This window comes from Roseomonas aeriglobus, assembly GCA_016937575.1.
GTDB classification, from domain to species: Bacteria; Pseudomonadota; Alphaproteobacteria; order Sphingomonadales; family Sphingomonadaceae; genus Sphingomonas; species Sphingomonas aerigloba.
In genome coordinates, this window is record JAFHKN010000002.1 from 3,263,943 (window position 1) to 3,488,105 (window position 224,163).

The 224,163-nt window shown below is 65.9% G+C and carries 225 protein-coding genes and 2 tRNA genes (2 of these 227 running past the window's edge); 99 read left to right on the forward strand and 128 right to left on the reverse strand.

Annotated features, from left to right (window positions below; translation table 11 throughout):
• Nucleotides 1–542 carry the beginning of a MobA/MobL family protein gene (locus tag JW805_15950; GenBank protein MBN2973499.1) on the reverse strand. The gene continues 2,920 nt to the left of window position 1, outside the view, so the window shows 542 of its 3,462 coding nt (coding positions 1–542); its start codon is at nt 540–542; its stop codon lies beyond the left edge, outside the window.
• Between the two features lie 444 nt (nt 543–986).
• Between JW805_15950 and JW805_15955 the strand changes: the two genes are divergently transcribed.
• Nucleotides 987–1,907 (forward strand): hypothetical protein, encoded by a 921-nt coding sequence (locus tag JW805_15955; protein MBN2973500.1) that lies wholly within the window; start codon nt 987–989, stop codon nt 1,905–1,907.
• 82 nt (nt 1,908–1,989) lie between these two features.
• Here the strand turns inward: JW805_15955 and JW805_15960 are convergent, their stop codons facing one another.
• From JW805_15960 to JW805_15975, 4 genes are all read right to left on the reverse strand, one after another.
• A complete protein-coding gene (locus JW805_15960; protein ID MBN2973501.1) occupies nt 1,990–2,997 on the reverse strand; it encodes a hypothetical protein in 1,008 nt (335 codons plus the stop codon).
• Between the two features lie 297 nt (nt 2,998–3,294).
• Nucleotides 3,295–3,825 carry a hypothetical protein gene (locus JW805_15965; protein MBN2973502.1) on the reverse strand — a complete coding sequence of 177 codons (531 nt, stop codon included), beginning with the start codon at nt 3,823–3,825 and terminating at the stop codon, nt 3,295–3,297.
• Nucleotides 3,822–4,259, reverse strand: a complete 438-nt coding sequence (locus tag JW805_15970) for a hypothetical protein (GenBank protein MBN2973503.1) — start codon at nt 4,257–4,259, stop codon at nt 3,822–3,824. Before JW805_15970 ends, JW805_15965 begins: the two co-directional genes overlap by 4 nt.
• An 18-nt stretch (nt 4,260–4,277) precedes the next feature.
• Nucleotides 4,278–4,940 (reverse strand): hypothetical protein, encoded by a 663-nt coding sequence (locus tag JW805_15975; GenBank protein ID MBN2973504.1) that lies wholly within the window; start codon nt 4,938–4,940, stop codon nt 4,278–4,280.
• Between the two features lie 727 nt (nt 4,941–5,667).
• Between JW805_15975 and JW805_15980 the strand changes: the two genes are divergently transcribed.
• The 3 genes from JW805_15980 (at nt 5,668) to JW805_15990 (ending at nt 10,657) form a co-directional block, all read left to right on the forward strand.
• Nucleotides 5,668–7,686 carry a S8 family serine peptidase gene (locus JW805_15980; protein MBN2973505.1) on the forward strand — a complete coding sequence of 673 codons (2,019 nt, stop codon included), beginning with the start codon at nt 5,668–5,670 and terminating at the stop codon, nt 7,684–7,686.
• 399 nt (nt 7,687–8,085) lie between these two features.
• Nucleotides 8,086–8,643 carry a hypothetical protein gene (locus JW805_15985; GenBank protein MBN2973506.1) on the forward strand — a complete coding sequence of 186 codons (558 nt, stop codon included), beginning with the start codon at nt 8,086–8,088 and terminating at the stop codon, nt 8,641–8,643.
• Between the two features lie 193 nt (nt 8,644–8,836).
• On the forward strand, nt 8,837–10,657 hold the full coding sequence (locus JW805_15990; GenBank protein MBN2973507.1) for a diguanylate cyclase: 1,821 nt from the start codon (nt 8,837–8,839) through the stop codon (nt 10,655–10,657).
• A gap of 382 nt (nt 10,658–11,039) precedes the next feature.
• Here the strand turns inward: JW805_15990 and JW805_15995 are convergent, their stop codons facing one another.
• From JW805_15995 to JW805_16005, 3 genes are all read right to left on the reverse strand, one after another.
• Entirely contained in the window at nt 11,040–11,942 is a 903-nt protein-coding gene (locus JW805_15995) for a shikimate dehydrogenase (GenBank protein MBN2973508.1), read from the reverse strand.
• Nucleotides 11,929–14,859 (reverse strand): TonB-dependent receptor, encoded by a 2,931-nt coding sequence (locus JW805_16000; GenBank protein ID MBN2973509.1) that lies wholly within the window; start codon nt 14,857–14,859, stop codon nt 11,929–11,931. Before JW805_16000 ends, JW805_15995 begins: the two co-directional genes overlap by 14 nt.
• A gap of 104 nt (nt 14,860–14,963) precedes the next feature.
• Nucleotides 14,964–15,632, reverse strand: coding sequence for a TetR family transcriptional regulator (locus JW805_16005; protein ID MBN2973510.1), 669 nt, complete (start codon nt 15,630–15,632; stop codon nt 14,964–14,966).
• Nucleotides 15,633–15,801: 169 nt separating this feature from the next.
• On the opposite strand from JW805_16005, the gene JW805_16010 reads away from it, so the two are divergent.
• From JW805_16010 to JW805_16025, 4 genes are read left to right on the forward strand one after another with little or no spacing between them, the layout of a single operon-like run.
• Complete coding sequence (locus JW805_16010) at nt 15,802–16,767, forward strand: alpha/beta hydrolase (protein MBN2973511.1); 966 nt, start codon at nt 15,802–15,804, stop codon at nt 16,765–16,767.
• Nucleotides 16,764–18,341: a carboxylesterase family protein gene (locus JW805_16015; GenBank protein ID MBN2973512.1), complete on the forward strand. Its 1,578-nt coding sequence runs from the start codon at nt 16,764–16,766 to the stop codon at nt 18,339–18,341. The genes JW805_16010 and JW805_16015 overlap by 4 nt, the downstream gene beginning before the upstream one ends.
• A gap of 3 nt (nt 18,342–18,344) precedes the next feature.
• Nucleotides 18,345–19,406, forward strand: coding sequence for a hypothetical protein (locus JW805_16020; GenBank protein MBN2973513.1), 1,062 nt, complete (start codon nt 18,345–18,347; stop codon nt 19,404–19,406).
• The gene (locus JW805_16025; protein MBN2973514.1) at nt 19,403–21,265 is read left to right on the forward strand and encodes a sugar phosphate isomerase/epimerase and 4-hydroxyphenylpyruvate domain-containing protein; all 1,863 of its coding nucleotides are present in this window, start codon (nt 19,403–19,405) and stop codon (nt 21,263–21,265) included. Before JW805_16020 ends, JW805_16025 begins: the two co-directional genes overlap by 4 nt.
• A gap of 4 nt (nt 21,266–21,269) precedes the next feature.
• Here JW805_16025 and JW805_16030 read toward each other — a convergent pair whose 3' ends face one another.
• Complete coding sequence (locus JW805_16030) at nt 21,270–22,568, reverse strand: MFS transporter (GenBank protein MBN2973515.1); 1,299 nt, start codon at nt 22,566–22,568, stop codon at nt 21,270–21,272.
• Between the two features lie 575 nt (nt 22,569–23,143).
• Nucleotides 23,144–23,881: a ribonuclease H-like domain-containing protein gene (locus JW805_16035; GenBank protein ID MBN2973516.1), complete on the reverse strand. Its 738-nt coding sequence runs from the start codon at nt 23,879–23,881 to the stop codon at nt 23,144–23,146.
• A 364-nt stretch (nt 23,882–24,245) separates the two neighbouring features.
• On the opposite strand from JW805_16035, the gene JW805_16040 reads away from it, so the two are divergent.
• The gene (locus JW805_16040) at nt 24,246–25,538 is read left to right on the forward strand and encodes a hypothetical protein (protein ID MBN2973517.1); all 1,293 of its coding nucleotides are present in this window, start codon (nt 24,246–24,248) and stop codon (nt 25,536–25,538) included.
• Nucleotides 25,539–25,737: 199 nt separating this feature from the next.
• A complete protein-coding gene (locus tag JW805_16045) occupies nt 25,738–28,371 on the forward strand; it encodes a recombinase family protein (GenBank protein MBN2973518.1) in 2,634 nt (877 codons plus the stop codon).
• Nucleotides 28,372–28,417: 46 nt separating this feature from the next.
• Here the strand turns inward: JW805_16045 and JW805_16050 are convergent, their stop codons facing one another.
• The 3 genes from JW805_16050 to JW805_16060 are packed head-to-tail and all read right to left on the reverse strand — an operon-like array spanning nt 28,418 to nt 29,447.
• Nucleotides 28,418–28,993: a Fic family protein gene (locus tag JW805_16050; GenBank protein MBN2973519.1), complete on the reverse strand. Its 576-nt coding sequence runs from the start codon at nt 28,991–28,993 to the stop codon at nt 28,418–28,420.
• Entirely contained in the window at nt 28,993–29,202 is a 210-nt protein-coding gene (locus JW805_16055) for a hypothetical protein (protein MBN2973520.1), read from the reverse strand. The genes JW805_16050 and JW805_16055 overlap by 1 nt, the downstream gene beginning before the upstream one ends.
• Nucleotides 29,203–29,240: 38 nt before the next feature.
• Entirely contained in the window at nt 29,241–29,447 is a 207-nt protein-coding gene (locus JW805_16060; GenBank protein ID MBN2973521.1) for a hypothetical protein, read from the reverse strand.
• A 21-nt stretch (nt 29,448–29,468) separates the two neighbouring features.
• Between JW805_16060 and JW805_16065 the strand changes: the two genes are divergently transcribed.
• The 4 genes from JW805_16065 to JW805_16080 all read left to right on the forward strand — a co-directional run bounded on the left by JW805_16065 (nt 29,469) and on the right by JW805_16080 (nt 32,815).
• Complete coding sequence (locus JW805_16065; protein ID MBN2973522.1) at nt 29,469–29,807, forward strand: multiubiquitin domain-containing protein; 339 nt, start codon at nt 29,469–29,471, stop codon at nt 29,805–29,807.
• Between the two features lie 11 nt (nt 29,808–29,818).
• Entirely contained in the window at nt 29,819–30,208 is a 390-nt protein-coding gene (locus tag JW805_16070; GenBank protein MBN2973523.1) for a hypothetical protein, read from the forward strand.
• A gap of 182 nt (nt 30,209–30,390) precedes the next feature.
• A complete protein-coding gene (locus JW805_16075; protein MBN2973524.1) occupies nt 30,391–31,590 on the forward strand; it encodes a ThiF family adenylyltransferase in 1,200 nt (399 codons plus the stop codon).
• 328 nt (nt 31,591–31,918) lie between these two features.
• Nucleotides 31,919–32,815, forward strand: a complete 897-nt coding sequence (locus JW805_16080) for a hypothetical protein (GenBank protein MBN2973525.1) — start codon at nt 31,919–31,921, stop codon at nt 32,813–32,815.
• A 134-nt stretch (nt 32,816–32,949) separates the two neighbouring features.
• Here JW805_16080 and JW805_16085 read toward each other — a convergent pair whose 3' ends face one another.
• The 13 genes from JW805_16085 to JW805_16145 form a co-directional block, all read right to left on the reverse strand.
• Entirely contained in the window at nt 32,950–33,183 is a 234-nt protein-coding gene (locus tag JW805_16085) for a helix-turn-helix domain-containing protein (protein MBN2973526.1), read from the reverse strand.
• The gene (locus JW805_16090) at nt 33,180–33,395 is read right to left on the reverse strand and encodes a DUF2274 domain-containing protein (protein ID MBN2973527.1); all 216 of its coding nucleotides are present in this window, start codon (nt 33,393–33,395) and stop codon (nt 33,180–33,182) included. The genes JW805_16085 and JW805_16090 overlap by 4 nt, the downstream gene beginning before the upstream one ends.
• Nucleotide 33,396: 1 nt before the next feature.
• Nucleotides 33,397–34,593: a TrbI/VirB10 family protein gene (locus JW805_16095; protein MBN2973528.1), complete on the reverse strand. Its 1,197-nt coding sequence runs from the start codon at nt 34,591–34,593 to the stop codon at nt 33,397–33,399.
• Nucleotides 34,590–35,534: a P-type conjugative transfer protein TrbG gene (gene trbG, locus JW805_16100; GenBank protein ID MBN2973529.1), complete on the reverse strand. Its 945-nt coding sequence runs from the start codon at nt 35,532–35,534 to the stop codon at nt 34,590–34,592. The genes JW805_16095 and trbG overlap by 4 nt, the downstream gene beginning before the upstream one ends.
• The gene (locus JW805_16105) at nt 35,531–36,349 is read right to left on the reverse strand and encodes a conjugal transfer protein TrbF (protein MBN2973530.1); all 819 of its coding nucleotides are present in this window, start codon (nt 36,347–36,349) and stop codon (nt 35,531–35,533) included. Before JW805_16105 ends, trbG begins: the two co-directional genes overlap by 4 nt.
• Nucleotides 36,349–37,653: a P-type conjugative transfer protein TrbL gene (trbL, locus tag JW805_16110; GenBank protein MBN2973531.1), complete on the reverse strand. Its 1,305-nt coding sequence runs from the start codon at nt 37,651–37,653 to the stop codon at nt 36,349–36,351. Before trbL ends, JW805_16105 begins: the two co-directional genes overlap by 1 nt.
• 120 nt (nt 37,654–37,773) lie before the next feature.
• Nucleotides 37,774–38,526, reverse strand: a complete 753-nt coding sequence (gene trbJ, locus JW805_16115) for a P-type conjugative transfer protein TrbJ (protein ID MBN2973532.1) — start codon at nt 38,524–38,526, stop codon at nt 37,774–37,776.
• Nucleotides 38,527–38,551: 25 nt separating this feature from the next.
• Nucleotides 38,552–40,972 (reverse strand): conjugal transfer protein TrbE, encoded by a 2,421-nt coding sequence (locus JW805_16120; protein MBN2973533.1) that lies wholly within the window; start codon nt 40,970–40,972, stop codon nt 38,552–38,554.
• Nucleotides 40,966–41,229, reverse strand: coding sequence for a VirB3 family type IV secretion system protein (locus JW805_16125; protein MBN2973534.1), 264 nt, complete (start codon nt 41,227–41,229; stop codon nt 40,966–40,968). The genes JW805_16120 and JW805_16125 overlap by 7 nt, the downstream gene beginning before the upstream one ends.
• Nucleotides 41,226–41,561 (reverse strand): TrbC/VirB2 family protein, encoded by a 336-nt coding sequence (locus JW805_16130; protein ID MBN2973535.1) that lies wholly within the window; start codon nt 41,559–41,561, stop codon nt 41,226–41,228. Before JW805_16130 ends, JW805_16125 begins: the two co-directional genes overlap by 4 nt.
• Complete coding sequence (gene trbB / locus JW805_16135) at nt 41,558–42,550, reverse strand: P-type conjugative transfer ATPase TrbB (GenBank protein MBN2973536.1); 993 nt, start codon at nt 42,548–42,550, stop codon at nt 41,558–41,560. The genes JW805_16130 and trbB overlap by 4 nt, the downstream gene beginning before the upstream one ends.
• Entirely contained in the window at nt 42,547–42,945 is a 399-nt protein-coding gene (locus JW805_16140; GenBank protein MBN2973537.1) for a CopG family transcriptional regulator, read from the reverse strand. Before JW805_16140 ends, trbB begins: the two co-directional genes overlap by 4 nt.
• 2 nt (nt 42,946–42,947) lie before the next feature.
• A complete protein-coding gene (locus JW805_16145) occupies nt 42,948–44,975 on the reverse strand; it encodes a conjugal transfer protein TraG (protein MBN2973538.1) in 2,028 nt (675 codons plus the stop codon).
• Between the two features lie 213 nt (nt 44,976–45,188).
• Here JW805_16145 and JW805_16150 point away from each other — a divergent pair, with 213 nt between their 5' ends.
• Nucleotides 45,189–46,772: a hypothetical protein gene (locus JW805_16150; GenBank protein MBN2973539.1), complete on the forward strand. Its 1,584-nt coding sequence runs from the start codon at nt 45,189–45,191 to the stop codon at nt 46,770–46,772.
• Between the two features lie 102 nt (nt 46,773–46,874).
• Here JW805_16150 and JW805_16155 read toward each other — a convergent pair whose 3' ends face one another.
• The 14 genes from JW805_16155 to JW805_16220 all read right to left on the reverse strand — a co-directional run bounded on the left by JW805_16155 (nt 46,875) and on the right by JW805_16220 (nt 60,448).
• On the reverse strand, nt 46,875–47,774 hold the full coding sequence (locus JW805_16155; GenBank protein ID MBN2973540.1) for a putative phage abortive infection protein: 900 nt from the start codon (nt 47,772–47,774) through the stop codon (nt 46,875–46,877).
• Nucleotides 47,771–48,640, reverse strand: a complete 870-nt coding sequence (locus JW805_16160; GenBank protein ID MBN2973541.1) for an HNH endonuclease — start codon at nt 48,638–48,640, stop codon at nt 47,771–47,773. Before JW805_16160 ends, JW805_16155 begins: the two co-directional genes overlap by 4 nt.
• Nucleotides 48,630–50,243 (reverse strand): ATP-binding protein, encoded by a 1,614-nt coding sequence (locus JW805_16165; protein MBN2973542.1) that lies wholly within the window; start codon nt 50,241–50,243, stop codon nt 48,630–48,632. The genes JW805_16160 and JW805_16165 overlap by 11 nt, the downstream gene beginning before the upstream one ends.
• 23 nt (nt 50,244–50,266) lie before the next feature.
• Nucleotides 50,267–50,686 carry a hypothetical protein gene (locus tag JW805_16170; protein ID MBN2973543.1) on the reverse strand — a complete coding sequence of 140 codons (420 nt, stop codon included), beginning with the start codon at nt 50,684–50,686 and terminating at the stop codon, nt 50,267–50,269.
• A 1-nt stretch (nt 50,687) separates the two neighbouring features.
• Complete coding sequence (locus tag JW805_16175; GenBank protein ID MBN2973544.1) at nt 50,688–52,571, reverse strand: DEAD/DEAH box helicase; 1,884 nt, start codon at nt 52,569–52,571, stop codon at nt 50,688–50,690.
• Entirely contained in the window at nt 52,568–53,230 is a 663-nt protein-coding gene (locus JW805_16180) for a hypothetical protein (protein ID MBN2973545.1), read from the reverse strand. The genes JW805_16175 and JW805_16180 overlap by 4 nt, the downstream gene beginning before the upstream one ends.
• A 618-nt stretch (nt 53,231–53,848) precedes the next feature.
• Nucleotides 53,849–54,313: a DNA mismatch endonuclease Vsr gene (vsr, locus tag JW805_16185; GenBank protein ID MBN2973546.1), complete on the reverse strand. Its 465-nt coding sequence runs from the start codon at nt 54,311–54,313 to the stop codon at nt 53,849–53,851.
• The gene (gene dcm, locus JW805_16190) at nt 54,306–55,541 is read right to left on the reverse strand and encodes a DNA (cytosine-5-)-methyltransferase (GenBank protein ID MBN2973547.1); all 1,236 of its coding nucleotides are present in this window, start codon (nt 55,539–55,541) and stop codon (nt 54,306–54,308) included. Before dcm ends, vsr begins: the two co-directional genes overlap by 8 nt.
• 128 nt (nt 55,542–55,669) lie before the next feature.
• Nucleotides 55,670–57,634, reverse strand: a complete 1,965-nt coding sequence (locus JW805_16195; GenBank protein MBN2973548.1) for a relaxase/mobilization nuclease and DUF3363 domain-containing protein — start codon at nt 57,632–57,634, stop codon at nt 55,670–55,672.
• 242 nt (nt 57,635–57,876) lie between these two features.
• Nucleotides 57,877–58,236, reverse strand: coding sequence for a hypothetical protein (locus tag JW805_16200; GenBank protein ID MBN2973549.1), 360 nt, complete (start codon nt 58,234–58,236; stop codon nt 57,877–57,879).
• A 232-nt stretch (nt 58,237–58,468) separates the two neighbouring features.
• Nucleotides 58,469–59,077 (reverse strand): lytic transglycosylase domain-containing protein, encoded by a 609-nt coding sequence (locus tag JW805_16205; GenBank protein ID MBN2973550.1) that lies wholly within the window; start codon nt 59,075–59,077, stop codon nt 58,469–58,471.
• On the reverse strand, nt 59,065–59,574 hold the full coding sequence (locus JW805_16210; GenBank protein ID MBN2973551.1) for a S26 family signal peptidase: 510 nt from the start codon (nt 59,572–59,574) through the stop codon (nt 59,065–59,067). The genes JW805_16205 and JW805_16210 overlap by 13 nt, the downstream gene beginning before the upstream one ends.
• A gap of 68 nt (nt 59,575–59,642) precedes the next feature.
• Complete coding sequence (locus JW805_16215) at nt 59,643–59,873, reverse strand: helix-turn-helix domain-containing protein (GenBank protein MBN2973552.1); 231 nt, start codon at nt 59,871–59,873, stop codon at nt 59,643–59,645.
• 275 nt (nt 59,874–60,148) lie between these two features.
• On the reverse strand, nt 60,149–60,448 hold the full coding sequence (locus tag JW805_16220; GenBank protein MBN2973553.1) for a DUF736 domain-containing protein: 300 nt from the start codon (nt 60,446–60,448) through the stop codon (nt 60,149–60,151).
• Between the two features lie 381 nt (nt 60,449–60,829).
• Between JW805_16220 and JW805_16225 the strand changes: the two genes are divergently transcribed.
• The gene (locus tag JW805_16225; GenBank protein MBN2973554.1) at nt 60,830–61,045 is read left to right on the forward strand and encodes a hypothetical protein; all 216 of its coding nucleotides are present in this window, start codon (nt 60,830–60,832) and stop codon (nt 61,043–61,045) included.
• A gap of 48 nt (nt 61,046–61,093) precedes the next feature.
• On the opposite strand, the gene JW805_16230 is transcribed toward JW805_16225, so the two are convergent.
• From JW805_16230 to JW805_16250, 5 genes are all read right to left on the reverse strand, one after another.
• Nucleotides 61,094–61,984, reverse strand: coding sequence for a hypothetical protein (locus JW805_16230; GenBank protein MBN2973555.1), 891 nt, complete (start codon nt 61,982–61,984; stop codon nt 61,094–61,096).
• Nucleotides 61,985–62,151: 167 nt separating this feature from the next.
• Nucleotides 62,152–63,924 carry a ParB N-terminal domain-containing protein gene (locus JW805_16235; protein ID MBN2973556.1) on the reverse strand — a complete coding sequence of 591 codons (1,773 nt, stop codon included), beginning with the start codon at nt 63,922–63,924 and terminating at the stop codon, nt 62,152–62,154.
• A gap of 122 nt (nt 63,925–64,046) precedes the next feature.
• Nucleotides 64,047–64,457: a DUF2958 domain-containing protein gene (locus JW805_16240; protein MBN2973557.1), complete on the reverse strand. Its 411-nt coding sequence runs from the start codon at nt 64,455–64,457 to the stop codon at nt 64,047–64,049.
• Complete coding sequence (locus tag JW805_16245) at nt 64,454–65,425, reverse strand: DUF1738 domain-containing protein (GenBank protein ID MBN2973558.1); 972 nt, start codon at nt 65,423–65,425, stop codon at nt 64,454–64,456. The genes JW805_16240 and JW805_16245 overlap by 4 nt, the downstream gene beginning before the upstream one ends.
• A 369-nt stretch (nt 65,426–65,794) precedes the next feature.
• Nucleotides 65,795–66,058, reverse strand: coding sequence for a DUF2285 domain-containing protein (locus JW805_16250; GenBank protein MBN2973559.1), 264 nt, complete (start codon nt 66,056–66,058; stop codon nt 65,795–65,797).
• Between the two features lie 86 nt (nt 66,059–66,144).
• Here JW805_16250 and JW805_16255 point away from each other — a divergent pair, with 86 nt between their 5' ends.
• The gene (locus JW805_16255; GenBank protein MBN2973560.1) at nt 66,145–66,351 is read left to right on the forward strand and encodes a helix-turn-helix transcriptional regulator; all 207 of its coding nucleotides are present in this window, start codon (nt 66,145–66,147) and stop codon (nt 66,349–66,351) included.
• Nucleotides 66,352–66,610: 259 nt separating this feature from the next.
• Entirely contained in the window at nt 66,611–66,853 is a 243-nt protein-coding gene (locus tag JW805_16260; protein ID MBN2973561.1) for a hypothetical protein, read from the forward strand.
• Nucleotides 66,854–67,122: 269 nt separating this feature from the next.
• Here JW805_16260 and JW805_16265 read toward each other — a convergent pair whose 3' ends face one another.
• The 5 genes from JW805_16265 to JW805_16285 form a co-directional block, all read right to left on the reverse strand.
• A complete protein-coding gene (locus tag JW805_16265) occupies nt 67,123–67,986 on the reverse strand; it encodes a phytanoyl-CoA dioxygenase family protein (GenBank protein MBN2973562.1) in 864 nt (287 codons plus the stop codon).
• The gene (locus tag JW805_16270; protein MBN2973563.1) at nt 67,983–68,588 is read right to left on the reverse strand and encodes a hypothetical protein; all 606 of its coding nucleotides are present in this window, start codon (nt 68,586–68,588) and stop codon (nt 67,983–67,985) included. The genes JW805_16265 and JW805_16270 overlap by 4 nt, the downstream gene beginning before the upstream one ends.
• Before the next feature lie 68 nt (nt 68,589–68,656).
• Nucleotides 68,657–69,412 (reverse strand): LuxR family transcriptional regulator, encoded by a 756-nt coding sequence (locus JW805_16275; protein MBN2973564.1) that lies wholly within the window; start codon nt 69,410–69,412, stop codon nt 68,657–68,659.
• A 95-nt stretch (nt 69,413–69,507) separates the two neighbouring features.
• On the reverse strand, nt 69,508–70,347 hold the full coding sequence (locus tag JW805_16280) for an enoyl-ACP reductase (GenBank protein MBN2973565.1): 840 nt from the start codon (nt 70,345–70,347) through the stop codon (nt 69,508–69,510).
• A 333-nt stretch (nt 70,348–70,680) separates the two neighbouring features.
• Nucleotides 70,681–71,451: a catechol 1,2-dioxygenase gene (locus tag JW805_16285; GenBank protein ID MBN2973566.1), complete on the reverse strand. Its 771-nt coding sequence runs from the start codon at nt 71,449–71,451 to the stop codon at nt 70,681–70,683.
• A gap of 261 nt (nt 71,452–71,712) precedes the next feature.
• On the opposite strand from JW805_16285, the gene JW805_16290 reads away from it, so the two are divergent.
• Both JW805_16290 and JW805_16295 read left to right on the forward strand, forming a co-directional pair.
• Nucleotides 71,713–73,089, forward strand: coding sequence for a Rieske 2Fe-2S domain-containing protein (locus JW805_16290; protein ID MBN2973567.1), 1,377 nt, complete (start codon nt 71,713–71,715; stop codon nt 73,087–73,089).
• A 14-nt stretch (nt 73,090–73,103) separates the two neighbouring features.
• A complete protein-coding gene (locus JW805_16295) occupies nt 73,104–74,066 on the forward strand; it encodes an oxidoreductase (GenBank protein MBN2973568.1) in 963 nt (320 codons plus the stop codon).
• A 6-nt stretch (nt 74,067–74,072) separates the two neighbouring features.
• Here JW805_16295 and JW805_16300 read toward each other — a convergent pair whose 3' ends face one another.
• From JW805_16300 to JW805_16330, 7 genes are all read right to left on the reverse strand, one after another.
• On the reverse strand, nt 74,073–74,909 hold the full coding sequence (locus JW805_16300) for a helix-turn-helix transcriptional regulator (GenBank protein MBN2973569.1): 837 nt from the start codon (nt 74,907–74,909) through the stop codon (nt 74,073–74,075).
• Between the two features lie 49 nt (nt 74,910–74,958).
• Nucleotides 74,959–75,624 (reverse strand): glutathione S-transferase N-terminal domain-containing protein, encoded by a 666-nt coding sequence (locus JW805_16305; protein ID MBN2973570.1) that lies wholly within the window; start codon nt 75,622–75,624, stop codon nt 74,959–74,961.
• Between the two features lie 9 nt (nt 75,625–75,633).
• Entirely contained in the window at nt 75,634–76,326 is a 693-nt protein-coding gene (locus tag JW805_16310) for a dienelactone hydrolase family protein (protein ID MBN2973571.1), read from the reverse strand.
• Between the two features lie 26 nt (nt 76,327–76,352).
• Nucleotides 76,353–76,697: a YciI family protein gene (locus JW805_16315; GenBank protein MBN2973572.1), complete on the reverse strand. Its 345-nt coding sequence runs from the start codon at nt 76,695–76,697 to the stop codon at nt 76,353–76,355.
• Nucleotides 76,698–76,715: 18 nt separating this feature from the next.
• Nucleotides 76,716–77,900: a hypothetical protein gene (locus JW805_16320; GenBank protein MBN2973573.1), complete on the reverse strand. Its 1,185-nt coding sequence runs from the start codon at nt 77,898–77,900 to the stop codon at nt 76,716–76,718.
• A gap of 29 nt (nt 77,901–77,929) precedes the next feature.
• Nucleotides 77,930–78,727 (reverse strand): MBL fold metallo-hydrolase, encoded by a 798-nt coding sequence (locus JW805_16325; GenBank protein ID MBN2973574.1) that lies wholly within the window; start codon nt 78,725–78,727, stop codon nt 77,930–77,932.
• Between the two features lie 234 nt (nt 78,728–78,961).
• Entirely contained in the window at nt 78,962–81,223 is a 2,262-nt protein-coding gene (locus JW805_16330) for a TonB-dependent receptor (GenBank protein ID MBN2973575.1), read from the reverse strand.
• A gap of 149 nt (nt 81,224–81,372) precedes the next feature.
• Here JW805_16330 and JW805_16335 point away from each other — a divergent pair, with 149 nt between their 5' ends.
• From JW805_16335 to JW805_16365, 7 genes are all read left to right on the forward strand, one after another.
• A complete protein-coding gene (locus JW805_16335; GenBank protein MBN2973576.1) occupies nt 81,373–82,281 on the forward strand; it encodes a LysR family transcriptional regulator in 909 nt (302 codons plus the stop codon).
• 146 nt (nt 82,282–82,427) lie between these two features.
• Nucleotides 82,428–83,249, forward strand: a complete 822-nt coding sequence (locus tag JW805_16340) for a CoA transferase subunit A (protein ID MBN2973577.1) — start codon at nt 82,428–82,430, stop codon at nt 83,247–83,249.
• The gene (locus JW805_16345) at nt 83,246–84,025 is read left to right on the forward strand and encodes a CoA-transferase subunit beta (GenBank protein ID MBN2973578.1); all 780 of its coding nucleotides are present in this window, start codon (nt 83,246–83,248) and stop codon (nt 84,023–84,025) included. Before JW805_16340 ends, JW805_16345 begins: the two co-directional genes overlap by 4 nt.
• Nucleotides 84,025–85,098, forward strand: a complete 1,074-nt coding sequence (locus tag JW805_16350; GenBank protein ID MBN2973579.1) for a maleylacetate reductase — start codon at nt 84,025–84,027, stop codon at nt 85,096–85,098. Before JW805_16345 ends, JW805_16350 begins: the two co-directional genes overlap by 1 nt.
• Nucleotides 85,099–85,102: 4 nt before the next feature.
• Complete coding sequence (pcaF, locus tag JW805_16355; GenBank protein ID MBN2973580.1) at nt 85,103–86,305, forward strand: 3-oxoadipyl-CoA thiolase; 1,203 nt, start codon at nt 85,103–85,105, stop codon at nt 86,303–86,305.
• 28 nt (nt 86,306–86,333) lie between these two features.
• The gene (locus JW805_16360; protein MBN2973581.1) at nt 86,334–86,774 is read left to right on the forward strand and encodes an HPP family protein; all 441 of its coding nucleotides are present in this window, start codon (nt 86,334–86,336) and stop codon (nt 86,772–86,774) included.
• Between the two features lie 216 nt (nt 86,775–86,990).
• Nucleotides 86,991–88,178, forward strand: a complete 1,188-nt coding sequence (locus JW805_16365; protein MBN2973582.1) for a hypothetical protein — start codon at nt 86,991–86,993, stop codon at nt 88,176–88,178.
• An 18-nt stretch (nt 88,179–88,196) separates the two neighbouring features.
• Here JW805_16365 and JW805_16370 read toward each other — a convergent pair whose 3' ends face one another.
• A complete protein-coding gene (locus tag JW805_16370) occupies nt 88,197–89,435 on the reverse strand; it encodes a tyrosine-type recombinase/integrase (protein ID MBN2973583.1) in 1,239 nt (412 codons plus the stop codon).
• A 166-nt stretch (nt 89,436–89,601) separates the two neighbouring features.
• Nucleotides 89,602–89,688: transfer RNA gene (locus tag JW805_16375), tRNA-Leu, on the reverse strand.
• 112 nt (nt 89,689–89,800) lie between these two features.
• Between JW805_16375 and JW805_16380 the strand changes: the two genes are divergently transcribed.
• From JW805_16380 to JW805_16420, 9 genes are all read left to right on the forward strand, one after another.
• Nucleotides 89,801–90,769, forward strand: a complete 969-nt coding sequence (locus tag JW805_16380) for a complex I NDUFA9 subunit family protein (protein MBN2973584.1) — start codon at nt 89,801–89,803, stop codon at nt 90,767–90,769.
• Between the two features lie 4 nt (nt 90,770–90,773).
• Entirely contained in the window at nt 90,774–91,571 is a 798-nt protein-coding gene (locus JW805_16385) for an undecaprenyl-diphosphate phosphatase (protein ID MBN2973585.1), read from the forward strand.
• 157 nt (nt 91,572–91,728) lie between these two features.
• Nucleotides 91,729–93,186 (forward strand): NAD(P)-dependent oxidoreductase, encoded by a 1,458-nt coding sequence (locus tag JW805_16390; protein ID MBN2973586.1) that lies wholly within the window; start codon nt 91,729–91,731, stop codon nt 93,184–93,186.
• Nucleotides 93,183–93,827 carry a DUF2059 domain-containing protein gene (locus JW805_16395; protein MBN2973587.1) on the forward strand — a complete coding sequence of 215 codons (645 nt, stop codon included), beginning with the start codon at nt 93,183–93,185 and terminating at the stop codon, nt 93,825–93,827. Before JW805_16390 ends, JW805_16395 begins: the two co-directional genes overlap by 4 nt.
• Nucleotides 93,827–98,347 (forward strand): glutamate synthase large subunit, encoded by a 4,521-nt coding sequence (gltB, locus tag JW805_16400; GenBank protein ID MBN2973588.1) that lies wholly within the window; start codon nt 93,827–93,829, stop codon nt 98,345–98,347. Before JW805_16395 ends, gltB begins: the two co-directional genes overlap by 1 nt.
• 244 nt (nt 98,348–98,591) lie before the next feature.
• A complete protein-coding gene (locus JW805_16405) occupies nt 98,592–99,044 on the forward strand; it encodes a hypothetical protein (protein MBN2973589.1) in 453 nt (150 codons plus the stop codon).
• A gap of 46 nt (nt 99,045–99,090) precedes the next feature.
• A complete protein-coding gene (locus JW805_16410) occupies nt 99,091–99,765 on the forward strand; it encodes a glutathione S-transferase family protein (protein ID MBN2973590.1) in 675 nt (224 codons plus the stop codon).
• Nucleotides 99,766–100,122: a hypothetical protein gene (locus JW805_16415; GenBank protein MBN2973591.1), complete on the forward strand. Its 357-nt coding sequence runs from the start codon at nt 99,766–99,768 to the stop codon at nt 100,120–100,122.
• A 15-nt stretch (nt 100,123–100,137) separates the two neighbouring features.
• Nucleotides 100,138–100,752 carry a YbhB/YbcL family Raf kinase inhibitor-like protein gene (locus JW805_16420; protein ID MBN2973592.1) on the forward strand — a complete coding sequence of 205 codons (615 nt, stop codon included), beginning with the start codon at nt 100,138–100,140 and terminating at the stop codon, nt 100,750–100,752.
• A 7-nt stretch (nt 100,753–100,759) separates the two neighbouring features.
• On the opposite strand, the gene JW805_16425 is transcribed toward JW805_16420, so the two are convergent.
• From JW805_16425 to JW805_16460, 8 genes are all read right to left on the reverse strand, one after another.
• The gene (locus JW805_16425) at nt 100,760–101,509 is read right to left on the reverse strand and encodes a FliA/WhiG family RNA polymerase sigma factor (protein MBN2973593.1); all 750 of its coding nucleotides are present in this window, start codon (nt 101,507–101,509) and stop codon (nt 100,760–100,762) included.
• A complete protein-coding gene (flhA, locus tag JW805_16430; protein MBN2973594.1) occupies nt 101,506–103,620 on the reverse strand; it encodes a flagellar biosynthesis protein FlhA in 2,115 nt (704 codons plus the stop codon). Before flhA ends, JW805_16425 begins: the two co-directional genes overlap by 4 nt.
• Nucleotides 103,620–104,501 carry a hypothetical protein gene (locus JW805_16435; protein ID MBN2973595.1) on the reverse strand — a complete coding sequence of 294 codons (882 nt, stop codon included), beginning with the start codon at nt 104,499–104,501 and terminating at the stop codon, nt 103,620–103,622. The genes flhA and JW805_16435 overlap by 1 nt, the downstream gene beginning before the upstream one ends.
• A 102-nt stretch (nt 104,502–104,603) precedes the next feature.
• Complete coding sequence (locus JW805_16440; GenBank protein ID MBN2973596.1) at nt 104,604–104,918, reverse strand: hypothetical protein; 315 nt, start codon at nt 104,916–104,918, stop codon at nt 104,604–104,606.
• Nucleotides 104,905–105,204 carry a flagellar biosynthesis anti-sigma factor FlgM gene (gene flgM, locus JW805_16445; GenBank protein MBN2973597.1) on the reverse strand — a complete coding sequence of 100 codons (300 nt, stop codon included), beginning with the start codon at nt 105,202–105,204 and terminating at the stop codon, nt 104,905–104,907. The genes JW805_16440 and flgM overlap by 14 nt, the downstream gene beginning before the upstream one ends.
• 112 nt (nt 105,205–105,316) lie before the next feature.
• Nucleotides 105,317–105,856, reverse strand: coding sequence for a hypothetical protein (locus tag JW805_16450; protein ID MBN2973598.1), 540 nt, complete (start codon nt 105,854–105,856; stop codon nt 105,317–105,319).
• On the reverse strand, nt 105,853–106,350 hold the full coding sequence (locus tag JW805_16455) for a hypothetical protein (GenBank protein ID MBN2973599.1): 498 nt from the start codon (nt 106,348–106,350) through the stop codon (nt 105,853–105,855). The genes JW805_16450 and JW805_16455 overlap by 4 nt, the downstream gene beginning before the upstream one ends.
• Nucleotides 106,347–107,006 carry a MotA/TolQ/ExbB proton channel family protein gene (locus tag JW805_16460; GenBank protein MBN2973600.1) on the reverse strand — a complete coding sequence of 220 codons (660 nt, stop codon included), beginning with the start codon at nt 107,004–107,006 and terminating at the stop codon, nt 106,347–106,349. Before JW805_16460 ends, JW805_16455 begins: the two co-directional genes overlap by 4 nt.
• A 331-nt stretch (nt 107,007–107,337) precedes the next feature.
• Here JW805_16460 and flgB point away from each other — a divergent pair, with 331 nt between their 5' ends.
• The 13 genes from flgB to JW805_16525 all read left to right on the forward strand — a co-directional run bounded on the left by flgB (nt 107,338) and on the right by JW805_16525 (nt 118,179).
• Nucleotides 107,338–107,685, forward strand: a complete 348-nt coding sequence (gene flgB, locus JW805_16465; protein MBN2973601.1) for a flagellar basal body rod protein FlgB — start codon at nt 107,338–107,340, stop codon at nt 107,683–107,685.
• 3 nt (nt 107,686–107,688) lie between these two features.
• On the forward strand, nt 107,689–108,099 hold the full coding sequence (gene flgC / locus JW805_16470) for a flagellar basal body rod protein FlgC (GenBank protein MBN2973602.1): 411 nt from the start codon (nt 107,689–107,691) through the stop codon (nt 108,097–108,099).
• Between the two features lie 3 nt (nt 108,100–108,102).
• Entirely contained in the window at nt 108,103–108,807 is a 705-nt protein-coding gene (locus JW805_16475) for a hypothetical protein (GenBank protein MBN2973603.1), read from the forward strand.
• Between the two features lie 59 nt (nt 108,808–108,866).
• Nucleotides 108,867–110,201 carry a flagellar hook protein FlgE gene (locus JW805_16480; protein MBN2973604.1) on the forward strand — a complete coding sequence of 445 codons (1,335 nt, stop codon included), beginning with the start codon at nt 108,867–108,869 and terminating at the stop codon, nt 110,199–110,201.
• Between the two features lie 29 nt (nt 110,202–110,230).
• On the forward strand, nt 110,231–110,980 hold the full coding sequence (gene flgF / locus JW805_16485) for a flagellar basal-body rod protein FlgF (GenBank protein ID MBN2973605.1): 750 nt from the start codon (nt 110,231–110,233) through the stop codon (nt 110,978–110,980).
• A gap of 31 nt (nt 110,981–111,011) precedes the next feature.
• Nucleotides 111,012–111,800: a flagellar basal-body rod protein FlgG gene (gene flgG, locus JW805_16490; protein ID MBN2973606.1), complete on the forward strand. Its 789-nt coding sequence runs from the start codon at nt 111,012–111,014 to the stop codon at nt 111,798–111,800.
• A 15-nt stretch (nt 111,801–111,815) separates the two neighbouring features.
• Nucleotides 111,816–112,493, forward strand: a complete 678-nt coding sequence (locus JW805_16495) for a flagellar basal body L-ring protein FlgH (GenBank protein ID MBN2973607.1) — start codon at nt 111,816–111,818, stop codon at nt 112,491–112,493.
• A 2-nt stretch (nt 112,494–112,495) separates the two neighbouring features.
• Nucleotides 112,496–113,599 (forward strand): flagellar basal body P-ring protein FlgI, encoded by a 1,104-nt coding sequence (locus JW805_16500; GenBank protein MBN2973608.1) that lies wholly within the window; start codon nt 112,496–112,498, stop codon nt 113,597–113,599.
• A complete protein-coding gene (locus JW805_16505) occupies nt 113,596–113,955 on the forward strand; it encodes a rod-binding protein (GenBank protein ID MBN2973609.1) in 360 nt (119 codons plus the stop codon). Before JW805_16500 ends, JW805_16505 begins: the two co-directional genes overlap by 4 nt.
• The gene (gene flgK / locus JW805_16510) at nt 113,952–115,310 is read left to right on the forward strand and encodes a flagellar hook-associated protein FlgK (GenBank protein MBN2973610.1); all 1,359 of its coding nucleotides are present in this window, start codon (nt 113,952–113,954) and stop codon (nt 115,308–115,310) included. The genes JW805_16505 and flgK overlap by 4 nt, the downstream gene beginning before the upstream one ends.
• An 11-nt stretch (nt 115,311–115,321) precedes the next feature.
• Nucleotides 115,322–116,242 carry a flagellar hook-associated protein FlgL gene (gene flgL / locus JW805_16515; protein MBN2973611.1) on the forward strand — a complete coding sequence of 307 codons (921 nt, stop codon included), beginning with the start codon at nt 115,322–115,324 and terminating at the stop codon, nt 116,240–116,242.
• Nucleotides 116,243–116,400: 158 nt separating this feature from the next.
• On the forward strand, nt 116,401–117,264 hold the full coding sequence (gene motA, locus JW805_16520) for a flagellar motor stator protein MotA (protein ID MBN2973612.1): 864 nt from the start codon (nt 116,401–116,403) through the stop codon (nt 117,262–117,264).
• A gap of 3 nt (nt 117,265–117,267) precedes the next feature.
• Nucleotides 117,268–118,179, forward strand: a complete 912-nt coding sequence (locus JW805_16525) for an OmpA family protein (GenBank protein ID MBN2973613.1) — start codon at nt 117,268–117,270, stop codon at nt 118,177–118,179.
• A 3-nt stretch (nt 118,180–118,182) separates the two neighbouring features.
• On the opposite strand, the gene JW805_16530 is transcribed toward JW805_16525, so the two are convergent.
• The gene (locus tag JW805_16530; GenBank protein MBN2973614.1) at nt 118,183–118,560 is read right to left on the reverse strand and encodes a PaaI family thioesterase; all 378 of its coding nucleotides are present in this window, start codon (nt 118,558–118,560) and stop codon (nt 118,183–118,185) included.
• Complete coding sequence (locus JW805_16535) at nt 118,557–119,003, reverse strand: PaaI family thioesterase (protein ID MBN2973615.1); 447 nt, start codon at nt 119,001–119,003, stop codon at nt 118,557–118,559. Before JW805_16535 ends, JW805_16530 begins: the two co-directional genes overlap by 4 nt.
• 62 nt (nt 119,004–119,065) lie before the next feature.
• Here JW805_16535 and JW805_16540 point away from each other — a divergent pair, with 62 nt between their 5' ends.
• Entirely contained in the window at nt 119,066–119,854 is a 789-nt protein-coding gene (locus JW805_16540) for a crotonase/enoyl-CoA hydratase family protein (protein ID MBN2973616.1), read from the forward strand.
• Between the two features lie 143 nt (nt 119,855–119,997).
• Here the strand turns inward: JW805_16540 and JW805_16545 are convergent, their stop codons facing one another.
• Complete coding sequence (locus JW805_16545) at nt 119,998–120,288, reverse strand: 4a-hydroxytetrahydrobiopterin dehydratase (protein MBN2973617.1); 291 nt, start codon at nt 120,286–120,288, stop codon at nt 119,998–120,000.
• Between the two features lie 31 nt (nt 120,289–120,319).
• On the opposite strand from JW805_16545, the gene JW805_16550 reads away from it, so the two are divergent.
• From JW805_16550 to JW805_16560, 3 genes are read left to right on the forward strand one after another with little or no spacing between them, the layout of a single operon-like run.
• Nucleotides 120,320–120,736 carry a metallopeptidase family protein gene (locus JW805_16550; protein MBN2973618.1) on the forward strand — a complete coding sequence of 139 codons (417 nt, stop codon included), beginning with the start codon at nt 120,320–120,322 and terminating at the stop codon, nt 120,734–120,736.
• Nucleotides 120,733–121,299, forward strand: a complete 567-nt coding sequence (gene ccmA / locus JW805_16555; protein MBN2973619.1) for a heme ABC exporter ATP-binding protein CcmA — start codon at nt 120,733–120,735, stop codon at nt 121,297–121,299. The genes JW805_16550 and ccmA overlap by 4 nt, the downstream gene beginning before the upstream one ends.
• Nucleotides 121,296–121,940, forward strand: coding sequence for a heme exporter protein CcmB (locus JW805_16560; protein MBN2973620.1), 645 nt, complete (start codon nt 121,296–121,298; stop codon nt 121,938–121,940). Before ccmA ends, JW805_16560 begins: the two co-directional genes overlap by 4 nt.
• 125 nt (nt 121,941–122,065) lie before the next feature.
• Here the strand turns inward: JW805_16560 and JW805_16565 are convergent, their stop codons facing one another.
• Entirely contained in the window at nt 122,066–123,181 is a 1,116-nt protein-coding gene (locus JW805_16565) for a DUF3667 domain-containing protein (protein ID MBN2973621.1), read from the reverse strand.
• A 49-nt stretch (nt 123,182–123,230) separates the two neighbouring features.
• Here JW805_16565 and JW805_16570 point away from each other — a divergent pair, with 49 nt between their 5' ends.
• The 12 genes from JW805_16570 (at nt 123,231) to JW805_16625 (ending at nt 131,619) form a co-directional block, all read left to right on the forward strand.
• Entirely contained in the window at nt 123,231–124,478 is a 1,248-nt protein-coding gene (locus tag JW805_16570) for a glutamate-5-semialdehyde dehydrogenase (protein MBN2973622.1), read from the forward strand.
• Nucleotides 124,479–124,531: 53 nt separating this feature from the next.
• Nucleotides 124,532–125,575: an aldo/keto reductase gene (locus tag JW805_16575; protein ID MBN2973623.1), complete on the forward strand. Its 1,044-nt coding sequence runs from the start codon at nt 124,532–124,534 to the stop codon at nt 125,573–125,575.
• A 32-nt stretch (nt 125,576–125,607) separates the two neighbouring features.
• Nucleotides 125,608–125,859, forward strand: coding sequence for a hypothetical protein (locus JW805_16580; GenBank protein ID MBN2973624.1), 252 nt, complete (start codon nt 125,608–125,610; stop codon nt 125,857–125,859).
• A gap of 1 nt (nt 125,860) precedes the next feature.
• Nucleotides 125,861–126,145, forward strand: coding sequence for a type II toxin-antitoxin system RelE/ParE family toxin (locus JW805_16585; GenBank protein MBN2973625.1), 285 nt, complete (start codon nt 125,861–125,863; stop codon nt 126,143–126,145).
• Complete coding sequence (locus JW805_16590; protein MBN2973626.1) at nt 126,127–126,750, forward strand: nicotinate-nucleotide adenylyltransferase; 624 nt, start codon at nt 126,127–126,129, stop codon at nt 126,748–126,750. Before JW805_16585 ends, JW805_16590 begins: the two co-directional genes overlap by 19 nt.
• Entirely contained in the window at nt 126,747–127,172 is a 426-nt protein-coding gene (gene rsfS / locus JW805_16595; protein ID MBN2973627.1) for a ribosome silencing factor, read from the forward strand. Before JW805_16590 ends, rsfS begins: the two co-directional genes overlap by 4 nt.
• Before the next feature lie 16 nt (nt 127,173–127,188).
• A complete protein-coding gene (locus tag JW805_16600) occupies nt 127,189–127,608 on the forward strand; it encodes a 23S rRNA (pseudouridine(1915)-N(3))-methyltransferase RlmH (GenBank protein MBN2973628.1) in 420 nt (139 codons plus the stop codon).
• Nucleotides 127,598–128,713: a peptidoglycan DD-metalloendopeptidase family protein gene (locus JW805_16605; protein MBN2973629.1), complete on the forward strand. Its 1,116-nt coding sequence runs from the start codon at nt 127,598–127,600 to the stop codon at nt 128,711–128,713. Before JW805_16600 ends, JW805_16605 begins: the two co-directional genes overlap by 11 nt.
• A gap of 91 nt (nt 128,714–128,804) precedes the next feature.
• A complete protein-coding gene (locus JW805_16610; protein ID MBN2973630.1) occupies nt 128,805–130,148 on the forward strand; it encodes a S41 family peptidase in 1,344 nt (447 codons plus the stop codon).
• A gap of 43 nt (nt 130,149–130,191) precedes the next feature.
• The gene (locus JW805_16615) at nt 130,192–130,671 is read left to right on the forward strand and encodes a disulfide bond formation protein B (GenBank protein ID MBN2973631.1); all 480 of its coding nucleotides are present in this window, start codon (nt 130,192–130,194) and stop codon (nt 130,669–130,671) included.
• On the forward strand, nt 130,668–131,204 hold the full coding sequence (locus JW805_16620) for a demethoxyubiquinone hydroxylase family protein (protein ID MBN2973632.1): 537 nt from the start codon (nt 130,668–130,670) through the stop codon (nt 131,202–131,204). The genes JW805_16615 and JW805_16620 overlap by 4 nt, the downstream gene beginning before the upstream one ends.
• A gap of 13 nt (nt 131,205–131,217) precedes the next feature.
• The gene (locus JW805_16625) at nt 131,218–131,619 is read left to right on the forward strand and encodes a hypothetical protein (protein ID MBN2973633.1); all 402 of its coding nucleotides are present in this window, start codon (nt 131,218–131,220) and stop codon (nt 131,617–131,619) included.
• Nucleotides 131,620–131,656: 37 nt separating this feature from the next.
• On the opposite strand, the gene JW805_16630 is transcribed toward JW805_16625, so the two are convergent.
• The 7 genes from JW805_16630 to JW805_16660 all read right to left on the reverse strand — a co-directional run bounded on the left by JW805_16630 (nt 131,657) and on the right by JW805_16660 (nt 139,319).
• Nucleotides 131,657–132,946, reverse strand: coding sequence for a dicarboxylate/amino acid:cation symporter (locus tag JW805_16630; GenBank protein ID MBN2973634.1), 1,290 nt, complete (start codon nt 132,944–132,946; stop codon nt 131,657–131,659).
• 31 nt (nt 132,947–132,977) lie between these two features.
• Complete coding sequence (locus JW805_16635) at nt 132,978–133,385, reverse strand: DUF3035 domain-containing protein (protein MBN2973635.1); 408 nt, start codon at nt 133,383–133,385, stop codon at nt 132,978–132,980.
• Nucleotides 133,386–133,387: 2 nt separating this feature from the next.
• Nucleotides 133,388–133,891: a signal peptidase II gene (gene lspA / locus JW805_16640; GenBank protein ID MBN2973636.1), complete on the reverse strand. Its 504-nt coding sequence runs from the start codon at nt 133,889–133,891 to the stop codon at nt 133,388–133,390.
• A 12-nt stretch (nt 133,892–133,903) separates the two neighbouring features.
• Nucleotides 133,904–136,756, reverse strand: coding sequence for an isoleucine--tRNA ligase (locus JW805_16645; protein MBN2973637.1), 2,853 nt, complete (start codon nt 136,754–136,756; stop codon nt 133,904–133,906).
• Nucleotides 136,757–136,918: 162 nt separating this feature from the next.
• Entirely contained in the window at nt 136,919–137,842 is a 924-nt protein-coding gene (locus JW805_16650) for a bifunctional riboflavin kinase/FAD synthetase (GenBank protein ID MBN2973638.1), read from the reverse strand.
• Between the two features lie 50 nt (nt 137,843–137,892).
• Nucleotides 137,893–139,026, reverse strand: coding sequence for a hypothetical protein (locus tag JW805_16655; GenBank protein MBN2973639.1), 1,134 nt, complete (start codon nt 139,024–139,026; stop codon nt 137,893–137,895).
• The gene (locus tag JW805_16660) at nt 139,023–139,319 is read right to left on the reverse strand and encodes a PadR family transcriptional regulator (protein MBN2973640.1); all 297 of its coding nucleotides are present in this window, start codon (nt 139,317–139,319) and stop codon (nt 139,023–139,025) included. The genes JW805_16655 and JW805_16660 overlap by 4 nt, the downstream gene beginning before the upstream one ends.
• 191 nt (nt 139,320–139,510) lie before the next feature.
• On the opposite strand from JW805_16660, the gene nadB reads away from it, so the two are divergent.
• Nucleotides 139,511–141,100, forward strand: a complete 1,590-nt coding sequence (nadB, locus tag JW805_16665; protein MBN2973641.1) for an L-aspartate oxidase — start codon at nt 139,511–139,513, stop codon at nt 141,098–141,100.
• A gap of 118 nt (nt 141,101–141,218) precedes the next feature.
• The gene (locus tag JW805_16670) at nt 141,219–142,346 is read left to right on the forward strand and encodes a serine hydrolase (protein ID MBN2973642.1); all 1,128 of its coding nucleotides are present in this window, start codon (nt 141,219–141,221) and stop codon (nt 142,344–142,346) included.
• A 34-nt stretch (nt 142,347–142,380) separates the two neighbouring features.
• On the opposite strand, the gene JW805_16675 is transcribed toward JW805_16670, so the two are convergent.
• The 3 genes from JW805_16675 to JW805_16685 all read right to left on the reverse strand — a co-directional run bounded on the left by JW805_16675 (nt 142,381) and on the right by JW805_16685 (nt 146,413).
• The gene (locus JW805_16675) at nt 142,381–142,932 is read right to left on the reverse strand and encodes a fasciclin domain-containing protein (protein ID MBN2973643.1); all 552 of its coding nucleotides are present in this window, start codon (nt 142,930–142,932) and stop codon (nt 142,381–142,383) included.
• 57 nt (nt 142,933–142,989) lie between these two features.
• Nucleotides 142,990–144,081, reverse strand: a complete 1,092-nt coding sequence (locus JW805_16680) for a hypothetical protein (protein ID MBN2973644.1) — start codon at nt 144,079–144,081, stop codon at nt 142,990–142,992.
• Between the two features lie 67 nt (nt 144,082–144,148).
• Nucleotides 144,149–146,413 (reverse strand): NADP-dependent malic enzyme, encoded by a 2,265-nt coding sequence (locus JW805_16685; GenBank protein ID MBN2973645.1) that lies wholly within the window; start codon nt 146,411–146,413, stop codon nt 144,149–144,151.
• Nucleotides 146,414–146,582: 169 nt separating this feature from the next.
• Between JW805_16685 and JW805_16690 the strand changes: the two genes are divergently transcribed.
• The 5 genes from JW805_16690 (at nt 146,583) to JW805_16710 (ending at nt 151,185) form a co-directional block, all read left to right on the forward strand.
• The gene (locus JW805_16690) at nt 146,583–146,843 is read left to right on the forward strand and encodes a hypothetical protein (GenBank protein ID MBN2973646.1); all 261 of its coding nucleotides are present in this window, start codon (nt 146,583–146,585) and stop codon (nt 146,841–146,843) included.
• A 49-nt stretch (nt 146,844–146,892) separates the two neighbouring features.
• Nucleotides 146,893–147,105 (forward strand): type II toxin-antitoxin system RelE/ParE family toxin, encoded by a 213-nt coding sequence (locus JW805_16695; GenBank protein MBN2973647.1) that lies wholly within the window; start codon nt 146,893–146,895, stop codon nt 147,103–147,105.
• A 6-nt stretch (nt 147,106–147,111) separates the two neighbouring features.
• Nucleotides 147,112–149,700 carry a DNA mismatch repair protein MutS gene (gene mutS, locus JW805_16700; protein MBN2973648.1) on the forward strand — a complete coding sequence of 863 codons (2,589 nt, stop codon included), beginning with the start codon at nt 147,112–147,114 and terminating at the stop codon, nt 149,698–149,700.
• Nucleotides 149,697–150,167 (forward strand): dihydrofolate reductase, encoded by a 471-nt coding sequence (locus tag JW805_16705; protein ID MBN2973649.1) that lies wholly within the window; start codon nt 149,697–149,699, stop codon nt 150,165–150,167. The genes mutS and JW805_16705 overlap by 4 nt, the downstream gene beginning before the upstream one ends.
• Before the next feature lie 118 nt (nt 150,168–150,285).
• A complete protein-coding gene (locus JW805_16710) occupies nt 150,286–151,185 on the forward strand; it encodes a hypothetical protein (GenBank protein ID MBN2973650.1) in 900 nt (299 codons plus the stop codon).
• 281 nt (nt 151,186–151,466) lie between these two features.
• Here JW805_16710 and JW805_16715 read toward each other — a convergent pair whose 3' ends face one another.
• A complete protein-coding gene (locus JW805_16715) occupies nt 151,467–152,402 on the reverse strand; it encodes an ABC transporter ATP-binding protein (protein MBN2973651.1) in 936 nt (311 codons plus the stop codon).
• A gap of 66 nt (nt 152,403–152,468) precedes the next feature.
• Here JW805_16715 and JW805_16720 point away from each other — a divergent pair, with 66 nt between their 5' ends.
• Genes JW805_16720 through tldD form a run of 3 tightly spaced genes read left to right on the forward strand, consistent with a single transcriptional unit; the run spans nt 152,469 to nt 154,769 of the window.
• Nucleotides 152,469–152,699, forward strand: coding sequence for a zinc-finger domain-containing protein (locus tag JW805_16720; GenBank protein ID MBN2973652.1), 231 nt, complete (start codon nt 152,469–152,471; stop codon nt 152,697–152,699).
• 18 nt (nt 152,700–152,717) lie between these two features.
• Nucleotides 152,718–153,314 (forward strand): SOS response-associated peptidase, encoded by a 597-nt coding sequence (locus JW805_16725; protein ID MBN2973653.1) that lies wholly within the window; start codon nt 152,718–152,720, stop codon nt 153,312–153,314.
• Between the two features lie 30 nt (nt 153,315–153,344).
• Nucleotides 153,345–154,769 (forward strand): metalloprotease TldD, encoded by a 1,425-nt coding sequence (tldD, locus tag JW805_16730; GenBank protein ID MBN2973654.1) that lies wholly within the window; start codon nt 153,345–153,347, stop codon nt 154,767–154,769.
• Nucleotides 154,770–154,775: 6 nt separating this feature from the next.
• On the opposite strand, the gene JW805_16735 is transcribed toward tldD, so the two are convergent.
• Together JW805_16735 and JW805_16740 are read right to left on the reverse strand one after the other, a co-directional pair.
• The gene (locus JW805_16735) at nt 154,776–155,066 is read right to left on the reverse strand and encodes a CcdB family protein (GenBank protein MBN2973655.1); all 291 of its coding nucleotides are present in this window, start codon (nt 155,064–155,066) and stop codon (nt 154,776–154,778) included.
• Complete coding sequence (locus JW805_16740; GenBank protein MBN2973656.1) at nt 155,066–155,311, reverse strand: type II toxin-antitoxin system CcdA family antitoxin; 246 nt, start codon at nt 155,309–155,311, stop codon at nt 155,066–155,068. The genes JW805_16735 and JW805_16740 overlap by 1 nt, the downstream gene beginning before the upstream one ends.
• Before the next feature lie 34 nt (nt 155,312–155,345).
• Here JW805_16740 and JW805_16745 point away from each other — a divergent pair, with 34 nt between their 5' ends.
• From JW805_16745 to JW805_16760, 4 genes are all read left to right on the forward strand, one after another.
• Nucleotides 155,346–155,903, forward strand: coding sequence for a pyridoxamine 5'-phosphate oxidase family protein (locus JW805_16745; protein ID MBN2973657.1), 558 nt, complete (start codon nt 155,346–155,348; stop codon nt 155,901–155,903).
• Nucleotides 155,903–156,103, forward strand: coding sequence for a DUF2007 domain-containing protein (locus JW805_16750; protein ID MBN2973658.1), 201 nt, complete (start codon nt 155,903–155,905; stop codon nt 156,101–156,103). Before JW805_16745 ends, JW805_16750 begins: the two co-directional genes overlap by 1 nt.
• Nucleotides 156,104–156,248: 145 nt before the next feature.
• Nucleotides 156,249–156,587 (forward strand): P-II family nitrogen regulator, encoded by a 339-nt coding sequence (locus tag JW805_16755; GenBank protein ID MBN2973659.1) that lies wholly within the window; start codon nt 156,249–156,251, stop codon nt 156,585–156,587.
• Nucleotides 156,588–156,598: 11 nt separating this feature from the next.
• Nucleotides 156,599–157,930: an ammonium transporter gene (locus JW805_16760; GenBank protein MBN2973660.1), complete on the forward strand. Its 1,332-nt coding sequence runs from the start codon at nt 156,599–156,601 to the stop codon at nt 157,928–157,930.
• 218 nt (nt 157,931–158,148) lie between these two features.
• On the opposite strand, the gene JW805_16765 is transcribed toward JW805_16760, so the two are convergent.
• The 8 genes from JW805_16765 to JW805_16800 form a co-directional block, all read right to left on the reverse strand.
• Nucleotides 158,149–159,792: a GMC family oxidoreductase N-terminal domain-containing protein gene (locus JW805_16765; protein ID MBN2973661.1), complete on the reverse strand. Its 1,644-nt coding sequence runs from the start codon at nt 159,790–159,792 to the stop codon at nt 158,149–158,151.
• Between the two features lie 63 nt (nt 159,793–159,855).
• Nucleotides 159,856–161,190, reverse strand: a complete 1,335-nt coding sequence (locus tag JW805_16770; GenBank protein ID MBN2973662.1) for a sorbosone dehydrogenase family protein — start codon at nt 161,188–161,190, stop codon at nt 159,856–159,858.
• Nucleotides 161,191–161,705: 515 nt separating this feature from the next.
• Nucleotides 161,706–163,904: a catalase/peroxidase HPI gene (katG, locus tag JW805_16775; GenBank protein MBN2973663.1), complete on the reverse strand. Its 2,199-nt coding sequence runs from the start codon at nt 163,902–163,904 to the stop codon at nt 161,706–161,708.
• Between the two features lie 345 nt (nt 163,905–164,249).
• Nucleotides 164,250–165,161, reverse strand: a complete 912-nt coding sequence (locus JW805_16780; GenBank protein ID MBN2973664.1) for an HlyC/CorC family transporter — start codon at nt 165,159–165,161, stop codon at nt 164,250–164,252.
• A gap of 10 nt (nt 165,162–165,171) precedes the next feature.
• A complete protein-coding gene (ybeY, locus tag JW805_16785) occupies nt 165,172–165,684 on the reverse strand; it encodes an rRNA maturation RNase YbeY (protein MBN2973665.1) in 513 nt (170 codons plus the stop codon).
• Complete coding sequence (locus JW805_16790; GenBank protein ID MBN2973666.1) at nt 165,681–166,076, reverse strand: type II toxin-antitoxin system VapC family toxin; 396 nt, start codon at nt 166,074–166,076, stop codon at nt 165,681–165,683. The genes ybeY and JW805_16790 overlap by 4 nt, the downstream gene beginning before the upstream one ends.
• A complete protein-coding gene (locus JW805_16795) occupies nt 166,073–166,348 on the reverse strand; it encodes a type II toxin-antitoxin system VapB family antitoxin (GenBank protein ID MBN2973667.1) in 276 nt (91 codons plus the stop codon). The genes JW805_16790 and JW805_16795 overlap by 4 nt, the downstream gene beginning before the upstream one ends.
• Nucleotides 166,349–166,396: 48 nt before the next feature.
• Entirely contained in the window at nt 166,397–167,398 is a 1,002-nt protein-coding gene (locus tag JW805_16800) for a PhoH family protein (protein ID MBN2973668.1), read from the reverse strand.
• A gap of 173 nt (nt 167,399–167,571) precedes the next feature.
• On the opposite strand from JW805_16800, the gene JW805_16805 reads away from it, so the two are divergent.
• Nucleotides 167,572–168,006 carry a pyridoxamine 5'-phosphate oxidase family protein gene (locus JW805_16805; GenBank protein ID MBN2973669.1) on the forward strand — a complete coding sequence of 145 codons (435 nt, stop codon included), beginning with the start codon at nt 167,572–167,574 and terminating at the stop codon, nt 168,004–168,006.
• On the opposite strand, the gene JW805_16810 is transcribed toward JW805_16805, so the two are convergent.
• The 8 genes from JW805_16810 to JW805_16845 all read right to left on the reverse strand — a co-directional run bounded on the left by JW805_16810 (nt 167,993) and on the right by JW805_16845 (nt 174,285).
• Nucleotides 167,993–168,898 carry a DMT family transporter gene (locus tag JW805_16810; protein MBN2973670.1) on the reverse strand — a complete coding sequence of 302 codons (906 nt, stop codon included), beginning with the start codon at nt 168,896–168,898 and terminating at the stop codon, nt 167,993–167,995. The genes JW805_16805 and JW805_16810 overlap by 14 nt on opposite strands.
• A 10-nt stretch (nt 168,899–168,908) precedes the next feature.
• On the reverse strand, nt 168,909–170,210 hold the full coding sequence (gene miaB / locus JW805_16815) for a tRNA (N6-isopentenyl adenosine(37)-C2)-methylthiotransferase MiaB (protein MBN2973671.1): 1,302 nt from the start codon (nt 170,208–170,210) through the stop codon (nt 168,909–168,911).
• 274 nt (nt 170,211–170,484) lie between these two features.
• Entirely contained in the window at nt 170,485–171,240 is a 756-nt protein-coding gene (locus JW805_16820; protein MBN2973672.1) for a 1-acyl-sn-glycerol-3-phosphate acyltransferase, read from the reverse strand.
• Between the two features lie 135 nt (nt 171,241–171,375).
• Nucleotides 171,376–171,798: a transcriptional repressor gene (locus JW805_16825; GenBank protein ID MBN2973673.1), complete on the reverse strand. Its 423-nt coding sequence runs from the start codon at nt 171,796–171,798 to the stop codon at nt 171,376–171,378.
• Between the two features lie 71 nt (nt 171,799–171,869).
• Entirely contained in the window at nt 171,870–172,349 is a 480-nt protein-coding gene (locus JW805_16830; GenBank protein ID MBN2973674.1) for a GNAT family N-acetyltransferase, read from the reverse strand.
• Entirely contained in the window at nt 172,346–172,981 is a 636-nt protein-coding gene (gene tsaB, locus JW805_16835) for a tRNA (adenosine(37)-N6)-threonylcarbamoyltransferase complex dimerization subunit type 1 TsaB (GenBank protein MBN2973675.1), read from the reverse strand. The genes JW805_16830 and tsaB overlap by 4 nt, the downstream gene beginning before the upstream one ends.
• 4 nt (nt 172,982–172,985) lie before the next feature.
• Nucleotides 172,986–173,579, reverse strand: coding sequence for a malonic semialdehyde reductase (locus JW805_16840; GenBank protein ID MBN2973676.1), 594 nt, complete (start codon nt 173,577–173,579; stop codon nt 172,986–172,988).
• Between the two features lie 130 nt (nt 173,580–173,709).
• A complete protein-coding gene (locus JW805_16845; protein ID MBN2973677.1) occupies nt 173,710–174,285 on the reverse strand; it encodes a NifU family protein in 576 nt (191 codons plus the stop codon).
• A 115-nt stretch (nt 174,286–174,400) separates the two neighbouring features.
• On the opposite strand from JW805_16845, the gene JW805_16850 reads away from it, so the two are divergent.
• Complete coding sequence (locus JW805_16850) at nt 174,401–177,298, forward strand: insulinase family protein (GenBank protein ID MBN2973678.1); 2,898 nt, start codon at nt 174,401–174,403, stop codon at nt 177,296–177,298.
• A 130-nt stretch (nt 177,299–177,428) separates the two neighbouring features.
• Here the strand turns inward: JW805_16850 and JW805_16855 are convergent, their stop codons facing one another.
• The 7 genes from JW805_16855 to JW805_16885 form a co-directional block, all read right to left on the reverse strand.
• Entirely contained in the window at nt 177,429–178,094 is a 666-nt protein-coding gene (locus JW805_16855) for a DedA family protein (protein ID MBN2973679.1), read from the reverse strand.
• Nucleotides 178,095–178,275: 181 nt separating this feature from the next.
• Nucleotides 178,276–180,798 carry a DNA ligase D gene (ligD, locus tag JW805_16860; protein MBN2973680.1) on the reverse strand — a complete coding sequence of 841 codons (2,523 nt, stop codon included), beginning with the start codon at nt 180,796–180,798 and terminating at the stop codon, nt 178,276–178,278.
• A 1-nt stretch (nt 180,799) separates the two neighbouring features.
• Nucleotides 180,800–181,693, reverse strand: a complete 894-nt coding sequence (locus JW805_16865) for a Ku protein (GenBank protein ID MBN2973681.1) — start codon at nt 181,691–181,693, stop codon at nt 180,800–180,802.
• An 89-nt stretch (nt 181,694–181,782) separates the two neighbouring features.
• Nucleotides 181,783–182,883 (reverse strand): ATP phosphoribosyltransferase regulatory subunit, encoded by a 1,101-nt coding sequence (locus JW805_16870; GenBank protein ID MBN2973682.1) that lies wholly within the window; start codon nt 182,881–182,883, stop codon nt 181,783–181,785.
• Nucleotides 182,883–183,269, reverse strand: a complete 387-nt coding sequence (locus tag JW805_16875; protein MBN2973683.1) for an endonuclease domain-containing protein — start codon at nt 183,267–183,269, stop codon at nt 182,883–182,885. Before JW805_16875 ends, JW805_16870 begins: the two co-directional genes overlap by 1 nt.
• Nucleotides 183,270–183,320: 51 nt before the next feature.
• The gene (locus tag JW805_16880) at nt 183,321–184,898 is read right to left on the reverse strand and encodes a phosphoglycerate dehydrogenase (protein MBN2973684.1); all 1,578 of its coding nucleotides are present in this window, start codon (nt 184,896–184,898) and stop codon (nt 183,321–183,323) included.
• Nucleotides 184,899–185,024: 126 nt separating this feature from the next.
• Nucleotides 185,025–186,155, reverse strand: a complete 1,131-nt coding sequence (locus tag JW805_16885; GenBank protein ID MBN2973685.1) for a phosphoserine transaminase — start codon at nt 186,153–186,155, stop codon at nt 185,025–185,027.
• A 175-nt stretch (nt 186,156–186,330) separates the two neighbouring features.
• Between JW805_16885 and JW805_16890 the strand changes: the two genes are divergently transcribed.
• Nucleotides 186,331–186,984 (forward strand): extensin family protein, encoded by a 654-nt coding sequence (locus JW805_16890; GenBank protein MBN2973686.1) that lies wholly within the window; start codon nt 186,331–186,333, stop codon nt 186,982–186,984.
• Nucleotides 186,985–187,009: 25 nt separating this feature from the next.
• Complete coding sequence (locus JW805_16895; protein ID MBN2973687.1) at nt 187,010–187,885, forward strand: LOG family protein; 876 nt, start codon at nt 187,010–187,012, stop codon at nt 187,883–187,885.
• Between the two features lie 263 nt (nt 187,886–188,148).
• Here JW805_16895 and JW805_16900 read toward each other — a convergent pair whose 3' ends face one another.
• The gene (locus JW805_16900; protein MBN2973688.1) at nt 188,149–188,538 is read right to left on the reverse strand and encodes a BLUF domain-containing protein; all 390 of its coding nucleotides are present in this window, start codon (nt 188,536–188,538) and stop codon (nt 188,149–188,151) included.
• Nucleotides 188,539–188,740: 202 nt separating this feature from the next.
• Nucleotides 188,741–189,433 carry a cytochrome c family protein gene (locus JW805_16905; protein MBN2973689.1) on the reverse strand — a complete coding sequence of 231 codons (693 nt, stop codon included), beginning with the start codon at nt 189,431–189,433 and terminating at the stop codon, nt 188,741–188,743.
• Nucleotides 189,434–189,566: 133 nt separating this feature from the next.
• On the opposite strand from JW805_16905, the gene JW805_16910 reads away from it, so the two are divergent.
• Nucleotides 189,567–190,415, forward strand: coding sequence for a prephenate dehydratase (locus JW805_16910; protein ID MBN2973690.1), 849 nt, complete (start codon nt 189,567–189,569; stop codon nt 190,413–190,415).
• A 53-nt stretch (nt 190,416–190,468) separates the two neighbouring features.
• On the opposite strand, the gene nudC is transcribed toward JW805_16910, so the two are convergent.
• Genes nudC through JW805_16925 form a run of 3 tightly spaced genes read right to left on the reverse strand, consistent with a single transcriptional unit; the run spans nt 190,469 to nt 193,718 of the window.
• Nucleotides 190,469–191,335 carry an NAD(+) diphosphatase gene (nudC, locus tag JW805_16915; protein MBN2973691.1) on the reverse strand — a complete coding sequence of 289 codons (867 nt, stop codon included), beginning with the start codon at nt 191,333–191,335 and terminating at the stop codon, nt 190,469–190,471.
• Nucleotides 191,332–192,660: a beta-lactamase family protein gene (locus tag JW805_16920; GenBank protein MBN2973692.1), complete on the reverse strand. Its 1,329-nt coding sequence runs from the start codon at nt 192,658–192,660 to the stop codon at nt 191,332–191,334. Before JW805_16920 ends, nudC begins: the two co-directional genes overlap by 4 nt.
• Nucleotides 192,660–193,718 (reverse strand): A/G-specific adenine glycosylase, encoded by a 1,059-nt coding sequence (locus tag JW805_16925; GenBank protein MBN2973693.1) that lies wholly within the window; start codon nt 193,716–193,718, stop codon nt 192,660–192,662. Before JW805_16925 ends, JW805_16920 begins: the two co-directional genes overlap by 1 nt.
• On the opposite strand from JW805_16925, the gene JW805_16930 reads away from it, so the two are divergent.
• From JW805_16930 to smc, 4 genes are all read left to right on the forward strand, one after another.
• Complete coding sequence (locus JW805_16930; protein MBN2973694.1) at nt 193,717–194,247, forward strand: DUF721 domain-containing protein; 531 nt, start codon at nt 193,717–193,719, stop codon at nt 194,245–194,247. The genes JW805_16925 and JW805_16930 overlap by 2 nt on opposite strands.
• Nucleotides 194,247–194,918, forward strand: a complete 672-nt coding sequence (locus tag JW805_16935) for a thioredoxin domain-containing protein (GenBank protein MBN2973695.1) — start codon at nt 194,247–194,249, stop codon at nt 194,916–194,918. The genes JW805_16930 and JW805_16935 overlap by 1 nt, the downstream gene beginning before the upstream one ends.
• A gap of 28 nt (nt 194,919–194,946) precedes the next feature.
• On the forward strand, nt 194,947–195,693 hold the full coding sequence (locus JW805_16940) for a thioredoxin domain-containing protein (GenBank protein MBN2973696.1): 747 nt from the start codon (nt 194,947–194,949) through the stop codon (nt 195,691–195,693).
• A gap of 122 nt (nt 195,694–195,815) precedes the next feature.
• Nucleotides 195,816–199,238 (forward strand): chromosome segregation protein SMC, encoded by a 3,423-nt coding sequence (gene smc, locus JW805_16945; GenBank protein MBN2973697.1) that lies wholly within the window; start codon nt 195,816–195,818, stop codon nt 199,236–199,238.
• A 126-nt stretch (nt 199,239–199,364) separates the two neighbouring features.
• On the opposite strand, the gene ribA is transcribed toward smc, so the two are convergent.
• From ribA to JW805_16965, 4 genes are all read right to left on the reverse strand, one after another.
• Nucleotides 199,365–200,480: a GTP cyclohydrolase II gene (gene ribA / locus JW805_16950; protein MBN2973698.1), complete on the reverse strand. Its 1,116-nt coding sequence runs from the start codon at nt 200,478–200,480 to the stop codon at nt 199,365–199,367.
• Nucleotides 200,411–201,199: an exodeoxyribonuclease III gene (locus tag JW805_16955; GenBank protein ID MBN2973699.1), complete on the reverse strand. Its 789-nt coding sequence runs from the start codon at nt 201,197–201,199 to the stop codon at nt 200,411–200,413. The genes ribA and JW805_16955 overlap by 70 nt, the downstream gene beginning before the upstream one ends.
• Before the next feature lie 342 nt (nt 201,200–201,541).
• The gene (locus tag JW805_16960) at nt 201,542–202,153 is read right to left on the reverse strand and encodes an outer membrane lipoprotein carrier protein LolA (protein ID MBN2973700.1); all 612 of its coding nucleotides are present in this window, start codon (nt 202,151–202,153) and stop codon (nt 201,542–201,544) included.
• Between the two features lie 121 nt (nt 202,154–202,274).
• Nucleotides 202,275–204,614 carry a DNA translocase FtsK 4TM domain-containing protein gene (locus tag JW805_16965; GenBank protein MBN2973701.1) on the reverse strand — a complete coding sequence of 780 codons (2,340 nt, stop codon included), beginning with the start codon at nt 204,612–204,614 and terminating at the stop codon, nt 202,275–202,277.
• Nucleotides 204,615–204,721: 107 nt separating this feature from the next.
• On the opposite strand from JW805_16965, the gene JW805_16970 reads away from it, so the two are divergent.
• From JW805_16970 to JW805_16980, 3 genes are read left to right on the forward strand one after another with little or no spacing between them, the layout of a single operon-like run.
• Nucleotides 204,722–205,300 (forward strand): hypothetical protein, encoded by a 579-nt coding sequence (locus tag JW805_16970; GenBank protein ID MBN2973702.1) that lies wholly within the window; start codon nt 204,722–204,724, stop codon nt 205,298–205,300.
• Nucleotides 205,301–205,310: 10 nt separating this feature from the next.
• Nucleotides 205,311–206,528, forward strand: a complete 1,218-nt coding sequence (locus tag JW805_16975) for a UbiH/UbiF/VisC/COQ6 family ubiquinone biosynthesis hydroxylase (GenBank protein ID MBN2973703.1) — start codon at nt 205,311–205,313, stop codon at nt 206,526–206,528.
• Between the two features lie 37 nt (nt 206,529–206,565).
• The gene (locus tag JW805_16980) at nt 206,566–206,712 is read left to right on the forward strand and encodes a hypothetical protein (protein MBN2973704.1); all 147 of its coding nucleotides are present in this window, start codon (nt 206,566–206,568) and stop codon (nt 206,710–206,712) included.
• A gap of 40 nt (nt 206,713–206,752) precedes the next feature.
• Here JW805_16980 and JW805_16985 read toward each other — a convergent pair whose 3' ends face one another.
• On the reverse strand, nt 206,753–207,385 hold the full coding sequence (locus JW805_16985) for an LON peptidase substrate-binding domain-containing protein (GenBank protein MBN2973705.1): 633 nt from the start codon (nt 207,383–207,385) through the stop codon (nt 206,753–206,755).
• Complete coding sequence (locus JW805_16990) at nt 207,382–208,293, reverse strand: tetratricopeptide repeat protein (GenBank protein ID MBN2973706.1); 912 nt, start codon at nt 208,291–208,293, stop codon at nt 207,382–207,384. The genes JW805_16985 and JW805_16990 overlap by 4 nt, the downstream gene beginning before the upstream one ends.
• Nucleotides 208,294–208,439: 146 nt before the next feature.
• Here JW805_16990 and JW805_16995 point away from each other — a divergent pair.
• Both JW805_16995 and JW805_17000 read left to right on the forward strand, forming a co-directional pair.
• Nucleotides 208,440–208,514, forward strand: a tRNA-Gly gene (locus JW805_16995).
• A gap of 150 nt (nt 208,515–208,664) precedes the next feature.
• Nucleotides 208,665–209,465, forward strand: a complete 801-nt coding sequence (locus tag JW805_17000) for a DUF72 domain-containing protein (protein ID MBN2973707.1) — start codon at nt 208,665–208,667, stop codon at nt 209,463–209,465.
• On the opposite strand, the gene JW805_17005 is transcribed toward JW805_17000, so the two are convergent.
• Complete coding sequence (locus JW805_17005) at nt 209,454–210,131, reverse strand: HAD family phosphatase (GenBank protein MBN2973708.1); 678 nt, start codon at nt 210,129–210,131, stop codon at nt 209,454–209,456. The two genes, JW805_17000 and JW805_17005, sit on opposite strands and share 12 nt — an antisense overlap.
• Nucleotides 210,128–210,796: a YggS family pyridoxal phosphate-dependent enzyme gene (locus JW805_17010; GenBank protein MBN2973709.1), complete on the reverse strand. Its 669-nt coding sequence runs from the start codon at nt 210,794–210,796 to the stop codon at nt 210,128–210,130. Before JW805_17010 ends, JW805_17005 begins: the two co-directional genes overlap by 4 nt.
• A gap of 22 nt (nt 210,797–210,818) precedes the next feature.
• Between JW805_17010 and JW805_17015 the strand changes: the two genes are divergently transcribed.
• Nucleotides 210,819–211,409 (forward strand): thiamine phosphate synthase, encoded by a 591-nt coding sequence (locus JW805_17015; GenBank protein MBN2973710.1) that lies wholly within the window; start codon nt 210,819–210,821, stop codon nt 211,407–211,409.
• A 292-nt stretch (nt 211,410–211,701) separates the two neighbouring features.
• Here the strand turns inward: JW805_17015 and JW805_17020 are convergent, their stop codons facing one another.
• On the reverse strand, nt 211,702–212,418 hold the full coding sequence (locus tag JW805_17020) for a hypothetical protein (protein MBN2973711.1): 717 nt from the start codon (nt 212,416–212,418) through the stop codon (nt 211,702–211,704).
• 181 nt (nt 212,419–212,599) lie between these two features.
• Between JW805_17020 and JW805_17025 the strand changes: the two genes are divergently transcribed.
• The 4 genes from JW805_17025 to JW805_17040 all read left to right on the forward strand — a co-directional run bounded on the left by JW805_17025 (nt 212,600) and on the right by JW805_17040 (nt 217,058).
• Nucleotides 212,600–213,031, forward strand: a complete 432-nt coding sequence (locus JW805_17025) for a DUF3576 domain-containing protein (protein ID MBN2973712.1) — start codon at nt 212,600–212,602, stop codon at nt 213,029–213,031.
• Between the two features lie 24 nt (nt 213,032–213,055).
• Nucleotides 213,056–215,545, forward strand: a complete 2,490-nt coding sequence (locus tag JW805_17030; GenBank protein MBN2973713.1) for a leucine--tRNA ligase — start codon at nt 213,056–213,058, stop codon at nt 215,543–215,545.
• Complete coding sequence (locus JW805_17035; GenBank protein ID MBN2973714.1) at nt 215,542–216,036, forward strand: hypothetical protein; 495 nt, start codon at nt 215,542–215,544, stop codon at nt 216,034–216,036. Before JW805_17030 ends, JW805_17035 begins: the two co-directional genes overlap by 4 nt.
• 68 nt (nt 216,037–216,104) lie before the next feature.
• Nucleotides 216,105–217,058 carry a hypothetical protein gene (locus JW805_17040; protein ID MBN2973715.1) on the forward strand — a complete coding sequence of 318 codons (954 nt, stop codon included), beginning with the start codon at nt 216,105–216,107 and terminating at the stop codon, nt 217,056–217,058.
• Between the two features lie 13 nt (nt 217,059–217,071).
• Here JW805_17040 and JW805_17045 read toward each other — a convergent pair whose 3' ends face one another.
• The 6 genes from JW805_17045 to JW805_17070 are packed head-to-tail and all read right to left on the reverse strand — an operon-like array spanning nt 217,072 to nt 222,801.
• Complete coding sequence (locus tag JW805_17045; GenBank protein MBN2973716.1) at nt 217,072–217,983, reverse strand: ParB/RepB/Spo0J family partition protein; 912 nt, start codon at nt 217,981–217,983, stop codon at nt 217,072–217,074.
• Nucleotides 217,980–218,762, reverse strand: coding sequence for a ParA family protein (locus JW805_17050; protein MBN2973717.1), 783 nt, complete (start codon nt 218,760–218,762; stop codon nt 217,980–217,982). The genes JW805_17045 and JW805_17050 overlap by 4 nt, the downstream gene beginning before the upstream one ends.
• Nucleotides 218,759–219,376 carry a 16S rRNA (guanine(527)-N(7))-methyltransferase RsmG gene (gene rsmG, locus JW805_17055; protein ID MBN2973718.1) on the reverse strand — a complete coding sequence of 206 codons (618 nt, stop codon included), beginning with the start codon at nt 219,374–219,376 and terminating at the stop codon, nt 218,759–218,761. The genes JW805_17050 and rsmG overlap by 4 nt, the downstream gene beginning before the upstream one ends.
• On the reverse strand, nt 219,373–221,214 hold the full coding sequence (mnmG, locus tag JW805_17060) for a tRNA uridine-5-carboxymethylaminomethyl(34) synthesis enzyme MnmG (GenBank protein ID MBN2973719.1): 1,842 nt from the start codon (nt 221,212–221,214) through the stop codon (nt 219,373–219,375). Before mnmG ends, rsmG begins: the two co-directional genes overlap by 4 nt.
• A gap of 58 nt (nt 221,215–221,272) precedes the next feature.
• A complete protein-coding gene (mnmE, locus tag JW805_17065) occupies nt 221,273–222,571 on the reverse strand; it encodes a tRNA uridine-5-carboxymethylaminomethyl(34) synthesis GTPase MnmE (protein ID MBN2973720.1) in 1,299 nt (432 codons plus the stop codon).
• Complete coding sequence (locus tag JW805_17070) at nt 222,568–222,801, reverse strand: hypothetical protein (GenBank protein MBN2973721.1); 234 nt, start codon at nt 222,799–222,801, stop codon at nt 222,568–222,570. The genes mnmE and JW805_17070 overlap by 4 nt, the downstream gene beginning before the upstream one ends.
• A gap of 93 nt (nt 222,802–222,894) precedes the next feature.
• On the opposite strand from JW805_17070, the gene JW805_17075 reads away from it, so the two are divergent.
• Entirely contained in the window at nt 222,895–223,590 is a 696-nt protein-coding gene (locus tag JW805_17075; GenBank protein ID MBN2973722.1) for a dienelactone hydrolase family protein, read from the forward strand.
• Nucleotides 223,591–223,650: 60 nt separating this feature from the next.
• Here JW805_17075 and JW805_17080 read toward each other — a convergent pair whose 3' ends face one another.
• A protein-coding gene (locus tag JW805_17080) for a TerC family protein (GenBank protein MBN2973723.1) crosses the window boundary here: on the reverse strand, nt 223,651–224,163 show its 3' portion. The gene runs 135 nt beyond the window's last position; the window shows 513 of its 648 coding nt (coding positions 136–648); its start codon lies beyond the right edge, outside the window — the gene reads right to left on this strand; it ends in the stop codon at nt 223,651–223,653.

Genomic DNA, 224,163 nt, shown 5'->3' on the forward strand with positions numbered 1-224,163 from the left:
TCGGTCAGGCGGATCAGCTCCGACAGGTCGCCGCATGCCGGTCGGATCTTCAAGACTGGCGGCGATGGTGTCGAGGCGGCGGCACTCACCGCCGTCCAGAACCGCTCGCGCTCCGCCGCACCGCGCGAGATGTTGCTGACCACGAAGGCTGTTCGCGACTTACCTTCTACACCCTCGTCTCTATCGACGACGTAACGTTCGTTGACCGTCGCCCGGTCCTGTTCCGCTGTGATGTAACGCTCGAACGCCAGGGCACCATTCGGTGCCTTCCTGCCCGCCGGCCTGACGTTGCTCACGGAAGATAGCGAGAAGTGAAAGCTCGTCGCACCGGCCGTTGTCATCGGTCGCCAGCGTGGCGGCGCCGGAAAACTCAGGTCGATATTCCGGCGTGACAATCCCCCGCCCTGGCGATGCCGTTCCAGTCCCTTCTCAGCCTTGACCCGCCGCCCGGGCTTCGCTCCGCCGAGCTCCTCCAGCGCCTGCCGCGAGATCATCGCGCGGACGGCGGCACTGGCACGGAACAGGCGATCGGACAGGTTCACGGTGGCTCTCGAAGCTCAGGTCATGGCAATAGGATGACTCCGACACGCCGCGGCGGCCAGCCCACCTCAGAAATAAACCTTCTCGCCTTCCGGAGCGACAGCGGCGGACCCACGCGATGCCTGCCGGACCGCGGCCTCAACGACCGGCCGTTTTTCGGGGGATCGTTCGCCCACTGGGCCTGAGCAACATCCTGCTCCCCCCATCCATCGGTAGTCGTCGACGACTACCTTATTGCGCAAATACCTACCCCTTTCCTCCCTCACTCGCATGCGGGCGGCGCATGCGCGCGTACGTGGCACGCACGTGTGTATGCGCCACGCGCGCTTCCCGCGCGCATCGCGCGCGTTCCATATTCTGCAGGTCGGGTTACCCGGAAGCCCTTGCAAATCACAGGCAAAGCGGTCGGGCTTGGCACTCCGCCAAGTGAAGTTCGGAGGTTGGAGATGGACGGACTGAACACCAGCAAAGTGTCCGCCGAGGTAGCAAATGCCCTCAGCAGGTTGATGGCGGAACTCATCCTGACCGCGAAGGAAAATCCGCTCGCGATCGAGCGTATCGCCAAACTTGCGGATGCTCCCGCGCGCGACACTCGGTTGCTGTGCGGGATGCTTGAAATCCTGCCTGACGAGATCGACGCAGGGCAGTGGTTGGACTGGATTGAAGGTGGCGCGGCACCCGTCGCCGGTAAGCCCATGGTTGACCCGTCGCGCGGTCAGAAGAAGTCGGCCCGGGGGGCATGGCAGTCCGCCGTTCGACTGCGTGCCACCGCGGCACAGGACGTCGCGACCGCGCGCGAAAACCTCGCTATCGCCGAGGCGAGGCACGCGCTTTGCGAGCAGGCCGTGAAGGAAGCCGACGCTCATTTGCGAGCGGCGGTCTGTTACCGGCTTCTGATTGATGAGAGCAGGATCATGGCCGGCATGTTTGCCATGGGGCCGGCGTTCACGCTGCTGCGCGCGATCAGTGCGTATCAGCGGCGTGATCCGGTGTTCGAGGCGACGCTCGACGAGCACGGTCGCGCGTGGATCGAGGAGCAAATTGCCAAGCGCGAGGACACCGCGCGGACGATCATGGAACAGCTCGATTTCTTCGCCGGCGACGTGAAGGTTGAGATGAAGCTGCACCGGGCGATCCAGAAGGTCCTGGCGGAGGCGTATGCCGACGTCGAGGCCGAACGGGCCGAGGCGAGGGCGGTAGGCAAGCCGCTGAGCCCGCTTGGAAAGCGAACGTTCCGTAATCACGAACAGCGTCGCACCAGCGTACGCCGCACAGGTTTGCGAAACGACTATTCAGCCGTGCTCGGTGGCTTCCGAACCGGAGCGTCGAGTGAATCAAACGATGAGCCGTCCGACACTGACGAATGATCAAAATGAGCGGCTCAATGAAATAAGCCCGAGCATCCTGGAAGGGCGCTCGGGCTCCACGTGTTAAGATGTGACGCGTCCGTCAGGCAGCCTGCAATTCTGCCTCTCGTACGAAGCGTCGGGATACCTTCAATTTGAAGTCGGTATAGCCTTCACGCCGCGACCTTCCTGACGTGATCGCTGCACCGCCAACGACTGTGTCATCGCCCAGAAGCTGATGCGCCGGGTTGCCGACGACGCGCGCCAGAGCTTCGGCATTCAACGCTCTGTCGATACGCAGTTCGGAGCCGTGAATCAGTCCTGTCGGCGCGGTCTTACCAAGCCGAGCCGACAGAAAAATCCGCCCCTCCCACAGCACAACCGATACGGTGTTGCGGTCTCCCGGCAGGTCCTCGCTGATCAGATCGAGTTGCCGCCAACCGGTTCGCAATTGCGCGATGACTTGGCTGCAATCTCGGCCATGCGCGGCAATCGCCGCATCGGCAAGCGCATCGATCTCGAGCACGGCATGGTTGGCGTCGAGGCGCGCCTTCATACGGCGGCGGCGCCGCTGCGACCGAGCCATCATGGCAATGTCTCCGGCGAACGCACGCGGAGTCGTGCCGCCGATGACCATCGTCTCGTTTTGGAGCATCGGATTCAGCGTCTCGATCGCGGCATCGAATTGTACGCGACGCCAATTGAACGCCGCCCAGAACGGTAGCGGCTCCATCGCGAAGCTGATCAGTCGCATGCCCGCCTTGGCACGTTCGATCGAGCTTTCGACGCGGTTGCGAATGCGCGAAAGATGGTCGGCAAAGCGATCTCGCTGCGTCCTCATTTCAGCGATGCGGCTGCGCAGCGCGTCGACAATAAATGCGTCGTTTTGGCCTCTGCTGGATCCTTCATCGACCAGCAGGATCAAATCGACGCCATCAATCGCGAAGCTGACACGCACGCCGTCGTTGTCAACGCCGAGAATGTCTGCCGAAGCCGGCGTCACGGTAGCGACAGCGTCAGTCTCGGTGGCAATACGTGATGCAATTTCTCGCACCCGGCTCGTCAGACCCGTAGGCTCTTGGACATCATGTTCTGAGGTGTCGATGGTCACTATATCGATCCTTAAATTTCGTTCGAACGACATCGTTCGCTCACATAATCCTGATCAAACCTTGCCTAAATCTTAGGCCCGGACAGGACCGGGCTAAGCTGCCACAATGGGATCAAATACATCGGGCCGCATTGCGCTTCCGTCAGCGGAGTCGTTAGTCGGTTGACGACCCAGCTTTACCCGCGCCAGCGAAGTTCTAGACGGCAAGAGACAGCAAGAGTTTTGGTCGTTTTGGCAACGACGCCGATGCAGCTGTCTTTATGGTCACGATCGCGTCAAAATCGGTGACGAGAAGTATCAGTTCAACTCGACTACGGCCGCTTCGCAACTGAGCGTCACGCGATCAGTCTCGACCATCGGATCAGACAGCCGTGCGCTGGCCCATGCCCGCAATACGCTTCGCGCTCTCGCAGTAGTTGCCCGCGTCACGAACACGAAAGCGCTGGGCCGCTCGTCGCACGGCGGCACGCCAGCGCCGCGGTTGCGGCAGCGGAAGCCGATCATACCAGCACCGACGATGCGCCCATCGCGTGTCTGGACCACAGCAGCCTTGTCCTCGCAGTTATGCGGGCGACAGGTCGCGACGAAGTGGTCGCCACCGGGCAATCTCCGCTTATCCTCAATACCCCCGCTGATGCCCAGCGCGAACTGCCTCGCCAGCGTGTCGTCGAAGTAGATCGGCTGGCGGCGCTCGCCGAAGAAAGCCCGGATGGACTGTTTGGACGGCGGACGAGTCGACATAATTGTAGTACGGGCCATCGGCGGCGTGGTTGCCAACATGCCGCCTGCACAGCACGCGAACAAAACCTTGCGCCCGACCTTCATCATGAAGCCTCCATCGCGGCGTTTCGGGCGTCCCGCTCAATCCACCACCCCAGCGCGAAGCTGGTCGCCATCGCAGCGATGAGCAACGCCAACATTCGTTCATCCTGCGCCAGCGGCGACAGCGCGAACCCCGCCTCGAACAGCTTGAAGACCAGTCGCCCGGCGCACACGATCGCAACGATCCGGCTCCAGGCGAAGATGCCATCGAGCAGGGTCAATTTTATCCGGGACGCGGTCGGGCGGACGAGCGCCCAGACGAGCACGACGACCGGGACTGCAACCGTGGCAATTGTCCCCGCCGACTGGGATATGTTCGCGTCCGCCAGACGGCCGGCGATCAGTGGGATGGCGATCCAGATGGCCATGACAATCACCAATCGGGAAAGCATCACCCTGCCCGCAGCGTTGCCGATGAAATAGCCCGTCAACAGCGACATCGTGCCGGTCTCCGCCGATCAGAAAGCCGAGCGTCGGGCGGGTGGCATCTTCGCATCGACAGCCACCTTGACCGCCTGTCGCCGCTGTCGATCGGTGCCTTCACCGTATCGCAACCAGAGCGACTGCGTCGGAAAGGACACGGACAGGTTCGGCAACGATGGGGACGACATTATCGAGCAGTCGGCATCGCCGGCGGTACACCATCTCGGCTCATAGCCGCCCGGCTGAAGCGTGGCCTTGCCGTATCGCGCGGCGACCTGGGCGCGAAACGCTTCGCTCGGCTGACGATCCTGCGGCACACTAAGATAGACGACCGCTGCCAGCGAACCCGCCGGCCATTGCGCGAAGTCTATCGTCAGATACTCGCGGCCGGGGCCATGAGCCACAATCTTCGACACACCCCGGGACTTGCCTCGCAGGAGCCCGACGCCCTTCAGGCGGACGTTGACCTCTGATGCCACCTCCTGCTCGAAATCCTGTGTCTCGTCGGCGCGTTCGACCACATACCCAGCACGAGCCAATGCCGACCGCGCCTCTGCAGCGGACATACCCAACTTCACCCCGGCGACGTCCATCGTCGCTGGGCCCGTCCGTGGCAGATCTGGTCGCTCCATCGCGGCCGACGCCTGCACCGGACTTGTCGCCGCCGCGGTCAGCGCCATCAAAACGTGCATCACCATCGGATCCTGCCCCCTCTCGCGGGCGCCGCACCGGCGGCGTCGCCATCGTGATCGAGGCGACGCCGGCCCTGGTGGAACCGGGTGTTCGAAACCCGCAGCGCAGGCGCGGACGCCTTTGGGCCGGGTGGCCTTGGACATACGCGTCCGCCACCCGGTCGCCAGAGAGCAACCGGCCGGTCTTTCGACCGGGAATTCGCTGCGAGGTTTCGACGCCTCGGCCCGCCTGAATGGCGGGCGGCTGCACGGTAGAACTCGTGCCGAAAGATGCCAAGAAGTATTCCAGCGACACCTGCGGCCGGGGGGAAGCCAAAGTTTTAACCTCCGGCGGATAGGGTCAGCGGCGCACATCTGCCGATGGGCCGGGGCGTCGAAACCCTGCAGTCGAAGCGAAGCGCGGCTCAGTCGCGTGTCGTAATGCGTGCGGAGCGTCGCGCTCCACGCACGCGCTCGTCTGCGGTCCGTCGACAAGGGTTCGACCCACCCCGAAACGGGAAGGGGCACGAGCATGACGAAGACTATCATCACGCTGAGGACGACCACCGCTTTCCTTGGGGCCACCATGCTTGCCGCGTGCGGTGGCGGTGGCGGCGTCGCGTCGAACGGTTCGACGGCTCCCCCGGTTGCAGCGCCCGCCCCCACTCCGAGTCCCTCTCCCGCACCGGCCCCGGTACCATCGACCGGCTACACGCCGACCGCCGAGTACCTGTCGTCGAAGCCGCTCGTCGGTATGAAGGCGCAAACGGCCTACGGTAAAGGGCTGACCGGCAAGGGCGTAACCATCGCCGTGATCGACAGCGGCATCGATCTGCCCAACCCCGAATTCGCGGGCCGCATCTCTGCCGACAGCAAGTCGTTCGACGCTACCTATGCCCGCTGTGGCACGTGTGCGCCCGAGACGATCTCCTTCGGGCTGCAGGACGTCCAGGGCCATGGCACGGGAACGGCATCGGTGGCCGCGGCCGCCGCAAACAGCTCCGGTATTCAGGGCGTCGCGCCAGGCGCGACCATCCTCGCGCTCAAGGTCGCGGCTCCGAACCTCGACGCGGTCACAGCGACATCGACACTCACCGAGGGCGGTTTGAACGGGAGCGCCATCCCAGCCGCCCTGAACCATGCGGTCGACAAGGGGGCGTTCGTCATCACCATGTCGATCAACGGCAGCTTCGCCCCCGGAGCGGCAACTGAAGCTCGCGCCGCGATGGATCGCGTACGCTCCAGCAACATGCTGGTCATCGAGTCCGTCCGCAACTTCGCGGGCGACAGCCATAGAAGCCAGATCAGCGAGAGCCTCGTCGGCACGGACCTCGCCAACAAGGACTGGTTTCTCTTCGGCATCCGCGTCAATTCAAGCTTTCAGGCGCATCCCGACAACGGCAGCCCCGGCGCTCTCGCAGACCGCACCCTCGCCGTCGTCGCGGACGGCATCGAGGTGACCAGGATTGGCGGCGGTACAGAATTAGTGACCGGCAACAGCCTCGCCGCGCCGGCCATCGCGGGCGCCGCCGCAATCCTGAAGGAATACTGGCCGCAGCTGGGCGGCAAGGAAATCAGCCGCATCCTGCTCGATACCGCCAAGGATCTGGGTGCCCCCGGCGTGGATCAGATATACGGCGTCGGCCTGCTCGATCTGGAAAACGCCCTGAAGCCGAAGACCGCCTTGGTCCCAGATGCCACGTATGCCGCCGCCTCGACCGCTGCCCGCTCCCTGGTGTTCTCCGGTGCTTTCGGGTCGAGCGATGGCGCGGCCCGCTGGGCCGGGTTCGCGGGGCAGACCGTGGCGATCGACCAGTACGGACGCGACTTTGCCGTCGATATCGGCGCCGCGGGCCATGCTACTCCGGCACAATCCTTCTCGCTCTACGGCACATTGGCCGCTCCAACACCGGCATGGACGCCCATCCCGCTCAATCAAGCGGGCGCAATGAACTGGACCAATCGCAACGTCGGTCCACACGCCGCGACCGTTACCGGGCCGCGAGCTTTCGGCTTCAGGGCATCGGAGCATGTGGTCGTCAGCGGTCAGGTCGGCGGCGCCATTGAGACGAGCGGATTGGTTTCGGGATCGCTGCTGCGACCGCTCGGCATCGCTACGTACGGATCGACCTTTACGGTCCAATCAAGTCGTTGGACGCTGGCTACCTCCCACGCAACACAACAACGCCGCGGTGCAAGTTCTCGTACACAACGCACGGTGCTCACGACTCCCATCGGCGTGGCGCTGGGCGTCACGACCACCCGCGAGATCGGGTCGGCGCTTGGGCTGACCGGACTAGGTGACTACGCTATCCGTGGAGCGGACAGCACTTTCGCGTCGGTGGGCTGGAACGGCAAGCTCGCCGGGTTCCGGCTAACTGCAGAAGCGATTGCCGGGCGCACGATCGTGGACGCCCGCATTGCTCGGCTCTCATTCGAGCCGATCATTTCCACCGGCTTCCGGTTTCAAGCCGATCACCGGCTGCTGGGTGGATTTACCTCGTTAGGCCTCACGGCGCCTTTGCGTGTCGATCGTGCTCCCGTGTCATTCGCCGCCCCAAGTGGCTTCGACCTGTCGGCACGCGCAATCACCGACGTCATTCGCCGGTTCGACCTCGCCCCGAACGCGCGCGAGCTCGACCTGGAGTTGGGCTGGACCAAGGTCATGCACCAAACACGGGTAGCGGTAGGCGCTGCCTACGGCGCGAACGCCGGCAACCAGCGTGGAGCTACAAACGCGGCGGCGTGGATGCGGCTATCCACCGCATTCTAATGCTTCTGCATATCAGCCGTGGCTTCAACGGCCTTCCGCCTTAGCATTGAGGAACGCATTTTCTTCTGCAACAAGGGTATCGATCACGTCAAAGCGACGAGCAACTATTCAGCCGTGCACATCGACCTTCGCTACGCGAAGGTCGACAGTATCTTTCGTCCTCGGCTTAGACGTTGAAGATGCGCCGGCGCTGGCGGAGCGTACCGACGTCTGAGCAGACTCAGTTTCGGACTCTCGCGTTCCCTTCCAGCGCCGCTAACTTCAGACGCTCGTTAATTCGAGATCTGATTGCCTGTTGTAATTGAGATCGCAGCCGCGCGCTTCTGCACGCACGCCAGCCAACGGCTCCAAAACGATAACTAAGTTTAGCTTATTATACGCGGAACAAAGGAGATCGGGATGTATGGCGAACCAGACTTCGCAACGCCGTTGCAGCAAATTGTCTTCTGGCGAGGCGCCTTTATCCACTACTATACAATTGTCGAACATGTGACCGATGATCTTCTGCTACGAGCCTTGGTAAGCGATCATTATGCTGGGTTTGCCAAGGTGCCCGGCGGCTGGCCGAATCGGCTGGCACTACTTGGAAAGCTATTCGATGCCCCCGGAGTGCTGCAGAGGTTCGCTCCGCCGTGGCGCAAGGCATTGGTGGCGCTGACAATCGAGCAAAAGACGAGACACCTATTGGCGCACGGGATGCTCGCCAGCGAATTGAGCGAAGATGAACAGCTGACCCTTACTTTTACCGCATACAACTTTTCGAAGCGTTGGCGGGAAGTATTCACCACGACCGTCGAGAAGTTGCGCCACCTCGTCACGACCTTCGGCGAAGCAGCGGAGGCATATAACGCCTTGATAGCCGGGATCGCGCAGTCCGCTGGACTGGAACCCTTCCCGGTCGGACCATCGCAACCGTATGAGGGCTCGCCCGAGCTTTTTGAACTTGTCGAGCGATGATGCGATCGTTTCCTTCAGAGGGCGCCGTTACGGTTGCGAAAGACCCACTTCCAGCCACTCAGCTTCAACGAGGGACCGCCCACGATCCGACGTTGGTTCATTAAATCCACGCGTTCCGACTGGCGCTTTCTGCCGAACGTAATGCGGGTACGCGATAACGGACCGCTAAGTATCAATGATTACTAACGGCGTCATGTTCGCTTCGTTGACATCCCGTGTGGCTGGCCTGGGCCTGACCGTCGTCCTCGCCGTAGCGGCCCTCGCGGGACTGCTTGTCGACGCTTCCCGGCAAACACGCGAGAGCTTCGCCTGGGTTGAGCATTCGGCTGCCGTGATCAGAACCACGGAGGAGGCGGTCGGAGACCTGCGCGACGCCGAGTCCGGGCAGCGTGGATTCGTGCTGACGCACAATCCAGCCTTCGCATCATCGTTCACGCAGGCCACCGGCAGCGCCGCTCAAAACATCCAGCGAGTTGTCCAGATGACGAGCGACAATCCCGTTCAGAACGCCCGCTCTCGTGAAATTGCAGGTCTGATGGCGCAGCGCACCGCCGTCCTACGCCAGCCGCTCGAGCTTGGTCGTCGCGGCGACTTCACCGGCGCGCTTGACGTCATCTCGAGCGGCCGGGGCCGAGAGTTGATGGATCAGATTGTGGTCCGCGCACGCGCTTTTTTGGATCAGGAGCGTGTCTTGCAGGCCGGCAGGCAAGATGCCGCGGAGCGCCGCTTGACGATCGGCAAATGGTCCGCCGTCATCGGAGCGTCTGTCGTCGCACTCATCGTGCTTGGCGGCTTTACCCTCATCATTCGCGCTATTCGCAAGCCGCTTGCTACCATGTTGAACGCTATGACGGAATTGGGCGACGGCGAGCACGTGCAGATCGACATCGCGATGGGGTCGAGCGAGTTCAGTCGTCTGGCGCGAGGCTATAACATAATGACGGGTCGGCTGGCGGCCGCTGTGGCCGACCAAGCGGGCAGCGAGCAACGGCTCACCGTAGCCAACAAGACGCTTGAGCAGACGGCAGAGACGCTGCGCCAGCGCGGTGATGTCATCGAAGTCCTGGGTGGAATGGCGCACCGTATGCAGGCGGCGCGTACCGATGAGGAATTGGCGCAGATCATTCGCGTCTTCGTTCCCCGCGTCCTCCCGGGTGTGGCCGGTGCGCTGTACGCACACAACAATTCGCGCAATCTCCTCATCCCGGTCGCAGATTGGGCAGGCTTCGTGGCCGAGCCGGACGGCTTTGCGCCGAACCAATGCTGGGCGTTGCGTCGCGGACAGGCGCACTGGGTCACCGCGCCGGGTGACGACATCGTGTGCGGACATGTCGGGCACGAGGAGGCGTATCACTGCGAACCGCTGCTCGCCGGCGGCGAAGTCATCGGCGTGCTCCACCTGTGCGGCCAGGTCGGCGCGGAGAGCCGCTTCCGGCTGACCGTGCTCGCCGAGAACATCGCATCGGCACTCGTCAATCACCGTCTGCAGCGCAGCCTGCGCGAGCAGACGATCCGCGACCCGCTTACCGGCCTCTTCAATCGCCGCTATATGGAAGAGACGATGACGTTGGAGATCGCGCGGGCGTCGCGGTCCGGAGCGCCGCTGAGCGTGGTGATGTGCGACGTCGACCACTTCAAGCGCTTCAACGACGATCACGGCCACGAGGCAGGTGATGTGGTGCTGCAGGCGGTGGCGGCCGAGATGAAGAACCGCTTCCGTGACGGCGATGTCGTATGCCGTTTCGGAGGCGAAGAGTTCACCGTCATCGCGCCCGGGACGTCGGCAGAGGCGCTGAAGGCTCGGGTAGAAGCCGTGCGCCACGCGATCACAGAGCTCAACATCCACCAGAACGGCCGTACCCTCGGCGCAACAAGCATGTCGTTCGGCATCGCGACGTGGAACGACACGATGGCAAAGGATGGCTCGTCACTTATCCAGGCGGCCGATGCCGCGCTTTATAAGTCCAAGCGCGAGGGTCGCAATCGAACGAACATCTTCTGGTTAGCCGCGTAAACGGCAGCATCGACCCGATTGCGGTCTTTCGGGGCGTCACTTCGGCTCACCAGCTTCGGCCGTTCATCCAGGTCGGAGAGACGGCCCGATCTTGGCGGATAGTGCGAAGGAGAACGGAAGCTGATGAAACCTCACCGTTGATCCATGTCCGAAAGTGCCTCGACCAATGCGATTTGCGTGAGCTCAGACTGATGGCCGATGATTTCGAAGCGAAGTATCTCGTATCGACGACACAATGCTAGCGCGCGAACCCTCCGTAGTCGGCCCAAACCCTACGCCAGGAGACGACGGCTAGTCGAATATCGCTGCCGTCACCACTCAGCATCTTCACCCTGATCTCCGCTGCGGACGCCCCGCGTCGATGATCTGCCCGACGGGCTTCTCAAGCCTTCTCGTCGAAGCTCTCGGCCATGCGCGCGACGTTCGCGGTACGACCGGTAATGATCTCGAACGCCGCAGCGGCTTGGCGCACGACCATCCCGCTGCCGTCGAGCGTCGCGCACCCCAGGCTGCGGGCGGTGCGGAGCAGCTCGGTTTCCTGTGGGAAGTAGACGATGTCGGCGACCCAGTGGCGCGGTTGCAGGTGCTGCGTGGAGATCGGCATGCCCGGCTTCGACATCATGCCGACCGGAGAGGCGTTTACGATCCCGTCGATCGCGACCGTATCATGGTCGCCGGGTGTACGCACGACGACATCCGCGGCGAAACGCTGCCGAAGCGTGGCGGCGAGCGCGCGCGCCCGTTCGGCATCCACGTCGCACAGCTCGAGCCGGCCGACACCCGCCGCCAGCAGCGCGGTCGCCACGGCCGCCCCTGCGCCGCCCGCGCCCAGTTGCAGCACCAGGTTCAGCGTCGCGTCCGGAAGGCCCGCGCGCAGGCTGTCTCCGAAACCGATCATGTCGGTGTTATGCCCGGTCAGGTGTCCGTCGTGGATCGCGATCGTATTGACCGCGCCGACCGCCTGCGCGCTGTCGGCCAGCGCATCCAGGTGCGGGATCACGGCCTGTTTGAAGGGGTAGGTTACGTTTGCGCCGGCGTAGCCTTCGTCGCGCAGCCGCGCGAGCAGGTCCGGCAGCACCGCGTCGTCCCAACCGCGGTCGTCGAAGTCGAAGAGCGTATAGCTGAGGTCGAACCCCTGAGCCCGCGCCTCCTGCTCGTGCAGCCAGGGCGACCGCGATGCCAGGATCGCGCGACCGATGAGACCGGATTTGGTCATCTTGTCCCCCGCCTGTTCGGCGCGGCGGCGGGAGATTGCCGCCGCGCCGATCTCGTCAGAAGCTGACACGCACGCCGGCGTAGAAGGAGCGTCCGATGGCGTCATACAGCGCGACGTCGGTGCCGTTCTGCGAGCTGGCGACATAGGGCAGCTGCTTGTCGAACAGGTTGTTCACGCCTAAGCGCAGTTCGAAGCCCTGCGCCGCCTTGACCGTCGTGAACATATCCCACAGCGCGTAGGCAGGTACGCCGACCTGTGCCGTCGCCGGCGTCAGCACCGCGCTCACGTCGCGCAGCGGTCCCTGATAGCGCCAGCGAAGGCCAAGGCTGCCGCCATCGCCGCGATAGCCGAACGAGGTCAGCGCCTTCCACTTCGGCGTCGCGCGCGGCGGAACGCTGGTCGGCAGGGCGCCACCGTTGCTCACGCCCGTATAGTCGAGGAACGGCGAGCCCGGCAGCAGCTGGACTTCGTACTTGCGTGTCCAATCGACGCCGGCGTTGACGAACACGCTGCTCGTCGCGCCCAGGAACGGGGTCGGGACGCTCCAATTCGCCTGGAATTCGACGCCCTCGGTGCGCAGGCCGCCGATGTTCAGATACGGGGTGTTGACGGTCGTGATCTGTCCGGTCGCATCGCGCTGGATCGCGGTGCAATAGGAATTGCTGGCGCTGTAGCTGGGGTTGGTCCCGTCCAGATTGAAGCATTTCGACAGCACGGTCAGGCCCGGCACGGTCGAGATGACGTTCTTCACCTTGATGTTATAGTAATCGACCGACAGCGTCAGATCGCTGAAGATGCCGCGCCCCGGCACGTCGAACACGAAGCCGACGTTGTAGGTGTCGGCCTTTTCCGGCGTCAGGCCGAGGTTGCCGGCGATCGTCTGACCGGTGGCGGTGGTCGGGAAGGTGTAGGAGCTGACCGCGGCGGCCGGCACGCCCTGCGCAACGCACAGCGCCGCGACCTGTGCACCATTGGCACCTGTACGGGCGCCCGAGCGGACGTCGCACGGATCGCCGAGCGACGCGGGCGGCGTACCGATGACCAGCTGGGTGCCGGAAGCAGGCGTGAAGAGCTCGCCGATATTGGGCGCGCGGACGGCGCGCTGATAGCTGCCGCGGATCAGCAGCGGCTTGAACGGCCGCCAGCGCGCATCCGCCTCGTAGCTGGTGACCGATCCCGTCACCGAGTAATCGGACACACGCACGGCGGCGCCGACGCCCAGTTCCTCAAAGAACGGACGGTTCGACAGCAGCGGCACGTCGACCTGTGCGGCGATTTCCTTCACGCTAATGGTGCCGGCCGCCGGGGCCGAGGCGATGATCGATTCCAGATTCTGCGCGCGCAGGTCGCTGTCGGGCACATAATCGTAGGTGTTGCGGCGATAGGTACCGACGACCGCGATCTGCGCGGGGCCGGCGCCCAGGTCGAACAGCCGCCCGTTGAGCTGCGCCTGGACCTGTGTCTGGGTCAGGTCTTCCTGCGAGAAGGCGGTCTTCGTGATATAGTCGCGGCAGGCGGCCGACAGCGACCGGGCGTTGGCGTCGCCGAAGATGTTGAACCCGCCGGCGCAGAGCGACGCACCGCCGTCGGCGGCGTTCAGCAGCGTCTGAACCCGGCTCTTCACCACCGCATTGCCGATCGCGAGCTGGTGCGCGGACTTGTCCCACGACGCGAACATGTCGAACGTCCAGCCCGGCGCGATGTCGCCGCGCAGGCCGGCCAGATACTGCTGGATCGTGTACTGTTCGCGGAAGCTCTTGTACGGCACGCCGACATACCGGCCGTTCCAGGTGAACGACGCATTGGGGTTGGGGCGCGACGCCAGGATGGTGCGCAACGCTGCCGGGATGAAGGGATTGGTCACCGGCACCGTCGTCAGCGCGCCGAACTGCGTCAGGCTGCCACCGCTTTCGGTGTTGACCGCCAGATCGACGTACATGAACTGGCCATAGGCGGTCAGGCCCGGCGTCAGCTGATAGTCGCCCTTCAGGAACGCGGTCTTGCGGTCGAGGGCATTGGCGAACTGGATCTGCTGACCGACCGGCATGCGGACGTTGTTCGCGACGATCAGATACCCCTGGCTGTCGCGTGCGCCCTTGTAGTTGATCGCCCCGGTCTGGGTGAACAGCGTGCCGTCGTTGTTGAAGCCGAGGTTGAGCAGCGGATTGATCGTCGTCGTGTTGCCATAGGTCGCAAACACGCCGTTCACCGCCGCGCTGGTCGGCGCGTTGGTGGCGCTGGGAACGAAGGTGCCCGACCCGATGAAGGACGACGGCGTCTTGTCGTTGAAGAAGGCGCGGGTCGATCCGTTGACCGGATCGGCCTTGGCATAGCTGAACGCCGCGACGACGTTGCCGCGGTCGTCGGCGAAGGAACTGCCGAAGGCGAGCGAGCCGTTGAAGCGGTAGGCGTCGCCGCGTTCCGAAATGCCGTTCTGCAGATCGACGCGGAAGCCGTCCAGCTTACGGACCGTCTTGAAGTTGACGACGCCCGAAATCGCGTCCGAACCATAGACCGCCGATGCGCCGCCGGTGATGACGTCGACCCCGCCGATGATCGCATCGGGAATGATGTTGATGTCGACGTTGCCGTTGATGTCCGACACCGGCAGGCGGCGGCCGTCGAGCAGCACGAGGTTGCGGTTCGAGCCCAGGCCATGAAGGTTGACGGTCGATCGGCCACCGGTGCCCTGCCCGCCGGTGTTGCCGTTGCCCGATGTGGTGAAGCTGGGGATCTGGTTCAGCGCATCGACCACGTTGACCGCACCGGTTTCGCGGATCGACGCGTCGCTGACCGACACGATCGGGCTGGCGGAGCTATCGTTCGCGCGACGGATCAGCGTGCCGGTGACGATGACCTCGGCAGCGGTGGCGTCCTCTTCCGCCGCGGCCGTGGTCGATGTCTGCGCGGCAGCGGATGCGGCGAAGGTCGCAGCCAAGGTCAGAACGGATGTGGTGAACGCAAAGCGGAACGACGCCTGTCGCATATGATCCTCCCCGTTGCCGTCGAGTATCCCGACGGTCAGTGCTGGATCATTAGTGTTACGAACTGGTTCCTGTCAACGGCATCGCCAATCGATACGGCGCTTCGCTACTTCCCCACCCAGGCCAGCAGGATGTCGCCCACCTGCGTCGCCCGTTTGCCGATCGCCGCGTCGCTGGTCATGTCGACCCCGAAATTATGCGCGAAGGTGAACTGGTTGGAGACGTTGTAGAAAGCGAGCGCCGTCATGTTCATGTGCAGGTCGATGGGATCGATGCCGGAGCGGAACGTGCCTTCCGCAACGCCGCGATCCAGGATGCGGCCCAGCAGATCGATGACCCGCCGGTTGTTGGTCGGCAGACCGTCGATCTGGCGGAGATGCTCGGCCCGGTAGATGTTCTCGTTCATCACGAGTCGCACCAGTTCGGGATGCTGCGAGTGATAGCGGACGTCGTGTTCGATCAGTCGGCGCAACGCGTCCACCGCGGTGCCGCTGTCGATGTCCACCTCCGCCTCGCTCGACCGCACGCGGCGATAGGCGCGTTCCAGCACGGCGCGGTACAATTCGTCCTTGCCGCCGAAGTAATAATAGATTTTCCGCTTGGTCGCCTTGCCGGCGATCTCGTCGATGCGGGCGCCGGCCAGCCCCTTCTCGACGAATTCCTCGGTCGCGACGTCGAGGATCGCATCGATCGCCGCCTCGCGGGCCTCCGCTCGCGTGCGGCGGGTCTTTGCGGGCGATGAGTCGGTGTCGGCAGGATTGGGATCGTCTGACATAGTCGCGGTCTAACCCGCACACGCGGGCGCGCAACGGCGTTTTCCAAATCCACCGATGTTTGTGTTACGAACCAGTTCCTCTTTTTGCTTTGCCGTTCAGGATCAGGTTGATAGGATGATGAAAAGCGCCGGTCGAAGCAGGCTGGCAGTGTATGTGGGAGGATCGTCGATGAAACGCACTCTATGCGCCCTGATGCTCGTGAGCGCCGCTGCCGCGGGCCATGCCCAGGACCGTCAGTTTCCGACCGCCGCCGCCCCGGTCACCGAGGACAAGTTGCCCGTTGTGCCCGTATCCTTCCCCGGCGGCGTGAAGGCGTACCGCGACGTCACCTACCAGACGATCCCCGGTTATCGGCCGCAGATCGTCGACATCTACGTGCCCGCATCGAAAGGGCCGCACCCGCTGATCCTGTACATCCATGGCGGCGGATGGATCGGCGGGCACACGCGGCATTCGGGCGCGCTCGCCGATTTTCCCAAGGTCCTGGCATCGCTCGCGAGCGAAGGCTTCGCCGTCGCCAGCCTGGAATATCGTCTGTCGGGCGAAGCCCGTTTTCCGGCACAGTTGCAGGATTCGAACGCCGCGCTGCGCTTCCTCCGGAGCAAGGCCGGCGACTATGGCATCGATCCCACCCGAGTCGGCGTGTGGGGTGGGTCGGCCGGCGGTCATCTCGCCGCGCTGACCGCGGTCACGTGCCGCGACACCGCACTGGATCCGGCGGCAGCGGGCGATGGTTGTGTTCAGGCTGCGGTGACCTGGTACGGCGTCTACGACTTCCGCGGCATGACAGCGACGCCCGACGGGAATGCCGCGGGCGGCAAGCTGCTCGGCTGCGACGCGACGTGTCCGGCCGACAAGATCGCCGCGGTGAGCCCGGTCACGTACATAAATGCGAAAGACCCGCCGTTCCTGCTGATCCACGGCGAAGAGGACAAGGTGGTGCCGGTCGCCCAGTCGCGGCTGGGCGAAGCGGCGCTGCGCAAGGCCGGGGTGAAAGTCGAATCGATCTACATCCCCGCCGTCGATCACAGTTTCATTGGCAAGACGCCGCAGGACACCCGGGCCGCGACGCTGAAGGCGACCAACGCGACCTTCGACTTCTTCCACAAAACGCTGGGCGTGCCGCGCCGGTGACGGGGCGTACACCGTTTGCGGTCATCGCACTGGCGACGCTGACCGCGCAGAGCCAGCCCGTCGCGCCGGTCCGCACGACGGATGCCGGACGGGTGGAGGGCATCGCACTGCCCTCGGGCGTCGATGCTTTCCTGGGTGTCCCGTTTGCGGCGCCACCGGTGCGCGACCTGCGCTGGAAGCCGCCCCAACCGCGCCGGCCCTGGTCGGGCATCTATCATGCAGACCGCTTCGCGCCCGAATGCCTGCAACCCTTACGCAGTTCGCGGCAGAACCATTATTTCGGCGAGGAAGCGACCAGCGAAGACTGTCTGTATCTGAACGTCTGGGCGCCACGCGCGGCGAAGAAGGCGCCGGTGGTCGTGTGGATCTACGGCGGCGGCTTCACCATCGGGTCGGCCAGCATGGCGAACTACGCGGGCGAGCCGCTGGCGCGATCCGGCGTCGTCCGGGTCAACCTGGCCTACCGCGTCGGCGCTCTCGGCTTCCTCGCGCATCCCGCGCTCAGCCGCGAGCAGCAGGGCCGGTCAGGCAACTACGGTCTGATGGACCAGATCGCGGGCCTCGACTGGGTCCGTCGCAACATCGCGCGCTTCGGTGGCGATCCTGAGAATGTGACGATCGTCGGCCAGTCGGCCGGATCGATGTCGGTGGCGCTCCTCCAAAGCAGCCCGGCCGCGCGCGGGTTGTTCCGCCGGGCAGTTGGTATGAGCGGCAGCCCGTTCGGCGGCATGCTGGGTCCGGCCACGCTGGCGACCGGCGAGAGGCAGGGGTCGGAGCTGGCGACGGCGCTGGGCGCGACCACACTGGATGCCCTGCGCGCGGTGCCGGGCGACCGGATCGTCGCCGCGCAGGGCGCCCGCGTGTCGATCGTGCAGGACGGGCATGTGGTGACCGGCCCTGCCGAGGCGGTCTTTGCGGGACGGCGCCAGAACGACGTGCCTGTACTGATCGGCTACACCCGCGACGAGAGCTTTCGCCCCTTCGACCGCATTGTCGATCGCTCCGGGCTGACCGCCGCGGTGCGCGAACGCTATGGTGCGCGGGCCGACGCTATCTTGAAGAGCTACGACACCGGCGATGCCAGCCGCGATGCCGCCGACATTGCGCGAGATGCGTCGGTTGGCGTTCAGATGGCGGCCTGGGCGAGCCATCAGCAGCGCTACGGCACGGCGCCTGCCTATGCCTATCTGTTCACGCGTCGCCAGCCCTATGCCCCCGGCATCACCTTCAGCGACCATGATCCGGCGACGGCCGGCGCCTATCACACCGGCGACGTGCCCTATTGGCTGCGCACCCGCGATTCACTCAACCTGTTTCGCCGTACGCGGGACTGGGAACCGGGCGACGTGAGCCTTGAACGCGAGATGTCGGACGCGCTGCTGTCGTTCGCCCGCACGGGCGTACCGACCAGCCCGACCATCGGCCGCTGGCCGGCGTTCGACCCGACCAATCCGCGCCTCGTCCGATTGGCGCCGCGCAGCGAGACTGTCGCCTGGCCGCACTACCGCGACATCGCGCTGTTCGACGGGGCCGCGGTGCCGCCGCGACCGGCAGGCGCGCGTCCGCGCGACTGAGGGATGCTGGCGCTCGCCCTCGCCGCGGCGCTGGCCGTGCCGCCGGCATGCGTCGCCGACGACGGCCTCGCCTATGTCTGCGGGACGGAAAAGCCGGAAGACGTCGTGGCGCTCCCCGACACGCGCTGGCTGATCGCCAGCGGCTTCGCATCCGGCGCGGGGCTGAAGCTGGTGGATACGACCGCCCGCCATGCGACGCGTTGGTACGCGGGCGGTGCCGTGCAGCACCGGCCCGATCCGCGCTGGATGCGCACCTGTCCCGGTGCTCTCGACCCTGCGCTGTTCAACGCCCGCGGATTGTCGCTCCGCGCGACCGGACCCGGCAGCTGGCGGTTGCTGGTCGTCAATCACGGCGGTCGCGAATCGATCGAGATGTTCGACATCGCCGCAATCGGCGACGCCGCGCCGACCCTGACCTGGCGGGGCTGCGTCACAATGCCGGCAGGCCAGGTCGCGAACAGCGTCGCAAGCTTTGCCGACGGGACGATCCTGGTCACCGTTCTGACGCGGCCGGGCACGACGATCGGCGACTTCATGCTCGGTCGGCCGACCGGCGCGGTGTGGCGGCTTTCGCCCGGCGCTGACCGGTTCGAAGAGCTACCGGGCACCGAACTGCCCGGAAACAACGGGATCGAAACCGATCCGGACGAGCGCCATTTCTATGTCGTCGCCTTCGGCTGGCACGCGGTCGTGATGTACGATCGTCGCGACACCCGTCGGCCGGTCGACCGGATCGTTGCGCCCGACTTCATGCCGGACAATATCCGCTGGTCGGGCGGGCGGCTGCTTGTGGCGGGCATGCGGCTCGACGAGCCCGCATGCGGCGGACTGCGCGCGGTCGTCGATGGCGTTGCAGACCCGATGCTGTGCCATCGCGGCTGGGTGGTCGGCGCCGTCGATCGCACGGCACGTCGGATCGCGACCGTGGCCTATGGGGGCCCGCAGGCGCACTTCAACGGCCTGTCTGCCGCGGCGATCATTGGCGATCGGCTGTGGCTCGGATCCTTCCAGTCCGATCGGATCGCCTACACCTCCCTGCCGAAACCCGAGAGTGCCACGCCATGACCAGCCTCAACGCCATCGCGACCGTGTCGATCAGCGGGACGCTGGAGGACAAGCTGCGCGCCGCCGCCGCGGCCGGGTTCCGTGCGGTCGAGATATTCGACACCGACTTCGTCGCATCCGCCCTGACCGCCGAGCAAGTCCGCGCGCTGCTGGACAGCCTGGGCCTCGCGTGCGTGCTCTACCAGCCGCTGCGCGACGTCGAGGGGATGCCCGAGCCGCACCGGACCCGCGCGCTAGCCCGGGCGCGCCAGAAGTTCGAAGTCATGCGGACGCTCGGCTGCGACCGGCTGTTGCTGTGTTCGAACACCTCACCGCTCGCGTCCGGCGACCGCGACACGATCGTTGCCGATCTGCGCGCGGTGGGCGACATTGCCGCGGAATATGGCGTCACCGTCGGCTATGAAGCGCTCGCCTGGGGCCGCCACGTCGCCGATCACCGCGACGTCTGGGACATCGTCCAGGCGGTCGACCATCCGAACATCGGCATCCTGCTCGACAGCTTCCATTCGCTTGCGCGGCGAATTCCGATCGAATCCATCCGCGCGATCGATCCAGCGAAGCTCGTCTTCATCCAGCTAGCCGACGCGCCACTGCTCGACATGGACTATCTTTACTGGAGCCGCCATTTCCGCAGCCTGCCCGCGCAAGGGGGGTTCGACCTGACCGCCTATGTCGCCGAGATTCTTAGGATCGGCTATGACGGGCCGCTGAGCCTGGAGATCTTCAACGACCGCTTCCGCGGCAGTTCGGCCGAGATGATCGCGCGCGATGGCCTCCGCTCGCTCGATGCGCTGCGCGATGCGGCGGCGCGGAAGCTGGGGCGTGAGACGACAATGCCCGCCCGCGCCAAGATCGACCGCGTCGAGTTCGTCGAATTTGCAGTCGCCGAGAAGGATGCCAATGAGCTTGCCGCGATGCTGCACAGTGCCGGCTTCGACCGGGTCGGGCATCACCGCAGCAAGAGGGTCGATCTGTGGCGCGCGGGCAACGTCAACTTCGTCCTGAATTACGAGGACGATGGCTTCGCCGCCAGCTATCGCACCGTTCACGGCACCGCGATCTGCGCGATCGGGCTGGTCGTTGCCGATGGTCCGGCGGCTGTCGCGCGCGCGCGGGCGCTTGGCGTGCCAGAACATCCCAGCGATCTGCCAGCGATGCCCGCGCTGCGCGGCGTCGCGGGCAGTCTGGTCTATGTCCTCGACATCGAAGCGGCGCGGACGATCTGGGACGACGAATTCGTGATCGACGCCGCGCCTGACGGGCCGCGCGTGGATGTCCTGGCGATCGACCACCTCGCGGCGACCGTCCACCATGACGAATTCCTGTCGTGGCAACTCTACTGGCGCGCGCTGTTCGACGTTCAGGTACAGACACCGCAGGACGTGATCGATCCCAACGGCCTGGTCCAGAGCCAGGCGATCCAGAACCGCGAGGGGAGTTTCCGCATCACGCTGAACAGCACGGACGCCCCCGGCGCGCTGTCGGCGCGGTTCCTGACGCAATCCTTCGGCGCGGGGTTCCAGCACATCGCCCTGCGCGTCTCGGACGTCGCCGGAACCGCGGCGGCGCTGGCGGCACGCGGGCTCGAACGCCTGCCGATCCCGGCGAATTACCATGACGACGTGGCGGCGAAATTCGGCCTGTCCGACGACGAGACTGCGGTGCTACGGCAGTATGGTATCCTGATCGACGAAGAAGCCCCCGGCCGCCGCTATCACCAGCTGTACAGCCGGGCGTTTGCGCGGACGTTCTTCTTCGAATTCGTCGATCGCGCCGATTACGATGGCTATGGTGCGCCCAATGCGCCGATCCGGCTGACGGCGCAGAACCGCTTTCGCCCTGCGCCGCCGCTCGATTGACCGGTCAGTCGAGTACGATCCGCTTCACGTCGCCCAGCACGACGATATATGCCAGCGCGCCCAGCAGAGCGACGACGCCGATGAAGGCGAGCGCATAGAAGAAGCTGCCCGTCGCCGCGACGATCCCGCCCACGACCAGCGGCGTGACGATGCCGGCCAGGTTCGCCGCCAGGTTGAAGATGCCACCGGTAACACCCAGCATCCCTTCGGGCGCGATATCCGAAATCAATGTCCAGCCGAGCGCGGCCATGCCCTGCGCGAAGAAGGCGAGGCTCAGGATCGCGATGACCGCGGCGTTGCTCTCCACGAAGTTCGCAGCGATGATGGTCGATGCAAGCAACAGTCCGAGGATGATCGGCAGCTTGCGCGCGACATTGGGCGACTTGCCCTGCCGCAACATCCGGTCCGACCACCAGCCGCCAAACAGCACGCCGACCGATGCGGCGATGAACGGGGCGATCGCGAAGAAGCCGATCTTCAGCCAGTCCATGTGCCGCTCGGTCGCGAGGTAGGTCGGAAACCAGGTGAGGAAGAAGACGAGCGTCGAATTGCCCGCGAACTGGCCGAGGCAGATGCCCCACATCTGCCGCGTCTTGAGCAGCTTGCCTGCCGCCGACCAGTCGAAGCGCTGCACCGGCGGCTGGTCAAGCAGCGCGCCACCGGCGACGATCTCGTCGAGTTCCGCCTGGTTCGCGCGGCTCTGCCGCGGTTCGCGATAGCCACGCCACCACACGATCGCGAACAGCAGACCGATCACGCCAGCCCCGACGAACAGCGACCGCCAGCCAAACGTGGCAAGTGCCGCGAACAGCAGCGGGCTGAGGAACGCCAGGCCGATATATTCGCCGACCGTGTAGACTCCGGTCGCAAACGCACGTTCGTCGCGAGGAAACCACGTCGCGACGACGCGGCTGTTCGCGGGAAAGCAGGGGCTCTCGGCAACGCCCAGTGCCAACCGCAGCCCGATGAGCGCCCCGACACCGTGGACAAACGCCTGCAGCAGCGTGAAAAACGACCAGAAAGCGACCGACAGGCAATAGGTCAGCCGCGTCCCGAAACGGTCGAGAAACGCGCCACCCGGCACCTGCGAGGCGGCATAGGACCAGCTGAACGCGGAGAAGATCACGCCCATCAGCGCAGCGTTGATCCCCAGCTCCTTGGTCAGCGCCGGTGCTGCCACGCCAAGAATCGTGCGGTCGAGATAATTGATGAGCGTGCCCGTGGCGATCAGCGACAACATGACATAGCGTTGTCGCGTGGGAGCAGGCTCGCCCGCATGCACAACAGTCCCCACCATCGGCATGGCCGCGGCTCCTCTCCCATGATCGTTGTATCAGTTATACGGACCAGTTCGTAACAAAATCAAGGGTGGAAAGTCTGTCGCTTTTCCGATCGCACCAGTTGCGATCTAAGCCTGCAGCTGTTGCATAGTCCCCGCCGCCATTCCTCGGCGCAGGCGAAGTGAAACAAACGCGAGGATCGTCAACGCGATGTTGCCGCCTTCGAAACGGGCGGTTGCGGCCCAGGCTGCTATTTGGTCGGATGATGAGCTGGTGAGCACGACGCTTCGGTCAACACGTTGGCCTAGGCGAAGCTGCATGAGGCCTGTCCGTTCAGCAAGTCGTCGCTCAGCGAGACGTCAATGCTTTAGCTTATCCGACGCCAAGGCTCAATGATGGACGCGACGACCTACGATAAGCGCTATGAAATTTAGTCCCCTCGCCGCTGCGGCCTGAGCGAACGGCGACTTACGACGGTTGACGCCCTAAAGCAGCCGTTCCGGTTTCCACCCATTATTGACGTCCGCGCCGTGTAAGGCGGCTCAAGTTCTGGCGATAAAATCAACACAGATCTCGGCAGACCTATTTTGCGCTTCAACTAAAGATCAATCAGGTAAGCGCCATGTGAGCTTAACGACGCTCCACCACCCGATACGCTCGGCGCCGGAACATAGGGAAGCAAGTGAGAAAGCCTCGGCTGGTTGGTAAAAATCCAGGCCGCCAGCTCGCGCCAGTGTTCGATCCCCGGTTCAGGCGACTGCGTCGATCGCCACATTTTGGCAGCGAGCCAAGTCGACACCACATCGGATTCGCAGTAGCGTTCGATCCGCGCATATTCGCCCTGCGCGGCAAGTGCGGCGACGCTGGTGCCGGCGATATCCAGTTTCGCGGGGATGCCGAAGCCGGCGCATACGTCGGCCAGTCGAGGTCGAACGGCGGCGCCGTTGCAAGTAATCTCGTCCAGAAGATCGTTGTGGAAACCAGCGTTCGATCGATTTCCGGCGCGTAGTAGCATTGGGGTGTGCTCCCCAGTCATGGCGGCGCGAGCGAGAAGTACGGGGATGTCGAATCCTCGCCCGTTGTACGTCAGAAGCGTACGGCATCCTTCAAGGCGACGTTCGACCTCTGCGACGATGGCGCGCTCAGACATCATCGCGCGGGAAAACGTCTCGATCTCAAATCTGTGCCGCTGATCGCGGTTGCGCTCGACGGTCAGCAGCGACACGCATAGCAGCTGATGCAGTGGCCACGCCGGGAACCCGGCGGCGGGGTCAACGCCCGCATTCTTGCATGCGTCCAAGTCTACGACTGTCTCAATATCGAGAACAACATTCATTTCTCATCTCCTGTGTAACGACAGAAGACTTGCTTGAAATCCTTTGACGCGAGCCTCGCTTGCGTTCCGCCAAGGTCGCATCCTATCTGAAGCATGGCGGCGAAGCGAAGGCCGTTGCATCGCCGTAGACTTTCCGCTTTCGCGACGATTTAACGCGTGATATTTGTCGCTGCGTCGATCGCTTTGAAGATGCGGGCCTTCGACAAGGGTCAGGTGGCGTGATCTGGGCGCCACAGGGAGAAGCAGCGGGGCGCGTCAACCCCCAGTCGGTCGTGGCCGCCCCCGAGTGCGGTCCAGCCCCTAGAAAGGGCAAACCCAACCCGATCGCTGCCAGGATGCGGTCCATAGCAAAGGCTATGGTCGTATGCGCTCCAGCCCTGCCCCATCTAATCGTCGATTGCTAACCTACACTCAGGCGGCGAATGCGGTTGCGGAGAATGTGCGTGCTCTCGGCGGCGTCATTCCGGTCGCGACTCTGATTGCCAATAGGATCTGCGACGCCGGATCTGGGCCGCGTCTTCAACCTGCAGAATTTCAGGCAGCGAAACAATACCGCGATGCCACTCTTCGCAACACATTGGCTACTAATACCGGGTTTGTGCCGGAACGTAATTTAAAGGCGATCAAAGATCACTTGTTTGCGATCACATCGCCCGAACGAAAGGAAGCGGTCGAGGAATGGGTGCTTGCTGACTGGATACACAGTCGACTGATTGATCACGCAGAGATGCTATTCAAGCTCAGCTCGACGCATCCCAAGGTCTACGAGGCGGCATTCGGCCCGTCTGTCAATCAGACGATTGAACTCGCCCGGCGCGGTAACGTGAAACATGCGTGGGTGCGCGACCTGTGCATCAATCAGGCTCGGTTCGTCCTGGTCGCTTCCGCTCATTATCGGACCAGGCATGTCCGCCAGATTGCGACCAGCCCGCTCGGCGGGCTCTTCTGCGGTATTGAAGATTGGAAGTCGGCTGGCCACGTTCTGCTGACGACCATTGCTGAGCCGGCGCTGCGCATCCAGCGCATCTATGAATGCGCGCAGACCTTCCTCGGCACCGACAAAGCGGTCCGAAATGTGCTGGCAGAGAAAAAGCTGCTGCTCAACAACGAGGCAGGCGACTTTGTCCACTTGGTCGCACTTGAAGTCCGCGCCATTCTCCAGCGTCGCCAGATCGATCCGGGTAAGGTCGAGGCGTTCCTCGATCAGACTTGGGACCCACTCGTCGAAGCCGGCGCGATCACCCGCAAGACCGTCAGAGACGAGGGCCTGAACAACATCAGCCTGAGCAGTCTGTGGTATGGGCTCGAACCCTCCGAGCTTTCCGCGTACATCGCGATACAGTTACTGAAGGCTCTGAACGCGGTCGATGACTTGGTTGATCGCGCATTGCTCGGGCGAAAAGGTCAGCTCGTCGCTTGGGAGCCGACTAAGGCCGCAGCCACAATAGCGACGACGATCCTGCGTTATGAAAGCAGGCCCGATCGCGAAACCGTCCAGATGGGTAAGAGCAGAAGCGGAGGCGATGGCGGCATCGATGCGGGATTTAACGGCTCGCGCAAACCATTGGCTACGATGCTCGAGAAAATAAGTGATCCCGCCATCGAAAAGGCGGTGTCGGACGTCTTCGGTATAGATCCGACGAGGCTTTTCCTGTGAGGTCGGTTTTACACGTCGGGTTACCGGGGGTGCCTCCGCGAATCGGCTCAAGGCTCGTGGATGAGCACCACGCTGTCTTCACCCCGAGTGATCGATCGGTTGCCGGAAACTCTTCCAATCGATCGTTCAGAATCCGAGTGGCTCCTCTCGCTCCTGAGCGCAGACGAACTCAGCTACATCTTCGACGGGCACGCCGGTCATGTCGAAGACTAAGCGCGTTTCTCCGAGCGTCGCGCATGCGGCCTCCCGCGGCGACCTTCCTGCGGACGAGCTTTACGACCAGTATGACACGTCTGAGGATGTCGTGACGCTTTGTCTCGATATTCTCCGTGAGCATTGCAAGCTGGACGACATGCTGATGGTCGATCCGTGTGCAGGCACCGGTCAATTCTTCAACCGATTTCCCTCCGGCAGCCTGGGCTATGAAATCGACCGTGAGTGCGACGGCGTGATCAAGGCAGACTTCTTCGACGTCACGCTGGAGAGTGATCGCCCGATCGCAGTAGTCGGCAATCCGCCCTATGGCTCTAACGGAAACTTGGCCAAAGACTTCTTCAATCATGCAGCAAAGTGGGCCGACGTGGTCTCGATGATCTTGCCGCGCTCATTCCGGAAGCCTTCGGTTCAAAACAAACTCGACAAAAACTTCCGCCTTCTGAGAGATGTAGATCTACCTCCCAACGCGTTCATATTCCGTGAGGCCCCGTACGACGTTAAGACCGTCTTTCAGATCTGGGTACGCTGCCGCGAACCTCGGGAACTGCACCGCTTGGAGAGAAAGCATCCGGACTTCGAGTTCACGACCGCCGACCGTGCCGACTTCGCTATCCGACGCATTGGCGCACGCGCAGGCGCGATCCACCACGATCCTCTCACTGCAAACCCTGCGTCGCATTACTTCATCGCGGGCGATGTCAAGGCTGCCATGGCGCAGATCAACTTCAAGGCCGTCGCCAGCAATGTGGCAAGCATCCGCAGTTTGTCGCAGGCTGAAATCGTCGTTCTCTACGACGAGTTCCTCCGCCAATCTCCGCCAACTCCGAAAGGGCCGATCATGTCTAAAGCTCGAGTCGAACGCGCGCTCGGCTATGTCCGGGTTTCCACGCAGCGTCAGGCCGACGGTGGTATCAGCCTCGACAACCAGGAACAGCTGTTGGCTGCGCATTACGCTCAGCGCGGCATCGAACTTGTCGACATCTACCGCGATGGTGGTTTCAGCGGCACCACCGAGAACCGGCCCGGCTTTCAGGCGCTGATCGAGCACGCGCTCCGTTCGGGCAGCGGCATCACCGAGATCGGCGTGTACAGCTTCTCCCGCCTGTTTCGCGACCATTATCTGCTCGAACATTACCGCCGCAAGCTCAAGCGCGCCGGTGTGCGCATCGTCGCGATTACCCAGGAAGTCGGCCAGGATGCCGAAGGCGACCTCGTCCGCTCCGTTCTGTCCAACTTCGACGAGTATCAGTCGCGCCAGACCGCCAAGTTTACGCGCGACACGATGAAGCGCAATGCCGAAGCCGGGTTCTGGAACGGAGCGGTTCCGCCGTTCGGCTATGTCGCCGAAGTCGCCGAGATGCGCGGTCCCAAGGCGAAGAAGCGGCTGGCGATCGAACCGTCCGAGGCGCTGCAGGTCCAGCAGATCTACCGCATGAAGCGGATCGGGATCGGCCACGGCCCGATGGGCTACAAGAAGATCGTCTGCCATCTCAACGCCAGCGGCGCGACCCTGCGCGGGCGCAAGTGGCATGTGTCGAACGTTAAGGACATCCTCCAGCGCTCCACCTATCGCGGCAAGCACGTCTATGGGGTCAACGACACCCGGAACGGGATCAAGCGCCCGGAAGAGGAATGGCAGATCATCGACGTGCCCGCCATCATCCCGGAGGACGAATGGCTCGAGGTTCAGGCAGGTATCGCCCGCAACGCTCGGCACATCACGGCGCCGACGTTCGTGACCGGGCCGACGATGCTCGCCGGCATCGCCAAGTGCGGACACCCCGAGTGCGGGCATGCTCTTACGATCGCGACCGGTAAGGGGGGGCGCTATCGCTACTATCGGTGCTCGCGCAATCTGCGCCGCGGCGAGACTGCTTGCCAGGGCACGAGCATCCGTGACGAAAAGCTCGAGACGATCGTTGTCGATGCCTTGGCCGAGCGAGTCCTGCGCCCGGAGAGGCTTCAGCAGCTTCTGGCCAATCTGCTTGACGACAGCTCTGCCGCCATGCGCGAGCGGCAGGCTCACCTCAAGGCACTGCGCACCGAGCGTACCCGCGTCGAGGGTGCGATCCAGAATATGTTCGATTTTATCGAACAAGGGGTCGTGTCGCCCCGCGACGCCGATTTCACCGCGCGCCTTGCCGCGCAGCGCACCCGGCGCGCCGATCTTGAGCAGGAAATCCTGCTGGTCGAACGGCAACTGTCCTCTGCCGACCGACGCGTCACCCCCGAAGCCGTCGCCCGGCTCGGCGACGTCATCCTGACCAAGTTGCGCGATACCGATCCCACCACGCGGCAGGGTTATGCCCGCCGCTTCATCACCAAGGTGGTCGTCGCACCGACGACGATCACCATCACCGGGCCGATCAAGCCGTTGGAAATCGCTGCTGATGGCGGTGCCGACCAACAGGCACCGCTGGTGCCCTCTCTTGATCGGGAGTGGTGCCCAGAAGAGGACTCGAAAAGGGTTCAGGAGCCCCAGAAATCTCCCGTTTTCGAGAACTGGTATAGGCCGATACCTTCACCGATACCCTCGCACTTTTTTGCTGAGAAGGTTCGAGTCCCAAAGGTGCAAATCGCGGACTTCGCGCCGCCGATTCGCAGCGCCATGTTTTGAGCGGTCAGGTTACGCAGTCGGTCTGAAAGGATGATGTCCGACAGGCTCATCGGAGCAAGATTCTGAACTCCGCAACCAGCGGTTCAAGATCGCCATCATAGCTTGCAACCATCGCGGGCAGAAATGTGTCTCGTTTGACGCGCGAGAAATCCAACGGATATTCAGCCCGCTCGCCGAGCATCGCCGCGAATGAGAGCTGGGAGCGCCCATTGCCTTCACGGAACGGATGGATCGCGTTTAGCTCGCCAAGAAACCGCGCCATCTCGGCGACAAAGACCTCTGCATTCGCTGCTGCCATGGCGGACGGAAGCGTGGCGAAAAGCCGCTTCATCTCCCCATCGATATATTCCGGAAAGCAGAAGGGATTACCACCTTTTGCCGTCCGAACGGTGCGGTATTTGCCGGCCCAGCTGTAGACGTCCTGGAATAGATGGTGATGAACCCGACGGTAATGGTTGGGATCATAGCGCCCAAGCGGCAGCGGCTCGCGAGCCCGCAGCGTTGTCATTTCAAGTTCGAACGCCTCGAGTAGTGCCGGATCGCGCAGCCCGAGCTTATTCTTGAGAGTGGGACTGCCCTTGTAAGCGTAAGGGTCGTCGAAGGCGTCGTAGCCGACCGACATCACTTGCGCGTATTGGCGTCCTGGTAGGCTCGTATTACCTCGGAGCGCTGATCGTCTGCGGAGAGCTTACGCTTCTTCAAGTCGGAGAGACGCTTGCGGCTTGCCGCACTCAGTCCGATGCCCTCGACCGCCGTGATCGCGGCGAAGGTTCGCTGGCCAAGCACAACGCCGGAGTCGCTCGCCTTCAATCCCCTGTTGATCTTTTTCATATGTCTCCAACCGTTCCGGATATGCGCCGACCCACGCTCTAGCGGTCGAGCAGTTTACGCGCCTGCGAAATCCGGTCCTTGAGTCCAGCCTGAAAACTCGGATCACGCCGCAAAGTCTCGATGTGCGTCGAGATCGCAGCCCGGATGATGTCGGAGACTGGACGGTTTTCCACGCTCGCAACCGTTTCCAACGCGAGCGCCTGCTCCTCGGAAAGGCGAACCGTCATTGCCTTAGCCTGTTTCATGGCGCTGTTTTGCACCAAAACTTGCCGCTTGTCAATCCTATTGGTGGTGTGGTATCACGGTATCAAATTATGGAGGTGGCAATGAGTCCCGACAACGACGACAAGCAGCATGAACATCCCGGTCGGCCGGAAAAGTTCGAAATCAAGATCGACCGGACGAACTACAAGGTGTCTGAGCCGGTGCTGACCGGCGCGGATTTGCGGCGCTTGCCCGAGCCCGACATCGGTCCAGAGCGCGACCTTTTCGAAGTGGTTCCGGGAGGCTCCGACCTAAAGATCGAAGCCGACACGAAGGTCGAGATGCGCAATGGTCTGCGCTTCTTCACCGCGCCAGCGCAGATCAACCCGGGCGCTCACTGAGGGGGAAGACAATGTTGCCGCCAGACGACCATGACTACTTGCAAGCAAGGGCGCCGAGCCACATGGTGTCGCTCGACGGCGGCATGATCAACGTCGTTATCCCTTCCTTTCCGCTGCCGGCCGGGTTCACACTTGGCGCGTCCGATCTGCTGCTGCGGCTGTCAGCGGGCTATCCGGACGTGCCGCCCGACATGTGGTGGTTCGAGCCCGCAGTCAGGCGCGTAGATGGGCAAACCATCGCGGCGACTGAATCTCAAGAGGCTCATCTCGGTCGCACTTGGCAGCGCTGGTCTCGCCATCTTCAGCCCGGCCAGTGGCGGTCGGGCATCGACTCGATCGAGAGCTATCTTGCGCTGGTGCGCAAGGAACTCGATGCCGCCGCGATGGCGCGTGCTGCATGACTACGACGCTTGTAATCCCTGGCCCTATCGCGGATGAAATCACGGCCGCGACGCACAATCCGCTTGAAAGTGCGGGTGTTCTTCTCGCTCGCCGGGTCGAGACCGGTAAGGATGTCCGTCTCCTGAGCCGGGCGCTGCATTGGGTGCCTTCGTCGGCGTATACGGAGCGGAGCCAATATCACATGCTGATCGGCTCCGAAGGTTATGTCGGAGCGCTTGGAGCAGCCGAAACCGACAGAGCCATTCCTATTTGGTTTCACACCCACCCTGGTGACGGAGCTGTGCCGATCCCGAGCAAATATGACCGGCAGGTCGATCGTGACATTTCCGACCTTTTTCAACTGCGCAGCGGTTCGGCCTTCTACGCGACGCTGATCGCATCGCCGCAGAGCGACGGCTTTATCTTCACCGGCGAGATTACGCCGGAAGGCGGTCAGGCGGTACCGATCGATCGCGTGTGGTCAGTCGGCGAACGCTGGCGGCTTCTACAGAACTTTACCCGCGACACGACGGCGCCCGCCACCATCTTCGACCGGAATGTGCGCGCGTTCGGGCCGGACATCCAGCATGTGCTTGGCGATCTGCGCGTCGCCATAGTCGGCGCCGGCGGCACCGGTTCAGCTGTTGCCGAGCAACTTGTCCGGCTCGGCGTGCGGCACCTCCTGCTAGTCGACAGCGACATTCTCTCCGCGAGCAACGTCACCCGCGTCTTCGGCTCGACACCGCGGGAGGTCGGCCAACCGAAAGTTGACGTGTTGCGGGCGCATCTGATGCGGATTGCTCCCGATCTCATCTGCTCGACAATCCAGGGCATGGTGACGGTGCAATCGGTCGCCCAAGCGTTGCGGTCGTCCGATATCGTCTTCGGATGCACGGACGATAATGCAGGACGATTGGTCTTGTCGCGATTGGCGACATTCCTGCTGACGCCGGTGATCGATGTAGGTGTGCTCCTAAGCAGCGACAGCGCCGGCGTCTTGATTGGCATTGATGGCCGGGTCACGACGCTCACGCCAGGCGCGGCATGTCTCGTCTGCCGCAATCGGGTCGACATGGCACGGGCCGCTGCGGAAATGCGGACGCCGGAGGAGCGGCAGCGGCTGGCCGACGAGGGCTATGCACCGGCGCTCGGCCAGGTAGAGCCTGCGGTCGTGGCGTTCACGACCGCTGTCGCGGCAGCGGCGGTCAATGAACTCCTCGACCGACTGATCGGCTATGGACCTCCGGAGCGCCCGAACGAGACCCTACTCAGGCTCCATGAACGCGAGATCTCGACCAACAGCGCAGCACCACGCCCCCGACATTATTGCGATATGGCGCAGGGCAAATGGGGAGCAGGCGACGAAGAGCCGTTTCTCGGCCAGTTATGGGGTGCGGAATGAAGATATCCTGGTGGCAATGGCTCCCATTCTGGCGTTGGCGTGTAATCGGTGCGACAGAGTCTGCCGATGAAGTTCCTGACCGTCTGCCGCGCAATGCGGTGACGCTTGTTGGTGATGCTGATCGGATAAAATGGATCGTCTTTGATTGTCCGTGCCGCACCGGGCATCGGATCATGCTCAATGCCGACCAAGCGCGGCACCCGAACTGGACGTTGAATCAGCTACCGCGACTAACCATCTCGCCAAGTATCGACTCGCGGGGCACCCAACGTCGATGCCATTACTTCATTCGTAACGGCCGGATTCTCTGGGCCAAGGACAGCGACCGATGAACGACGTTGAAGATGCGGGTGACGACCCGCAACCGATCACGCCGCAGCCGCCGAGGGCGATCGAGAAGACGCCCATGTTCACAGCGATGAATGCGGCACGCTATCAACGCCAAACTCTAATTCGCGACATCGAGGCCGACCAGCCCAAATTGCTCTGCTACGTCGCTGGCAACAAGGCGCCTGTGGACCGTATCGACACGCTGGGTTTCGTCGACATGCTCCACAACATCACACCCGGCGATCCCATCGATCTACTGCTCCACACGCCCGGCGGCGATGTCGATGCCGCCGAAAAGCTCATCACGCTGGTCAGAAGCGCTGCCGGCGAAGACGGGCAGCTGCGGGTGATCGTTCCGGACTATGCCAAGAGCGCGGGCACGCTCATGGCGCTGGGTGCCAACGCCATTGTAATGAGCGACTCCTCCGAGCTCGGACCGATCGATCCACAGGTTTCGTCCAAGGACGGTAATGGTTCCGACATGGTTTATTCCGTCCTGACCTATTTGAAAGCCTATGACGCGGCGCGGCGCGCGCTCGGGGAAGCGCCTGACGACCTTGCCAATCGCATCACCTTCGAGAAGTTTGACCCGACGATCGTGCGGAAGTTCCGGTCGGTCAGCGATCGAGCGCGGTCCTTCGCGGAAAACCTGCTCAAGCGCCGCGGAAAAAATTTCTCGAAGATTGCCAGCGAACTGATGGATATCGATAAATATCAGTCGCACGGCCAGATGATCGGTTGGGAAGCGGCAACCGAAATCGGGCTGACCGTCCAATATATGTCATCGACTGATTATATATGGCGAAAATACTGGGCGCTATACTGTCATTTGCGTCTCGCGATCGAAAGTGAACAGCGGATTTTCGAATCCAATTATGTATCACTTCTGCTATGACAGGCGCCAATCCCAACGCGCCTTCGCCTCAGATGACTGATGTGGCCTTTTAGGCACTTGTGCCCATCGGATTATGCGACTGAAATACGCCAATGGTATATTTTGGCGTGATAATTCGACGATCCGGGCGAAAATCACCCGACTAGTCGTCGCAGACAACGATACGGAATGAACGTCGATCGACCGATCTTGACGGCTTCGATCTCACCAGACTTCATTAGCTCGTAAAGCGTCGTGCGCGGGATACCGGTGAGTTTGACGGCAGCCGAAACGCGGACGCTGATCGGTTCCGTAGGCAGGGTCCGCAATTCCTCCAGAGCGGCTGCCTTTTCGCGATCGCGCTCTTCGGGTGTCTTGCGGCGCGTCATGCTTTGCCTCGGCCGCGAACGAATGCCCGATCACTTTCGAGAAAGGCAGCGAGCATCGCCGGGATCAGTTCGGTCACCGGTTCTTCCCGCCCATAGGCCTGCGCATAGATTGCGGCATATTCCACCAGCGACTGATGAAGGTCAGGCAAGACCGATATGCTGAGCTTTACCGGGTTTCGATCAGGAAGCTGCGGCAGCTTTAATTCCGCCATGTCAGCTCTCCTTTCCTGCGAGCGCCAGCACAAGATCCTTGTGGACGACCAGCCGAACCGGCGCGCCGGGCCTGATCGTGATTGTCGGCTGAATTCCGAGATTGCGCTGGGTGATCTGGTCGCCAGCACGCGCAACATTGTCCTGCGTCGACATCCGTATCGCCTGTACGAGATCGCTCTGCCCGGACAACGCCAGCTCCGAACTCACGCCGAGCAGAGTCGAGAGCGCCACGCCCTTCAGAAGCTGCCAGGTGTGGAAGTCGACCTTGTCGGCGAGGCCGGCATAGCCCGAGGGATCTGTCGCCGGCACGTTGTCGATGCGTAGCGAGCTTCCGTCCGGCATGATGATACGCTGCCAGACAATCAGCGCCCGCTTCTGGCCGAAGGCGACGACGCTGTCATAGGAGCCCACTAGCCGAGCGCCCTGCGGAACGAGCAGCAATCGGCCAGTGGCGCTGTCATAGGTGTTCTCGATCACCTGTGCCGTGACCAGTCCCGGCAGGTCGGACCGCAGGCCCGTGATCAGACTGGCCGAGATCACGCTGCCCGCCGACAGCGTATAGGGCGACGGCAGCGGCGTGAGCGCATGTGGGTTCACGTCGCCTTTCGGATCCAGCGCCACCACGAACGCGGTCTTGCGCCCCTGGGCATTGGGATCGCTTGTCGGGTCGAGTGCAACCTTACCAGGCTCGCTCGCGGGCGTTGCGGCTGGCGCGGCGATGGACGCTTCGCCAGTCGGCTGGGTCTGACGGTTCTGCACCAGCACCCCGGACTCGCGGGCCGCTTTCAGCTCGGCGAGCCGGCGTTCCCGCTCGGCCGCTTCCGCCTGCTGAAACTGCTGGTCATTCGGATTGACCGCCGTCGCAAGCTGCTGCTGCCGTTCGAGGATCGGCTTGCCAAGGTCGCCCGGGAGCGGCGGGCCGAGACGGGGCACGTCGCCGTATGTGGCCGGCGCACCGCTCAAGCCATCGCTCGTCGGCCGCACATTCGGCTGGGAGAGTTCCTGCTGGGCATCCCCGCGTTGGAACAACCGCGGCTTCAATGCCATCCAGGTCACGGCAATGAGGCTGACCGAGCCGATTGCCGCGATCGCGATGATCACGCCGCGCTTGAAGCGGATCGCGCGGGGCGGCCGCGCCCGGATCGCCAGCGTCTCCGGGTCGAGCTTGACGCTCGGCTGCGCAATGGCCTCGGTCACGACGCCCTCCGCCGCGAATTGGTCTCGCCGGAGCGGGTGATCCGCACGACGTCCTGACGCTTCAATCCAAGTCGCAGCTCGGCGGCCTCGAACAGCCGATCGACGACATAATAGCGCCCTTGCACTCGGTAGTTGACCAGCTGCGCGGTCCCCGTGCCATCGACGAGGAAGAGCGGTGGCGCCTCGCCGGTGCCCAGACCGGCCGGGAACTCGATAAAGGTCTGACGACCATCATCGAAGGCGCGGAGTGGCCGCCACACCGGCTGATCGCCGGAGATGACATAGTCGAAATGGAGCTGGTCGACAGACACGCCGGTTGCGACTGGCTGAGCGGCGCGGGTTCGATCCTCCGCCGCCTTCAGCGCGATGAGCTGGTCCTGCGGATAGGTCCATGACAGGGCAACCATCGCCGAGCGTTCGGCGCTCGAAAGCGCCAGATGGTAGGTCCGCCGGTCGGTAGTGATGATTATGTTCGTGGCGAGCCCGGCGGCAAATGGCTTCACCAGGACGTGCGTCCGTTTGCCTTCGCCGCTGCCGCTGGTCGTGTCGCCGATCACCCAACGAACGGTATCGCCGGCGGCGACCGCGCCCAGCGCTTCTCCCGGCTGCAGCGCAATGTCGGTCACTTGCCCGGGTGCCGTGAGAACGCGGAATACCGCGCCATCGCTGAACGGGTAGACCTGGACCGCGTTGACATATCCGGCCGCGACGGGCTCCAGCGTCGCCGCGCGGTTGGCGGCGCGAACGCGCAGTTCCGCCGGCGAAGGTGGCATCCGCCGGTGCGGTTTCGTCCGCGGCCTCGCCGCCGGGATAGGCTGGGCGACGACCGGTGCGGCCACCTCCGTTGAGGACACGGGCGGCTGAGACGGCAGGAGGGGCGCGGTCTGCGCCGCCGCGATGCTGGCGCTGGCGAGCAGGCCGGTGACGACAAGGGCTTTCATTGGCGGGTCTCCGTTTGCGGTTGCTGGGGCTGAGCGAGGTTCGGATCGAGCGGCGATCCGAACGGAAGGTTTGGAGCCGGGGCGATGGCCGGCCGCGCGGAGGGCGATGGCGCTGCGGGCGCCGTCACCCCCGGTTCCAGTTCCCGGCTCCAGTCGACGGCATCGACATAGAGCCCGAGCGGGTTGCGGCGCAGCGCATCGGCGCTCGCCGGAGCCTTGAGGACGACGGTCAGGATACCGGTCCAGTGCGCGGTCCCGGCCTGCGCTCCGCGCTCGTAGCTGGTCTCGATCCATTTCACCTGGAAGGACCGATCGGACGCGCGGACGACGCTCGTGACCTGCACGGAAACGGTTCGCTCGCCGACCCGACCGAACGGATCGGCCGCGCGGGCGTAGTCGCCAAGAAAGACCGCGCCACGCTTTGTGGTGAAGTCGTAGGCTGACAACCAGTCTTGCCGCATCAGCACCGGATCGAGCGAGACCGACCGCACGCTGGTGATGAAGCGACCGAGGAACCAGGCGATCTGCGGATCGGTCGGATGAAAGCCCGCCTCGGCTGCGGCCACGGCGCGGGGCTCGCCCAGCTTGTCGACCTCGACGACGTAGGGCACGACGCGGCTCTGCAGGGATTGCCAGAGCAGCCCACCCGACAGTGCGGTAGTGAGCCCGAGGCATCCGAACGCTATCAGCCGCCAGTTGCGGGCCTGGACGCGCGCGGATCCGATCCGATCGTCCCAGAGTTGCCCGGCGCGCTGGAAGGGCGTCTCGGGAATGGGCGATCGCCCATAGCGTTGCACGGCACGTTTGAAGAGCATCAGTCGTCCCTTTCCTTGATATCGGGGGTGGCGCCGGCGCCGCCCCGGTCGCCTTGGCCAACAGCGTGGATTGCGGCCTGGCGGTGGTATCGGGCCGACGCCTGGTTCTTCATGGCCCGCGCCCAGCCGGGCATGCTCGATACGTCGTCGCCGGCGCTCGCGGCGGCGGGAGTGGTGCTGCCGACCATCGCGTTGAATGCGCCCTGTCGGCCGCTTTCTGCGGCTTCGCCGAGGCCGAGCGCGGCGGACATCCTGGAACGCGCCGCATTCGACGCGGCAGTTGCCATGCCGCGCATTCCAGCACCGACGCTCGACGATCCGCTTGCTTCCTGTCCGAGCTTGTACGCCGTGCCGGCGGCCGACCCCATGCTGGTGCCGGCTCGAACCGCACTGAGACCTGCCGCCGCGAGACCGCGCGCAGCGCCGACGGCGCCGGCGCCGCCCAGGACGATGATGCCGCCGGCACCCAGCGCCGTACCGAAGGCCGAACCGGCACCGAGCTGCGGCGCGCCGGAGACAAGACCCGAGGCAATGCCGGGGCCGAAAATGCCGAGACCGAACAGCGCCAGGCTGGCGAGCACGAGGCTGAGCGCCTGACCGATGTCGGGCTCCTGCCCCTGCAAGGCCGTGGTGAACTGCGAGAAATAGTTGGAGCCGATGCCGACGATGACCGCCAGGACCATGACCTTGATGCCGGAACTCACGACGTGCCCCAGCACGCGCTCGGCGAGGAAGCTTGTCCGATTCCAGAGGGCAAACGGCACGAGGATGAAGCCGGCCAGCGAGCTCAATTTGAACTCGATGATCGTCACGAACATCTGCACTGCAAGGATGAAGAAGGCGAGGATGACGAGCACCCACGCGATGAGCAGGACCATGATGGTCAGGAAATTATCGAAGAAGCTGGTGAAGCCCATCATCTGCGAGGCTTGTTCGAGCAGCGGCCAGGCGGCGGAGAAACCGGTCCCGGCGAGGCGCCCGGGCTTGAGCAGATCGGCCGCGGCCATGCCGCCGCCGCCGGCGGTGAGGCCGGCCTGTGCGAACGAGCGGAAGATGATGTCGGCCAGCGTCGAGAAGCTGTTCAGGATGAACGCGAACGCGCCGATGTACAGGATCTTGCGGATCAATCGGCCGAGGACGTTGTCCTCACCGCCGAGCGCCCAGAACAGGCCCGCCAGTGTGATGTCGAGCGCGATCAGCGTCCGGCTGAGGAAGCTGACGTCGCCGCCCAGCAGACCGAACCCGCTGTCGATATAGGTGATGAAGGCCTGCATGAACTGGTCGATGACGTTGAGGTCGTTCACGGTGGCTGGTGTCCTGACAAGGTGAAGAAGATGCCGCGGGGCGCGCCTGGGGGAGCTTCGACGCGCCCCGCGGCGACATCGGCGGAGGGGCGAGGCCCGCCGATGCCAGACCGGCTCCGCCTATTGGGGGGTGTAGGCGTTGCCGGAGCCGAGGAATTTTTTGGTCGCGCCCTGCGCGTCGGACTGCGCTTGGGTCCGAACGGCACGCTCGATCACATCGGCACGGTATTGGGCCGCCATCAGCGTCTGGAGCTGGAACTGCTGCTTGGCGACGAGGGCGAGCAGCTGGTTCGTGGCCTGCTGCGCCTGAAGCGCACCCTGTGCGCCCTGGCTCCGTTGGACGATGCCGTTCAGCGTCGCAGCGTCGGCGGCGACATTCTCCACCACCTGCGCCTGCACGGTCATGGTGTGCTTGTAGGCATCCATCGACGCATCGAGCCGGGCGCGCGCGTCGACGACGTGCTGGTTGTTGGTGAGCGCCTGGTTGAAGCTCGTCGGGAACATCGACCGGAACTGCTGATCGAGCCCTGCGACGCGGAACTGGATCGCCTGTGCCTGGCCCATCAGCTGGTCGATCTGCTGGATCGTCTGGGTGATCGCCTGAAACTCGGGGAACGTGATCGTCGTCAGGTTTTTGGCCTGGTTGATCAGGCTCTGCGCCTGGTTCTGCAGCATCTGGATCTGGTTGTTGATCTGCTGCAGCGTGCGCGCGGCCGTCAGGATGTTCTGGCTGTAATTGCCCGGGTCGAACACGGTGAGTTGCGCCCGCGCCGGCGTGGTGGTCGTGACCACGCCCATCACGAGCGAGCCAGCGGCACCGACCGCAAGCGCGCTGGCCATCAGGTATTTCTTGAAAGGCAGTTTCGTCGTCATCGTCATTCTCCTCGGGGCTGGAGGGTCAGGGAGCGGGAAAGTCGGCGAGCAGATCGGCGGCCCAGCCGAGGTCGGCGTCGCGCAGGAAGCGGGCGGCGAAACCTTCGGGGTCGTCTTCGGCGAGGATGGTCTCGATCCGGCGCTGGCTGGCCGGATCTGAGGCACCGCAAAGCGCGAGCGCGATCGGCCCGAGCCCCAGCTCGAACAGGCGGTTTCCGCGCGCGGATTGCAGATAATAGTGACGCTTTGGCGTGGCCCGGCTGATAAGCTCGATTTGGCGATCGTTGAGGCCAAAGCGGGCGTAGGCTTCGCGGCTCTGCGGCTCGATCGCACGGTCATTGGGAAGCAGGATGCGCTGCGGGCAGCTTTCGATGACAGCGGGCGCGATGCTGCTGCCTGCCACATCTGCGAGGCTTTGCGTCGCGAACAGCACCGCGACGTTCTTCTTGCGCAGTGTCTTAAGCCACTCCCGGATGCGCGCCGCGAAGAGCGGATGGTCGAGAAAGATCCAGGCTTCGTCGAGGATCAGCAATGTCGGCCGGCCGTCGAAGCGTTCCTCGAGCCGATGGAACAGATAGGTCAGGACCGGCGCGACGACGCTTGACTGGCCGAGCAGCGCCTCGGTCTCGAAGCACTGGACGTCGGCGAAGGCGAGACCGCTTTCGCTTGCATCGAGCAACCGGCCGTGCGGTCCGTCCAGCGTATATGGCTGGATCGCGGTGCGGAGCGCGTTCGACTGGAGCAGCAGCGCCAGTCCGGTCATCGTGCGTTCCTGCGGGGGTGCCGACGCCAGGCTGCCGAGCGCCGACCAGACCGCATCCTTGACCTCGGGAGTGACGGTCACGCGCTCAGCATCGAGGAGCGCCGCGATCCATTCGGCTGCCCAGCTCCGTTCGACGGCATCGTCGATCCGCAGCAACGGCTGGAACGCTAGGGTATCTCCGTCCGAAGCACCGAGCGCGTGGTGCGCGCCCCCCATCGCCAGCACTGCGGCGCGGGCTGAAAGGCCCTTGTCGAAAATGTAGACCTGCGCGTCGGCGTAGCGACGGAACTGCAACGCGATCAGCGCCAGCATGACCGACTTGCCAGCGCCGGTCGGACCGACCAGCATCATGTGACCGACGTCGCCGACATGGGTGGAAAGCCGGAAGGGCGTCGATCCCGCGGTCTGCGCGACCAGCAGCGGCGGCCCTTCGAGATGGGCATTGCCGATTGGCCCTGCCCATACCGAAGACAGCGGCATCAGATGCGCCAGGTTCAGCGTGTGGATGATCGGCTGACGGACATTGGCATAGACATGGCCGGGAAGTGACGAGAGCCAGGCCTCGACGGCGTTGACACCCTCGCGGATCGTCGTGAAGCCGAGGCCGCCGATGATCCGCTCGACCTGCCGGATCTTGGCTTCGACGCCTGCGCGGTCCTCGTCGCTGACGGTGATGGTCGTGGTCAGATAGCCGAAGGCGACATGGTCACCGCCGAGCGCCTGAAGCGCGATGTCAGCGTCTGCCACTTTGTTGTCGGCGTCACTGTCGAGCAGCTGGACCGGCTGGTTGTATAGCACTTCGCGCAGAAGCGCGGTGATCGACTTGCGCTTGTTGAACCACTGGCGGCGGAGCTTGGTCAGGAGCCTGGTCGCATCGGTCTTGTCGAGGGCGATGAAGCGGGTGACCCAGCGATAGGCGAAATCGGCCTCATTGAGTGCGTCGAGAATTCCGGGCCGGCTGACGTTTGGAAAGCCGACGACCGTGAGCGTGCGCAGATGCCGAGACCCAAGCATGGGTTCGAGACCGCCGACCAGCGGTGTGTCGGCGAGCAGTGCATCGAGATACATAGGCGTCTCCGGCACCGCGACCGGATGGTGCCGGCTGGAAACCGCACCATGGAGGTAGGTCAGCGTCTCGGTCGACGAGAGCGCCCGCACCTCGGGCATGAACGCGGCGAACAGGTCGAGCGCGCGATCCGTCTCCGCGATGAAGCTCGCCAGCGCGCCGCGCCAATCGCGCCCCCCGACGGCGTCGGGCCGATCGACGAGGGATCGACCCGCGGCATCGGCGCCGTCGGCAGCGGGCAGCCAGACGAGCGTGAGATGGTAGCGGCTCTCGAAATGGGCACATTCCGCCTCGAAGCGCGCCCGCCGTTCCTCGTCGACGAGCCAGGACGCCGGATCGGGGAAGCTCCCTGCCGGATAGCCGAGCGCCTCGCGGCGCTCGGCATCGAAGAACAGCGCCCACCCTGTGCCGAACCGCTTCAGGACATTGTTCGCTCGCGCGCAGGCCGATACGAGCTCGGCTTCAGTTGCGCTCTCAAGGTCGGGTCCGCGGAACGCGAGCGTCCGCTGGAAGCTGCCGTCCTTGTTGAGGATGACGCCTTTGTCGACCAGAGCCGCCCAGGGCAGATGATCGGCGAGCCGATCGGCGCGCACGCGATATTCACGCAGGCTCAGCATGCGAGATAGCCCTTCTGTCTGAGATGGCGGACGAGGACCGGCACGAACGACGGATCGTGCCGGGTCGCGAAGACGGCGATGCTGTGCCCGACGGCCCAGACGACGATCCCGGCGATCCACTGCTGCAGACCCAGGCCGATCGCTGCGGCCAGCGTCCCGTTGACGATCGCGAGACCGCGGGGGGCACCGCCGAGGAGGATCGGCGCTCCGAGGCTCCCGTGGATGGGAACCTCGAAGCCTTCGATATGCTCGCTCACGCGATCAGCGCTCCGCCGCCGAAGCTGAAGAAGCTGAGGAAGAAGCTTGACGCCGCGAACGCGATCGAGAGGCCGAAGATGATCTGGATCAGCCGTCGGAAGCCGCCGGCGGTCTCGCCGAATGCGAGCGTCAGGCCGGTGACGATGATGATGATCACTGCGACGATCTTGGCGACCGGCCCCTGCACGGAATCGAGCACCTGCTGGAGCGGCTGCTCCCACGGCATGCCGGTGCCTGCGGCGTGCGCCTTGCTGGCGAGCGCCAGCCCGAGGCCGATCACGGCTCCCGCGATAAACGTGGTGCGACGGTCGGGAATCAGACAAGCAGTCATGGTCGTGCTCCTTGGGGCTTGGGGGGTGGAGAGGTGTCGGCGAGCGCGTAGCCGCCTTGCGCGTCGAGGCCGGTCACCCGCGCGATCGTCTCGATCCGACGCGAGGTCCCGCGGCCGGTGATGAAGACGATCATGTCGATGGCCTCGGCGATCAGCTGGCGCGGCACGGTGACCACCGCCTCCTGCACCAGCTGCTCGATGCGGTAGAGCGCGGCGATCGCACTGTTGGCGTGGACGGTGGCGATGCCGCCCGGATGTCCCGTGTTCCAGGCCTTGAGCATGTCGAGCGCTTCAGGGCCGCGGACCTCGCCGACGATGATGCGGTCGGGCCGGAGACGCATGGTCGAGCGAACCAGGTCGGTCATTGTGGTAACACCGGGGCGCGTGCGCAGCGCGACGGTGTCCGGCAGAGGGCACTGCAGTTCGCGGGTATCCTCGATCAGGATGACCCGCGCATCGACCCAGGACATCTCGGCGAGCAGGGCATTGGCCAGAGTGGTCTTGCCCGAACTCGTCCCGCCTGCGACCAGGATGTTGTAGCGCTGGGTGACCGCCGCTCTCAGCGTATCGGCCGCAACCTCCGACATGATCCCGTCGCTTACATAGTCGTCGAGCGTGTGGAGGCGCTCCGCGGGCTTGCGGATCGAGAAGCACGGCCCGGTCGAGACGGGCGGAAGCACGCCTTCGAACCGCTCGCCGGCGCGGCCCTCCAGATGGGGCGGCAGTTCCGCCGAGATGATCGGCCGATCTCCATGGATCTCGGCGCGGGCATGGCTCGCCACGAGGCGGATGATCCGCTCGACCTGATCCGGCTCGATCCTGACGCCCGTGTCGACGCGGCCTTCGCCGAGACGGTCGAGCCGGAGCGCGCCGTCGGGGTTGACCATGATTTCGATGACGTGGGCGTCTGCGAGCGCGAGCGCTATGTCCGGCCCCATAGCGGTGCGCAGCATCGCGCGGCGGCGGTCCCGGGCGAGCGAGCCGTTCATCGGTCCTGCTCCGTCCCGATCGTCCGCCGACCGGCGGCAACCTGCCGGCCGACCTGCGCGACGAATGCCTCGAACCGCTCCCGGCCGACTGCACGGCCGGCCTGATCGCCGTCGGCGAGCGGTGCCTGGATCGACAGCTCGAACCGAATGAACAGAGCCAACGTCTCCAGAATGACATGGCCGTCGCGCTCGATCCGGGAGAGCGCGGTCGACATGCGATCGAGCCGCAGGCCGAACCGGTCATCGAGTTCGGACGAGCCGCGGCGATTGAGCCAAGCCGTCAGGGCGTCGACGAGAATCGCAGACTTCGATGCACCCGGTTTCGCTGCAAGCGCTTCCAGCCTGTCGCTGAGCGGCTTGGGGAGGAACAGCTGATGGCGGACTTTCTCGACCATGGTCAGAAGTCCAGCTGAAGGTCGTCGGGACGCGACGATGCGGAATCGATCGCGTACACGGTGCGCGACGCGGCCAGCGAGCGAGCCTGATCCATTGTCCGCTGGTCGGTCGCGACGTCGCTGTCGTCGTCGCCAAGACCCAGCACGTCGGCCGTTGCCGGTTCGAGCGGCGCCGCCTGCTCGATTTCGTGGGCGGGGTGCCGAACCTGCTCGAGGCCGCCGCCGGTTTCCTCCCCGGTCTCATCCACGATCTCGCCGAGACGGGAGTCGATACCGCGGACATGATCGTGCCAGTCATTCGAGCGCGCCTCCGGAAGATCGGCATAGCGTCCGTTGCCAAGAGTTGGCGAAGGAAGGATGCGGGCCTTGAAGGTGCGATCCTCGTAATAGCGCAGCTTCTTCGCGCGCACGGGCGCGTGGCCAGCAACGAGCACCAGTTCGTCAACCGGCGGCAACTGCATCACCTCGCCGGGCGTCAGCAGCGCGCGAGCGGTCTCCTGCCGGCTGACCATGACATGAGCGAGCCAGGGCGCGAGCCGATGGCCGGCATAGTTGCGCATCGCGCGCTGCTCGGTAGCGGTGCCGAGCGCATCGGAAATACGCTTGGCGGTGCGTTCGTCGTTAGTCGCGAAGGCAACGCGGACGTGGCAGTTGTCGAGAATGGCGTTGTGCTCGCCATAGGCTTTCTCGATCTGATTGAGGCTCTGGGCGATCAGGAAGGCGCGAACCCCGTAGCCGGCGAGAAAGGCCAGGCTCGTCTCGAAGAAGTCGAGACGACCGAGTGCCGGGAACTCGTCGAGCATCATCAGAAGGCGATGACGACCCGGCTTGTTCTCGGCATGGAGATGCTCGGTGAGACGACGTCCGATCTGGTTGAGCACGAGCCGGATCAGCGGCTTGGTGCGGCTGATGTCGGATGGCGGCACGACAAGATAGAGCGAGACCGGGTGGCTGCCTTCGACCAGGTCAGCGATGCGCCAGTCCGATGCGGAGGTGACCGCGGCGACGGTCGGATCCCGGTAAAGCCCGAGGAACGACATTGCCGTGGAGAGGACGCCCGAGCGCTCGTTCTCGCTCTTGTTGAGCAGTTCGCGCGCTGCCGAGGCCACGACCGGATGGACTGCCGGCGCTTCAGCGGTGCCGAGATGATTGGTTGTCATCATGGCGCGCAGCGTCGCGACGAAGGGGCGCTGCGGATCGGAAAGGAAGGTCGCTACGCGAGCAAGCGTCTTGTCGGCATCGGCGTAGAGGATGTGCAGGATCGCGCCGACCAGCAGCGAATGGCTCGTCTTCTCCCAGTGGTTGCGTCGGTCGAGCGCCCCTTCGGGGTCGACGAGGATGTCCGCGATGTTCTGGACGTCGCGCACTTCGTCCGCGCCGCGGCGCACTTCGAGCAGCGGGTTGTACCGCGCGGAACGGACATCGGTCGGGTTGAAGAGCAGGCAGTGCGAGAAACGAGCGCGCCAACCAGCGGTCAGCTGCCAGTTCTCGCCCTTGATATCGTGGATGACGGTCGAGCCCGACCAGCCGAGCAGTGTCGGTACGACGAGGCCGACGCCCTTGCCCGAGCGGGTCGGCGCGAACGCCATGACATGCTCGGGGCCGTCGTGCCGGAGATAGCGCTCGCCTAGCCTGCCGAGAAATATGCCGGCGTCGCTGAAAAGGCCCGCAGCCTTGGTTTCGCGAACGGAAGCCCAATGCGCCGAACCGTATGTGGTGACGTTGCGCCGCTGCCGCGCACGCCAAAGCGAACCTGCCACCGCCGCACCACATCCGATGAAGCCGCTGGCGCCGGCAATCGCGCCCGCTCGGTCGAAGACATGCGGCGCGTAAGCGTCGAAGTGATACCACCAGATGAAGATCGCCCAGGGCCGATAGACGGGAATCCCGTCGATCATTGCCCAGGGCGATCCAAGCTCGGGCTGGTAGGCGAGTGCCGCTGCCGCCCATTGTGTCGCAGACCAGATGCCCGCGAGCACGATCGCGAAGACGACCAAAATCTGGCCAATCAGGAGTTTGGTAGGTGTCATGCGGGCCTCCGCCCGCACGAGATTCAAGCTTGCGAGCTTGGGCTTAAGTCTCTTTGGTTTGGAGGGAAAAAGTCAGAACCCATCTGGTGACATTGCGTACCTTTTCGGGGCCATTCACGCGCAATAGGAATTATTTGCGGGCAAAGGTTCGCGGCATGCGCGCTAGATGAGAGGCCGCAGAACCGAGATTCGCGAGAGATTAAGGACTCAAGGATGGATGAAGTCTCCGGAGTTGCACTCCCCGTAGTCGATCTCTCAGATTTCTGGGACGAGGACGCCGAAGGTGTGCTCCTTGGTGGCGTCGATTCCGTCGTAGTGTATATCCCGCTACCCAGCATCGGCTATTCGAACTCGCACATCGACATCTGCGAGGACTTGATCGAAGCGTCGTGGACGGCGGAGCAGCTGGCCACGGCAGCAGAGGCCGTGGATGTCGAGCATGACTATCCGCCTGGCACGCACAAGGTTCGGCTGAAGCTGACGTTCCGCCGACCTAGCCTCGATTTCCTCCCGAGGTTGCTCGAATGCGCGGTTCTCTTTCGTGATCTCGACGAGAGTGATCCGGAGCAAGAAGCTCATTTTCGCCGCACGCGGGACGCGGTTGTGGGCTATCAGGATCAGCTGGAGGAGCTGGCTCCATTGGCCCCTGACATAGTTGACTGGTATTACGCCAATCTGGTGGGCGGCGCATATGCCCAGATGCGCTACGACGCGCCCGACTATTACAAAGACGAGATCACCAGATTTCCGGAGCGCAGGACCGGGTTCTACAAAAGCGGGTTCAGCCACATGCTCGGGCGGTCGTGCTACGCGTCGCCGGACAGCTGGCTTGTCCCATCCGGTGTTCCACTCGATCGCTTTTTCGCGGCAACCGGGCAGAAATACGAGCCCGAGACATTTCTAAGCGGAGAAGTGCTGCTGGTCGCGGGAAATTCCTATGTGGTTGCAGACGGTCTCGTCGCGTATTTTCCGATGAACCAGTATTTCAAGTCGAGAGTCTGTGCGAGTCTCGTCCGCGAGAAGGAAGAGGACCCTTACGACACGGAGACCTATGATCCCGACAACTTCGACTGGACGGATGCATCATTCACTCACTCACCGTATCTGGAGCATCTCTGGCGCCGGGTTCACGATCAGCACGGGCATCGGCCCGGTGCGAGGGCGGGCATTCTGATCGACTCCTCGGGAACGCTCGTCACCGTATTCGACGGATTGTTCACCCACGTCCTCTACGACACAAAGACGCTGAATATAGTTGCGCTCAAGGAGCTGCACGAGGAGGTTGGGAAGATCGCTGGTCAATTGTCCAGCGCGATCGGACTGCCGGGAACCTCGCGGCTGTATTGGCAGGAACTCACCGATGAGAGTTTCGAGCAGCTGTGCTACGATGTGATCTATGCTCATCCGCGCTTCGACAGCGACACGATTCGCAAACTTGGCAAGTCGCGGTCGCGCGATGGCGGACGGGACATAGAAGCATTCGACCTGCCCGTGCGGTCTGCCGACCGACCGCGGAAATGGATTTTCCAGTGCAAGCTCGTAACGGACGGCTCATCGCTGACCGGACGAAAGCTGGTGGATGTCGGGGACATGCTGGAGCACTATTCTGCCGAAGGGTTCAGCGTGATGACGTCCGCACTCATCGACGCCACACTCTACGACAAGCTTGATGCGGTGTGCGGAAAGCGCGGAGTCGAGCAGCTTCACTTTTCAGCGATGGAGCTGGAGCGTGCCGTTTCCCGGAGCACGGCGATACGGGACCGTTATTTTCCTTCGGATCGTCGTTCCGCCTCCTAGACTTCCTTTGGGCGACGGCAAGGAGGCATGCGGCCCCAATGGCCATCAGTGGCGTCGGATCACCTCCGTGGGAAGGGCGAAGCCTTGTTTCCCGGTGCCGAATCAGGCGTCGGCCACATCTCCAGTCTCGGTCGTCGTCGTAACTTCCAGATCCTCTTCCGCCGGTCTCTCGAAGGCACTCGGGTCAATGAATGAAGCGTGTTCCTTTTCGAGGAGTCGGATCCTTGGAAGGTTGTCGAGCAGCGAGAATTCCTCGACGAGCTCGCGGAATTTCTCTCCCTGCGGTGTCAAGCAGTTGTAGAACAGCAGCAGCAACTCCTGGTCGGACAGCTGCGCGCGGATCAGTCTCAGATAACGGGCGCTACCGACACCGCTCTCCTTTACGAAGCGGATGACGTTGTAGAGATAGCGGAAGTAGTGGCCTAACTCGAGCTGGTGATCGCGCCAGAAGTCGTTGTATGCAGCGACAACCTTTGTCCGGTCCGCGTCACCTCCCGCCCCCGCCCTCGGCGGCTTTTCCTGCTTTTCGCGGTAGAGCTTGGTGAGGCGCGTGTAGAATACCCGGAAGCAGTCCCGCCCGGTCGTGACCATCCCATCCTTGGACTGCAGATCGATCGAGCTGACGATGGTGTTGTGCAGCGTGAGCATCTGGAAAAAAGTGGCCTCGAAGTTCTGTCGTTCAATGGCCTTGTTCTGAAACTCGAGTGCGTCTGCCGACCGTGCAAACTCCTCTCGCGATTCCCGGAGCTCGGTATGCTGGAGAATGATCGTGATCAGCAGCCCCATGAAAGTGAGGAACGTCAGCAACGGATTGAGGACTCCGCCGAAGAAGTCTCCGAACTCCCCTGGCGTCATCCTCATAATCATGACGAAATCGGCGACCAGAACGATCGCCGTCAGGCCAGCGGCGACACGGAACAGCACGTAGAGCGCTTCGCGCGGCTCCTCCCCGTCGATCAGCTTCAGGAACTGTCGATGCAGCGGGCCCTTCGGTTCGTTCATTCCGCTTCTCCGGCTGCAGGCAGGCGGGCCGCCAGCATCGCCGCGATCTCCTCCACCGAAAATGGTGGCTTCCGACGGTGGGCGACCGAGTGGCAGTTGGGACAGAGAGGCACCAGATCGGTCGCGGGATCGATGATGTAGTCGGGACCCAGCTCGGACACCGGAGTGACGTGATGCACCTCGATCAGGCCTGCTGCGTCGAACCCGTAGACCAGTTCCATGTCCAGTCTGCACGCTTTGCAGCAGTATCCGTGGATGGCCAAGGCCGCAGCTCGGTTGCGACGGTCCCGCTCGTAGCGGTTGACCTCGATCCGGATGCGGGCGCCTTCCGGCAGCCCTTCGACATCGGGGAGCGGCGCATCCTCGATCTGTTCCTCGAGTGGCAGCAGTGCCGTTACCGCGGCGGCAACCCGGCCCGTCCAGCCTTGGACGAGGCGCATATCGCCGGCGTCGTCGCCCGCATTGATGGGCAGCATGCCGCGACGCACTGCCAGCTTCACGCTGGTCCACTCGGTCGACCATATGGCATCGTCGGCCGGATCGGCGGGAGCACCGTTGATCTCGAGTTCGACGGCGGCGCCGTCATCGCGGCAGTCGGTCAGCACGGCGCCGAGCAGGGCCCGGCCGATGGTGTCGGCACGGCCCATTTCGGCGATCAGCTCCTGTGCAAAGGCACCGGGGTCGAAGGTGATGTCGAGCCTGCGCCATCCGATCGCCGTGCGGATGATGAATGTCTCCGCGGCAAGATGGCCGGCCGGATGAAGCTCGATCCACGTGCCGCCGTCGTCACGGCCGGCACGGCCCTCGAACGTCAGTCCTGTTTCCCTCGAGACCGCACGGGCGACCGCTTCGGCGTCAGGCGGCATCCTGCTCGAGCTCCGGCTCCGGCAGGCCCTCGACCAGCTTCTCGAGGATGCGCGAAACCTCGTAGCGGAGGTCCTTGAACAGGTCCTGCGTCTTGTCGCCGCGCATGGTCGAGAGCTCGCCGACCGACAGCGCCCAGAGCAGCGAATCCATGCCCTGCATGGTCACGCTGCGGTTGAAGTTTGGGACGTAGACCTTGCGGTAGTAGGGGTGCGACGTGTTCACCAGCACGGCGCGCTTCCGCTCGATGATGGCGGGCTCGTAGAGCAGGCCGTTCGGAATGCTGTCGACCGGCTTGACGAAGACCTCGCCGGGCTTGTCGGCCGAGCGTACCGGAATCTTGAGCTTGAACCGGCCGTGCGCGTTCTCGACCTCCGCCTCGTCGGCGGCCGGATTGGTCACGCTGACCTTGGCGCCGCCGGCGTCGGCCTCATGGTCCTTGATGTTAGCGTTCGACGTGTCGTGCGCGCCCTGTGCTTTCTTCTGGGTTTCGCGGCGCTGGCCTTCGCGATAGCGGCGGTCGGCCTCGCGGCGCGGTGCCGGCAGGAACTGGTCCTGCAGATAGGTGGCGAGCGCCTCGTCGAGTATGATCTGCGACTTCTTGATGTCCAGCTGGAACGCATCGTCCAGGCGGTGGTCGAACGAGAATTCCACGCGCAGAAGCGTGTAGTGGGGTTCCTTCTGGTAGAGGCCCAGCCAGTCCGATTCGTGGATCAGCCGGTTCTCGCGGTAGACGTAGATTCCCTGCCGATCGGAGGACAGTGCCGCTTCTTTCGCCTGCTCGGGAGTCGGAAACTCCTCACGGCGCGGAAGCGTGTAGGCGCGGAGACTGAACGTCGCCTCCTCGCCTTTTTCGTTTTCGGTCGGCACGTCCTCGGTGCCGACGAGCTCCGACAGCCCCAGCACGAACGGATCCCAGGCCCTCAGCACGATGCCGTTGACCGAGATGCCGACGGTCCGCGCCCTCCCGTCCTTGGGATCGAGAAACCGCTGGTACACCATCGACAGATGCTGGCGGAGGCTGGCAACCTTGCGTTCAAGCGCCTTCTGCGCAGGCTTTCCGGCCTTGTTGGCGAAGTCCGGCAGCAGGCGGTCGACCTTGCCCCAGACCACGACAGTGCCGGAATGCTCGGGAGCCACCGAGTCCAGATGCTCCTGCGCCTCCTCGTCGACGTCGCTGCTCAGCAGCAGCGCCCAGCTCTGCTGTTTCGCGACATGATCGAGATCCCATGTCGCCATCAGCGTCGGCGCATCGCCGGAGGGACGCGACACGAGCGTGAGCGCCCGACAGAAAGCTGTCGACGCCGTCTTGAGGCCGAGACCGTATTTGCCGAGGCTCGCCGGGTTGGGGCGCTTCCTTGCGCCATAGCGCATGGCGTTCTTCAGCCCCTCGAGATCCATCCCGTCGCCATCGTCGGCGATCGACAGGCGGATGTTGCCCCGCCAGTCTAGGGCGAGCGTCAGATCGACCTTCGTGGCGTTCGCCGCGATCGAGTTGTCGACGATGTCCGCTATCGCCGTGTCGAATTCGTACCCAGTGTCGCGCAGGCCCTCGATCATCCGTTCCGGATCGGGCGGGCAGTCAAACTGTTCTTCGAGATCCATTCGTCCCCCCAGAGGCAGTGTGGTCAGAGCGGCACGACGCGCCAGCCCGAACCGAGTTTCAGCGCGCCCGTCGCCGAACGCTGCGGCTGGTGCCGGCGCTGGTACGCGACGCTGTAGCGGCCATCCGCGCTGCGGCTGAGCCGGACGTCATCGCCCGGGACCAGTCCCGCCTCCCGGATGTACTTGGTCATCCGCGTGAGTCTGTATTCGTTCCGCGTTCCGCCGAACAGCCTGTTGTTGTAGTAAATGAACGCGAATTCCCAGAAGTGACCGCTCTCGTCGACGAAGTTGAGCAGACAGCGTGGATTCTGTTCGTCCGGGTCGAGGGACGGAAAAAAGGACAGGATTTCGCGGTCCTTCGGCACGAGAATGCCGGCCTGGTGGCCGCCGGTGTCGCCCGTGTCGTTCGCGCTCAGCGTCTTCGAAATGGTGCGTGCGGTCACGTCAGATCTCCAGTCTTGCGATGGGCGACCGGTCAAGCGCCGCCACGACATCGGCATAGTCTTCCTCGGCGCCTTCGACGCCGACGACGGCGGCCTCCTGCAGGCCGCGCTTGCGGGTTAGGCGTTCGTCGACGACTTCTTCGACGGTGTCGGCGACGAACAGCCGGTGAACCGTCACCGGCCGCTCCTGCCCGCGCCGGTACGCGCGCGCCGAGGCCTGGTCCTCGAGCGCCGGATTCCATTCGAGGTTGTAGTGGATGACATGATTGGCGGCAGTGATGTTGAGGCCGGCGCCGCCCGCACGCGGGTTGAGGATGAGCACCGCCGCGCCTTCGATTTCGCTGAACCGGTCGAGCAGCGGCTGGCGCTCAGGGATAGGCAGCCTGCCGTCGATCGCGCCGGTGAACGCGCCATGCCGCCGGCGCACATGGTTCTGGATGATGTCGGACATGCGATTGTAGGAGGTGAAGATGATCGCCTTTTCGCCAAGCGCGAAGATCTCGGCGAGGAGCTCGTCGAGGCGGGCGAACTTCGAGAAGTCCATCGGATCACCGCTGGCGGCACGCTCGAGAAGCATCGGATGCGCGCAGAACTGCCTCAGCAGGGTCAGCGACACCAACGTCGCCGCCTGCCCATATTCGGCAGCGATGCGCAGGCGGATCGCCTCGTAGGCGCGCGCCTCGGCCTCGTCGAGCTCGACGACCTGCGGGATGTCGATCCGGTCGGGGAGGTCCTGCGCGACGTCCGCGACCCGGCGGCGCAGCATGACGGGCGACACGAACGGCTCGAGCGAGGCCGCCCCGTCATGGTCGTCACCGAATTGCCGTTCGAACTCCACGCTCGTCCCGAGATAGCCGGGAATGACGAAGTCCATGATCGACCAGAGGTCCATCAGCCGGTTCTCGACGGGCGTGCCGGTGACGGCAATCCCCGAGCGGCGTCGCAGCCGCTTCACCGACCGCGTGCGGATGGCGTCGGGATTGCGGATGTTCTGCGCCTCGTCGATCACGACCGCCCCCCATTCGATCATCTGCAACAGCGACTGGTCGCGCACGACATTGTCGTAGGAAGTGACCACGACATCCCATTCGGCGAGATCGGCCGGCCGGCCGGTCCGTCGCGGCCCATGATGTTTGAGCACGCGCACCGCGGGCGCGAATTTCCGGAATTCGCGACACCAGTTCTCGAGCAGCGAGCCCGGCGCGACGACAAGCACCTGGCCCAGCGGCTCCGGGCCGGGGTCACTGACTACACTGATGACCTGCAGCGTCTTGCCGAGCCCCATCTCGTCGGCAAGGAAGCCGCCGATACGTTCGCCAAGGAGAAACCCCAGCCAGCGCCATCCATCGGCTTGGTAGGGATAAAGCACCGCGTTGACGCCGCCGGGCGCGCCTCCACGCAAGCCGGCGAGCAGCAGCGGCGGGATGGCGACGCCCGACGTCCGATCCTCGACCGCTCCGTCCCCCGCGGCCGCTTTCTTGAGGTCGAGCAGTTGGCGCGCCGAGTGCAGTGGTCCGATCGAGGTTCCGGCCGCGGAAGCGGCGACCTCGGCCCGCGATACGGGTTCGAGCGGATACCAGACACCATCGATCACGCAGTGGCCGTGGTCGAGGTCGGCGGGCTCGAGGTCGAAGCTCCGGCCGCGGACTTCACCCACGATTCGGGTGGCAGGCGCGCCGTCGACGAGATCGAGGACCAGTCGGACCACGATCGGATAGCGCGACGCCTTTAACGGCGTGGCGTCTCCGGTCATTCCCGGTTCGACATCCGGCCAGACCGGACGGCGCTCGACCAGCGAGCCGTAGGCGGAATCCGGATCGGGAATCTCGTCGATCGTGCCGTCGCCGAGGCCGAGCGTGCGGCCGGACAGGATCCACCGTCTCATGCACGCAGCTCCGGAGACAGCAGCCGCACCTCCGCCAGAAACGCCTCCAGGGTCAGCAGGCTCGATCGTACCGGCTTCGGAAAGCGCTGGTGAAGCGCCTGTGGGACGACAAGGACAATGCCAGCGCCGGTGATCTCGCGGAAATCCGATTCCGACACGCCTTCCTGCAGGGTTAGGATGTGCTTCACCGGAATGCGGTCGGCCTCGCGCAGCACTTGGCCCCAGCGCTCCTTGAGCGTCGTCTTGGCGGCGAGCATCCTTAGCCGTTCGGCGGGAAAGGCGGGATCGCGGTAGGCCGCCTGCGACGGGAACAGGAAATCGGGGCGCAGGCGCCGGTCGGTGGGCTGATCATGGTTGAAGTCTCGGCCCCCACGAACGCCTCTTCCAGCAGAATCGCGCGGACGTGCAACTCGAGCGACCGGCCGGCGCGCTTTTTGCGCCGCTGGAGGATGGTCTTCGACCGGTCGAGGAAGTCGTCGAGCGAAGTGAACGGGCCGCTGATCATGGGCAGCTCGAGTTCTCGCTCGACCGAGCGGAAGATCTCGAACTCGCATTTCCGCCGCCGCAGGAGCCGCTCGTCGGCGGGTTGATCCTGCAGCGCGCGCAGGTCGACCGCGCGCTGCACGATCTCGTCTGGCGTAGGGAACCGGCGCAGCCATGCTTCCGGAATCTGCTCTCGGGTCATGCTGCAGCTCGTGAGGAAGCGGCCGGGGGACGCGCCTCCATCGGAGACCGACCCCGGATGCCAGAGCACGCCGCGCCCGGGCTCGACTGGACCGACGATGTCCTCGATGATCTCTTCCTGCCCCGGACCTTCTGTGACCCATACGTGAAGTGCGCGAGCATCGTCGCCTGTGCCGGCGCCCACAAAGACGAACACGGCGAGCGCGCCGGTGCTGTCGGGGTCGATCAGGGCGGACCGGACACCACCCCATCGCGTGATGCGTGCCTCGTTCCGGGTGGGCCGCGCGGGATCGTCGATGGCGCGGGAGTTGTGACCGACATGGCCCGGCACACGGAGGCCGGTCCGCTTGTTGTTGTACCACACGACGCGCACCGTCCTGCAGTCGGGGTGTGAATCCACGCACGCCTCGATGAACGCCTCGGGGTTCGGGTCGGTCACGCCCGCAAGCGACGGCAGCACCCGGAACAGGAAGTCCTTCGGAATATAGGGGCCATACTGTTTGCCCTTCGTGGCCCGCGTGTCGTTGGCGGCGAGCCGCTTCACGTACCAGACATTGTCCGGCAACGCCTGTTCCCCCACCCAGTCCGGCAGATCAGTGACCGGCATCAAGTCCCCCGCGGATATTCCCCTCGCTGGCCGAAGAGCACAGCCAGTTGCCCGCGAGGTCAAGCACTTCCTCGGCGGGTCTGCGATCGCGTCCGCGAAGGCTGCACTCCCAGATGGTGAGCGTGCGCCACCCGCTGGCATGCAGCATGGCGAGCACCTCCGCGTCACGCTCTCGGTTCCGGGCGATCTTGGCGGACCAGAAGTCGGGGCGTGTCCCCGGAAGCCGGAACAATGGACAGTCATGCCCGTGCCAGAAGCAGCCGTTCACGAACACCGCTGCGCGCCGCGCAGGAAAGACTAGATCGGGCTTCCCGGGAAGGGCGGCGTGAAGCCGGTACCGGAATCCGCGGGCGTGGAGGCCGCGCCGTATGACCATCTCGGGCCGGGTGTCCTTTCCCCGAATGCGCGCCATGTGGACGCTGCGCGCTTCGGGGGTGAGGATGTCAGCCAAAGCGCATCCGCAGTGTCCGTTGCCGCGCCTCCCCGGTAAGCCACGGGGTGACGAGGTCGGCGACGCGCTCGACCACCGGAACGACGACGGCATTGCCGAACTGCTTGTAGGCCTGTGTGTCGGAGACGGGTATTTTGAAATCGCTGCCGTCCGGCTCGTCGAAGCCCATGAGCCGGGCGCATTCACGGGGTGTGAGCCGCCGCGGCGGTTTGCGGCCGGGCTGGCGGACGAGGATTTCCGATCCGTCCTTGTAGTAGCGGGCGGACAGGGTACGGGCGACGTCGGTCGGACCGACGAGGCCGAAGCCGAAGCCGTTGCCGCGCTCGCGGTGTTTCTCTGCATAGCCCTGCAGATAGGACCAGAGATGTTCAGTCAGAGTGTAGCGGGATGACACCTTCGCCAGCGGTCCTTCGGTAAAATGCGAGTCCGCCGTCTCGCTGCCGTCGCCGGGGTGCAATATCGAGCCGAGACGCGGGCCACGGTCGATCGCGGGAAGCTCGAGATCGTCGAAGCTGAAATCGGTGTCCTCGCGGAAGCCGACAATGAAGATGCGCTCGCGATGCTGGGGAACAAGCGAGCGGGCGTTGATGACCTTCGCCTTGACGCGGTACTTCAGCTCCTCCTGCAGCGTGTGATGGATGATCCGGAAGGTCCGGCCACCATCATGACTGACGAGGTTCTTCACATTCTCCAGCACGAATGCCCGCGGTCTGCGCTCCTCGATGATCCGGGCAACGTCAAAGAACAGCGTACCTTGCGCGTCGCAGCGGAACCCGTGCGGTCTCCCGAGCGCGTTTTTCTTCGATACGCCCGCGAGCGAGAAGGGCTGGCAAGGAAACCCCGCGAGCAGGAGGTCATGATCCGGAATGTCCGACGCCGAGACCTCCCGGATGTCGCCGGCGATTTCATGATCGTCGTCGGGATAGTTGGCCCGATAGGTTTTCTGGCTATAGGCATCCCATTCGCTGGTGAAGACGCACTCGCCGCCCGCTTTCTCGAAACCGCGACGCAGGCCTCCGATACCCGCAAACAGATCGACGAACGTGAAAGCCGCGCTGCGACGCTCGTTCTTCCGGACTTTTGTCCGCAACAGCTCGATGATGCCGGGCCGGGGCAGTGCGCGCCCCGACTCCCAACGATAGACCGTACTTTCCGCATAACCCGTCAGGGCGATCGCCTCGGCAATGGACAGACCCGCGCGCTCGCGAAGTTCTCTGAATTCGGTCATGCTGGCCTCCGACCCTGGGAATTATTCTGTCATATTGACGGAAACCAACCCCATCAACAAGAACAAAACATGATCTTCACGATAAAAGGCGCGTAGCGTCGCAGTGATGCCCGACAGACTAAGAAATTTCAGGATATCTCCGGTCCGCCCCGCGCTCGCCCAAACCGCCAACTCACCCCGTCCGATCGCATCAGGCCGCTGACCTTGCTGCCGAGCCGCCGTTCGAGCACCGGCCGCCACGGCACGAGCGTAAATTCCCGCGACTGTTCGACGAGCGCGAACCGGCCGCCGGCGAAATCGACGCGCCGGGTCAGCCGACCCTCGACGCCGCCGCCGGTCCGCGCTTCGACGAACGCCTTGCCCAACTCCACGGCAAGCTGTTCACCCGCACCGAGCAACTCCCGGCGCTGAAGCAGCAGGAGAGCGTTTGCGCGAAGGCGAAACGTTCCCCGGTCCGCATCGGCGAGTTGCTGCTCGACCAGCCACTGTCGGCGCGCGTCCAGCGCTGACCGCGCCTCACGTCCGAAGCCTGCATCGCGCATCGGCAGCGGTGACGCAGCGCCAATTTCCCGGTCGAGCCACGTCGCAGCGTCGGCCGTTCCCAGCCGGGCGAGCGGCAGTGACGATAGGGTCTCGATCGTCACAGGCTGGTCGCGAAGACCGCGCACTTCGTAAGCGGCCACCCGGTCAAGATGGTCTTTTGCGATCGACCAGGTCCCGTCGGCATCGCGCTCGACGCCGACGCCCGCGCGCCGCATCGCTTCCAGGCGGCGAACATGGGCCTCGGCGAAGCCCTGCGTGGCGCTGGCATCGTGGCGTAGGTGACCGTCAACCGAATAGCGGCCGCCATTGGCGGCGGCGACCTCGACCACCGTCCGGTCGGCGTCGCGAACGCCGACGCTCCGGGGTGCGGCCCGGACGATCGATCCCTCAGGCGTGGCCTCGACCTTATCTCCGCGCCCGATGTCGAGGTAATGGACGCGGCCATCGACACCGTCGACGATCAGATAGTGACGGTCGCGCTGCTCGTCCGAGAATCCCCGATGGATGACGCGCCCGACGATCGGCTGATCGAGCCGCTCGTGGATGCGCCGGTCTACCCCGGCGCGGTCGAGCTTCCGCGCGGTCAGCTCGCGCTGCATGGTCCTGATGATGTCCCCGCGCTCGCCCATCTGGCGCAGCGTGTCTTCGATGCCATCGTCGAGGCGCCACCGCCCGTGCCCGAGATCTTCCGCCAGACCCATCGCGCCAAGCTTGCGCAAGCGGCCCGCCGTGACGGACTGCTGAAACGGGTCGTTGCTGGCCGCAGTGACCACGCGCTCTGCGTCCATGCGACGGAGCAGACGACGGTCGATCGCGGTCAGCCGCTCCTGCTCGACATCGTGGCGCAGCCTTTCCTGGATTTCGCGGTCGGTCCGCGGCCCCAGGTCGAGCGTCGCCAGCTCGGCCGCGCGCTCGCGGAAACCATGCGCGATATATTCGCGGGCGATGATCAGATTCTCGCCGCGATCGTCGACGCCGCGCAGCATGATGTGGGTGTGGGGCTGGTCGGTATTGAAGTGATCGACCGCGACCCAGTCGAGCTTCGTGCCGAGATCATGCTCGGCCTGGGTCATCAGCCGGCGCACATAGGGCTTGAGGTCGGCATACTCCGCACCGTCCTCGGCCGACACGATGAAGCGGAACTGGTGCCGGTCGCCGTCGCAGCGCTCAAGGAACGCCTTGCCGTCGGCCTGATCGACCTCCCGCCCGTAGAGCTCGCCCGGCGCGCCGTCTCGCGTCACCCCGTCGCGCTGGATGTAGCGCAGATGCGCGCGGGCACCGGGCAGACCCTTCGAGCCCAGCCGCACGAGCCTGGTCTTCACGATCGCGCGACGGGCGCGCAGGCCGGTAAAGCGATCGCGGCTGGACAGCAGCCTGCCGATGCTCGCGCCGCGACCGATCCGGCTGCCGTCGAAGCGACGGCGGACGATGCCTGTCTTGGCCCCGGCGAGCCGTGCGGCGACGACGATGCGGCTCCCGTAGCGCAGCACCTTCTTGCCGTCCTTGCCTTTGGTGCGGCCGAGCTTGGGCGTGAACTCGTCATCATCCATAGCGAGTCTCGCGATTTCGGAAGAGAAGTACCGGTTTTCGGAAGTTTTCTTCCGAGGAGTCTCGCACCCTCAATTGCTTGTCTCGCGAAAATACGATGTGCAGACAATCACTTGAGCAGGGTCGCGAGACACTGCCTTTATCTTGTTTTCCCTTCTCCCCTTCTTCCTCACCCTTCTGGCTCAAAAAAGGGGGAGAAGCAGCGCCGGTCCGACGCCGCCTCTCCCCGTCGATCCATGCGCAATCAGTGCGCATCGACCATCGCTTCGTGCGCCGATCTGCGGGACCGGCAGAAGCGCTTTCGTATCGTCCCGTGCGCCATTCCGTCGCCATCCACGAGCATCACGCTTGCGAACCAGCGACCGTCCAGCCGCCCGCAGATCGCTATCCGATCGAGTTCCAGATCATCGTCGTCGATGCTCTCGTAAGACCCCAGCCAACGCTCCTCGATCCGCGCATCCCAGAGAAAATCCGTCTCCTCCGCTTCGAGAAAGCGATGCGCCAATGCCTCCCCTGCACCGCGTCCAAATTCGATTTCCAAACCCGCCATCAGCATCGCCATCACGCGATCCGACGCCGTTCCGATGTTCTGATACATGCCCATGATGACCTCCAACGCTTGCGTCCTCACCATCGAGAACGGCGTTTGAGGGACGGGTGGCGGAGCGGCTGTCAGGGCCGCGGAGCGAAGCGCAGCGCCGCGAAGCGGACGTGGGGGGAACCGATTTGCGCAGCAAATTGGGGGGCACCCGCGGGCCTTGATAGCCGCTTCGCCAGCCGTCATGCTGGGTCTATCGAGACGAGCCTCCAACCTCTCGGTCGTGCGCAACCTCACCTCATTGACCATCACGCCGCACCGCGAAAAGCGTCGCCGATGATGGCTTGGACGGGGGCAATTCCGGCTGTGAAGAGGCGTGGTATCGCACGACGAAAAGGGTCTCGCGCGGTGTCTCGATCGGTGTGGCGGGAGCGATACTGGCCGCGCCGCCGACGCTCTGCAGATAGGCGATGGTCTCGGCAGGCAAGGTGCGATCGCCCGCGAGATGGGCAGCATATCGGCCCGGCCCTGCATTGTAGGCCGCGAACAGGCCGGGGTAGCCGAAGCGATCATACATCAATCGCAGATAGAAGGTGCCGGCCAGGATGTTGTCGCGCGGATCGTCTGGATCGGCGCCGAGACCGAGCCGCTGTCGCATCGCCGCCCACGTCGCGGGCATGAGCTGCATCAGGCCCATCGCCCCGGCGCGGCTACGGATCGGGCGGCCATCGAGCGTGGTCCGGCCGCGACTCTCGGCCTGCATCACCCGCTCGATCCAGGCGGTCGGCACGCCGAACCGCAGCGAGGCTTCGGTGATGTAGGGCCGCCAGTCGGCCACCGATTCCGCGCGGGCTGGCACTGCGACGGACAGCACCAGCGCGGTGGCTGCGAGCCTCAGCGGCGCCATAGCAAACGTGCCTTTCCGATGACATCGCGGCCCTCGGTCGCCCCGAAATAGCGCCCGTCGAACGAGGCCGGATTGTCCATGAGCACAAAGAGTTGACCGCCCCGAAGGCGGGTGCAGCCCGACCATGCCGGCATCGGTCGGCCCTGGCCGTCCGCGACGCGGCGTTCTGCCGTCCAGCGTCCGTTGACGAAGATCTCCTGCCCGAGGGCACAGATTTCGTCGCCGGCGATGGCCGTCACCCGCTTGACCAGTGGCACGTTCATCGGGAGGTAGCGGCGTTCCGCGGCGAGCCGACGAAAGGGCTCGGGGACGCGCGCGATAACCATGTCGCCGGGATCGACGGCGGCGCCGGGCGATACCCCATAGAGACCGACGGGCGCGCTGGCGCTGGCGTTCCAGACGAGGCGCGGCGCGGGCGGCAGGGCGGCGCTCGCGAGCAGAATGACGATTCCGCCTCCGGTGATCGCGCTACGCTTGCGGAGCTTCGAGCGACGTATCTTGTCGGCGCGTAGCGCGTCACCCCAGGCGAGGGGCGGGGTGTCGCCAGCTCGGTTGCGGCGGCCCGTCACTGCACGATCTCGCGTGCGGCCCGCTCGCCAGACCAAGCGTCTAGGTCGTCGATATGATATTGGACGAAGCGGCTGTGACGCCGGAAGACCGGTCCCTTGCCGGCCCGGCGGAGACGCTTCAGGAGCCGGGTCGATATCTTGAGATAGGCGGCGGCCTGGTCGGTATTGAGGAAGGGCGAGCCGCGCTTGGCGCGGCTGGCCCGGGCGATGTCGTCGTCGGTATCCATGGGGGTCGGCATCCTTCGGCGGATCGCAACCGTGCGATCACGGCACCGGGGATGCCGCCGGGAACACCGGGCGGGCAGTGTCGAAAGCCGAAGGGCGATTTTCGACACACCCGCAGTGGGAGCGGTGCGGGTTAGGCCGGGTGGCACGGGTCCGAAGCCCCATGCGACGGAAAGCGGACCGAACAGACGCCCCCGCCTGCAAGGTCCCTCGCGAGCTATGGCAAATCCGGCTCACCGCTCGAACCCCGCGCGCCGAAGCGCGCGGGGCACCGTGTTCAGCGCGACCAGATGAGCTTGTGCTCGCCATTGTCGCCCTGCGTCAGGGTGGCGTAGATGGGCACCGGGAAGGACGGATCGTCGAGCTTGAGGCTCAGATATTCCGCGCCGGTGTCGCGCGCCGCCTTGGTCCAGCCTGCGCCGAACTCGACGCCGCCGGCACTCACGCGATGGTCCGGGGCCTTCTCGTTCTCGCGGTCGACGGGCCGGATGCTGGCCTTGACGCGCAGCGTCAGGGTCCGGATTTCGCCGTTGTAGACGCCGCCTTCACCGCGGGTGAAAGTGCCGATCTGTGCCATGATAACCTCCATTCGATGTTCCGACGCCGCCCCATGCGGCCTCGATGCGGTTGTCAGGCCGCTGGTCGGACGGTGCGCACCGACAGGCCGAAGCGAAGCGGAGGACGGCCGGAAGCCGGGCTTCTTGCCTCGCGAGGAAGGCGCGGGCACCGCGCCGGGGAAGAAGGTCGGCGTGGCCGTTGCGCGCCAGAGGACGGACTGCGGCAGACCGCAATCGATCAAGGCCGCCGGGCTGCGGACGAACGGAATGGGGTGGTAAGGTCAGGCAGATCGTCGGCAATCGCGAAGGGGCGTCCGACCCCAAACGGTGGAAGCTGTCGCCCGACTTGGCCGTTGGCCTGCGTGCTCGGCGTCGCTAGACGATCGGACAGGGGGCATGTGATGACGGTACTGGATCAGGTTCGCGGGTTGATCGAACGGCTGTCGCCCGAGCCGATCTGCGACGACTGTATCAGCGAACGGCTCGGACTTTCCGTGCGCCAGCACGCCAATCACAAGGCGCGCGAACTGGCCGGCACGCGCGGTTTCGAGCGGCAAATCGGCTCGTGTGCTATCTGCGGCGCCACAAAGAAAGTGATCCGGGCAAAGGGGTCTTGATCCATGACCTCAAGTCGGCGGGGCGGTCGTTGCTAGCCGTTTCCGTGACTAGTCGGCTTCGTCGACCTCCGTGCCGACCGCTGTGACGCGAATGTCAAACGCCTGCACGAACGCGGCCATCGAAACAACGGCATCGATCCAGGAGCTCCGCGCGCGCGTATAGGCATCGCCAATCTCGCCGCCGAAGATCGCCTCGCGTGCCGATTGCCACACGTCGAAATCGTCCGATCCTTCCTCGAGCACACGCTCAATGAGATTGGCCGTGGCCTTCACATGCTTGGTGAAAGGCAACCTCTCGCCGTCCGATCCGCCGCGCAGGATTGCTTCGAGCGAAGGGCCTTCGATATTTGCGGGCTCGGAATGGGCGATGCCGAAGTTGCCGGGGGCGGTGTAGGTAAAGCGCTGATGGCCCGTCAGCATTCCCGCGCTCGCAATGTTGCTGCTTGTCACGATGGCGCCGGCACGGGCAAGGTCGAACAGGTCACTGCTTTCCCAGAAGGCGGGTGCGGCATAGACAACAGCCGCGCGCCCGGCAGCTGCCGCCATGATCTTTTCCAGAAGCCCCTGCTGCTTCGGATCGATGCTGTAGCGATAGTAGGACGTGTTCCAGCTTGCCCATTCGGTTGCATTGCTGCGTTGGAGCCATTCGGGCCGCTTGTACTGAACGAAGAGATTAAGATTGAATGGCGGTAATCTCGCGTCGAGAGCACGGCCGAATTCATCAATCTCCGATGCGGTCATCCCGATGAAGTGTCGCCAACGGCGGACGCGGACAAACGGGAAGAATGCCCGATATTCGGGCAGCGGAAGAAAGAACGCGCCATCGAATCCGAGGATTCCCTCATCGCTCTGGTCCGGTGAAAACAGGACGTTGGTGAGCCGGGCCATCTCGGCCAGAAAATAGGTCTCGAACGGCTTTTCCTTGAACTCGGCCCACATTTCAGATGCCCCCTGGCTCTGGCATAGCCGGGCACGGCCGACTTTGCGAACCACGTCAGCATCAACGAGATTGAAAAAAACCGCGCGCCGACCCCGGAACGGCGGAGGCGCGCGGCCGATTTTTCGGGGTCCTAAGGGCGGGCGGGGTCACCCCCGCCCGCCATCCATCACGCCGCTTCGGCGAACGGCTCGGCCTGCTCATCGGGTTCCGGCACGGTCGCGACATCGCGCGCGGCATCAACCTTGGCGTGGGCCGCGACGGTGCCGACACCGCCGCGCGTGGTGTAGGCGCTCGGCGGGAACTGCATCCAGCGCGGCACCCAGCGCTCGACCTTGGGGCGTCCGTCATTGCCCGCCAGATGGTCGGCGATGATCCGCTTCAAGGTCTTGGACTTCTCGCCCGCATTGGCGCTGGCAACCGTCTCGCCTGCCACCTCGGCGACCACCCGGCCCAGCACCTCGCGGTCGCGGATCAGCCCGAACAGCGCCTCGTCGGCCTGCCACCAATCGGCCATGTCGATGCCGATCTCGGTGCCGACCGCCGCGACGGCGGCGCTGCCCGCCGCCAGCGTCTCGCCGATAACGACCGCGATCACCTCCATGACGGCGGGATCGGGAAGCTCGACGAGGCGCAGGAACACGCCCGCCACGCCGTAGTCGTCGCCGTTTCCCCCGGTCACGGTCGGCTCCTCGGACGAGAAACCGAGCAGGGCGAGCACGGCGCGGCGGCGCTCGTCGAACACCGTTTCGCCGCGCGCGGTTTCGAGGCTTTCGCGCACCTCGTCGTTGCGTGTGGTCTGCGGCTCCGGCGACACTCGCCAAAGATGCGAGCCGACCACAGCGTGGGCGACCATCAAGCGGAGCGCCACCTCGGGCCGGGTCAGCAACGCGGCACGGACGGCGGCGTGGCGGTGCAGATCGACATAGGTCTGCAAGGTCGAGGTCAGTTCGGGGCGCCGCGGCTTCGCGCCTTGGGGAGCCTCGCCGCTGGCGACGCGGCGGGCTTCCTTGCGGGTCAGATAGCCTTCGTGGAAAGTCACCTCGCCGGTCGAGCGGACATCGACATAGACGCGCCCGCCCTTGCGCTTGGCGGCCTTCTCATATTCCCACGAATGGAAATGCTCCGACGCGGGGACGATCACGACATCGCTCCAGCCGTCCTCCAGATAGGCCGCGCGCCGTGCCTCGATGGCTTCATTCTGCGCGGTCCAGAACGCCTCGGGGTCTGCGAAATAGCGGTCGTCGCCGAACAGGTCGGCGACGGTCGCGCCCGCATAGGTGGCGAGGTCGAACAGCGCCACCTTCGCCGCGATCGACTGCCCGCCGAACAGCCATGCCTTCAACTGATGGCCGGTCGGCGTGTAGTTGTCGGGGTCGTCGTAGAGCGCCAGCCACGCCTTTTGCTGGCTCTTGCTGGCAAGGGTCAGGTGGCGGACAGTGGTGCGGTCGATCTTCTCGTCGCGGTAGAGTTGGCGGATGCGCGGCAGCAGATTGCCGAGCGCCAGCACGCGGCGAATGGTGAGGTCGGGAAGCCCGAAGGTGGCGGCGATGTCGTCCACCTCGCGGCCTTCCTTGACCAGCCGGGTGAAGGTTTCCCACTGGGTGACTTCGTCGGGATCGAGCCGCGCCAAGTTCTCGATAAGCGAGGCTTCGAGCGCGGCGGCATCGTCGCCCGCCTCCATGATCGCGGACGGCACCCGGCCAAGCTCGGGGTCCGCGCCCTCGTCGGCCTGCGCGATGCGAGCGGCATGAACGCGCCGCCGCCCGGCGACGAGTTCGAACCGGCCTTCGGCAGCGCCGGGCCGCAGGATGACGGGGACGATGATGCCGCGCTTGCGCACGGTCGGCAGGATGTCGGACACATCGGGCGCCTTCTTGCCGTGGCGCATGTTCACGGCGCTGTCGTCGATGTTGCCAATGTCGATGAATTCGAGTTTCATGACGTCACTCCTTGTGAGTGCCGGTCCGTCGCTCTTTCCGGGATGGCGGATCGGCTTACGAATGGCGGCGAACGGCCGCCTGCGTCAGGGACCCCATCAAAGTAGTACTTTGATGGGAACCCTCATCCGCCTCGTGGCGGAAGCTGGTTGGCTCCGGCGCTGCGGAGTTCCTGTTGAGCGGACAGGATCGACCCGGTTCGGCGGGCGGCATCGGCCCAAACGGACAGCGCGTGCGGCGTCTCGAACCCGATATCGCGCTCGATGCCGAGGCCGAACGGCAGGCGAACCGAGGCGATCTCGGACAGGCTGAAATAGCCGAGTTCGGGGCATCCGAAGCCAAGGTCGGCGAGGCCGAACAGGGTGTCGTCATCGCTGTCCAGTTCGGTCGCAAGCCATGTCGCCGCGCCCACCGGATTGAACAGTTTCAGCACCGGCACGGGATCGGGTTCGGGCTTCTCGTCGCGCTGGGCGGCGCGGTGGTTGATGGCGTTCGCGCGTAGCGCGAAGCGAAGATCGGCGGTGAGGAGGATCATGCTGCGATTCTCCCTTGCGCGCGCGCCTCTTGGGCTTCCCGATGCCGCGCGAGCAGCCAATCGGCGGCTTTGGTCGCGGCGCTGGCGGCGCGGAAGATGGCGCGATTGTCCTCGCGCAGCACCTCCAGCCATGAGCCGATATAGTCGGCATGGCGGACGGTGGGGACGATGCCGAGCGCGGCGCAGAGGAAGGCCGAACCCATTTCGGCGACCAGTTCCTCGCGCCCATAATCCTTGCTGCCGAAGGAATTCTTCAAGTCGCGTCCGAGCCGCTTGGCGTGGCCGGTGGCGTGGGTCAGTTCGTGCAGGCAGGTCCGGTAATAGTTGATCTGGTCGAAGAAAGCGGGCTGCGGCGGCACCTGCACGAAATCGGGTTCGGGGGCATAGAATGCCTTGGCCCCGCCGACGCGGAAATCGACACCCGATGCGGCAATAACTTCCTCGGCAACGGGCACGATCTCGCGTTCGGGCAACGGCGCGGGATCGGAGGCCAGCCCGGCGCGCAAGCCCTCGCACTGCGCGACGTTGAACACGGTAAACCGCTTCAAGAACGGCACCGCCTTGGGGTCGTCGCCGTCGCGCTGGGCGCGTTCCTTCTCGGCTTCGGGGGTGAAGCGGTCGGCATAGACCACGGTCACGCCATGCTCGCCCTTGCGGACGCAGCCGCCCGCCTCCCGTGCCTGCCGGAAGGTCAGCCATGATTGCGACGGCCAGCCATGTTCGATCACCGCGCCCCACAGGATCAGGATATTGACGCTCGAATAGCTCCGGGCGGTGAGCGCGTTGCGCGGCAGGCCGGGGCCGGTCCCGCCGGTTCGTCCCCACGGCTGGACCCATGGAAACCGCCCCGCCTCAAGCTCGGCGATGATCCGGGCGGTCACCTCGTCATAGAGGTTGGCGCGGTTCTCGGGTTGACGATCCTCGCCCGCAACCTCTCGGCGGGCACGGCGGCTGGTAGCTTTGCGCATCGCGGTCCTCCATCGCCACCCAAAAAGCAGCAAGCCTCCCCGGAAGGCGGGGTGGGCGGCGAGACGCGACCAAGAGGCCCGGCTCAGTGGCCGGCGGCACCGCAGGGCGGAACGAAGAGGAGCACCCGAGCGCGAGCGAGGGTTGCCGCAGGCCGCGTCGGGCCTAGCCGGGAGCGCCGCCCGCACCCGCCGTACCGGGAGAGGCACAAAAACAACGCCGCCGCGCAGACGCGCGGCGTCCGCAGCCACGCCAGCGATCGTCACCGGACGGCCGAGACCCGGTACGGGACTCGGCGAAGACCGCCTGCGGCGGTCTGAGTAGAGCGCGGTCGCACCCTGGTGCGAGGCGCCGAGATCAGTGTTGCAAGGCTATTGCGTCATCCGCGCATTGAACGCGACAAGAGCGGTCGCGAGTCCTTCGCCGACGATCCAGCGCGCCCGTTCGAGGTGCGATCGCCAGCAGGTCTCGGCCTCCTCGTGGGCTATGTCGAGTTGCATGAGTGTGGCTGCGGCATCGCGCCAATCACGCCCGGCATCATCGGCCTCGAGCAGCGCGGCGTAGAGTGCGAGGTTCCTTCTGTCATAGTCGACCACTTTCTCGCCGCTTGGTGCACGCCAGTCGATGCTGTCCATCAATGATCCTCGTCTCAAGGGACCTACTTAGCGAATAGGAACTATCGTTCCTAGCACTTTCGTTCCCATTCCGTGATCCACTTGGCATGGATCTCAAGGACGTTCTGGCCACAAATTTGCGAAGAATTCGCCATGAGAAGGGACTGACCCAGGAAGATCTAGCTGGGCTGACCGGCCTTAGCCTTCGCTACATCGGTTCTATCGAGAGAGGGCGGGTTTCCGCCAGCGTTACTGTGCTTGGAAAGCTCGCCGCCGCACTCGAAGCCGATCCGTGTAAGCTCATTATGTCGTGATCTACCCGAGTTTTGGACTTGCCCGCGTCAGCTGCATAATGTTCCAGCGTGATCCCGCTTTAACGATGTGTGGACCAGCCTGAACCATTCTCTCGCCACAGCTTATCATCCGACGGACCAGAGATTTCCGATACTCGCCATCACCTGGCCAGTCCCCCGGCCCTAGGATGAGTTCGGCGGTCTCCCGGAGGCTTGCCCCAGCCGTGCGAGCGTCTGCGGCGTGGAGCGCCAGGAGCCTGTCGGCCAGCCGAAGATGTCGATGGGTGACGACCCGACTCCCGACGAAGGCGTAAATGACGGCAAGCTTCTCCTCGAGGAGGTGATCGTCTGGCAGGTCGAATCGCAGCGAAGCCGGCCCCGCCAGCACGGTGCCTTCGATGATGTCCAGTCGAAACGGCGGGCCGTCGCGATCAATCAGCACGTGTTCGCCCGCTCGACTACGAACGACGCGGTCGACCTCTCTGAATTCGAAGGCGCGCTCTTCCCGGCCTCGGCTAAATGAGGCGCGCACCGCAAGAACGCGCGGGTCAACGTCCGCCGACCAAAGCGGCCGTACGTTTGCGCAGCTGTACCTTGGATCTTCAGCGAAAGTGCAACCCCCAGCGCGCAGTAAAGTCGGCGTCTGCAGCAACCGCTTGGACCGGCGGCACCCGGAGTTCCGCATAAGCAGCGTGATATTCCGGGTCGCGACGTAGTACTTCCCAAGCGAGCGCACCGGGTCCGTACCTCAGGATCGCATCATAGGCTGCCGGATCGAGGCCGCGAGTCACGCTAGTCCCGTCCGCCTCGTTGACCGCGAACGAATGCGGCGGCCAATGCGGTCTGATCCGGTCTGAGCGCGTCTATCGCCGGGAGGTAATCGGGCACGTCGTCGGCGAGGAGGATAGCAGGCGACTGCCCCTCAACATTGCCGAGGTTCGGGCGATGCTGGGCGTAGCCGACGAGCGCGGCCAAGTCCGGACTGAACCGCCGCGCGACCGCCGGTGGATAGACCAGCCATTGCAGCTCGAACGGCTTCAGCCAGCCGAGACAGTAGCTGATCACGATGCCTCGACGAGGCGCGGAACCTGCGTTGCCGCCGCCGCCATGGAGCGTCGAGCCGAGGAAAATGAGCGCGTCGCCGGGCAGGACCGTGGGCACAACGCTGTCATCTTCAGGTAGCAGGCTATCCGGGTCGTCGATATGGCTGCCTGTCCACAAGCGCGTCCCGCCATTCGTCCGCGTGAAGGTGGTGAGCGGCCACATCACGTTGACGAGGTATTCGATGCCGCCTTTTGGGCCTCCCCACATATCCTGGTCTCGGTGCGGCAGCTGCGGTAGCGCACCGGGATGGATTTCGATCGCCTGGGTGAGGTTCAGGGAGATCCGCTCGCATGAGGGCAGCAGGGCCTGCTCGACGACCGCGAGCACGAGCGGGTGCATCACCAGTTGCGCAATGCCTCGGGAGCGCGTGAGCAACGAGCCGAACCGCTTGGTACGTTCGCCGTAGAAGGCGCCCTGACAAAGCGGAGTGCCCGCAAAGCGGGCATCGAGCTCGGCATCAATGCGCCCAATGAGATTGGGATCGACAGCGCGGCCGAAGATGCACCAGCCGTCGCGTGCCAGGATGGCCGCGCAGGTGTCGACGCCGGTCATGCGGCCGCCCCGTTCAGTGTTTTCATATACACGCCGGTCCAGCTGAGGCGCTCGGGCGTGTCGCGATCGATCGCGATCAGGAACGCACCGATGGGACCTCCTGCGATGCGCACGGCAGGCCCCAGCGGTTCTGCGCGCCAGCCCATCGCCAACACCTCCTTGCGGAATGCCTCGGGAATGACCCCGGTGTAGCGATCGATTCCGCGAGCGAGCGCAACGTCAACCATCGCGCTGAACAAGGCATTGCGGAGGCGCCGCCGCTCATCGGCTCCGTGACGCTGCGGCAGGCACAGCCTCGAACTCTCCCAGGTGCGAGGATCAGCCGGCACCCCCAGCGGGCACAGGTGAGCGAAGAGCGTCCCGAGCATATGAGGCTCGCTCGTCGGGTAGAGCCGGATCGAAGCAGCATGCCGCCCCTCACCGTCGTCCGCGATCAGGTAAACCGTATGGCCATTGTCGAACTGATCCATTTCATATTTCCCGTCGACGACGGGCACATCCCAGCCGAACAGATCGACAAACAGCCTCTTGCGATCGGCGAACATCGACTGAAGCAAAGGCCGCTTTGCAGCCGCGAGGTGATCATCGACGACATGGATCATGAGAAGGCTCCCGAGACTGTGATGGAGCCAAGGATGCAGCTTCTCACAGCTGCCTGCAGGCCGAGTGATTACTCGGGTTGACGGCGCAATTCGTGGAGCCCGACCTCGCCGGCGAGCACCGCGCTGACGACGAGTTCGGTGCGGTCATGTGCGCCGAACATCTCCCGCGCTTCGGTGAGGTATCCGTCGACCGTCCGAGGAGACAGCGCGAGTGCTCGGGCGATTTCCTTGTTGCTGAGCCCCCGTCCGGCAAGAACGACGCAGTCGCGAGGTCGCGGGTGGAGCTGGGGTGGCGGGAACCGCCGATGCGCCGCGCCCGAGAGGCGGCGTGCGGCCTGGAACGCGAATATGCCTGCGACCTGAACTACACCCAGTCGCCGTTGGGCGAGGTCTGGGTGCCTTGTCCCAGCAAACGTGCACGATCCAATACAATCGCCGAGCAGCACGCAGGGCACGGTGATGCCCTGGTTGAGACCAAGTGCAAGGCCAAAAGCCAGCGATGCCTTATCGCGACGATCCAAGTCGATGTAGCGATCGAGATCGCTCCAGAGGAAAGCACTGTCGGCAAAAAGGCAGGCTCGAAGGATCGGGTCGCGACGGAAATGGCCTTCTTGGAAGAGCCTCTTTTCGACGGCTTGCGGGTAATCCTTCATGTCGACGCGACCGAAGCTGTCGTCGCTAGGTGCCGAATGATGAATCAGCGCATAGTGGCGAAAACCGAGTTCACGAGTGGCAGCCACCATCAGCGCGCACAGTTCGCTCTCCGACGCGGTCGCGCGGACCGCCGCGAGGAAGTCCTCAGCAAACTGCGATTCCGAGGCCATTGTGGATCGAGGCATTCAGCCCAGACTCGGTTGACCGATTACTCCTTTGGCATGCCCCTTGCCGTGATACTCGACGCGCCACGGCGGCGAGCGAGCTAGTCGTGCAATGCGGCGAGAAGTGCCGCACTTTCCCCGATCCGATCGAGATTCACCATTCCGGTTGCATGATAGCCGCCATCTACGTGGACGAGTTCGCCGGTCACTCCTCGACCAAGCGGCCCGATAAGGGCAATCGCCGCGCCCGCCACGTCTTCGAGCGTCGTTTGCCGTCGCAGCATGCTGTTGTGCTCTGTCCAACTGACGATCGCGCGGATATCATCGATACCGCTTGATGCGAGGGTGCGGATCGGGCCCGCAGACAAAGCATTTACCGACACCCCGCGGGCACCCAGATCCGAAGCAAGATATCTGACGCTGGCCTCGAGTGCCGCCTTTGCCACGCCCATGACATTGTAGTTGGGAATAACCCGCTCTGAGCCCAGATAGGTCAAGGTGAGGATCGCCCCGCCGTCAGTCATGAGCGTCGCCGCACGCTGTGCAACGGCCACAAGACTGTAGCATGAGATGTCGAGGGTCTTTCGGAAATTGCTACGGGTCGTGTCGAGAAAAGCGCCGCGCAACTCCTCCTTGTCCGAGTAGGAAATGGCATGCACGAGGAAATCGAGCGGTCGACCCTGGAGATGTGCGGCTAGAGCCTCGAATGCTTCGTCGATGGAAGTATCGTCACCGACGTCGCAGGGGATCATCGGCCAATTCCTCTGACCGACCAGTCGCGTCAGTCGTTTCTCGACCGCCGGGTTGGCGAATGACATGATGCAGTTGCCGCCGCTTCGTTCAACGCCAAGCGCGATCGCCCAGGCGAGAGACTTCTCGTTGGCAGCACCCATGATCAACCCGGTCTTCCCGGCCATAAGCGTCGACGTGGGAACCGTCATATCTTGTGCTCAGTCTGCTCGGGACACGAAGATGACGACGTTCGCTTCGGCATGTTGGGGGCCTCGCAAATAGCAGACAAGTCCCGGGCGCTGTTGCTGTTGGGCGCGCGAAGCGAAAGCTTGCAATCGGCTTCGTTCGCGCAACGCGCAACTGTACCTGATGTGCATAAAGAGCTGCCTGATGCCCGCAGTGAGGTGCTGAAGCAGGCCGAAAGGCAACCCGGAGCAAACGTCAGGCGGACATGACCAGTATGGAACACGACGAAACCTGCTTCCACCTTCCGGGTTACCATTTCATGCCGATTTCCCTCAGAGCTTCCATAATTGTGCACTTCAAGCGGCCTCGGCAGCCGACCTGGCAAAATCGAGCACGAAGTCGATCTGGAGAACCTTCTTGCCGTCCTCAAGCACCGGCGCGAAGATCAGGTCATCGACGATGCCGCCAGCGCAATCGTCGTCGACCCATTTGCCGCCGGCGAAATAGCTTTGCGTCGTCAGGTCACGGTAACCATCGGCGCGGAGCTTGAAATGTACATGGGCAGGCCGCCAGCAGTGTCGACCCATCATGCTCAACAATCCGCCGACGGGCCCCTGATCGGGGATCGTGTAAGGTACTGGCATCGTGGTCGCGACCTGGAACGTGCCGTCGGCGGCAGACCTGACGCGCCCCCGGTAGAGATCGGCGGACATGCCCTTGTGAAACCCCGTATAGGCGCCATCGGGCGTAGAATGCCAAATATGGACGGTTGCGCCTTCGATTGGCGCGCCGTTCGGCGCAGTTACCCGACCGCGGATCATCAGCGGCTCGCCATTGTCCTCCGGAGAGACCTTAAGAGCGCCGCTCACCCACGGCACGTCCTCAATGAAATACGGCCCTTGAATAGCTTGGGAAGAGTTGCGACCTCGCTTGTCCTCGGCCTTAACGACCAGATGCTCGATAAAGAGATCGACCAATAGCGGGATTTCACGCTCAGCCTGCACGCGCGCAAGGAACTGCACGCCTTCGCGGTACTGCTCGCGATCGACCTCGTTTCGCGCCAGAACTTCGGCAACGGCTTGGGATAGCTCGTCGACAATTTTTGCAATTCGTTCCGAATCAGACATTATGCTCTCCGCGGTTCTTGCGCCCGCCTGCTGCGGCACGCTTCCTCTGCAGTGGAGCTTCGGCTTTTGTTCCCGTTAGGCCCATGCTCGCTCGTCCGGAACTCTTGGCAATCGTCTGGAGAGCGATGTCGAGCAATACAAATCCGGACGGAAGTCAGCGATTTCGGACTTACGGCTCCTTCGGTCGGCGCTGCTGTGCGCTAAGCGATGTCTAAGTCGTAGCGAATTGCTCGGCCAGATACAGCGTAGGGAGAGAGGCGGATGGCAACCCGAGCCGACGACGAGCAGACACGTACCTTTGCGAAGGTTGTTCCGACCAACACATATGGCCAACGCTTTTGGTCAGGCGCGTCTGACCTGATCGGGCGGAAGACGCGGGCTTGGTTCGGTAAGCTACCCGGTTTCGGCTTCGTTCGGAAACACAATGATACGCCGATGCTTCAGGCTCTGACGTCCAAGAGCGAATTCATGGCCTCATGGTTCAAGCAGCCTTACGGAACTCCGGACAAGCCGTCTTCGATCGAAGAGATGCCGTGGGACTATATCGAACGGTATCAGGCGGAGATACCGTTCTTCGGACTCCGAGAATACTGGTATCCCGCCCTGGAATCCCACGAACTCAGCCACAATGAGCACAAAGCGGTTCGGCTGCTCGGTGACAACCTAGTCCTATTCCGCGACAAGAACGGCGCACCATGCGCGTTGGAGAACCGGTGCCCGCACCGGAGCGCACTTCTCACGCTTGGCGAGGTCAATGTGTGGGAAGTCGGCACTATCACCTGCCGATATCATGGAATGACTTTCAACAAGCATGGCGACTGCGTTGCGTTTCTGTCTGACGGCCCCGACAGCCCCGCCTGCGGAAAGGTGAAGGCGACGTCCTATCCTGCAGAAGAGGTTGGCGGCATAATCTGGGTCTACATGGGCGTTGCCGATCCGAAGCCGTTCCTTGATTCGATGCCTCACGCACGGGAAGTTATGCACGAAGGCGTTCGCGTCCGGCACCGCGTGACAGTCCCTTATAGCCACCTCAATCAACTCGATAACACTGTCGACATCACCCATGTCGGCTGTCTCCACCGGACCTGCTACCTCTTCGGCGACCAGAAGATGGGCGGCGGAATCGCCTATGAGGAACTACCGGGCAACGGCATTCACGCCCATCTGCGGGAAACAGGCGGCCACGGAGGATCGAAAGCGATCGACGAGATCCGCTGGTTCATGCCCAACCTTGTCCATCACGGTGAGGAGTTCATGGACGGCGGCGTGCATGGGCTCTGGTTCTGGTTTGTGCCCAATGACGCTGGCTCGTTCACCGGCTGGCTCATCGGCTCGATCAACCAGCGCAAGGTGGGCAAAGTTCGCGCAAAGATGATCGCCGCTATCCTCGGTCGCGCGCTTACTTCAGACGCGCTGCCTGGCATGGCCTGCTTTATGGGCGGCGACGCCCCGATGCAGATGTCGCAGGGTCGGATTGTGCGATGGGACCAAGAACAGCTCGCACGGACGGATAGGGCCGTCCTCAAGGTTAGGAGTATGCTGAAGGAAGCCTTCAAAGAGGAGCAGGCGCTGAGGGTGGCCAAGGGGCTGGACCCACTCGCGCATCGCGTCACCCGCGTCGGCTATCCGGCAGCTTGAGTTGAGCCGGCACCATGACGCGACCAAGCATTCCCGCCCGCGTGGTCTCGAAGGAACGCGTGGCGACCGAGATTTGGTCGTTTCGCTTCGAGGTCGCTGCGGATGCGTTCGTCGCCGCTGAGGCCGGATCGCATGTCGATGTCGAGCTGCCCAGCGGACTCATTCGGCAATATTCGCTTGTCCACGTGCCGCACGGCAGCATCTACCAGATTGCCGTGCTCCGCGAGGAAGGCGGTCGGGGCGGATCGCGGGAACTGTGCGACCAGGTCGGCGTCGGAGACACGCTAGGAATATCCGCGCCCCGGAACAATTTCGCGCTCGAAAGCGGAAAAGCTCGGTATCTGCTGATCGCGGGCGGGATTGGACTGACACCATTGTTCGCGATGGCCGAGACGCTGCATGAGCGGCAAGCCGACTTCGAGCTGCACATTTGCGCGACGTCGCCGGCCAACGTGGCGTTTCTTCCCGAAATTGAGGTAGCACCGTGGGTGCAACGCGTGCATCTTCATTACAGTGCGGGTGACCCTCCCTCGCCGCTCGACATTCGCGCGTTGCTGTGCGCGTCACATTCCGACACCCAGATCTATGTCTGCGGACCGAAGCGAATGCTCGCGGCCGTCGACGAGGCGACACGCGGGTGGCCGCCCGGGCGGGTGCGTACCGAGCACTTCGCTGCGACGGCAACTGTCGCAGGGGACGACGAGAACGGCTGCTTCGAGGTTTTGGCGGCGCGGAGCGGAAAACGCTTCACGGTTGAGGCCGGCGTGTCGTTGCTTGACGCGCTGCTGGCGAATGACATCGCCGTTGAAAGCTCATGCCGCGAAGGCACGTGCGGATCGTGCGTGACGCCGGTGATCGCCGGGGAACTCGTTCATCGGGATTCATGCCTGTATGAAGACGAGAGAGTAACGGGAAAGACCATGGCCGTCTGCGTATCGCGAGCGAAGCCGGGCACCGATCTGGTTCTCGATATCTGACAAGGACTAGCGCAGTCGCGCCCGCCGATACGAACTCGGGCTAACGCCCATCATGCGTCGGAACGCCTTGTGAAAGGAGGCGTCGGATTGATAGCCGACGCGAAAGGCGACATCGGCGACAGACAGTTCCGCAGTCTCGAGCAGTCTGGTCGCTCGCGCCATCCGCACGCGGGTTAGATAGTCGATCGGAGGCTGACCGACCGTTGCCTTGAAACGTTCGGCAAGGACCGAGCGCGAGAGGCCGCCATGTCGGGCAAGACCTTCGAGCGACCACTCCTCCTGCGGGCTTTCGTGAATCGCCTGGAGCACGCGACGGATATGCGGGTCCGACATTCCGGCAGCAGCGTTGAGACCCTCGGCCTTAAACTCGCGCAGTACGTGCTCGATGAGAATGATTGCGGCAATTTCGGCGAGCCGATTTGAAATCTGGCTGCGATCTTCGCCCTCGCAGGCGGCATGCTGGCGCAGCATTCCAAAGACCAGATCGAGACGATGTCCGCTGGTCATTTCCTGCCGCGTCAATGTTACCACCTCGGGAACAATGTCCGGAAGCGGATTGGTCGACGCCGCGATGCTGGTCGCAAAGACGAGGCTGCCGCTGTCATTCGAAACCGATGCCGGCACAAATGGCGCCTCGAGGCGCTGCACACGACAGAGCCGATGACCGGCGACATAGATTTCGTGATCGGTTCCCTTCGGCAGGCTACAATGGCCGCCCTCCTCGACAAGGATGATATCGCGGTTCGGAAGCTTGACGGCAAAGCTGCCGCACTCGGCGTTGTAGGCCATCGCGTTCATATTGCCGCGCACCTGGTACCGGGTGCCATTGACCAGCCGGATCAATCGGGCGTGCAGTGCGGTGACGCGCAGTTCGGGGACTCGGATCATGGTCTCAAGTTTCGATTCCGCGTCTCAGTGACTGCTCCCGATCGATGATGCTCGCAACCGAAGGCCGCTGCCAGACCTCCGCCGCATGCCGACGGAGATTGCCGAAGCGCCCCGCCAGCGATGCCAGAGCCGGGCGGTCAAGCCAGCGAACATATACGGCAAGATAGGAATCGCACAGCGTAAAGCGATCGCCGACCACCCAAGGCCGGTCCAAGAGAAGGGCATCGAGCTTCTCGAAAGTATCTGCCAGTGTTCGCAGGCCGGTCGCCGCGACATCGGACTGGCCGGCCAGGCTGGACGCTAGACGTTCCACGCGGAATATCGGTCGAAATGCGATGTGCACCGTGCTTGAGAAGAGACACAGCCAAGCGGTTGCTACTGCCCGCGTCATCGTTCCGGCCAGAGGCAGCAGTTGCCGTTCCGGTGCCAGGTCGGCCAAGAAGAGCTGGATCGCGACGTTTTCCGTGAGTGCCGTTCCGCCGACATCGAGCGCTGGCACGCGCCCCCATGGGTTGCGCGCCAGATGTGCAGGAGCATGAGTGTCACCGTTCCGCGTGTCGACAATCTCGATGCGGTAGGGAAGGCCCGACTCCTCCAGCGCAATCCATGTCGCAAGCGAGCAGGACCCGGGGCCGTGAAAGAGTGTGAACGTTTGGCCTTCGCTCTTCACGTGGCAAGCCTATTCAATCGCTGCCTTGATGAACTCGACGGCGGCGTGATGCGAGCGGCGGGCCGCTTCGGGGTCGTAGCCGAAGGCTCGAACCGAATTGTAAAAGCCGTGACCCGCGCCTTCATGCAGGTGATACTCATGGCCGGGCATATTGCGCAGCGCTTCTTTCAGCATCGTCTGTACCTCTTCTGGAATGTGCGCGTCGCTGTCGCCGACATGGACCTGAAGCGGGCATTTCAGATCGCGGAGCATCTCGCGATATTCCGGTACCTGCACAGGGTAATACGAGACAGCCGCATCGACGAGGCCGGCATGGGCTGCGATGATGGCCTGCTTGCCGCCCAGGCAGAAGCCGACGGCCGCCACCTTGCCGTTGCAGCCGGGATCGGACCGCAGGGCGCAGATGGCCGCCGTGACGTCGGCTTGCAGGCGCGCTTCATTCAATTGCTGCCAGTAGCCGATCGCGGTCGTCCGCTCTTCGTCGGAATAGCCGAGTTCGATGCCCGGAGAAATCTGGGCGAAAAGGTCCGGTACGAGAACGATGAAGCCATCGGCTGCAAACTGGTCGGCCGCAAGACGCATCGCGTCGTTCACGCCGAAAATCTCCTGCAGCAAGACGATGCCGGGGCGCGGATGGTCCGACCCACCAGTGATGTATCCGCCGATAGTGTCGCCTTGGACGGGTATTTGGAAGTTGAGCATGCGTTTTTCCTGAGCAATGACGTCATTCAGTCGGCCACGAGTGGCTCGTTCACATCAGGCGCCCCGGGGGGTGTCACCGCGATGAGGAAGGCGCGATCGAAGCAGGCCTTGATCCAAGGCTGAATGACGATGCTTTCGCGGATACCAGCCAAGGTGAAGGGGTCGTTCGCAACGAACTCGTCGACCTCTTCGCGCGTCATGTCGACGATATAGTTTCCGCCGCGCACGGTCTTGCCGTCGTCAGCAAACGTGGCGCCTGCTGCCAGGATCTTGTGCGCGCGCGCCTTGATATACGCTCTGTGAGGCTCGACGGCCGGAACCCGGTCGGCTGCGCTGTCAGGGCGGTCGGTAATGTAGATCGAATAATGCATCGGATTGTCTCCTGGTCGCTAGGCCTCGCGACTAAAATGGCGCACCTTGTCGAAGTCGAGATCGAAGCCAGTGCCGGGCCCGGACGGCACCTTGATCTGGAACTCGCCATATTCGGCAGCTGAGGTCGTAAGGTCCTCGGCAAGCAATCGCGGGCCGATCAATTCGCATCCCCACGGAAGGTCCGCGAGCGCCGAAAACAGCTGCAGCCCGGCTCCGGTCCCGAACGAGCTTTCAAGCGCCATACCGCCGTAGAGTGGAATTCCCGCTGCTTCGGCAGTGGCCGCTGCTTTGTAGGCACGCCGAAGTCCGCCGCCCTTCGCGATCTTAACCGCATAGATATCTGTCGAGCGGCGCACGAATGCATCATGGGCGTCGTGAAAATCCCACAGGCTCTCGTCCGCGAGCAGGGGCATGTCGAGGCGGTCCGCGAGACGCCCCATCCCTGCGATGTTCCAGCTTGCAATGGGCTGTTCAACCAGAGCGAAGCCGGCATCCTGTAGCCGGGGCAGGAGGCGCTGGGCAGTTGGCTCGTCCCACGCTTGGTTGAGATCGACCGTGCAGCGAGCCTCGGCAGACATGCTGTGGATCGCTTCCGCCGTACGGATCGCACGCTGCGCCTCCACTTCTGGATCGCCTTTGCCGATTTTGATCTTGAACGTCCGATGACGACGCTCGGACAGCTGGAGCTGAGCGTCCTCGACGTCCGCTTCGTAAGCAGCGGTCGCCAATGCCCAGAGGACAGGAATGCGGGTCCGCACGACCCCGCCGTAGAAAGCACTGATAGGCACGTTCATCGCTCGTGCCGCTGCGTCGGACGCGGCGATGTCGACCGCCGCCTTGGCGAACTGATTCCCACTCGCAGCCCGGTCCATCGCGCTCAGCAAGCGTTCATGCGAGAAGATGCTTAGTCCGATGACGGCGGGCGCGAGATAGCGGTCGATAATGACCTTTATCGTCTCGGCACATTCGCCGCCCCAGAAAGCTGTCCCACCGGGAGTCCCACCCTCTCCGTAACCGATTGCTCCATCGGCGGTGCGGAGCGTGACGATGACCAGGCTTTGAGTCGCGTGCGTGCCCGAGGCATGGAAATGGGCGCGCTTGAGAGGCAAATCGACGATGGCTGTCTCAATCGCATCGATGCGGCCTGCATTTTGACTGGAGCTGATCGGCTCTTCGATGGCGAAATCGGTTAGGGGAAGCATAGGGAGGATTCTCCGATTGCAGCTGGCAGTCAGTGGGCAGGTCGCCTTGATTGAAGGTCGATCGTCATGAGATCGTGTGCGAAAAGGGTGCGACCGCTGAACGACCGGGCGATCTGAGCGGACAAGCGCTTGTCGGACCCATCACTCGGCGAACTCACGCCCGGTGAGATGTGCGAGATGACCAGCAATTGCGGCGCGATCGTCGTGGCCATCTTTCCCAGCGCCTGAGCGTCTAAGTGGCCAGCCGCCATCCGCGTCCGCAGTCCCGGGAGGTCATCGCGCTTCAGGTGCATCGAGCGCTCAACGACTTCCATCGCGGCATCGACGTCGACGACCTCTGCGACCATAAGGCTGACGTTGCGTCCCAAGGCCTCGACGGCAGGGGACGGGCCGGTGTCGCCCGTGAACAGGGCGGACCATCCCGACGCATCAATCCGATACGCAAGCGACACTGGCCTCTTCACGTCCAGAATCTGGTCCGCGTCGAGATGACTGTTCCGCGCGAATGCGATTCTTAGGCTTGGAAAAGCCGATAAAGTAACTTGCTGCTCAGGGTCGGCGCCGCACTCGGTGACCGTAACCATCGAGGCTATCGCCGGAGCATCGGCCCCGAGCGCTCGTGAAGCCTCGACTATCGGCCCACTGGCTCGCGCGAGTGCATCGACCATAGCACGCGTTCCAGGTGGACCCACGACTTCGAGTTGACCCTGCGCCCGCATGGCCCAGCGATGCAAGAGCAAGCTCCACAAGGCAGCGACATGATCAATATGCAGGTGAGTTATGAGGATCGTCTTGATCCTGTCCGGCCCGAGACCGGCCTCTGTCATGCGCTCGATGCTTCCTTCACCCGCGTCGACCAGGAGAAGTCCCTCCGGCAGAACGATCGCAGACGCGCTTTGCGCGCGCGCGGTTCGAAGCAGGGGGCCTCCGCCCGTTCCTAGCAAAATCAGTCGTGGACCATGTGTCGGCGTCGACATCGGGAGTGGCTGGGCGACTGCCACAGTAGCCAGCATTGCGCCTGATCCCAGGATGGCGCTCAGTGCCGCAGCGAACCTCACCTTTCAGAATTCCTTCTTCACGGTGAGGAAGACGGTCCTTCCTTCGGTCAGGAGAACGCCCCGGGGGTTGAGTGCGGGCAACGCGAGACTGAGCAATGTGGGGTTCGAGAAGATGCGTATGTTCTGCTTGTCGAGGATATTGCGGCCGCTGACGGCGAACTCGAGCTTCTGTGTGGGCAGGCTGAAGCCGACGCGCAGATCCACGGTCGCATAGGAGCGCCCATTGTCAGCGGGGTTATTCGATGCGTCGAACGACATGCGATCGGTGTAATTGACCTGGAGATGAGTATTTAGAACGAGGTTCGACGACAGGTCGAACTTACCGTCGACATAGCCATTGCCCGACCATTCCGGGGCAAAGGGTAGCCGATTTCCAGTGTAGTTGACGTTGCGACTCGGAAACTCGAACCGATCATATTTTGCATCGAGATACGCGACGTTTCCGCCGATCTTGATCTGCTCGACCGGGTTGACAAAACCTTCGAGCTCGAACCCAGCACTATGGGCTCGTTGAGCATTGTAGTCCTCGAAGCCGAGAATAGCGATGTTGAGGACCTGGTTCTGAAGACCGGTCAGCTTGTTGTAGAAAATCGAGCCATTGAGCTGGCCTTTGCCGGCCGCGAAGGTCGCCTTGAAGCCGCCCTCGAAGTTGAGCGCACGCTCCTCGCCATATTGAATGGCGCTGGGCGACACCGGCATGGCGAGAGCGCGAGGGAAGAATTCGAATCCCCCCGCCTTTGTGCCCCGCGCAACCGAGGCATAGATGAGTAGACCGCGGGCAGGGTTCCATTCGATCGTTCCAGAGGGATCGAAGCTGCTTTCGGACCGTCTCAGGTCTTGCGGAAAAGCGGCGAGCGGATTGGTCGGGAAATGGTCGACGTCGAGTACGGCAATCTGGGCGGGATCAAGTGTGCGTGAGACTGTCGACGCATAGTTCTTCTTCTCATGCGTGAAGCGGGCCCCGGCAGAGAGGCGGAGCTTGTCGGTAATGTTCCAGGTGAGCTTGCCGAACGCGGAATAGGCGTCACTCGACTGGTCGACGTGAATATAGTCGCCAACGAGGATCGGAAGAGCTTGGGCGACAGTCTGGTTCACGCGGTGGCGGGCGTGGATGAAAAGACCACCCAAAACATATTCGAACAAATTCCCAGTCGGCGACAGCAGCCTCAGTTCCTGGGATATTTGATCGAAATTCTCGCCAGTGCTGGAGGTCGCGACTCCGATCGCGCTGCGATCAAGGCCGTCCTGGTTTTGCGAGGTGAAGGCTGAATAGCCCGTCGTCGCTTCCAGTTTGTGCTCGCCGAGCATCAGGTCGGTCACCAACACGGCGTTATACGCATCGCTATTGTCGAAGTCGGAGCCGGGCGGGAATGCAGCGGCGAACGGCCCGTTGATGGCCCCCGACGAGAGCCGCTGGTCTTCGATGCATTCTACTGTCGCGCCTGCGAAGCTGACCTGCGTCGCTCCGGGCGCCGCGCAGGCGAGCTGGAAACGCCGGTCAGCGTTGCGCTTGGAGTATTCCCCTTTCAGGTAGAAGGACAGATTGGACGTCGCGTCCCATTCAAGGCCGCCCCGGATACCGAACTCGTCCGCGCCGCCGACATGCCTGTTGGCACTGGTGTCGAAGAGATAGTCGCCCTTGCGTGAACCATGAACCGACAATCGTGCGCGAAGCGCTGGAGAGAGCGGCCCAGAAACGATCCCCTCGGCGATGTATCCGCCGTTCTGGACTTCGTAGCCGCTGTTGATGCTCGCGTAGAACGTGCTTGTTGGTCGTGCAGATACGATACTGATCGCTCCGGCGGTTGCATTCTTGCCGAAGAAGATCGCCTGTGGTCCCTTCACGACCTCGATGCGCGATAGGTCGAAAAAGGGCAGGACAAACTGGCCCCCACGGCCCCCAAAGACGCCGTCAACAAAGAGAGGTGCTGATTGCTCATAGCCTATGTTGCCGCCGGTGGAGCCAAGTCCGCGAATGGCTACGGTTCTTTGGAACGGCGACTCCGCTAGCGTTACACTGCCGAGTTGCGGCGTGAGCGACTCGAGGTCGAGGATTACACGTTGCTGAAATGTCTTTCCCTCGACTGCCGCAATCGCGATTGGCACTCTCTGAAGCGACTGGGCCCGACCCTGCGCGGTTACGACGATGTCCTGAGTTGTGATCTCCTGCGCACCGATTTCAGTGGTTGTCGGCTGACCTTCGTCCGCGGTCTGCGCCGAAACAACGGACGGCAAAGCACACAGGGCTAAGCTGGCGGACGTCAACCACAGGGTCCTTTGCATTCTCATAGTCCTCTCCCTTCGGCGCTGGCCCCTCAGTGGGAGACAGTCGATTGCCGTTCTTGGGCAGTGACTTCGCAAAAGAAAAATACCATTGATTGGCATTAACGATACTCAATCGGTATGGAGGTTTCATGGAATTCCGCCAACTCCGCTATTTCCTAGCAGTCGCAGAAGAGGCAAATCTTACGGCAGCATCACGCCGCCTCCACGTCTCCCAGCCGCCGATCACCCGGCAGATCAGACAACTCGAGCAAGAGCTCGGCGTCACCCTATTCCTTCGGTCTTCCAAGGGGGTGACGCTGACTTCGGCGGGTGCAAGTTTTCTCGCCGAGGCGCGGCGTTTGGTCACCTTGTCCCAAAATGCGATCGAGCGATGTCGTGCGGCAGATCGAGGCGAGATCGGACATCTCGACGTCGGTTACTTCGGCTCAACAATTCATACGGTCGTGCCGACGAGTATCCGCCGATTCATGGAACGTTACCCCGAGGTTGCTGTACGCATTCACCGTGCCGGGAAAGCCGAGCAGATTGCTCGGCTGCGCGATGGTCGGCTGGGAATCGGCTTTGCAAGGTTCTTTCCTCTTGAGCCCGATTTAGCGTCGGTGCGGTTAGCCGACGAACCATTGTGGCTGGCTGAGGCGGTCAACAAGCAAGTAGCAAAAGACCCCACGCCCTGTCCGATTGCTGACTTAGACGGACGCCCTATTATTCTCTTTCCTCAGGGCGATCGTCCGAGCTTTGCAGACCATGTCCTTGCCTTGCTGAGCAGCAACGACGTGTCGCCATCCGACATCACAATGGCAGAAGATGTATTCGTTGCGTTGGCCATGACCATGGTGAGCGGTGCCCTTTGTGTAGTGCCCGAGTCCGTTGCTCGGCTCCAATGGCCCGAGTTGTCCTTTCGACCGATCGGGGCGGCAGAAGCGTCCGCCCCAGTCAGTTGCCTCTTCCTAAAGGCACAGCGTTCGCCGGTCGTAGACGCATTTCTCGCGTGCATAGAGGATGGATCGATACTCGATCGGTATGGCACGAGCGCATAAACGGTATTTGACGGTATTGCATTGGCGCGCCACCTGCTGATCACGTACAACGGGAGCAAGCGGGTCAATGACGGGTGGAGGCTGCAATCGCGAAAAGCTGCGCCACACGGAGCGAGTATGTACTCGTGGCTAAGTGCGCTCAACGAATGTCATTATCTGAGGCCATTTCAGTCTTTGTCGAAGACGGCATGACTGTAGCGCTGGAAGGCTTCACCCACCTCATTCCATACGCCGCTGGTCATGAGATCATCCGGCAAGGCCGGCGTAAGCTGTCGCTGGTGCGGATGACGCCGGATATCCTTTACGACCAGATGATCGGCGCTGGGTGCGCGCGCAAGCTGACCTTCTCCTGGGGCGGCAATCCCGGCGTGGGGTCGCTGCACCGCTTCCGCGACGCCGTCGAGCGGGGATGGCCGGCGCCGCTCGAGATCGAGGAACATGCCCATGCCGGCATGGCGGCGGCCTATGCGGCGGGCGCGGCGCGGATGCCGTTCGGCCTGTGCCGCGGCTATCTCGGCACCGACCTGATGTCGGTCAATCCCAACATCCGGCTCGTCACCTGCCCCTTCACTGGCGAGGCGATTCCCGCCGTCCCCGCGATCAACCCCGACGTGGCGATCATCCATGCGCAGCGGGCAGACCGGCAGGGCAACGTCCTCATCGCCGGCATCGTTGGCGTGCAGAAGGAAGTGGCGATGGCGAGCCGCCACGTGATCGTGACCGTCGAGGAGATTGTCGACGATCTTGGCGACACGATGAACCGGACGGTGCTGCCTCACTGGATCCTCTCGGCGGTCTGCTTGGTGCCGGGCGGCGCGCGGCCGTCCTACGCCCATGGCTATTATGCTCGCGACAATGCCGCTTACCTGGCCTGGGATGCGGTGGCGGCGGACCGCGGACGCTTCATCGCCTGGCTCGGCGAAACGATCTCAACCGAAGCTGCGGCGAGGCTGGAGGCGCTGACATGAGCGACCAGGCCTACACGCCCGACGAGATGATGGTGGTCGAGGCCGCGCGCCATCTCTCGAGCGATGATGTGTGCTTCGTCGGGATCGGCCTGCCGTCGACAGCGGCAAACCTGGCGCGGCTGCTCCATGCGCCGGGGATCAAGCTCATCTACGAATCGGGGACGATCGAAACACGGCCATCGGTGCTTCCGCTCTCGATCGGTGATGGCGAGCTGGCGGAGACGGCGCGCGCGGTCGTCTCGGTGCCCGAGATTTTCGGCTACTGGCTGCAGGGCGGGCGGGTGACCGTCGGCTTCCTCGGCGCGGCGCAGGTCGACCGGTTCGGCAATCTCAACACCACCGTCATCGGGGCCTATGACAGCCCCAAGGTGCGGCTGCCGGGTGCGGGCGGCGCGCCTGAGATCGCTGCCTGCGCCGGCGAGACGTTCATCATGATCCGGCAATCGATGCGCGCGCTGGTAAACAAGCTCGACTTCATCTCGAGCCCCGGTCACCTCGACGGCGGCAACGCGCGCGCGCGGCTTGGACTCAAGGGCAAGGGTCCGACGCGCCTCATCACCGACCTGGGCGTGATGGAGCCGCATCCCGAGACCCGTGCGTTCGAACTGACCGCACTCTACCCCGGCGTTACGGTCGATCAGGTGCGGGCCGCGACGGGCTGGCCGCTCCAGGTCAGAGCAGAACTGAGCACGCGCAATGCGCCGTCTGCGGAGGAGTTGTCGGCGCTGCGCGATCTCAAGGCGCGCACCGATGCCGCGCACCAGGGAGCCGCATGATGGACAGCTTCGTTTATGAGGGCCTGCCGGCGCGGGTGATCTTCGGGCACGGCACGCTCGACCGGGTGGCGGATGAGGCGGCCCGGCTCGGTCAGCGCGTCCTCGTCGTCTCGACCCCGGAGCAGACCGGCGCGGCCGGCGATCTCGCGAGGCGGCTTGGCGGGCTGCACGCTGCGACCTTCAGCGGCGCGACGATGCACACGCCTGTCGAGGTGACAGACCGCGCCATGGCGGTGGTGACGGACGCACGCATCGACGCCATCGTCGCGCTCGGCGGTGGCTCGACGATCGGCCTCTCCAAGGCGATCGCGCTGCGCACCGACCTGCCGCAGCTGGTCATCCCGACCACCTATGCCGGCTCGGAGATGACGCGGATCATCGGGCAGACCGAGAACGGTCTCAAGACCACCCAGGTGACGCCCAGGGTGCTGCCCGAGACGGTGATCTACGATGTCGATCTCACGCTGACGCTGCCGCCTTTGATGTCGGTGACGAGCGGGCTCAATGCCATGGCCCATGCGGTGGAGGCGCTTTATGCCACCAATCGCAATCCGATCATCGACATGATCGCCGAGTCTGGCATCGCTTCGCTCTATCGCGGGCTGCCGGTGGTGGCGCGGGAGCCGGGCAACCTCGAGGCGCGGGCCAACGCGCTCTATGGCGCCTGGCTGTGCGCGATCTGCCTGGGCGCGACCAGCGTCGCGCTCCACCACAAGCTCTGTCATGTGCTGGGCGGATCGTTCAACCTGCCGCATGCCGAGACGCACGCTATCGTGCTGCCGCACGCGCTCGCCTATAATGCACCGGCGGTGCGCGACGCGGTGGCGGCGATCAAGCGCGCGCTGGGCGGCGAGGGCATTGCCGGCAAGCTGTTCGACGTGGCGCGCGACGCCGGCGCGCCGACGGCGCTCCGCGATCTGGGCATGCCCGAGGACGGGATCGACCGCGCGGTCGAGATCACGCTCGCCAACCCTTACGACAATCCGCGGCCGATCGACCCGGTGCTGATCCGCCGGCTGATCGCCAACGCCTGGGCCGGCGTGCGCCCCGATCATTCGACCTACGCGGTCTGAGGCGGTGCCGGCGGCCTTTATCTGTGGCGGCCTGCGCACGCCCATCGGCCGTCACGGCGGCGCGCTGGCGGCGGTCCGCGCCGACGACCTCGCGGCGGTTCCGATCCGCGCGCTGCTCGCCGGGCACCCATCGCTCGACCCGGCCGCCATCGACGACGTCATGCTGGGCTGCGCCAACCAGGCAGGAGAGGACAATCGCAACGTCGCGCGCATGGCCGCGCTGCTCGCGGGCCTGCCGCCGAGCGTCCCGGGCGTGACGATCAACCGCCTGTGCGCCTCGGGTCTCGACGCGGTCGCAGCGGCGGCGCGCGCGATCGTGGCCGGCGAGGCGGACGTGGTGATCGCCGGGGGCGTCGAATCGATGACCCGAGCACCCTTCGTGCTCGGCAAGGCGGCCCAGCCCTGGCAACGATCGGCCTCGATCGAGGACACCAGCATCGGCTGGCGCTTCGTCAACCCGGCCATGCACGCGGCATATGGCGTCGACTCGATGCCCGAGACCGGCGAGAATGTCGCGGGCCAGTTCGGCATATCGCGTGACGACCAGGACGGCTTCGCCCTGCGCAGCCAGCAGCGCGCCGGTGCGGCGGCAGCCTGGCATCAAGGCGAGATCACGCCGGTCATCATCCCCGGGAACAAGGGTGCGGACGCCGTGGTCGTCACGACCGACGAGCATCCGCGCCCGGCAACGACGGCCGAGCAGCTCGCTCGATTGAAACCCGTCGTCCGCCCCAGCGGCACCGTGACGGCGGGCAACGCGTCGGGCATCAATGATGGCGCGGCCGCGCTGCTCATCGCCAGCGAGGCCGGCATCACGCGCCATGGCTTGACCCCGATCGCGCGGATTCTGGGCGCGGCGTCGGCGGGCGTGGAACCTCGCATCATGGGCATCGGGCCGGTGCCGGCGACGCAGCGGCTGATGGCGCGGCTGGCCCTTACCATCGAGCAGTTCGACGTCATCGAGCTCAACGAGGCATTCGCGTCGCAGGCTCTCGCGACGCTGCGCCAGCTTGGCGTCCCCGACGATGCGCCGCACGTCAATCCGCATGGCGGAGCGATCGCGCTCGGCCATCCGCTCGGCATGTCAGGCGCCCGGCTGGTTCTCACCGCGGCGCACGCACTTGCCGAGGCAGACGGCGATTACGCCCTGTGCACAATGTGCGTGGGGGTCGGACAGGGTGTCGCCTTGGCACTGGCGCGCGTGTGAGTGCTCTCACTTGCAAAGCATAGAGAATGTGCACCAGCCCAAAGGGCTGACGGCGATCGTCGTCTTTGTCATCCGTGCGACGTTCTTCGTGTTAGGCATCGAAGCGGTGATCCGCGCGGGCGCAGTTGTGTCTCTGCCGATCGAGCGCATTCCGATCATCACGACGCTCGCCTTGGCGGCTACGGCGCCTCAGCTGAGGGCAACTTATCCCCGGGCAGTTATAGGCGGTCACCTGATCGCCTTGAGCCTTACGCTGTTTTGTCACGTCTGGCTGATTCCCGCGGTGATCGTCGCTGCCATGGCGCTGGTCGCCATGCAGGTCACCGCTACCGTCCATCCACCGGCCGCCCTCACCCCGTTTTTGCTCGCAGCCCATCCCGACCTTGGGCAACCGGTCGTCCTGCCGTTGTTCTTCGGCTGCCTTGTCGCTGTCATAGTATCTGGACTGTTGCGCCGAGTGACAACTTAGTTCTGATCGTCGTTGTGCTAGAGATCGATCCCGGACCCCGCAAAGACTGACATTTGGCTGCTCCATCAAGTAGTGCGAGTTGGATTCGATCAAGCCGCTGATTACGTGCTTAATTTTGCAAAGCAAACGTTGCTCAAACGTGGCTCGAATGAGGATGGGTGCGTGTCACGGGTGTTTACGAGAGAAGAGCTTTACAGACTGGTGTGGTCGAAACCCATGACCCACCTGGCGCGGGAGTTCGCGCTCTCGGACGTCGCCCTCCATAAGATCTGCAGGAAGCACAATATCCCAAACCCGCCGCTGGGCTGGTGGGCCAAGAAGGCTGCGGGGAAGGCGGTTAAGCAAATTCCTTTGCCGAAAGCCAAGGCTGGCACGTCCGACCGGATCACGATCGCGGCTGGTCAACTGGGACCGGAGCCCGAGGTGATCGCGGCTGCACGCGAGACTGCCCGCCTGCTGGCCTCGTCCATCGATGCGGACGCGGTCCTGCCCGCGAACCCGATCGTCGATCGAACGATTTCGCAGCTTCGCAAGGCAAAGCCTTCCTTGATCAACGGGCTCGTCACGATCGAAGGCTTGAACGTGATCAAGGCGAGCGTCGCGCCGGCCTCGATCGACCGCTTAGAACTCGCCCTCAGTCGCATCGTGGCAGCGGCGGACGCCCTGGGGATCAAACTGGCGCGAGGCGAGAAGACGGCGGCCTTCACTTGCGACGGCGAGGTGATCGGTTTTTCGATCAGCGAAGGCGTCCGCCGCGAGAAGCACGTACTTACCGAAAAGGAGATTGCCGAGGACCAAGCCGCGCGAAAACGGCGTGAGCGGCGCTGGAAGAACCCGAATAGCTGGGACGACATGGATTTCAGCACATCGTTCCTGCGCCGGCCGGAATGGGATTATCACCCGACCGGCCAGCTCGCATTCGAGCTGGAAAATTCATATCTGCTCGGCGGCAGCCCGCGGCGTTCCTTCAAAGACGCCAAGGTCCAGCGGATCGAGAACATGGCGAGCGACATCGCGGTGGGCGTCGCCGTGCTGGCGGCGGCAAAAAAGGACGATCACCTCAAGCGCGAGGCGCAGGCACGACAGGCAGCGGAAGCGCGGCGCCAGCGTGAACTCGCGCTCCGTAGGGATCATATCGCCGAGCGCCGTGGCAAGGCACTCGACGAGGTGCTCGAAGAGTTGGCCGCGCTCGACCGACTAAGGCGGCTAGTAGAGAATCTGCGAGCCGAGAATTTGGCCGAGAGGGCCGGCCGCGTTTCGCAATTCCTAGCTCTGGCGGAGCGTCGGCTGGCATCGCGCGAAGCGGCACTTTCAGCAGACGGCCTCGAGCAGCGTTTCGAGACGAACAAGCTGTTCGGCGGCGATGACGATCATGCATTTCGGCCACCGTACAACCATTATTGAACGGATGTCCGCCCAGCATCAGCGGATTGCGGCGTGACGGCCTCCAAAGTTGGGCTTTAGCACCGTGGCGCCGCTGCGAAGCCGGTCGAGTTCATTCGACCAGAACTGCATCATGGTGACCCGTTCGCTCCAATATTCCCCGCGCGTGTAGGCGCGCCGCACGCCATTGGTCTCGATGTGCGCCAGCTGGCGCTCGATCGCGTCTGGATGGAACTGGCCGCTTTCGTTGAGCATGGTCGCCGCCATAGCCCGGAAGCCATGCGCGCTCATCTCTGATTGCTCGAAGCCGAGCACGCGCAGCGCGGCGTTGACGGTGTTCTCCGACATCGGCCGCCGGTCGGTACGAAAGGACGGGAAGCAATAGCGCCCCGTGCCGGTCAACTCCCAGAGCTCCTCGAACATGCTGGTGACTTGGGTCGAGAGCGGCACACGGTGCGCGCGGCGCATTTTCATTTTCTCTTCCGAGATGTTCCAGACCGAGTTGTCGAAGTCGAACTCCGACCACTCCGCCTGGCGAAGTTCACCGGGGCGTACGAACAGATGGGCGGACAGCCGTAGGGCGTAGAGCGTGATTGCGTGCCCGCTGTAGCTTTCGATCGCCCGCATCAGTTCGCCGGCGCGCTTAGGGTTGGTGATCGCTGCAAGGTGCTTGGCCTTCGGAACGGTGAGAGCGCCGCGCAAATCGCCCGTCGGGTCGCGCTCGGCTCGCGTGGTGGCGACGGCGTAGCGGAAGACCCGGCCGAGGACACTGCGCATCCGCCGGGCACTCTCGTAGCGGCCCGTGGCCTCGACCGCGCGAAGAACGACCAGAACCTCTTGGGTGGTGATCTTCGCAATCGGACGGTTGCCGATTTTGGGATAGGCCATGTCCAGCAGCCAGCGGATCTTGCTGAGCGTGATATCGGCCATTTTCTCTCGCTCAAGCTTTGCGAGCCATTCCTTGGCGACCGTCTTGAAAGTGTCGTTCTCCTCGACGCGCGCCTTAGCCCGCGCGACCTTCTCCTGATGCGAGGGGTCGAGCCCGGCCGCGATCAGCCGGCGCGCCTCGTCGCGCTTGCCTCGAGCATCGGCGAGGCCGACATCCGGCCAGACGCCGAACGCCAGCGTGCGGTGCTTGCCGCAATGGACATAGTTGAACCGCCACAGCTTGGAGCCGTTCGGTCGCACGAGCAGATATAGCCCCGCGCTGTCGGAAAGCTTATAGTCCTTTGCGGCCGGCTTGGCGCTGGCCACTGTCGTGGCAAAAAGGGTGCCCATCTGAGGTATCGCCTCCAAAAAGGGAGGAGAACGATACCTCACGAGATACCCTAATTGTTCTCGATTGGTGCCGTATCCGCCCGGATTTCGCCGGACGCTTATAGCACAAAAAAGTGAGGATTTCAGCCACTTCCGGGACGTTGTCGGACGCCCCCGGAAGAACAAATGGTGCCCAGAAGAGGACTCGAACCTCCACGCCCTTGCGAGCGCCAGCACCTGAAGCTGGTGCGTCTACCAATTCCGCCATCTGGGCACGGGGTAGGCCGGCGCCTCTAGGGGAGGGATCGTGGGGCTGTCAACACCCGTTTTGGAGATCAGGCAGCGTTTTACGCTTCATCGGGTTGCAGCGCGCTGGCGTGCGCGGCATGGGGGCGGAAACGGGATTGGCGCGAAGGGTATCGGGCATGAAGGACAAGTTGGTCGTACTGTTCGGCGGCGGCGGGTTCGTGGGGCGCTATGTCGCGCAAGCGTTGCTGGCGACGGGCGCACGGGTGCGGATCGCGCAGCGCGAGCCCAAGTCGGCGTTTTTCCTGAAGCCGCTCGGTGGTCTCGGCCAGACGCAGTTCGTCGCTGCCGACGTGCGCAAGCCCGACTCGGTCGCGCGGGCGGTGGCAGGCGCCGACGCGGTCGTGAACCTGGTCGGCGCCTTTGCCGATATGACCGCGCTGCATGTGGCGGGCGCGAAAGCGATCGCCGAGGCGGCGAGTGCGGCGGGCGTCGGGACGCTGGTCCATGTCTCGGCGATCGGCGCCGATCCCGACTCACCCTCCGAATACGGACGGAGCAAGGGTGAGGGCGAAGCGGCAGTCAGTGCCGCGTTCCCGAACGCAACGATCCTGCGTCCCTCGCTCGTGTTCGGGCGCGAGGATGAATTCACCAACCGCTTCGCTGCGATGATCGCACGGATGCCGGTCGTCCCGGTGCTGCGCGGCTCGGCGAAGTTCCAGCCGGTCTACGTGAAGGACGTCGCGCGCGTCGTCGTCGCGGCGCTTGCCGACCCGAAGGCGTTCGCGGGCCGCACGCTGGACCTCGGCGGTCCCGACGTCCTGACGATGCGGCAGATCCACGAGTTCCTCGCCGGCGCCGTGCTGCGCCATCCGCCGATGCCCGACCTGCCCGACGCGGTCGGCTCGGCGATCGCGAGCCTGGGCTTCCTGCCGGGGGCGCCGATCACGCGGGATCAATGGGTAATGCTCGGCCGCGACAATGTCGTGACCGGCGAGGACGGCCTGGCTGCAGCGGGTATCACGCCGACGCCGATGGCGGCGGTCGCGCCGGACTGGCTGGTCCGGTTCCGCCGTCAGGGTCGTTTCGCCAAGCGCGCCACGGCCTGAGCGGATGGACATCGTCACTGCGATCATCCTTGGCATCGTCGAGGGGATCACCGAGTTTCTGCCCGTGTCGTCGACCGGGCATCTGATCCTGGCGACCGAATTGCTCGGTTATGACGCGGCGCGCTGGTCGGTCTTCAACATCGCGATCCAGCCGGGCGCGATCCTGGCGATCGTCGCGCTGTACTGGCGCACCTTCCTGGCGGTCGCCAAGGGGCTGCTCAGCTGGGAGGCGAATTCGGTCGCCTTCGTCCGCAATCTGCTGCTTGCCTTTTTTCCCGCAGTGATCCTGGGCCTTGCCTTCGGTGATCAGATCGACGCGTTGCTCGAAAATGCTGTGGTCGTCGCCTGGGCGCTGATCGTCGGCGGCATCGCGATCCTGATCGTCGAGCGACTGGCGAAGACGGACAACGTCCTGGGCATCTCGGGTGTCTCGGTCGGCCAGTCGATCAAGATCGGCCTCGTCCAGTGCATTGCGATGATCCCGGGCGTCAGCCGGTCGGGCGCGACGATCATGGGCGCGATGTCGTTCGGGATCGACCGGCGGACCGCGGCCGATTTCAGCTTCTTTCTAGCGCTACCCACACTGACCGGCGCAACCGTGCTTCAACTGTACAAGCATCGGGACATGGTGACGGCCGGCGATCTCGAACTGATCGCGATCGGCGCTTTCGTTTCGTTTATTGTGGCCTTGATCGTCGTGAAAGCCTTCATGGCCGTCGTGACGCGTTACGGTTTCGGTCCCTTTGCGTGGTATCGAATCATCGCTGGGACCGCGGCGCTGGCATGGCTAAATCTACGCTAGGTCCGGATCGGCCCTAAAGCTACGAAAGATTATTGCGCCGCAACGAAATATCCCGTTTGTCGTGTGAGAGATAAGTCAATGCTGCTGACCCATTCCGGTTGATACGAAGTGACAGGAGCGCAGCCGCACCATACTTGCGTGCTCGAAAGGATCGAGCATGGCTACCGAGCAGCTGCTGAAATTCGTCAACCGTGAGCAGGCCTATCCGCCCAAGCGCGAGGCGCAGGCGCGGGCGGCGGATTTCCGTGAGATCGCCGAGCGGTACAACCCGCCCGCAGCCGAGGATCAGGCCGGGCGCTGTTCGCAGTGTGGCGTGCCCTATTGCTCGGTCCACTGCCCGCTCCACAACCACATCCCCGACTGGCTGCGGCTGACGGCGGAAGGGCGGCTGCGCGAGGCCTATGAGCTGAGCAACAGCACCTCGACCATGCCGGAGATCTGCGGCCGCATCTGCCCGCAGGACCGGCTGTGCGAGGGCAATTGCGTCATTGAATTTTCCGGCCACGGATCGGTCACGATCGGTTCGGTCGAGAAGTTCATCACCGACACGGCCTGGGAAGAGGGTTGGGTCGAACCGCTGGTGCCCGGGCCCGCGCGCGGCCAGTCGGTCGGTGTGATTGGTGCGGGGCCAGCGGGACTGAGCGCGGCCGAGTATCTGCGCGGCTTCGGCTACGAGGTCCACGTCTATGACCGCCATGACCGTGCCGGCGGGCTGCTGACCTATGGCATCCCCGGCTTCAAGCTGGAGAAGGACGTCGTCATGCGCCGCGTCGACCGGCTGAAGGCGGGCGGCATCGTGTTTCACGAGGGATTTTCGGTTGGAGAGCATGCCTCGCTCGACCAGTTGCGGGCGAAGCATGACGCGCTCCTGATCGCGACCGGCGTCTACAAGCCGCGCGCGATCAGGGCGCCGGGAGTCGGTGCCAAGGGCGTGGTCGAGGCGCTGGAGTATCTGACCGCATCGAACCGCAAGGGCTTCGGCGACGCGGTGCCGGCGTTCGACGACGGATCGCTGAATGCAGAGGGCAAGCACGTCGTCGTCATCGGCGGCGGCGATACGGCGATGGACTGCGTCCGCACCGCCGTCCGCCAGGGCGCGGCGAGCGTGAAGTGCCTCTATCGCCGTGACCGCGCGAACATGCCGGGGTCGCAGCGTGAGACGAAGAATGCCGAGGAGGAAGGCGTCGAGTTCGTCTGGCTCTCGGCGCCGGAAAGCTTCGAAGGCGGTGACGTGGTCACGGCCGTGAAGGCAAGCGCGATGCGGCTGGGGGCTCCCGACGCCAGCGGCCGACGCGCGCCCGAGGTCGACCCGCAGGGCGGCTTTTCGGTGCAGGCGGACCTGGTGATCAAGGCGCTGGGCTTCGATGCCGAGGACCTACCGACGCTGTTCGGCGCGAGTGAACTGGGTGTCACTCGCTGGGGTACGCTGCGCGTCGATGCCAAGTCGATGATGACCAGCCTGGATGGCGTCTTCGCCGCAGGCGACATCGTCCGCGGCGCGTCGCTGGTCGTATGGGCGATCCGCGACGGGCGCGACGTCAGCGAGCGGATGCATGCGTACCTCAAGGCGAAGGCGCGCGCAGGCCAGGCTTCCGTGCAGAAGGTGGCGGCATGAGCGCGCTGCTCGCCCTGCTGCTGGTGCAGGCGACGCCCGCCATGGCACCCGCGGCGCCCGCGACGCAGACCGCGCCCGTCGATCCCGCCCGGCTCGCCGCCGCGGAGCGCGTCGCGTTCGCGCTCGTGCCGCCGGGCACATACAAGCGGATCATGCGGGACCAGTTTCCGCAGATGATGGACGGCGTGCTCGGCAAGATGTTCGGGCTGAGCGCCACCAGCATGGGTGCGCCTGCGGCAGGAGAAAAGTCGCTGGGCCAGGAAGCGGCCGAGCGCGACCCGTATTTTCGCGAGCGCATGCAGATCATGACGCGAGTGTTCTCGGAAGAACTCGGCACCATCTACGACGAGATCGAGCCCGAATTTCGCGTCGGCCTGACGCGGGCCTTCGCCCGCCGCTTCACGCAGGCGCAGCTGACCGACCTCGACACCTTCTTCCAGACGCCATCGGGCAAGGCGTTCGCCAGCGACTACCTCGCCGCGTTCATGGATCCCGAAGTCATGAACAGCATGATGGGTGCGCTGCCCAAGATGTTCAAAGTCATGCCGACAATCGCCGCGAAGATTGAAAAGGCGACCGCCCATCTGCCCCCGCTGCCCAAGAAGGACGGCGCAAAGACGACCACCGGGAAGGCCAAGTGATGACCACCCTCGACACCGAACGCACCCGCCTTGCCACCGAAGGCATGTACCGCCCCGAATTCGAGGGCGACGCCTGCGGCGTGGGCATGGTTGCGGCGACCGACGGTATTCCATCGCGCCGGGTTGTGCAGGCGGCGATCGACGCGCTCAAAGCCGTGTGGCACCGCGGCGCGGTCGATGCCGATGGCAAGACCGGCGATGGTGCCGGCATCCATGTCGACCTGCCCGCGAAGTTCTTCGACGATTGCGTCGTCGCGTCGGGCCACCGCGTGAAGCCCAATCGCCTTGCAGTCGGCATGATGTTCCTGCCGCGCACCGATCTGGCGGCGCAGGAGGCGTGTCGGACGATCGTTGAGTCCGAGATCATCGACGCCGGCTGGACCATCTACGGCTGGCGCCAGGTGCCGGTGAACGTGGCCGTCATCGGCCAGAAGGCGCAGGCGACCCGCCCCGAGATCGAGCAGATCATGATCGCCGGGCCGCTGCCCGACGACGCCTCGGCCGCGGAGTTCGAGAAAGAGCTCTACCTCGTCCGTCGCCGGATCGAGAAGCGCGTGATCGCGGCGCAGATCCAGGGCTTTTACGCCTGCTCGCTGTCGTGCCGCTCGATCGTCTATAAGGGCCTGTTCCTGGCCGAGAGCCTGTCGGTCTTCTACCCCGACCTGACCGACGACCGGTTCGAAAGCCGGGTCGCGATCTTCCACCAGCGCTATTCGACCAACACCTTCCCGCAATGGTGGCTGGCGCAACCCTTCCGGTGTCTCGCGCATAACGGCGAGATCAACACGATCCGCGGCAACAAGAACTGGATGCTCAGCCACGAGATCAAAATGGCGTCGATCGCGTTCGGCGAGCGCAGCGAGGACATCAAGCCGGTGATCCCCGCCGGGGCATCGGACACCGCGGCTCTGGACGCGGTGTTCGAAGCGATCTGCCGCTCGGGCCGCGATGCGCCGACGGCGAAGCTGATGCTGATCCCCGAGGCGTGGATGGGCAAGGACGAGATGCCCAAGCAGCATCTCGAAATGTACAAATATCTCGCCTCCGTCATGGAGCCGTGGGATGGCCCCGCGGCGCTGGCGATGACCGACGGCCGCTGGGCGGTCGCCGGCATGGACCGCAATGCGCTGCGCCCCTTGCGCTACACGCTGACCGGCGACGGCCTGCTGATCGTGGGCTCGGAAACCGGCATGGTCGTCGTGCCGGAAACGACGGTCATCGAAAAGGGCCGGCTGGGGCCGGGCCAGATGATCGCCGTCGATCTGGAGGAGGGCCGCGTCCTCCACGACCGCGAAGTGAAGGATCAGATCGCCGGCGAGGCGGACTATGCCGCGATGATCGGCGAGTTCCTGTCGGTCGACGATCTGCCGCAGGCCGATGCGTCGATCCCGGCGTGGGATCGCGCCGAGCTGTCGCGCCGCCAGGTCGCCGCCGGGCAGACCCTGGAGGACATGGAGCTGATCCTGTCGCCCATGGTCGAAGGCGGCAAGGAAGCGATCGGGTCGATGGGCGACGACACGCCGCTGGCGGTCATTTCCGACAAGCCGCGCCTGATCAGCCAGTTCTTCCGCCAGAATTTCAGCCAGGTCACCAACCCGCCGATCGACCCGTTGCGCGAACGCCATGTGATGTCGCTCAAGACGCGGTTCGGCAATCTCGCCAATATTCTCGATCATTCGGCCGCCCCGTCGAAGGTGCTGGTGCTCGAATCGCCCGTCCTGACCAACGGCGACTGGGACCGGCTGAAGGCGCATTTCGGGATGAGCGCGGCCGATATCGACTGCACCTTCCCCGCCGGCAGCGGACCCGAGGGCTTGCGCGCCGCGATCGCCGACATCCGCGCCCAGGCCGAACAGGCGGTGCGCCAGGGCAAGTCGGAGTTGTTCCTGAGCGACGAAAATCTCGGTCCCGATCGCATGGCGATTGCGGGTGTGCTCGCGGCGGCGGCCGTCCACACCCACCTCGTCCGCCGGGGGTTGCGCAGCTATGCGTCGATCAACGTCCGTTCGTCCGAATGCCTCGACACCCATTATTATGCGGTGCTGATCGGCGTCGGCGCGACGACGGTGAACGCCTATCTGGCCGAGGCCGCGATCCGCGACCGTCATGCGCGCGGGCTGTTCGGCGATATGGATATCGTGACCTGCCTGAAGCGCCACCGCACCGCGGTCGACGAAGGGCTGCTGAAGATCCTGTCGAAAATGGGGATCGCCGTGATCTCCAGCTATCGCGGCGGCTATAATTTCGAAGCGGTCGGCCTCAGCCGCGCGCTGGTCAACGACCTGTTTCCGGGCATGCCCGCGAAGATCTCGGGCGAGGGCTATGCCTCGCTCTACCTCAACGCGACGATGCGGCATGACGCGGCGTTCGACTCAGGCGTAGCGACGCTGCCGATCGGCGGTTTCTATCGCCAGCGCCACGGTGGGGAGACGCATGCCTTTTCCGCGCAGCTGATGCACACGCTGCAGACCGCGGTCGCGACCGACAGCTATTCGACCTATCTCGCCTTCTCGCGCGGGGTCCGCGACCTGCCGCCGGTGTATCTGCGCGACCTGCTGGAATTCAATTTCCCGAAGGACGGCGTGCCGATCGATTCGGTCGAGGCGATCACCGAAATCCGCAAGCGCTTCGTGACCCCGGGCATGTCGCTCGGCGCGCTGAGCCCGGAAGCGCACGAGACGCTGGCGATCGCGATGAACCGCATCGGCGCGCGCGCGGTGTCGGGCGAAGGCGGTGAATCGAAGGACCGCTACACGCCCTACGAGAACGGCGACAACGCGAACTCCGGCGTGAAGCAGATCGCCAGCGGTCGCTTCGGCGTCACGGCCGAATATCTCAACGCCTGCGACGAGATCGAGATCAAGGTCGCGCAGGGCGCAAAGCCCGGCGAGGGCGGGCAGCTGCCCGGCTTCAAGGTCACCGAGTTGATCGCGAAGTTGCGCCACGCAACTCCGGGCGTCGGCCTCATCTCACCCCCGCCGCACCACGACATCTATTCGATCGAGGATCTGGCGCAGCTGATCTACGATCTGAAGCAGATCAACCCGCGCGCGCGCGTCTGCGTGAAACTGGTGTCGTCCGCCGGTATCGGCACGGTCGCGGCGGGCGTGGCGAAGGCGCATGCCGACGTCATCCTGGTTGCCGGCCACAACGGCGGCACCGGCGCTTCCCCGCAGACCAGCATCAAATACGCCGGCACGCCGTGGGAAATGGGGCTGAGCGAGGTCAACCAGACGCTGACGCTCAACGCCCTGCGTGGCCGCGTGAAGCTCCGCACCGACGGCGGCCTGAAGACCGGCCGCGACATCGTCATCGCCGCGATCCTGGGCGCCGAGGAATTCGGCATCGGCACGCTCAGCCTCGTTGCGATGGGCTGCATCATGGTGCGCCAGTGCCATTCGAACACCTGCCCGGTGGGTGTCTGCGTGCAGGACGAAAAGCTGCGCGCGAAATTCACCGGCACGCCCGAAAAGGTCATCAACCTGATGACCTTCATCGCCGAGGAAGTCCGTGAAATCCTGGCGCGGCTGGGCGTCCAGAGCCTGGACGAGGTGATCGGCCGCACCGAATTGCTCCGCCAGGTCAGCCGCGGCGCCGAGCATCTCGACGATCTCGACCTCAACCCGATCCTCGCAAAGGTCGACGCGACCGATGCCGAGCGCCGCTATTCGCTCGATACGTGGCGCAACGCTGTGCCCGACAGCCTGGATGCGCAGATCATCAAGGATGCGGCAGCGGTGTTCAGCCGGCGCGAGAAGATGCAGCTGACCTATAGCGTGCGCAACACCCACCGCGCGGTCGGGACCAGCCTGTCCGGCGCGGTCACGCGCGCGTTCGGCATGTCGACGCTGGACGACGGGCATATCACCGTCCGCCTGCGCGGGAGCGCCGGCCAGTCGCTCGGCGCGTTCCTGTGCAAGGGGGTGACTCTGGAAGTGTTCGGCGACGCGAATGACTATGTCGGCAAGGGCCTGTCCGGCGGCATCATCGCGGTACGGCCGATGGTGTCGTCGCCGCTCGCGTCGAACGAGAACACGATCATCGGCAACACCGTCCTGTACGGCGCAACGTCGGGCAAGCTGTTCGCCGCAGGTCAGGCGGGCGAGCGGTTCGCGGTGCGCAACTCGGGCGCCGAAGTCGTCGTTGAGGGCTGCGGCGCCAACGGCTGCGAATATATGACCGGCGGGACCGCGGTGATCCTGGGCGGCGTCGGGGCGAACTTCGGCGCGGGCATGACCGGGGGCATGGCGTTCGTCTACGATCCCGAGGGCAATTTCGAGCGCCGGGTGAACCCTGAAACGCTGACGTGGTGCCGGCTGTCGTCGGGCCATTGGGAAGCGGTGCTGCGCGCGCTGGTCGTCAGGCACGTCCAGGCGACCGACAGCAAGTTCGCCGCCAATCTGCTCGAGGATTGGGACCGCGTCCGCGGGTCCTTCTGGCAGGTGTGTCCGAAGGAAATGGTCAGCCGCTTGGCGCATCCGCTGGACGATTCGGAAGCGGCGTTGGAGGCGGCGGAGTAACGTTTCCGTCCGTTCGCCCTGAGCTTGTCGAAGGGCCGTACTGCGATACACCCGCGCACCGCTCGCGGCACGAAGGACGGTGGTTCGGCCAGGGTCCCATCGAAGAGTACTTTGATGGGCGCCTGACAGGCTCGGCACGAACGGGGTTCGGGCGCAGACCTAGGCAACGGCGACGCTCGTTCAGCCAAGGCTAAGCCTTTGTGCTATAAGGCCTCCCGTTCCTGTTTCGACTCGGGAGAGTAGAATGCGTCTCTTGTCCGCCGCCCTGGCCTTGTCCGTGGTCGCCGTACCGGCCGCCGCGCAATCTCGCGCCGAGGTCGACGCTGCCCGCCGACTGAACGACCCGGTCGTGCAGGAAGGCGTGGCCGCTGCCGTCAGTGCGCTGGCCGGCATCGTTCTCGACACCCGCGTGGGTCCGCTCGCGCGCTACACCGATCCGCGCGACGACATCCGCCCGAACGACACGCTGCGCGATATCGAGCGCCGCCGCGACCCGCATTTCGAGGCGCGGCTGCATGACGACACCCGTCGCGCGGTCGCCGGGGCCGGGATGGTCGCCAGCGATGCTTTGGCGATGTCGGGCGAGCTTGCCCGCACTGCCGATCGCCTGCGCGCGGCCGTCGCGCCGCTCGGCGGTCTGCTTGCCAGCAACAACGTCTCCGCTCCGCGCTATGATGACGAGGACGACGATTATTGATCGGTTCCGCTAGACGCCCCTGCCGTCGTCGGTAGATAAGGGCGGCATGTGGCAGCTCTATCAATTTCCCCTGTGCCCCTTCTCGCGCAAGGTACGGCTGCTGCTGGCCGAGAAGGGCGTGGGCTACGAACCGGTGCGCGAATCGCCGTGGGAGCGCCGCGACGAGTTTCTCGACATGAACCCGGCCGGGCAGACTCCGGTGATGATCGACACCGATCGTCCGGGCGCCCCGCTGATCGATTCGATGGCGATTTGCGAATATTTCGAGGAAACGGTCGAAAAGTCGGCGATGATCAACGGCACGGCGGCCAACCGCGCCGAGATCCGCCGGCTGGTCGCGTGGTTCGACACCCAATTCTACCGCGACATCACCGCCCCCCTGCTCAACGAACGCATGCTGAAGCGCGTCGTCCATCGCTCGACGCCTGATGCGTCGTTGCTGCGCGAAGCGATGCGCGCCGCGGTCGGGCACCTGGATTACATCGATTACCTTCTCGATCACCGCACCTGGCTGGCGGGTGCGACGATGAGCCTCGCCGATCTCGCCGCCGCCGCGCAGATCTCGGTCGCCGACTATCTGGGCGGGATCGACTGGAAGAGCCACGAACAGGCCAAGCGCTGGTATGTCGGCATGAAGAGCCGCCCGAGCTTCCGCCCGCTGCTGGCCGAACGCATGGAAATCGTCAGCCCGCCGGCGGATTACGAGAAACTGGACCTGTAAATGCTGCCGTGGCGAGCGGTGATCGCGATGATCGTGCTGCTTGCGCCGACCTGCTGCCACGGCCCGACCGGTAATCCGACAACGCTGGCCGCGATCCGGGGTGAAGCCCGCGCGCTGATGCTAGGGCCGGACTTCTGGTGGACCGTCGGCGATACCGATCGACGACTCCCGATGACGATTGCACAGTTGCGCCCGGATATGGTCGAAGTGGATCGCGATGGCGTGAATGTTTACGCGCCCAACTTTCTCGACGGCGGCTGGGGGTATCATGTGCCGCGTGTTCCCAATCCTTCCCGCGAAACATTGTTTCGGCACCAGAAGGTCGCTGATGGCGTTTACTGGTTCCATCCTTACTGACCAGCGGACTTGTCCATGCTCGAACATATTCCCCACTGGCTCGGCAACGCCCTGAAGGGTCTGCGTGCCGGCACTGACAAGCTGGCGATCGTGCAGGACGGTCTCGGCAGCTTTGCGGCGATCGATCTGCGGTCGCCGGCGTTCGCCAACGGCGGCCGTATTCCGGAACGCTTCACCGCGGATGGCGAGGGGATTTCGCCGCCGCTGTTCTGGACCGGCGTGCCCGACGAGGCGACGCATCTCGCCTTGCTGGTCGAGGATGCCGACGCGCCGACGCCGGCGCCACTGGTCCATGCGATCGTCTGGAGCCTGCCGGCCGGGGACGGGCAATTGGCCGAGGGCGCCATAGTTGCCGATGGCGACGGCACGGCGAGCGGTGACGTCGGCCGTAATTCCTACCTGCGCGAGGGCTGGCTGCCGCCGGATCCGCCGACCGGGCACGGCGAACATCGCTATGCCTTCCAGCTGTTCGCACTGAAGGACGCCGCCGACCCCGGCGCGACGCCAAGCCGCGGCGATATCGTCGACGCCATGCGGGGTCGGGTGCTGGCGGCGGGGTTGTTGACCGGAACCTACTCGCGCGGCGAACCGGCGGACGTCGGGCCGGTGGGAGCGGTGGCGACGACCTGACCGCGGATCAAAGCCGACGCGTCAGCGCCTTCTTGAGCCTGTCGTGCGCGGACTTCTTGATCTGGCAGACGCGCGCGGCGCTGACGTCGAGCACCTGGCCGATTTCCTCCAGATTGAGTTCTTCGACATAATAGAGCTGGATCACCATCTGCTCGCGCTCGGGCAGGTCGGCGATCGCCTGGATCAGCACGTCGCGCTGGTCGGTTTCCGCCAGCAGATCGAACGGGGACGGTTCGCCGGACACGAACCACGGCCCCTCGTCGCCTTGCATGTCGTCGACATTCTCGAACCGGACGGGCTCGGCGGTCGCATAGTCGGTCCGCAGCTTTTCGATCGTCACGCCCAGTTTTTCGGCGACCGCGGCATCGTCGGGACGCTTGCCGTCCACCGTGGTCAGCGATGCGACCGTCTCGTTATACAGTTTGCGCCGTTTCATCGCCCCGCGGGTGAGCGTCGCCTGGCGCCGCAGTTCGTCGATCATCGATCCGCGAACCCGGGTGTTGAGATATTGCTCGAACGTCACCGCCCCGCGGTCCTCGAAGCTGCCGACCGCCTCGACGAGCGCGATCAGGCCGATCTGGACCAGATCCTCGACCTCGACCGACGACGACATGCTGCCATGGACGTGCCAGGCGATGCGGCGGACGCGCGGCATGTGCTGGCGCACCAGTGCGTTCAGGTCCGGCCCCGGCTTCGCGCGTGGACCATAGGTCAGCGGCGCGCCGGGGGCGGGCTGGATGGGGCTCATGAAGCTCATGCGGCGATCGCCTGTGACGGGCCGGCACCGAGCGCCGGCGGCTGATCCGACGCGCCGATGACGGCGATGACTTCGACCGACTTGTCCTCGGGCACTTCGAAGAAGCTCATGACGGGAGTATCCGGCAAAATGGTTTTCACCAGCTTACGCATCGCGATGCGAATGGCGGGCTGGACGACGAGGGCGAAGGGCTTGGCCTCGGCGATGAAGGGACCGGCGGCACGCTGAAGCGCGTCGGCGATGCGGCGACCGAGATCGGGTTCGATCGCATGGCGGCGCGCCGGGTCGGACCGGATCGCCTGCCCCAGCAGCGCCTCCAGCTGGCCCTCCAGCGTCATGACCCGCAGCGGCTCGCGCACGGTGCACAGCTTCTGGATGATGAGCGCGCCGAGATCGGGGCGGATCAGTTCGACCAGTTCCTCCGCATCCGCCGATTTCGTCGCGGCATTGGCAAGGGCTGCGGCGATGCGGCGGAATTCCTTGAGCGGAATGCCCTCCGCCAGCAGCGCGCGCAGGACCTGCGTGAGCGTGGTGAGCGGCAGGGGCTGCGGGCAGAGCGAGGCGACGAGCGCCGCCGAACGGTCCTTGAGCCCGTCGAGCAGCGACTGGACCTCGTCGGGACCCAGCAGGTCGGCGGAATGGCTGAGCAGCTGCTGGTTGAGGTGGGTGGCGACGACCGTGCCGGCGTCGACCACCAGATACCCCGCGCCGGTCGCGGCGTCGGCGTCGGCGGCGTGGATCCAGATCGCGTCGAGCCCGAAGGTCGGATCCTTGGCGGGCTTGCCGGGCAAGGTGCCTACCGCCTGGCCGGTGTCGAGCGCCAGCATCTCGTCGGGTGACACCTGATCCTCGCCGACGATGACGCCGCCGATGATGATGCGATAGGTATAGGGCGCCAGGTTGATGTCGTCGCGCACCCGCACCTGCGGCACGACGAAGCCCAGGTCCTTCGACAGCTGGCGGCGGACGCCGGTGATGCGGCCCATCAAGGGCGACCCCTTGCGTTCGTCGACCAGCGGCACCAGGCCGTAGCCGATGTCGAGCATGACGTGGCAGCTGTCGGTCACCTCGTCCCAGCCGATCTTCGACAGGTCCTGCGGTTCGGCCGGCGCGGGCGCTTCGGTGATCACGGGGCGCTGCGACGCCTTTTTCAGCTTGTACGCCGCAAAGCCGGCGGCAGCGGCCATCGGCAGGATCAGGAAATGCGGCATGCCGGGCACGATGCCGAGCACGCCGAGCGCCACCGCAACTGGTGTCCAGGTCCGGTGGCTGGCGAATTGCCCGCCGATCTGGCCGGCGAGGTCCTGGCTGGACGTGACGCGGGTGACGATGGCGGCCGCCGCGATCGACAGCATCAGGCCCGGCAACTGCGCGACCAGCGCGTCGCCGATCGCAAGCACGATATAGGTCTGCGCGGCTTCCTTGATGCCAAGGCCGTGGCTGACGGTACCGAGGATGAGCCCGCCGATGATGTTGATCGCGAGAATGAGCAGGCCGGCGACGGCATCGCCCTTCACGAACTTCGACGAACCGTCCATCGAACCGTAGAAATCGGCTTCGGTCGACACTTCCACACGGCGCGCCCGTGCGTCGTCGGGGGTGATCAGGCCGGCGTTCAGATCGGCGTCGATCGCCATCTGTTTGCCGGGCAACGCGTCCAGGGTGAAGCGCGCCGACACTTCCGACACGCGGCCCGCACCCTTGGTCACCACGATCATGTTGATGATGACCAGGATCGAGAACACGAACAGGCCGACGACGTAATCGCCGCCGATCAGAAAGCTGCCGAACGCTTCGATGACGTGGCCGGCCGCCGCTTCGCCTTCGTGGCCCCGCCCGAGCACGACGCGGGTCGAGGCGACGTTGAGTGCCAGGCGAAACAGGGTGGCGAAGAGGAGGACGGTCGGGAAAGCGGAGAAATCGAGCGGCTTCTGCGCGTTCAGCGCGACCATCAGCACGGCCAGGCTGATGACGATGTTCATGATGAAGAACACGTCGAGCATGAAGGCCGGAATGGGCACGACCATCAGCACGACCAGCAGCAGCATCGCCGCCGGCAATGCTACGCCCTTCAGACCGGGAATGGCCTTGGCAAGTGCGGGGGAGGCCATCAGACGGTACCTCCCAGCTGCGCGAGCATCAGATAGGCGAGCCGCGCATTGTCGGGGTTGGGCCGCAGCAGCGTCGCCGCCGTGTCCGACACGCCGGTCGCGCGACCCGAGGCGCCGAAGCGTTCGAGGGTCGAGGCGAGCCAGGCACGATCGCCGCCCTGCGCTTCGTTGCCGAGTACGACTTCCATGTCCGGATCGAGCTTGAGGGCATCGATCGCGCCACTGGCGAGGCCGGTGCCGCCCGAGGCCGCTGCCCCCTTGTCGAGCTTGGCGGCGAAGCGGCTGTAGACCTCACCCAGCGAACGCGGACTGCCGTCGGCAGCGTAGAAGACATTGCGGTTGGTGCGGGCGGCGCCGGGGAACAGGGCCGCGGCGCTCTGGCCCGGGTTGCTGTCCATTGCCGTCAGGAATTTCTTGGCGCCGCCGATGCCCAGGAAATGCGCCATGTACAGGTCGGTGCCGGTCACGTCGCGGTCGAGCGCGGCGGACAGCTGGTCCTTGTTATCGGACGCGTGCTCGGCCGCCATCAGCGACGATGCGGTGGGATCGTTGCGCAGACTGAGGATCTGGCGGCGGACGCCGGGGTCGCTGACGACATATTTGCCGGACGCGGTGCGGGTGATGCTATCGGCAGCCCAGCCCATGCCGTGGTCGGCGCCGTGGTTCTTTACCACGCCCAGCCAGCTCTGTTCGATGAACTGATAGAGGCCGGTCGCCGAAGAAGTGCCGGCACGCGCCGAGGCGTTCAGACCGCTTTCGACCTGCGCCTGCCCCAGCAGATAGTTGAAATCGATCCCCGTGCGCGTCGATGCGAGCTGGATCGCGTTCTGGACGCTTCCCCCTCGCCCCGCGGCGACCTTCGTCAGGTTCGGAATGGTCATTCGAAATCTTGCCTGAAACCCCTGTTCGAGGGAGTATCAGCAAGAGCCGTGCCAATTTGGGAAACGCGGGCACGGCGGGGCGCGCCGGCGCCCCAGGCCCCCTTATGCGTAGGCGGCGGCGCCGGTCGGGCGATAGGGCGCGTTCGGCGAACCGGCAAGAACCTGCAGGCGACGGCGGACGTTTGCCGCCATCAGGTTCACATAGATGCGGCAGGTCTCGTTCAGCCGGTGCGCTTCGCGGGCCAGATCGTTCAGTTCGGGCGTGACGTCTTCGTGATCGCAGGCGGCAACATCCTCGATGCAGCGCAGCTTGCGCGCGGTGGCCGCCTCCAGACGCGCGATATCGTTCGTCTTCAGTGCGTCGATCTCGCTGTGCAGCGCTTCGATCACGCCGACCAGGGCCTCACGCCGTTTCATTGGGATTCCATTCGAGCTTGAGGGCGAGCAGACGGTCGGCGATCGTGGCGGGCAGGATGGGGAATTTGCCGTCCTCGATCGCCTTCTTGATCTTGCTTACGCGCTCTGCATCCACGGGGGCGGATGCGGCAGCGGGCTTGGACAGGGCCTGCAACGTCGAGGACGCCCGGGTGGCGACCGTCGTTTCCGCGGTCGGCTGAGACACCTGCACTGCCGCGACCGGCGCGACTGGCGCCGGTTTGCGATCTATGCTCGTCGCCGCTTTGATACCGATCGGATCCACCATGGCTCCCGTCCTCGAATGGCTTCGTCACACGCTACAACGACCCCTGACAAAGATATTTTAGAAATTTTTTCGAGAAAGAGGGTGAACGCAGGCTTCGCCACGATTCGCGCGCCTAATTGGGCAAGGTCGCCCGCCCCGCGCCCAGAGCGATCGCCTGGATCGGCGGCTTGGCCGGGTCGATCTTCACCAGCAGACGCCCACCCGCCGGCGCGTCGCCCATCGCGGTGCCATCGCGGGTGATCGAGAAGCCGGCGCCCCCCGCCTCGACCGTGATCGGGTCACCGCGCTTGATGACCAGTTCGGGCTTGGGCGGCGGCGCGACCGCGACGGGGGCTGCCGCGGCGGCCATCTGCGGGCGAGCGGCCTGGGGCGGCAGCTTGATGGGAACGTAGATGCGCCAGCGCGGGGCGTCGCACGTGACGACCACCGCATCCTGGAACGTGCTACGCCAGTCGAGCTGGGGCAGCGGGCATTGCGCCAGCTTCAGCCGGACGTCGACCGCTGCGCGTGCGCCCCCTTCTTCCCCGATCGCATGACCGGTGAAGGCGGCGACGGCGACATCGATCGCGGTCGTATCCTGGAACCGGATCGCCTGGGCGGCGGCCGGTGTCGCCGGAACGAGCGCAGCGAGAGCGAGAAGCGGACGGATCATCGGGTTTCCCCATCATAGGACAGCGTGAGTTGAACGGCGCGACCGGCACCGGGGCGGACATCGATGGCGATGCGCCCGGCCGGTACGTCGGCGGCGATGGCCGTCGCGACGGCACGGGCACGATCGACGGCAAGAATGGCGGCAGAGCCGGTAGCGGAATCGACGTCGGCCGGCGTACCGTCGGTTCCACCGGTGACGCGGATCGTCGTGCGCGGATCGTTGGTGACCGCGCGCACCCAGCCGGCGACGTCGTGCGGCGGAAGGACGGCCGATCCGGTTGCGAAGCCCTGGATGACATTCGCCTCCAGCGCGATCGGCGCGTCTGCCTGCAGACCGAAGCCTTCGCGAAGGGCGGTGCCGAGCGTGGCCGCATCGACCTTCGGGTTGGCCTGGAGAAAGACGAAGAAGCCGACGAGCAGCATCATCACATCGGCCAGCGTCACCAGCCAGATCGGCCGACGCGGTTCGTCTTCGAGCAGCTGGTCGATCGTCATGCGACCGCCACTGATCGCAGGCGCGGAGCTTCGCGGGTCGCCAGGCGCACCAGCGGCTCGGCCAGGCGACCGCGCTCGACGCATTCCGCGCGCGCGAGTCTCTTGAGACGAGCCGCGACGGGTAAGCAGATCAGGTTGCCGACCAAGGCGCCATAGAGCGTCGCGAGAACGGCGATCGCCATCGCGCCACCGATCGCGGCCGGATCGGTCATGCTGGTGAACAGGCGGACGAGGCCGATCAGCGTGCCGACCATGCCCATCGCCGGCGCGAACTCGGCCGCGGCCGCCCACATCTCCGCGGCAGCCCGCTGACGTTCGTATCGCGCCGTCCGGCGATCCTCGATCACCGCACGGACGACCGCGCCGTCGGCACCGTCGACGATGGCGTTCATCGCGGCGGCGACATCGGGATCGGTTATGACCGAGCGATCGAGCTGGATCACCCCGTGCCGGGCAGTGATACGGCTCAGCGCCTCGACCTGGGTGACGAGCGGTGCGGCATCGAACGGCGTACGGCCGATCGCCTTCAGCGCGACGACACCGCGGGCGAGGTCGCGCGCGGGCGTGCGAAGGACGGTCGCCAGAACCGTGCCCCCGCCGACGATGGCGAGGGCGGCAGGATCGAGGAAGGCAGCAAGGCTCGCGATCGAAGACATCGCGCGAGGCTCTGCAAGGCGTGTGCCGTTTTGGTTTACCATGATAGAAAAGCGATGGGTCGCCATAAGCGATAGCCCTGTCCCCATCTGGGGAGAGGGTAAGGTGTCTCACCCAGACAAGCGCTTGCGGCACCACCCCCTCTCCCCGCGAGCGGGGAGAGCGTGTGCCCGGTCGCACCGTTAGAACGCGTTACCACCCGGCAATCCCCAACCGGCAACCGGCAACCGTTTGCCGCTTAGTCCTGCCGGTGACGGCAAAGCGGATCGAATCGGGCAGTTGGCACGGGGGTTGCAAAGCCATCCCACGTCATCAACGCGGGACCACGCCATCATGGCTGAGAACGATCTTTTCGGGGTACACGGAACGGCCCTTGCGGTGCGCTCGCAGCGCATGGCGCTGCTTGCGTCGAACATCGCGAATGCGTCGACGCCGGGTTTCAAGGCCAAGGACATCGACTTCGCCGCCGCGCTGAAGGGCGCGGAAAGCGGTCGGGTCGACGCCAGCGTCACCGCGAACACCAAATACCGCCTGCCCACGCAGATGAGCCTCGACGGCAACACCGTCGAGCTGGCGACCGAGCAGACCGCCTTTGCCGAGAACGCGGTCGCCTATCAGACGACGCTGTCGTTCCTGAACGGCCGCATCGGCACCATCACGCGTGCGCTGAAGGGAGAGTAAGCCGTGGCCGACAATCCCATGAACATCTTCCAGGTCGCCGGTCGCGCCATGTCGGCACAGCTGGTGCGGATGAACACGACCGCGTCGAACCTGGCCAACGCCGGCGGCGTCGCGACGACCGCCCAGGCCGCTTATCGCTCGATCAAGCCGGTGTTCCGCACGCAATTCGACCAGGCATCGCAGATGGCGACGGTCAACGTCGAACGCATCGTCACCGCCGGCGAAGAGCCGACCAAACGCTACGATCCGGGCAATCCGCTGGCCGACAAGGACGGCAACGTCTTCGAGAATGCCGTCGATGAAAGCCGCGAGCTCGTCGACATGCTCGAGAGTGCCCGGAGCTACCAGAACAACGTCGAGGTCATGCAGACCGCCAAGACGCTGATCCTCGACACCATCAAGCTGGGACGCTGATAAATGGCTACCACCTCCTCCGCCTTCGATACTGCGTTGGCCAAGGCCGGCATCACGACGACCGCGGCCGCCCAGGCAGCGGCGAACAAGACCGCATCGAGCAGCAAGACGCTGAACGAGATGGGGCCGGGCGACTTCATCGCGCTGCTGACCGCGCAGATGAAGAACCAGGACCCGTTCGAGCCGGTCGACAATTCGCAGATGGTCGCCCAGATGGCGCAATTCTCGTCGCTTGCCAGCACGAACGAAATGGGATCGACGCTGAAGTCGATCGCGGCCAAGCTGAGCGCCAGCACCGCCGCCGACGCCATGTCCTATGTCGGCAAGACCGTGCTGACCGAAGGCAAGACCGCCTATGGGCGGGCGTCGGGCGGGATCGCCGGCGCGGTCGAGCTCGACAGTGCCGCATCCAGCGTCGTGGTCACGATCAACGATAAGAACGGCAATCCGGTCCGCTCGTTCGACCTGGGCGAAAAGCCCGCCGGCTCGGCGACGTTCGACTGGGACGGCAAGCTCGAGGACGGGACCTCGACCGAGGGCCCCTATACGCTGAGCGCGATCGCCCGCAACGGCACCACGCCCGTGACCAGCCGCACGCTCGTCTGGGCGCCGGTGACGTCGGCCACCCTGCCCAACGGTTCCGAACCCGTGTTGACCCTGCCGGGCATCGGCGACGTCAAGGCCTCCGCCGTCCGCGCCGTCGCCTGATCCACCAACAACCGCATTCCACCCACTCCCTTCCTTTTCCGACCAGGAGCTAATCCGCCATGACCTTCTACACTTCGCTTTCGGGCCTCCAGGCATCGCAGACCGAAATGGCGACGATCTCGCACAACCTCGCCAACGTCTCGACCAACGGCTTCAAGAAGAGCCGCGTCGAATTCGCCGACGTCATGGCATCCAACGTGTCGGTGTCGCCGACGCAGATGGTGGGTTCGGGTACGGTCGTGAAGGCGGTGCGCCAGCAGTTCAGCCAGGGCGGGTCGCAGCAGTCGACCAACTCGCTCGACATGCTGATCTCGGGCGAAGGCTTCTTCGCGGTCAAGCCAGATCTCAATTCGGCGAAGGTGTCGTTCACCCGCAACGGCGCGTTCTTCGTCGATAACGATCGCTTCGTGACCGACGCCAACGGCGGCAAGCTGCAGGTCTATCCGGTCGACGGTTCGGGCACGGTCGTCGCGACCGGCCTTGATTCGATGGTCAGCCTGCGCCTGCCTGCGACCAGCGGCGTGCCATCGGCCACGACCTCGGTCGAACTGTCGATCAACCTGTCCGCCAACGCCTCGATCCCGAAAGACAGCACGCTGTTCGCGGCGGGCACGGGCAAGACCTATGCCTTCGACCGCTTCAACCCGTCGACCTACAATAATTCGTCGCAGACGACGATCTACGACGCACTGGGCAACGCCCAGACGATGACGAACTATTACGTGCGCGAAACGGCGTCGTCCGGTCCCGGCACGACCAGCACCTGGAAGGTCTATACCTTCGTCGGCAGCGATCAATTGTCGTCGGGCGGGGTCAAGGGGCCGATGCTGATGACCTATGACGACAAGGGAAAGCTGAACAGCGTCGCCAACGCCAATGGCGTCGTCGGCACGCCCTCCAGCCAGGTGAAGTTCGACGGCTTCACGCCCTCGAGCTCGACCACGGCGCAGGATGTGACGATCGACTTCGGCGCGGCCACGACGCAGCTGAGCTCGCCCTTCGTCAAGAATTCGGAAATCCAGGACGGTCGCGCGATCGGTCAGATCGAAAGCGTGACCATCAGCGAATACGGCCTGGTCAGCGCCAGCTTCTCGAACGGCGACACCCAGCCGCTCGGCAAGGTCGCGCTCGCCAATTTCTCGAACCCGTCGGGTCTGCGCCAGCTGGGCAAGAGCTATTGGTCGGCGACCGGCGTGTCGGGTGAGGCGCGTCTGGGCGAGGCCGGCGCGAACGGCTTCGGCAACCTCAGCACCGGCGCCGTCGAACGCTCGAACGTCGACATTACCGAGGAACTGGTCAGCCTGATCGCCGCACAGCGCAACTTCCAGGCGAATGCGAAGAGCCTCGAGACCTCGAGCCAGATCTCGCAGACCATCTTCAACATGCGCAGCTGATCCTGCCGGATAGCAAGGGGACGTAACCGATGGACCGGATGGTCTACACCGCCCTCACCGGGCTCAAGGGACAGATGTCCGCGCAGGCGTCGATCGCGAACAACATCGCGAACGCGTCGACGACCGGGTACAAGTCCGATCGCCTGGCTTTCCAGCAGCTGATGCTGAAGGGCGGTGCAGGGCTCGAATCGCGGGCGCCGGTGTCGGAGGAGGTGCTGGACGCCGATCGCCGGGCGGGCACCATCCAGTCCACCGGACGCAACCTCGACATCGCCATTCCGGGCCTGTCGTGGATGGTCGTCCAGTCCCCCGACGGCACCGACGCCTATACCCGCCGCGGCGACCTGCAGATCACCGAATCGGGTGTGCTCCAGACCGGCGACGGACATCCCGTGATGGGGTCGGGGGGCCCCATCACCCTTCCCCCCGCGCAGGACGTGCGGATCGCGGAGGACGGCACGGTGTCGATCCTGCCGATCGGGGCCGAACCGGGCGCGCCCATGCAGGCGGTCGACCGGATCCGCTTCGGCAATCCCGAAGGTACCCAGACCGTGAAGGGTCTGGACAATCTGCTGCGGGTGAAGGGCGGCGGCGTGTTGCCCGACGATCTCGACGCCAAGGTCCAGGTCGGTGCGCTCGAAGGGTCGAACGTCAACCTGACCCAGGCGCTGATCGACATGATCGAGAACCAGCGCAGCTACGAAGTGCAGGCCAATCTGCTGAAGGAAGCCAAGTCGATGGACGAAAGCTCCGCCTCGCTGATGCGCATTCCCGGCTGATCCGGCCGACCGAATTTGAAGGACTGATACGATGGGTTCTGCCGCTCTCCACATCGCCCGTACCGGCATCGACGCGCAGGATACGCGCATGCGGGTCATCTCGAACAACCTGGCCAACGTGAACACGACCGGGTTCAAGAAGGACCGCGCCGCGTTCGAGACGCTCGCCTATCAGGTCGTCACTGCGCCTGGATCCGCCAGCACGCAGGAAACGAAATACGCGACCGGCCTCAATCTCGGCACCGGCGTCCGCGTCCAGGGCACCTCGCGGATCAACACGCAAGGCTCGCTCCAGACGACCGGCCACAGCCTCGACATGGCGCTGGACGGGGACGGCTATTTCCAGGTCCAGCTGCCCGGTGGCCAGCTCGGCTACACCCGCGCCGGTAACTTCAGCCGCTCGGCCGAAGGCATGATGGTCACGTCCGAGGGATACCAGGTGATGCCGGGCATCACGATCCCCGAGGGAACGACCGCGATCTCGATCGGTGAAGACGGTACCGTTTCCGCGACGATCCAGGGCCAGACCGAATCGACGCAGGTCGGCCAGATCCAGGTCGCGAGCTTCGCCAACGCCGCCGGCCTGACCTCGATCGGCGACAATTACCTGATCGAAACGGGCGCGTCGGGCGCCGCCAACCTCGGCATCGCCGGGCAGGACGGCCGCGGCAAGATTCGCCAGGGCATGCTCGAGGGGTCGAACGTCAACGTCGTCGAGGAACTGGTCGACATGATCGAAACGCAGCGTGCGTACGAGGTCAATTCGAAGATGATCTCCGCGACCGACGAAATGCTCAAATACGTCAACCAGAATATCTGAGGCCGATAGACCGTCATGCGTATCCTCTCCGCTCTCGTCCTCACCGCGATCGTCGCGACGCCGGCACACGCCGGCATCTTCGGCAAGAAGAAGCCCATCGTGCCGCCCCCCGAATATCGCACGGTCTATGCGCCGCCGCCCCCGGCCACGCCGCCGGCAAACGGGGCGATCTTCCAGGTCTCGTCCGGGTACGGTGGGCTGTACGAAGGCGCGCGCGCCCGCGCCGTCGGTGATCCGCTGACGATCATCCTGACCGAGCGGACCCAGGCGTCGAAGTCGGCCGGCAGCAAGCTCGATTCGGGGGGCGGCTTCGGCATCACCCCGCCGTCGACGGGTGTCCTGTCGGCGATCAAGCCGACCGATATCGCGACCAGCGGCAACCGCAACTTCAACGGCACCGGCACCGCCGACCAGTCGAACGCGCTGTCGGGCGAGATCAGCGTGACCGTCGCCGAAGTGCTGCCCAACGGCACGATGATCGTCCAGGGCCAGAAGACGCTGACGCTGAACCGTGGCGACGAGTTCATCCAGATCCGCGGCGTGGTCCGCCCGGCCGACATCGACGCGAACAATCGCGTGCTGTCGACCCGCGTGGCCGACGCGAAGATCGCCTATACCGGCCGCGGCGACGTCCAGCGTGCCAGCCGCCAGGGCTGGCTCAACCGCTTCTTCCAGACCATCAGCCCGTTCTGAGGATCGCTTCCATGCTTCGTCTTCTCCTCGCCGCGCTGTTCGGTATCCTGATCGCCGGGCCGGCCCATGCCGATCGCATCAAGGACCTCGGCACGTTCCAGGGCATCCGAACCAACCAGCTGACCGGCTACGGCGTCGTCGTCGGCCTGCCGGGCACGGGTGACGACAACCTCGAATATACCGTTCAGTCGATGAAGGGCGTGACGTCGCGGTTCGGCCTGCAGCTGCCGCCGGGCGTCAATCCGGGGCTGAAGAATTCGGCGGTCGTCATGATCACTGCCGAGCTGCCGGCGTTCGCCAAGCCGGGCCAGAAGCTCGACATCACCGTGTCGGCGATGGGTAAGGCCAAGTCCCTGCGCGGCGGCACGCTGATCCTGTCGCCCCTCTTCGGTGCGGACGGTGCGATCTACGCGATGGCGCAGGGCAATCTGGCGGTCGGCGGCCTGGGCGCGGAAGGCGCCGATGGGTCGAAGGTCGTTGTCAACGTCCCCTCGTCGGGCCGCATTCCCGAAGGCGCGACGGTCGAACGCGCGGTCGACACCGGCTTCGCCAATTCGCCCACGCTCACGTTCAACCTGACCCAGGCCGATTTCACCACCGCCCAGAACGTCGCCGGTGCGATCAACGCCCGTTTTGGCGCCGGGACTGCCCGTGCGATCGACGGGGTGTCGATCGCCGTCGCCGCCCCCGCCGGCGCCGACGTTCGTGCGCAGTTGATGAGTGGGATCGAGAACCTGAGTGTCGTGTCTGCGGAGGCGCCGGCAAAAGTAATTGTAAATGCCCGCACCGGTACGGTCGTTATCAATAGCGCGGTCCGGGTCAGTCCCGCCGCGGTAACACATGGTAAACTAACTGTTCGTATTGATGAGAACCAGCGCGTGAGCCAGCCCGCGCCCTTTTCGAAGGGCCAGACGGCGCTGGAGCAGAAGAGCGGTGTGTCAGTCGAGGAAGAAAAGCGCCCGATGTTCCTGTTCGAGCCCGGACCCAAGCTGGCCGATGTGGTCAACGCGGTGAACGCCATCGGGGCGTCGCCGGCGGACCTGGTCGCCATCCTGGAAGCGCTGAAACAGGCCGGCGCGCTGAAGGCGGAGCTGATCGTCCTGTGACGCAGATCCCCGCCTCGACCCCAGGCATCCTGGGCGGCATCACCGGTATCACCAGTACGGCCGGCGGCGCGTCGAACGACACGTCACGCCTGAAATCGGACGAGAATCTCGCCGCGGCCGGCCAGCGCTTCGAGGCGATCTTCACCGGCATGATGCTGAAGTCGATGCGGTCGGCGAAACTGTCGGACGGCCTGTTCGACAACAAGGCGTCGGAACAGTTCCGCGACATGTTCGACGGCAAGCTGACCGAAAGCATGGCGCAGCATTCGCCGATGGGCATCGCCAAGGCGATGACCGAATTTCTCGCGAAGTCGAAAGCGGCCGAAGCGGCCGGTGATGGGGGCGGCGCGACATGACCGACCTGCTGAGCATCGCCGTCACCGGCGTCCGCGCCTATCAGACCGCGCTGTCGACGACATCGGAAAACATCGCTAACGCCGCGACGCCGGGCTATTCACGCCGCGCCCCGGTGATCGAGGAATTTCGCACCAGCGGCGTTGCGGGTCTCGGCCAGACGACGCTGCTTTCGGGTGGCGGCGTTCGCATTGCCGGCGTCTCGCGCGCGGCTGACGATTTCCGATCGGCCCAGGCGCGCACGACCGGGTCCGACGTCGCCCGGTCCCAGGCCTCGGTCGGCTGGATCGACCGGATCGAAGGCGCACTGGCGGGCAATCAGCTGTCCGACCGCTTCACGACCTTTTTCGCATCGGCCAAGAACGTGGCCGCCGACCCTTCCGCGACCGCGCCGCGGACCGTGTTCCTGGAAGACGCCCGGTCGCTCGCCGCCGGCTTCGCCAGTACCGGCCGGGCACTCGCCGGTGCGGCCGACGAGCTCGCCGGCCAGGGCCGCGATATGGCGGCGCAACTCACCGACCTCAGCAATTCGATGGCGCGCATCAACCAGGGGCTGACCCGGGCCGCCGACGGATCGTCGGCGCGCGTCCAGCTGCTCGACGAGCGCGACCGGACGCTGGAGGCGATGAGCGCGCTGGTCGACATCGACGCGAAGTTCGACGCCTTCGGTCGTGCGACGGTGCGCGCCGGCGGAACTGCCGGCCCGGTGCTGGCGGACGTCGAGAGGGGTGCGATCGTCAGCTTCGTCACGAACGACGCCGGTGAAGCCGCGATCGCGGTCACCAGTTCCAGCCAGTCCTACAAGGTGCCCGCGACCGGCGGCGCGATGGCGGGGCTGGTCGACGGCGCGCTGAACATCGCGGCTGCGCGTGAACGGCTGAATGCGATGGCGACCGACTTCGTCGCGGGCATGAAGGCTTGGCAGGAAGGCGGCAAGACGCTGACCGGCACCGCCGGCACGCAGATCTTCCAGGTCATGCCGGTCGGCGCGGCGCCAACCGAAATTTCGGTCGTGGTGAACGACCCCGCGGGCGTCGCTGCCGCATATGGCACCGAGGGTGCGCGCGGCAACGGCAACATCACCCGCCTGACCGAGCTTCGTTCGACCGCCGGCTGGGAAGCCAAGTTCGACGACATGACCACCGAAAACGCCGCGCTGCTGAAGACCCGGCGGGCGGTCGTCGAGGCACAGAGCGCGATCCATAGCTCCGCCGTCGGTGCGCGCGACGAAATGACCGGCGTCGACCTCGACGAAGAAGCCGTCAACCTCATCCGTTTCCAGCAGGCCTATCAGGCGTCGAGCCGCGTCATCCAGGTGGCGCGCGAAGTCCTGCAGACGATGTTCGACATCCTTTAAGGGCCCAGCCGATGCGCGTCGCGACCTCCCTCCAATATGATCGGCTCCGCGACCGCATGAGTGCGCTGAGCACCAAGGCCGATTCGCTCAACAATCAGCTGGCGACGACGAAGCGCATCTCGACGCCGTCGGACGACGCCGCCGGCTATCGCGCGTTGACCGCGTTGAAGCGCGCGGGGGCGAATTCGGATGCCGAACTGAAGAACGTCGATCTCGCGACCTCGCTGCTCGATTCGTCCTCGACCGCCCTCGCCAGCGTCGAATCGCAGCTCAGTCGCGTCCAGGCGATCGCGATTTCCGCGGGCAGCGCGACGCTGAGTGTGGAGCAACGCAAGGCGCTGTCGGCCGAAGTCGATGTCATCCTCGACGATCTCGTGCGCGTCGCGAACACCACCGACGCGCGTGGCACGCCCCTGTTTTCCGGCGACAGCGTCGCGACGCCCTATGTCATCACGCCGGCCGGCGCGAGCGCGGCGACAGGAACGGTGAGCTTCACCGGCAGCGGCGAGGCCGGCCAGATCCCGATCGGCGACGGCCGCACGATCGCCGCGACCAGCAGCGGCGCCAATATCTTCGGCAACATCCCGCTGAAGGCCGGTGGCACGGGCGACATGTTCTCGATCGTCAAGGCGCTGTCGGACAAGTTGAAATCGGGCGCGCCGGTGACCGACGACAGCGTCGACATTCAGGCGGCGATGACGTCCGTCGTCAATGCGCAGACCTCGATCGGTGCCCGCGGCGCGCGACTGGAGCTCGAAAAGGCTCGGCTGGAAGATCTGGCGCTGACCCGGGAGGCCGATCGGTCGTCGATCGAGGATGCCGATATTCCGGCGACCATCACCGAACTGAAGAAGGTCATGACCGTGCTCGACGCGACGCAGGCGAGCTTCGGCAAGCTGACGTCGCTCAGCCTGTTCAACTATCTGCGCTGATCGCGACCGAACCGGGCGACTGGACGGTCCTCTCGCTCATTAAGTACAACTTCGGTCAGGTCGTTAACCAAATCCCCACCTCCCCTTGCGACAAGGGATGCGAGAATCGCCGGCAGGTCCCTCGCGATAGCCGGACGTCCAAGGGGAAGTCGTAAGTCATGTTTGTCGCCATCGGCCTCGTGGTCCTGCTCGCCATGGTGTTCGGCGGTTTCGCCATCACCGGCGGTGCCCTCGGCCCCGTTCTGCATGCCGTGCCGCACGAAATGCTCATTATCGGCGGTGCTGCGATGGGCGCGCTCATCATCGGCAATTCCGGCAAGGAACTGAAGGCGGTCGGCGGTGCGCTCGGCAAGGTCTTCAAGGGGCCGAAGTACAAGAAGCAGGACTATCTCGACACGATCTTCCTCGTCAGCAAGCTGATGAAGATGCTGCGCGTGGACGGGCCGATCGCGCTGGAACCGCATGTCGAGGATCCAAAGTCGTCCTCCGTCTTTTCCGAATATCCCCGGCTGCTGGCCGACCATACGCTGGTCAACCTGATCGCCGACACGCTGCGCCTGGTCGTGGTGTCGTCGGGCACGCTCGACGTCCATGCGGTCGAGGAGGTGATGGACAATGCGATCAAGACACACCACCACGAGATCCAGGGGCCGCAAGGTACGCTGACGTCGCTGGGCGACGCGCTTCCCGCCCTCGGCATCGTCGCGGCGGTGCTCGGCGTGGTGAAGACGATGGGCTCGATCGACAAGCCGCCGTCGATCCTGGGCGGCATGATCGGTTCGGCACTCGTCGGCACCTTCCTCGGCGTGTTGCTCGCGTACGGGATCGTCGGCCCGCTCGCCAACCGGTTGCAGCAGGTGATCGACGCCGATTCGGCAATCTACCACGTCGTGAAGCAGATCATCATCGCCTCGCTCCACGGCCACCCGCAGCCGCTGGTGATCGAGGCCGCACGATCGGGCATCGCGCACGCCAACCAGCCCGGCTTCGGCGAAGTCTTCGACGGCCTGCGCGGGCGTTAAGCAATGGCTGCCGCCCGCGCTCCTCACGGCAACAACCAGCCGCCCAAGATCGTCATCGTCAAGAAGATCATCGCCGATGGCCATGGCGGCCATCATGGCGGTGCGTGGAAAGTCGCCTATGCCGACTTCGTGACGGCAATGATGGCGTTCTTCCTGCTGCTCTGGATTCTGGGCGCGACGACCGAAAAGCAGCGCAAGTCGATTGCCGACTATTTCACGCCGACGATCGTCGACATCAAGATGCAGAAATCGGCGGGCTCGAACGGCCTGTTCGGCGGGTCGTCGATCACCGACAAGGATAATTATCCGCACAAGGCCCAGCAGACGGGAACGCGGTCGCTGACGATCCCGGCCGATTCGTCGGGCGGGACGCGCGAAGGCACCGGCGACAAGGGCTCGCTGCGCAATCCCACGCAGACCAGCGAAGACAAAGCCAATTTCGAGAAGATGAAGCGCCAGGTCGAACAACAGATCGCGGCCAGCCCCAAGCTCGCGAAGCTCGGCCGGCACGTCCGCTTCTCGATGACTCGCGACGGGCTGCGGATCGATCTGGTCGACGATGCCGATTATTCGATGTTCGCGACCGGTACGACCGCCTTGGTGCCCGAAGCCTCGACTCTGATCGGCCTGGTCGCCGATGCCATCAAGGCGACGCCCAATCCGATCATGATCCGCGGCCATACCGATGCCCTGCAATTCGGCAGCCGCCGGGGCATGAACAACTGGACGCTGTCGTCCGGCCGCGCGGAGGCCACCCGCCGTCGCCTGGCGATGGGCGGGGTGCCCGAGGGACGGTTCGAGCGGATCGAAGGCGTCGCCGACCGCGAGCCGATGATCGCCGACAACGTCACCGACCCGCGCAACCGCCGCGTTGCGATCACCCTGCTCTACCGCCGCGGCAAGTTCGGCGAATAAGCTCTAGCGACGAATGAGAAAGGTCAGCCGCGCCGCCGCGATCGGTTCGGCGCGGTCGTCCTGCCATGCGATCGCGTCGACATTGGCGACGCGCGACCCCAGGCGGCGGACGACGCCTGCGGCATAGGTCATTTTCTCGCGCCCGCCCCGCATGTAGTCGACCGTCAGCGTCACCGGCTTCACACCCGCCGCTTCGTCGCCCAGCGCGTCGCGCAGGCGCAGGATCGCGGCCATTTCCAGCAAGCCGCCGATCGCGCCGCCGTGCAGAAAACCGGGCCGGCCGCTGACCTTGCCCGCGAACGGCAGCGCCAGCCGGCGCGTTCCGTCGTCGTCGGGCTCGATCGCGATGCCGAGCAGCGTCGCATAGGGTGGGAGGATCATGCCGCCACCCCTGCCGGCATCCGCGTGACCATGAACGTGCCCGCGACATGCGCCAGCGGGTCGTCGGGATCACCATCATGCGCGGTCCCGCGGACGAAGGCGACGCTCTTCGTCAGCCGATAGCATTCGCCGCGCCCGATCACCGTCCTGCCCGGCGTCGCCGCGCGCAGATAATCGATGCGCAGGTCGAGCGTCGCGTGCGGCAGGAACCCACCGCGCTTCAGCCACACCGCCGAACTGGTCGCCTGGTCGAGCAGCGTCAGGATCGGGCCCGATGCGATGATGCCCGATGCCGGGTCGCCGACCAGATGCTCGGCGTACGGCAGCGCGAGTTCGGTCCAGTCGATCCCGTGGGCGTGATAGACGATGCCCAGCGTCGACCCGTGATGTTCCCAGGTGAAACGTTTGAAGAAACTCTGGGGATCGAACGGGATCGGTTGCATATCGCGGCCGTATCGCGCCTGTCGGCCGTTTACAAATCGCCGTTGCGGGGTAGCGTGGCGCCATGACCGACGCCCCCCGCGTGACCATCGCCATCGACGCCGGCGTTGCCGACGTCCGCCTCAATCGCCCGGCCAAGATGAATGCGCTCGACCCGGCGATGTTCGCCGCGCTGATCGACGCGATCGACCGGCTGGGTGCCGACCGCAGCGTGCGCGCGGTCGTGCTGTCGGGCGAAGGAGCGGCATTCTGCGCGGGCCTCGACATGGCGAGCATGGCGTCGGCGGGGGCGGGCGTCGACCTGGCGGCGCGAACGCACGGTCTGGCGAACGATTTCCAGCAGGTCGCCTGGGGCTGGCGGACGCTGGGCATGCCGGTGATCGCCGCGGTGCGCGGCATCGCCTTTGGCGGCGGACTGCAGGTGATGAGCGGCGCGGACATCACATTCGTCCATCCCGACACGCGGCTGTCGGTGATGGAGATCAAATGGGGCATCGTCCCCGACATGGCGGGCTTCGCGCTGTGGCGCGGCCGTGTGCGCGACGATGCGTTGCGCGAGCTGGCCTATACCGCCCGCGAGTTCACCGGCACCGAAGCGGTCGCGCTCGGCTTTGCGCTGCGCACCGCGGACGATCCGCAGGCCGAGGCGATGACGCTCGCCCGGTCGATCGCAGCGCGCAACCCGCAGGCGATCCGCGCGATCAAGCGGCTGGCCAACGACGCCATCGAATCCAACGCCGCCGACATCCTGATGGAGGAAAGCGTCGAACAGGCCGCACTGCTACGCTCGCCCAACCAGATGGAAGCGGTGATGGCGAACATGCAGAAACGCGCGGCGGTCTTTTCGGACTGACGCCACGCCAACACCATCGCCATCCCCGCCAACACCATCGTCATCCCCGCGCAGGCGGGGATAAATTGATGGAGAGTGCGCGGCTTTTCCGTGACGTCAGCCAGAATTGATCCCCGCCTGCGCGGGGATGACGGGTGGGCGCCTCAATCCACCAGATCGTCGATCTGTCCCGCCAGTTCGACGTCGCGCGTCGACAGACCGCCCGCGTCGTGCGTCGTCAGGACGATATCGACCCGGTTGTACACGTTCGACCATTCGGGATGATGGTCGGCTTTCTCCGCCAGCAGCGCGACCTGGGTCATGAAGGCGAAGGCTTCGGAAAAGCTGTCGAAGGTGAAGCTGCGACCGATCGCGTCGCGCCCCTCGTCATAGTCCCATTCGGGCAGCCCATCGAGCGCATCGGCGCGTTCGGCTTCGCTCAACTGCTCGATCATAACCCCTCGTCCTTGCCCTTGGCTCGTGCCCATGCCTATGTCGCGCATCATGGACGGGCAAGAGCGGATCGCACCGGGCGCAGACGAGATCGAGGCGCTGGCCCGCGCCAGCCTGGCGCGCATTCCCGCGCCCTTCGCGGAGCATCTGGCCGATGTCGTGCTGCTGGTCGAGGAATGGGCCGACGACGAAACGCTCGATGCGCTGGAGATCGAGGACCCGTACGATCTGACAGGCTTGTATCATGGCCGCCCGGTCGGCGAGAAGTCGGCGTTCGACGGCGTCACCCTGCCCGACCGCATCCACCTCTATCGCCGCGCGATCCTCGACGAATGGATCGCGACCGGGGTCGAGCTCGCAACTCTCGTTCATCACATCGTCGTCCATGAAGTCGGCCACCATTTCGGTCTGAGTGACGAGGACATGCACGCGCTCGAAGCGGCGGCGTGACCCGCCTGGCACTGACCGGCATCGCCTGCACACGCGGCGGGCGCATGTTGTTCGACCAGCTGTCATTGACGCTGGACGCAGGCGAAGCCGCCGTCGTTACCGGCCCCAACGGCGTCGGCAAGTCGAGCCTGTTGCGGATCGCTGCCGGCCTGCTCACCCCTGCCGCGGGCCGGGTCGTGCAGGACGGCGCTGTCGCACTGATGGCGGAAGCCGCCGGGCTGGATAGCGAACTGCGGCTGAGCGATGCGCTTGGCTGGTGGGCGAGGGTCGATCAGCGTGCCGATGCCGTCGATGCGGCGATGGCCGACGTCGGGATCACCGAGCTTGCCGATATTCCCGTCCGCCTGCTGTCGACCGGCCAACGCCGGCGTGCGCAGATCGCGCGGACGATCGCGAGCGGGGCGGGCATCTGGCTGCTCGACGAGCCGGCCAACGGCCTCGACAGAGCGGCCGTGGCGCTGCTCGAACGGCTGATCGACCGTCACCGTGCGAACGGCGGGATCGCGCTGGTTGCGACCCACCTGCCGATCGCACTTCCGGACGCGCGCGAGGTGGCGCTGTGATCGTCGCGGCCGTCGCCTGGCGCGAGGTGCGGCGCGCGTGGAGCTCGGGCGGGCTCTGGCTGCCGGTCGGCTTCTTCCTGCTGGTCGCCGTGCTGTTCCCCTTTGCGGTCGGCCCGGACGCCGCGTTGCTGGCGCGGGTCGGCGGCGGGGTGGTCTGGGCCGCGGCACTTCTTGCCGCGCTGCTGCCGGTCGAGCGGCTGGTCGCACCGGACCTCGAAAACGGTACGCTCGATCAGCTGGCGGCCCGCGGCGTGCCGATGCCACTGGTCGCCGCCGCCAAGCTTGCCGGGCACTGGCTGGCCTTCGCGCCGCCGCTCATGCTGGCGAGCATCGCCGCCGCCGGACTGTTCGGCCTATCGGGCGAAACCCTGCTGCGGATCGAGATCGGCCTGCTGGTCGGCACCCCCGGTCTCGCAGCGCTCGCGGTCGTGACAAGTGCGTTGGTGGCGGGCCTTCGCGGTGGCGGCGCGATCGCCGGACTGGTCATGCTGCCGCTCGCGATCCCGATCGTGATCTTCGGCGCAGGCGCGCTGTCGGATGGGGCGGGGAGTGCGTTGAAGCTGCTGGGCGCGGTCAGCCTATTGCTCGGGGCGGGCGCGCCGTTCGTCGCGGGGGCGGCGATCCGGATCGCTCAGGATTAACCTAAAACCGTTCGTGCTCAGCCTGTCGAATCACTGTTCTGCGATACGCTCGGGCAGCGGTCGCGGGACTAAGCGCGATGCTTCGACAGGCTAAACACGAACGGGATCCGTTAAACGCGCATGCCTCACTCCGCCGCCCCCAGATACAGCAGTAGCATCGTGAACAAGGTCGTCGTCATCGTCGTGAAGAACAGCAGCCACGCCAGCCGCCACAGCGCGCCGCCCCGGCTCAGTCCGTACGCGCCCTTCAGCTGACGGTACATGTGGAACGGGGGGATCAGAAACGCCGCCAGTACGATGGCCCCGGACGGCACGCCGACTGCGCCCAGCACCGCCAGAACTATGACGAGCAGCGACATGAAGGTCAGCGAATAGGTTGCGAAGATCGCGTGGTCGTACAGTCCCACATCGCGGCGGAACGGGAACAACAGCCACAGGAACGGCAGCGAGATCGGGATCAGCGCCCAGCTGAACTTGTAGGCTGACGTCTTGATCTTGTAGAGCGTCAGCTTCGGGTTCTCGCGGATGTGGTTCCATTTTTCGACCAGCCAGCTGCCGCCCGGCGAACCGGGTGCCGCCTTCACCTCCGGAAAGCCCTCGCCGTCCGCCGTCGGCGCCGGCAGGATGCTTTCGGCTCGCTTCAAGCCGCGCCGACTCTCGACTGTCTCCGCAAGCTTCTTGCGCAGTTTCGCGATCTCGTCCGCATCGGGTTCGGCTTCCGCCTGCTCGGCCCTGATTTCGGCGGAGAGGGTTACGACCGCCTTGTCGGCGGCCTTGCGCTGCTCGACCAGCTTCTCGCGAGCCTGCGCCATGCCGCCGGTCAGTCCCGGTTTCAGCCACTCGTCACCGCCGAATTGCCAGCCCGGCAGGTTGGCGACGATCGCGAACATCAGGAAGACGGAGAACAGGAACAGCGCGATTGGGGAGACGAACTTCGCGCGTTCGCCCGCGATATAGCGCCGCGTCAGTTCGCCGGGCTTCAGCGCCAGCATCGGCAGCGTCGCCCAGATCTTGCCTTCGAAATGGAAGACGCCGTGAAGCAGGTCGTGGCCATAGGCACCGAGCGTGCGGTGGACGTGCGCCGCCTGGCCGCAGACGTGGCAATGGCTGCCGATCAGCGCCGTGCCGCAATTGGCACAGGCGCCGTGTCCCTGCCCCTGATGTTCGCCGGCATGCGGCTCCACCGCGCGGCCCATCAGGCCACCGGTCACGATGTCCCCGGCTGCGTCCAATTCCCCCATGGGTTGGCACGCTATCAGCTTGCATCGCTCCATGCTACCGGGCGTGGCTATGACCGAGATCGAGACGCTGATCGCCGAGATGGGCCACAAGGCGCGCACCGCTGCCGCTGTGCTGGCCGCGACGCCGACGGCCACGAAGGCCGCCGCACTGCGTGCCGCCGCCGACGCGATCCGGGCCGCAAGCGCGACGATCGTCGATGCCAATGCCGAGGATATGGCGGCTGGCCTCGCCCGGGGGTTGAGCGGTGCGATGCTCGACCGGCTGCGCCTCGACACCGCGCGGGTCGCAGGGATCGCCGACGGGGTGGATGCGGTCGCAGGTCTGCCCGATCCGGTCGGAACGGTGATATCGCACGACGTCCGTCCCAACGGCTTGGCGTTGTCGCGCGTGCGCGTACCGATCGGCGTCATCGGTATCATCTACGAAAGCCGGCCGAATGTAACCGCCGACGCCGGCGTGCTCGCGGTGATGTCGGGCAATGCAGCCATCCTGCGTGGCGGGTCCGAAGCGGTAAAGAGCAACGCCGCGATCCACGCCGCACTGGTCGCCGGGCTGACCGCAGGCGGCTTGCCGGTCGAGGCGATCCAGCTGGTGCCCACGACCGATCGCGCAGCCGTCGGCGCGATGCTGCGGGCCGAAGGGTTGCTCGACCTGGTCATCCCGCGGGGCGGCAAGAGCCTGGTCGCGCGGGTGCAGGACGAGGCGCGGGTGCCGGTGCTGGCGCATCTCGACGGGATCAACCACGTCTATGTCGATATCGCCGCCGATTACGAGATGGCCAAGGCCATCGTGATCGACGCCAAGCTGCGTCGCACCGGCATCTGCGGCGCGATGGAGACGCTGCTGATCCACCGCGACTGGCCGCACCGCGATGCGCTGATCGCCGCCCTCGATTCTGCAGGGTGCGAAGTCCGCGGCGATGCCGATGTCGCAGCACTCGGCTATGCCCCGGCCAGCGCGGAGGATTGGGACACCGAATATCTCGATGCCATCGCCTCGGTCGCATTGGTCGACGGGCTCGATGACGTGATCGCGCATATCGACGCGCACGGATCGCACCACACCGACGCGGTCGTGACCGAGGATGCCGCGACCGCCGAGGCCTTCCTTGCCCGTGTCGATTCGGCGATCGTGCTGTGGAACGCCTCGACGCAGTTCGCCGACGGCGGCGAGTTCGGGCTGGGGGCGGAGATCGGAATTTCGACCGGCCGCCTTCACGCCCGCGGGCCTGTCGCGCTGGAGGGGCTGACCACCTACAAATGGGTCGGGCGCGGAACGGGGCAAATCCGCGGCTAGACCTTCCACCGGCGCACCGGCTTCCTATCTGTCCGCGAAAGGAGCCAATCCCCATGCGCTACAATCCGCTCGGCCGTACCGGCCTGTTCGTGTCCGAACTCTGCCTCGGCACCATGACCTTCGGCGGAGAAGGCATGTTCAAGGCGGTCGGCCAGGTGCAGCAGGATGAGGCGGACGCGCTGGTTAAGACCGCGATCGATGCCGGCGTGAACTTCATCGATACCGCCAACGTCTATTCGGTCGGCAAGTCGGAGGAGATCACCGGCCGCGCGCTGAAGAATCTGGGCATCGCGCGCGAGGACGTCGTGCTGGCGACCAAGGTGTTGGGGCCGATGGGCGACGGCGTGAACGCGCGCGGTGCCTCGCGCGGGCATATCATGGACCAGGCCAAGGCGTCGCTGAAGCGGCTCGGCACCGACCATATCGACCTCTACCAGATCCACGGCTGGGACCCGGCCACCCCCGTCGAGGAAACCGTTCGCGCGCTCGACGACCTCGTCCGGCAGGGCCATGTCCGCTACGTCGGCGTGTCGAACTGGGCGGCATGGCAGATCGCCAAGGCGCTGGGCATCGCCGAACGGCTGGGCGCCAGCCGCTTCCAGTCGGTGCAATCCTATTACACCATCGTCGGCCGCGATCTGGAGCGCGAGGTCGTGCCGATGCTTGAGGCCGAAGAGCTCGGCCTGATGGTCTGGAGCCCGCTGGCCGGCGGCTATCTGTCGGGCAAGTATCGGAACGGACAGGCCGGCGACGGGCGCCGCGCCAATTTCGATTTCCCGCCGGTCGACACCGTTCGCGGCGACGCGGTGCTGGACGCGATGGACGGGATCGCGAAGGCCAAGGGCGTATCGATCGCCCGCATCGCGCTCGCCTGGCTGCTGCACCGGTCGGTGGTCACTAGCGTTATCGTCGGCGCCAAGCGGGTCGAGCAGTTGCAGGACAATCTCGCCGCGGTCGACGTGCGGCTGGACGCGGACGATCTCGCGGCGCTCGATGCAGTCAGCAAGCTGACGCCCGAATATCCCGGCTGGATGATCGAGCGCCAGGGCGAATATCGCCGCGGCGCGCTGGCCGGAACGCCCCCGGCGAAGGGTTGAAGCGGCGGGGATGCCGGGTTACTTTGCCGATCATGAACGCGCCGACGAAGATTACCACCGCGCTTGACGCGGAGACGTTCGGGATCGTCGAACGCATCGCTGGCGAACAGGGACGCTCGGTCGAGGAGTTCGCAGCGGACGCCATCCGCCGGGTCGCCGAAAGCGAAGCTGATTATCGCGCTTTCCTTCAGGTCGGCATCGACGCGCTGGATCGGGGTGAAGGCATCCCGCACGCACAGGTGATGGCAAAACTGGATGCTATGATCGCCAAGCGTCGCGGATAGCGTGGATATCTTCTGGTCGCCACCAGCGGAAGCAGACCTCGATCGGATCGCCGAATGGCTCGACGACCATCGCGGCCTGGAAATGTCCGCACGCGTCCTTGAAGCCATCGGACAACGCACGCATTTCCTCGCCGATTTTCCGCATGGCGGTCGCCCTTTGGCGGACGGCAAGCGGGCGTTGCTGGTGCTCGATACACCTTATGTGATCATCTACCGGCTCCGTGACGGGCTGGTCGAAATCGTTCGTGTCCATCATGAGCGCGAAAACTGGCAGGTTCGCGTCTGACCCGCATCGGACTCCTCGGCGGATCGTTCAACCCGGCCCACCGCGGGCACCGGGCGATCACGCTCGCCGCGATCCGCTCGCTGGGTCTGGACGAAGCGTGGTGGCTCGTTTCGCCCGGCAATCCGCTGAAGGCTGGTGCCAGCGACATGGCGCCCTTCGCCGCCCGGCTCGCCTCGGCCCGCCAGATGGCGCGGAACGCCCCCATTCGCGCGACGGGGATCGAGACCAAATTCGGGACTCGCTACACCATCGACACGCTGCGAGCGCTCAGGCGCCGCTATCCGCACACCGACTTCATCTGGCTGATGGGCGCCGACAATCTGGCCGGATTTCATCGCTGGCGGGCGTGGCGCGCCATCGCGCGGGAGATGCCGATTGCGGTCATCGCCCGTCCGGGGTATGATGGCGCTGCCCTCGCGGGTCCGGCGATGGCATGGCTCAGGCGCTTCCGGCGACCGACGTCACACGCGAAACACTGGACCGAATGGAGTCCGCCGGCGCTCGTGCTTCTGCGCTTCCGCCCCGATTCGACATCCGCAACCGCGGTGCGCGCCGCCTCGCCGGACTGGCATCTGGCCTATGCGCATCCCACATCGCCCGCATGACGCCCCAACCCGACACTGGAGTAAACTTGGCCACCACCCCCACCGCCGCCCCCCACAGCCCGTCGGCCGATGCCGACAGCGCGGAGGCGCTGCACGCGCTGATCCTGTCGAGCCTGGAGGACGACCAGGCGGTCGACACCGTCTCAATCCCGCTCGCCGGCAAGTCGTCGATCGCCGATTATATGGTGGTCGCGTCGGGCCGCTCGACCCGCCAGGTCGCGTCGATGGCGAACAAGCTGGCCGAGAAGATCAAGACCGAGTTCCGCCGCACCGCGCGGATCGAAGGCCTGCCGAACGCCGATTGGGTGCTGATCGATGCCGGCGACGTCATCATCCACCTGTTCCGCCCGGAAGTGCGCACCTTCTACAATCTCGAGCGCATGTGGGGCTTCGGCGACACGCCGGCGGCCGAGCTGAACTGACGCACATCCGCGCGAGATGCTCCTCCACATCGTCGCGCGCGGGCGGATCGGCCGGAGTCCGGAAGGGGAGCTGGTCGATCGCTATCTGAAGCGGATCGGCTGGCCGGTGAAGGTTACCGAATTGCCCGATACCGGCGGCAAGATGCCCGATGCGACGAGCGCGAAGATCGTAATGCTGGATGAAACGGGCGAGACGCCGGGCTCGGTCGCGTTCGCGCAGAGGATCGGGCGGTGGCGCGACGATGGCGTGCGCGAATGCCGCTTCCTGATCGGTGCGGCCGACGGGTTCGACGACGCGCAGCGCGCCGAGGCCGACATGCTGCTGTCGTTCGGACGACTGACCTGGCCGCACATGCTCGCCCGCGCGATGCTGGCCGAGCAACTGTGGCGCGCGACCGCTATCCTGTCCGGCCACCCCTATCATCGTGAAGGCTAGGCTGGCCCTCACCGTCGCGGCAATGCTGCTGCTCGGCGCCGTCGATGCGCCCCGCGCCGACCGTATCGCGGCAGCGGCAGCGGCCCGCGCGGCGGCGCTCGAACGGCAGGCCGATGCCGAACCCGATGCCGCACGTCGCAGTCGGCTGCGTCTGGCCGCGATCGAAGCCCGGATTCGCGCCGCGGAGGCTGCCATCGCCGCGTCCAAGGCGCGGATCGCCGTGACCGATCAGCGCTTGGCAGCCGAGGGCGCACGCCTTGCCGAGCGCCAGCAACCCGCCGCAAAGCTCGTCGCCGCGGTCCAGTCGCTCTCCCGGCGCCCCGCCGTGCTTGCCGTCATGCAGCCTGGATCGACCGGCGATGTCGTTCACGCCCGCGCGCTGCTGGGCACGTTGCTGCCCGTCGTTCGCGCTCGCACGGAGGCGCTTCGACGGGAGCTCGCCCAGACCCGCGCGCTGCGGGCCGAGGCGACAGAGGCCGCCAGCGCGCTGGCCGAGGCGAATGCCCGGCTCCAATCCGGCCGCCTGGCGCTCGCCCGGCTGCAGGCCGAGGACCGCGCCCGCGGCGCGGGCACCGGCGGCATCGCGAGCGAGCAAGCGATCGCGCTGGGGGAGCGTGCCCGCGACCTGGCCGGCATGATGGCCGAAACCGCGGCGGCGGCGGACGTTCGCACGTCGCTGGCCGCTCTGGCCGGCCCCCTGCCCCGCCCGGGCGACACGCCGCCGGCACCGAACTTTAGCACCCCGCCCTATCGCCTGCCGGTGCGCGGGCGAATCGTCGAGGGGCTGGGCGAACTGTCCGACAGCGGCGTCCGCGCGCGCGGCGTACGCTTTGCGGTCGCTGCCGGGGCGCCCGTCGTCGCGCCGGCCAAGGGACGCATCGTCTTTGCCCGGCGCTTTCGCGACTATGGCACCGTCGTCATCATCGATCACGGCAAGGGCTGGTCGAGCGCCCTCACCGGGCTGGACGCGGCCGACGTGACGCCGGGCACGGCAGTGACGATGGGTCAGCCGATCGGCCGGGCGGCGATGGCCGAGGCGCCGCGGGTCGGGGTCGAGCTACGGCGCCGCGGCGTGGCGGTCGATCTGGCGCAGTTGATCGGGTGACGCTCAGCCGGCGTTCATCCGCATGCGCGCTTTGCTAAGCGTCCCGCAAACCTGTATCTTGTTCGCTTCAATGCCGTACGTCAGGACATCGATGCCGCGTCCCTTCGCTTCCGCTCTTCAGGCCGCCGCCCTTCTGGGCACCATCGCGCTCGTCCCCGCGACGACCGCCGCGCTCGCCCAGGTCGATACCGGCGCGTATCGCGAACTCGATACGTTCATGGACATCTACAATCGGGTGAAGGCGGATTACGTCGACAAGGTCGATGACAAGACGCTGATGAAGGGCGCGATCCAGGGCATGCTCGCCGCGCTCGATCCGCATTCGAGCTATGTCGACGCGCTCGATTTCGACAATATGCGGATCGCGACCGAGGGGAATTACGGCGGCCTCGGCCTGACGGTCAGCATGGAGGACGGCGCGGTCAAGGTGATCGCCCCGACCGAGGATACGCCGGCCTATCGCGCAGGGATCAAGGCCGGCGATTACATCACCCACATCAATGGCACGCTGATCTACGGTCAGTCTTTGGACGAAGCGATCCAGGGCATGCGTGGTCCCGCGGGCAGCAAGGTATCGATCACGCTGGTCCGCCCTGGTCGCGACAAGCCGATCGACGTCACCCTGGTCCGCGAAGTGATCGTGCAGAAGCCCGTGAAGTGGGAGGTCAAGAACGGCATCGGCATCATCAACATCAACACGTTCAGCGCCAACACCGGCGCCGACACGCGCGCCGCGATCATGGCGATCGAAAAGTCGCTGGGCCACGCCCCCTTGGGCTATGTCGTCGACCTGCGCGACAATGGCGGTGGGCTGCTCACGCAAGCGATCGAGGTCAGTGACGTGTTCCTCGACCATGGCGAGATCGTGTCGCAGCGCGGTCGCGCCAAGACCGATATCGAGCGCTATTACGCCAAGCCCGGCGATCTGGCGAAGGGTCTGCCGGTCATCGTCCTGACAGATGCCGGCACCGCGTCCGCGTCGGAAATCGTCGCCGGCGCCTTGCAGGATCACCACCGCGCGCTGGTGATGGGCGAGCGCAGCTTCGGCAAGGGTTCGGTCCAGACGTTGCTGCCCTTGAGCGAGAATTCGGCGCTGCGCCTGACGACCGCGCGCTATTATACGCCGTCGGGCCGATCGGTGCAGGAAGGCGGGATCGAGCCCGACATCGCCGTACCGCAGCTGTCCGACGCAGACCGCAAGTCGCGCCCCGTGTTCCGCGAGGCCGACCTGCGCCGGCACCTGATCAACACCGCCAAGGTCGACAACAAGGCGCTGGAGGAGGACACGATCGACGATCCGCGCTTCACCGCGACGCCCGAATCGCTCAAGAAAGCGGGGGTCGAGGATTTCCAGCTCGACTATGCGCTGAAGACGATCGGACGGTTGGGCGGCACGACGCCGGCCAAGGCCCCGACGGTGACGGCGAAGCGGTGAGCGTACCGACGATGGCTGTACTCTACGTCTGTTGGGGGTGAGTGTGACGCGTAACGCTTCCCTCGTCGCCGCTAATCGCCTCGCGCTGGTCGTTCCGCTTGCGCTGATGGCCGGTGCGCTCGGCTCGCAATATATCGGCGGGCTCTACCCGTGCGAGATGTGCCACTGGCAGCGCTGGCCGCATTACGCCGCGATCCTCGTCGCGGCGGTCGCCTTCGCCGCGACCGGCGGCACGCGGCGCGCGCTCGTCCTGCTCGCGGCGTTGCTGATCGCGGTCAGCGGCGGGATCGGCGTGTTCCATGCCGGTGTCGAATATGGCTGGTGGCCGGGGATCACCGGCTGCACTTCGACCGTTCGTCCGACCGGAAGTCCCGAGGATATGCTGGCCCAGATCATGAACGCACCGATGATCCGCTGTGACGTACCGCAATGGACCTTTGCGGGCATCTCGCTCGCCGGGTTCAACGCGATCATTTCGCTTGTCGGCGCCAGCGCCGCAGCGCTGCTGGCGTTGAAGCGATGAGCCGCTGGCGCCCGGGCGACCCGCGCGAAGGGCATCACGCGATGATTCGCGTCGACCAGGCCGGCGAATATGGCGCGACCCGCATCTACGCCGGGCAGCTCGCGATCCTGGGGGACAGGACTTCGGCCGGGCGCAAGGTCGCGCATATGGCCGAGCAGGAAGAGCGGCACCGCGAATTCTTCGATGCGATGATGGCACGGCGCGGCGTGCGGCCGACGCTGTTCCAGCCGTTCTGGCATGTTGCCGGCTTTGCGCTGGGGGCCGCAACCGCCGCGATCGGGCCGGAGGCGGCGATGGCATGTACCGCAGCGGTCGAAACCGAGATCGACCTGCATTATGCCGCACAACTGGACGAGCTGGGCGACCGCGACCCGGAACTCTCCGAAGCCGTCGCGCGATTCCGCGACGAAGAGCTGGAACACCGCGACACAGCGCTCGCCAGCGGTGCCGAAAGTGCCCCCGCCTATCCGCTGCTATCGGCGGCGATCCGGCTGGGCTGTCGCGCGGCGATCGCGGTCGCTAAACGAATTTGAGAAGGGATTGAGCATGCTGAAACCGATCCTGATCGCTGCCGGCCTGACGCTCGGCGCCGGCCTGGCCGCTCCGGCGGCCGCGCAGGATGCGCCGATCAATGGCGTCGTCATCCTGTATGGCGACCAGAAATGCCCGACCAACCAGAACGGCGAGGAAATCGTCGTCTGCCAGCGGCGCGATGCCGGCGAGCAATTCCGCATCCCGAAGGAAATCCGCCAGCCGGAAATCAAGCCCGAGTACCAGGCCTGGGTGAACCGCGTCGACCAGGCGTTGACGCTGGGCAATGGCGGCATCGGTAGCTGCTCGACGATCGGGCCGGGCGGCGGCATCGGCTGTGCGGGCCAGCAGATTCAGAACAACCGTCGGATCATTGACGCGAAGAAGCGCGAGGACAGCGCCTATATTCCGAGGTAATCGGGCAACCGCGACGCCTTGACGGGGCCTCAGACCGTCAGGTCGCGTTGACCGCCGCTTGCTCGATCACGCTTGCTCCGGCGGCACGCTCACCGCGGAACACGGCGTCGTCGAGCGCGCCTTCGCCCCGCGCGACGGAGGTGGCGACGGTCAGGTTGGCGCTCGCGCTCGGCACGGTGCGGGTCATATCGAGCAGCCGGTCGAAGGGGAGGACGAGTCCCACAACCAACGCCGTCTGCTCCGCCGACACGCCGACCGCGCCCAGCATTGCGGTCAGCATGAACAGCGACGCTGATGGCACCGGCGCGGTGCCGAACGCCGCGAGCGCGCCCGTCACGAGCATCGTCGCCAGCATCACACCATCGGGCACGATGCCCAGCGCCTGAAGCGCGAACTGGCCAAGCAGCCCGACGTACATCGCGGTCCCGTCCTTGCCGATGCTCGCGCCGAGCGGAAGGACGGTCGAAGCGACGCCGCGTGCGATGCCCAGACGGTCCTGCGCGACGCGCAGCGCGACCGGCAGCGTCGCCGAGGACGACGCGGTCGAGAAGGCCACCGCGAGCGCATCGATGATGGAGCGAAAGAAGCGCAGCACCGAAACGCGTGCCACGAACCGCAGCAGCGCGGCGTGGACGATCGTCATCTGGACGAAGGAGGCGAGCACGACGCACAGCGCCAGCCAGCCGATATGGACGAACACGCCGAGGCCGGCGGTCGCGATTGCGTTGGCGATCAGCGCAAGGACGCCGAGCGGGGTCAGCTCCATCACGATCCGCACGATCCGGAGCAGCACCGCCGACAGGGACTGGAGCAGTCGCGCAACCGGCGCCCCCGCCTCGCCGGCCACCAGCGTCCCGACGCCGAGCAGGATGCTGACGAAGATGATCGCCAGCATGTCGCCCTTCGCCAGCGCCTCGACGATGTTGGTCGGAACGATGCCGACCAATTGTTCGTAAGGCGTCACGGCCATGCCGAGCACATGCGGCGCGACACCGGCGAGCCCGGCGCCGTCGCCCGGCCGCAGGATCAGCCCCGCGGCCATGCCGACGCTGACCGCGATCAGCGTGGTGAGCGCAAAGAACAGCACCGTCCGCCCGCCGACGCTGCCGAGCTTGCGGACGTCGCCGAGCGCCGTGATCCCCGCAGCGATGGTGATGAGGACGATGGGAACGACCAGCATCCGGATCGCCCGGACGAACAGGTCGCCGAAAATCGCGATTGCGGGTGCGGCCGCGGGCACGAACAGCCCGATGATCACCCCGATGACCAGCCCGCCGACAACCCGCTGCCACAAGGGGATCGCGAACCAGCGGCGGGCCAGGGTCATATCCGGCTAACCCAGCCCGTTCGTGCTGAGCTTACTGTCCGCCCGCCGCGGCGCGCGCGGCCTGGCCGTCGCCCTCCGGCGCGGCGACGATGTCGCGGGTCACCGAGCCCTTGTCGACGACCAGCGTCTTCGGGTCGCCGGCCGAGGCGCGAATGCCGTTGTCGGCGATCTCGCGGCCGGCCGCGGTCAGTGCGCTCGTCTCGCCCAGGCTGCGCGGGGCGGTGCCGCCGAACAGCGCGTCCAGTGCCTGCTGCGACGGGCTGCTATCCTGCGGGCGGGCCGCGCCCGGCTGCGGCGGGACCAATGCGAAATCGGGCGGAATGACCAGCGGCGCCTGGCGCGCGGTCGCGAATTCGTCGGGACGGGCGCGGTCGAAGCCCGAACGGCCGCAACCGGCAAGAGCCACGGCGGTCATGGCGACGAGGACGAGCTTACGCATTCTCACTTCTCCTGAAGACCCGGCTTGGCCGCCTTGGGCGCGAACAGCGCACGGACGAGCAGGATCACGACGCCGATGGTAATCGCGGCGTCGGCGACATTGAAGACCAAAAACGGGCGCCATTCTCCGATATGGAGATCGGCATAGTCGACGACATAGCCCAGCCGCACGCGGTCGAGGATATTGCCGAGCGCGCCGCCCAGCACCAGCGCCAGCGCCAGCATGTCGCCGGTCACCTTTTCGCGCCACATCCAGATGCCGACACCGATCGCGATCGCACCGGTCAGCGCGACCAGCGCCCAGCGCGTCACTGGCCCATCGGCGGGCAGCAGGCCCAGCGAGATGCCGATGTTCGGCACGAAGCGCAGGTCGAAGAACGACACGATCTCGCGCGCGTCGCCGATCTGACGAATGCCCAGCGGCCCGGTCACCCACGCCTTGATCAGCTGATCGACGACGAAGATGGCGGCGGCGAGCGCGAAGCCGGGGGTACGGGAACGAAGCATCAGGCTCTGCACTCAGGCGACGACGGACGCACAGCGGTCGCACAACGCGCCGTCCTGCGCAACCTCGGGCAGGTGACGCCAGCAACGGCCGCATTTCTCGTACGAGGTGCGGGCGACCGTGACGTCGTCGCCCTTTGTCACCTTGGCGACGATGAACGTCTCCGCCAGCAGGCCGGTATCGAGCGGCAGGTCGGGCACCGTGACTTCCGCTTCGTTCGACGACCGGATCGTCTTTTCGCGGCGATAGGGTTCGATCGCTTCGGTCACCTGCGCGCGCAGGCGGCGGACGTCGGCCCAGTTGGTCGACACCGCATCGTCGCCCGGCACCGCCGGCAGTTCGGGCCATTCGAGGAAATGGACCGACCCGTCCTCGCTCGGGAAGCGCGCCTGCCACACTTCCTCGGCCGTAAAGGCGAGGATCGGGGCGGCATAGCGCACCAGCGCATGGAACAGCACGTCCATGACCGTCCGGCATGCCCGGCGGCGCACGCTGTCGGCGGCGTCGCAGTAGAGCGAATCCTTGCGGATATCGAAGTAGAAGGCGCTGAGATCGTCCTGCGCGAATTCGGTCAGCGCGCGGGTGTAGCGGTTGAACTCGAACGCTTCGGCGGCGGCCCGCAGTTCGACGTCGAGGCTGCCCAGCCGGTGGAGGATGTAGCGCTCCAGCTCGGGCATATCGGCCACGTCCAGCCGCTCATTCTCGTCGAAGCCGTCGAGTGCGCCGAGCAGATAGCGGAAGGTATTGCGCAGCTTGCGATAGGTGTCGCCGGTGCCGGCGAGCACTTCCTTGCCGATGCGGACGTCTTCGAAATAATCGGTCTGGGCGACCCACAGGCGCAGAATGTCCGCGCCCGATTCGCCGATCACCTTCAGCGGATCGACGACGTTGCCGAGCGACTTCGACATCTTGCGGCCATTGCCGTCGAGCGCGAAGCCATGAGTCAGCACCGCGTCATACGGCGCACGCCCGCGTGTGCCGCAGCTTTCCAGTAGAGACGACTGGAACCAGCCGCGATGCTGGTCGGAGCCTTCGAGATACAGGTTCGCGCGCGTGCCCGCGCCATAGCGTGCCTCGACCGTGAAGACATGGGTGCTGCCCGAATCGAACCACACGTCGAGAATGTCGTTCTGCGGCTCATAATCCGCCAACGCATAGTCCGGCCCGAGCAGCGCCTGATGGTCCGCGCCGAACCAGGCGTCGGCGCCGCCCGCCTTGAACGCCTCGACGATGCGCGCATTCACGCCCGCATCGTTCAGATATTCGCCGGTCTGGCGATGGACATACAGGGCGATCGGCACGCCCCACGCACGCTGCCGGCTGATGACCCAGTCCGGGCGCCCCTCGACCATCGAACGGATGCGATTCTGACTGCGGCCGGGCACCCAGCGCGTCCGCTCGATCGCATCGAGCGCGAGCGCGCGCAACGTCGGGCCATTGCCGAGCGCCGCCCCCAGGACGGGCGACGTACCGAGCGTCCCGACCTCGATCGGCTGCGCGGCGGCAGCCAACGCGATCTGCTCCGGCGTCGGACTGGCGGCTTGATCCATGGGAATGAACCACTGCGGCGTGCAGCGAAAGATGACCTTCGCCTTCGACCGCCAGCTGTGCGGATAGCTGTGGGCGAAGTCGTCCGACGCCGCGACCAGCGCGCCCGCGTCACGCAGATCCGAACAGATCGGGCCGTCGCTGGCGGTGAACTTCTTGTTGATGACGCTGCCCTGGCCGCCCAGCCACGCCCAATCGGCGCGATAGAAGCCGGCGTCGTCGACCGCAAAGACCGGATCGATGCCGTGCGCCTTGCACAGGGCGAAGTCGTCCTCGCCATGGTCGGGCGCCATGTGGACCAGGCCAGTGCCGGCGTCGATCGTGACGAAGTCGCCCTCCAGGAACGGCCGCGGCTTGGCGTAGAAGCCGCCCAGGTGGTGCATCGGATGACGCGCGGTCGCGCCTTCGAGCACCGGGCCCTTTGCCAGCAGCTCGAAGGATTCCATGCCGATGCCGGTGCGCTTCATGAAGGCGGGCAGCAGCGGTTCCGCGACCATGTAGCGCTTTCCGCCATGGCCGAAGACCAGATAGTCGATCGCAGAACCATAGGCGATCGCCTGGTTGACGGGGATCGTCCAGGGCGTCGTCGTCCAAACGACCGCCAGCGCGCCGACCATCTGCGGTGCCTCGGGGCATTCCGCGATCTCGAAGGCGACGTCGATCTGGGTCGAGGTGATGTCCTCATACTCGACTTCGGCCTCGGCCAGCGCGGTCTTCTCGACCGGCGACCACATCACCGGCTTGGCCCCGCGATAGAGCTGACCGCTCTCGGCGAACTTCAGCAGCTCGCCGACGATCGTCGCCTCGGCCGCGAACTTCATGGTGAGGTACGGGTCGTTCCAGTCGCCCTGTACGCCCAGCCGCTTGAACTGCTCGCGCTGAACGTCGACCCATTTGGCGGCATAGGCGCGGCATTCGGCGCGGAATTCCTGCGCCGGCACCTCGTCCTTCGACCGCTTCTTGGCGCGATACGCTTCCTCGATCTTCCATTCGATCGGCAGGCCATGGCAGTCCCAGCCAGGCACATAGGGTGCGTCCTTGCCCATCAGGCTCTGCGATCGCACGACCAGATCCTTCAGGATCTTGTTCATCGCATGGCCCATATGGATGTCGCCGTTGGCGTAGGGCGGGCCATCATGCAGGATGAAGCGCTCGCGCCCCTTACGCTGTTCGCGCAGCCGCTCGTACACGCCGATCTTCGCCCAGCGCTCGAGGATCGCCGGCTCCTTGGCGGCGAGTCCGGCCTTCATGGGGAAATCGGTCTTCGGCAGGAAGACGGTGTCGCGCCAGTCGCGCGGCGTGTCGGAAGCGTCGGTCATAGGTTTTGCGGCCTTAGCGCGTGTGTTGAGCCGTCACAAATGGCTTTGCACAAGATCCTACCCGGCACGCGAAGGTGAAGGGGGTGGGCCGCGACGGACGTCGCTGGTGGAGAGGCCCTTCCACCATGCTTCGCATCGTCCCCCTCCCCTTGCCGGGGAGGATCAATCGTTCAAAATCGCCCGCGCGCGATCGCAATCGGCGGCCATCTGCGCCTGCAAAGCCGCCAGATCGGGGAATTTGGCCTCGGGTCGCAGATAGTCGACCAGTTCGACCTCGATCACCTGCCCGTAGAGATCCTCGGAAAAATCGAAGAAATACGCTTCGAGCAGTTCGACCGGCGGCTCGAACATCGGACGGATGCCCAGGTTTGCCGCCCCCGTCAGCACCCGCCCGTCGGGCAAGCGCCCCCGCACCGCATAGACGCCGTAGGCGGGCCGAAGATATTTGCCGAGCGCGATGTTGGCGGTGGGGTAGCCGATCGTCCGCCCCAGCTTTGCGCCCCCCTCCACCACGCCTTGAATCGCAAACGGCCGGGTCAGCAGCGCCGTCGCCTCGCGCGGGCGCCCGGCCTGCAACGCCGCCCGAATGCGGCTCGACGACACGGCCGCGCCATCGTCCACCACCGGGCCGACGGTATCGACCGAAAAGCCGAGCTCCGCGCCCAGCGACCGCAGGACCGCGACGTTCCCGCTCTTGCCACGACCGAAGGTAAAATCCTCGCCGGTCACGACGCCGGCGGCGCCGACGAGCCCCAGCAGCCGTTCGACGACGAACGCCCGCGCGTCGAGCCCGGCCAGGCCCGCGTCGAAGGCGAAGACCAACATCGCGTCTGCGCCGGCCTGCGCGAACAACCGCTCGCGCTGATCGAGCGTCGTCAGTCGGAACGGCGGGACATCGGGCCGAAAATAGCGCACCGGATGCGGATCGAACGTGGCGATCAGCGCCGGCCGTCCCTCGGCCCGCGCCCGCGCGATCGCTGCGCCCGCGACCGCCTGATGGCCGCGATGAAATCCGTCGAAATTGCCGAGCGCCACGATCCCGTCGCGCAGCTCGGACGGAACCGGCGCCTCACCGCCGAGCCGCATCATGGCGGCGGCTTAGCGTGAGGGCGCCGACTTGTAAGCTATTTTATGGCTCAGCCGGGATAACCCAGCATCTCGCGCGTGCGGCTGTCCGGCGGGCTGGCATCGACCGGACGACCGCGTGTCGCCCCCCGCACGCCGGCGGCGACCTGCGCGATTTTCGGCAGCGCCATCAGGCTGAGCACATAGCCGATCACCGCGCTGCCGCCGTATCCCACGATCGGGGTCGGGTAGTTGCCCACCGCCGCCGCGGCGATCGCACTGAGCCAGACGACGCCGAACACCGCATAACTCTCGCGCCGGTCGCGATCGTACAGCGCGCCGACTATCGCGGGCACCAGAAGCAGCACCGACCCGCCCAGTACCGCCAGCCCGGCCAGCGGATGAACCTCGAACGCGGTGTAGAGGATCTGATCGACATAGGGCATCGCCGGCAAAGTGTCGGGCTGGACCAGAGCCACAGCAAAGCCGACGATCCCTGCCACGACCGCCGCAAGCACGTACCGGTCGGGCTTCATCGCCGCCAGCGTCACGGTACCGATCGCCAACATGCCCGCCATCGCCCTGTCCGGCTGTGCTGCCATGGCGACGGTGGCGAGCAGGATGCCGATTGTGGCGAGGATGTTGCGGGCACGGGCGAAGCCGACCAGCATCAGCGGCAATAGGATCAGGCTCGGCTGGACGCTCAGACCGCCGATCGTCCACCACCGCGCGGCGCCTTCCGCGCGATCGCCCAGCGCTGCGGTCACGATCAGCATCAGCGCCATGATCAGCGTGCCCAGGCCCGGTACGCCGGCCGGCGTTCGGCGCAGACCGAACGCGATCAGCAGACCGACCGCCAACGCACCGCCGTTGATCGCCAGATTGCGCATCGGCGCCCCGGCCGCGGCCATGTAGGCCGCTCCCAATATCGTCGCAGCGATCGCGCAGGCGATGCCGACGGCCTGGGGACGGCGACGCAGGTCAGTGGCGGACATAGCGAATGTGTCTCCGAACAGGTGGGTGGTGACGATGCCGGGGATCAGCCCGGCAAGACTGTCGATCGCGAAGCGGAGCGCGGCGCGATCGTCGTCGATCGTGTCGGTTTCCTGAGAGATTGCGCGTGCCCAATCCCGCAGCGACGGCGGCGACAGGGCAATCAACGTACGGCAAAGCCCCCTCGCGAGCCCGCGCGTGAGGCCGCTCACGCCGTCAGCCCGCGTGGGTCGGCCGTGACCGGCGGATTGTCCTTCGCCAACTGCACGCCGCTCGCCGTCAGCCGATATGCATGGCGCGGCGGCCGCCCGCCGCCGGGCGGCTGCTGCCACTCCGCTTCCAGATAGCCCTGGCCCTCCAGCCGGATCAGCAGCGGGTAAAGCGTGCCCGACTTCACCCCGGCGCTGCGGGCGAGGTCGTAGCCATGCCGCCAATGCCCTCGCGCCTCCAGCAGGGCGGCGAGGATGTTGCGGGCATGGGGCGACAGCGCACGGGAACGAACCATGCGTCACGAATCTACCTAGGTAGATTTAGAGTCAAGCCCGTTTCGGCGACGACACAAACCGCTGTCCTACACGCCGCAACCTGTGCCACAGCAAAGGGCATGACGCTGCCATCGACCGTCCCCGACCGCGCGCTGCTGCCGACACCGCTCGCACGTCTCAACTTTCTCAACTTCGGCACGCGGCGCCCGCAATGAGTGACCCGCGCACCGCCGACGTCCTCATCATCGGATCGGGTGCCGCCGGCCTGACGGCGGCACTCAACCTTGCCGAACGCTACCGCGTCACCGTGCTGGCGAAGGGCGGCTTCGACGAAGGGTCGACCGCCTGGGCGCAGGGCGGGATCGCCGCCGTGCTGGAACCGGGCGACACGTTCGACAACCATGTCGAGGATACGATGGTCGCCGGCGCCGGGCTGAACGACCGCGACATCGTCGAATTCGTCGTCGAGGAGGCGCCTGCTGCGATCGCGCGGCTGCAGGCGCTGGGCGTCCCCTTCGCAACCGAAGGCAGCACGCTGCACCTGACACGCGAGGGCGGGCATTCGCACCGCCGCATCGTCCATGTCGCCGACGCGACCGGCTGGGCGGTGCAGGAGGCGTTGCTGAAGGCAGCACAGGCGCATCCCAACATCGCGATGGTCCCCGACATGGTCGCGATCGACCTGGCGACCGGGCGACACGAGGAACGCTATTCCGGGGCCGGCCATGTGTGGGGCGTCTATGCCTTCAACCGCCGGACCGGAAACGTCGAGACATATTGCGCTCGGGCCACGATCCTGGCGACCGGCGGCGCCGGACGGACCTACCAATTCTCCACGGCGCCACGCGGGGCGACCGGGGACGGGATCGCAATGGCGTGGCGCGCGGGCGCGCGCATCTCGAACATGGAATTCATGCAGTTTCACCCGACGTGCCTCTACAATCTGGAGGTCAAGAACTTCCTGATCACCGAAGCCGTGCGCGGTGAAGGCGGGCGGCTGATCAATCCGGCGACCGGCAAGCGCTTCATGGAATTCTACGACGCCGAGCGGATGGAGCTTGCCCCGCGCGACGTCGTCGCCCGGGCGATCGACGCAGAGATCAAGCGCTACGGCCTCGATTACGTCCATCTCGATATCAGCCACCAGCCCGCCGACTTCGTCCGATCGCACTTCCCAAATATCTACGAAAAGCTGATCGGACTCGGGATCGACATGACCAGGGCACCGATCCCGGTGGTGCCGGCGCAGCATTACACCTGCGGCGGAATCGTCATCGATCGCGATGGACGCACCGACCTGCCGAACCTGTGGGCAGCGGGCGAATGCACCCAATCGGGCCTGCACGGTGCCAATCGCCTGGCGTCCAATTCGCTGCTCGAATGCTTCGTGTTCGGCGAAGCGGCGGCCAAGAGCATCGCTGCGGACTGGGACGATCTGCGTGAGCCCCCGAAGATCCGCGCCTGGGACGAAAGCCGCGTGACCGATTCGGACGAAGAGGTCGTGATCAAGCAGAATTGGACCGAAATCCGGCGTTTCATGTGGAATTACGTCGGCATCGTCCGCACGACCAAACGGCTGGAACGCGCGCAGCACCGCATCGATATGCTGATGGGCGAGGTCGCCGATTACTATGGCCATTTCCGCGTCACGCCCGACCTGATCGAGCTGCGCAACCTGCTCCAGGCGGCCGACCTGATCGTGAAATCGGCACTGCGCCGTCACGAATCACGCGGGCTGCACTACACGCTGGATTACCCGGAAACCGCTGAAAAGGCGGACGATACGGTGCTTGTTCCGTAACCGTTCACCTGTTTGTCGCTACAAAGAGTCGACTCGTCGCAGGCGGCAGGCATCCGGCTTGTCCCGGCGTGGCGATCGGCAGAGGTAGACGTCAGGGGCTGAGGGCATTTCAACGACCGTGACTTTTCTGGGCAGTTTCACCCGTATCGAGCGCGCCATTACGCTTGTCGGCCTGGCACCGGCGGCGCTGATCGGTGCTGGCGTCCATGGCAGCCCGGTTCCGGCGAACCTGCCGCCGCCATCCTATCAGAGCTTCCTGCCCGTCCCCGATTCGTCGCCGCGGACGCCCGCGCCGGCAGGCCTGACCCGCGCCGTCGAGACGTTGCGCAACAATTTCGACGGCCTGGCCGGCATCGCCATCCGCAGCGTCGACGACGGCTGGGCGGTCGACAGCGTCGACGCCGACCGCCGCATGCCGCAGCAGAGCGTGTCGAAGCTGTGGGTCGCGATGACGGTCATGGACCAGATCGATTCGGGCCGCCTGACGCTCGAGACGCCGGTGACGATCCGCCGCGAAGACCTGACGCTGTTCCACCAGCCGGTCGCCGCGCTGGTGGCGAAGGACGGTGTTTACGTCACCAATGTCCGCGACCTGTTGAAGCGCGCGATGACCCAAAGCGACAATACGGCGAACGACAGCCTGCTGCGCACGGTCGGCGGGCCGACGGCGGTGCGATCGTTCATCGCCCGCAAGGGCCTGGGCAATATCCGCTTCGGCCCGGGCGAGCGTCTGCTTCAGGCCGGCACCGCGGGTGTGACGTGGAAACAGGACATGGCGATGGGCCGCGCGTTCGAAGCCGCCCGCGCACGCCTGCCCGCCAATGTCCGCCAGGCCGCGTATCAGCGCTACGTCGCCGATCCGGTCGACGGCGCGGCCCCAGCCGCGATCGCCGGTGCGCTGGCGCGATTGAAGAAGGGCGTGCTGCTCAGCCCGGACTCGACGCGCTATCTGATCGAGACGATGGAAAGCTCGAAGACCGGCAAGTATCGCATGCGCGGCGCCGTGCCGCCGGGCTGGACCTTCGGGCACAAGACCGGCACCGGTCAGGACCTGCTCGGCCGCACCGCGGGCTACAATGACGTCGGCCTGCTGATCGCACCCGATGGGCATAGCTATGCGGTCGCGGTGATGATCGGCGACACGCGGCGTCCGATCCAGGATCGCCAGCTGTTGATGCAGGGCGTGGTCAGCGCCATCGTCGCCAACCACCGCGCCGTGCAGAGCGAGGGCTTCTCCGACCGCTAGGTATCTTCTGCCAGCTGGCGCGCCCGCACAGGGATCACGGCGCCGGCGGCGGGATGACCTTATCGATGCGGTAGATCATGCCGTTGCGCGCCACGATCGGCTGCCCGACGACACGCGCGGCGTCATCGCCATCGCCGACTATCGTCACATCGCCCTGCCGCCGCAGCGTCAGCGGTCCGCCGCCGACGCTCGCCAGCTTTGCGGTACCGCCGGCGCGTTGCAGCCCTTCGGTCAGATCGGCGGGTGCGACATAGCCGGTCGCGGCATGTGCGCGCAGCAGGGCTATCAGTTGGGGCCGCCCCTGCGCTGCCTCCAGCGTCGTTAATCGTTCGGCGGGCAAAGCCGCAAAGGCGGCATCCACCGGCAGGAACAGCGTGTAGGTGCCGACACCGTCGAAGGTGCGATCGAGCCCCGCCGCCTTCACCAGCCGGGCCGCCGTCGACAGGTCGGCGGCGCCGTTCAGTTCGGTCGCCAGGCTGCGCGCCGCGGCCTGTTCGGCGGCAATATTGCCACCCGACGCATTGCCGCCGTTATCCTTGCCGCACGCCGTCAGCGCCAATCCCACCGCGCCTGTCACGACCATCATTCGCCCACGCATCATCATCCCCTTTTGTTTATGTTTCGGCTCGTCGGTCGACGACCGTCAGGTCACGAGCTGGATGATCTGCCGGACGATGCGCGTTGTCGGATCGACGTCGTAGAGCTGGCCGTCACTGTACCGGTACAGATGCTCGTCATTGTCGGCGTAGCGATCGCGGAATTGCGGGGGCACGTTGTAGAAGTCGTAGCCCGGGGGCATTGACTGCCCGACCGACCATTGACTGCCGGTCAGCAGGGCGGCGATGCCGTCGATTGCGCCGGACGTCGGGTTGACGCCAAGAATCGCCCCGTCGCCGTAGCGATAGTCGAGGCCGTCGTTATATCCGAAATAGTCGCCGTAATATTCAGGCACCTGATAATCGGTCGCCGCCTGCGGCCAGATGTTCCCGCCGAACAACGCTCCGCCCAGTAGCGGCAGGAAGGCGCTGACGATGTTGGACCCGCTGTTCGTGCGATAGAGATAGCCATCATCGTACCGATAATCGTACCGCGGATCGTTCCGCCAATCGGCGTAGCGGCCGTACCAGCCGTCGTAGCGATCCGGCCCATCGGCCCAAAGCGGTCGCGCGCGCGTCGGAAGCAGGCAGGCGTCGCCGCGACGGACGGCGCCTAGCGGACAGCCCTCGATCACGCGCGGCGGACCAGCGGCCCAGGCAGCCCGATCGCGGCGCCCCCACGCCTTGCCCTTGGGGTCAGGGCCGGCCCCGTCCGGGCCCCAGCCCTTGCCCCGTGGACCATCGAAGCCCCGATCGTCCTGGCGCTTGGCGCCTAGGCCTTTACCTCTCGGTTCGTCCCATCCGCGCGCGTCGGCGACATAACGCTCATCCCGCGCGCCGGCGGATGGCGGCGGCGGCGGCGGGCCACGATCGGCGCGGTTTTGCTTGGGCCGACCGCGGTCGGCCTGGGTCGTACGGTCACGGTCGGGACCCGCCCGGTCCTGCCTGCCGCGGTCGGGACCCTTAGCAGGGCCGACGCGATCGGGCCCGCGGTCGCCACCACCCTTGCCCGCCGGAGGACCGCCGCGGCCGGGGCCGCCGCCGCCCTTGCCCGGGGGTCCATCGGGTCCGCGCCCCTGCGACAGGGCGGGAGCCGCGGCCAACGCGGCTCCGGCAAGCAACAGACAAAGGCCGCGCATCTGACTCTCCCGAACTGATGTCGGGAGGGCTAACGCGAGTCGATGCGATGCCGTTCCAACCCCGCGATCAGCGGGCGATGCCGCCCGCCGCCAGCACCGCCAGCGTTACCAGCTCGCTGGCGGTTGAGGTCATCGGCGCAATCTGGACCGGCTTCTCCATGCCGAGCAGCATTGGGCCGATGACCGTCTCGCCCCCGAGCTCGCGCAGCAGCTTGGCGGCGATGTGCGCCGACTGCAGCCCCGGCATGATCAGCACGTTCGCGGGACCCGACAACCGGGCGAAGGGGTAATTCGCCAGCTGCTTGGGGTTCAGCGCCACGTCCGGCGGCATCTCGCCTTCATATTCGAAGCCGACATCGCGACCGTCGAGCACCGACACCGCGTCGCGGACATTGTCGAGGAACGCGCCCTTCGGATTGCCGAAGGTCGAATAGCTGAGGAAGGCGACCCGCGGTTCATGCCCCATGCGCCGCGCGACCGCTGCGGTCTGTTCGGCGAAATCGGCCAGTTGCTCGGCCGTCGGGCGTTCGTTGACCGTCGTGTCGGCGATGAACACGGTATGGCTCTGGCCGACCAGCACATGAACCCCGAACGGCGTGCGACCGGGTTCGGGATCGATCACGCGCTTCACTTCGCGCATCGACACCGCCCAGGTCCGGGTGATGCCGGTGATCATCGCGTCCGCTTCACCGAGCTGGAGCAGCGCGGAGCCGAAGATGTTGCGATCCTGGTTGATCATCCGCTCGACATCGCGGCGCAGATACCCGCGGCGCTGGAGACGGGCGTAGAGGAATTCGACCATCTTCGGGACGAGCGGCGAATTGCGGCTGTTGTGCACCTCGTAGACGCTCGGATCTTCGACGCCCAAGGCACGCAGACGGTCGTGCACATCGTCGCGACCGACCAGCACCGGCGTGCCGTAGCCGCCCTCGCGGAACGCGATCGCGGCGCGAAGCACGACTTCTTCCTCGCCTTCGGCGAACAGCACGCGCTTCGGATTGGCGCGGGCGCCTTCATAGGCCAGCGTGAGCACCGAAGTGGTCGGGTTCAGGCGCGCGCGCAAGGAGTGGCGATATGCCTCCATGTCCGCGATCGGCTTGGTGGCAAGGCCGGACTCCATCGCCGCCTTGGCGACCGCCATCGATACGACCTCCATCAGCCGCGGATCGAAGGGGGCGGGGATGATATAATCGGGTCCGAAGACGTGGCGCACGCCGTACGCCGCGGCCACTTCCTCCGGCACCCGGTCGCGCGCCAGTTCGGCGATCGCCTGGGCCGCGGCGATCTTCATCGCATCGTCGATGCCGGTCGCCCGGACGTCCAGCGCCCCGCGGAAGATGAAGGGGAAGCCGAGAACATTGTTGACCTGGTTCGGATAGTCCGACCGGCCGGTCGCGACGATCGCGTCGGGACGCGCGGCCTTCGCGAGCTCGGGGCGGATTTCCGGCTCCGGATTGGCCATCGCGAAGATGATTGGCGCCGGCGCCATGTCCTTGACCATTTCCGGCTTCAGCGCGCCGGCGGCCGACAGCCCCAGGAACACATCGGCGCCGACCAGCGCCTCGGTCAGCGTCGACCGGTCGGTCGCGGTTGCGTGCGCCGACTGCCACTGGTTGATGCCATCGCGGTCGGGGGTGATGACGCCGGTGCGGTCGCACATCAAGACGTGGTCGTTGCGCACGCCCATCGCCTTGATCAGCTCGGTGCACGCGATCGCGGCAGCGCCCGCGCCGTTCACGACGACGCGAATGTCCTCCAGCCGGCGGTTGGTCAGCAGGCAGGCATTGATCAGGCCCGCCGCGACGATGATCGCGGTGCCGTGCTGATCGTCATGGAAGACCGGGATGTTCATCCGTTCGCGCAGGGTCTGCTCGATGATGAAGCATTCCGGCGCCTTGATGTCCTCCAGGTTAATGCCGCCGAAGCTCGGCTCCATCAGCTCGACCGCGTCGATGATCCGATCGACGTCCTCGGTCTTCAGCTCGATGTCGATCGCATCGACGTCGGCGAAGCGTTTGAAGAGCACCGCCTTGCCCTCCATCACCGGCTTCGACGCCAGCGCGCCCAGATTGCCCATCCCCAGGATGGCGGTGCCGTTGGAGATGACAGCGACCAGATTGCCCTTCGCGGTGTAATCATAGGCGGTCGCGGGATCGTCGGCGATCGCCTGCACGGGAACGGCGACGCCGGGCGAATAGGCCAGGCTCAGGTCGCGCTGCGTCGTCAGCGGCTTCGACGCGACGATCTCGATCTTGCCGGGGCGTCCTTCGGAATGGAACCGGAGCGCCTCGCGCTCGGAATATTGGACGCTGGTTTCGGCTTCGTCGGACATGCGGTTCCTCTCCTGGCTGCAACCTGCTTTAGGGGGCGGGGCGCAAGAAGGGAACCGGGCTTGCCGCAGGGGAAATGCGGGGATTGCCGGTTTGCCGGACAGAAATGGGCGGAAATCCACACAATCGAGGTGACTGGCAAAGAGGGCACCAGAAGCCTATGGTAGGTCGATGGAGCGCGAACCCGGCGACTTTTCCCGAGACGACGTCCCCGGCTTTGTCGAGGGCGATGACACGCTTGACCGGTTGCTTGCCGGTATTCCACCGGCACCGGCAATCAAACACGTCGACGAGCCAACAGACGATGACGATGCCGCAGCATTGGCAGACATCGCCGCTAGTCGGTTCGTGACACAAGAGCAGCTTGCACATTGGGCGCGAAGCGTCGGAACGTCGGACTATCGTCCCATGCCGCGTGAATGGCTCGAGTAATTTGGTCACGTCCGGCGCTGCGAAACCTCGCGTCGATCACGACTATCTGATGGACCACGATCCCGCCGCTGCCAGCGCCATCGTCGGACGGTTACTGGCGCTGGGATATAGTCTCGAACATTTCCCAAGTCGCGGACGCCCAAGTGGTCGGTGCAGAGAATTAACGACCGTTCCGCCGTACGTTCTACGATACTCCGTCGCCGACGACCTGGTCCGAATCCTCTCCATCCGCCACGGCCGCCGCCGCCCTCTTGCAGACTGATCCCGCATGACCGCCGCCCCTACCCCGATGATGGCGCAGTATCTGACGCTGAAGGCCGAGGCCGAGGATTGCCTGCTGTTCTACCGCATGGGCGACTTCTTCGAGCTGTTCTTCGACGATGCGAAGATCGCCAGTGGCGTGCTCGACATTGCGCTCACCGCACGCGGCGAGCATGTCGGACAGCCGATCCCGATGTGCGGCGTGCCCGTGCATGCCGCGACCGCGTACCTCCAGCGGCTGATCAAGGCCGGCCACCGCGTCGCCATCGCCGAACAGACCGAAACGCCCGAACAGGCCAAGAAGGCGCGCGGGTCGAAGGCGCTGGTCGGGCGCGCGATCGTGCGCGTCGTCACCGCCGGTACGCTGACCGAGGAAGCCCTGCTCGATTCTCGCGCCGCCAACTGGTGCGCGGCGGTGGGCGAAGCGGGTGGCGGTTTCGCGATTGCCGCGGCGGATATCTCGACCGGCGACTTCGTGGTCATCGAAAGCGACCGCGCGAACCTGTCGGCCGATCTCGCCCGGCTGGGTGCGGCGGAGGTGATCGCGGCCGAAGGATCGGACGCACCCGCCACCGGGCATCGGCCCAAACACGACTTCGACAGCGCGCGCGGCGAGGAACGGTTGAAGACGCTGCACGGCGTCGCGACGCTCGACGGGTTCGGGACAATCGGTCGCGCAGGCCTCGCCGCGGCGGGCGGGCTGGTGGCGTACCTCGATCACACCGCCAAAGGCGCGCTGCCCTTCCTGCGCCCGCCGCGTGTCGTCCAGTCGACCGCGACGATGGCGATCGACGCCGCCACGCGCGAGAGTCTGGAAATCTGCCAGGCTCAAGGCGGCGCGCGGGCCGGATCGCTGCTCGACGCGGTCGATCGCACCGTCACCGGCGCCGGCGCGCGTTTGCTGGGCCAGGACCTCGCCGCGCCGTTGATGGATCGCACCGCGATCGAGGCCCGGCTGGCGACGGTCGCGTGGTTTCATGACGATGCCGGCGCGCGTGACCGGGTGCGGGGGGCACTGCGCGCCTTGCCGGACATCGGCCGCGCACTCGGCCGCCTCGCCGCGGGGCGGGGTAGTCCCCGCGATCTCGGGCAGCTGCGCGATGGCCTCGACGGGGCGTGGCGGCTGGGCGAAAGCCTCGACACGCTGCCCGACGCGCCCGACCTGCTCCGCCAGCTGGCCCCCTCGCTGCGCGGTCACGGCGCGCTGATCGACCTGCTGCAACGCGCACTGGTGCCGAGCCCACCGGTCGACGCCGCACAGGGCGGCTATATCGCGGCTGGCTATGACGCCGCCCTCGACGACCTGCGCAATGCGGGCGCGGGCGGACGCCGGGCGATTGCCGCGCTGGAGGCGCAATACCGCACCAGCACGGGCATCGCCGCGCTGAAGATCCGCCACAACGGCGTGCTCGGCTATCATATCGAAGTGCCTGCGCGGTCGGCCGACCCGCTGATGGCCGAGGGCAGCGGCTTTACCCATCGCCAGACGCTGGCGGGCGTGGTCCGCTTCAACGCCCCCGAACTCCATGACGTCGCGATTCGGGTCAGCCAGGCCGGGGCCCATGCGCTCGCCGCCGAGGCTGCGCATCTCGAAGAACTCACCGCCGCCGCGCTTACCGATCGCGAAGGCGTAGCGCGTACCGCCGACGCGCTCGCAAGGATCGACGTCGCGGCGGGGCTTGCCGAACGCGCAGCCGAAGGGGGCTGGGCCCGGCCCACGCTGGTCGACCACGCCTGTTTCGAGGTCGAGGGCGGTCGCCACCCCGTCGTCGAGAGCGCGGTCGCCAAATCGGGCGGGCGCTTCGTCGCCAACGATTGCAAACTCTCCGAATCCTCGCGCTTGTGGCTGGTCACCGGGCCCAACATGGGCGGCAAATCGACCTTCCTGCGCCAGAATGCGCTGATCGCCGTCCTCGCCCAGGCCGGCAGCTTCGTGCCCGCGACCAGAGCCACGCTTGGCCTGGTGGATCGCCTGTTCAGCCGCGTCGGGGCGTCGGACAATCTCGCGCGCGGGCGATCGACCTTCATGGTCGAGATGGTCGAAACCGCCGCGATCCTGGCGCAAGCGACACCGCGCAGTTTCGTCATTCTCGACGAGGTCGGCCGCGGCACCAGCACCTATGACGGCTTGGCGATCGCCTGGGCGGTGGTCGAAGCGATTCACGAGGACAACCGCTGCCGCTGCCTGTTCGCGACGCATTATCACGAGCTGACGCGCCTCGCCGAGCGCTGCGATGCCCTGACCCTCCACCACGTCCGCGCGCGCGAGTGGAAGGGCGATCTTGTCCTGCTGCACGAAGTCGCCGAAGGGCCGGCCGACCGCAGCTATGGTCTCGCCGTGGCGCGCCTGGCCGGTCTGCCCCCGGTCACGATCAAGCGCGCCAAAGCGGTGCTCGACAAGCTGGAGGCCGGGCGCGCCAAGACCGGCGGGATCGCGGCAGGGCTCGACGACCTGCCGCTGTTCGCCGCCGCTGCGCAGGCCGAGGAAGAGGTGGTCGATGAACTGCGCGCGGAACTCGGCGCGCTCGACGTCGACGCGCTGTCGCCGCGCGAGGCGCTCGATGCGCTTTACAGGCTGAAGGGGCTGATCGCATGACCGAGATCGTCTTCTACCTTGCCCGTGCGGAGAACGGCGTGATCGGTATCGATGGCGACCTGCCGTGGCGCATCCCGGCGGACCTGAAGCGGTTCAAGGCGATGACGATGGGCAAGCCGATGGTGATGGGTCGCAAGACCTTCGAGAGCTTTCCTGCCCCGCTGCCCGGCCGTCGCCACATCGTCCTGACGCGCGCGTCCGACTGGTCGGCGGACGGCGCGGAGGTCGCCCATACGCCCGACGACGCGCTGGCGCTGGCCGGGGACGTGCCCGAAGTGGCGGTGATCGGCGGGGCACAGATCTTTGCGCTGTTTCAGCCAAAGGCGACGCGGATCGAGCTCACCGAAGTCCATGCCGCCCCCGAAGGCGATGCGATCGTGCCGCCATTTGAAGGTTGGCGTGAGACAGCGCGGGAGGATTGCGACGGGTATAGCTTCGTAACGCTGGTGCGGCATTCGAACCACTGACGCTCACCACCCCGGCCGCCGCGCGTAGGGCGTCGAGGTACCGTCGCGAATTGATGGTTCTCGCGGCAGCACCTTTTGCGTAGCTAGCGACGTCCTTTTCTACCCGGAGAAATCCGCCATGCCCCGCCTCGTCCTCCTGGTCCTGATGCTCGTCTGTACGGCCGCTCCCGCGCACGCCGCAACGACCTGTGCGATCGGACCCGCAGGCACCACACAACGCGTGCCCATCGGCGACACCGGCCGGGCGATGACCGTCCACCTGCCCAGCGGCTTCGACTCTGCCAAACCTGCTCCGCTCGTGCTGCTGCTCCACGGCAGCGGCTCGACCGGTGCGGCAATGCTGCGCGATTCGAAATTGGCGGAGGCAGCCGACGGCCATGGCTTCATCGTCGCCGCGCCCGACGCGGGCATCCCCCACGACCAGGGCTTCGTCTGGAATATTCCCGGCGTGCCGACCGTGGCGGGTCGCATTCCGGGCCCGCAGGACGCCGACGACGTCGCCTATCTCGGCCGTGCGATCGACTGGTTCGTCAGCCAGGGGTGCGCGGACCAGGCGCGCGTTTATGCGACCGGCCTGTCGGGCGGCGGGCGGATGACCTCGTGGCTCGGCTGCGTCGCCGCACCGCGCCTTGCCGCGATCGCGCCGGTGGTGGGCCTGCGCGCCGGCAACCCGCGCAAGGACGATCCGACCCGGCCCGATACGAAGAGCTGCCGGCCGGCGAAACCGATGCCGGTCATCGCCTTTGCCGGCGACGCCGACCGGACCAACCCGACTCAAGGCGGTGGGGCGGGCTATTGGCAATATACGATGCACGCCGCCGAGGCGCGTTGGGCGGCGCTCAACGGGTGTTCTGCGGCGCCGACGACGCGCTGGGTCGCCGCCGGTGTGTATGAGGAACTGTATTCGGGCTGCCGGGGCGATGCCGACGTAGCGGGGCGGATCACCGTCGGCGGCGGGCATAGCTGGGTTGCGGACAACGACGCGATGTGGTCATTCTTCGCGCGGCACCGGCGGTAGAGGTCACTCTTTCCCGTTCGTTATGAGCGTGTCGAAGCGCCTTCGTTCGAGCGTAATCCAGGTCCTTTAAAGTGCCTGTGCTCCGGCGAAGGCCGGAGCGTTGGCAGATACAGCCCTTCGGTGTCCACGGCTCCCGCCTCCGCCGGAGCACGAGCAATTCAAGCCAAGTGAGTCAGGCTTTAGCGCCGCATCGATGCTTGGTTCGCGCCGCGGCAAAGCCGCGTCGTCGGTCAGGCTGCGCCTGCCGGCCGTGCGCCGGGCCGCGACGCGGATTAGCGTTGCTATTCCGCTGCCCGGCGCGTGAGGCTTAGGAACACGTCTTCCAGATCCGGCTCCTTCGTCGACACATCGACGATGCCATAGCCGTCCGCCTGCACCGCCGCGAGCACTTCGCCCGCGTTCGCCACGTTTTTGCGATAGGTGATCGTCAGCAATCGTCCCGCCGTCTCGACCTTCTCGAAACAGCGCGCCTCGGGCACTGCGGCGATGTCGCGGTCGACGGTTACCTCGACCACTTTCTCCTGCGCGCGGCCGACCAGCTCCCGGGTCGGTTCATTGGCGACCAGACGACCGTGGTTGATGATCGCAATGCGATCGCACAGCTCCTCGGCTTCCTCCAGATAATGCGTCGTCAGCACCACCGTCGTCCCCGCGGCGTTGAGCGTGCGGACATACGCCCAGAGTTGCTGGCGCAATTCGATATCGACGCCCGCGGTCGGCTCGTCGAGAACGAGCACCGGCGGATTGTGGACAAGGGCCTTGGCGACCATCAGTCGACGCTTCATGCCCCCCGAGAGCGTTCGGGCATAGGCCTTCGCCTTGTCCTCCAGATGCACCGCGCGCAGCAGGTCCATCGACCGCCGCTGTGCCTTGGGCACGCCGTACAGCCCGGCCTGGATTTCGAGCGTCTCGACCGGCGTGAAGAACGGATCGAACAGGATTTCCTGATTGACGATCCCGATCGACGCCTTGGCGTTGCGCGGATGTGCGTCGATGTCGAAACCCCAGATGCGCGCCGACCCGCTGGTCTTGTTGACGAGGCCCGCCAGGATATTGATCAGCGTCGACTTGCCCGCCCCATTCGGCCCCAGCAACCCGAAGATCTGCCCGCGAGGTACGTCGAAGCTGACCCCGTCGAGCGCACGCTTCGGCGCCGCCGACCCGGCGGCAGCATAGGTTTTGCACAGGTCGCGGATCGAGATGGCGGCTTCGGTCATGGGGTGCCCTTACCGCCTTCACATGCCCGATTGAAGGGCGCCCGCGCGATTGCTATCGCACCTTCCATGATCGCCCCGCCCGAAATCACCCGCGTCACCACCGCCCGCGTCGCCTGCGACGGCGCTCATGATGGCCTGCCGGCCGCGCTTGGCCATCCGCGGGTGTGGTTGCAGATCGACGAGCATGGTTATGTCGACTGCGGCTATTGCGACCGGCGCTTCGTGCTGATCGGCGGCCCGGCCGATGGGGTCGATCAGGCGACGCTGCCCGATATTTCCGAGGGCGCGAGCAACTGATCGGGGGCGGGCTTCGTCATGTGCAACGAAGCCTATCGCCGCACCCAGATCGGAGAAATCGCGCGCGACTGGGGCGAGACGCGCATTCCGCTCGTCTTTCCCGAAGGCCTTCCCAACATCGGCGAGCAACCGTCGATCCGCATTACCGATCGTGCGCCGATCATTCGCCGCACCGACAGCGGCACACCCGAACTGGTTGTGCGCCGCTGGAGCTGGCCGGCGCCGGGCGGGCGGCCAGTCTATAATTTCCGATCCGACGGCCGCCGGATCGACAGCGGGCGCTGCCTGATTCCGGTCGACGGCTTCTTCGAGTTCACCGATCCGCCGAAGGATCCTGGGATCACGGGCCGACAGCCCAAGTCGAAATGGGCCTTCACGCTGACCGGACACGGCTGGTTCTGCATCGCGGGCATCTGGCGCAGCGATCCGGCGGTGGGCGAAGCGTGGTCGATGCTGACCTGCCCGCCCGGCCCCGATATCGCCCCGTATCACGACCGGCAGGTGGTCGTGCTGGGGCGCGACGATTGGACCCAGTGGCTCGACCCCGCTGTCCCGAGCGCCGAGCTGTGCCGTCCGCTGCCGGGCGGAAGCCTGTCGGTCACGCAGATACGGTGACTTGCGCGGGCGACACCCTATATTCCCTGCATGAACGCTCCCACCGACCCCCGCCAGTTTCTCTACCGTTCGGGCCTGGACCCCGATACCGCGCAAGCGTTGACCGCCGATACGCTCGCGCGCGCCGATGACGGCGAACTGTACCTGCAGTATCGCAAGTCGGAAGCGTTCGGATTCGATGACGGGCGGCTGAAAACCGCGAGCTACGACACGCACGCCGGGTTTGGTCTGCGCGCGGTTTCGGGGGAAACGACGGCTTTCGCGCACGCCAACGAACTGTCGGAAGCCGCGATCCGCCGCGCCGGCGAGACAATGGCGCTGATCGATCCTGCGGTCGGGCCCCGCCCCGGCCCGCCGCCGAAGACGAACCGACACCTCTATACCGACGCCGATCCGCTCGATCTGGTGCCGTTCGCCGACAAGGTGAACCTCTGCCAGACGATCGACGCCGCCGCGCGGGCGCGTGACCCGCGAGTAGCGCAGGTTTCGGTGTCGCTGCTCGGGTCGTGGAGCGTGGTCGAGATCGTCCGTGCCGACGGCTTTGTCGCAACCGACGTGCGGCCGCTGGTACGGCTGAACGTGACGATCGTTGTCGAGGCGAACGGGCGCCGCGAGACGGGCAGCTTCGGCACCGGCGGGCGTACGACTTACGACCGCCTGCTCGAGCCTGCGACATGGAACCGCGCGATCGACGAGGCGCTGGCGCAGGCACTGGTCAATCTCGATTCCGTCGCCGCGCCCGCGGGCGAGTTCACCGTGTTGCTCGGGCCGGGCTGGCCCGGTGTCCTGCTGCACGAAGCGATCGGGCATGGTCTGGAGGGCGATTTCAATCGCAAGGGATCGTCGGCCTTCTCCGGGCGCATCGGCGAACGGGTGGCAGCGCCCGGCGTGACGGTGGTCGACGACGGATCGATCCACGACCGCCGCGGGTCGCTCAGCATCGATGACGAAGGCACGCCGACGCAGGAAAATATCCTGATCGAGGACGGCATTCTGAAGGGCTATATCCAGGACCGCCTCAACGCGCGGCTCATGGGCGTCGCCCCGACCGGCAACGGCCGACGCGAGAGCTTCGCGCATGCGCCGATGCCGCGGATGACCAACACTTTCATGCGCGGCGGCCAGGACGATCCGGCCGAGCTTCTCAGCCGCGTCAAGACCGGCATCTTCGCCAAGTCGTTCGGCGGTGGTCAGGTCGACATCGTGTCGGGCAAGTTCGTCTTCAGCTGCACCGAGGCCTATCGCATCGAAAACGGCCGGCTCGGCGCGCCGATCAAGGGCGCGACGCTGATCGGCGACGGCCCGTCGGTCCTGACCCGCGTGCGCGGCATCGGTAACGACATGGCGCTGGACGAAGGTATCGGCATGTGCGGGAAGGGCGGGCAGAGCGTCCCGGCGGGCGTCGGGCAGCCGACGCTGCTGGTGGACGGACTGACTGTCGGCGGGACGGGGTGAGGGTCGTCAGTAACCCGAGATCTGCATGTCGAAGGCGGACTTGATCGCATATTCGTGCGGTAACAAGGACTCGATGATCGCTTCTATATCGCGAACGTCGATGGCCCCCGCGAGAGGCGTGAACATCGCATAATCGCGCCCATCGATCGTAAAGACCGGCGTCAGCCGTTGCATGACACTGGCATCGGCAGGTCGCAGGGGAACGACGAAGCGGGTCGGCAAGCTATCGAGGAGGTTGGCTTGGCAATCGATCACCAAACCGCCACCGCGGATACGGCAAACGTCAAATTGCGCCACTAGCGAACACGCAGTCCAGCCAATGGATCACCGTCGCGTCTGTACCATTCGTCAAAGGCAGCTATGGCCGCCTTATTATCTTCACGCCATCGTCGCTCGTGCTCGACCTTGACGGCGATGCGCAGCGCGTCTTCGGTCACGCGCGAGAAGTTCACCCCGACCGCCCGAGCAGCCGCCACGATGCCGGTATCGATCGACAGATTAACTGCCTTGCGCTTGCCGGACGGGATTGGGTCATGCTTCATGCGCATAAACTATACGCAAGGAAAGGTGCGATCAATGGCCGAATTCTTCCCCGCCCTGACCAACGCCCATATCGATTTCATCGCCCGCCAGCCGGTGTTCTTCGTGGCGACCGCCGCGGAAGGCGCGCGGATCAGCCTCAGTCCCAAGGGCTATGACGCGTTCCGGGTGATCGATGCGAACACCGTCGCGTATCTCGATCTCGGCGGGTCGGGGAACGAGACGCAGGCGCATCTGGCGGCGGATGGCCGGATCACGGTCATGTTCTGCGCTTTCGACAATCCGGCGCTGATCCTGCGGCTCTATGGCCACGGCGTTGCGGTGTTGCCGCAGGACGACGGCTTTTCCACGCTCGCCGAGCGTTTTCCGAAGCTGCCCGGCGTGCGGCAGGTGTTCGTAATCCGCGTCGACAGCGTCCAGACGAGTTGCGGCTGGGGGGTGCCGCGAATGACGCTCCAGGCCGAGCGTCAGACCCTGGTCAAATTCCATGCCCAGCAGGACCCCGTTGCGCGAATGGAAGTCAATCGCTCCCGCGACCGCAGCATCGATGGCCTGCCGGTGCGCGTTCAGACCTTCATCCCGCCGGCCGCGTGATGGCCCTCGTCGAACTGACCCGGGTCGACCGTAACCTGGCGACCATCATCGTCGGACGACTGGAAAGCGAAGGCATCCTCGCGCTCGCGTTCGATGGCGGCGCGAGCATCGCCGACGGAAGCTGGCTGCTGATCCCGGTGCGGGTAATGGTCGGCGAGGACGATCTCGCCGCAGCGCGTCGCTTGCTCGATCCTGCCTGATTTTCAGGCAACGCTCTTCGCATATGCACAAAAATTAACAAAGCGTAACGATGGACTTCCGATCTTAATACTCTGAATCCAAACCCTTTGCCGCTTTGGCACACCGCTTGCGAAGCTGATCCCCGGAACTGCGAAGGGGGCGCGCATGAAGCTGATCATCGCCATCATCAAACCGTTCAAGCTCGACGAGGTGCGCGAGGCGCTGACCGAAATCGGCGTGGCGGGGATGACCGTGACCGAGGTGAAGGGGTTCGGCCGCCAGAAGGGCCAGACCGAAATCTACCGCGGTGCGGAATACAGCACCAACATGGTGCCTAAGATCAAGATCGAGGTCGTCTGCGCCTCCGACGTCGCGCCGGGCGCGATCGAGGCGATCCAGGCCGCGGCCAACACCGGCGCGATCGGCGACGGCAAGATCTTCGTGCTCGACGTGGGCCAGGCGGTGCGCATCCGCACCGGCGAAACCGACCAGACCGCGCTGTGAGGGGGGACGCGATGAAGACCATGTTCAAGACCGCCGCGGCGCTGGGCGCCACTGCATTGCTGGCGAGCCCCGCGCTCGCCGCTGCCCCGGTCGCCGCTACGGTGGACAAGGGTGACACCGCCTGGATGATGACGTCGACCGTTCTCGTCCTGATGATGATCCTGCCGGGCCTGGCGCTGTTCTATGGCGGCCTTGCCCGCACCAAGAACATGCTGTCGGTGATGACCCAGATCGGCGCCGTCGCGTGCCTCGCGATGCTGCTCTGGGTCATGTATGGCTATTCGCTGGCGTTCGGTCCCAACCTCGACGGGTCGGCGGGCAAATTCCTGTCGGGCTTCGGCAAGGCGTTCCTCGCCGGCATCACGCCCGCGTCGCAGGCGGCGACCTTCACCAAGGGGGTCGAGATCCCCGAATATGTGTTCGTCTGCTTCCAGATGACCTTCGCCGCGATCACCATCGCGCTGGTACTGGGGTCGGTGATCGAGCGCATCAAGTTCAGCGCGGTGATGCTGTTCGCCGCCGTCTGGCTGACGATCGTCTATTTCCCCGTCGCCCACATGGTCTGGGCGGCCGGCGGCCTGTTCTTCGACATGGGCGCGCTGGACTTCGCCGGCGGCACCGTTGTGCACATCAACGCGGGCGTCTCTGCGCTGGTGGCCGCTCTGCTGCTGGGCAAGCGCATCGGCTTCCCGCAGGAGCGGATGGCTCCGCATTCGCTGACGCTGACGATGGTCGGCACGGGCCTGCTGTGGGTCGGCTGGTTCGGCTTCAACGCGGGCTCCGCGCTCGAAGCCAACGGGTCGGCAGCGCTGGCGATGATCAACACGCTCGTCGCAACCGCCAGCGCCGGCCTGTTCTGGATGCTCGCGGAGCGCCTGCACGGTCACAAGGGTTCGGCGCTCGGTTTCTGCTCGGGCATCATCGCCGGCCTGGTCGCCGTCACGCCGGCCGCGGGCAATTCGGGTCCGTTCGGCGCGATCGTGCTCGGCGCCGTCGCCTCGATCATCTGCTTCTATGCGGTCACCGTTGTGAAGCCCAAGCTCGGCTATGACGACAGCTTGGATGCGTTCGGCATCCACGGCGTCGGCGGCATCGTCGGCGCGATCGGCACCGCGGTCGTCTACGCCCCCTCGCTCGGCGGGCCGGGGGCTGCGGATTACGAGATCGGCGCCAAGCTGGTCGTCCAGCTGCTCGCGGTCGGCACGACGATCGTCTGGGCTGCGGTCGGCACTGCCATCGCCTTCTTCGCCGCCAAGGCCGTGACCGGCGGTCGCGTCACCGCGGACGTCGAGCGCGAAGGCCTCGACCTCGGCGAGCATGGCGAGCGCGCCTACAACTATTAATCCAGGTTCCTCCTGCGGACGACTGGGCCGGTGGCTGCGAAGCTACCGGCCCTTTTTTTGGCTCACTGATAGCCGCGGTCCTCTTCGCGCTCGTGCGCGGCTTCTTCCTGCACGGCTTCCATCTCGCTCTCGTCCTGTTCCGGCCGGGGCTTTTCCGTCTTCTCGGGGTCGTTGATCATCGCATCGTCTCCTTCAACGAAGGGACAACGCCGGTCCGGTCAGCGAAGGTCCGTGGCGATGAAATCGGCGCAGCGTTCACCGATCATGATCGTCGGGGCGTTGGTATTGCCGCCGATCAGTCGAGGCATGACCGACGCATCGGCGATCCACAATCGTTCGATACCGCGCACCGCCAGCCGCGGTGAGCAGACGGCGGCAGCGTCCGACCCCATCCGGGCGGTACCGACCGGATGATAGACCGTGTCGGCGCGCGCCCGGATCAATCGCTCGAGTGCAAGATCATCGGCGAGGTCGATCGCGTTGCGGTCGCGGCCGTTCAGCGCCCGCAGCGCCGGCGCCGTCAGGATACGATACATCGCGCGGACGCCGCGCATCAGCGTGGCGACGTCGGCGGGTGCGGTCAGGAACGCCGGATCGATCAGAGGCGCGCTCCGGGCGTCGCCATCTGCCAGTCGCACCGTGCCACGACTTTCGGGCCGCAACACGCAGACGTGGCAGCTGTAGCCATGCCCGTTCAGCTTGGCGCGGCCGTGATCCTCGACCATCGAGATGACGAAATGATATTGCACGTCGGGCGCTGCCAGGCCGGGCAGGGTCGCGACGAAGCCCCCGGCCTCCGCAAAGGGCGTGGTCATCGGCCCCGTGCGATTGCCGAACCACCGCGCCATGCCGGCCAGCGCCGCGACCGACCCTCTCGCCGATCGGCCGAGGAGGCCCGGGGCATCGCACTCGAAGGTCGCGACATAATCGATATGGTCCTGCAGATCGGCCCCGACCCCCGCCCGATCGATCCGCACCGCGATACCGTGGTCGACCAGGTGCCGCGCCGGCCCGATCCCCGACAGCATCAGCAGCTGCGGGGTCGCGAAGGCCCCGCCCGCCAGCACCACGCCGCCGCGGGCGCGGATGATGTGGCGCTGGCCGCCCCGAAGACAGGCGACGCCCCAGGCGCGACCATCCTCGAACAGCACCCGCTCGACCAACGTGCCGGTCAGGACGTGCAGGTTCGGACGCGGCGAGAGGTAGGCGCGGGCGCTGGTCCAGCGTTCGCCGGCCTTCTGGGTCACCTGATACAGACCGACGCCATCCTGGGTGGCACCGTTGAAGTCGGGATTGACCGGGATCTGCAGACTCGCGGCAGCGTCGATGAAGGCGCGCGAGGCGGGATGGACGTGCTGCTGATCGCTGACCCACAGCGGCCCGTCGCCGCCATGCCAGGCGTCGGCGCCGCGCGTGTTCGCTTCCGCCCGCCGAAACCACGGCAGCACATCGTCATACGCCCAGCCGTGGCAGCCGAGGGTCGCCCAGCCGTCGTAGTCAGACGGGTGCCCGCGGACGTAGAGCATCGCGTTGATCGCACTCGACCCGCCGAGCCCGCGCCCGCGGGGCTGGTAGCCGCGGCGACCGTTCAGTCCGCGCTGCGGCACCGTCTGATAGCCCCAGTTGGTCGCCGGGGTCTGGAACGGGATCGCGCCGGGCATCTTGGTGCGCCAGCCGGTGTTACGGCCGCCGGGGTCGATCACCACGACGGTCCGCCCCGGGCTTTCGGCCAGACGCCCCGCGACCGCGGCACCGCCCGATCCGCCCCCGACGACGACGATGTCCGCTTCCTCGATCACGCCGGCCGGTGTGCCCGATGCCGGCGTGCGCGAAAAGCGGTTAGGGTCGTGCGCCTGTCCCATAGCCGCACCGCCCGATGGATCGCCTGCACCGACCCACGGCTCGCGGCGGCGATCCGCGATCAGTTAACGCTGGTTACCAGCCGCTCGCACCCGCCAGATGACGTTGCCCACGTCGTCCGCCACCAGCAGCGCGCCGCTCGCATCGGTGATGACCCCCACCGGGCGGCCACGCGCGCGGCCTTCGCTGTCGAGAAAGCCGGTCAGCACATCGACCGGCTTGGCTTGGCGGTCGGGGAAGGCGTTGGCGCCGAACGGCACGTAGAGCACCTTGTACCCGGCCTTGGGCTCGCGGTTCCACGATCCGTGCTGGCCGACGAAGGCGCCGTTGGCAAAGCGGGGTCCCAGCTTCGCATCGCCGGCGAAGGCGAGGCCGAGCGAGGCGGTATGCGCCCCCAGCGCGTAATCGCCACGCTTCGAATATTCCTGCAACGCCGGGTTGGCCGGCTCGACCCGCGTGTCGGGATAACCGCCCCAATAATACCAGGGCCAGCCGAAGTTATCCCCCAGGTCGACCGCCGCCATATAGTCGGGCGGCACGTCGGAGCCGAGCATGTCGCGTTCGTTCACGACCGTCCACAGCCGCTGCGACCGCGGTTCGATGGCCAAGCCGACAGGGTTGCGCAGCCCGGCGGCGTAGAGGCGCTTGTACTTCGTGTCCGGGAACACTTGCAGGATGCCGGCGCGGTTCCTTTCCACGTCCATCCCGTTTTCGCCGATGTTCGACGCAGAGCCGACCGAAACGTACAACGTCTTGCCATCGGGCGCCGCGACCAAGCCACGGGTCCAGTGATTGCCGCCGCCCGGATAGGTGGTGACGACTTCCGGCTTGGCGCTGATCGTCGTCGCGCCCGGCGTGTAGCGCACCCGGACCAGCGCGTCGGTGTTGGCGACGTACAGCCAGTCGCCGACCAGGGCCATGCCGAACGGCGAATTCAGCCCGGTCATGAAGGCCGTCTTCGTCTCCGCGACGCCATCGCCGTTCGCGTCGCGCAGCAGCGAGATCCGGTTGGCTGACGGGGTATCGGCACCGGCGCGGCCCATCAGCAGCTTCATCGCCCAGCCGGTGATCCCGCCGCCCTCCCGCGGGGGCGAGTTCGTCTCGGCAACCAGTACATCGCCGTTCGGCAGGCGGTACATCCAGCGCGGATGGTCGAGCCCTTGCGCAAACGCCGCGACCTGCAGGCCCGCGCCCGGCGTCGGCTTGCCGCCGTTCCAACCGACGACTTCGGCGATGCCGATCGTCGGGAACCATTGTTTGCGCGGATCGGTGATGTTGGGCCGCACCCCCATCACCGCCTCGACCGGCAGCCGCGCGACGTCGGGCCGCGTCAGATAATAGGCCGCGCCGCCTGCGATGACGAGGAAGATGCCGAGCACGATCAGGATGTGTTTGCGCATGGAGACAAGGGTACGCGGCGAAGCGCGACGGTGCAATCGTCCCTGCCGAACGCGCGGCGATCGGGCAAAAGTTGCGATACCGCGGTCTATTCGTCAGCCTTCGTCACTTTTGGCACTTTTGACACTTTTGACGTGGGCGGACCGCACGGTGCCTGGTCGCGCGTGGGCAAACTTACGAGGTCAAGGAGCGACGGCGGAAGGCCGATCGGGACCGAAGCAAATGAATTCCAACATTGCAATGGCGACGACGGGTGTTGCTGGGAGGGTGAGCAACAGTCTCAAGCCCCTCCCCTCCAGGAGTGGCAGGTCAGTCAGGCCCCCGGTCTGACCTAAGCGATTCGGGGCATCGCTTCCCTGCAACTGGGTTGGGGTGGGGCAGTTCCTCAAGCGAATCGCCAGTGGAGAGGCCCCACCACTAACCCCTCCCCTGAAGGGGAGGGGGGTAAAGACAGCAAAACGGCCGCGGGGGAGGGAGGAGCCCCCGCGGCCGTCCTGCACTCAACCTCGCCGAAGGGTTAGGCGGCGAGATCGAACCGGTCTGCGTTCATGACCTTGGTCCAGGCCTTGACGAAGTCCTTCACGAACTTCTCCTCATGGCCGGTTTCGGCATAGACCTCGGCGATGGCGCGCAGTTCGCTGTTCGAACCGAACACCAGGTCGGCCCGCGTGGCACGCCACTTTTCATGGCCTTCCGCACGATCGGTCGCGACATATTCCTCGGCGTTGCTGCCTTCCGATTCCTTCCAGACATTGGTCATGTCGAGCAGGTTGACGAAGAAGTCGGTGGTCAGCTGGCCCGGACGCTTGGTGAAGTGGCCATGGCCACGCTCGCCCCAATTCGCACCGAGAACGCGCAGGCCGCCGACCAGTACGGTCATTTCCGGCACCGACAGGCCGAGCAGCGATGCACGGTCGAGCATCATTTCCTCGGTCAGCACGCGCAGCTTCTTGGGGAGATAGTTGCGGAACGCATCGGCCTGCGGCTCGAGCGGCGCGAAGCTGTCGATGTCGGTCTGTTCCTGCGTCGCGTCGCCGCGACCGCCGGTGAACGGGACCGGTACCGAGAAGCCCGCGTCCGCAATCGCCTTTTCGAGGCCGACGACACCGCCGAGCACGATGGCGTCCGCCATCGACAGGTTGCCGCGCAGCCCCTCGAGCGTGTCGAGGACCTTCGCCAGCATCTCCGGCTCGTTGGCCTCCCAGTTGCGCTGCGGCTCGAGCCGGATGCGCGCACCGTTCGCACCACCGCGATAGTCGGACTTGCGGTAGGTCGAGGCCGAGGCCCAGGCGGTCTTGATCAGCTGGCTGACGGTCAGGCCGCTGTCACGGATCTTGGCCTTCACCGCTTCGACATCGGCGTCCGACGGCATCGTCCCGGCAGGAACCGGGTCCTGCCAGATCAGGTCTTCGGCCGGGACTTCGGGGCCGAGGTAGCGGACCTTCGGGCCCATGTCGCGGTGGGTCAGCTTGAACCAGGCGCGGGCGAACGCGTCCTTGAACGCTTCGTGGTCGTTGCGGAACCTCTCGCTGATCGCGCGGAATTCCGGATCGACCTTCAGCGCCATGTCGGCGGTCGTCATCATCGTCGGGACCTTCTTGTTCGGATCCCAGGCGGCGGGCGCCATATCCTCTTCGCGCTGGTTGATCGGCTGCCACTGCTGGGCACCCGCCGGCGAGCGGACGAGCTCGTACTCGTAATCGAGCAGCAGGCGGAAGTAGTTCTCGCTCCACTCGGTGGGGGTGTTCACCCACGACCCCTCGATGCCGCTGGTCACGGTGTGCTCGCCGATACCGCCGCTCTCGTGGCTCGACACCCAGCCGAAGCCCATCGCCGCGAGGTCGCCACCCGCCGGCGCCGCGCCGAGCAGCGAGGCGTCGCCATTGCCGTGCGCCTTGCCGAAGGTGTGGCCGCCCGCGGTCAGCGCGACGGTTTCCTCATGGTTCATCGCCATGCGCTCGAAGGTCGCCTTCATGTCGCGCGCGGACTGCAGCGGATCGGGGTTGCCGCCCGGACCTTCCGGATTGACGTAGATGAGGCCCATCTGGATCGCGGCGAGCGGTCCGTCGAGTTCGTGATAGCCTTCGTCGGGACGGATGCGGGTCTCGACGCCCTCGTTGACCCACTTGTCTTCCTCGCCCCAGTAGATGTCCTTCTCGGGTTCATAGACGTCGGCACGACCGCCGCCGAAGCCGAACACCGGGCCGCCCATCGATTCGATCGCGACGTTGCCGGTCAGGATGAACAGATCGGCCCAGCTGATGTGCTTGCCGTATTTCTGCTTGATCGGCCACAGCAGGCGGCGGGCCTTGTCGAGGTTGCCGTTGTCCGGCCACGAATCGAGGGGAGCGAAACGCTGCTGCCCGCTGTTCGCGCCACCGCGGCCGTCGCCGGTGCGATAGGTGCCGGCGGCGTGCCACGCCATGCGGATGAAGAACGGGCCATAGTGACCATAGTCGGCCGGCCACCAGGGCTGGCTGTCGGTCATCAGCGCGTGCAGGTCGCGCTTCAGGGCGTCGTAATCGAGCTGCTTGAACGCTTCGGCATAGTCGAAATCATCGCCCATCGGGTTGACCGGGCCGTTCGGCGACAGGATGTCGACGGCCAGCGCCTGCGGCCACCAGTCGCGGTTGGTGCGGCCGAGCAGGCTGCGCACGCTATGGTCGAAGGGGCAGCCGCCGCCGTTCTTGTCGATCGAACCCGTCTTGGCATCCATTGCTCGTCTCCTCTTCGCGTCAGTTCGCACGACGCTAGCATTTCGTCGAACAGGCTCCAGTCGCGGTGCGACAGGCCCGTGATCGAACGCGCCGGATCGCTGAACCGGCGGCTCGACCATCTCGATCCTTGTTCAGCTACACGAGGATGACTGATCGACAAAATGCGAAATTGCGAAGGCTTTGATCGGGTGAGGCGATGAGGGATTCCGTCTGGTCCTCCTCTGCAAGGGAGGTGGCGCGCGTCAGCGCGACGGAGGGGGTGTCCCGCTATCCGGAGGGGGGGGCGACACCCCTCCGTCATGCTTTGGATGCCACCTCGCCTTGCCGGGGAGGAATTTGAGACCCTAAGCCTCGACGCCTTCAGGCACCGGCTTGGGCGGATGCAGCCGCAGTTTCGACACGCGCTTGGCGTCCGATTCGACGACCTCGATCTGCCAGCCGCTGTCGTGCGTCAGCGTCTCGCCCGCTTCGGGCACATGCCCAGCCAGCACGACCGCGAGGCCACCGATCGTATCGACGTCTTCCTCGACTTCGCCCAGCCGCGGGTCGATCGCCTCGGCAATGTCCTCCAGCTCGGCGCGCGCATCCGCCTGCCAGGCGCCGCCGCCCAGCGGAACGATCAGCGCCTCGGGCGCCTCGTCATGCTCGTCCTCGATCTCGCCAACGATCTCCTCGATCAGATCCTCGATCGTGATCAGGCCTTCGGTGCCCGAATATTCGTCGAGGACGATCGCGAGATGCGTCCGGCTGGCGCGCATCTGCGCGAGCAGGTCGATCGCGCCCATCGATTGCGGCACATAGAGCGGCTGGCGGATCAGGCTCTCGATCGTCGCGGGCCTTTCCGCGCCGGTGGCCAGGATGGGGAAGACGTCCTTGATGTGGACCATGCCGACGATCGTATCGAGCCGCTGGCGATAGACCGGCAGACGGCTGTGCCCCGCATCGGCGAACAGCGCGACGAGCGCGTCGAAGCTGGTGCCCTCCTCCACCGCGATGATGTCGGCGCGCGGCACGCCCATGTCGCCGGCGTCGCGCTCACCGAAATGCAGCAGGTTCTTGAGCATCTGGCGCTCGATCGGTGCCAGGTCGCCGGCGATCGGCCGGGCCTTTTCGTCGTCGTGACGCTCGAGCACGTCCTCGATCTGGTCGCGCAGCGTTTCGGCGGATTCGTCGCCGAAGATCAGGGTCCTCAGACCCGTCCAGATGCTGCCGTTTTCGGAGTCGCCGTTACCGGCGCGACTTCGGTCCTCTGCCATTGGAAATGCGTCAATCCTCGCGGATCAGATAGGGATCGGCGATGCCGAGACCGGAGAGCACGTCGCGCTCCAGCCCCTCCATCACCTCGGCTTCCGCATCGGTGCCGTGGTCGTGGCCTAGCAGATGCAGGGTGCCGTGGACAATCAAATGGGTGGCGTGATCGTCGACCGACACCCCCTTTTCCGCCGCCTCGGCCGCGCAAACGCCGTGGGCGAGGACGATGTCGCCGAGCAACACTTCGCCGTCGTCCGAGCCTTGGGTGACCGTATCGAGCAGGTCGGGCTGGACCATCGGGAAGGAGAGCACGTTGGTCGGCTTGTCCTTTTCGCGATATTGGCGGTTGAGCGTGTGAACCTCGTCGTCGCTGGTCAGCCGGACGGCGATCTCGATCTGCACCGGATGCGCCAGCCAGTCGCGCTGCGGTGTCGCCCGAATCGCGGCGGTGGCGGCGCGGGTGGCGAGCGCCTCCCAATCGGTCGCATCGGGCCAGGGGTCTTCGCGGAGGACGGCGATATCGATCATGCGAGGTCCGTTTTCGAGAAATCATCGCCCTTGTAGAGCAACGTCGCACCGTTGGTCTTGGCGCAGGCGTAGGCGAAGCAATCGCCCATGTTCAGATTGGCAGGGTGCCGGCCCTTGCCGTACCGCTCGTATGCGTCGATCGCGATCCGCATCTCATCCGTCCCAATGGAAACCGTCCGAACGTTGGCAGCGGTCACGAGATCCTGAATCCGTCTGGAAGCCAATCCCATGTCTTCAGATCGGCGCTTCGCGACCGCGACCGTCGCTTCCCAACCCGCGACCGGCGACATCACCGGGTCCTCGAAAGAGGCCAAGCGCGCGGCTTGACCGAGCGCGTCCTCTTCATCGTTGAGAATTGCGACAATCACTGATGCGTCGACGAATACCGTCATCGCTTGGACGCATCTTCGACGTCTTCCTCACCCGAGAGCCAGTCGAAGAATGCCTTGTCCGCAGTGAAGCCGTCCGATGGCGGCAGTGGATTCCGCTGGTGATACGCCTTCACCCAAGCAACTAGGTCAGGTTTATGCGTTTCCGGCGCAAACGTCGCCTTCTTCTCGCGCAATGCGGTTCGCACCGCTTCTGTCTTGGTCGTGCCCATCCGACGCGCGACTTCCGCCGCCAGCGCTGCCGTCTCCTCGTCCTTGATGTACAGCGATGCCATTACCCGCACTCCGTCAGGAGCGGGATATACTGCGGGATATCCCCGGCTTCAACCGTCCTGCCCCTCATAGGCTTCGACGATCCGGCCGACGATCGGGTGGCGGACGACGTCGGCGGCCGAGAAGCGGGTGACGGCGATGCCCTCGACGCCCTCCAGTCGTGCGACAGCGTCGGCCAGACCGGAGCCGGCGACACCGCCGGGCAGGTCGACCTGCTTCGGGTCGCCGCACACCACCATGCGGCTGCCTTCGCCGAAGCGGGTCAGGAACATCTTCATCTGCGCAGGCGTGGTGTTCTGTGCCTCGTCGAGGATGATGAAGGCATCCGCCAGCGTGCGGCCGCGCATGAAGGCGATCGGGGCGATCTCGATCTCGCCGCTGGCGATGCGCCGCTCGACCTGTTCGGCGGGCAGGCAATCGTGGAGCGCGTCGTACAGCGGGCGGAGATAGGGATCGACCTTCTCCTTCATGTCGCCCGGCAGGAAGCCCAGCTTCTCCCCCGCCTCCACCGCGGGACGCGACAGGATCAGGCGCTGGATGCTGCCGGTGATGAGCTGCGATACGGCCTGGGCCACCGCAAGATAGGTCTTGCCGGTGCCCGCGGGGCCAAGCGCGAAGATGATGTCGTGGCCGACCAGATCGCGCATATAATGCGTCTGGGCGATCGTCCGCGGCACGATCGTCTTCTTGCGCGTCCGGATCATGATCGGCGGGATGCCGTGGCCACGCTCGGTCGAAATGATGCCGTCGAGCACCGGCTGCGCGGCGAGCGCGATCACGGCGTCGACCATGCCGGGGTCGATGTCCTGGCCCTGGAGGATACGGGTGTGGAGGCCGTTCAGCACGTCGCGCGCCAGCGCCACCTGCTCCGCCGTTCCCTCCACCTGCACGCGGTTGCCGCGCGCGGTGATGTAGACCCCCAGCCGATTCTCCAGCGCGACCAGATTGGTGTCGAACTCCCCGAACAGCTGCGGCAGCAGCTCCGGACGGTCGAAGACCACTTCGGTACGGCTGCGCTCGCCGGACTGGGCGGGAACGGGCTTTCGGCTCATCGGGCTCCTTGGGGTCGCGTCACGGGTCTGGGAAGTGTGGCAGAGGCCGCCTGAAAGACAACGGCATTTGTGTGACGCCGCCGATTTGGGGAGTGCGTGGCGGCGGCGCAACAGGCGCGGTGGAACCGCAGGGCGACGTCGTCCGCTTGGGGCTGCGAAAAGGAGAGCCCTCTATGCCCAAATATCTGACCGACCTCGCCGAAATCATGCGCGATATCGACTTCACGATGCTGTCGACCAAGACCGCCGACGGCGGCATTGCCGCCCGCCCGATGAGCAACAACCGCGACGTGGATTACGACGGCGACAGCTTCTTCTTCGCGCTCGACAGCACGCATACGGTGAAGGAAATCCAGGCCGATCCGAACGTCGGACTGACGCTCCACGGTAACAAGGGGCTGCTCGGCAAGCCGCCGGTCTTCATCGCCGCAGAGGGCAAGGCCGAGATCATCCGCGACAAGGCCGCGTTCGAGGCGCACTGGGTGAAGGATCTCGAGCGCTGGTTCGAACAGGGCACCGACACGCCCGGCCTGGTGCTGATCAAGGTCCACGCCGACCGCATCCATTATTGGGACGGCGAGGATCAGGGCGAGATCACATTCGCCTGACCGCCCGCGCGCCGAGCAGACCGATCGCCAGCCCGACCAGGATCAGCGCCATGCCGATGGCGTGATAGCCGTGGAGCGTTTCGCCCAGCAGCGCCGCTGCCAGGAGCGCGCCGAATAGCGGCATCAGGTTGATCGTCTGCCCGGCGCGCCCCGCCCCCAGTGCCGCGACGCCGGCGCCGAACAACAGGTAGGAGAGCAGCGAGGGGAAGACGGCGACGTAGCCGACCACGGCGATCGTGGTCGGGGTCCAGTGCAGCCGTGCGCCGCCCGCCAGCTCGGCGACCGACAAGGGGAGCAAGGCGACGAGCCCCGCCATGAAGGTCGCCGCCAGGAATGCGAGCGGATGCGCATCGGGCTTGGTACGCAACAGGCTGGTGTACAGCGCCCAGACCACCACCGAGACGAGAATGATCGCATCGCCGCGGCCGAGCACGAAGCCGACCAACAGTGCTGGATCACCGCGGAATACGATCACCGCGACGCCGACCGTCGAGACGGCGACGCCTGCGACGGCGCTCCACCCCGGGCGGATGCCGAAGATCAGTCGGTCGCAGACCAGGACGAGGGTCGGGATCAGCGCCTGGAGCAACAGCCCGTTGCTCGCCGTCGTGTAATGCAGCCCGAAATAATAGAGCGCGTTGAATGCAGCGACGCCCAGGAGCCCGATCACGACCACCCGTGGCCAGGCGGCGATCAGCACCGCACGGTCGCGCACCAGATGTCCCCAGGCGAAGGGGAGCAGTAGCGCGAGTGCGCCCACCCAGCGCATCAGGCTGAGCGTCGCTGGCGGGATATCGTCACGGACCAGCCGTCCGGCTATCGCATTGCCCGCCCAGAACAGCATCGCCGCCGCCAGCATGGCGTACGGCCGCAGGGTGCGGCGGTCGGTCACGCGCCCAGCGTCAGGCGGCAAGCGCGAGCACCGGCACGCCGGTCAGCGACACCGGCCCCGCCGCGGTGATCTCGACATCGAGCAGGGTGCCGATCGGGGGACCGTTCTCGACCACCACCGATTGCAGCCATGGCGATTTTCCGATCATCTGCCCCGGCTTGCGGCCCGGTCGTTCGATCAGGATCGTGCACCGCCGACCGACCGTCGCGGCGTTGAACGCCGCCTGATCGCGGCCGAGCGCGTCCTGCAGGCGCGCGAGGCGATCGACCATCACCTCCGGCGCGATCTGATCGGGCAGGTCCGCGGCGGGCGTACCGGGGCGCGGGCTGTACTTGAAGCTGAACGCCATCGCGTGGCGCACCTCGGCAACCAGGCTCAGTGTATCAGCGAACTCGGCTTCGGTCTCGCCGGGAAAGCCGACGATGAAGTCGCCCGACAGCGCGATATCGGGCCGCGCGACGCGGACGTTGTCCAGGATGCGCAGGTAGCTGTCGCGCGTGTGGCTGCGGTTCATCGCCTTGAGGATGCGGTCGTTGCCCGACTGCACCGGCAGATGGAGGAACGGCATCAGCGATTCGACGTCGCGGTGGGCGTCGATCAGCCCCTGCGTCATGTCGTTGGGATGGCTGGTCGTGTAGCGGATGCGCGCCAGGCCGGGGATGCGGTCGAGCGTGCGGATCAGGCTGCCCAGATCCTCGCCGTCCGAGCCCCACGCATTCACATTCTGCCCGAGCAGCGTGATTTCCTTGGCGCCGGCGTCGACCAGCGCCCTGGCTTCGTCGACGATCGCCGCGAACGGCCGGCTGATTTCGGCGCCGCGGGTATAGGGCACCACGCAATAGGTGCAGAATTTGTCGCAGCCTTCCTGCACGGTCAGGAACGCCGAGGGGCCGACGCGGCGGCGGGCGGGGAGCGCCCCGAACTTGCTGAGCGCAGGCATGTCGGTGTCGATCGTCGCAGCGCCCTTGGCCGCATCGGCGACCAGCTGCGGCAGATTGTGGTAGGCTTGCGGGCCGACGACGACGTCGACCTTCGCGCGGCGGACGATCTCCGCGCCTTCGGCCTGCGCGACGCAGCCGGCGACGGCGATCATCTGATTCGGGCGGTCCTTCTTCATCCGGCCGATGTCGGAATAGACCTTCTCGGTCGCCTTCTCGCGGATGTGACACGTGTTGAGCACGACCAGGTCGGCGTCCTCGCCGGTCGCGGCGGTATAGCCCGCCGCCGCCATCGCCTCGGCCATCCGCTCGCCGTCGTAGACGTTCATCTGGCAGCCGAAGGATTTGACGTGAAAGGTTTTTGGCACGGTCATGATGTGGCGCCTGTAGCGGTTTTGACAGGAGGCGGGAAGAAGAAGGGTTTTGTCACGCGAAGGCGCGAAGGCGCGAAGATTTTGGTTCACGCGGAGGCGCGGAGACGCGGAGGTGTCCCGCCCGCTGCGCCAGCAGCCTGTTATTAAGTCGAGCATCCGGGCGGCGCAGTTTGGGTTAAGAGAAGCACGCTGCCGCGCGCGATACACCTCTGCGCCTCGGCGCCTCCGCGTGAAATCACATCTTCTTCTTAGCGCCTTCGCGCCTTTGCGTGAATCAAACCTTCTTCTGAACCATCCGCGCCCGCGCCTCCGCCGCCACCGCCTTGCGGCCGGGATAGTCCGCCGGGTCGAACGAATCGAGAAAGGTCAGCGTCGCGGTGAAGGCGCCGCGCCGCGACAGGATGCGGCGGGCGTTGACCGCGCCGGGTTCGTCGCCCAGCCACGCCAGATCGGCCATCGCCGGGCCGTAATCGATCAGCACCGGCTGGACCAGGACGCCGGGCGGCGGAGGGTCGAGCACGGCGAGCAGCGCGGGCTTGAAGGGGAGCAGCGTCGTGCCGTCGCCGGTCGTGCCTTCGGCGAAGATCGTGATCGACCACACTTCCGCCAGTGCATCGCGCAGCTGGGCGATCTGGTCGGCGACGCCCATCCGCGCGGTGCGATCGACGAACAGCGTGCGATTGAGGCCGCAGAGCCAGCCGATCACCGGCACGTTCGCCAGGTCCGACTTGGCAACGAACGCGGTCCCGTTGCGCCCGGCGAGCAGCGGGATGTCGAGCCAGCTCAAGTGATTCGACAGGAAGACGACGTCGCGTTTGAGGGAACGACCGATCGTGCGGCGGCGGGCGCCGATGATCCATGCGACCGCTGCGAGGAAATACATCGGCCAGGGCGAGGAAAGGCGGAACAGCCGCCACAGGCCGTGGAACGGGAGCGCAAGGATCAGCGCAAGGGCGATGCCGGTCAGGCGGACGGCGAATCGGAGGTTCGCGGCAAGGGAGTAGCGGGGATGAAAGGCGGCGGCGGTCACCTGTTCCCCTCCACCGTCATCCCCGCGGAGGCGGGGATCAATTCTGGCTGACGTTTCGGCTTTATGACCATGTTCGGCGCCAATTTATTCCCGCCTTCGCGGGAATGACGATCGAAAGGTGGCGGGAGCCTGCCTTCAAACCTTCCTGTCGAGGCTGACGCCGTACAGCTCCATCCGGTGGTCGACCAACCGGAATCCCAGCCGCTCGGCGATCTGTTTCTGGAGCAGTTCCAACTCGGGATCGACGAACTCGATGACCTTGCCCGTCTCGACGTCGATCAGGTGATCATGATGCGCCTCGGGCGACGGCTCGTAGCGTGCGCGACCGTCGCCGAAGTCGTGGCGATCGAGGATCCCCGCCTCTTCGAACAGGCGGACGGTGCGATAGACGGTCGCGATCGAAATGCCCGGATCGATCGCCGAGGCGCGCTCATACACCTTCTCGACGTCCGGGTGATCCTCCGCCTCGGACAACACGCGCGCGATGACCTTGCGCTGTTCGGTGATGCGCAGGCCCTTCTGGTGACACAGGGCTTCGAGGTCGATCTTGCGAGGCATTCGGCTGATGTAAGGGATGCGCGCGCGGGTTGGAAGCGCAAGCGACTCGCAATTTGCAGGTGACCGGGGCGTCAGCCGGTCAGCGGCAGGGCATAGGTATGGGCATCGAACGCCTCGCCGGTCGGGCCGCGATAATAGGCGCGCCGCTGGCCGACCTGGGTGAACCCATGCGCGCGGTACAGGCCGAGCGCGGGGTTGCCGGCCCGCATTTCCAGGTGCAGCCGCTCGGCTTGCTTCTCCCGCGCGTCGGCGATGACGCTGCGCAGCAGCGTGCCACCGATGCCGCGTCCGCGCCGCTCGGGCTCGACCGCCAGCAACAGCAGCTCGCCATCGCCCGCCACCGCGCGCGCCATCGCAAAACCGACCAACGCCTGGCCCTCGCACGCCAGCGTCACCCATACGCCCTGCAGCGCGAGCATGCCGATACACTGCGCCGACGACCACGCCTCACCGAATCGCGGGTCGAACGCGCGGTTCATGATGTGGACGACGGCGTTCAGGTCGGTGACGTCGCCGCTGCGCAGATCGATCAGGCGCGGCGCCGTGCTCATCGCGACGCCTGCGGCCGTTCGACGCGGTTCACAGCAGGTTTTGCGTCGGGCGCGCGGCCATAGATCGGACGCGGCGGCAGCGTGCGCAGCGCTTCGGGCAGCAGGATCGCGCGCGCCGCCTCGGGCAATGCGTCGACCCCCCGTATGTCGACGAGCCAGCGCACGCCGGTGCCGATCGCAGGGCGCGCGCCGATCGCGGCTGCGGCCGCATCGGGCTTCAGCGAAGCGAGGGCGCCTGCGGGGGCGAGGGGGCGGTCATAGGCCTGCACGAACAGCTCACCGTGCCCGCCTTCGAGCACGACGGCAAGACCCTGCCAACCTATGTTATCCGCCAATCCCGCCGCGGCGATCAGTGCGGTCGAGCTATATCCGCTCACCGGCACGCCCCAGCCGATCCCCAGGCCGATCGCGGCGGCGATGCCGACCCGTACCCCGGTGAAGCTGCCCGGGCCGACATCGACCAGGATCGCATCCGCCCGGCCACCGTCCGGCAGCTCGGCGATCATCGGCACCAGCCGTTCGGCATGCCCGCGACCGACGACCTCATGGCACGCCGCCACGACGCGGCCGCCGTCGATCAGCGCGACCGAACAGGCCGCGGTCGCGGTGTCGATGACGAGCGTGCACGCCAAGGCGTCAGGCGATCCGGTTGAACTTGCCGAAATCGGGGCGCGGGCTGCGATCGAAGATCGTCGACGGGTCGCCGTATCCCAGGGTCGAGATGAAGTTGACCGTCACGCCCGGTTGGTCGGCAAAGAACGCCTTGTCCACCGCGCCGCCATCGAAGCCCGACATCGGCCCGGTATCGAGCCCGAGCGCCCGCGCGGCGATGATGAAATAAGCGCCCTGGAGCGAGGAATTGCGAAACGCCGAGGCCTTGCGCAATTCGAGGTTGCCGTCGAACCACGATTTCGCATCGGTGTGCGGGAAGAGTTCGGGCAGATGCTCGTGGAAATTCTCGTCCATGCCGATGACGACGCTGACCGGCGCCTTGCGGATCTTGTCGGCGTTGCTGTCGCTGGCACAGGCCGCGAGCTTCTCCTTAGCTTCGTCGCTGACGCACCAGACCAGGCGGGCGGGCAGCTGGTTGGCGGAGGTCGGACCGAACTTCATCAGATCCCAGATCGCGTGAAGCTTGTCCTCGCCAACGGCCTTGTCGAGGTAGCCGTTATAGGTCCGCGCGGCGCGGAAGATCGTGTCGAGCGCGGTATCGTCGAGCGGCTGGCCCATGTGCAGATTTCCTATCCCATCGTTCGTCATCCCCGCGCAGGCGGGGATCAATTCTGGCGGAGCGTGCGGCTGGAGTCGAACGGCCAGCCACAATATATCCCCGCCGTCGCGAGGATGATGATGTTGCTGCCTAGACCGCCCGCACCTCGGTCACTTCGGGCACATAATGACGCAGCAATTGCTCGATGCCCTGCTTCAGCGTCGCGGTGGACGAAGGGCAGCCCGAGCATGCGCCCTGCATCTGCAGATAGACCTTGCCCTTGTCGAACCCGCGATAGACGATGTCGCCGCCGTCGTTGGCGACCGCGGGGCGGACGCGGGTTTCGATCAGTTCGCGGATCTGCGCGACGATGTCGGCATCCTCGGGATCGTCACCGAAGCTCGCATCATCGCCCGGCACGCTGATCCCCGCGGCCGAACCCGGACGGAACAGCGGCATGTTCGCGCTGAAATGATCGAGCAGCACTGCCAGCACGTCGCCCTTCAGCCCCGCCCAGTCGACGCCGGGCGCTGCGGTGACGCTCACGAAGTCGCGGCCGAAGAATACGCCGGTCACGTCGCCCAGTCCGAACAGCGCATCGGCGAGCGGGGACGCCTCTGCCTCCTCCGGCGTCGCGAAATCGCGGGTGCCGGCGTCCATGACGGTGCGGCCGGGCAGGAATTTGAGCGTCGCCGGATTGGGCGTGCGTTCGGTTTCGATCAGCATGCCGCCCATGTGGGCCGGTCAGCCGACACGATCAAGCGCGCTTTCGCGAAACGCTTTGTTGCCCGGTGCGTGGTTCAGCTAGGCGCAAGGTTCGGGGCGGTCTAGGATGGCGGTGATGCTACGTCCTTCCCGGCTGAGCCGCGTCGCCTTTGCCACGCTCCCGTTCCTGCTGATCGCCGGCGCGCTGCCCGCGCAACAGGCCCCGCAACGCGCAGCAACGACGCAGGCGCCGCCCGTCACGGTCGACAAGAGCGCGTGGTTGTACAAGGGCAGCGACATCACCCCCGACCCGGACTGGCGGTTCGGAACGTTGCCGAACGGGCTGCGCTATGCCGTTCGCAAGAACGGGGTGCCGCCGGGGCAGGTGGCGATCCGGGTGCGAATGGACGTCGGCTCGCTGCATGAAAGGGACGACGAGCGCGGCTTCGCGCATCTGATCGAGCATCTGAGCTTTCGCGGCTCGGAACACGTTCCCGATGGCGAAGCGAAGCGCATCTGGCAGCGGATGGGCGTGACCTTCGGCGCTGATACCAACGCGTCGACCAGCTTCACCCAGACCGTCTACAAGCTCGATCTGCCCATGGCCAACCAGGACGGGCTCGACGAAAGCCTGAAGATCCTGGCGGGCATGATGGCCGGACCGAGCCTGACCCAGGCCGCGCTCGATGCCGAACGGCCGGTCGTGCTGTCGGAAGCGCGCGAGCAGCCCGGACCACAGGTGCGACTGGGCGATGCGACACGCGAAGTGTTCTTCGCCGGCCAGCCGCTCGCCAACCGCTCGCCGATCGGCACGACGGAGACGCTGTCGGGCGCGACCGCGGCGAGCGTGAAGGCGTTCCACGATCGCTGGTATCGTCCCGAACGCGCCGTCGTCGTCATCTCGGGCGACATGGACCCGGCGCTGTTCGAAGCCGCGATCGTCAAGAACTTCGCCGACTGGCGCGGCATCGGCCCGGCCGTTCCGGCACCCGATTTCGGCAGCCCCAGGCCCGCCAAGTCGGACACGGCGGCGCTGGTCGAGCCGCAGCTGCCGCCGCTCGTCAGCCTGGCGTGGCTGCGGCCGTGGACGGTCGGCGACGACACGGTGATCTTCAACCAGAAGCGGATGATCGACATGGTCGCCATCCGCATCGTCAACCGCCGGCTGGAAAGCCGGGCGCGCGGCGGGGGAAGCTTCATTTCGGCCGGCGCGAACCTCGAAGACATTTCGCGCTCGGCCAATGCGACGCTGATGAACATCCTGCCGCTCGGCAACGATTGGCAGACCGCGTTGAAGGACGTGCGCACGGGTATCGCCGACGCGATCGCGACGCCGCCGACGCAGGGCGAGATCGATCGCGAGCTGACCGAGATTCAGACCGCGATGAAGGCATCGGTCGACCAGGCGCGGGTCGAGGCAGGTGCGAAGAAGGCCGACGATCTGGTCGAGGCGGTCGATATCAAGGAAACCACGACCACCCCGCAGACCAGCCTGGGCATCCTGCAGGATGCGATCGCGAAAAAGATGTTCACGCCGGCCGCGGTGCAGGCATCGGCCAAGGCGGTGTTTTCAGGCGTTGCGCTGCGCGGCGTCGTCAATACGCCGCAACCACAGGAGAATGCCGCCGCGGCGCTGCAGGCTGCGCTGGCCGCCGAGGTGAAGCCCGGCACGGCGGCGGCGAGCAAGCTCGGCACGATCGGGTTCGACGCGCTGCCCAAGCTTGGGGCCCCGGGCAAGGTCGTCGCGCGCACGGTCGCCGTGAACGACCCGAAGATCGAGAAGGTGACGTTCGCGAACGGCGTGAACCTGCTGCTGTTCGAAAACCCGTCGGAGGCGAGCCGCGTCTACGTCCGCGTGCGCTTCGGCCGCGGGATCGCCGGGCTGCCGTCGGATCGCCAGACGCCGGCCTATGCCGGGGACCTGGCGCTGGCCGCCAGCGGGATCGGGAAGCTGGGGCAGGAGGAGATCGATCGCATCACCAGCGGCCGGCGAATCACACTCGACTTCGCGATCGACGAGGACGCGTTCCTGTTCGGCGCGACGACATCGGCCGAGGATCTGGCCGACCAGCTGAAGCTGATCGCCGCCAAGCTCGCTGCGCCGGGTTGGGACCCGAAGCCGGTGGCGCGTGCCAAGGCCGTGATGCTGGCGAGCTACGCGTCGATGGACGCGTCCCCCGACGGCGTTCTGGGGCGCGATCTCGACCGGTTGCTTCACGACGGCGACCCGCGCTGGGGCACACCGACACGCGTCGATTTGGAAAAGCTCGATGCAAAGTCCTTCCGCGCATTCTGGGAACCGATCCTGGCGAGTGGGACGATCGAAGTGCAGATCTATGGCGACATGAAATCCGATTCGGCGATCGCCGCGGTCGCATCATCGCTGGGCGCGCTGAAGCCGCGCAAGGAGGCCGCCGTCGCTACCGCGCCGATCCGCTTCCCGGCGCCGACCGCAACCCCCGTCGCGCGGACTCATGACGGGCGCGACACCCAGGCCGCAGCGGTCATCGCCTGGCCGACCGGCGGTGGTAGCGACGGCATCGCGACGGGTCGCAAGCTGGAGGTGCTGGCCGCGGTCTTCCGCGATCGGCTGCTGGACAGGCTGCGGTCGGCGGCGGGGATCAGCTATACGCCGAACGTGGCGTCCAGCTGGCCGGTCGGGCTCAGCGGCGGTGGGCGCATCATGGCGATCGGCAGCGTGCCGCCCGATAAAACCGGCTATTTCTTCGACCTGTCGCGCGAAATCGCCGCCGACCTGGTCGCCAAGCCGATCGACAACGACGAGCTGCGCCGCGCTCTGGTGCCGGTCGTCCAATATGTCGCGCGGCTGTCGACCGGAAACCAGTTCTGGCTGATGCAGACCGAGGGCGGCAGCTTCGATCCGAAGCGGCTCAAGGCGCTCGACACGATCGCGACCGACCTGACGACGATCACGCCGCAGGAATTGCAAGCGCTGGCGGCGAAATATCTGGTGCCGGCGAAGGCCTGGACGATGACGGTATTACCGAAGGATACGGCCAAGCCGGCGAAGTAATGCCGGAATCGGACTTTTGACCGTCATCCCCGCGGAGGCGGGGATCAGTTGTGGCTGGCTTTCGTGAGACCCACGACGTTCAGCGACTATTGATCCCCGCCTCCGCGGGGATGACGGTTGCTAGAGGACTTTACCCCTCAGCCCGATCGATCGCCGCCAGTTCCGCCTTGGACTTCCGGATCGCCTTCAACCGGTGACGGACGTACCAGATCACCGCCACAACGATCGCGACGCCGATCACCGCGTCGAGCGAATGGAAGACCGCCCGCACGCGGGGATCACCGTGCCACGCCTCGCCCAGTTCGCGCCCGACCCAGGCGAGCGCGAAGCAGAAGGGCCAGCTGCCGACGAAGGTGTAGATGTGGAACGGGACAAGCTTCATTCGCGCGACCCCTGCGGGGAAGGCGATGAAGGTGCGGATGACGGGCAGCAGGCGGCCGACGAACACCGCGGCCGATCCCCAGCGCGCAAAGAAACGATCCGCCGCATCGAGTTCGTCGGCACCGATCAGCAGATACTTGCCATAACGCAGCACGAACGGCCGCCCGCCGCGCTTGCCGACTTCATAGGCGACGATCGAACCGAGGTTGCACCCCAGCGCACCGGCGGTCGCGGCGAGCCAGATGTCCATCTTGCCCTGGCTGACCAGATAGCCGGCGAACGGCATGATGAGTTCGGATGGCAGCGGCACGCAGGCGCTTTCGATCGCCATGAGGAGCGCGACGCCCCAATAGCCGGTGGCTTCGATGACGCTGATGACGATGCCCGCGAGGAAGGACAGGATTTGTTCGACCATGGGTGCGCCAAGTGGCCGATGACGCAGGGAAAGGCCAGAGGCAAAGCGATGCAATGCGCCGCACTCTCGCATCCGTCATTCCCGCGAAGGCGGGAATCAATTCTGGCTGACCGTGCGGCTCTTTCCCTACAGTCAGCCAGAATTTATCCCCGCCTTCGCGGGGATGACGAGGGAGGGGGGCTTAAACCTCCGGCAGCACCTGGTCCGACACACCCCAATGAGTCAGTGATCGCCCGTTTGCACGGCTCAGCAGCGTATTGAGATCGCGCGGGGAGAATGCCGCCGGGCTATCGATATCGCCAAGTTCGCTCCACGTCACCGGCGTCGCCACGCCGGCGCCGGCGCGCGCACGGACGACGTAAGGAAGTACCGCGGTCGAGCCGCGCTGGTTGCGGAGCCAGTCGAGGAAGATCCGCCCCGTGCGCTCCGCCTTCTTCATGTTCGCGGTGAAGCGGTGGCCCTCGGCCTCGCCCAGCGCGCGCGCGAAGCGTTCGGCAAAGGATTTGACCGCCGGCCACTGCGCCTCCGGCTTCAGCGGCACGATGACATGGACGCCTTTGCCGCCCGACAGCATCGGGTAGCTGGTGAGGCCGATGTCGGCGAGGTGCTGCTTGATGTCCTCCGCCGCGCGCTTCACGTCGTCGAAGCCGAGGCCTTCGTCGGGGTCGAGGTCGAAGACCATCCGGTCGGGCTTCTCGACGTCGGAAACCAGGCTGCCCCAGCCGTGGAACTCGATCGTCCCCATCTGGACGCAGGCAAGCATCCCGTCGGCGCTGTCGACGTACAGATAGGGTTCGGTCGATCCGTCCTTTTCGCGAATGTCGACGTGGTGGACGTGGTCGCCGAACGATCCGGCATCGTGCTTCTGGAAGAAACACTGTTTCGCCCGCCCCTGCGGACAGCGGACCAGGCTGATCGGGCGGTTGGCGAGCCACGGCAGCATCGCGGGCGCCAGCGCCTCGTAATAGGCGGCGAGCTGCCCTTTCGTCAGCTTGCTGGTCGGGTCGATGATGCGGTCGGGGCTGCTGATCTTGACCGACGAGGTGGCGGTGGGGACGTCGGCGGGCTTCTCGGCGACCACTTCGTCGGCCGGCTTGTCCTCGCGCAACCCTAAGAAGCTCGCGTGGCGCACGACATCCTCGGCGGTGAATTCGGCAAAGGCAACCTCGGCGACAAGCTTCGGGCTCACCCAATGCGCCCCGCGCGCGGCGGCGCGAGGGACGTCGACCGAGGCGGTCTTGCGGGCGAGCGTGTCGAGCTTGGCGCGCAGGTCGAGCATCGTTTCGGTCGAGAAGCCCGTCCCCACTTTCCCCGCATAGCGTAAGCCCTCCGGACCGTTCAGCCCGAGCAGCAACGCACGAAACCCGCGACCCGCCTTGTCGCTTTCCGACCAGCCGACGATGACGAATTCCTGGCGCAGGGTGCATTTCGTCTTCACCCAGCCCTTGGTCCGGGTGCCGCGATACGGGGCGTCGGCCTGTTTCGAGACAACGCCTTCGAACCCTTCCGCACACATCGCCTCGAACAGCTTTTCGCCCGATCCGACGACGTGTTCGGAATAGCGCAGCGTATCGTCGGCGCCGTCGAACAGCGGGCGAAGGCGGTCCTTTCGTTCGACGAGGGGACGGGCAGCGATATCTTCGCCGTCGAGCTCGAGCAGATCGAACGCGAACATCGCGAGGCCGTTGCCGCCGTTGGAAATCGCCTCCTGCAGCGTCGAGAAGTCGGGCTTGCCGTCCTTGAACGCGACGATCTCGCCGTCGATCAGCGCGCTGTCGACGGGCAGCTGCGCCGCGGCGGCGGCGACCCCGGGGAATTTCTCGGTCCAGTCCAGCCCAGTGCGGGTGTAGACCTTCGCCTTGCCTCCGGCGACCGCGACCAGCGCGCGGTAGCCGTCGTATTTCATCTCGTGGAGCCAGCCGTTGCCGGTCGGCACGCTGTCGACGAGGGTGCAGAGTTGCAGCGGGCGGAATTTGGGTGGCGCTGATCCTCCCCGGCGCGGGGAGGGGGGCTTGCGCGAGCGAGTCGTGCGCGGCCCTCCCCCTCCACCACCAGCTTCGCTGGCGGTCCCCCTCCACGTGCCGGGGAGGATCTTGTGCGGCGGCCAGGTCTTCAGGGTCTTGGCCTTTTTGCCCTCGGCGATTTCCTGCATCGTCCGACCGGTCTTCACGCTGGTCAGCCCGGCTTCGACCAGTTCATCGGCGCCGCCTGCGTCCGCATCGTCGATCTTGCGAAGCAGCCAGTTCTCGCGTTTCTCCTTGCCGCGGGGCTTCAGGCGGATGAGCAGCCATTCGCCGCGCATGCGTTCGCCCTGCAACACGAAATGCAGATGTCCTTTCTCCAGGTCCTTCGCACTTTTGCCCTCGATCGGCGCCCAGAGACCATCGTCCCACAGCATGACCGTGCCGCCGCCATATTCGCCCTTGGGAATGGTCCCTTCGAAATCGGCGTAGGACAGCGGGTGATCCTCGGTCCGCACCGCCAGCCGCTTTTCCGCCGGGTCGAGGCTCGGCCCGCGCGTCACCGCCCAGCTTTTGAGCACGCCATCGAGTTCAAGCCGGAAATCCCAGTGCAGCCGCGTCGCGTCATGCTTCTGCACCATGAAGCGGTTGCCGGTTCCGGCCGCGATCTCGCCTGCGGGCTCGGCAGTCTTCGCGAAGTCGCGCTTGGCGTTGTATTTCTCGAGAGGGTCGGGCTTCGCCATTTCAGGCGCGCTTCTTCGCCGGTGCCTTCTTGGCCGGCGCCTTGGCGGCAGGCTTGCGCGCGGGCGCCTTCTTCGCGGGGGTAGCCTTGGCGGTCGTCGTCCCGCCCTTCCCCTCCAGCGATTTCTTCAGCGCCGCCATCAGGTCGACGACGTTGCCGCCCGATGGTCGCGCGCCGCTGTCGGGGTCCTCGATGATCTTGCGGCCCTTCGCCTTTTTCTTGCGTTCGATCAGGTCCTTCAACGCATCGACATAGCGGTCGTGGAATTCCTGCGGATCGAACTTCGCGGTCTTCTTGTCGATCAGCGTGGAGGCGAGGTCGAGCAGGTCGGCGTCGGGCTCGTCATCGGGAATGTCGCGGAAATAGCCCTGCGCCTTGTTGACTTCGTCGGCGTAGCGCAGCGTCTCCAGCACCATGCCGCGGCCGCACGGCTTCAGGCTGACGACATATTCGCGGCCGCGCATCGCGAGTTGTCCGAGCCCGACCTTACGCGCCTTGCGCAGCGCCTCGCGCAGCACGATGAACGCCTCTTCCGCCAGGTCGTCGGCGGGGACGACGAAATAGGGGCGTTCGTAGTAAAGCACGTCGATCTCGTCGGCATCGACGAACTGGGTCAGCTCCAGCGTCTTCTTCGATTCGAGCTTCACCGCGTCGATCTCGTCCTGTTCGAGCAGGACATATTCGTCCTTCGACAGCGCGAAGCCCTTCACGATCTCGTCGGTGTCGACGGGTCCTAAGCCGGGCACCACCTTTTCGTACTTCACCCGCTTACCGCTGGGTTCGTGGACCTGATGAAAGGCGATCTGGGCGCCCGATTTGGTCGCCGAATAGATTTCCACCGGGATCGACACGAGCGCGAGCCGGATCTGTCCCTGCCAATAGGCGCGTGCGGCCATATGCGTCGGCTCCGTCGTTGCGAGGCCGATTCAATTGTCGGACGGCGATTCGGGTTCCCGCAGAGGGCCGGAGGACTCGCTGTCCTACGTTAAGCGCCGGCCAACTCCGCGCGACCACCAAGCCAGACATGGGTGCACAACTGCGCCTCGGGCGTATCGGTCGCCTCCAGCGCAGCGACCGTTACCCAGCCTTCGCTACGCAGCTTGGCGCCTTCGGCCGGGTCGGTGCCGACCGGCAGGAACAGCCGCCGCCGCTCGGGCGTGCGCGCCAGGCTGCCCAGCACGGGATCGAGGAACAGCGACATGCCGACCGCGGGTTCCTCGCGGCCGTCGGCGTGCAGGATGACATAGCTGCCGCCGCGCCCGATCTCGCGCAGCGCACCGGCCGCGAAGATCGAGAAGCCGAACCAGCTCTGATATTCGAAGCCGTGGCGTTCGGTCGGATCGAGCGTCAGCTGGGTGCCGGCGGGCAGCGCTGCGGCGATCTGTTCCAGCCCGTCGATGCGGCCTGCCAGCGCGCCGCCGGTGTCGTGCGCGCGCAGCCGCGCGATGGCGGCATCGAACGGGCCGGCGGCCTCAATCAGTGGCAGGTACGTCGCATCGATCGCAGCGACGCGTCCGGCGTCCTTCGCATCGAGCGCTTCGCGGAGCTCGGTCAGGCGCGCATCGGGCCAGTTCTCGGCCAGCGTCGGCACCAGGTCGGGCAAAGTGAAGTCGACCGACACGCCGGCGATTCCCGCCTGGGTCAGCGCCTCGACCGCGACCGACACGACCTCGCGCGCGGCGGCGACCGAATCGAGGCCGATCAGCTCGATGCCCAACTGACGCATCGCGCGCGCAGGGTTGAGGTCGCTGCCGCGCAGTTTCAGCACCGGGCCGGCGTAGGAGAGGCGCAAGGGGCGCGGATGATGGCCCATGCGCGTCGCAGCTATGCGGCCGACCTGTGCGGTGATATCCGGCCGGATCGCCAGATTGCGCTGCGACACGGGATCGACGAACCGCACCGCGCCGTGGGCACCGCCCGCCTTCAGCCGCGCGCTGAGTTCATCCTCGAACTCGGCGAGCGGCGGGTCGACCTGCTCGTATCCGTACCCGCGCGCGACATCGAGCACGCCCCGCTCGATCCGCGCGGCGACATCCGCCAGCGGCGGCAGGCGATCGTCGAACCCTTCAGGGAGGAGGCCGGTCACTATAGCCCTCTCCCCTGCGGGGAGAGGATTGGGAGAGGGGCAGACGTCACGGCACCCAGGATCGTTTGCAGAACCCCGTCCAAATTCGTCATCACATCAGCATTGGTAAAGCGCAGCACGCGATAGCCCTGTCTTTCAAGCACAGCGGTCCGCCGCGCGTCGTAAGCCTCGCTAATGGCGTGCGTGTCGCCGTCAACCTCGATGACAAGGTTGTGGCTGCGGGCAACGAAGTCGGGGATGGCGCGGCCGCGGACAGTTTGGCGGACGAACTTGATGCCGTTCAGGCGTTTGGCGCGGATGGCGAGCCAGAGACGGGTTTCGGGTTCGGTCATTCCGAAGCGGAGGGCACGGGCTCGCTTCAACAACTCCCTGTCGATTTGCGGCACGGCCCCTCTCCCAACCCTCTCCCCATAGGGGAGAGGGCTTTTATGTGGGACTCAGAACGACAGCGCCATCGCGGTCTTCACCCCGCCCAGCGCCTTGACCTTTGCCAGCAGGTCCGGCGTCACCGCTTCGTCGACCGACAACAACAGCACCGCCTCGCCACCGGCTTCGCGGCGACCGAGGTGGAAGGTGCCGATGTTGACGCCCGCTTCGCCCAGCAGCGAGCCGAGACGCCCGATGAAGCCCGGTGCGTCCTCGTTCACGACATACAGCATGTGACCGACCAGATCGGCCTCGACCTTGATCCCGAACAGCTCGACCAGCCGCGGGGCGCGGTTGCCGAACAGGGTGCCGGCGACCGAGCGTTCGCCCGCGTCCGTCTTCACCGACACGCGCAACAGCGTGTGGTAATCGCCTTCGCGTTCCGTGCGGACCTCGCGCACTTCGATGCCGCGTTCCTTGGCCAGGAACGGCGCGTTGACCATGTTCACCGTGTCGGTCTGGGTGCGCAGGAAGCCCGCCAGAACTGCGCTGACGATCGGCTTCTGGTTGACCTCGGCGGCAGCCCCCTCGCTGTGGATCGAGATGCGCGGGATGGCGCCGGTCGACAGCTGGCCCACCAGCGAACCCAGCTTTTCGGCGAGCGCCATGTACGGCTTCACCCGCGGCGCTTCCTCGGCCGAGATCGATGGCGAGTTGAGCGCGTTGGTGACGCCGCCGGTCATCAGGAAGTCGGCCATCTGCTCGGCGACCTGGATCGCGACATTGACCTGCGCTTCGCTGGTCGAGGCGCCCAGGTGCGGGGTCGCGACGAAGTTCGGGGTGCCGAACAGCGCATGTTCCTTGGCCGGTTCGGTCACGAACACGTCGAGCGCGGCGCCGGCGATGTGGCCCGAATCGAGCAGCTCCTTCAGCGCCGCCTCGTCGATCAGCCCGCCGCGCGCGCAGTTGATGATGCGCACGCCCTTCTTGGTCTTGGCAAGGTTTTCGGCCGACAGGATGTTGCGGGTCTGGTCGGTCAGCGGGGTGTGGAGCGTGATGAAGTCGGCGCGCGCCAGCAGCTGGTCGAGCTCGACCTTCTCGACGCCCAGTTCCACCGCGCGCTCGGGCGACAGGAACGGATCGAAGGCGATGACCTTCATCCTGAGACCCAGCGCACGGTCGGCGACGATCGAGCCGATGTTGCCCGCGCCGATCAGGCCCAAGGTCTTGCCGGTCACTTCGACGCCCATGAAGCCGTTCTTCGGCCACGTCCCCGCCTGGGTCTGCGCATTGGCTTCGGGCAGCTGGCGGGCGAGCGCGAACATCAGCGCAATGGCGTGTTCGGCGGTGGTGATCGAGTTGCCGAAGGGGGTGTTCATCACCACCACGCCCTTGGCCGACGCGGCGGGGATATCGACGTTGTCGACGCCGATGCCGGCGCGGCCGACGACCTTCAGGTTGGTGGCGGCGTCGAGGATCGCCTTCGTCACCTTGGTCGAGCTGCGGATGGCGAGCCCGTCGTAATCGCCGATGATCGCGATCAGTTCTTCGGGCGTCTTGCCGGTGATCTCGTCGACCTCGACGCCGCGCTCACGGAAGATCTGCGCGGCCTTGGGGTCCATTTTGTCGCTGATGAGGACTTTGGGCATGTCGGTTCCTTGGCTCCCTCTCCCCTTCGGGGGAGAGGGTCGGGGAGAGGGGAATTCTGCTATCGTGGGAGATGAGGCACGGCCCCTCTCCCAACCCTCTCCCCTGATGGGAAGAGGGCTATAAGGTCAGCCCGCTTTCGCGGTCGCGTAGGCCCAGTCGAGCCACGGGCCGAGCGCTTCGATATCGGCGGTGTCGACGGTCGCGCCGCACCAGATGCGCAGGCCCGGGGGGGCGTCACGGTAGCCGGCGACATCGTACGCCGCGCCGACCTTTTCGAGCGCGCCGGCCATCGTCTTGATGAACGCCTCGTCGGCGCCGGCAACGGTCAGGCACACGCTGGTCTTCGACCGCGAAGCTTCGTCCTGCGCGAGATGGCCCAGCCAGTCGCGCTCGGCGACGATCCTGTCGAGCGCCGCTGCGTTCGCGTCCGACCGCGCGATCAGCCCGCCCTCGCCCAGCGACTTGGCCCATTCCAGACTGGCGATACAGTCCTCGACGGCCAGCATCGACGGCGTGTTGATCGTCTCACCCTTGAAGATGCCTTCGGTGAGCTTGCCCTTCGAGACGAGGCGGAAAACCTTCGGCAGCGGCCAGGCCGGGGTGTAGCTTTCCAGCCGCTCGACCGCGCGGGGGCCGAGGATCAGGACGCCGTGGCCGCCTTCGCCGCCCAGCACCTTTTGCCAGCTGAAGGTCGCGACATCGATCTTGTCCCACGGCAGGTCGTAGGCGAACACCGCGCTCGTTGCGTCGGCGAAGCTGAGACCTTCACGGGTCTCGGCAATCCAGTCGCCGTTCGGCACGCGCACGCCGCTGGTGGTGCCGTTCCAGGTGAAGAGAACGTCGTTCGACCAGTCGACCGCATCCAGGTCCGGCAGCTGGCCGTAATCGGCGCGCAGGACGGTGGGGTCGAGCTTCAGCTGCTTGACCGCATCGGTGACCCAACCTTCACCGAAGCTTTCCCACGCCAGCGTCGTGACGGGGCGTGCGCCCAACATCGTCCACATCGCCATTTCGAACGCGCCGGTATCCGAACCGGGCACGATGCCGATGCGATGGGTCTCGGGCAGGCGCAGCAGCTCGCGCATCAGGTCGATGCAATATTGGAGGCGCGCCTTGCCGATCTTCGAGCGGTGCGAGCGGCCGAGCGATTCGGTAGCGAGATGTTCGGGGGCCCAGCCCGGCGGCTTCGCGCAGGGGCCGGAAGAGAAAAACGAACGCGCCGGCTTCACCGCCGGGGCGACAGGTAGTTCAGTCATGTAGACTCTCCTCACAGAGAGCACGCGCGGCGTTGGGACCGCGTGGCCCGTCGGCGGCCCTAACGAAGCTTGAGCGCCTGTCAAACGTAACATCGGTTACGATTGCGTCCGGCCGGTGGCGCGGCGCGACGAAGCCCGCGTGACAAAGCGCGTTCCGCCTCCGATGATTGCGCCCGTGTTCCGGTTCCTCGCGCTCGTCCTCGCCCTGTTTCTCGCTGCGTGCGGCAGCGGACGCCCGCAACAGCCTGCCCGCCCGGCCGGCGCGCCGCCCGTCACGCTCAACCAGCCGCCCAGCCGGGCGACGCAACAGTGTTTCGCCGACCTGTCGCGCGAGAACGTGCGCTACTCGCCGCTGCCCGATCGCGACATCGGCGGCGGGTGCCTGCTGGTCGGCACCGTCCAGCTGATCGATTACGGCGTCCCGACGACCAATTTGAAGGCGATGGCCTGCCCGCTTGCCCGCACCTTCACCGCCTGGGTGCGCAACGGCGTGGTTCCGGCAGGCCGAGAAATCCTGGGCAGCGAGGTACGCAAGGTGGAGACGTTCGGCACCTATGCCTGCCGCAACCGCGTCGGCACTGCGACGTCGAGGCTTTCCGAACATGCCACCGGTAACGCCGTCGACATCGCCGCCTTCGTACTGGCCGACGGGCGTCGGATCACGATCGAACGCGACTGGCGGACGACGGACCCCGACGTCCAGCAATTCCTGGCCGTCATCCGCCAATCGGCCTGCCGCCGGTTTCGCACCGTGCTGTCGCCCGACTATAACGCAGCGCATTACAACCACCTCCACCTCGATCTGGGCGGTGCTGCATTGTGCCGGTAGCGAAACGCGCGTAACCCTCCCGAAAATGACAGATACCAAAGTACCAGAGCGCGTCTTTCCGCGCGCGAAACAGGATGCCGAGACCGCCAAGCAGGGCGTGTCGACCCCCCAGACCGAGCATCCGTCCTACCGCCTCGCCTTCCAGGACATGGACTTCCTGTTGCGCGAAGACCTGCGACCGGTGCGCTTCCAGCTCGAGCTGCTAAAGCCCGAACTGATCCTGGAAGAAGCGAAGATCGCCTCGACCTTCGTGTTCTACGGTTCGGCGCGTATTCCCGAACCCGAGAAGGCGCGCGCGCTGCTCGACGCCGCCCCCGCCGACGGCCCGGCGCGCAAAATCGCCGAAAAGCTGGTCGAGAAGTCGAAATATTACGACGTCGCGCGGGAGCTGGCGCAAAAGGTCAGCAACTTCCCGCTCGACGAGGCGGGAATGCGCCACTTCGTCGTATGTTCGGGCGGCGGACCATCGATCATGGAGGCGGCGAACCGCGGCGCGGCGGACGTGGGCGCCGATTCGGTCGCGCTGAACATCGTTCTGCCGCACGAGCAGGCGCCCAATCCCTATGTCACGCCGGCGCTGAGTATGCAGTTCCACTATTTCGCGCTGCGCAAGATGCACTTCCTGCTCCACGCCCGCGCGCTGGCTGCCTTCCCGGGCGGGTTCGGCACGTTCGATGAGCTGTTCGAGCTGCTGACGCTGATCCAGACCGGCAAGATCAAGCCGATGCCGGTCCTGCTGTTCGGCCGTGCCTTCTGGGAACGCGTCGTCAATTTCCCCGCGCTGGTGGAAGAGGGCGTGATTTCCGAGAAGGACCTGTCGCTGTTCACCTATTGCGAGACGGCGGAGGAAGGCTGGGAGGTCGTGCGCAAGCACTACGCGGAGCATGATCCGACGCTCTGAGCGGGCGGCCGCCGGGTTTGCGCAAGCAAACCCGCGGACGCGCCACGTCGGGCAGCGGTGCCGGCGCAGCCGGCTCCGTCTGACGACGTGGCGTCCCCGAAAGTCGCGAAGTTCACGCCAAACGCGTTTTCCGCAGCCTAAACCGCGGCCGACGAAAACCCAATCCCGACAATGCCAAAGAGCGCGTAGCGGCTTAGCCTAGCGCGGGATCTCCAACATTAATCCAACAAAATGTCGCGTTCGTGGGCGTGTACGTTTGCCACTTATCCCACGAAAAACCGCGCCACCTCCGGATCGACGTTGCGCAGCAGCAGCCGGAGGCGCTGTTCGGCATCCTGCGGGTGATCGCCCGGCAGACCGGCCATCGCCCAATCGGCGAACTGGCGGTCGGTGACGCCGCGATCGTCGAGGATCTGGATGTCGCAGTGGCGGGTATCGCGGCGGATGCGATCGAACGCTTCGTCGATGCTGTCCGACGGCCCTTCGAGCACCTGAAGATAGCGATCGCCCTGGCTCCAGAGGATGCCCGAAATGCCGTCCATCCCATTATTCCGGCGGGATTCGGCGAGGATATCGTGCTTGTCCTCGCGCGGGTCGTGACCGACTGCGCGGCTGGAATAGATCAGGCGGCGAAGAGACGTAGTAGCGAGCATTGATGCAAATTAGTCGCTGGCGGGACGTTTCAGAAGAGGCGATTTTCATGCGCCGTGCGGCTGCAAGGAAAAAGCCGGGGTGATGGCCCCGGCTTCGTGTATTTACGTATATCTGCCACGCCGTCAGACGCGACGGCTGCGCCGCCGCGCTGCCGTCGTGGCGCGTGCGCGGGTCAGCTTTCGCCAACCCGACGGCCGCCCGTTATTTCGGCGCGCGCTCGGCTGCTGCCGGATCGACCGACGGTGCGCCGCTGGCCGGGGTCGCGGCGTTCTGGACGTCGGCAGTGTTGCCGAGCGTGCCGGCGCCGTCCTTGTTGGTCGCGGTATCCGGCGTCGGGGTGCCCTCCGCCGGCGCTGCGTCGGCAGCCGGGGCGGCGGGGAGCGGCAGGTTCGAACCCTGCGAATTGAGGTATGCGATCACGTTCGCGCGCTCCTCGGCATTGCCGAGACCGGCGAAGGTCATCTTGGTGCCGTCGGCAAACTTGCGGGGGCTCTTCAGCCAGGCATCCATCGCGTCGAACGTCCAGGTGCCGCCCTTTGCCTTCAGCGCTTCGGAGAAGGCGAAGCCGCCCTTACCCTGCGCGATCGCTTCACCCATGGTCGCCCACAGGTTCGGGCCGACGCCGTTCGCCCCACCCTGGTTGATCGTGTGGCAGGCCGCGCATTTGGCAAAGCTCGCCTGGCCCTTGGCCACGTCGGCGGTGGCCAGACGGGCCGCGATCGGTGCTTCGGCCGAACCGCCGCCGGCGCCGCCTTCTTCGACACCCTCGATCGGATAGCCCATCTTTTCCGGGCGACCGCCGTGGAACGCCATGCCGCTCGCGATCGACAGCCCGAGGGCGCAGACGCAGCCTGCCAGCACCCAGCCCGCGATGGTGTTGCTCCGATTGTCCATTGCCGCCCGTTTGGAAAAGAGTTGTAAGTCCCCCCGCCCTTAAAGCGCAGGATTGCCCATCGCAAGCATGGCGATTACGCGGCCTGCGGTTATGGAAAATTACGCGCCCCCCGCGCGCCCGATCGTGGCGCGAATGACTGAAGCGGCCAGAAGCGAGCCGAATCGTGCCGTCGCCTTTCAGGGGGCGCCGGGCGCCAACAGCCACGTCGCGGCGATGGAGGCCTTTCCCGATGGCCTGCCGCTGCCGTGCTTCGACTTCGCCGACGCGATCGAGGCGGTGCAGACGGCACAAGCCGACTGCGCGATCATCCCCATCGAAAACTCGCTCCACGGCCGCGTCGCCGACATGCATTTCCTGCTGCCGGAATCGGGGCTGGTCATCACCGGTGAGCACTTCCTGAACATCCGCCACGCCCTGCTGGCGCTCGGTGATCGCGTCGAGGTGCGCGAGGCAATGAGCCACCCGCAGGCGCTGGGCCAATGCCGCCACTGGCTGCGCGAGGCGGGGATCAAGCCGGTCGCCTATCCCGACACCGCCGGCGCAGCGGCGGTGGTCGCGGACCTGAGGGACCCGGCGATCGCGGCACTGGCCCCGCCGGCGGCGGCGAAGCTCTATGGGCTGACCGTTCTGGAAGAGGATGTGTCGGACGCCGCGCACAACGTCACGCGCTTCGTGACGCTCGCTCGCGCAGGCCGGCCGGTCGAGGGCGCAGGGCCGTTCATCACGACGTTCGTGTTCGAAGTGAAGAACATCCCCGCTGCGCTCTACAAGGCGCTGGGCGGCTTTGCGACCAACGGCGTCAACATGACGAAGCTGGAAAGCTACCAGCGCGAGGCGCGGTTTTCGGCGACCGAATTCTACGCGGATATCGTCGGGATGCCTGGCGACGCGGCGGTCGATCGGGCGATGGATGAGCTGCGCTATCATTCGAAATGGGTGCGGGTGCTGGGGACGTATCCGCAGGCGCGGGTGCGGGGGTAGGTCAAGGGGGCGGGCGATCTTTTGAAGCCCTCTCCCCTTCGGGGGAGAGGGCTTTAGATGGCAGCCCATTCTTCCAGCAGCGTCCGCGCGATCGCGTAGGGCGGTGGCGGGAGGAACTTTGCGTCCTCCGCCCCCGCCAACGCCGCCCGAACCTCATCGCGGGTCACCCAGAAGGCATCCTCGATCTCCTTCGTATCGATCGTCAGCGCATCGCTCTCCGCCGTCGCGATCGCCGCGAGCATCAGCTGGCCCGGGAACGGCCAGGGCTGGCTGGCGAGATAGCGGACGTCGGACACGCGCACGCCGGCTTCCTCGAACAGTTCGCGCGCCACCGCCTCCTCCAGCGATTCGCCCGGTTCGACGAAGCCCGCCAGCGCCGAATAGCGTCCTGCAGGCCACGCCGCCTGCCGCCCGACCAGCGCGCGGCCGTCATATTCGGCAAGCATGATCACGACCGGATCGACGCGCGGGAAATGCTCGGCGCCGCAATCGGGGCAGGACCGTGCCCAGCCGCCGCGGATGATCGCGGTCGCAGCCCCGCAGTTGGCGCAATAGCCGTGGCGGGCGTGCCAGCCGGTCACGCTGCGCACCGTGCCGAAGATCGCCGCGTCCCCGGGCGGCATCGCGTCGAGCATTCGCATCAGCGCGCCCGACCGCGCCGGCGCGGCGGTGTCGCCCACGCAGGCTTCCGCGAAATAGGGCCGCTGCTCGGCATCGAGGCCAAGGAAAATCGGCGTACCCTGGACGTTGGCGATCGATGTCCAGGCGATAGCGCCGTCCGCGTCCACCGCCGGGTCACCATTTTCCAGCCGCATCAGCCGCGCGCGTGGATCCGCCAGCGCCGCCGCCAGCGCCGGCTCGTCGCTCCGAACGGGATCGGCGCGGTCGAGCCAGGCGCCGGTGAAGCCGGTCGCGATCACCGGGCGCGCGCGTCGGCGTAGAGCGCCTTAACCACGTCGCTGCGCACCGGCCAGCGATCGGCGGGAAAGTAATTGACCATCACCGTACCGCGGATCTTCTTGACCGGATCGACCCAGGCGACGGTGCCGGCCGCCCCACCCCAGCCATAGGTGCCCTTGCTCGCCCCGCCCGGCACGTCGGCGAGATACACCGATCCACCCGCGCCATAGCCCATCGTCGGCCCCTGCGTGCCGCCCGTCGCACCGCCGACACCCTGGAAGGTCACGCCGGGCGGCAGCAGGTTCGAGAGCGCGAGACGCACCGTCTGCGGCTTCATGACGCGCACGCCGTCGAGCATACCCTCATTGGCCAGCATATGGAGGAAACGGTCATAGTCGCGTGCCGACGATACCAGCCCGGCGCCGCCATAGGGAAAGCTCGGCGGCTGGGTGAAGGCCGACGCCTTGGCCGGATCGAGCGGAGTCAGCGTCGTGCCGGCGATCAGATAATTGTCGGCGAAGCGGCCGATCTCCGACTGGGGCACGGTCCAATAGCTGGAGCGCATCTTGAGCGGGTCGAACAGCCGCGTCTGGACGAAGCGTTCGAAGGCCATGCCCGACACCTTTTCGACCACCGCGGCAGTCAGGTCGAGCGCGATCGAATATTCCCATTTCGTGCCCGGCTGAGCGATCAGCGGCGCCTGGGCGACGCGCTTGGCAAACTCCTGGAGCGACTTCGGCCGGGCGAGCTTCGCCTGCGCCTCGACCGCGGCGTTGATCGCGCCCGGCAGGAGCCCGAGGCGCTCATACTCTTTGAGCAGCGGGCCCTTGGCCGAGATGTTGTAGCTCAATCCGGCGGTGTGGGTCAGCAGCATGCGAATGGTGATCGGCCGCGTCGCGGGCACCGAAGCGAGCGCGGTGTCAGGGCTGGTCAGCACGCGCATCTGCTTGAATTCGGGGTAGATGTCGCTGAGCGGCTGGTCGAGCGTCAGCTTGCCATCCTCGATCAGCAGCATCGCCGCCATCGCGGAGATCGGCTTGGTCATCGAATAGATGCGCCAAAGGGTGTCGGGACCGGCCTTTGCCGCGCCGGGGTCGAGCGAGATCCGCCCGGCCGATACGAAGAGCGGCGCTTCGTTACCGCGACCGACGGCGGCGACGATGCCCGGCATCTTCCCGTCGGCGACATAGCCGTCGAACAGCGTCTGCAGCGCGGGATGGGTGCGGGTGTCGACCAGAACCGGGGGGGCCGGGCGCGGCTGCGGGTTGCGCTGCGCTTCCCACCCATGCGCCGCTACCGTGCTGCCCACCGCCAGCGCCAACGCAATCACGAGCTTCGACCGCATCAATCCCTCCGAAACATATCCGCTGCCTTTGCGAACAGGGTCGGCAGGCCTGCATCCGCCAGGCCCGCGACCGGCCACCATTCGCCGCCAGCGCCCGCTTCCTGCGCCTCCACGCGCGCCACGGCAAGCCGGCAGATCAGGCGGAAGTGGGTGAAGACGTGGACGATCCGATCGTCCCGCCACTGCCAGTCGGCCTGGGCGGGGGCGCCGTCGAGTCCGGGGTCGTCCGCAACCCACGGCCCGGTCGGCAGGGCGCGCATGCCGCCGAGCAGGCCTGTATCGGGTCGGCGGACGAGGAGCACGTCGTCGCCGCGCGCCAGCCAGAAGATGGTGCCGTAGCGGGTCGGCTTCGCCGCCTTCGCCTTTTTCGCCGGGAAGGCTTCCGGGTCGCCGGTCGCGACGCCCGCGCAGTCGTCGCGCAGCGGACACAACAGGCACTTCGGCGCCCGCGCGGTACAGATGGCCGAGCCGAGATCCATCATCGCCTGCGCGAAATCGCCGGCGCGGTCGTCGGGCGTGACGGAATCGGTCAGCGCGCGAATGTTCGCCCCATCGTCCGCGAACAGCCGCGCTACGACCCGCTTCACATTGGCGTCGATCACCACCGCGCGTCGGCCGAAGGCGATCGCGGCGATCGCGGCGGCGGTATAGTCGCCCAGGCCCGGCAGGGTGCGCAGTTCGGCCTCGCTGTCGGGAAAACGTCCGCCGTGATCGGCGACGACCGCGCGGGCGCATTTCAGCAGGTTGCGGGCACGGGCATAGTAGCCCAGCCCCGCCCACGCCGCCATGACGTCTTCGTCCGATGCCGCGGCGAACGTCGCCAGTGTCGGCCATCGCGCGACCCAGGCTTCGAATCGCGGCCGCACGGCGGCGACCGTCGTCTGCTGGAGCATGACCTCCGACAGCCAGACGCGGTACGGGTCGGGCGGCTCGCTACCCGGTGGGCTGCGCCAGGGGAGCGCACGAGCGTTCGCATCGTACCAGGCAAGCAGGCGCGCGGCGATGGGCGAGGAGACCTTTGCGGACACGCGCCCTCTATGGCATGGATCCCTGAGCATGCCGAAGCCTCCCCAACCGAAACCTGTCAAAGCCGAACCGGTTCGCGCCAACCGCGCACGTCAGGTCAGCGAACTGCTGCCCGACGTCGGCCGCGCCGCTTTTCGCCGATTCGGCTTCGTCCAATCGTCGGTGGTGACGCGCTGGGGCGAGATCGTCGGCGATCGGTATGCCCGCGTGTCCTCGCCCGAATCGATCCGTTTCCCGCACGGCGAGCGTGCGAACGGCGTGCTGACCTTGGTCGTGCAGGGCGCGCACGCGACGATGATGCAGCACATCGCGCCCGAGATCATCGATCGGGTGAACCGTTTCTTCGGCTATGGCGCGGTCGCGCGGCTGACGATCCGCCAGGGCGAGGTGAAGCGCGAGGTCCGCCGCGCCCCGCCCGCGGTCCGCCCGGTCAGCCACGAACTGGGCGAATCGCTGCGCACCATCGCCGACCCGGAACTGAAGGAAGTGCTCGCCGCGCTTGCCGCCGGGGTCGAAAGCGCCCCGCCCATCCCCGTCCCCTTCCTTGGAAAGATCAGCTGATGCGCTTGCCCTTCGCTCTCGCTGCCGCCGTGGTGCTGGCGGCCGCCGCGCCGCAGGCGGCCAAGGACTGGCGCACGACCGCCACCGCCACGCCGACGGGCAGCATCGCCATCGGCAATCCGGCGGCGAAGGTGAAGCTGGTCGAATATCTGAGCTTCACCTGCCCGCATTGCGGCCATCTGGTCGCCGAATCGAAGCCGGTGCTGCACGATGCGATGGTCCGCGGCGGCACGGTGCGCGTCGAAACGCGTGCCGCGGTGCGCGATCCGTTCGACCTGGCCGCCTGGTCGGTCGCCAAGTGCAGCGGCCCGGCCCGGTTCGGCGCGGTATCGCGCGCGATCTTCGCCGCGCAGGAAGACTGGATGACGAAGGGCGACACCTATGTCCAGGCCAATCTTGCCGCGCTGAAGGGCATGGGGCAGCAGGCCCAGGTTCGCGCGATCGCGGACAATTCGGGGCTGTCCGCCATCGCGACCCGCGCCGGCGTCGCGCCGGCTGCGCTCAACCGCTGCCTGGCCGACCCCGCGCAGACGAAGCAACTGGTGGCGATGACCGAAGCCGCCTTCGCCAAGATCAAGTCGACGCCCAGCGCCGAGGTCAATGGCGCGCTGAACGACGGCATCAGCTGGGCGACGCTCGAACCCAAGCTGCGCGCGGCCGGCGCCAAGTAATCCAGATTTCCTAGGAGTAATCCCGACGATGCGTTTCCTGACCGTCCTGGCCCTCGCCACTGCGCTCACCGCCTGCGGCGGCGGCAACAGCAGCAACACGACGACCGTCGACAACGTCACCGCCGCGGCACCCGTCGCGGGCAAGGCGGCACCGGCAGGGACCAGCTGGGTCGACACCGTCACCCGCACGCCCGAGGGCGGCTGGCTGATGGGTAACCCCGACGCACCGGTGAAGCTGGTCGAATATGGCAGCCGTACCTGCCACGTCTGCCAGGAGTTCGACGAAAAGGCGTTCACCCCGCTGACGCAGAATTATGTCGCGAGCGGCAAGGTGAGTTACGAATTCCGCGACTATCTGCGCAACGGCGCCGACATCGCCGGTGCGCTGGTCGGTGGTTGCGGCGGACCGGGGCCGTTCTTCACCCTCCTGAACCAGATGTATGCCGACCAGCCGCGCACGCTCGACGTGCTGCAGAAGCTGCCGCAGAGCTATTACGAGGAACTCGGCAAGCTGCCGCTCGGCCAGCAGGCGACGAAGTTCGCGGAAGGTGCGGGCTACCTCGATTTCGTCAAGCAGCGCGGCATCCCGGAAGCGAAGGCGCGCCAGTGCCTGGCCGACACCGCGGAAGCCACCCGGCTGCAGAAGATGAACGAGAAGGCCAACCAGGATTACCCGATCCCCGGCACGCCGACCTTCCTGCTGAACGGCAAGATGCTCGAGAATACGGTCAGCTGGGAACAGGTCGAAGCGGCGTTGAAGGCTGCGGGGGCGTAACTATCGCCCGGGGGGCCGACATAGTCGCCATGCTCCCGCGCAGGTGGGAGCCCAGGGCCAAGAGCGACACGGCTTGCGGCCCTAGGCTCCCGGCTGCGCGGGCGCACGCTTAGGCATATCCCATGCGCATCAAGCGCCTGCGGCTGACCGGCTTCAAGAGCTTCGTCGACCCCGCCGACCTGCGCATCGAACCCGGTCTGACCGGCGTCGTCGGCCCGAACGGCTGCGGCAAGTCCAACCTGCTCGAAGCGTTGCGATGGGTGATGGGCGAGACCAGCGCCAAGTCGATGCGCGGCGCCGGCATGGAGGACGTGATCTTCGCCGGCACCCAGGCCCGGCCCGCGCGCGACTTCGCCGAAGTGTCCGTGCTGGCCGACCAGGTGATCGACGTCGGCACGGGTCAGGCGGAAGAATTCGAGGTCGTCCGTCGGATCGAACGCGGGGCAGGCAGCGCCTACCGGATCAACGGCCGCGACGTGCGCGCGAAGGACGTCGCGCTCGCCTTTGCCGACGCCGCGACCGGCGCACATTCGCCGGCACTGGTCAGCCAGGGGCGGATCGGCGCGATCATCGCCGCCAAGCCCGCCGAACGCCGCGCGATGCTGGAGGAGGCTGCGGGAATCGCCGGGCTGCACGTCCGCCGCAAGGATGCGGAAGCAAAGCTGCGGGCGACGGAAACCAACCTCGCACGGCTCGACGAGGTCATTTCCGACCAGGAGGCCCGCGCCGCGCAGCTGAAGCGCCAGGCGCGGCAGGCCGAACGCTATCGGCTGTTGTCGTCGCAGATCCGCGTGGCGGAGGGGCGAATGATCTTCGCCCGCTGGCGTGACGCGGCAGCGGCGGCCGATGTCGCGAAAGCGGAAAGCAAGGCGGCCGAGGCACTGGTCACCGAGCGATCGGCGACGGTGGCGGAGACGAGCGCGGCGCAGGAGGCAGCGACGCGTGCCCTGGCCGATGCCCGCACCGCCGCGCTTGCCGCGCGTGATCGGGCAAGCGAGGTCGGCCACGCCCTGTCGGCGCTGCGCGCGCAAAAGGCGGCCGCCGAGCGGCGCCTGGGCGAGCTTGACGAGCAGATGGCGCGGCTCGTCGATGACCGGACGCGCGAAGGCGCCCTGGCGCACGACGCCGCCGAGGCGATCGAGCGGTTGATGGCGGAGGGCAAGATGCTCGACGCGCGGATCGCCGACGCGGCAGCGCGACTGCCACAGATCGATGCGCAGCTGGCGGACGCCGAGCGCACGGCACGCGATGCCGAGGTCGCGCTGGCGCAGGCGTTGGCGGCACAGGCGACCGAAGCGGCCGAGGCGCGCGTCGCCGCTGCCGCGCGCGATGCCGCGCGCGGGCGGACCGATCGGGTGCGGCGTGACGTGGCACTGCTCGACCGCGACCGCGCGAGCCTTGCCGATGCCGCACCGATCGCGGCGGAGCGGGACCGGGCGGCGGCCGCCCGGGCCGAGGCGGTCGCGGCGGGTGACGCCGCGCGCACCGTGCTGGAAACGGCGCTGGCCGCCGAACGCACCGCGCAGGACGGGCGCGATGCGGCACAGTCCGCCCGATCGGCCGCACATGCCGAGCTGACCGCGATCGACGGCGAAATGCGTGCGCTGGCCAAGACGGTCCAGCCGAGCCCGCGCGACCGATTGCTCGACCGCGTACAGCCGGCACCGGGCTATGAGCGCGCCTTGGCCGCGGCGCTGGGCGACGATCTCGACGTGGGGCTCGACCCGGCTGCCGAACGACACTGGGCTGGCGCGGCGCCCCAGCCGGGCGATCCGGTCGCGCCCGCCGATACGGTCGCGCTAACGGATCACGTCAGCGCACCGGAGGCAATTGCGCGGCGGCTGGCGCAGGTGTTCGTGACCGCCGACGACGCCGGCCAGCCGCTTGCGGTCGGGCAGCGGCTGGTAACGCGCGCGGGTGTGCTGCGGCGGTGGGATGGCTATGTCGCGCGGAGCGGCGGCGCCGCGGCGGCGGAGCGGCTGGAGCGGGTGAATCGCCTGCGCGCGCTGGAGCAGGCGCGGCCGGCAGCGGCGCATGCGGTGGCCGAGGCCGATGCAACGCTTGTCGCGATCGATGCCGCCGTCGCACAGGCGCGGGCCGATGCGACGATCGCGCGGCGAACGACCGATGCCACCGAACTGTCCGCTCGCGAGGCGACGCGGGCGGAGGATCGGGCGGCGGCGACACTCGAACGACTGGCGGCGCAGCGCGGCGATCTCGATTCCCGCGCCGCGCGATTGGCCGAGGACGCGCAGGATGCCGAGGCGGAGCTGGCGCGGGCGGAGGCGGCGCTCGCGGCGCTGCCCGATGGCGCGGAGACGCGTCTTCGCGTTGCGGCCCTGTCGACCGCGGCGGAGGCAGCGCGCGGGGCCGTGGCGACGGTGCGGGCCGAGCGCGCGGGGGTCGATCGCGACGCCGCTACCGCGCGGGAACGCGCCGCGGCGGCGGCGGCGGAGGCGAAGGGGTGGAAGGCGCGCGCCGGTGAGGCCGCCCGCCGCATCGCCGATATGGCCAAACGCGAATCGACGCTGGCGGAGGAGCGCGCCGGGCTCGCGGCGCGGCCGGGACAGCTGGCCGACCGTATCGCCACGACCGAGCAGGCCGCGGCCACCGCACGCGCCGAGGCCGATGCGCTCGCCGCGGCCGAGCGTGCGGCGGAGACCGCTTTGCGCACGGCCGAGAGCGCGGCACGGACGGCGGCCGAAGCGCTATCGGTCGCGCGCGAGGCCCGCGCCGGTGCGATGGCCCGGGCCGAAAACCAGGAATTGCGCCGGGTCGAGATGGGCCGGTTGTCGGGCGAGCGCTTCGAATGTCCCGCGCCGCTGCTGCCCGAGCGCGCCGGTTTCGAATCCGCCGAGGTCGGTTCGCCCGCCGACGAATCGGCACGCCACGAACGGCTGACTCAGGATCGCGAGCGGATCGGACCGGTCAATCTGGTCGCCGAGACCGAACTCGCCGAACTGGAGGCAGGCGCGCTGACCAATGCCCAGGAGCGAGAAGAATTGGCGCTTGCGGTCAATCGCCTGCGCGGATCGATCGGCACGCTCAATCGCGAGGGGCGCGAACGGCTGCGCGCCGCGTTCGAGGCGGTCGACGGGCATTTCCGGCGGCTGTTCACGACGTTGTTCAATGGCGGCCAAGCGCATCTGGCGCTCGTCGACTCGGACGACCCGCTGGAGGCCGGGCTGGAGATCATGGCGCAACCACCGGGCAAGCGGCTGCAATCGCTGACCCTGCTGTCGGGCGGCGAGCAGGCGCTGACCGCGGTCGCGCTGATCTTCGCGCTGTTCCTGACCAACCCCGCACCGATCTGTGTGCTGGACGAAGTTGACGCGCCGCTGGACGACGCGAACATCGACCGGTTCTGCGACCTGCTCGACCGGATGGTGGCGGAAACCGACACCCGCTACCTGATCGTGACGCACAATGCCGCGACGATGAGCCGCATGCACCGATTGTTCGGGGTAACGATGGTCGAGAAGGGAGTCAGTCGGCTGGTGTCGGTCGATCTGGGCGGCGCGGAGGGGTTGCTGGCGGCGGAGTGACACCCCCGAGCTCACCGCCGTCATCCCCGCGGAGGCGGGGATCAATAGTCGCCGAACGTGCTGAGACTCGCTTTGGTCCGCCAGAATTTGTCCCCGCCTTCGCAGGGATGACGGGACGGGTGAGCGTCAGAGCTGATGTCCGGTCCGGTCCCGCTTCGTCTCCAGATATTTGGCGTTATGCGGGTTCGCCGGCAGCATCAGCGGCACGCGCTCGGCGACCGAAATTCCGGCCGCTTCCAACCCCGCGACCTTTGCCGGATTGTTCGTTAGCAACCGCACGTCGCGCTGCCCGAGCAGGTCGAGCATCCGCGCCGCCACGCGGAAATCGCGTGCGTCGATCGCAAAGCCGAGCCGCGTGTTGGCATCGACCGTGTCGAACCCCTGGTCCTGAAGCGCATAGGCGCGCAACTTGTTGACCAGGCCGATCCCGCGCCCCTCCTGCCGCAGGTAGAGCAGGATACCCCAGCCGCCGCCGGCGATCCTGGCCAGCGCCTCATTGAGTTGCGGGCCGCAATCGCATTTGAGACTGCCGAGCACGTCGCCCGTCAGGCATTCGCTGTGCAGCCGCACCAGCGGCGGCGTGCCGTCGGGGCGGCCGAGGATCAGCGCGACATGCTCGCCGGCGGCCTCGGGCGTACGGAACGCGACGATCTCGGCATCTTCGATCGCCGCGACGGGCAAGCGCGCGCGGGTGGCGATGACGAGACGGGTCGCATCCTCATGCGCGGCGATGTCATCGCGCGTGATCGCGACGTCGCCGGTCTCATCTTCGCGGACGAAAAAAGCCGGCAGCACTCCGGCAACCCGCGCCAGCAGCAGGGCGGCGGCGGCATCCTCGGCGTGCGGCACGGCGATCGCGCGGAAAGGGCCCTTCAGCGGTGTCGCCAGGTCGCGCTGCGGGTCGGCGAGTGCGGTCGCCGTCACGAAGTCGAGCCATGGCGCGCGGTCGATCAGCACCGGCGCATCGGGCACGGCGGCGTCACGCTGGTTGGCAAGCTTCAGCGTTGCTGCACGCCCGGCCGACAGCAGCACCCCGGCCCTGGTCTCGGGATCGAACGCCTCCAGCCGCGCCGTGTCGGCCGTCTCGATCGCGAGCAATGTCAGCGCGCCGACCGATACCGGCCAGCCGCGCCGCAGCGCGTCGATCGCGCGGGCGGTCGCCTTCGCGTCGCTCAAAGGTCGAACTCGGTGATGATGGGGACGTGATCGGACGGTTTGAGCCAACTGCGGCACGGCTCGCATACGCGGTGCGCCACCGCCTTGTCGGCAACCGCGGGGCTCGCCCACATATGGTCGAGCCGCCGCCCGCGGTCCGACGCCGCCCAGTCCTTGGCGCGGTAGCTCCACCACGTGTGGAGGCGCGCGGGGGCGGGGTGGAACTTGCGGCCGAGATCGACCCAGCCGTGCGCCTTTTGCAGCCGGTCGAGCGCTTCGACCTCTACGGCCGTATGGCTGACCGTGTCGAGCAGCGCCTTGTGGCTCCACACATCCTCCGGGAGAGGCGCGATGTTGAAGTCGCCGGTCAGCACCGTCGGCACGTCGAGCGTCTCCGACCAGCGCGTCATCCGCTCGACGAAATCGAGCTTCTGGCCGAACTTCGGGTTCACGTCGCGGTCGGGTACGTCGCCGCCGGCAGGGACGTAGACATTCTCCAGCCGCAGGCCGTTCGGCAAGCGTACCCCGACATGCCGCGCCTCGCCATTCGCCTGCCAGTCGAGCCGGTCGTCTTCGATAAGCGGCACCCGGCTGACGATCGCGACGCCGTGATGCATCCGCTGGCCGTGGATGATGACATGGTCATAGCCCAGCGCCCGGAACGCGGCGGCGGGGAAGTCCGCGTCGATGACCTTGGTTTCCTGCAGGCACAGGATGTCCGGCGATTCCTCGATGAGGAACTGCTCGACGATGCCGATGCGGAAGCGGACGGAATTGATGTTCCAGGACGCGATGCTGAGGGTCATGACGCGCGGGATGTAGGGGATGGTCGCGGGTCGGGGAAGGGTCGTCCCTCTGGCGGCGGCTCGCGCCGCGGTGAAGCCGCGTCGTCGGACGGGGCCGGGACGGCCCCGCCGGCCGTTTCGTTTGCGTGGTCGCGGCGGCACGCCGCGGCCCGCAAACGAAATGGCCCCCGCTCCGGGGGCATGGAGCGAGGGCCGACCTGTCGTTCGTCACGCAGGCTGGAGGGGGGGCCGGATAGGTCCGGGCAACAGGGGGAATCCCGAACGGGAAAGCCCCCGCCTCCGCACGCAAATGAATAGCCGGCTAATCCTGTCCCTCAGATGAACACATTCGTTCATTTTGGCTCAGTTCCGTACCGACCCCCTCTTCGGATCGCGCCATTTGAACGCTTGGTCGCTGACAGGCACCCCGAACTGCTGATTCGACAAGCGGATCGATGTCCGATTGCCCTGGCTATCCAGCGCGACCCAGCCCTGAAGCATCAGCCCGCCCGGCGCGGACGCCTGCTTGGCAAAGATCAGAGTGATTCGCCCGAATTCGGGTCGCTTGGGATCGCGTACTTCCAGACTGACCACGCCGGGATTGCTGGTCGGCTGGACCGTCGCATAGCGCGAGATGTCCTTGTTCGGATCGAGCAGCACGCCCAAAGGCGAATTGCCGACCGGCCATCGCGACTTCTGCCCGACCGAATAGTCGAGGAACCACAGGTCCTTGCCGTCGCCGACGATCAGGATCGGCACGTTCTTCTCATACTGGAACCGCACCTTGCCCGGCTTCTTGAGCGTCACCGTGCCCGTCAGCACCTTTCCGGCGCGGTCGGTCTGACTGAAATTGGCGGTCATCGTCGAAACGGCCTGCAGATGCCGCTGCACCTGCACGATCTCCGGCGCGGTCTGCGCGACGGCGGGCGCCGCCATGGCGACCACCATGGCGGTCAAAAAAAGTGGCTTGAACATGAAAGTCCTCATGAGAGCGGGGCGTTGAACGCGGCGTGAACCCCGCCGTTCCCGCTGCGCAACGATACCTTTTCCGTTCGTGCTGAGCGTGCCCGCCACGCTCAGCACGAACGGAGAAAGGTCACGCCAACGGCCGACCGTCCTCGTCCATCAGCACTTCGCGGCGGCCGACGTGATCGGGTTTGCCGACCAGGCCGTCCTTTTCCATCCGTTCGATCAGGCGCGCGGCGGAATTATAGCCGACGCGCAGCTGGCGCTGGAGCCAGCTGGTCGAGGCCTTCTGGCTCTGTGCGACATGCTGGACGGCCTGGCGGTAGAGCGCATTCTCGGGCGTGTCGTCGCCGATCGGCGCGCCGTCCAGCGCGAAGCCGCCCTCTTCGGGGTCGTTGGTGACCGCGTCGATATATTCAGGCTCGCCCTGCGCACGCCAGAAGTCGGCGACGGCCTGGACCTCGTCGTCGCTCACGAACGGCCCGTGGACACGCGCGGTGCCGCGGCCGCCGGGCATGTAGAGCATGTCGCCCTTCCCCAGTAGCTGTTCGGCGCCCTGTTCGCCCAGGATGGTGCGCGAATCGATCTTCGACGTGACGTGGAAGCTGATTCGCGTCGGCAGGTTCGCCTTGATGACGCCGGTGATGACGTCGACCGACGGGCGCTGCGTCGCCATGATCAGGTGGATGCCCGCCGCACGCGCCTTTTGCGCCAGGCGCTGGATCAGGAATTCGACTTCCTTGCCCGCGGTCATCATCAGGTCGGCAAGCTCGTCGACGATGATGACGATCTGCGGCAGCGGATTGAGGTCGAGCGTCTCCTCCTCGTACATCGGCTTGCCGTTGTCGTCGTAGCCGACGTGAACCTTGCGGCCCAACGTCTGCCCCTTGGCCTTCGCCGCGCGCACCTTTTCGTTGAAGCTGGCGAGGGAGCGGACGTTGACGCTCGCCATCATGCGATAGCGGTCCTCCATCTGCTCGACTGCCCATTTCAGCGCACGGACGGCCTTGGGCGGATCGGTGACGACGTCGGCCAGCAGGTGCGGGATGCCCTTGTAGATGCTGAGTTCGAGCATCTTGGGGTCGATCATGATCATCCGGCACTGGTCCGGGGTCAGCCGGTAGAGCAGCGACAGGATCATGCTGTTGAGGCCGACCGACTTGCCCGAACCGGTCGTGCCCGCGACGAGCAGGTGGGGCATCGGCGCGAGATCGGCGACGACGGGATCGCCGGCGATATTCTTGCCGAGCACCAGCGGCAGGCCCTGTGCGGCGTCGAACGCGTCGCTGCCGATCAGTTCCTGCAGTGCCACCGCCTCGCGCCGGGCGTTGGGCAGTTCGATGCCGATGACGGTGCGGCCCGGAATCGTCGCGACACGCGCCGAAATCGCCGACATGTTGCGCGCGATGTCGTCGGCCAGCGCGATGACGCGGGTCGCCTTGATGCCGGGTTCGGGCTCGAGCTCGTACATCGTCACGACCGGGCCCGGGCGAACCTCGACGATCGCGCCCTTCACCTTGAAGTCGTCGAGCACGCTTTCGAGCAGGCGCGCGTTGCGCTCCAGCGCGGCCTTGTCGATCGTCGGGTTGGCATTGGGCGGCGGGGGTTTGAGCAGGTCGAGCGGCGGCAGCTTGTAATTGTCGCGCAGGTCCAGGCTCTGCTGGCGGGCTTCCTTCTTTGCCGCCGGGGCGGGCGCCACCTGGCGGTCGGCGATCAGCGGGCCCGGACGGTCGATCGGCACCGCAACCTTGCGCGGGGCGGGACCGGTGGCGACGGGCGCATCGTCCGCAGCATCTTCGACGTCCTCATCATCGAATACGTCGTAGGCGTCGATCTCGCCGGGTCGGCTACGCGTCCGCGGCGACGACGCGCGGCGCAGGCGCGGCAGGCGGGCTTCGGGCAGGTCGAGATTGACCCCGCGCGTCCAGACGAAGACGCCGATCAGCCCCACCGCGACCCCGATGATTCGCATCGCCCAGAGCTCGGCCGCTTCGTTGCCGATCAGCGCGACGCCCCACCGCACCGCATCGGCCACCGCCAGCCCGACGACGCCGCCCCATCCGCCGGGCAGCGCCATCACCGCCTCGGATGACAAAAAAGCAAAGGCGCTCGCCATCAGCGCGACACCGATCAGCGTCGTGCGCAGCATCCGCCCCCAGCGTCCGAGCGGAACGTCGCGCCACAGACGCGAGGCGAAGACAAGTCCAAGCGGCAACACCAGCGCGACCGCCGGGCCGAACAGGACGAACAGTGCGTCCGCGGCATAGGCGCCGGGCACGCCCAGCAGGTTGCGCACCGGGCCGCCGGCCGCGGTGTTCAACGACGGGTCACCCGAATGATAGCTCGCCAACGCACAGGCGAGCGCGATCGTGCCGACGATCAGCAGCACCGCCGTCAGCATCGCCCCCGATCGCCGCGCGCCGGCCTTCACCGTGTCCCGCCAAAGATACGGCGCAGCCCGGCTCGCCATGAGTCACAACCCCCAGAAAATGCAGGCGCCTATTGTCCGCGCCCGCGGACTCGACGTCAAGGCGGCGGCGCCTTGCGCTCGCGACGCCCCTGCCGCAGGGTAACGGCATGTTGACCGCGATCGCGCTTCTGCTCGCACAGACCGCCACACCGACATGTACCTATGACCGTGCGGCCCTCCTGAAGCTCGACATGCGCGCCTTCGATCAGGACATGGCCGGCGGCTGGCGCGCGCTCTCGATGCGCGGGTGCGAGTCGGAAGCCGCCGACCTGATCCGCGACTACCGGCTGGCAAACACGCTGACGCCCGAGCAGATCGGACTGCTAAAATGGCACGAGGGACAGTTGCGCGCGAACCTGAATGAGACCGCAGCGGCGATCGCATTGTTCGAAGAAGCCTATAAGAATCCCGAGATCGACAAGGATTTCGGATGGAATTGGTATGTCGACGGGACCATCGCCTTCCTTCGTCGGGATCGGGAGGCCCTCGAAGCGGCGCTTACGGGTCTGGCCGCGGTGCCGCGCCCGGCCGGACTCGACCCGCGCGGCCCCGACGGCAAGCCGATCGCGATCCGCTGGCCGATGAACCTCAACGTACTGGAAAATTTCCAGCGCTGTTGGGACCAACCGTACAAGGCGGCATATGTCTGCCCGCCCGCGGTTGGCACCGCGCCCCCGGCCCGTTAGGGCTGTCGCCATGAACCGCGCAGACGTTCTCATCCTCGGCGGCGGGCTGGTCGGCAGTGCGCTGGGTGTCGCGCTGTCGGCTCATGGCCTGACCAGTATCATCGTCGACATCGCCGACAAGGACACGATCCTGGCCGCCGGCTTCGACGGCCGCGCCTCGGCGATCGCCAGCGCACCGTACCGGATGCTGTCGGCGATCGGTGTGATCGACCGGCTGGCCGGGGTCGGCTGCCCGATCGAAGGCATCCGGGTGAGCGACGGGCTGGATCCGGGCGCGCTCGACTTCGCTCCCGACGAACCCGGCGACGCGCTCGGCACGATGTTCGAGAACCGCCATTTGCGCCGCGCGCTGTTGGAGGCGGCGGAAGGGGCCGAGCACGTCGACCTGCGGATGACGACGCGCGCGGTGTCGATCGATCGCGGTCCGTTCGGCGTCACCGCGACGCTGAGTGATGGATCGACCGTCCACGCCCCCCTTTTGATCGCAGCCGAGGGACGCAATTCGCCGACGCGCGAGGCGGCCGGCCTGCGTGTCGCGCGCTGGACCTACGACCATGCCGCTATGGTCTCGTCGTTCCACCACGCCGAGAGCCACGAGAACATCGCGTACGAGATCTTCTACCCCAGCGGCCCGTTCGCGCTGCTGCCATTGGTCGACGACGAAGAGGGGCATCGCTCGGCGATCGTCTGGTCGGTGCGGGCGAGCGACGCGCCGGGCATGCTGAAACTGAGCGATCGCGCCTGGCTGCACGAGGCGGAAAAACGCATGGGCGGGTTCCTGGGGCCACTCAGCAAGCTCACGCGGCGGCAAAGCTATCCGCTCGGCTTTCACCATGCCGCGACGATCACGGCCGAACGGCTGGCGCTGGTCGGCGACGCCGCGCACGGCATCCACCCGATCGCGGGCCAGGGCGTCAACGTCGGTTTCCGCGACGTGGCGACGCTGGTCGAAGTGCTGGTCGAGGGCAAGCGGATGGGCCTCGACCTGGGCGATGCGCAACTGCTCGCGCGCTACGAACGCTGGCGCAGCCTGGACACCTTCATGGTCTCGGTCGCGACCGATGGCCTCACGCGTCTGTTCGGAGTCCCCGGCAAGACCGCCAGCGCGGTACGGCGGTTCGGACTGTCGACAGTCCAGCGGATCCCGGCGCTGAAGGACAGGTTCATGGCCGAAGCGCGCGGCGAAAGCGGCCAGGTGCCGAAACTGCTTTCAGGGTTGATGGTTTGACGATCGAACACAGACTGCGCCGTACGAGTACCGACCGATGATTCTGGATTTCGAACGCGAGCATGTTGCCTACAGCATCATCATCGCCGTGCTGATCGTCGCGATCCCGGCGGCCATCGTCGTGATGCGGCGACGCAAGCGCGAGAAGTTGCGGCGGCGCGGGATCAAGACCCACGGACATTGATCCGCTGGGGCGTCGGCGGACCGTCCGCCGAGCCCGCCGCCTATTGCAGCGTTCCAGAATCCTCGTCGTGATGACCGAAGAACGTCATCAGCTGCACGATCAGCTCCGCCCGCTGCGACAGCGTCGCCGCTTCGAGCAGCGCCTGTTTCGACGCAGGATCGAACGGCGCGATCTGGGCGATGCCGTTGACGAGCGATTCGTCGTCCAGCCGCGCGACGCCTTCCCAGTCGACGGCATAGCCGTGGACGTCGGCGAACTTGCGCGATTCGGCCTCCAGCGCCGCGCGTTCGCCGAGGTTGAGGATTTCGCCGGCCGGCGTCGGCTCCAGCATCGCCTCGACCTGACGAAAGCTGGTCGTGACGTCGAGCTCGCGGACGATCCGGAAGCGCGCCAGTCCTTCGAGCACGATATTGTAGCGGCCGTCGTCCAGTGCCTCGACATCGGCGATCTTGCCGACGCAACCGATGTCGAACAGCGGCGGCGCGCCGCTCGGATCCTTGGCGGGCCCGCGCGGCTGGATCATCCCGATTCGACGATCACGCGCCAGCGCGTCGCCGACCATCGCGCGGTACCGCGGTTCGAAGATGTGCAGCGGCAGGTGCATCCGTGGAAACAGGATCGCTCCCGGCAGCGGGAAGATCGACAGGCGCGTCGAGGCGGGGGCGTCGCTCACCCGAACAGGATCGCGGACAGCTTGCGGCGATGTGCGGAGACCCAGGGGTCCTCCAGACCGACCGCTTCGAACAGTTTGAGCAACTGCGCACGCGCCGCGCCCTCGTTCCAGTCCTTGTCGGTCGCGATCGACCGCAGCAGCGTCGCCGCCGCGGCATCGCGGTCGCCCGCCGCCATCTGGCCGCCGGCGAGTTCCATCGCCGCTTCGTGATCGGTCGGATCGGCAGCGACGCGCGCTTCCAGTCCCGACAGGTCGGCGACCGGGGTCGCGGTGCGGGCCAGATCGATCGCTGAGCGGGCGCGGGCGACTTCGGGCGCTTTCGCGGCGTCGGCGGGCAGCGCATCGAGTACGTCCGCCGCCTCGTCTACCCGACCCGCCGCAACCAGCGCGCGGGCGCGGCCCGCGGCGACGACGGTATGGTCGGGGGCCATGTCGGCGAGCTGCTCGTAGATCGACAGCGCGCGGGTCCAGTCGCCCTCGGCCAGCACACCCTCCGCCATCGCGATCAGCGGCTCGAGCTCCGCCTCCTGCGCAGCCTCGTCGCTCTGGATCGGCAGCTGGCGCAGCAACTGGTCGAGCATCGCCTTCAGCTGCGATTCGGTGCGCGCGCTGGTCAGGTCGGCAGCGAGCTGGCCCTGGAACATCGCATAGACCGTCGGGATCGAGCGAACCTGGAATTGCGCGGCGATGAACTTGTTCGCGTCGACGTCGATCTTCTTCAGCACGACGCCCTTGGCCGCATAATCCGCCGCGACCTTCTCCAGCACGGGCGCCAGCTGCTTGCACGGCCCGCACCACTCCGCCCAGAACTCGATGATGACCAGATTGGTCATCGACGGTTCGACGACGTCGCGGCGGAAGGCCTCCACGGCTTCCTTGTCGGCGGGCGAAAGTCCTAGCGTGGCCAAGCGCGGCTCCTCACGAAAAATCTGTTCGCGTCCATGTGGGCGCTCATAATCCGCACGCCAAGTGTTTTCAGGGCTTGCGGCCGTGTGATTCGGTCGCTAATGGCACGCCTCCACCCGCCGGGAAGACCTTTCCCGGCAACGCCAGAGCGGGCGTAGCTCAGGGGTAGAGCACAACCTTGCCAAGGTTGGGGTCGAGGGTTCGAATCCCTTCGCCCGCTCCAGCATTCGCAGCTGATTAGCTGCGCTGATCAGCAAAATTGCGAATGCTCAGTCGACAACGCAAAGCGTTGATCAATGCGGCTTTGCCGCGGCGCAATAGCTACCCCATCCAGATTTGCCTATCTCGACACGAACGGGTGTAGGTTCCCCCCATGACCCACCCCCCGATTCGCGCCGGCATCGGCGGCTGGACCTTCGAGCCCTGGCGTAGCGGCGTGTTCTATCCCGAGAAGTGGCCGCAGAAGCGCGAGCTGAAATATGCCGCGTCGAAGCTGACGGCGATCGAGGTCAACGGCACCTATTATTCGGGCTTCAAGCCCGACACCTTCGCGAAGTGGCGCGATGAGACGCCGGACGGGTTCGTGTTCACGCTCAAGGCATCGCGCTATTGCACCAATCGCAAGATGCTGGCCGACGCCGGGCCGTCGATCGAGAAGTTCGTTGGTCAGGGGATTACCGAACTCGGCGACAAGCTCGGCCCGATCCTGTGGCAATTCATGGCGACGAAAACGTTCGACGCCGACGACTTCGCCGCATTCCTGAAACTGCTTCCGGCCAAGCAGGACGGCATCGCGCTGCGCCATGCGGTGCAGGTGCGGCACGAGAGCTTCACCGTCCCCGAGTTCGTCGCGATGTGCCGCGCGGCCAATGTCGCGATCGTCTATGCGCAATCGGACGACTATCCGGGAATCGCCGATGTCACGGCGGACTTCGTCTATGCCCGCTACGAGACGGCGGTCGCGGACGAGGCGGCCGGCTATGCGGATGCCAATCTCGACCGGATCGCGGCGACCGCGCGGGCGTGGGCGACGGGCCGCGAGCCGAATGACTTGCCCTATGTGACGCAGGACGCCGCGAAGGCGGCGCGCGAGACGTTCGTATTCTTCATTTCCGGCGCGAAGGAACGCAATCCGGCCGCCGCGCAGGCGTTGATCGCGCGGCTAGGCGAGTAACCGGGCGACCTCTTCGAAGTCACCCGCAACGGCGCTGACGCCGAGCGCAGTGAGCCGGTCGGCATGGCCGATGCCGCAATGCGTGCCGGCGCAAAGCCCGACGACATAGGCGCCCGACGCCACTGCGCCGGTCGCGCCGACGGGCGAATCCTCCAGGATCGCGCAATCGGCGATGGCGACGCCCAACCGGTCGGCGGCGTGAAGATAGAGGTCGGGCGCAGGCTTGCCGCGCACGACATGTTCCTTGCCCGAATAGATGTGGTCGCCGAACGCGTCGCTCAAGCCGATGTGGTCGAGGTGCGCGCGGATCCAGGCAGTCGAACTCGACGAGACGATCGCGCGAGGCAGGTCCGCCGACAGCGCGCGGACGAAGGCGACGGCACCGGCGACGGCGCCGACACCCTCCCGAATCACCCGGTCGTTCTCCGCCTCGCGCGCGATCGCGAAATCGTCCGGCAGCGGGCGGTCGATCCAGCGTTCGATCGCGGCGATGAAGTCCGCGCCCGACAGGCCCATGAACTGGTCCATCGAATCCTGCGCGGTGGTCGGGTGGCCGATGCCGGTCAGATATTCGGCGATGTGCCTGTTGCCGGCATATTCGGTTTCGACCAGCACGCCGTCGAAGTCGAACAGCAGCGCACCGAAGCGAACCGGGATCGGCGTCACGCCCGCGCCCCGAACAGCGCGGTTCCGACGCGGACATGGGTTGCGCCGATGCGGACCGCGGTTTCCAGATCGCTGCTCATGCCCATGCTGAGGCCGTGCAGCCCTTCGTCACGCGCGATCTTGGCGAGCAGCGCGAAATAGGGGGCAGGTTCCAGGTCGGCCGGGGGCACGCACATCAGGCCGGCGACCGGCAGGTCAGCGGCGCGCGCCTCGGCGAGCAGCGCAGACACATCGGCGACCGCACAGCCGCCCTTCTGCGGTTCGTCGCCGAGGTTGACCTGGACGAAGCACGGGAGACGGCGGTCCTGCGCGTCCATCGCACGGGCGAGAGCGGCGATCAGCGACGGGCGGTCCACCGAATGGATCGCATCGAACAGCGCGACCGCGTCGGCTGCCTTGTTCGACTGGAGCTGTCCGACGAGGTGGAGCGCGATGTCCGGCGTTTCCTCGCGCAGCGCGGGCCATTTCTCGGCCGCTTCCTGCACGCGATTCTCGCCGAAAACGCGCTGCCCGGCGGCGATCAGCGGGCGGATGGCGTGGGCGTCGTGCATCTTCGACACCGCGATCAACGTAACGTCGGCAGGATCACGCCCGGCCAACTTGCAGCCCTGGGCAATGGTCGCGTGGATCGCAGCCAGGCGGCGCGCGGGATCGTCGTTCGGCATGGGCGGCGCTATAGAAGCCGCGATGCGCCGCCGCCACCCCCTGCCCCATGTGTGGCTGATGACCGATACGCGAATGGGCGACGCCTTGTGGGAAGCGCTGCAGCGCCTGCCGCGCGGCGCCGGCGTGGTGGTGCGCCATTACGGCTTGCCCTTGATTGAGCGGCGGGCGGTGCTGACGCGGGTCGAGCGGATCGCGCGGGCGCGCGGCCTGGTGGTGCTGGGCGCCGGGGGACTGGTCGGCAGCGGGGGCGTGCATAATGGGCGAACTGTGCGCGGGCTGTCGACGCGCGCGGCGCATGACCGGGCGCAGATCGTCGCAGCGGTGCGGAGCGGGGCGGATGCGGTGTTCGTGTCACCGGTCTTTGCCACACGGTCGCATGTCGGCGCGCCGGGATTGGGCGTGGTCCGGCTCGGGCTGCTCGTACGCGGGGCGCGCGTTCCGGTAATCGCGCTCGGCGGGATGGATGCCCGGCGGGCGCGGCGGGTGCGGGCGATGGGGGTCTATGGGTGGGCTGGGATCGATGCTTGGTTGAAGGCCGGCCATGCACTTGCGCGAGCGACATCAAAGGGTTTTCGCGGTGCCCCGGCGAAGATCGGGGCCCAGTTGGCTTAGCCTCAATGCGCAAGGAAAGACGTAACGAGCTGGGCCCGGCTCCGCCGGGGCACGGTGAAATCTTGGCGCGTCCAGACTTTCGGCGGGGTTCGCTTGGGCGAGAGCTGGGATCGAGGATTGAATCGTCCGCAGCGCTAGGTCTCGTCAGCGCGGGAGTAGCTGCCGATCGCTTGGAGAGCTTCGGGACACGCGGCGCGAAGTGAATTCCCGCCGTCGGCCATCGCTGGCGCGATGCCGGCCGCGATTTGGGCCGAGGCGGAATTTAGCGTGCCGCTAAATTCCTGCCCAAATCTTAGAACCTAAACGCCGTCCCGACATAGACCGACTGGCTGTCGCGGCGCTGGTTGGTCAGCTGCGGCAGGCGATCGCGTTCGGTCTTGTACCGCACGCCTGCGGTCAGATCGAGATTGCGGGCGATCGAATAGGCGCCGCCGACGTCGAGCGCGTAGCTCGGCGCTTCGGCGATCAGGCGCGGTTGGTCGGCGGTGGGCTTGGCCGCCTCTGCCTTTACCCGACCCGAGAAGGACTTGCCGGTATAGCTGATGCCGACGTCGGCGATCTGGCGACTGCCCGGCTGTCCGGCGAGGTCGATCTTGGCGAGATCGCCCGAGATCGCGAAGCGCTTCCAGCCGACCGCCACGCCCAGATTATAGGCGATCGGCGCGGCCGTGGCCGACGACGGGTTCGCAGCGACCCGGTCCGCCCCGACCGCAGCAACCGTCCGGCTCGAGCGCGCCTGGACCGCGACGGTCACGGCGCGCGAGCCGGCACGACCGGCGCTCGACGGCGTGAAACGGAAACCGTTGCTGGAGATGCCGGCGCGCGCCAGCGCTGCAGCGAGTCGCGGATCGCCCGACGCCGGGGTGAACGATCCCATCCCCTCGACCGACGGCGCCAACCGGCGCGGCGCAGGACGGCCGTCTTCGGCACCGATCGCAGGCGCAACGGCACAGGCCGCGGCAATCGCCGCGACAAGCCCCGTTCCTGCAATGATGCGCCAAGCCATCATCTGAGTCCCACTCCTGACGAGAGCGCTACCACGCAATGGCAGCGATGTTCCACCGTCAGGATTCTTTTATGTCTGAGTGTTGCAGCATATCCACAGGTTGGCGTGAGCTTGCGGCCCCGCACGGTCAGTCTATAGAGGCGTGTCGCCTGACGCCCTTGTCGTACCCATTGAGGACTGCCCCATGATTTCGCGTTCGCGTATCGCCCTCGTGAGCCTGACCCTGATCGCGCTTGCCGGTTGCGGCCGGGGCGACCGTCCCAATGCCGATCTCGCCGCGTCGCGGGTGACGACGATCGGCGTGAACAGCTATCTGTGGCGCGCGACGCTCGACACGCTGAGCTTCATGCCGCTGCTGCAGACCGATTCGAACGGCGGCGTCATCGTGACCGACTGGTACACGAATCCAAACACCCCGACCGAACGCATGAAGGTCACCGTATCGATCCTGGACCAGGACCTGCGTGCCGACGCCGTCCGCGTCGCGGCACTCCGCCAGATCAACCAGGGCGGCCAGTGGGTCGCGGCACCCGTGCAGGCGGCGACCGTGCAGAAGCTGGAAGATATCATCCTGACGCGCGCGCGCGACCTGCGCCGCGGCGCGATCGCCAACTAACGAAGAGGTTCTCCGACAGTGTCAGTGTCGCGGTTCAACGCGTCCGTCGCCGATGCCAAGTGGCAGGCGGCGTGGGACGAGCGCGGCACCTTCGCCGCGGACGATTCGTCGCCCAAGCCCAAGAGCTACGTCCTGGAGATGTTCCCCTATCCGTCGGGGAAGATCCACATGGGTCACGTCCGCAACTACACGATGGGCGACGTGCTGGCGCGTTTCCGCCGCATGACGGGCCACGAAGTGCTCCACCCGATGGGCTGGGACGCCTTCGGCATGCCGGCCGAAAACGCCGCGATGGAAAAGGGCGTTCACCCCGGCGCCTGGACCTACGACAATATCGCGGCGATGAAGGCGCAGCTGAAGCGGTTGGGCTTCGCGCTCGACTGGACGCGCGAGTTCGCGACCTGCGATCCGACGTACTACGGGCATGAGCAGGCACTGTTCCTCGACCTGCTGGCCGCAGGGCTGGTCTATCGCAAGGAATCGGCGGTCAACTGGGACCCGGTCGACATGACCGTGCTGGCCAACGAACAGGTCATCGACGGCCGCGGCTGGCGGTCGGGCGCGCTGGTCGAGAAGCGCAAGCTGAACCAGTGGTTCCTGAAGATCACCGACTTTGCCGACGAGCTGCTCGAAGGCCTCGGCGGCCTCGAGCATTGGCCTGACAAGGTGCGGCTGATGCAGGAGAATTGGATCGGCAAATCCGAAGGCTTGCGCTTCCGCTTCGCGCTCAGCGATGGCGGCGAGGTCGAGGTGTTCACGACGCGGCCCGACACGATCTTCGGCGCAAGCTTCGTCGCGGTCGCGGCCGATCACCCGATTGCGCAGGCGATGGCGGGCGACCCGGCGGTCGCGGACTTCATTGCGGCGTGCAAGGCAGGCGGTACGTCGGCTGCCGAGATCGAGACGCAAGAGAAGCTGGGATACGACACGGGGCTGCGCGCGACGCATCCGCTCGATCCGTCGATCCAGCTGCCCGTCTACATCGCGAACTTCGTGCTGATGGACTACGGCACCGGCGCGGTATTCGGCGTGCCGGCGCACGACCAGCGTGACTTCGAATTCGCGACGAAATACGCGTTGCCGATCCGCCGCGTCGTGGCGGACGGCGATACGACCGCGCCCGAGTTCACCGATAGCGAGGCCTATACCGGGCCCGGTCGCCTCGTGAATTCGCACTTCCTGGATGGGATGGACGTCGCCGACGCCAAGCGCGCGGTGATTTCACGCGCCGAGGCCGGTGGCTGGGGCGACGGCACGACCGTCTGGCGCCTGCGGGACTGGGGCGTCAGCCGCCAGCGCTATTGGGGCACGCCGATCCCGATCATCCACTGCGACGCGTGCGGCGTGGTGCCGGTACCGAAGGACCAGCTGCCGGTGGTGCTGCCGGACGACGTCAGCTTCGATGTGCCCGGCAACCCGCTCGACCGTCATCCGACGTGGAAGCATGTCGCGTGTCCGTCGTGCGGTGCCGACGCGCGGCGCGAGACCGACACGCTCGACACTTTCGTCAATTCGAGCTGGTATTTCATCCGCTTCGCCAGCCAGCCGGGCGACAAGCCGTTCGACAAGGCCGTTGCCGAGAGCTGGCTGCCGGTCGGGCAGTATATCGGCGGGGTCGAGCATGCGATCCTCCACCTGCTCTACGCACGCTTCTGGACGCGCGCGCTGCGCCGGGTCGGTAAGATCGATGTCGCGGAGCCCTTCGCCGGCCTGTTCACCCAAGGCATGGTGACGCACGAAACCTACAAGGATCCCGCCGGCAGCTGGCTGGCGCCCGAGCAGGTCGCCGACGGCAAGGTCATCGCGACGGGTGAGCCGGTGACGGTCGGCCGCGTCGAGAAGATGTCCAAGTCGAAGAAGAACACGGTCGATCCGTCGCCGATCGTCGACCGCTACGGCGCGGACGCGGTGCGGTGGTTCATGCTGTCGGACTCGCCGCCGGAACGCGACCTGCCGTGGAGCGAAGCGGGAATCGAGGGCGCATGGCGCTTCGTCCAGCGCGTATGGCGTCTGGTCGAGGGTGTCGACGCGGCCGACGGCGCCGATGCGGAGCTCGACCGCAAGCTGCACCGCACGATCGCCGGCGTGGCCGAGGATGTCGAGGCGCTGGCGTTCAACAAGGCCGTCGCCAAGCTCTACGAACTGACCAGCGCGATCGAAAAGGCCAAGCCGTCGGCGTCGAAGGCACAGGCCGTGGCCACGCTCGTCCGCCTCGTCGCGCCGATGATCCCGCACATGGCCGAGGAAGCTTGGGGTCTGCTCGGCCAGGACGGCCTGGTCGCCGATGCGGCATGGCCCGAGGTCGATCCGGCCCTGCTGGTCGATGACTCGGTGACCATCGCGGTGCAGGTCAACGGCAAGCTGCGCGACACGCTGACCGTGCCCAAGGGATCGGCCAAGGACGCTCTCGAGGCCGCAGCACTGGCGTCGGCCGGCGTTCAGCGTATTCTGGAGGGCGCCACTCCGAAGAAGGTCATCGTCGTGCCCGACCGCCTGGTGAATATCGTCGCATGACGCGGGTTGCCGCCTCGGTCGCCCTGCTGCTGACGCTGGCCGGGTGCGGCCTGCGCCCGCTTTACGGTGGCGCGGCGAGCCCGGCACGTAGCGTGCTGTCGCAGATCCAGATCACGCCGATCGCCGGCCAGGCGGGCTGGCTGGTCGGCAGCGCATTGAAGGATCGTCTGGCAGCGGTCGAGGGCTCGGCCCCGCGCTACCGGCTCGACATCAAGCTCGACGATTCGATCATCGGTCTGGGTGTCCGCCGCGACGATTCGATCACGCGCGAGCGGCGGACGCTGCGCGCACGGTACCAGCTGGTCGATCTGGCGAGCGGACTGACCGTCGTCGACGATACCGCGGGATCGGACGCCGGCGTCGACGTCGTGGGCTCCGAATATGCCACCATCGCGGCCGAGCAGAGCGCGCTGGAGCGGCTGTCAGGCATTCTCGCCGACAAGATCGTCGCGCGCATCGCGCTCTACGCCCAGCGGTCCAAGGCGCAGTGAAGGCGAACGCCGCCGGGATGGCCTCGGCGATCGATGAGGCAGCAAAGCGAGGCGGCAACGGGCCCCGCTTGTTCCTGCTTCACGGGCCCGACGAAGCCGGCGCAATGGAATATGCCGCGCGCCTCGGTCGCGCGATGGGCGCGGATGCCGAGCGGATCGACCTCGACGGCGCTGCCTTGAAAGCCAATCCCGGGCGCCTCGCCGACGAGGCCGCCTCGATCTCGCTGTTCGGCGGTGCCCGCTACATCCGCGTGACGGCGATGGGCGAGGAGTCGGTCGAGGCGGTCGAACTCCTGCTGTCGGCGGCCTCAGCGGGCAATCCGGTCGTCGCGATCGCGCCGTCCGCCAAGGCGACGGGCAAGCTGGTCAAATCGGCGGTGTCGAATCCCGCCGCGATGGCGCTCGCCTGTTACCAACCCGAAGGCCCCAATGCCGCGCGCCTGGCGACCAGCATCGCGCGCGAACATGGCGTTCGCCTGACCGGCGACACGCCTGCCGCGCTATTCGAAGCAAGCGGCGGCGACCGTGCGGTGCTGACCCGCGAGATCGAAAAGCTCGCACTGTTTCTCGACGCCGCGCCCGACCGGCCGCGCGACGCCGGCGAGGACGACCTAGCGCAGATCGGCGCCAATATCGCCGAGAGCGAGATGGCCACTGCGATCACCGCGGCGATCGATGGCGATGCGGCGACGCTGGGGCGTGAACTGCTTGGCGTCGATGCCGCGGGAATGACCATTCCGATGCTCCGCGGCCTTGCCAAGCGATTGATTTCCTTGGCAGATATGCGCGGTGAGGTCGATCGCGGCGAATCGCCGGACATGGTCGTCGAACGGCACCGCGTCTTCTGGAAGGAACGCCCTGCGACGATCACCGCGCTGCGCCGCTGGACGACGCCGCAGATCGCCGCAGCGGTCTCCCGCGTGCGGCGGGCCGAGCGTGGGCTGCTGACAGGCGGCAACCCCGCGGCAGTCACCGCACAGCACGACGTGCTGTCGATCGCGCGGGCGGCGAAGCGGCGGTAACCGCCTCTCAGGTTTAAATTCGCTCGCCGCTCAAGCGCTGGCACACCATGTCGAGCTGGTCGAGCGTCGAATAGGTCAGCGTCAGCGTGCCGCCCTTTTCCGTATGCGCGATACGAATGGTCAGGCCCAGCAGATCGCCCAGCTGACGTTCGAGCGCCGCAATGTCGGCATCGGGGGCGCCGTTCGATGCCGGAGCGCTGGCCTTGCCCTTGCGCGCTTCGGGCTTTGCCGCGCGCGCCAGCTTTTCGGTCTCGCGTACCGACAGGCCTTCGTCGACGACGCGGCGCGCCAATGCCAGCGGATCGGGTGCGCCAATGAGCGCCCGGGCGTGGCCCATTTCCAGCTCGCCCTGCACCACCATCGTCCGCACACCCTCGGGCAGGTCGAGCAGGCGAAGCAGGTTCGAGACATGGCTGCGCGACTTGTCGACCAGCTTGCCCAGCGCTTCCTGGGTGTGTCCGAACTGGTCGATCAGCCGGCGGTAGGCTTCCGCCTCTTCGATCGCGTTGAGGTCGGCGCGCTGGATATTTTCGACCAGCGCGATTTCCATCGTGTCGGCATCGCTCAACTCGCGGACGATGACCGGCACTTCGTGAAGCCGCGCGCGCTGTGCTGCACGCCAGCGGCGTTCGCCCGCGACGATCTGATAGTCGTGGCCATGCGGGCGCACGACAATCGGCTGGATCAGCCCACGCTGCGCGATCGAGCGCGAAAGCTCGTCAAGCTTGTCCTCATCGAAGTGCCGACGCGGCTGCCCCGGGTGCGGTTTCATCGCGCTGACCGGCAGTGTCCGGACGCCGGACGGGACCGCCCCGCCCTCTCCGTTCACCGGCGCTTCGACGACAGCGTCGCCGAGCAGCGCGCTCAACCCGCGACCGAGACCCGAACGGGGCTTGCGGGCGGATGCGGGTGTGTCGTCGATCATGCGGCGGCCTTGGCGACGTTGGGGAGACGGAGGATGAGTTCACGAGCGAGCGCAATATAGGCTTGCGAGCCGACACAGCGATGGTCGTAGATCAGCGCGGGCAGGCCATGGCTCGGTGCTTCGGAAAGGCGCACATTGCGCGGAATGACGGTGTCGAACACAACCTTGCCGAGCACGGCGCGCACATCGTCCGACACCTGATCGGTCAGGCGGTTGCGACGATCGAACATCGTCAGGACGACGCCCAGGATCGACAGCCCCGGATTGAACCGCGAGCGAATCCGCTCGACGGTGCTCAGTAGTTGGCTCAGTCCTTCAAGCGCGAAGAATTCGCATTGAAGCGGCACGAGCAGCGCGTGCGCCGCGACCATCGCGTTGATCGTCAGCAGCCCGAGCGACGGCGGGCAGTCGATCAGCACGACATCCCATCGCGCGTCGCTGCGCTGGACGGTGCGATCGAGCCGGTGGGTGCGCGCGTCGAAATCGATCAGCTCGATTTCCGCGCCCGACAGGTCAACCGTTGCCGGAACGACGTCGAGCCGCGGGACTTGCGTGGCGATCGCGGCATCGGCGAGCGTACCATCGCCGACGAGCAGATCGTAGCTCGATGTGTGGCGATCGTTGCGTTTGATTCCGAGCCCGGTCGAGGCGTTCCCCTGCGGATCGAGGTCGATCAGAAGCACGCGCGATCCCGTAGCCGCGAGCGCAGTGCCGACGTTGATCGCCGTAGTGGTTTTTCCGACCCCACCCTTCTGATTGGCGATGGCGATGACTTTCATCGCGCGGCAACTCCGCTGGCGACGACGATGCCGGAGGTCGGATCGACGACACTGTGTTTCACGTGAAACTGACCATGCCACGTCCGTCGTGCACTCGCCACTTCCGAATGTGCGCTTTCGCCCTTGGGTAGGATGAATGTCGTCGTCTTTGCGGTGAACCCCTTGGCCGCGGCAAGCAGGACCTCAAGCTTGGCAACTGCGCGAGCGGAGACGACGTCCACGGTTCCGATATCGGAAACCCGTTCTGCCTTTCCATGGACCACAAACACGTCCGGCAACTTCAGCGCGTCCGCGCAGTTACGAAGAAAATCGACCCGTAACTTCCGCGGCTCGATCAAGGTAACACGGCGCATCGTAAGCGCCGCTACGACCAGACCAGGTAAGCCGGCGCCGGATCCGATGTCGGTCCAGTGTTCCCAATCCGCCGGGGCGTGATCAAGAAGCTGCGCGGAATCGACGATATGCCGTGACCAAACGGCCGGGATTGTCGCTGCAGATATGAGATTTTGGCGCTCGGCCTCCTTTAACAGCAGTTCGACAAAGGCCCCGACACGATCGATCGCATCGGTGCCGAACCGCTTCGACAGCCAGCGTTTTGCTTCTTGTTCGGTCATGCTGCCTGGCGTTTCACGTGAAGCAAGATGGCCGACAGTGCCGCGGGCGAGATACCCCGAATGCGCGACGCGTCATCTAGGGTCGCAGGTCGGGCCGCGGAAAGCCGCTCGATCATCTCGTTGGAGAGCCCAGGGACAGACGCATAGTCAAGCACCGGTGGCAACGGTGTGCCCGCCGCTCGACGCCGCTCAGCCACGTCCTGCGCCTGCCGTTCGAGATAGGGCGCGTAACGCGCATCCTCGATGGCTTCCTCGATCGCGGCTTCGTCGCAGGTGCTGTCCGGTGACAGAACATGCTCTCGCCGAACACCAGGAAAGCGGAGCCATTCGCGCAATGAGCGCTTCGCTCCGTCCGCCCCGACCATCGCGCCACGGCGGCGCATGTCGTCCGACGATGCCACCGCTGCCAAGGCCACGTCGACCTCAGCACGCGCAACTCCCCGATCCCGAACATGCGCAAGCCGATCGATCGACAAACAGCCTGCCGCCGCACCGATGGCCGACAAGCGGGTTTCGGCATTGTCGGCGCGCAGCCACAGGCGATGCTCAGCCCGCGCGGTGAGCATCCGATAAGGTTCGGTCACCCCCTGCAATGTCAGGTCGTCGATCATCACGCCCAGATAGCTGTCGGCGCGGTCGAGCAATACCGGTTGCAGATTGCAGGCGACCGCAGCGGCGTTCAGCCCGGCGACCAGTCCCTGCCCCGCCGCTTCCTCATAGCCGGTCGTGCCATTGATCTGTCCTGCGCAGAACAGTCCCCTCATCGCCCGTGATTGCAAATCGGAGCCAAGCGAACGCGGATCGAGATAGTCATATTCGACCGCATAGCCCGGCTCGACGATGCGGCAGACTTCGAGTCCGGGGATCGACGCGATCATGGCCGCCTGGACGTCGTCGGGCAGCGAGGTCGAAATGCCGTTGGGGTAGACGAGCGCATCGTCCAACCCCTCGGGCTCGAGAAAGACCTGATGCCCCTCTCGATCGCCGAAGCGGTGGACCTTGTCCTCGATCGACGGGCAGTAGCGCGGGCCGCCCCCTTCGATCGCCCCGCTGAACAGCGGCGATCGATCAAGCCCGCCGCGGATAATGTCGTGGGTGAGCTGCGTCGTGCGTGTGACGCCGCAGGCGATCTGCGGAAGCCGCGCGCCGCGGGTCATCGGCGACATCGTCCAAGCGAGATCGTCGCTCGGCTGTGCCTCCAGCCTCGCCCAGTCGATCGTTCGCCCGTCGAGCCGCGGCGGTGTGCCTGTCTTCAGCCGGCCAAGCGGCAGCCCAAGGCTACGCAACTGCTGGCCGAGCCGCGTTGCGGCGCGCTCATGCACCCGCCCCCCTTCGGCGCGCCATTCGCCACGGAAGATGCGCCCGCCCAGAAACGTCCCGGTGGCCAGCACGACCGCCTGCGCGGCGAGGATCGTCCCGTCCTGCAGTTGCACGCCGGAAACCTCGCCCCCCGCACTATGGGTCAGGGCGTCCGCTTCGCCCTCCACGATCGTGATGAGCGGTTCCGCTGCGATCGCACGCTGGATTGCAGCGGCGTACAGTTTGCGATCAGCCTGGATCCGAGGACCTTGGACCGCAACCCCTTTGCTTCGATTGAGCATCCGGTAGTGTATCGCAGCCGCATCGGCAGCGCGCGCAATCAGGCCATCGAGAGCGTCCACTTCGCGCACCAGGTGGCCCTTACCAATGCCGCCGATCGCTGGGTTGCACGACATCGCCCCGATCCGGGTACGATCGAAAGTGACGAGGGCGACCGATGCCCCTCGCCGCGCGGCGGCCGCCGCCGCCTCGGTCCCGGCATGCCCGCCGCCGATTACAATGACATCGAAGCTGTTCACAGGAGGGCGATGTATGCCGCCAACGTCGTCAGGTCAAAGTCGCGTTCCACGTGAAACATCACTTTCCGATGCAGAACCGTCCAAAGAGTGCGTCGAGCACGTCTTCCACATGCGAGCGCCCCGTCACTGCGTCAAAGGCGGAACGGGCAAGGCGAAGTTCTTCCGCAATCACGAGCGAGTCGTGTGCGCCTGCTGCAATGCACAAGTTTTGGTGTGCAGTGCCGCAAATACGACGCTGACGCTGGTTGAGCGCAGGGACATCGTCTGAAGGCAACAGGGTGCGAGCGTGGTCGACCAGTGTCTGCCACAATAGCGCGTCGCCGCCCTCACGGTGCGCGGAGACGGCGACCCGCCCCTGCGGCACGGCCTCGCGTCCCGGTTCATCGACCCGCGGGTGGACCAAAATGACATTCGATCCGAGATCGGCGGGCCGATCGTCGCCAAGCCACAGCACGATATCGGCACTCGCCACACTATCGCGGCTGCGGGCGATGCCGATCGCCTCGATCGGGTCGTTCGTCTGCTCGGCCAGACCGGCCGTGTCGGTCAGCAACCAGGCGATCCCTTCGCGAACAACCGGCGCCTCGATCCGATCGCGTGTCGTGCCAGCGATCGGCGAGACGATCGCGGCGTCGCGCCCGACCATGCGATTGAGCAACGTCGACTTTCCGCTGTTGGGCGGTCCGGCCAGCACTACGCGGATACCGTCGCGCAGGCGTTCGGCCGGGGGCTGGGCGAGCAGCGTGGCGATCTCCGCGGCCAGCCGCCCTGCCCCGGCGCGTACAGCGGCGACGATGCCGTCTTCGTCCACCGCGTCGGGTTCGTCGCTATGATCGATCGCCGCCTCGATCATCGCCGACAGACCGACCAGCCGATCGTTCCACCCCTCGATCCGTTGGCGCAAATGTCCCTCGGCGGCGCGAAGCGCGGCGCGGCGCTGGCCCTCGGTTTCGGCGGCGAGCAGATCGGCCAGCCCTTCCGCCTCGGTCAGGTCGATCCGTCCGGATTCGAGCGCACGTCGCGTAAACTCGCCCGGCTGCGCCGGCCGCAGTCCCGGCTGCTCGGCCAGTACCGCTTCGATGCGACGAACCACCGCGCGGCTGCCGTGGAGATGAAGTTCGGCGAGATTTTCGCCGGTCGCCGTCGCGGGGCCGGGAAACAGAATCGTCAGGGCGTGATCGATCTGCTCACCGCTGACGGGATCCCGAAGCCGGCGCAGGCTCGCGCGGCGTGGCGGCGGGGTCGCCCCACCAGTCAGCGCGCGGATGGCGGCAAAGGCATTCGGGCCGCTGATCCGCATGACGGCCAGCGCTGCGGGCGGCGCACCGCTCGACAGCGCGAAGATCGTATCGCTCATCCGCCCGACTTGGTGCCCGCCTCGAACATCCGTCGCCAGAAATTGATGCCTGCCTCGCCCATCGGCGCCCAGCTCTTCATCATCGTCTCGATCATTTCCGGTGGCACCCCGCCCTGCATCGTCTCGAGCATCATTGCGACATAGCGATCGTGCAGCGGCGTCAGATCGGGCAAGCCCATCGCGGCGCGCGCCTCTTCCGGCGTACAATCGATCTCGACGTTGATCTTCATGCGCCCTGTTCCCCGTGTTAGCGTTCGCTCGTCGCAACCTATGCGCGCGATGCGCCGCAGTCCGCAATCTTTCCCTGACAGGAGCTCTTTCCGATGACCGACACGACGATCCCTACGCTGGACGATGACGGCCAGTTCGCCGCCTATGTCGCCCGCCCCGCCGGAACCCCGCGCGCAGCCATCGTCGTCATCCAGGAAATCTTCGGCGTAAACCCCGGGATCCGCCGGAAATGCGATCGTCTTGCGGAGGACGGCTATCTCGCCGTCGCGCCGGACCTGTTCTGGCGCATAGAGCCAGCCATCCAGCTCGATCCCGATGTGCCCGAACAGATGCAGCGTGCGCTGGGGCTGATGGGCAAGTTCAGCCAGGATGCCGGCATCCGCGATATCGAAGCGACGATCCGCTGGGCGCGGTTGGAGGTCGAGGGTGGCAAGGTCGGCTGCGTCGGCTACTGTCTGGGCGGGCGGCTTGCCTATATGACGGCGGCGCGCACGGACGTGGATGCCAGTGTCGGCTATTATGCCGTCGGTATCCCCGACCTCCTGCGCGAGGCGCATGCGATCGCGAATCCGCTGTTGCTCCACATCGCCGGCGACGACGGCTTCGTCGACAAGGAAACGCAGGCCAAGATGCACGAAGGGCTGGACGACCACCCTAAAGTGACGCTGCTCGACTATCCAGGCGAGGATCACGGCTTTGCGACCGAAATGGGCGACCGCCGCTCGCCGGAGGCCGCCGACCGTGCGGATGCGGCGACCGCCGCCTTCTTCGCCGATCATCTCGGCTGAAACGAAAAGGGGCGGTCCCGACCGGCCGCCCCTTCATCGTTCGTGGTTTAAGACCGTTCCTTAGAACAGCGTGCCCAGCCCAACCTGCGGGTCGATATAACCTTCGTAGATCATCTTGCCGGCGACATAGAGAATGACGAGCAGCCCGACATAAGCGATCCAGCGATACCGCTCGATGTACTTGGCGATGACGTTCGCGGCGAGGCCCATCAGCGCGACCGACAGCAGCAGGCCGATGACGAGGATGCCGGGATGCTCGCGCGCGGCGCCGGCGACCGCCAGGACATTGTCCAGGCTCATCGACACGTCGGCGACGGCGACGGCCCAGGCGGCGCCGGCGAAGCTCTTGGCGGGCTTCAGATTGCCCAGCTCCTCGTCGTGGCCGGCATCCTGGCGGAGCTCGCGCCACATCTTCCACGACACCCATAGCAGCAGCAGGCCACCGGCAAAGATCAGGCCGACGACCTGCATCAATTGGGTCACCGCCAGTGCGAAGATGATCCGCAGTACCAGCGCGGCAAGAATGCCGATCAGGATGACCTTCTTGCGCTGATCCGCCGGCAGGCCGGCCGC

What these genes read in the sequence shown, in the direction of transcription:
- JW805_16455 (MBN2973599.1), bottom strand. Translation starts at nt 106,350, where the DNA reads ATGACGATCGACCAGCTGCTCGAAGACGAACCGCGTCGGCCGATCTGG.
- JW805_16180 (MBN2973545.1), bottom strand. Translation starts at nt 53,230, where the DNA reads ATGGCTGCGCCGGTTCCCTACGCCAGACGAGATCGTGCAGCGCGCGGT.
- JW805_15990 (MBN2973507.1), top strand. Translation starts at nt 8,837, where the DNA reads ATGTTCGCTTCGTTGACATCCCGTGTGGCTGGCCTGGGCCTGACCGTC.
- JW805_16120 (MBN2973533.1), bottom strand. Translation starts at nt 40,972, where the DNA reads ATGCTGAGCCTGCGTGAATATCGCGTGCGCGCCGATCGGCTCGCCGAT.
- JW805_16695 (MBN2973647.1), top strand. Translation starts at nt 146,893, where the DNA reads ATGGACCACGATCCCGCCGCTGCCAGCGCCATCGTCGGACGGTTACTG.
- JW805_16165 (MBN2973542.1), bottom strand. Translation starts at nt 50,243, where the DNA reads ATGGATCTCGAAGAACAGTTTGACTGCCCGCCCGATCCGGAACGGATG.
- JW805_16045 (MBN2973518.1), top strand. Translation starts at nt 25,738, where the DNA reads ATGTCGAAGACTAAGCGCGTTTCTCCGAGCGTCGCGCATGCGGCCTCC.
- JW805_16535 (MBN2973615.1), bottom strand. Translation starts at nt 119,003, where the DNA reads ATGCAACCGATCCCGTTCGATCCCCAGAGTTTCTTCAAACGTTTCACC.
- motA (MBN2973612.1), top strand. Translation starts at nt 116,401, where the DNA reads ATGTTTGTCGCCATCGGCCTCGTGGTCCTGCTCGCCATGGTGTTCGGC.
- JW805_16880 (MBN2973684.1), bottom strand. Translation starts at nt 184,898, where the DNA reads ATGCCCAAAGTCCTCATCAGCGACAAAATGGACCCCAAGGCCGCGCAG.
- gltB (MBN2973588.1), top strand. Translation starts at nt 93,827, where the DNA reads ATGACCACCCTCGACACCGAACGCACCCGCCTTGCCACCGAAGGCATG.
- JW805_16080 (MBN2973525.1), top strand. Translation starts at nt 31,919, where the DNA reads ATGAACGACGTTGAAGATGCGGGTGACGACCCGCAACCGATCACGCCG.
- JW805_16755 (MBN2973659.1), top strand. Translation starts at nt 156,249, where the DNA reads ATGAAGCTGATCATCGCCATCATCAAACCGTTCAAGCTCGACGAGGTG.
- JW805_16145 (MBN2973538.1), bottom strand. Translation starts at nt 44,975, where the DNA reads ATGACACCTACCAAACTCCTGATTGGCCAGATTTTGGTCGTCTTCGCG.
- JW805_16780 (MBN2973664.1), bottom strand. Translation starts at nt 165,161, where the DNA reads ATGGCAGAGGACCGAAGTCGCGCCGGTAACGGCGACTCCGAAAACGGC.
- JW805_16540 (MBN2973616.1), top strand. Translation starts at nt 119,066, where the DNA reads ATGACCGACGCCCCCCGCGTGACCATCGCCATCGACGCCGGCGTTGCC.
- JW805_16175 (MBN2973544.1), bottom strand. Translation starts at nt 52,571, where the DNA reads ATGAGACGGTGGATCCTGTCCGGCCGCACGCTCGGCCTCGGCGACGGC.
- JW805_16265 (MBN2973562.1), bottom strand. Translation starts at nt 67,986, where the DNA reads ATGACCGGCGTCGACACCTGCGCGGCCATCCTGGCACGCGACGGCTGG.
- JW805_16380 (MBN2973584.1), top strand. Translation starts at nt 89,801, where the DNA reads ATGGGGGCGGAAACGGGATTGGCGCGAAGGGTATCGGGCATGAAGGAC.
- JW805_16525 (MBN2973613.1), top strand. Translation starts at nt 117,268, where the DNA reads ATGGCTGCCGCCCGCGCTCCTCACGGCAACAACCAGCCGCCCAAGATC.
- JW805_16255 (MBN2973560.1), top strand. Translation starts at nt 66,145, where the DNA reads ATGGATCTCAAGGACGTTCTGGCCACAAATTTGCGAAGAATTCGCCAT.
- JW805_16460 (MBN2973600.1), bottom strand. Translation starts at nt 107,006, where the DNA reads ATGTCTTCGATCGCGAGCCTTGCTGCCTTCCTCGATCCTGCCGCCCTC.
- JW805_16195 (MBN2973548.1), bottom strand. Translation starts at nt 57,634, where the DNA reads ATGGATGATGACGAGTTCACGCCCAAGCTCGGCCGCACCAAAGGCAAG.
- JW805_16745 (MBN2973657.1), top strand. Translation starts at nt 155,346, where the DNA reads ATGGCCGAATTCTTCCCCGCCCTGACCAACGCCCATATCGATTTCATC.
- katG (MBN2973663.1), bottom strand. Translation starts at nt 163,904, where the DNA reads ATGGATGCCAAGACGGGTTCGATCGACAAGAACGGCGGCGGCTGCCCC.
- JW805_16635 (MBN2973635.1), bottom strand. Translation starts at nt 133,385, where the DNA reads ATGCGTAAGCTCGTCCTCGTCGCCATGACCGCCGTGGCTCTTGCCGGT.
- JW805_16650 (MBN2973638.1), bottom strand. Translation starts at nt 137,842, where the DNA reads ATGCGGCTCGGCGGTGAGGCGCCGGTTCCGTCCGAGCTGCGCGACGGG.
- JW805_16970 (MBN2973702.1), top strand. Translation starts at nt 204,722, where the DNA reads ATGTTGACCGCGATCGCGCTTCTGCTCGCACAGACCGCCACACCGACA.
- JW805_15965 (MBN2973502.1), bottom strand. Translation starts at nt 3,825, where the DNA reads ATGATGAAGGTCGGGCGCAAGGTTTTGTTCGCGTGCTGTGCAGGCGGC.
- JW805_16130 (MBN2973535.1), bottom strand. Translation starts at nt 41,561, where the DNA reads ATGACTGCTTGTCTGATTCCCGACCGTCGCACCACGTTTATCGCGGGA.
- JW805_16725 (MBN2973653.1), top strand. Translation starts at nt 152,718, where the DNA reads ATGTGCAACGAAGCCTATCGCCGCACCCAGATCGGAGAAATCGCGCGC.
- JW805_16035 (MBN2973516.1), bottom strand. Translation starts at nt 23,881, where the DNA reads ATGAATGTTGTTCTCGATATTGAGACAGTCGTAGACTTGGACGCATGC.
- JW805_16005 (MBN2973510.1), bottom strand. Translation starts at nt 15,632, where the DNA reads ATGTCAGACGATCCCAATCCTGCCGACACCGACTCATCGCCCGCAAAG.
- JW805_17035 (MBN2973714.1), top strand. Translation starts at nt 215,542, where the DNA reads ATGACGCGGGTTGCCGCCTCGGTCGCCCTGCTGCTGACGCTGGCCGGG.
- JW805_16645 (MBN2973637.1), bottom strand. Translation starts at nt 136,756, where the DNA reads ATGACCGACGCTTCCGACACGCCGCGCGACTGGCGCGACACCGTCTTC.
- JW805_16370 (MBN2973583.1), bottom strand. Translation starts at nt 89,435, where the DNA reads ATGGGCACCCTTTTTGCCACGACAGTGGCCAGCGCCAAGCCGGCCGCA.
- JW805_16530 (MBN2973614.1), bottom strand. Translation starts at nt 118,560, where the DNA reads ATGATCCTCCCACCCTATGCGACGCTGCTCGGCATCGCGATCGAGCCC.
- JW805_16620 (MBN2973632.1), top strand. Translation starts at nt 130,668, where the DNA reads ATGAGCCGCTGGCGCCCGGGCGACCCGCGCGAAGGGCATCACGCGATG.
- JW805_16150 (MBN2973539.1), top strand. Translation starts at nt 45,189, where the DNA reads ATGGATGAAGTCTCCGGAGTTGCACTCCCCGTAGTCGATCTCTCAGAT.
- JW805_16010 (MBN2973511.1), top strand. Translation starts at nt 15,802, where the DNA reads ATGAAACGCACTCTATGCGCCCTGATGCTCGTGAGCGCCGCTGCCGCG.
- JW805_17070 (MBN2973721.1), bottom strand. Translation starts at nt 222,801, where the DNA reads ATGAAGATCAACGTCGAGATCGATTGTACGCCGGAAGAGGCGCGCGCC.
- JW805_16075 (MBN2973524.1), top strand. Translation starts at nt 30,391, where the DNA reads ATGCTGATCGGCTCCGAAGGTTATGTCGGAGCGCTTGGAGCAGCCGAA.
- JW805_16570 (MBN2973622.1), top strand. Translation starts at nt 123,231, where the DNA reads ATGACCGAGATCGAGACGCTGATCGCCGAGATGGGCCACAAGGCGCGC.
- JW805_16675 (MBN2973643.1), bottom strand. Translation starts at nt 142,932, where the DNA reads ATGATGGTCGTGACAGGCGCGGTGGGATTGGCGCTGACGGCGTGCGGC.
- JW805_16440 (MBN2973596.1), bottom strand. Translation starts at nt 104,918, where the DNA reads ATGAAACGGCGTGAGGCCCTGGTCGGCGTGATCGAAGCGCTGCACAGC.
- JW805_16920 (MBN2973692.1), bottom strand. Translation starts at nt 192,660, where the DNA reads ATGCGGTCGAAGCTCGTGATTGCGTTGGCGCTGGCGGTGGGCAGCACG.
- JW805_16795 (MBN2973667.1), bottom strand. Translation starts at nt 166,348, where the DNA reads ATGGCATCGCTGTACATCAAGGACGAGGAGACGGCAGCGCTGGCGGCG.
- JW805_16575 (MBN2973623.1), top strand. Translation starts at nt 124,532, where the DNA reads ATGCGCTACAATCCGCTCGGCCGTACCGGCCTGTTCGTGTCCGAACTC.
- JW805_16415 (MBN2973591.1), top strand. Translation starts at nt 99,766, where the DNA reads ATGCTGCCGTGGCGAGCGGTGATCGCGATGATCGTGCTGCTTGCGCCG.
- JW805_16740 (MBN2973656.1), bottom strand. Translation starts at nt 155,311, where the DNA reads ATGAAGCATGACCCAATCCCGTCCGGCAAGCGCAAGGCAGTTAATCTG.
- JW805_16565 (MBN2973621.1), bottom strand. Translation starts at nt 123,181, where the DNA reads ATGGGGGAATTGGACGCAGCCGGGGACATCGTGACCGGTGGCCTGATG.
- JW805_16625 (MBN2973633.1), top strand. Translation starts at nt 131,218, where the DNA reads ATGCTGAAACCGATCCTGATCGCTGCCGGCCTGACGCTCGGCGCCGGC.
- JW805_16225 (MBN2973554.1), top strand. Translation starts at nt 60,830, where the DNA reads ATGACGGTACTGGATCAGGTTCGCGGGTTGATCGAACGGCTGTCGCCC.
- JW805_16610 (MBN2973630.1), top strand. Translation starts at nt 128,805, where the DNA reads ATGCCGCGTCCCTTCGCTTCCGCTCTTCAGGCCGCCGCCCTTCTGGGC.
- JW805_16245 (MBN2973558.1), bottom strand. Translation starts at nt 65,425, where the DNA reads ATGCGCAAAGCTACCAGCCGCCGTGCCCGCCGAGAGGTTGCGGGCGAG.
- JW805_16310 (MBN2973571.1), bottom strand. Translation starts at nt 76,326, where the DNA reads ATGCTCAACTTCCAAATACCCGTCCAAGGCGACACTATCGGCGGATAC.
- trbB (MBN2973536.1), bottom strand. Translation starts at nt 42,550, where the DNA reads ATGAACGGCTCGCTCGCCCGGGACCGCCGCCGCGCGATGCTGCGCACC.
- flgB (MBN2973601.1), top strand. Translation starts at nt 107,338, where the DNA reads ATGGCTGAGAACGATCTTTTCGGGGTACACGGAACGGCCCTTGCGGTG.
- JW805_16935 (MBN2973695.1), top strand. Translation starts at nt 194,247, where the DNA reads ATGCGCTTGCCCTTCGCTCTCGCTGCCGCCGTGGTGCTGGCGGCCGCC.
- tldD (MBN2973654.1), top strand. Translation starts at nt 153,345, where the DNA reads ATGAACGCTCCCACCGACCCCCGCCAGTTTCTCTACCGTTCGGGCCTG.
- JW805_16960 (MBN2973700.1), bottom strand. Translation starts at nt 202,153, where the DNA reads ATGTTCAAGCCACTTTTTTTGACCGCCATGGTGGTCGCCATGGCGGCG.
- JW805_16710 (MBN2973650.1), top strand. Translation starts at nt 150,286, where the DNA reads ATGCCCCGCCTCGTCCTCCTGGTCCTGATGCTCGTCTGTACGGCCGCT.
- JW805_16690 (MBN2973646.1), top strand. Translation starts at nt 146,583, where the DNA reads ATGGAGCGCGAACCCGGCGACTTTTCCCGAGACGACGTCCCCGGCTTT.
- smc (MBN2973697.1), top strand. Translation starts at nt 195,816, where the DNA reads ATGCGCATCAAGCGCCTGCGGCTGACCGGCTTCAAGAGCTTCGTCGAC.
- JW805_16840 (MBN2973676.1), bottom strand. Translation starts at nt 173,579, where the DNA reads ATGGGCCAGCCGCTCGACGATACCGCGCTCGACACGATCTTCCGCGCC.
- JW805_16405 (MBN2973589.1), top strand. Translation starts at nt 98,592, where the DNA reads ATGCGTCTCTTGTCCGCCGCCCTGGCCTTGTCCGTGGTCGCCGTACCG.
- JW805_16025 (MBN2973514.1), top strand. Translation starts at nt 19,403, where the DNA reads ATGACCAGCCTCAACGCCATCGCGACCGTGTCGATCAGCGGGACGCTG.
- JW805_16715 (MBN2973651.1), bottom strand. Translation starts at nt 152,402, where the DNA reads ATGACCGAAGCCGCCATCTCGATCCGCGACCTGTGCAAAACCTATGCT.
- flgK (MBN2973610.1), top strand. Translation starts at nt 113,952, where the DNA reads ATGACCGACCTGCTGAGCATCGCCGTCACCGGCGTCCGCGCCTATCAG.
- JW805_16900 (MBN2973688.1), bottom strand. Translation starts at nt 188,538, where the DNA reads ATGCTCGCTACTACGTCTCTTCGCCGCCTGATCTATTCCAGCCGCGCA.
- JW805_16885 (MBN2973685.1), bottom strand. Translation starts at nt 186,155, where the DNA reads ATGACTGAACTACCTGTCGCCCCGGCGGTGAAGCCGGCGCGTTCGTTT.
- JW805_16030 (MBN2973515.1), bottom strand. Translation starts at nt 22,568, where the DNA reads ATGCCGATGGTGGGGACTGTTGTGCATGCGGGCGAGCCTGCTCCCACG.
- JW805_16420 (MBN2973592.1), top strand. Translation starts at nt 100,138, where the DNA reads ATGCTCGAACATATTCCCCACTGGCTCGGCAACGCCCTGAAGGGTCTG.
- JW805_16235 (MBN2973556.1), bottom strand. Translation starts at nt 63,924, where the DNA reads ATGAAACTCGAATTCATCGACATTGGCAACATCGACGACAGCGCCGTG.
- JW805_16765 (MBN2973661.1), bottom strand. Translation starts at nt 159,792, where the DNA reads ATGGGACAGGCGCACGACCCTAACCGCTTTTCGCGCACGCCGGCATCG.
- JW805_16600 (MBN2973628.1), top strand. Translation starts at nt 127,189, where the DNA reads ATGCTCCTCCACATCGTCGCGCGCGGGCGGATCGGCCGGAGTCCGGAA.
- JW805_16335 (MBN2973576.1), top strand. Translation starts at nt 81,373, where the DNA reads ATGGAATTCCGCCAACTCCGCTATTTCCTAGCAGTCGCAGAAGAGGCA.
- JW805_16250 (MBN2973559.1), bottom strand. Translation starts at nt 66,058, where the DNA reads ATGGACAGCATCGACTGGCGTGCACCAAGCGGCGAGAAAGTGGTCGAC.
- JW805_16895 (MBN2973687.1), top strand. Translation starts at nt 187,010, where the DNA reads ATGACAGATACCAAAGTACCAGAGCGCGTCTTTCCGCGCGCGAAACAG.
- JW805_15975 (MBN2973504.1), bottom strand. Translation starts at nt 4,940, where the DNA reads ATGGTGATGCACGTTTTGATGGCGCTGACCGCGGCGGCGACAAGTCCG.
- JW805_16940 (MBN2973696.1), top strand. Translation starts at nt 194,947, where the DNA reads ATGCGTTTCCTGACCGTCCTGGCCCTCGCCACTGCGCTCACCGCCTGC.
- JW805_16545 (MBN2973617.1), bottom strand. Translation starts at nt 120,288, where the DNA reads ATGATCGAGCAGTTGAGCGAAGCCGAACGCGCCGATGCGCTCGATGGG.
- JW805_16910 (MBN2973690.1), top strand. Translation starts at nt 189,567, where the DNA reads ATGACTGAAGCGGCCAGAAGCGAGCCGAATCGTGCCGTCGCCTTTCAG.
- JW805_16295 (MBN2973568.1), top strand. Translation starts at nt 73,104, where the DNA reads ATGACGCGACCAAGCATTCCCGCCCGCGTGGTCTCGAAGGAACGCGTG.
- lspA (MBN2973636.1), bottom strand. Translation starts at nt 133,891, where the DNA reads ATGCTTCGTTCCCGTACCCCCGGCTTCGCGCTCGCCGCCGCCATCTTC.
- JW805_16350 (MBN2973579.1), top strand. Translation starts at nt 84,025, where the DNA reads ATGGACAGCTTCGTTTATGAGGGCCTGCCGGCGCGGGTGATCTTCGGG.
- JW805_16140 (MBN2973537.1), bottom strand. Translation starts at nt 42,945, where the DNA reads ATGGTCGAGAAAGTCCGCCATCAGCTGTTCCTCCCCAAGCCGCTCAGC.
- JW805_16450 (MBN2973598.1), bottom strand. Translation starts at nt 105,856, where the DNA reads ATGATCCGTCCGCTTCTCGCTCTCGCTGCGCTCGTTCCGGCGACACCG.
- JW805_16410 (MBN2973590.1), top strand. Translation starts at nt 99,091, where the DNA reads ATGTGGCAGCTCTATCAATTTCCCCTGTGCCCCTTCTCGCGCAAGGTA.
- JW805_16280 (MBN2973565.1), bottom strand. Translation starts at nt 70,347, where the DNA reads ATGACGGTTCCCACGTCGACGCTTATGGCCGGGAAGACCGGGTTGATC.
- JW805_16925 (MBN2973693.1), bottom strand. Translation starts at nt 193,718, where the DNA reads ATGCTCAGGGATCCATGCCATAGAGGGCGCGTGTCCGCAAAGGTCTCC.
- JW805_16805 (MBN2973669.1), top strand. Translation starts at nt 167,572, where the DNA reads ATGCCCAAATATCTGACCGACCTCGCCGAAATCATGCGCGATATCGAC.
- JW805_16220 (MBN2973553.1), bottom strand. Translation starts at nt 60,448, where the DNA reads ATGGCACAGATCGGCACTTTCACCCGCGGTGAAGGCGGCGTCTACAAC.
- JW805_15985 (MBN2973506.1), top strand. Translation starts at nt 8,086, where the DNA reads ATGTATGGCGAACCAGACTTCGCAACGCCGTTGCAGCAAATTGTCTTC.
- JW805_17010 (MBN2973709.1), bottom strand. Translation starts at nt 210,796, where the DNA reads ATGCCGAACGACGATCCCGCGCGCCGCCTGGCTGCGATCCACGCGACC.
- JW805_16260 (MBN2973561.1), top strand. Translation starts at nt 66,611, where the DNA reads ATGGGTGACGACCCGACTCCCGACGAAGGCGTAAATGACGGCAAGCTT.
- JW805_16475 (MBN2973603.1), top strand. Translation starts at nt 108,103, where the DNA reads ATGGCTACCACCTCCTCCGCCTTCGATACTGCGTTGGCCAAGGCCGGC.
- JW805_16270 (MBN2973563.1), bottom strand. Translation starts at nt 68,588, where the DNA reads ATGATCCATGTCGTCGATGATCACCTCGCGGCTGCAAAGCGGCCTTTG.
- JW805_17000 (MBN2973707.1), top strand. Translation starts at nt 208,665, where the DNA reads ATGACCCACCCCCCGATTCGCGCCGGCATCGGCGGCTGGACCTTCGAG.
- JW805_16060 (MBN2973521.1), bottom strand. Translation starts at nt 29,447, where the DNA reads ATGAAACAGGCTAAGGCAATGACGGTTCGCCTTTCCGAGGAGCAGGCG.
- mutS (MBN2973648.1), top strand. Translation starts at nt 147,112, where the DNA reads ATGACCGCCGCCCCTACCCCGATGATGGCGCAGTATCTGACGCTGAAG.
- JW805_16365 (MBN2973582.1), top strand. Translation starts at nt 86,991, where the DNA reads ATGACCCACCTGGCGCGGGAGTTCGCGCTCTCGGACGTCGCCCTCCAT.
- JW805_16395 (MBN2973587.1), top strand. Translation starts at nt 93,183, where the DNA reads ATGAGCGCGCTGCTCGCCCTGCTGCTGGTGCAGGCGACGCCCGCCATG.
- JW805_16685 (MBN2973645.1), bottom strand. Translation starts at nt 146,413, where the DNA reads ATGTCCGACGAAGCCGAAACCAGCGTCCAATATTCCGAGCGCGAGGCG.
- nadB (MBN2973641.1), top strand. Translation starts at nt 139,511, where the DNA reads ATGAGTGACCCGCGCACCGCCGACGTCCTCATCATCGGATCGGGTGCC.
- JW805_16865 (MBN2973681.1), bottom strand. Translation starts at nt 181,693, where the DNA reads ATGGCCGCACGCGCCTATTGGCAGGGACAGATCCGGCTCGCGCTCGTG.
- JW805_15970 (MBN2973503.1), bottom strand. Translation starts at nt 4,259, where the DNA reads ATGTCGCTGTTGACGGGCTATTTCATCGGCAACGCTGCGGGCAGGGTG.
- flgM (MBN2973597.1), bottom strand. Translation starts at nt 105,204, where the DNA reads ATGGTGGATCCGATCGGTATCAAAGCGGCGACGAGCATAGATCGCAAA.
- JW805_16285 (MBN2973566.1), bottom strand. Translation starts at nt 71,451, where the DNA reads ATGTCTGATTCGGAACGAATTGCAAAAATTGTCGACGAGCTATCCCAA.
- JW805_16705 (MBN2973649.1), top strand. Translation starts at nt 149,697, where the DNA reads ATGACCGAGATCGTCTTCTACCTTGCCCGTGCGGAGAACGGCGTGATC.
- JW805_16240 (MBN2973557.1), bottom strand. Translation starts at nt 64,457, where the DNA reads ATGATCCTCCTCACCGCCGATCTTCGCTTCGCGCTACGCGCGAACGCC.
- JW805_17050 (MBN2973717.1), bottom strand. Translation starts at nt 218,762, where the DNA reads ATGAAAGTCATCGCCATCGCCAATCAGAAGGGTGGGGTCGGAAAAACC.
- trbG (MBN2973529.1), bottom strand. Translation starts at nt 35,534, where the DNA reads ATGAAAGCCCTTGTCGTCACCGGCCTGCTCGCCAGCGCCAGCATCGCG.
- JW805_16850 (MBN2973678.1), top strand. Translation starts at nt 174,401, where the DNA reads ATGCTACGTCCTTCCCGGCTGAGCCGCGTCGCCTTTGCCACGCTCCCG.
- JW805_16155 (MBN2973540.1), bottom strand. Translation starts at nt 47,774, where the DNA reads ATGAACGAACCGAAGGGCCCGCTGCATCGACAGTTCCTGAAGCTGATC.
- ribA (MBN2973698.1), bottom strand. Translation starts at nt 200,480, where the DNA reads ATGCGAGCCGTGCCGCAGTTGGCTCAAACCGTCCGATCACGTCCCCAT.
- JW805_16845 (MBN2973677.1), bottom strand. Translation starts at nt 174,285, where the DNA reads ATGCTGATCGAAACCGAACGCACGCCCAATCCGGCGACGCTCAAATTC.
- JW805_16385 (MBN2973585.1), top strand. Translation starts at nt 90,774, where the DNA reads ATGGACATCGTCACTGCGATCATCCTTGGCATCGTCGAGGGGATCACC.
- JW805_16040 (MBN2973517.1), top strand. Translation starts at nt 24,246, where the DNA reads ATGCGCTCCAGCCCTGCCCCATCTAATCGTCGATTGCTAACCTACACT.
- miaB (MBN2973671.1), bottom strand. Translation starts at nt 170,210, where the DNA reads ATGACCGTGCCAAAAACCTTTCACGTCAAATCCTTCGGCTGCCAGATG.
- JW805_16435 (MBN2973595.1), bottom strand. Translation starts at nt 104,501, where the DNA reads ATGACCATTCCGAACCTGACGAAGGTCGCCGCGGGGCGAGGGGGAAGC.
- JW805_16790 (MBN2973666.1), bottom strand. Translation starts at nt 166,076, where the DNA reads ATGACGGTATTCGTCGACGCATCAGTGATTGTCGCAATTCTCAACGAT.
- JW805_16660 (MBN2973640.1), bottom strand. Translation starts at nt 139,319, where the DNA reads ATGGTTCGTTCCCGTGCGCTGTCGCCCCATGCCCGCAACATCCTCGCC.
- JW805_16550 (MBN2973618.1), top strand. Translation starts at nt 120,320, where the DNA reads ATGCCTATGTCGCGCATCATGGACGGGCAAGAGCGGATCGCACCGGGC.
- JW805_16160 (MBN2973541.1), bottom strand. Translation starts at nt 48,640, where the DNA reads ATGCCGCCTGACGCCGAAGCGGTCGCCCGTGCGGTCTCGAGGGAAACA.
- JW805_16290 (MBN2973567.1), top strand. Translation starts at nt 71,713, where the DNA reads ATGGCAACCCGAGCCGACGACGAGCAGACACGTACCTTTGCGAAGGTT.
- JW805_16320 (MBN2973573.1), bottom strand. Translation starts at nt 77,900, where the DNA reads ATGCTTCCCCTAACCGATTTCGCCATCGAAGAGCCGATCAGCTCCAGT.
- JW805_16680 (MBN2973644.1), bottom strand. Translation starts at nt 144,081, where the DNA reads ATGCGCGGCCTTTGTCTGTTGCTTGCCGGAGCCGCGTTGGCCGCGGCT.
- JW805_17045 (MBN2973716.1), bottom strand. Translation starts at nt 217,983, where the DNA reads ATGATCGACGACACACCCGCATCCGCCCGCAAGCCCCGTTCGGGTCTC.
- JW805_16230 (MBN2973555.1), bottom strand. Translation starts at nt 61,984, where the DNA reads ATGTGGGCCGAGTTCAAGGAAAAGCCGTTCGAGACCTATTTTCTGGCC.
- JW805_16315 (MBN2973572.1), bottom strand. Translation starts at nt 76,697, where the DNA reads ATGCATTATTCGATCTACATTACCGACCGCCCTGACAGCGCAGCCGAC.
- rsmG (MBN2973718.1), bottom strand. Translation starts at nt 219,376, where the DNA reads ATGACCGAACAAGAAGCAAAACGCTGGCTGTCGAAGCGGTTCGGCACC.
- JW805_16345 (MBN2973578.1), top strand. Translation starts at nt 83,246, where the DNA reads ATGAGCGACCAGGCCTACACGCCCGACGAGATGATGGTGGTCGAGGCC.
- JW805_16215 (MBN2973552.1), bottom strand. Translation starts at nt 59,873, where the DNA reads ATGGATACCGACGACGACATCGCCCGGGCCAGCCGCGCCAAGCGCGGC.
- JW805_16825 (MBN2973673.1), bottom strand. Translation starts at nt 171,798, where the DNA reads ATGCCTCGCAAGATCGACCTCGAAGCCCTGTGTCACCAGAAGGGCCTG.
- JW805_16200 (MBN2973549.1), bottom strand. Translation starts at nt 58,236, where the DNA reads ATGGGCATGTATCAGAACATCGGAACGGCGTCGGATCGCGTGATGGCG.
- rsfS (MBN2973627.1), top strand. Translation starts at nt 126,747, where the DNA reads ATGACGCCCCAACCCGACACTGGAGTAAACTTGGCCACCACCCCCACC.
- JW805_16000 (MBN2973509.1), bottom strand. Translation starts at nt 14,859, where the DNA reads ATGCGACAGGCGTCGTTCCGCTTTGCGTTCACCACATCCGTTCTGACC.
- JW805_17025 (MBN2973712.1), top strand. Translation starts at nt 212,600, where the DNA reads ATGATTTCGCGTTCGCGTATCGCCCTCGTGAGCCTGACCCTGATCGCG.
- ligD (MBN2973680.1), bottom strand. Translation starts at nt 180,798, where the DNA reads ATGGCGAAGCCCGACCCTCTCGAGAAATACAACGCCAAGCGCGACTTC.
- JW805_16495 (MBN2973607.1), top strand. Translation starts at nt 111,816, where the DNA reads ATGCGTATCCTCTCCGCTCTCGTCCTCACCGCGATCGTCGCGACGCCG.
- JW805_16750 (MBN2973658.1), top strand. Translation starts at nt 155,903, where the DNA reads ATGGCCCTCGTCGAACTGACCCGGGTCGACCGTAACCTGGCGACCATC.
- dcm (MBN2973547.1), bottom strand. Translation starts at nt 55,541, where the DNA reads ATGACCGAATTCAGAGAACTTCGCGAGCGCGCGGGTCTGTCCATTGCC.
- JW805_16205 (MBN2973550.1), bottom strand. Translation starts at nt 59,077, where the DNA reads ATGGCGCCGCTGAGGCTCGCAGCCACCGCGCTGGTGCTGTCCGTCGCA.
- JW805_16085 (MBN2973526.1), bottom strand. Translation starts at nt 33,183, where the DNA reads ATGACGCGCCGCAAGACACCCGAAGAGCGCGATCGCGAAAAGGCAGCC.
- flgF (MBN2973605.1), top strand. Translation starts at nt 110,231, where the DNA reads ATGGACCGGATGGTCTACACCGCCCTCACCGGGCTCAAGGGACAGATG.
- JW805_16105 (MBN2973530.1), bottom strand. Translation starts at nt 36,349, where the DNA reads ATGCTCTTCAAACGTGCCGTGCAACGCTATGGGCGATCGCCCATTCCC.
- JW805_16275 (MBN2973564.1), bottom strand. Translation starts at nt 69,412, where the DNA reads ATGGCCTCGGAATCGCAGTTTGCTGAGGACTTCCTCGCGGCGGTCCGC.
- JW805_17020 (MBN2973711.1), bottom strand. Translation starts at nt 212,418, where the DNA reads ATGATGGCTTGGCGCATCATTGCAGGAACGGGGCTTGTCGCGGCGATT.
- JW805_16905 (MBN2973689.1), bottom strand. Translation starts at nt 189,433, where the DNA reads ATGGACAATCGGAGCAACACCATCGCGGGCTGGGTGCTGGCAGGCTGC.
- JW805_16760 (MBN2973660.1), top strand. Translation starts at nt 156,599, where the DNA reads ATGAAGACCATGTTCAAGACCGCCGCGGCGCTGGGCGCCACTGCATTG.
- JW805_15955 (MBN2973500.1), top strand. Translation starts at nt 987, where the DNA reads ATGGACGGACTGAACACCAGCAAAGTGTCCGCCGAGGTAGCAAATGCC.
- JW805_16980 (MBN2973704.1), top strand. Translation starts at nt 206,566, where the DNA reads ATGATTCTGGATTTCGAACGCGAGCATGTTGCCTACAGCATCATCATC.
- JW805_16930 (MBN2973694.1), top strand. Translation starts at nt 193,717, where the DNA reads ATGCCGAAGCCTCCCCAACCGAAACCTGTCAAAGCCGAACCGGTTCGC.
- mnmE (MBN2973720.1), bottom strand. Translation starts at nt 222,571, where the DNA reads ATGAGCGATACGATCTTCGCGCTGTCGAGCGGTGCGCCGCCCGCAGCG.
- JW805_16090 (MBN2973527.1), bottom strand. Translation starts at nt 33,395, where the DNA reads ATGGCGGAATTAAAGCTGCCGCAGCTTCCTGATCGAAACCCGGTAAAG.
- JW805_16050 (MBN2973519.1), bottom strand. Translation starts at nt 28,993, where the DNA reads ATGTCGGTCGGCTACGACGCCTTCGACGACCCTTACGCTTACAAGGGC.
- JW805_16955 (MBN2973699.1), bottom strand. Translation starts at nt 201,199, where the DNA reads ATGACCCTCAGCATCGCGTCCTGGAACATCAATTCCGTCCGCTTCCGC.
- JW805_16390 (MBN2973586.1), top strand. Translation starts at nt 91,729, where the DNA reads ATGGCTACCGAGCAGCTGCTGAAATTCGTCAACCGTGAGCAGGCCTAT.
- JW805_16070 (MBN2973523.1), top strand. Translation starts at nt 29,819, where the DNA reads ATGTTGCCGCCAGACGACCATGACTACTTGCAAGCAAGGGCGCCGAGC.
- JW805_16800 (MBN2973668.1), bottom strand. Translation starts at nt 167,398, where the DNA reads ATGAGCCGAAAGCCCGTTCCCGCCCAGTCCGGCGAGCGCAGCCGTACC.
- JW805_16770 (MBN2973662.1), bottom strand. Translation starts at nt 161,190, where the DNA reads ATGCGCAAACACATCCTGATCGTGCTCGGCATCTTCCTCGTCATCGCA.
- JW805_15980 (MBN2973505.1), top strand. Translation starts at nt 5,668, where the DNA reads ATGAAGGCGCAAACGGCCTACGGTAAAGGGCTGACCGGCAAGGGCGTA.
- JW805_17015 (MBN2973710.1), top strand. Translation starts at nt 210,819, where the DNA reads ATGCGCCGCCGCCACCCCCTGCCCCATGTGTGGCTGATGACCGATACG.
- JW805_16325 (MBN2973574.1), bottom strand. Translation starts at nt 78,727, where the DNA reads ATGACAGAGGCCGGTCTCGGGCCGGACAGGATCAAGACGATCCTCATA.
- JW805_17075 (MBN2973722.1), top strand. Translation starts at nt 222,895, where the DNA reads ATGACCGACACGACGATCCCTACGCTGGACGATGACGGCCAGTTCGCC.
- JW805_16630 (MBN2973634.1), bottom strand. Translation starts at nt 132,946, where the DNA reads ATGACCCTGGCCCGCCGCTGGTTCGCGATCCCCTTGTGGCAGCGGGTT.
- flgG (MBN2973606.1), top strand. Translation starts at nt 111,012, where the DNA reads ATGGGTTCTGCCGCTCTCCACATCGCCCGTACCGGCATCGACGCGCAG.
- flgL (MBN2973611.1), top strand. Translation starts at nt 115,322, where the DNA reads ATGCGCGTCGCGACCTCCCTCCAATATGATCGGCTCCGCGACCGCATG.
- JW805_16055 (MBN2973520.1), bottom strand. Translation starts at nt 29,202, where the DNA reads ATGAAAAAGATCAACAGGGGATTGAAGGCGAGCGACTCCGGCGTTGTG.
- ybeY (MBN2973665.1), bottom strand. Translation starts at nt 165,684, where the DNA reads ATGATCGATATCGCCGTCCTCCGCGAAGACCCCTGGCCCGATGCGACC.
- JW805_16425 (MBN2973593.1), bottom strand. Translation starts at nt 101,509, where the DNA reads ATGAGCTTCATGAGCCCCATCCAGCCCGCCCCCGGCGCGCCGCTGACC.
- JW805_16855 (MBN2973679.1), bottom strand. Translation starts at nt 178,094, where the DNA reads ATGGTCGAACAAATCCTGTCCTTCCTCGCGGGCATCGTCATCAGCGTC.
- JW805_16720 (MBN2973652.1), top strand. Translation starts at nt 152,469, where the DNA reads ATGATCGCCCCGCCCGAAATCACCCGCGTCACCACCGCCCGCGTCGCC.
- JW805_16830 (MBN2973674.1), bottom strand. Translation starts at nt 172,349, where the DNA reads ATGAGCACGGCGCCGCGCCTGATCGATCTGCGCAGCGGCGACGTCACC.
- JW805_16480 (MBN2973604.1), top strand. Translation starts at nt 108,867, where the DNA reads ATGACCTTCTACACTTCGCTTTCGGGCCTCCAGGCATCGCAGACCGAA.
- JW805_16965 (MBN2973701.1), bottom strand. Translation starts at nt 204,614, where the DNA reads ATGGCGAGCCGGGCTGCGCCGTATCTTTGGCGGGACACGGTGAAGGCC.
- JW805_16340 (MBN2973577.1), top strand. Translation starts at nt 82,428, where the DNA reads ATGTCATTATCTGAGGCCATTTCAGTCTTTGTCGAAGACGGCATGACT.
- JW805_16975 (MBN2973703.1), top strand. Translation starts at nt 205,311, where the DNA reads ATGAACCGCGCAGACGTTCTCATCCTCGGCGGCGGGCTGGTCGGCAGT.
- flhA (MBN2973594.1), bottom strand. Translation starts at nt 103,620, where the DNA reads ATGGCCTCCCCCGCACTTGCCAAGGCCATTCCCGGTCTGAAGGGCGTA.
- JW805_16020 (MBN2973513.1), top strand. Translation starts at nt 18,345, where the DNA reads ATGCTGGCGCTCGCCCTCGCCGCGGCGCTGGCCGTGCCGCCGGCATGC.
- trbJ (MBN2973532.1), bottom strand. Translation starts at nt 38,526, where the DNA reads ATGACGACGAAACTGCCTTTCAAGAAATACCTGATGGCCAGCGCGCTT.
- JW805_16580 (MBN2973624.1), top strand. Translation starts at nt 125,608, where the DNA reads ATGAACGCGCCGACGAAGATTACCACCGCGCTTGACGCGGAGACGTTC.